Annotated in this window: 187 protein-coding genes and 7 pseudogenes (2 of these 194 only partly in view); 114 read left to right on the top strand and 80 right to left on the bottom strand. The window is 69.9% G+C overall.

Annotated elements, in window-relative coordinates:
- A protein-coding gene (gene dut / locus J4H86_RS00505; protein WP_236541226.1) for a dUTP diphosphatase crosses the window boundary here: on the bottom strand, positions 1-181 show its 5' end (the start). The gene continues 311 nt to the left of window position 1, outside the view; 181 of the gene's 492 nt are visible here — the first part of the coding sequence; the start codon lies at positions 179-181; its stop codon lies off the left edge, out of view.
- A gap of 128 nt (positions 182-309) precedes the next feature.
- A complete protein-coding gene (gene valS / locus J4H86_RS00510) occupies positions 310-2,880 on the bottom strand; it encodes a valine--tRNA ligase (RefSeq protein WP_236541227.1) in 2,571 nt (856 codons plus the stop codon).
- A gap of 157 nt (positions 2,881-3,037) precedes the next feature.
- On the opposite strand from valS, the gene J4H86_RS00515 reads away from it, so the two are divergent.
- Positions 3,038-3,310, top strand: a complete 273-nt coding sequence (locus J4H86_RS00515) for a DUF4235 domain-containing protein (protein WP_236541228.1) — start codon at positions 3,038-3,040, stop codon at positions 3,308-3,310.
- Between the two features lie 155 nt (positions 3,311-3,465).
- On the opposite strand, the gene J4H86_RS00520 is transcribed toward J4H86_RS00515, so the two are convergent.
- The 3 genes from J4H86_RS00520 to J4H86_RS00530 all read right to left on the bottom strand — a co-directional run bounded on the left by J4H86_RS00520 (position 3,466) and on the right by J4H86_RS00530 (position 6,177).
- Entirely contained in the window at positions 3,466-3,765 is a 300-nt protein-coding gene (locus J4H86_RS00520) for a DUF4193 domain-containing protein (protein WP_236541229.1), read from the bottom strand.
- Positions 3,766-4,212: 447 nt separating this feature from the next.
- Positions 4,213-5,394, bottom strand: a complete 1,182-nt coding sequence (locus J4H86_RS00525) for a sensor histidine kinase (RefSeq protein ID WP_236543840.1) — start codon at positions 5,392-5,394, stop codon at positions 4,213-4,215.
- A gap of 129 nt (positions 5,395-5,523) precedes the next feature.
- Positions 5,524-6,177 (bottom strand): response regulator transcription factor, encoded by a 654-nt coding sequence (locus J4H86_RS00530; protein ID WP_236541230.1) that lies wholly within the window; start codon positions 6,175-6,177, stop codon positions 5,524-5,526.
- 523 nt (positions 6,178-6,700) lie between these two features.
- On the opposite strand from J4H86_RS00530, the gene J4H86_RS00535 reads away from it, so the two are divergent.
- Entirely contained in the window at positions 6,701-6,871 is a 171-nt protein-coding gene (locus J4H86_RS00535) for a hypothetical protein (protein ID WP_236544208.1), read from the top strand.
- A gap of 139 nt (positions 6,872-7,010) precedes the next feature.
- Here the strand turns inward: J4H86_RS00535 and J4H86_RS00540 are convergent, their stop codons facing one another.
- Complete coding sequence (locus tag J4H86_RS00540) at positions 7,011-7,856, bottom strand: inositol monophosphatase family protein (RefSeq protein ID WP_394356493.1); 846 nt, start codon at positions 7,854-7,856, stop codon at positions 7,011-7,013.
- Between J4H86_RS00540 and J4H86_RS00545 the strand changes: the two genes are divergently transcribed.
- Complete coding sequence (locus J4H86_RS00545; RefSeq protein WP_236541231.1) at positions 7,855-8,211, top strand: hypothetical protein; 357 nt, start codon at positions 7,855-7,857, stop codon at positions 8,209-8,211. The two genes, J4H86_RS00540 and J4H86_RS00545, sit on opposite strands and share 2 nt — an antisense overlap.
- A gap of 61 nt (positions 8,212-8,272) precedes the next feature.
- Here J4H86_RS00545 and J4H86_RS00550 read toward each other — a convergent pair whose 3' ends face one another.
- Positions 8,273-9,322 (bottom strand): ferrochelatase, encoded by a 1,050-nt coding sequence (locus J4H86_RS00550; RefSeq protein WP_236541232.1) that lies wholly within the window; start codon positions 9,320-9,322, stop codon positions 8,273-8,275.
- A 331-nt stretch (positions 9,323-9,653) separates the two neighbouring features.
- On the opposite strand from J4H86_RS00550, the gene sepH reads away from it, so the two are divergent.
- Together sepH and J4H86_RS00560 are read left to right on the top strand one after the other, a co-directional pair.
- Positions 9,654-10,826, top strand: coding sequence for a septation protein SepH (gene sepH / locus J4H86_RS00555; RefSeq protein WP_236541233.1), 1,173 nt, complete (start codon positions 9,654-9,656; stop codon positions 10,824-10,826).
- Between the two features lie 55 nt (positions 10,827-10,881).
- Positions 10,882-11,613, top strand: coding sequence for a PIG-L deacetylase family protein (locus tag J4H86_RS00560; RefSeq protein WP_236541234.1), 732 nt, complete (start codon positions 10,882-10,884; stop codon positions 11,611-11,613).
- A gap of 25 nt (positions 11,614-11,638) precedes the next feature.
- Here J4H86_RS00560 and J4H86_RS00565 read toward each other — a convergent pair whose 3' ends face one another.
- Positions 11,639-12,733, bottom strand: a complete 1,095-nt coding sequence (locus J4H86_RS00565; protein ID WP_236541235.1) for a serpin family protein — start codon at positions 12,731-12,733, stop codon at positions 11,639-11,641.
- A 206-nt stretch (positions 12,734-12,939) separates the two neighbouring features.
- Here J4H86_RS00565 and J4H86_RS00570 point away from each other — a divergent pair, with 206 nt between their 5' ends.
- Positions 12,940-13,701 carry a DUF3159 domain-containing protein gene (locus J4H86_RS00570; RefSeq protein ID WP_236541236.1) on the top strand — a complete coding sequence of 254 codons (762 nt, stop codon included), beginning with the start codon at positions 12,940-12,942 and terminating at the stop codon, positions 13,699-13,701.
- Between the two features lie 3 nt (positions 13,702-13,704).
- Here the strand turns inward: J4H86_RS00570 and J4H86_RS00575 are convergent, their stop codons facing one another.
- A complete protein-coding gene (locus J4H86_RS00575) occupies positions 13,705-13,869 on the bottom strand; it encodes a hypothetical protein (protein ID WP_236541237.1) in 165 nt (54 codons plus the stop codon).
- Between the two features lie 215 nt (positions 13,870-14,084).
- On the opposite strand from J4H86_RS00575, the gene J4H86_RS00580 reads away from it, so the two are divergent.
- The 5 genes from J4H86_RS00580 (at position 14,085) to J4H86_RS00600 (ending at position 21,219) form a co-directional block, all read left to right on the top strand.
- Complete coding sequence (locus J4H86_RS00580) at positions 14,085-15,353, top strand: class I SAM-dependent RNA methyltransferase (protein WP_236541238.1); 1,269 nt, start codon at positions 14,085-14,087, stop codon at positions 15,351-15,353.
- A 109-nt stretch (positions 15,354-15,462) separates the two neighbouring features.
- Entirely contained in the window at positions 15,463-16,389 is a 927-nt protein-coding gene (locus J4H86_RS00585) for an LLM class F420-dependent oxidoreductase (protein WP_236541239.1), read from the top strand.
- Positions 16,390-16,543: 154 nt separating this feature from the next.
- Positions 16,544-19,267, top strand: a complete 2,724-nt coding sequence (acnA, locus tag J4H86_RS00590) for an aconitate hydratase AcnA (RefSeq protein ID WP_330932530.1) — start codon at positions 16,544-16,546, stop codon at positions 19,265-19,267.
- 435 nt (positions 19,268-19,702) lie between these two features.
- Complete coding sequence (locus J4H86_RS00595) at positions 19,703-19,873, top strand: hypothetical protein (protein ID WP_236541241.1); 171 nt, start codon at positions 19,703-19,705, stop codon at positions 19,871-19,873.
- A gap of 140 nt (positions 19,874-20,013) precedes the next feature.
- Positions 20,014-21,219, top strand: a complete 1,206-nt coding sequence (locus J4H86_RS00600) for an ROK family transcriptional regulator (protein WP_330932466.1) — start codon at positions 20,014-20,016, stop codon at positions 21,217-21,219.
- A 99-nt stretch (positions 21,220-21,318) separates the two neighbouring features.
- On the opposite strand, the gene J4H86_RS27195 is transcribed toward J4H86_RS00600, so the two are convergent.
- The gene (locus J4H86_RS27195) at positions 21,319-21,450 is read right to left on the bottom strand and encodes a hypothetical protein (protein ID WP_269134510.1); all 132 of its coding nucleotides are present in this window, start codon (positions 21,448-21,450) and stop codon (positions 21,319-21,321) included.
- Here J4H86_RS27195 and J4H86_RS00605 point away from each other — a divergent pair.
- From J4H86_RS00605 to J4H86_RS00615, 3 genes are all read left to right on the top strand, one after another.
- The gene (locus tag J4H86_RS00605; protein WP_236541242.1) at positions 21,449-22,516 is read left to right on the top strand and encodes a sugar ABC transporter substrate-binding protein; all 1,068 of its coding nucleotides are present in this window, start codon (positions 21,449-21,451) and stop codon (positions 22,514-22,516) included. The genes J4H86_RS27195 and J4H86_RS00605 overlap by 2 nt on opposite strands.
- A 103-nt stretch (positions 22,517-22,619) precedes the next feature.
- A complete protein-coding gene (locus J4H86_RS00610) occupies positions 22,620-23,402 on the top strand; it encodes an ATP-binding cassette domain-containing protein (protein WP_236543842.1) in 783 nt (260 codons plus the stop codon).
- Complete coding sequence (locus J4H86_RS00615; protein WP_236541243.1) at positions 23,399-24,658, top strand: sugar ABC transporter permease; 1,260 nt, start codon at positions 23,399-23,401, stop codon at positions 24,656-24,658. The genes J4H86_RS00610 and J4H86_RS00615 overlap by 4 nt, the downstream gene beginning before the upstream one ends.
- A gap of 67 nt (positions 24,659-24,725) precedes the next feature.
- Here J4H86_RS00615 and J4H86_RS00620 read toward each other — a convergent pair whose 3' ends face one another.
- Entirely contained in the window at positions 24,726-25,214 is a 489-nt protein-coding gene (locus tag J4H86_RS00620) for a GyrI-like domain-containing protein (RefSeq protein WP_236541244.1), read from the bottom strand.
- 146 nt (positions 25,215-25,360) lie between these two features.
- Here J4H86_RS00620 and J4H86_RS00625 point away from each other — a divergent pair, with 146 nt between their 5' ends.
- The 5 genes from J4H86_RS00625 to J4H86_RS00645 all read left to right on the top strand — a co-directional run bounded on the left by J4H86_RS00625 (position 25,361) and on the right by J4H86_RS00645 (position 30,571).
- On the top strand, positions 25,361-26,080 hold the full coding sequence (locus tag J4H86_RS00625; RefSeq protein ID WP_236541245.1) for a sulfite exporter TauE/SafE family protein: 720 nt from the start codon (positions 25,361-25,363) through the stop codon (positions 26,078-26,080).
- 73 nt (positions 26,081-26,153) lie between these two features.
- Positions 26,154-26,768 carry a G/U mismatch-specific DNA glycosylase gene (gene mug, locus J4H86_RS00630; RefSeq protein WP_236541246.1) on the top strand — a complete coding sequence of 205 codons (615 nt, stop codon included), beginning with the start codon at positions 26,154-26,156 and terminating at the stop codon, positions 26,766-26,768.
- A gap of 116 nt (positions 26,769-26,884) precedes the next feature.
- Complete coding sequence (gene dxs, locus J4H86_RS00635) at positions 26,885-28,789, top strand: 1-deoxy-D-xylulose-5-phosphate synthase (RefSeq protein ID WP_236541247.1); 1,905 nt, start codon at positions 26,885-26,887, stop codon at positions 28,787-28,789.
- Between the two features lie 144 nt (positions 28,790-28,933).
- Positions 28,934-30,283 carry an FAD-dependent oxidoreductase gene (locus tag J4H86_RS00640; protein ID WP_236541248.1) on the top strand — a complete coding sequence of 450 codons (1,350 nt, stop codon included), beginning with the start codon at positions 28,934-28,936 and terminating at the stop codon, positions 30,281-30,283.
- A 96-nt stretch (positions 30,284-30,379) separates the two neighbouring features.
- Positions 30,380-30,571: a hypothetical protein gene (locus J4H86_RS00645; RefSeq protein WP_236541249.1), complete on the top strand. Its 192-nt coding sequence runs from the start codon at positions 30,380-30,382 to the stop codon at positions 30,569-30,571.
- 244 nt (positions 30,572-30,815) lie between these two features.
- Here J4H86_RS00645 and J4H86_RS00650 read toward each other — a convergent pair whose 3' ends face one another.
- From J4H86_RS00650 to J4H86_RS00685, 8 genes are all read right to left on the bottom strand, one after another.
- A complete protein-coding gene (locus J4H86_RS00650; RefSeq protein ID WP_269134512.1) occupies positions 30,816-32,255 on the bottom strand; it encodes an alkaline phosphatase family protein in 1,440 nt (479 codons plus the stop codon).
- Complete coding sequence (gene eboE, locus J4H86_RS00655) at positions 32,252-33,469, bottom strand: metabolite traffic protein EboE (RefSeq protein WP_236541250.1); 1,218 nt, start codon at positions 33,467-33,469, stop codon at positions 32,252-32,254. The genes J4H86_RS00650 and eboE overlap by 4 nt, the downstream gene beginning before the upstream one ends.
- Positions 33,466-34,344 (bottom strand): TatD family hydrolase, encoded by an 879-nt coding sequence (locus J4H86_RS00660; RefSeq protein ID WP_236541251.1) that lies wholly within the window; start codon positions 34,342-34,344, stop codon positions 33,466-33,468. Before J4H86_RS00660 ends, eboE begins: the two co-directional genes overlap by 4 nt.
- A complete protein-coding gene (locus tag J4H86_RS00665; RefSeq protein ID WP_236541252.1) occupies positions 34,344-35,057 on the bottom strand; it encodes an EboA domain-containing protein in 714 nt (237 codons plus the stop codon). The genes J4H86_RS00660 and J4H86_RS00665 overlap by 1 nt, the downstream gene beginning before the upstream one ends.
- Entirely contained in the window at positions 35,044-35,904 is an 861-nt protein-coding gene (locus J4H86_RS00670) for a sugar phosphate isomerase/epimerase family protein (protein WP_236541253.1), read from the bottom strand. Before J4H86_RS00670 ends, J4H86_RS00665 begins: the two co-directional genes overlap by 14 nt.
- Positions 35,901-36,788: an SCO3242 family prenyltransferase gene (locus tag J4H86_RS00675; RefSeq protein ID WP_236541254.1), complete on the bottom strand. Its 888-nt coding sequence runs from the start codon at positions 36,786-36,788 to the stop codon at positions 35,901-35,903. The genes J4H86_RS00670 and J4H86_RS00675 overlap by 4 nt, the downstream gene beginning before the upstream one ends.
- A complete protein-coding gene (locus J4H86_RS00680) occupies positions 36,785-37,999 on the bottom strand; it encodes an inositol-3-phosphate synthase (protein ID WP_236541255.1) in 1,215 nt (404 codons plus the stop codon). The genes J4H86_RS00675 and J4H86_RS00680 overlap by 4 nt, the downstream gene beginning before the upstream one ends.
- Positions 38,000-38,153: 154 nt before the next feature.
- Positions 38,154-39,098, bottom strand: coding sequence for a neutral zinc metallopeptidase (locus J4H86_RS00685; protein ID WP_236541256.1), 945 nt, complete (start codon positions 39,096-39,098; stop codon positions 38,154-38,156).
- Positions 39,099-39,334: 236 nt separating this feature from the next.
- On the opposite strand from J4H86_RS00685, the gene J4H86_RS00690 reads away from it, so the two are divergent.
- On the top strand, positions 39,335-41,605 hold the full coding sequence (locus tag J4H86_RS00690; RefSeq protein ID WP_236541257.1) for an MMPL family transporter: 2,271 nt from the start codon (positions 39,335-39,337) through the stop codon (positions 41,603-41,605).
- A 335-nt stretch (positions 41,606-41,940) separates the two neighbouring features.
- On the opposite strand, the gene J4H86_RS00695 is transcribed toward J4H86_RS00690, so the two are convergent.
- Positions 41,941-44,034 carry a 3-hydroxyacyl-CoA dehydrogenase NAD-binding domain-containing protein gene (locus J4H86_RS00695; RefSeq protein WP_236541258.1) on the bottom strand — a complete coding sequence of 698 codons (2,094 nt, stop codon included), beginning with the start codon at positions 44,032-44,034 and terminating at the stop codon, positions 41,941-41,943.
- Positions 44,031-45,233 (bottom strand): thiolase family protein, encoded by a 1,203-nt coding sequence (locus J4H86_RS00700; RefSeq protein ID WP_236541259.1) that lies wholly within the window; start codon positions 45,231-45,233, stop codon positions 44,031-44,033. The genes J4H86_RS00695 and J4H86_RS00700 overlap by 4 nt, the downstream gene beginning before the upstream one ends.
- Positions 45,234-45,684: 451 nt before the next feature.
- Here J4H86_RS00700 and J4H86_RS00705 point away from each other — a divergent pair, with 451 nt between their 5' ends.
- Both J4H86_RS00705 and J4H86_RS00710 read left to right on the top strand, forming a co-directional pair.
- Positions 45,685-46,719, top strand: a complete 1,035-nt coding sequence (locus J4H86_RS00705) for a Bug family tripartite tricarboxylate transporter substrate binding protein (protein WP_236541260.1) — start codon at positions 45,685-45,687, stop codon at positions 46,717-46,719.
- A gap of 117 nt (positions 46,720-46,836) precedes the next feature.
- Positions 46,837-47,571, top strand: coding sequence for an SDR family NAD(P)-dependent oxidoreductase (locus J4H86_RS00710; RefSeq protein ID WP_236541261.1), 735 nt, complete (start codon positions 46,837-46,839; stop codon positions 47,569-47,571).
- A gap of 93 nt (positions 47,572-47,664) precedes the next feature.
- Here J4H86_RS00710 and J4H86_RS00715 read toward each other — a convergent pair whose 3' ends face one another.
- Positions 47,665-47,868, bottom strand: coding sequence for a DUF1918 domain-containing protein (locus J4H86_RS00715; protein WP_236541262.1), 204 nt, complete (start codon positions 47,866-47,868; stop codon positions 47,665-47,667).
- Positions 47,869-48,078: 210 nt separating this feature from the next.
- On the opposite strand from J4H86_RS00715, the pseudogene J4H86_RS00720 reads away from it, so the two are divergent.
- Positions 48,079-49,966: pseudogene (locus J4H86_RS00720) on the top strand (alkyl/aryl-sulfatase).
- Positions 49,967-50,903: 937 nt separating this feature from the next.
- Here J4H86_RS00720 and J4H86_RS00725 read toward each other — a convergent pair.
- The 3 genes from J4H86_RS00725 to J4H86_RS00735 all read right to left on the bottom strand — a co-directional run bounded on the left by J4H86_RS00725 (position 50,904) and on the right by J4H86_RS00735 (position 53,827).
- Entirely contained in the window at positions 50,904-51,791 is an 888-nt protein-coding gene (locus J4H86_RS00725; protein WP_236541263.1) for a tetratricopeptide repeat protein, read from the bottom strand.
- A 121-nt stretch (positions 51,792-51,912) separates the two neighbouring features.
- A complete protein-coding gene (locus tag J4H86_RS00730; protein WP_394356430.1) occupies positions 51,913-53,178 on the bottom strand; it encodes an HRDC domain-containing protein in 1,266 nt (421 codons plus the stop codon).
- A gap of 49 nt (positions 53,179-53,227) precedes the next feature.
- Entirely contained in the window at positions 53,228-53,827 is a 600-nt protein-coding gene (locus J4H86_RS00735; protein WP_236541264.1) for a DUF3000 domain-containing protein, read from the bottom strand.
- Between the two features lie 266 nt (positions 53,828-54,093).
- Here J4H86_RS00735 and hemE point away from each other — a divergent pair, with 266 nt between their 5' ends.
- The 3 genes from hemE to hemQ all read left to right on the top strand — a co-directional run bounded on the left by hemE (position 54,094) and on the right by hemQ (position 57,754).
- Entirely contained in the window at positions 54,094-55,062 is a 969-nt protein-coding gene (hemE, locus tag J4H86_RS00740; RefSeq protein WP_236543845.1) for a uroporphyrinogen decarboxylase, read from the top strand.
- Between the two features lie 527 nt (positions 55,063-55,589).
- The gene (gene hemG / locus J4H86_RS00745) at positions 55,590-57,053 is read left to right on the top strand and encodes a protoporphyrinogen oxidase (protein ID WP_236541265.1); all 1,464 of its coding nucleotides are present in this window, start codon (positions 55,590-55,592) and stop codon (positions 57,051-57,053) included.
- 56 nt (positions 57,054-57,109) lie between these two features.
- Positions 57,110-57,754 carry a hydrogen peroxide-dependent heme synthase gene (gene hemQ, locus J4H86_RS00750; protein WP_236543846.1) on the top strand — a complete coding sequence of 215 codons (645 nt, stop codon included), beginning with the start codon at positions 57,110-57,112 and terminating at the stop codon, positions 57,752-57,754.
- A gap of 91 nt (positions 57,755-57,845) precedes the next feature.
- Here hemQ and pssA read toward each other — a convergent pair whose 3' ends face one another.
- From pssA to msrB, 3 genes are read right to left on the bottom strand one after another with little or no spacing between them, the layout of a single operon-like run.
- The gene (pssA, locus tag J4H86_RS00755; protein WP_236541266.1) at positions 57,846-58,718 is read right to left on the bottom strand and encodes a CDP-diacylglycerol--serine O-phosphatidyltransferase; all 873 of its coding nucleotides are present in this window, start codon (positions 58,716-58,718) and stop codon (positions 57,846-57,848) included.
- Positions 58,705-59,355 (bottom strand): phosphatidylserine decarboxylase, encoded by a 651-nt coding sequence (locus tag J4H86_RS00760; protein ID WP_236541267.1) that lies wholly within the window; start codon positions 59,353-59,355, stop codon positions 58,705-58,707. The genes pssA and J4H86_RS00760 overlap by 14 nt, the downstream gene beginning before the upstream one ends.
- A 54-nt stretch (positions 59,356-59,409) precedes the next feature.
- Positions 59,410-59,829 carry a peptide-methionine (R)-S-oxide reductase MsrB gene (msrB, locus tag J4H86_RS00765; protein WP_236541268.1) on the bottom strand — a complete coding sequence of 140 codons (420 nt, stop codon included), beginning with the start codon at positions 59,827-59,829 and terminating at the stop codon, positions 59,410-59,412.
- Between the two features lie 350 nt (positions 59,830-60,179).
- Here msrB and J4H86_RS00770 point away from each other — a divergent pair, with 350 nt between their 5' ends.
- A complete protein-coding gene (locus tag J4H86_RS00770; RefSeq protein WP_236541269.1) occupies positions 60,180-60,848 on the top strand; it encodes a hypothetical protein in 669 nt (222 codons plus the stop codon).
- Here the strand turns inward: J4H86_RS00770 and J4H86_RS00775 are convergent.
- The 6 genes from J4H86_RS00775 to J4H86_RS27335 form a co-directional block, all read right to left on the bottom strand.
- Positions 60,818-61,588, bottom strand: coding sequence for a pyrimidine reductase family protein (locus J4H86_RS00775; protein WP_394356431.1), 771 nt, complete (start codon positions 61,586-61,588; stop codon positions 60,818-60,820). The two genes, J4H86_RS00770 and J4H86_RS00775, sit on opposite strands and share 31 nt — an antisense overlap.
- A gap of 506 nt (positions 61,589-62,094) precedes the next feature.
- Positions 62,095-62,895, bottom strand: coding sequence for a sirohydrochlorin chelatase (locus J4H86_RS00780; RefSeq protein WP_236541270.1), 801 nt, complete (start codon positions 62,893-62,895; stop codon positions 62,095-62,097).
- A 116-nt stretch (positions 62,896-63,011) separates the two neighbouring features.
- Positions 63,012-63,704, bottom strand: a complete 693-nt coding sequence (locus J4H86_RS00785) for a phosphoadenylyl-sulfate reductase (protein ID WP_236541271.1) — start codon at positions 63,702-63,704, stop codon at positions 63,012-63,014.
- Positions 63,701-63,910 carry a hypothetical protein gene (locus J4H86_RS00790; protein WP_236541272.1) on the bottom strand — a complete coding sequence of 70 codons (210 nt, stop codon included), beginning with the start codon at positions 63,908-63,910 and terminating at the stop codon, positions 63,701-63,703. The genes J4H86_RS00785 and J4H86_RS00790 overlap by 4 nt, the downstream gene beginning before the upstream one ends.
- 9 nt (positions 63,911-63,919) lie before the next feature.
- Positions 63,920-65,605 carry a nitrite/sulfite reductase gene (locus J4H86_RS00795; RefSeq protein WP_236541273.1) on the bottom strand — a complete coding sequence of 562 codons (1,686 nt, stop codon included), beginning with the start codon at positions 65,603-65,605 and terminating at the stop codon, positions 63,920-63,922.
- Between the two features lie 137 nt (positions 65,606-65,742).
- On the bottom strand, positions 65,743-65,832 hold the full coding sequence (locus J4H86_RS27335) for a putative leader peptide (protein ID WP_330932467.1): 90 nt from the start codon (positions 65,830-65,832) through the stop codon (positions 65,743-65,745).
- Between the two features lie 334 nt (positions 65,833-66,166).
- On the opposite strand from J4H86_RS27335, the pseudogene J4H86_RS00800 reads away from it, so the two are divergent.
- A pseudogene (locus J4H86_RS00800) lies at positions 66,167-66,808 on the top strand (YihY/virulence factor BrkB family protein); the annotation flags it as partial.
- A gap of 336 nt (positions 66,809-67,144) precedes the next feature.
- On the opposite strand, the gene J4H86_RS00805 reads toward J4H86_RS00800, so the two are convergent.
- Positions 67,145-68,344, bottom strand: a complete 1,200-nt coding sequence (locus J4H86_RS00805) for an MFS transporter (RefSeq protein WP_269134514.1) — start codon at positions 68,342-68,344, stop codon at positions 67,145-67,147.
- A 383-nt stretch (positions 68,345-68,727) separates the two neighbouring features.
- On the opposite strand from J4H86_RS00805, the gene J4H86_RS00810 reads away from it, so the two are divergent.
- Complete coding sequence (locus tag J4H86_RS00810) at positions 68,728-70,002, top strand: phosphoribosyltransferase family protein (RefSeq protein WP_236541275.1); 1,275 nt, start codon at positions 68,728-68,730, stop codon at positions 70,000-70,002.
- Positions 70,003-70,188: 186 nt separating this feature from the next.
- Here the strand turns inward: J4H86_RS00810 and J4H86_RS00815 are convergent, their stop codons facing one another.
- Positions 70,189-70,488: a WhiB family transcriptional regulator gene (locus J4H86_RS00815; protein WP_269134515.1), complete on the bottom strand. Its 300-nt coding sequence runs from the start codon at positions 70,486-70,488 to the stop codon at positions 70,189-70,191.
- 623 nt (positions 70,489-71,111) lie between these two features.
- Here J4H86_RS00815 and J4H86_RS00820 point away from each other — a divergent pair.
- The 7 genes and pseudogenes from J4H86_RS00820 to J4H86_RS00850 all read left to right on the top strand — a co-directional run bounded on the left by J4H86_RS00820 (position 71,112) and on the right by J4H86_RS00850 (position 80,184).
- The gene (locus tag J4H86_RS00820; RefSeq protein WP_236541276.1) at positions 71,112-71,519 is read left to right on the top strand and encodes a YccF domain-containing protein; all 408 of its coding nucleotides are present in this window, start codon (positions 71,112-71,114) and stop codon (positions 71,517-71,519) included.
- A gap of 186 nt (positions 71,520-71,705) precedes the next feature.
- Positions 71,706-72,956 carry an AI-2E family transporter gene (locus tag J4H86_RS00825; RefSeq protein ID WP_236541277.1) on the top strand — a complete coding sequence of 417 codons (1,251 nt, stop codon included), beginning with the start codon at positions 71,706-71,708 and terminating at the stop codon, positions 72,954-72,956.
- Between the two features lie 115 nt (positions 72,957-73,071).
- Complete coding sequence (locus J4H86_RS00830) at positions 73,072-74,667, top strand: ABC-F family ATP-binding cassette domain-containing protein (protein ID WP_236541278.1); 1,596 nt, start codon at positions 73,072-73,074, stop codon at positions 74,665-74,667.
- A gap of 178 nt (positions 74,668-74,845) precedes the next feature.
- Positions 74,846-75,025: pseudogene (locus J4H86_RS00835) on the top strand (helix-turn-helix domain-containing protein); the annotation flags it as partial.
- A 210-nt stretch (positions 75,026-75,235) separates the two neighbouring features.
- Entirely contained in the window at positions 75,236-76,024 is a 789-nt protein-coding gene (locus J4H86_RS00840) for an enoyl-CoA hydratase/isomerase family protein (RefSeq protein ID WP_236543849.1), read from the top strand.
- Between the two features lie 194 nt (positions 76,025-76,218).
- A complete protein-coding gene (locus J4H86_RS00845) occupies positions 76,219-77,580 on the top strand; it encodes a DEAD/DEAH box helicase (RefSeq protein WP_236541279.1) in 1,362 nt (453 codons plus the stop codon).
- Between the two features lie 489 nt (positions 77,581-78,069).
- Positions 78,070-80,184, top strand: a complete 2,115-nt coding sequence (locus tag J4H86_RS00850; RefSeq protein WP_236541280.1) for a HelD family protein — start codon at positions 78,070-78,072, stop codon at positions 80,182-80,184.
- A gap of 54 nt (positions 80,185-80,238) precedes the next feature.
- Here J4H86_RS00850 and J4H86_RS00855 read toward each other — a convergent pair whose 3' ends face one another.
- From J4H86_RS00855 to J4H86_RS00880, 6 genes are all read right to left on the bottom strand, one after another.
- Positions 80,239-80,712 (bottom strand): S26 family signal peptidase, encoded by a 474-nt coding sequence (locus J4H86_RS00855; protein ID WP_236541281.1) that lies wholly within the window; start codon positions 80,710-80,712, stop codon positions 80,239-80,241.
- A gap of 24 nt (positions 80,713-80,736) precedes the next feature.
- Positions 80,737-81,345 (bottom strand): MauE/DoxX family redox-associated membrane protein, encoded by a 609-nt coding sequence (locus J4H86_RS00860; RefSeq protein WP_236541282.1) that lies wholly within the window; start codon positions 81,343-81,345, stop codon positions 80,737-80,739.
- A 7-nt stretch (positions 81,346-81,352) separates the two neighbouring features.
- Positions 81,353-83,128: an ABC transporter ATP-binding protein gene (locus J4H86_RS00865; protein ID WP_236541283.1), complete on the bottom strand. Its 1,776-nt coding sequence runs from the start codon at positions 83,126-83,128 to the stop codon at positions 81,353-81,355.
- Complete coding sequence (locus J4H86_RS00870; protein ID WP_236541284.1) at positions 83,125-83,670, bottom strand: TlpA family protein disulfide reductase; 546 nt, start codon at positions 83,668-83,670, stop codon at positions 83,125-83,127. The genes J4H86_RS00865 and J4H86_RS00870 overlap by 4 nt, the downstream gene beginning before the upstream one ends.
- Positions 83,671-83,800: 130 nt before the next feature.
- A complete protein-coding gene (locus J4H86_RS00875; RefSeq protein WP_236541285.1) occupies positions 83,801-84,010 on the bottom strand; it encodes a hypothetical protein in 210 nt (69 codons plus the stop codon).
- A gap of 879 nt (positions 84,011-84,889) precedes the next feature.
- Positions 84,890-86,128, bottom strand: coding sequence for an ROK family transcriptional regulator (locus J4H86_RS00880; protein ID WP_236541286.1), 1,239 nt, complete (start codon positions 86,126-86,128; stop codon positions 84,890-84,892).
- A gap of 104 nt (positions 86,129-86,232) precedes the next feature.
- On the opposite strand from J4H86_RS00880, the gene J4H86_RS00885 reads away from it, so the two are divergent.
- The 6 genes from J4H86_RS00885 (at position 86,233) to J4H86_RS00910 (ending at position 93,929) form a co-directional block, all read left to right on the top strand.
- The gene (locus J4H86_RS00885) at positions 86,233-88,701 is read left to right on the top strand and encodes a family 16 glycoside hydrolase (protein WP_236541287.1); all 2,469 of its coding nucleotides are present in this window, start codon (positions 86,233-86,235) and stop codon (positions 88,699-88,701) included.
- A gap of 116 nt (positions 88,702-88,817) precedes the next feature.
- Complete coding sequence (locus J4H86_RS00890; protein WP_236541288.1) at positions 88,818-90,107, top strand: ABC transporter substrate-binding protein; 1,290 nt, start codon at positions 88,818-88,820, stop codon at positions 90,105-90,107.
- A gap of 10 nt (positions 90,108-90,117) precedes the next feature.
- Positions 90,118-91,056: a carbohydrate ABC transporter permease gene (locus tag J4H86_RS00895; RefSeq protein ID WP_236541289.1), complete on the top strand. Its 939-nt coding sequence runs from the start codon at positions 90,118-90,120 to the stop codon at positions 91,054-91,056.
- Positions 91,057-91,123: 67 nt separating this feature from the next.
- A complete protein-coding gene (locus tag J4H86_RS00900; protein WP_236541290.1) occupies positions 91,124-91,942 on the top strand; it encodes a carbohydrate ABC transporter permease in 819 nt (272 codons plus the stop codon).
- Complete coding sequence (locus tag J4H86_RS00905; protein ID WP_236541291.1) at positions 91,939-92,943, top strand: Gfo/Idh/MocA family protein; 1,005 nt, start codon at positions 91,939-91,941, stop codon at positions 92,941-92,943. Before J4H86_RS00900 ends, J4H86_RS00905 begins: the two co-directional genes overlap by 4 nt.
- Positions 92,944-92,945: 2 nt before the next feature.
- Entirely contained in the window at positions 92,946-93,929 is a 984-nt protein-coding gene (locus tag J4H86_RS00910) for a Gfo/Idh/MocA family protein (protein ID WP_236543850.1), read from the top strand.
- A 131-nt stretch (positions 93,930-94,060) separates the two neighbouring features.
- Here the strand turns inward: J4H86_RS00910 and J4H86_RS00915 are convergent, their stop codons facing one another.
- The gene (locus tag J4H86_RS00915) at positions 94,061-95,638 is read right to left on the bottom strand and encodes an MFS transporter (RefSeq protein ID WP_236541292.1); all 1,578 of its coding nucleotides are present in this window, start codon (positions 95,636-95,638) and stop codon (positions 94,061-94,063) included.
- Positions 95,635-96,261: an NAD(P)H:quinone oxidoreductase gene (gene wrbA, locus J4H86_RS00920; RefSeq protein WP_236541293.1), complete on the bottom strand. Its 627-nt coding sequence runs from the start codon at positions 96,259-96,261 to the stop codon at positions 95,635-95,637. The genes J4H86_RS00915 and wrbA overlap by 4 nt, the downstream gene beginning before the upstream one ends.
- 275 nt (positions 96,262-96,536) lie before the next feature.
- Here wrbA and J4H86_RS00925 point away from each other — a divergent pair, with 275 nt between their 5' ends.
- From J4H86_RS00925 to J4H86_RS00935, 3 genes are all read left to right on the top strand, one after another.
- On the top strand, positions 96,537-98,474 hold the full coding sequence (locus J4H86_RS00925; RefSeq protein WP_236541294.1) for an ABC transporter ATP-binding protein: 1,938 nt from the start codon (positions 96,537-96,539) through the stop codon (positions 98,472-98,474).
- Between the two features lie 312 nt (positions 98,475-98,786).
- A complete protein-coding gene (locus J4H86_RS00930) occupies positions 98,787-99,854 on the top strand; it encodes a permease (RefSeq protein WP_236541295.1) in 1,068 nt (355 codons plus the stop codon).
- Positions 99,842-100,660, top strand: a complete 819-nt coding sequence (locus J4H86_RS00935; RefSeq protein ID WP_330932468.1) for a TIGR03943 family putative permease subunit — start codon at positions 99,842-99,844, stop codon at positions 100,658-100,660. Before J4H86_RS00930 ends, J4H86_RS00935 begins: the two co-directional genes overlap by 13 nt.
- Positions 100,661-100,687: 27 nt before the next feature.
- On the opposite strand, the gene J4H86_RS00940 is transcribed toward J4H86_RS00935, so the two are convergent.
- Together J4H86_RS00940 and J4H86_RS00945 are read right to left on the bottom strand one after the other, a co-directional pair.
- Positions 100,688-100,897 carry a hypothetical protein gene (locus tag J4H86_RS00940; protein ID WP_236541296.1) on the bottom strand — a complete coding sequence of 70 codons (210 nt, stop codon included), beginning with the start codon at positions 100,895-100,897 and terminating at the stop codon, positions 100,688-100,690.
- Positions 100,898-101,025: 128 nt separating this feature from the next.
- Positions 101,026-101,649, bottom strand: a complete 624-nt coding sequence (locus J4H86_RS00945; RefSeq protein ID WP_236541297.1) for a TetR/AcrR family transcriptional regulator — start codon at positions 101,647-101,649, stop codon at positions 101,026-101,028.
- A 78-nt stretch (positions 101,650-101,727) separates the two neighbouring features.
- On the opposite strand from J4H86_RS00945, the gene J4H86_RS00950 reads away from it, so the two are divergent.
- The 3 genes from J4H86_RS00950 (at position 101,728) to J4H86_RS00955 (ending at position 105,582) form a co-directional block, all read left to right on the top strand.
- On the top strand, positions 101,728-104,205 hold the full coding sequence (locus J4H86_RS00950; RefSeq protein ID WP_236541298.1) for a PEP/pyruvate-binding domain-containing protein: 2,478 nt from the start codon (positions 101,728-101,730) through the stop codon (positions 104,203-104,205).
- A gap of 203 nt (positions 104,206-104,408) precedes the next feature.
- Positions 104,409-104,588 carry a YDG/SRA domain-containing protein gene (locus tag J4H86_RS27540; protein WP_394356432.1) on the top strand — a complete coding sequence of 60 codons (180 nt, stop codon included), beginning with the start codon at positions 104,409-104,411 and terminating at the stop codon, positions 104,586-104,588.
- A gap of 319 nt (positions 104,589-104,907) precedes the next feature.
- Complete coding sequence (locus tag J4H86_RS00955) at positions 104,908-105,582, top strand: DJ-1/PfpI family protein (RefSeq protein WP_236541299.1); 675 nt, start codon at positions 104,908-104,910, stop codon at positions 105,580-105,582.
- A 135-nt stretch (positions 105,583-105,717) separates the two neighbouring features.
- Here the strand turns inward: J4H86_RS00955 and J4H86_RS00960 are convergent, their stop codons facing one another.
- Positions 105,718-106,134, bottom strand: coding sequence for an SSI family serine proteinase inhibitor (locus J4H86_RS00960; protein WP_236541300.1), 417 nt, complete (start codon positions 106,132-106,134; stop codon positions 105,718-105,720).
- A 109-nt stretch (positions 106,135-106,243) separates the two neighbouring features.
- The gene (locus J4H86_RS00965; RefSeq protein ID WP_236541301.1) at positions 106,244-107,101 is read right to left on the bottom strand and encodes an arylamine N-acetyltransferase family protein; all 858 of its coding nucleotides are present in this window, start codon (positions 107,099-107,101) and stop codon (positions 106,244-106,246) included.
- A 130-nt stretch (positions 107,102-107,231) separates the two neighbouring features.
- Here J4H86_RS00965 and J4H86_RS00970 point away from each other — a divergent pair, with 130 nt between their 5' ends.
- From J4H86_RS00970 to J4H86_RS01035, 14 genes are all read left to right on the top strand, one after another.
- Complete coding sequence (locus J4H86_RS00970; protein ID WP_236541302.1) at positions 107,232-107,669, top strand: MarR family winged helix-turn-helix transcriptional regulator; 438 nt, start codon at positions 107,232-107,234, stop codon at positions 107,667-107,669.
- A gap of 679 nt (positions 107,670-108,348) precedes the next feature.
- Complete coding sequence (locus J4H86_RS00975) at positions 108,349-110,103, top strand: sensor histidine kinase (protein WP_236541303.1); 1,755 nt, start codon at positions 108,349-108,351, stop codon at positions 110,101-110,103.
- A gap of 91 nt (positions 110,104-110,194) precedes the next feature.
- Positions 110,195-110,620, top strand: coding sequence for a roadblock/LC7 domain-containing protein (locus tag J4H86_RS00980; protein WP_236541304.1), 426 nt, complete (start codon positions 110,195-110,197; stop codon positions 110,618-110,620).
- A 55-nt stretch (positions 110,621-110,675) separates the two neighbouring features.
- Complete coding sequence (locus tag J4H86_RS00985) at positions 110,676-111,035, top strand: DUF742 domain-containing protein (protein WP_236541305.1); 360 nt, start codon at positions 110,676-110,678, stop codon at positions 111,033-111,035.
- 13 nt (positions 111,036-111,048) lie between these two features.
- Positions 111,049-111,606, top strand: a complete 558-nt coding sequence (locus J4H86_RS00990) for a GTP-binding protein (protein WP_236541306.1) — start codon at positions 111,049-111,051, stop codon at positions 111,604-111,606.
- Between the two features lie 33 nt (positions 111,607-111,639).
- The gene (locus J4H86_RS00995) at positions 111,640-112,890 is read left to right on the top strand and encodes a styrene monooxygenase/indole monooxygenase family protein (RefSeq protein WP_236541307.1); all 1,251 of its coding nucleotides are present in this window, start codon (positions 111,640-111,642) and stop codon (positions 112,888-112,890) included.
- A gap of 438 nt (positions 112,891-113,328) precedes the next feature.
- Positions 113,329-116,505 (top strand): type I polyketide synthase, encoded by a 3,177-nt coding sequence (locus J4H86_RS01000; RefSeq protein WP_236543852.1) that lies wholly within the window; start codon positions 113,329-113,331, stop codon positions 116,503-116,505.
- A gap of 1 nt (position 116,506) precedes the next feature.
- Entirely contained in the window at positions 116,507-122,980 is a 6,474-nt protein-coding gene (locus J4H86_RS01005; protein ID WP_236541308.1) for a type I polyketide synthase, read from the top strand.
- A 1-nt stretch (position 122,981) separates the two neighbouring features.
- Entirely contained in the window at positions 122,982-126,356 is a 3,375-nt protein-coding gene (locus J4H86_RS01010; protein WP_236541309.1) for a type I polyketide synthase, read from the top strand.
- A 36-nt stretch (positions 126,357-126,392) separates the two neighbouring features.
- Positions 126,393-132,659, top strand: coding sequence for a type I polyketide synthase (locus J4H86_RS01015; protein ID WP_236541310.1), 6,267 nt, complete (start codon positions 126,393-126,395; stop codon positions 132,657-132,659).
- A 35-nt stretch (positions 132,660-132,694) separates the two neighbouring features.
- Positions 132,695-133,618 (top strand): 3-hydroxyacyl-CoA dehydrogenase family protein, encoded by a 924-nt coding sequence (locus tag J4H86_RS01020; protein WP_236541311.1) that lies wholly within the window; start codon positions 132,695-132,697, stop codon positions 133,616-133,618.
- Positions 133,615-133,884 (top strand): acyl carrier protein, encoded by a 270-nt coding sequence (locus J4H86_RS01025; RefSeq protein WP_236541312.1) that lies wholly within the window; start codon positions 133,615-133,617, stop codon positions 133,882-133,884. The genes J4H86_RS01020 and J4H86_RS01025 overlap by 4 nt, the downstream gene beginning before the upstream one ends.
- On the top strand, positions 133,881-135,002 hold the full coding sequence (locus tag J4H86_RS01030; protein ID WP_236541313.1) for an acyl-CoA dehydrogenase family protein: 1,122 nt from the start codon (positions 133,881-133,883) through the stop codon (positions 135,000-135,002). The genes J4H86_RS01025 and J4H86_RS01030 overlap by 4 nt, the downstream gene beginning before the upstream one ends.
- Positions 135,003-135,072: 70 nt before the next feature.
- Positions 135,073-136,170, top strand: coding sequence for an HAD-IIIC family phosphatase (locus J4H86_RS01035; RefSeq protein ID WP_236541314.1), 1,098 nt, complete (start codon positions 135,073-135,075; stop codon positions 136,168-136,170).
- Positions 136,171-136,173: 3 nt separating this feature from the next.
- Here J4H86_RS01035 and J4H86_RS01040 read toward each other — a convergent pair whose 3' ends face one another.
- From J4H86_RS01040 to J4H86_RS01055, 4 genes are all read right to left on the bottom strand, one after another.
- Complete coding sequence (locus tag J4H86_RS01040) at positions 136,174-136,839, bottom strand: O-methyltransferase (protein ID WP_236541315.1); 666 nt, start codon at positions 136,837-136,839, stop codon at positions 136,174-136,176.
- Between the two features lie 62 nt (positions 136,840-136,901).
- Positions 136,902-137,726, bottom strand: coding sequence for a methylenetetrahydrofolate reductase (locus J4H86_RS01045; protein ID WP_236541316.1), 825 nt, complete (start codon positions 137,724-137,726; stop codon positions 136,902-136,904).
- A 54-nt stretch (positions 137,727-137,780) separates the two neighbouring features.
- The gene (locus tag J4H86_RS01050; RefSeq protein ID WP_236541317.1) at positions 137,781-138,590 is read right to left on the bottom strand and encodes a class I SAM-dependent methyltransferase; all 810 of its coding nucleotides are present in this window, start codon (positions 138,588-138,590) and stop codon (positions 137,781-137,783) included.
- Positions 138,591-138,687: 97 nt separating this feature from the next.
- Positions 138,688-139,170 (bottom strand): VOC family protein, encoded by a 483-nt coding sequence (locus J4H86_RS01055; protein ID WP_236541318.1) that lies wholly within the window; start codon positions 139,168-139,170, stop codon positions 138,688-138,690.
- A 185-nt stretch (positions 139,171-139,355) separates the two neighbouring features.
- On the opposite strand from J4H86_RS01055, the gene J4H86_RS01060 reads away from it, so the two are divergent.
- The 6 genes from J4H86_RS01060 to J4H86_RS01085 all read left to right on the top strand — a co-directional run bounded on the left by J4H86_RS01060 (position 139,356) and on the right by J4H86_RS01085 (position 144,042).
- The gene (locus J4H86_RS01060; protein ID WP_236543853.1) at positions 139,356-140,264 is read left to right on the top strand and encodes an ABC transporter ATP-binding protein; all 909 of its coding nucleotides are present in this window, start codon (positions 139,356-139,358) and stop codon (positions 140,262-140,264) included.
- Positions 140,261-141,094 (top strand): ABC transporter permease, encoded by an 834-nt coding sequence (locus J4H86_RS01065; RefSeq protein ID WP_236541319.1) that lies wholly within the window; start codon positions 140,261-140,263, stop codon positions 141,092-141,094. The genes J4H86_RS01060 and J4H86_RS01065 overlap by 4 nt, the downstream gene beginning before the upstream one ends.
- Before the next feature lie 64 nt (positions 141,095-141,158).
- On the top strand, positions 141,159-142,481 hold the full coding sequence (locus tag J4H86_RS01070; protein ID WP_236541320.1) for a sensor histidine kinase: 1,323 nt from the start codon (positions 141,159-141,161) through the stop codon (positions 142,479-142,481).
- Entirely contained in the window at positions 142,478-143,098 is a 621-nt protein-coding gene (locus tag J4H86_RS01075) for a response regulator (RefSeq protein ID WP_236541321.1), read from the top strand. The genes J4H86_RS01070 and J4H86_RS01075 overlap by 4 nt, the downstream gene beginning before the upstream one ends.
- A gap of 135 nt (positions 143,099-143,233) precedes the next feature.
- Positions 143,234-143,650 carry an aspartate 1-decarboxylase gene (panD, locus tag J4H86_RS01080; RefSeq protein ID WP_236541322.1) on the top strand — a complete coding sequence of 139 codons (417 nt, stop codon included), beginning with the start codon at positions 143,234-143,236 and terminating at the stop codon, positions 143,648-143,650.
- A 62-nt stretch (positions 143,651-143,712) separates the two neighbouring features.
- Complete coding sequence (locus J4H86_RS01085; RefSeq protein WP_236541323.1) at positions 143,713-144,042, top strand: hypothetical protein; 330 nt, start codon at positions 143,713-143,715, stop codon at positions 144,040-144,042.
- A 13-nt stretch (positions 144,043-144,055) separates the two neighbouring features.
- Here J4H86_RS01085 and J4H86_RS01090 read toward each other — a convergent pair whose 3' ends face one another.
- From J4H86_RS01090 to J4H86_RS01125, 8 genes and pseudogenes are all read right to left on the bottom strand, one after another.
- Positions 144,056-144,250, bottom strand: coding sequence for a hypothetical protein (locus J4H86_RS01090; protein WP_236541324.1), 195 nt, complete (start codon positions 144,248-144,250; stop codon positions 144,056-144,058).
- Entirely contained in the window at positions 144,247-144,624 is a 378-nt protein-coding gene (locus J4H86_RS01095) for a Uma2 family endonuclease (protein WP_236541325.1), read from the bottom strand. The genes J4H86_RS01090 and J4H86_RS01095 overlap by 4 nt, the downstream gene beginning before the upstream one ends.
- Before the next feature lie 103 nt (positions 144,625-144,727).
- Positions 144,728-145,591 carry a (2Fe-2S)-binding protein gene (locus tag J4H86_RS01100; RefSeq protein WP_236541326.1) on the bottom strand — a complete coding sequence of 288 codons (864 nt, stop codon included), beginning with the start codon at positions 145,589-145,591 and terminating at the stop codon, positions 144,728-144,730.
- 82 nt (positions 145,592-145,673) lie between these two features.
- Complete coding sequence (locus tag J4H86_RS01105) at positions 145,674-146,891, bottom strand: cupin domain-containing protein (protein WP_236541327.1); 1,218 nt, start codon at positions 146,889-146,891, stop codon at positions 145,674-145,676.
- Positions 146,892-147,117: 226 nt separating this feature from the next.
- Positions 147,118-149,241: pseudogene (locus J4H86_RS01110) on the bottom strand (prolyl oligopeptidase family serine peptidase).
- Between the two features lie 1,525 nt (positions 149,242-150,766).
- Positions 150,767-151,414, bottom strand: coding sequence for a response regulator (locus J4H86_RS01115; protein ID WP_236541328.1), 648 nt, complete (start codon positions 151,412-151,414; stop codon positions 150,767-150,769).
- Complete coding sequence (locus tag J4H86_RS01120; protein WP_236541329.1) at positions 151,405-152,658, bottom strand: sensor histidine kinase; 1,254 nt, start codon at positions 152,656-152,658, stop codon at positions 151,405-151,407. Before J4H86_RS01120 ends, J4H86_RS01115 begins: the two co-directional genes overlap by 10 nt.
- A 71-nt stretch (positions 152,659-152,729) precedes the next feature.
- Positions 152,730-153,512: a 4'-phosphopantetheinyl transferase family protein gene (locus tag J4H86_RS01125; protein ID WP_236541330.1), complete on the bottom strand. Its 783-nt coding sequence runs from the start codon at positions 153,510-153,512 to the stop codon at positions 152,730-152,732.
- Positions 153,513-153,645: 133 nt separating this feature from the next.
- Between J4H86_RS01125 and J4H86_RS01130 the strand changes: the two genes are divergently transcribed.
- From J4H86_RS01130 to J4H86_RS01160, 7 genes and pseudogenes are all read left to right on the top strand, one after another.
- A complete protein-coding gene (locus tag J4H86_RS01130; protein ID WP_236541331.1) occupies positions 153,646-153,825 on the top strand; it encodes a hypothetical protein in 180 nt (59 codons plus the stop codon).
- Complete coding sequence (locus J4H86_RS01135; protein ID WP_236541332.1) at positions 153,795-154,724, top strand: DeoR/GlpR family DNA-binding transcription regulator; 930 nt, start codon at positions 153,795-153,797, stop codon at positions 154,722-154,724. Before J4H86_RS01130 ends, J4H86_RS01135 begins: the two co-directional genes overlap by 31 nt.
- A 92-nt stretch (positions 154,725-154,816) precedes the next feature.
- A complete protein-coding gene (locus tag J4H86_RS01140; protein WP_236543854.1) occupies positions 154,817-155,575 on the top strand; it encodes a polyprenol monophosphomannose synthase in 759 nt (252 codons plus the stop codon).
- 139 nt (positions 155,576-155,714) lie between these two features.
- Positions 155,715-156,418, top strand: a pseudogene (locus tag J4H86_RS01145) (beta-ketoacyl-ACP reductase).
- A gap of 49 nt (positions 156,419-156,467) precedes the next feature.
- Positions 156,468-157,232 (top strand): enoyl-ACP reductase FabI, encoded by a 765-nt coding sequence (gene fabI / locus J4H86_RS01150; RefSeq protein ID WP_236541333.1) that lies wholly within the window; start codon positions 156,468-156,470, stop codon positions 157,230-157,232.
- Between the two features lie 17 nt (positions 157,233-157,249).
- A complete protein-coding gene (locus tag J4H86_RS01155; protein ID WP_236541334.1) occupies positions 157,250-158,011 on the top strand; it encodes an SDR family NAD(P)-dependent oxidoreductase in 762 nt (253 codons plus the stop codon).
- Positions 158,012-158,179: 168 nt separating this feature from the next.
- Positions 158,180-158,332 (top strand): hypothetical protein, encoded by a 153-nt coding sequence (locus tag J4H86_RS01160; protein ID WP_236541335.1) that lies wholly within the window; start codon positions 158,180-158,182, stop codon positions 158,330-158,332.
- A gap of 381 nt (positions 158,333-158,713) precedes the next feature.
- On the opposite strand, the gene J4H86_RS01165 is transcribed toward J4H86_RS01160, so the two are convergent.
- Positions 158,714-159,670 carry an aldo/keto reductase gene (locus J4H86_RS01165; RefSeq protein WP_236541336.1) on the bottom strand — a complete coding sequence of 319 codons (957 nt, stop codon included), beginning with the start codon at positions 159,668-159,670 and terminating at the stop codon, positions 158,714-158,716.
- A gap of 205 nt (positions 159,671-159,875) precedes the next feature.
- Here J4H86_RS01165 and J4H86_RS01170 point away from each other — a divergent pair, with 205 nt between their 5' ends.
- The 5 genes from J4H86_RS01170 (at position 159,876) to J4H86_RS01190 (ending at position 163,251) form a co-directional block, all read left to right on the top strand.
- Positions 159,876-160,433, top strand: a complete 558-nt coding sequence (locus J4H86_RS01170) for a hypothetical protein (protein ID WP_236541337.1) — start codon at positions 159,876-159,878, stop codon at positions 160,431-160,433.
- Between the two features lie 98 nt (positions 160,434-160,531).
- The gene (locus J4H86_RS01175; protein WP_236541338.1) at positions 160,532-160,855 is read left to right on the top strand and encodes a hypothetical protein; all 324 of its coding nucleotides are present in this window, start codon (positions 160,532-160,534) and stop codon (positions 160,853-160,855) included.
- 355 nt (positions 160,856-161,210) lie between these two features.
- The gene (locus J4H86_RS01180) at positions 161,211-161,933 is read left to right on the top strand and encodes an MSMEG_4193 family putative phosphomutase (protein ID WP_236541339.1); all 723 of its coding nucleotides are present in this window, start codon (positions 161,211-161,213) and stop codon (positions 161,931-161,933) included.
- A 9-nt stretch (positions 161,934-161,942) separates the two neighbouring features.
- A complete protein-coding gene (locus J4H86_RS01185; protein WP_236541340.1) occupies positions 161,943-162,497 on the top strand; it encodes a DUF3090 family protein in 555 nt (184 codons plus the stop codon).
- A 10-nt stretch (positions 162,498-162,507) separates the two neighbouring features.
- Positions 162,508-163,251 (top strand): SCO1664 family protein, encoded by a 744-nt coding sequence (locus J4H86_RS01190; protein WP_236541341.1) that lies wholly within the window; start codon positions 162,508-162,510, stop codon positions 163,249-163,251.
- Here J4H86_RS01190 and J4H86_RS01195 read toward each other — a convergent pair.
- The gene (locus J4H86_RS01195) at positions 163,236-165,740 is read right to left on the bottom strand and encodes an HAD-IC family P-type ATPase (RefSeq protein WP_236541342.1); all 2,505 of its coding nucleotides are present in this window, start codon (positions 165,738-165,740) and stop codon (positions 163,236-163,238) included. The two genes, J4H86_RS01190 and J4H86_RS01195, sit on opposite strands and share 16 nt — an antisense overlap.
- A gap of 210 nt (positions 165,741-165,950) precedes the next feature.
- Here J4H86_RS01195 and J4H86_RS01200 point away from each other — a divergent pair, with 210 nt between their 5' ends.
- Both J4H86_RS01200 and mshC read left to right on the top strand, forming a co-directional pair.
- Positions 165,951-166,181, top strand: coding sequence for a hypothetical protein (locus J4H86_RS01200; RefSeq protein WP_236541343.1), 231 nt, complete (start codon positions 165,951-165,953; stop codon positions 166,179-166,181).
- Between the two features lie 10 nt (positions 166,182-166,191).
- On the top strand, positions 166,192-167,427 hold the full coding sequence (gene mshC, locus J4H86_RS01205) for a cysteine--1-D-myo-inosityl 2-amino-2-deoxy-alpha-D-glucopyranoside ligase (RefSeq protein WP_236541344.1): 1,236 nt from the start codon (positions 166,192-166,194) through the stop codon (positions 167,425-167,427).
- A gap of 393 nt (positions 167,428-167,820) precedes the next feature.
- Here the strand turns inward: mshC and J4H86_RS01210 are convergent, their stop codons facing one another.
- On the bottom strand, positions 167,821-168,681 hold the full coding sequence (locus J4H86_RS01210; protein WP_330932469.1) for a PAC2 family protein: 861 nt from the start codon (positions 168,679-168,681) through the stop codon (positions 167,821-167,823).
- A gap of 207 nt (positions 168,682-168,888) precedes the next feature.
- Between J4H86_RS01210 and metH the strand changes: the two genes are divergently transcribed.
- The 3 genes from metH (at position 168,889) to J4H86_RS01225 (ending at position 173,622) form a co-directional block, all read left to right on the top strand.
- Positions 168,889-172,356: a methionine synthase gene (gene metH / locus J4H86_RS01215; RefSeq protein ID WP_236541345.1), complete on the top strand. Its 3,468-nt coding sequence runs from the start codon at positions 168,889-168,891 to the stop codon at positions 172,354-172,356.
- Complete coding sequence (locus J4H86_RS01220; protein ID WP_236541346.1) at positions 172,353-173,054, top strand: HAD family hydrolase; 702 nt, start codon at positions 172,353-172,355, stop codon at positions 173,052-173,054. Before metH ends, J4H86_RS01220 begins: the two co-directional genes overlap by 4 nt.
- Before the next feature lie 76 nt (positions 173,055-173,130).
- A complete protein-coding gene (locus tag J4H86_RS01225; protein WP_236541347.1) occupies positions 173,131-173,622 on the top strand; it encodes a cellulose synthase in 492 nt (163 codons plus the stop codon).
- A gap of 448 nt (positions 173,623-174,070) precedes the next feature.
- Here J4H86_RS01225 and J4H86_RS01230 read toward each other — a convergent pair whose 3' ends face one another.
- From J4H86_RS01230 to J4H86_RS01245, 4 genes are all read right to left on the bottom strand, one after another.
- Positions 174,071-175,471, bottom strand: a complete 1,401-nt coding sequence (locus J4H86_RS01230) for a threonine/serine exporter family protein (protein ID WP_236541348.1) — start codon at positions 175,469-175,471, stop codon at positions 174,071-174,073.
- 135 nt (positions 175,472-175,606) lie between these two features.
- A complete protein-coding gene (locus J4H86_RS01235; RefSeq protein ID WP_236541349.1) occupies positions 175,607-178,000 on the bottom strand; it encodes an ABC transporter permease in 2,394 nt (797 codons plus the stop codon).
- 139 nt (positions 178,001-178,139) lie between these two features.
- On the bottom strand, positions 178,140-178,940 hold the full coding sequence (locus tag J4H86_RS01240; protein WP_236541350.1) for an ABC transporter ATP-binding protein: 801 nt from the start codon (positions 178,938-178,940) through the stop codon (positions 178,140-178,142).
- Between the two features lie 770 nt (positions 178,941-179,710).
- Positions 179,711-180,544: a RecB family exonuclease gene (locus J4H86_RS01245; protein WP_236541351.1), complete on the bottom strand. Its 834-nt coding sequence runs from the start codon at positions 180,542-180,544 to the stop codon at positions 179,711-179,713.
- 80 nt (positions 180,545-180,624) lie between these two features.
- Here J4H86_RS01245 and J4H86_RS01250 point away from each other — a divergent pair, with 80 nt between their 5' ends.
- Together J4H86_RS01250 and J4H86_RS01255 are read left to right on the top strand one after the other, a co-directional pair.
- Positions 180,625-181,770, top strand: a complete 1,146-nt coding sequence (locus J4H86_RS01250) for a site-2 protease family protein (RefSeq protein WP_236541352.1) — start codon at positions 180,625-180,627, stop codon at positions 181,768-181,770.
- The gene (locus J4H86_RS01255) at positions 181,767-182,102 is read left to right on the top strand and encodes a hypothetical protein (RefSeq protein ID WP_236541353.1); all 336 of its coding nucleotides are present in this window, start codon (positions 181,767-181,769) and stop codon (positions 182,100-182,102) included. The genes J4H86_RS01250 and J4H86_RS01255 overlap by 4 nt, the downstream gene beginning before the upstream one ends.
- A 28-nt stretch (positions 182,103-182,130) precedes the next feature.
- On the opposite strand, the gene ppgK is transcribed toward J4H86_RS01255, so the two are convergent.
- Positions 182,131-182,895 (bottom strand): polyphosphate--glucose phosphotransferase, encoded by a 765-nt coding sequence (gene ppgK / locus J4H86_RS01260; protein ID WP_236541354.1) that lies wholly within the window; start codon positions 182,893-182,895, stop codon positions 182,131-182,133.
- A 175-nt stretch (positions 182,896-183,070) separates the two neighbouring features.
- On the opposite strand from ppgK, the gene J4H86_RS01265 reads away from it, so the two are divergent.
- The 14 genes and pseudogenes from J4H86_RS01265 (at position 183,071) to J4H86_RS01325 (ending at position 199,300) form a co-directional block, all read left to right on the top strand.
- A complete protein-coding gene (locus tag J4H86_RS01265; RefSeq protein WP_236541355.1) occupies positions 183,071-183,994 on the top strand; it encodes a tRNA (adenine-N1)-methyltransferase in 924 nt (307 codons plus the stop codon).
- A 355-nt stretch (positions 183,995-184,349) separates the two neighbouring features.
- The gene (arc, locus tag J4H86_RS01270; RefSeq protein ID WP_236543856.1) at positions 184,350-186,125 is read left to right on the top strand and encodes a proteasome ATPase; all 1,776 of its coding nucleotides are present in this window, start codon (positions 184,350-184,352) and stop codon (positions 186,123-186,125) included.
- 64 nt (positions 186,126-186,189) lie between these two features.
- Positions 186,190-187,710 (top strand): depupylase/deamidase Dop, encoded by a 1,521-nt coding sequence (gene dop / locus J4H86_RS01275; RefSeq protein ID WP_330932470.1) that lies wholly within the window; start codon positions 186,190-186,192, stop codon positions 187,708-187,710.
- 144 nt (positions 187,711-187,854) lie between these two features.
- Positions 187,855-188,058 carry a ubiquitin-like protein Pup gene (locus tag J4H86_RS01280; RefSeq protein ID WP_236541356.1) on the top strand — a complete coding sequence of 68 codons (204 nt, stop codon included), beginning with the start codon at positions 187,855-187,857 and terminating at the stop codon, positions 188,056-188,058.
- 356 nt (positions 188,059-188,414) lie between these two features.
- Complete coding sequence (locus J4H86_RS01285; RefSeq protein ID WP_236541357.1) at positions 188,415-189,851, top strand: MFS transporter; 1,437 nt, start codon at positions 188,415-188,417, stop codon at positions 189,849-189,851.
- 123 nt (positions 189,852-189,974) lie between these two features.
- Positions 189,975-192,471 (top strand): annotated as a pseudogene (gene nirB, locus J4H86_RS01290) (nitrite reductase large subunit NirB).
- A 65-nt stretch (positions 192,472-192,536) separates the two neighbouring features.
- The gene (gene nirD, locus J4H86_RS01295; protein WP_394356494.1) at positions 192,537-192,866 is read left to right on the top strand and encodes a nitrite reductase small subunit NirD; all 330 of its coding nucleotides are present in this window, start codon (positions 192,537-192,539) and stop codon (positions 192,864-192,866) included.
- Positions 192,867-192,939: 73 nt separating this feature from the next.
- Entirely contained in the window at positions 192,940-193,611 is a 672-nt protein-coding gene (locus tag J4H86_RS27545; RefSeq protein ID WP_394356434.1) for a uroporphyrinogen-III synthase, read from the top strand.
- Positions 193,563-194,108 (top strand): winged helix-turn-helix domain-containing protein, encoded by a 546-nt coding sequence (locus J4H86_RS27550; RefSeq protein WP_394356435.1) that lies wholly within the window; start codon positions 193,563-193,565, stop codon positions 194,106-194,108. The genes J4H86_RS27545 and J4H86_RS27550 overlap by 49 nt, the downstream gene beginning before the upstream one ends.
- 92 nt (positions 194,109-194,200) lie before the next feature.
- Positions 194,201-195,172 (top strand): sirohydrochlorin chelatase, encoded by a 972-nt coding sequence (locus tag J4H86_RS01305; RefSeq protein ID WP_236543859.1) that lies wholly within the window; start codon positions 194,201-194,203, stop codon positions 195,170-195,172.
- A complete protein-coding gene (gene prcB / locus J4H86_RS01310; protein WP_236543860.1) occupies positions 195,055-195,870 on the top strand; it encodes a proteasome subunit beta in 816 nt (271 codons plus the stop codon). Before J4H86_RS01305 ends, prcB begins: the two co-directional genes overlap by 118 nt.
- A gap of 78 nt (positions 195,871-195,948) precedes the next feature.
- Positions 195,949-196,746 (top strand): proteasome subunit alpha, encoded by a 798-nt coding sequence (gene prcA / locus J4H86_RS01315; RefSeq protein WP_236543861.1) that lies wholly within the window; start codon positions 195,949-195,951, stop codon positions 196,744-196,746.
- Between the two features lie 32 nt (positions 196,747-196,778).
- Complete coding sequence (pafA, locus tag J4H86_RS01320; protein WP_236541358.1) at positions 196,779-198,137, top strand: Pup--protein ligase; 1,359 nt, start codon at positions 196,779-196,781, stop codon at positions 198,135-198,137.
- 68 nt (positions 198,138-198,205) lie between these two features.
- Entirely contained in the window at positions 198,206-199,300 is a 1,095-nt protein-coding gene (locus J4H86_RS01325) for an FKBP-type peptidyl-prolyl cis-trans isomerase (RefSeq protein WP_236541359.1), read from the top strand.
- Positions 199,301-199,314: 14 nt separating this feature from the next.
- Here the strand turns inward: J4H86_RS01325 and J4H86_RS01330 are convergent, their stop codons facing one another.
- Positions 199,315-200,433, bottom strand: coding sequence for a DUF3866 family protein (locus J4H86_RS01330; RefSeq protein WP_236541360.1), 1,119 nt, complete (start codon positions 200,431-200,433; stop codon positions 199,315-199,317).
- Positions 200,434-200,504: 71 nt separating this feature from the next.
- Here J4H86_RS01330 and J4H86_RS01335 point away from each other — a divergent pair, with 71 nt between their 5' ends.
- The 10 genes and pseudogenes from J4H86_RS01335 (at position 200,505) to J4H86_RS01380 (ending at position 215,377) form a co-directional block, all read left to right on the top strand.
- Positions 200,505-202,559: a helix-turn-helix transcriptional regulator gene (locus tag J4H86_RS01335; protein ID WP_236541361.1), complete on the top strand. Its 2,055-nt coding sequence runs from the start codon at positions 200,505-200,507 to the stop codon at positions 202,557-202,559.
- Between the two features lie 176 nt (positions 202,560-202,735).
- Positions 202,736-203,044, top strand: a complete 309-nt coding sequence (gene tatA, locus J4H86_RS01340; protein ID WP_236541362.1) for a Sec-independent protein translocase subunit TatA — start codon at positions 202,736-202,738, stop codon at positions 203,042-203,044.
- Positions 203,045-203,152: 108 nt separating this feature from the next.
- A complete protein-coding gene (gene tatC / locus J4H86_RS01345) occupies positions 203,153-203,983 on the top strand; it encodes a twin-arginine translocase subunit TatC (protein WP_236543862.1) in 831 nt (276 codons plus the stop codon).
- Positions 203,984-204,081: 98 nt separating this feature from the next.
- On the top strand, positions 204,082-204,390 hold the full coding sequence (locus J4H86_RS01350) for a DUF397 domain-containing protein (protein WP_236541363.1): 309 nt from the start codon (positions 204,082-204,084) through the stop codon (positions 204,388-204,390).
- Between the two features lie 61 nt (positions 204,391-204,451).
- A pseudogene (locus tag J4H86_RS01355) lies at positions 204,452-207,257 on the top strand (DEAD/DEAH box helicase).
- A 1,728-nt stretch (positions 207,258-208,985) separates the two neighbouring features.
- Positions 208,986-210,275 carry an ABC transporter ATP-binding protein gene (locus J4H86_RS01360; protein WP_236541364.1) on the top strand — a complete coding sequence of 430 codons (1,290 nt, stop codon included), beginning with the start codon at positions 208,986-208,988 and terminating at the stop codon, positions 210,273-210,275.
- 286 nt (positions 210,276-210,561) lie between these two features.
- Entirely contained in the window at positions 210,562-211,797 is a 1,236-nt protein-coding gene (locus J4H86_RS01365; protein ID WP_236541365.1) for an ABC transporter ATP-binding protein, read from the top strand.
- On the top strand, positions 211,797-213,071 hold the full coding sequence (locus J4H86_RS01370) for an ABC transporter substrate-binding protein (protein ID WP_236541366.1): 1,275 nt from the start codon (positions 211,797-211,799) through the stop codon (positions 213,069-213,071). Before J4H86_RS01365 ends, J4H86_RS01370 begins: the two co-directional genes overlap by 1 nt.
- Positions 213,072-213,083: 12 nt before the next feature.
- The gene (locus tag J4H86_RS01375; protein WP_236541367.1) at positions 213,084-214,457 is read left to right on the top strand and encodes a carbohydrate ABC transporter permease; all 1,374 of its coding nucleotides are present in this window, start codon (positions 213,084-213,086) and stop codon (positions 214,455-214,457) included.
- A complete protein-coding gene (locus J4H86_RS01380) occupies positions 214,454-215,377 on the top strand; it encodes a carbohydrate ABC transporter permease (RefSeq protein WP_236541368.1) in 924 nt (307 codons plus the stop codon). Before J4H86_RS01375 ends, J4H86_RS01380 begins: the two co-directional genes overlap by 4 nt.
- Before the next feature lie 78 nt (positions 215,378-215,455).
- Here J4H86_RS01380 and J4H86_RS01385 read toward each other — a convergent pair whose 3' ends face one another.
- Positions 215,456-216,748 carry an ABC transporter ATP-binding protein gene (locus J4H86_RS01385; RefSeq protein WP_236541369.1) on the bottom strand — a complete coding sequence of 431 codons (1,293 nt, stop codon included), beginning with the start codon at positions 216,746-216,748 and terminating at the stop codon, positions 215,456-215,458.
- A 596-nt stretch (positions 216,749-217,344) separates the two neighbouring features.
- On the opposite strand from J4H86_RS01385, the gene lnt reads away from it, so the two are divergent.
- Together lnt and J4H86_RS01395 are read left to right on the top strand one after the other, a co-directional pair.
- A complete protein-coding gene (gene lnt / locus J4H86_RS01390) occupies positions 217,345-218,940 on the top strand; it encodes an apolipoprotein N-acyltransferase (RefSeq protein ID WP_394356436.1) in 1,596 nt (531 codons plus the stop codon).
- A 151-nt stretch (positions 218,941-219,091) separates the two neighbouring features.
- Positions 219,092-219,643 (top strand): FxsA family protein, encoded by a 552-nt coding sequence (locus J4H86_RS01395; RefSeq protein ID WP_236541370.1) that lies wholly within the window; start codon positions 219,092-219,094, stop codon positions 219,641-219,643.
- A gap of 99 nt (positions 219,644-219,742) precedes the next feature.
- Here J4H86_RS01395 and J4H86_RS01400 read toward each other — a convergent pair whose 3' ends face one another.
- From J4H86_RS01400 to J4H86_RS01425, 6 genes are all read right to left on the bottom strand, one after another.
- Positions 219,743-220,117, bottom strand: a complete 375-nt coding sequence (locus J4H86_RS01400) for an RNA polymerase-binding protein RbpA (protein ID WP_236541371.1) — start codon at positions 220,115-220,117, stop codon at positions 219,743-219,745.
- 171 nt (positions 220,118-220,288) lie between these two features.
- Entirely contained in the window at positions 220,289-221,677 is a 1,389-nt protein-coding gene (locus tag J4H86_RS01405; protein ID WP_236541372.1) for an MFS transporter, read from the bottom strand.
- Positions 221,674-222,495, bottom strand: coding sequence for a glycerophosphodiester phosphodiesterase (locus tag J4H86_RS01410; protein ID WP_236541373.1), 822 nt, complete (start codon positions 222,493-222,495; stop codon positions 221,674-221,676). The genes J4H86_RS01405 and J4H86_RS01410 overlap by 4 nt, the downstream gene beginning before the upstream one ends.
- A gap of 136 nt (positions 222,496-222,631) precedes the next feature.
- On the bottom strand, positions 222,632-223,315 hold the full coding sequence (locus J4H86_RS01415) for an alpha-ketoglutarate-dependent dioxygenase AlkB family protein (protein ID WP_236541374.1): 684 nt from the start codon (positions 223,313-223,315) through the stop codon (positions 222,632-222,634).
- Positions 223,312-223,629: a hypothetical protein gene (locus J4H86_RS01420; RefSeq protein WP_236541375.1), complete on the bottom strand. Its 318-nt coding sequence runs from the start codon at positions 223,627-223,629 to the stop codon at positions 223,312-223,314. Before J4H86_RS01420 ends, J4H86_RS01415 begins: the two co-directional genes overlap by 4 nt.
- 1,104 nt (positions 223,630-224,733) lie before the next feature.
- Complete coding sequence (locus J4H86_RS01425) at positions 224,734-225,162, bottom strand: OsmC family peroxiredoxin (protein ID WP_236541376.1); 429 nt, start codon at positions 225,160-225,162, stop codon at positions 224,734-224,736.
- 324 nt (positions 225,163-225,486) lie between these two features.
- On the opposite strand from J4H86_RS01425, the gene J4H86_RS01430 reads away from it, so the two are divergent.
- A complete protein-coding gene (locus tag J4H86_RS01430) occupies positions 225,487-226,890 on the top strand; it encodes a glycosyltransferase (protein WP_236541377.1) in 1,404 nt (467 codons plus the stop codon).
- Here J4H86_RS01430 and aroQ read toward each other — a convergent pair.
- From aroQ to J4H86_RS01450, 4 genes are all read right to left on the bottom strand, one after another.
- Positions 226,839-227,282, bottom strand: coding sequence for a type II 3-dehydroquinate dehydratase (gene aroQ, locus J4H86_RS01435; RefSeq protein ID WP_236541378.1), 444 nt, complete (start codon positions 227,280-227,282; stop codon positions 226,839-226,841). The genes J4H86_RS01430 and aroQ overlap by 52 nt on opposite strands.
- 34 nt (positions 227,283-227,316) lie before the next feature.
- On the bottom strand, positions 227,317-229,839 hold the full coding sequence (locus J4H86_RS01440; protein WP_236541379.1) for a DEAD/DEAH box helicase: 2,523 nt from the start codon (positions 229,837-229,839) through the stop codon (positions 227,317-227,319).
- An 80-nt stretch (positions 229,840-229,919) separates the two neighbouring features.
- Positions 229,920-230,516, bottom strand: coding sequence for a peptidylprolyl isomerase (locus J4H86_RS01445; protein ID WP_236541380.1), 597 nt, complete (start codon positions 230,514-230,516; stop codon positions 229,920-229,922).
- A 148-nt stretch (positions 230,517-230,664) separates the two neighbouring features.
- Positions 230,665-230,686, bottom strand: partial view of a GTP-binding protein gene (locus J4H86_RS01450; protein ID WP_236541381.1) — the 3' portion only. 548 nt of this gene lie beyond the right edge of the window; only the last 22 of its 570 coding nucleotides appear in the window; its start codon lies off the right edge, out of view; its stop codon occupies positions 230,665-230,667.

Raw genomic sequence — 230,686 nt, forward strand, 5'->3', positions numbered from 1 at the left:
TTCCGACCTTGGCGCGTTCACCGGGGCCAAGCTCGACGTCGGTGGTGGTGACCAGATCGGCCCCAGCGTCCCCCGGATGGGCGTATCCCGGGAGCGGGACCTCGGGATCGACCCGGCGCACCAGCACCTCCACGGGAGGCACGGTCACGGCGGGCTCGGTGACAGAACTGTTGACGGACATCACAGCCCATCACCCTACCCCTGCCGTGGAGCGAGCGACGTCGCTCGCCCCACGGCAGAGGTCCCCCGGTGCTGGCCACCGAGGAACCCACGGCGAGGCCACGAACGTGGCCTCGGTGACGCGCGCCGTCACAGAACGACGTCGACGGAGAGGTCGTTGTCGTCGGCGCGAAGCTCCAGCCGCCCCACGTGGCCCGCGGCGGTGAGGTCCCCCTCCGCGACGGCGACGTTGGCCGCCGCCTTGCCGCTGACCACGACCTCGCTCACCTCGGCCCGCATCGACAGCTTGGCCTCGGACTTCGCCTTGCGCACCGCGCGCAACACCTCCGCCGTCGCGGCGAGGACCGCCGGGTCACCGTTGCCCGCCGCCGCGCGGATCTCGGTCGCACCGGGCCACGGCTGGACGTGCACCGATCCCTCCTGCCACCAGGACCACACCTCCTCGGCGACGTAGGGAAGGAACGGTGCGAAAAGGCGGTGCAGGGTCGACAACGCGATCAACAGGGCGGCGCGGGCCGACGCGCCGCCGGCACTGTCGGACTCGTAGGCCCGGGCCTTGACCAGTTCCAGGTAGTCGTCGCAGAGCTCCCAGAAGAAACGCTCGGTACGCTCCAGCGCCCTGGTGTGGTCATAGGAGTTCAACGCGGTGGTCGCGTCGGAGACCACCTCGGCCAAGGCCGCGAGCATGGCGCGGTCCAGCGGTTCGGTCACCCGCTCGGCGTCCATGGCCTGGTCGTCGTCGCCGGCCGCCTGGGCCGCGACCGACAGGGCGAACCGGCTCGCGTTGAGGATCTTGATGGAGAGGCGACGCCCCACCTTCATCTGGCCCTCGTCCAGTGCGGTGTCCGTCCCCAGCCGGCCGCTCGCCGCCCAGTAGCGGATGGCGTCGGAGCTGTAACGCTCCAACAGGTCCAGGGGAGTCACCACGTTGCCCTTGGACTTCGACATCTTCTTGCGATCGGGATCCAGGATCCAGCCCGAGATCCCGGCGTTGCGCCACGGAAGCGAGCCGTTCTCGAAGTGCGCCCGCACCACGGAGACGAACAGCCACGTACGGATGATGTCCTGGCCCTGGGGCCGCAGATCCATCGGGAACACCCGATTGAACAGGTCGGGGTCGTGCTCCCATCCCCCGGCGATCTGAGGGGTCAACGACGACGTCGCCCAGGTGTCAATGACGTCGGGGTCTCCCATGAAGCCGCCCGGCTGGCCCCGCTGGGACTCCTCGAAGCCCGCGGGGGTGTCCGAGCTGGGGTCAACGGGCAGCTCCGACTCCTGGGGAAGGATCGGGGCGTCGTAGTCGGGGTTGCCCTCCGCGTCCAACGTGTACCAGACGGGGAAGGGGATGCCGAAGAACCGCTGGCGGCTCACGAGCCAGTCGCCGTTGAGGCCACCCACCCAGTTCTCGTACCGCACGCGCATGTGGTCGGGGTACCAGGTGAGCTCCCGGCCCCGCTCCAGTAGTTCTTCGCGGAGCTGGTCGTCACGCCCCCCGTTCTTGATGTACCACTGACGGGTGGTGACCACCTCGAGTGGACGCTCACCCCGCTCGTAGAACTTCACGGGGTGGGTGATGGCGCGTGGCTCGCCGTCGAGGTCACCCGACTCGCGGAGGAGTTCGACGATGCGTTCGCGCGCGGTGTGCGCGGTCGCTCCGGCCAGGGTGGCGTAGGCCTCCCGTCCCCGTTCGGAGTCGATCCCCTCGGGGGCCTCGGCCACGATTCGCCCGTCCCGGCCGATGATGGCACGGGTCGGCAGCCGGAGCTCCCGCCACCACGTCACGTCGGTGATGTCACCGAAGGTGCAGATCATCGCGATGCCTGACCCCTTGTCGGGATCGGCCAGCGGGTGGGCGTGGACCTCGACATCGACGTCGAACACCGGCGATCGCACCGTGGTGCCGAACAGGTGGGCGTAGCGACCGTCGTCAGGGTGCGCCACGAGGGCGACGCAGGCCGGAATCAGCTCGGGTCGCGTGGTCTCGATGTGCACCGGTGTGCCGTCAGGGCGATGGAAGGCGACCCGGTGGTAGGCGCCAGGACGCTCCCGCTCCTCCAGCTCGGCCTGAGCGACCGCCGTGCGGAAGGTGACGTCCCACAGGGTCGGCGCCTGGGCCAGGTAGGCCTCCCCCCGCCGCAGGTTGCGCAGGAAGGCGCGCTGGGACACCGTGCGGGAGTGGTCGTCGATGGTGGCGTAGGTGTAGCGCCAGTCGACGCTCAGGCCCAGCCGGCGCCAGACGTGTTCGAAGACCTTCTCGTCCTCGACGGTGAGCTGCTCGCACAACGCGATGAAGTTGCGCCGCGAGATCGGGACCTGCCGCTTGGGGTCCGGCTTCTCCGGTGGGGTGAAGTCGGGGTCGTAGGGGAGGGAAGGGTCGCACCGCACCCCGAAGTAGTTCTGCACCCGACGCTCGGTGGGGAGGCCGTTGTCGTCCCACCCCATGGGGTAGAAGACGGCCTTGCCCAGCATGCGCTGGTACCGCGCGACGATGTCGGTGTGGGTGTAGGAGAACGCGTGTCCGATGTGCAGCGACCCCGACACCGTGGGCGGCGGGGTGTCGATCGAGTAGACGTCGGCCCGGTCGCGAGACCGGTCAAAGTGGTAGACACCGGACTCGTCCCATACCGTGGCCCATTTGTCCTCGATCCCTTCGAGTGAGGGCTTGTCGGGCACACTGAAAGAACGAGATCGCTGGGTCATGGGTCAATGGTATGGCGATCGGGACCCTGCTCGCACGGTGATCGTCTCCCGTTGGACGCGCCGCCCGCCGCGACCGTGCCCGGCCCCCGGGCCGTGGCAGGATCGTGGAAGAAGTGGAACGGCCGGACGCCGGCGCCAGACACAGAAAGTGGAACACATGGGAGACAACGACGGGGATCGGACGACAGCCATCGTCGGCTGGGTCGCCGGTATGGCGGCCGGGTTCGTCGCCCGGAAGGCGATCGCCTACGCCTGGACCCGCGCGACGGGCAAGGAGCCGCCGAACGATCCGCAGTCACCGGAGGTGAGCCTCGGTGAGGCGATCGGCTGGGCCGTGGTCACGGGCGTCTGCATCGAGACCGCGCAGATTCTCGCGGTCCGCGCCGCGCGCCGTCGCCTGCGGCAGCCGAGCGGGGAAATCACCAGCTAGGAGTTCCAGGCCGGAGTCTGGTGTGTCGCCCACGGCGCGTTGGCGTCGCGTGGCGCCCTTCCGCCGCCCCCACGGCAGGAAGGTGGGCGTGTGCGGTGGGCACCGTTCGAGCCGAACGGCATCCACCGCGCACGCCCTTACCTCGCGCGTCGGCGTCAGGCCGCACATTCCCGGCAGATCAGCTTGCCGTTGCGTTCCTCGGCGAGCTGACTGCGGTGGTGGACCAGGAAGCAACGCGAGCAGGTGAACTCGTCGGCCTGTCGCGGCAGGACACGTACCGACAGTTCCTCGTCAGAGAGATCAGCCCCCGGCAGTTCCATCCCCTCGGCGACCTCGTCGGGATCGACGTCGATCGTTCCGGTGCCCTTGTCGGAGCGCCGAGCCTGGAGTTCCTGAAGACTGTCCTCGCTGATCTCCTCATCGGTCTTGCGCGGGTTGTCGTAATCCGTGGCCATCGTGCTGTTCTCCATCCCCCTCAAGTCGAGAAGCTCTCGTCGCGCGGTTCTAACGCTTGGCAGACGTCTGTTGTGCCCGTTTCAGCAAGAAAATTGCCTCGACGTAAGCTGACTGTGACTCGCGTTCCCCCCGCCGAATGCCTCAGGGAGCATACCTACCCCTGGGAGTGCTTCGGTCCACCACCAGCCGTGTCGTTGGTCGCGCTGTCGAAGACCCGTACCCGGGCCGGATGTGGCCACCGCGTCCACCGCTCTCCGCGTGTCCCGCTCACCTCGAAGTGTGACCGGTCTGACACTCCGCGCGTTCGTTCTCGCGCCCCCCGCGTGTCGCCGGGACGTCGTCGCCGGGGACACGAATCAGCTCTCGGCGTAGGCGGATGGGCGGACCGCGCCACCGCCGTGTGTCACTGGGGTTGCGATGGCGTTGCCGGCGGGCGCGTCCGTGCGTCAGTGCGTCGCCGCGGGGAACCGCACCGTCACCACGAGGCCACCGCCCGGGCGGGGCCACGCCTGAAGCTCCCCACCGTGGGCGCGGACGACGGAACGGACGATGGACAACCCGAGGCCCGCGCTCTTGCTGGATCGTGTGCGGTCGGGGCTGCCCCGGCTGAAGGGTTCGAAGAGCCCGGCGACCTCGTAGTCGGCGATCACCGGTCCCGGGTTCTCCACCTGTAGTGCCGGAGCGCCGTCCTGACGCCCCACCCGGATGATGATCTCCCCGTCCTCGCCACGGTTGTAGCGGGCCGCGTTCTCGACGAGGTTGGCCACCAACCGCTCCAACAGCACCGGGTCGCCAGTCAGCGGGGCGCTGTGCAGTTCCTCCCGCACGGTGATGTTGGCGTCGCTGACGTCGGCGGAGAGCTGGGACACGACCTGGGTCGCGATCTCCCTGAGGTCCACGAGTGTGCGTTCGGAGAGTTCGTTCTCGCTCTTGGCGAGGAGCAGAAGTCCCTCGATCAGGCGCTCGTGGCGTGAGTTGGTCTCCAGCAACGTGTGTCCGACCGTCTTGAGGTCGGGCGAGACGTCCGCGTCCGCCAGGGCGACCTCGAGTAGCGTGCGGTTGATCGCCAGTGGGGTCCGCAGTTCGTGCGACGCGTTCGCCACGAACCTGCGCTGCCCCGCGAAGGCGCGGTCGAGCCGCTCCAGCATGTCGTCGAACGTGTCCGCCAGCTCCCGGATCTCGTCGTCCGGCCCACCGAGAGCGATGCGCTCGTGGAGGGAACGCTCGGAGAGGCGCCGCGCCGTCCGTGTGATCCGCTTCAGTGGGGACAGGGCGCGGCCCGCGACCGCGTAACCGAGGACGAGCGCGATGATCCCGACCGCGAGCAGGGCGATCACGGAGTTGCGGGTGAGGTCCTGCAGGACACTGTCGATGATTCCCTGCCGGAAGTCGTCCTGGTAGGCCTCGTCTGGCATGAAGTCGCCGACCATCACCCGCAGGTCCAGTCCGTACAGCGTCTGGGCCACGATGACGTAGTTGACGATCACGAGCAGGGAGCCCGCCGCGAAGAACAACAGGCCGTAGATCAGCGTCAGCCGCGCCCGGAGGGTGATCTTGTCCGGCTTGTAGGTGGCGTCGGTGCTGTCCCCGGCCGCCGACGGCGCCCCCGTCGCCGAGACGCGCCACATCGGTCCGGACCCGGTCGTGGACCGTGTCACGGGGCTGTCGCCACCCGAGCCGGAGGAGTCCCAGCCCGACGACGTCGAACCACGCGATCCTGCCACCGACACCGCCCCTCTCGTCTGCTCCCGGGATGATCAGACCTGGTAGCCCACTCCGGGAACTGTGTGGACAACGGGCGGGTCGCCCAGTTTCTTCCGCAGCGTCATCACCGTGACCCGCACGACGTTGGTGAAGGGGTCCGCGTTCTCGTCCCAGGCCTTCTCCAGGAGCTGTTCGGCGCTGACCACACCCCCGTCGGCCCGCATCAGCACCTCGAGCACCGCGAACTCCTTCGGCGTCAGCGCGACGTCGTGGCCGTCACGCTCCACCGAGTGGGTCAGTGGGTTGAGGGTGATGCCCGCCCGTTCCAATACTGGGGGCAGCGGGCGTCCGCTGCGCCGGGCGAGCGCCCGTACGCGGGCGAGGAGTTCGGCGAAGGCGAACGGCTTGGCGAGGTAGTCGTCGGCGCCGAGCGCGAGTCCCTCGACCTTGTCGCTGATCTCGCCGGACGCGGTCAACATGAGGATCCGTCCGGGATAGCTGTCGTTGACGAGGAATCGGCAGACCTCGTCACCGTGCATCCCGGGCAGGTCGCGGTCGAGGACGACGACGTCGTACTCGTTGACCAGGGCCCGGTCCAGCGCGCTGTCCCCGTCGTAGACCGTGTCCACCGCGATCGACTCCTGGCGAAGGCCCTTGGCCACAGCGTCCGCCAGTACCTGTTCGTCCTCCACCACAAGAACTCGCACGCTGTCCATTCTCCCACTGAAACGGCGAGGGGCCGGGTGCGTACACACCCGGCCCCGTCACGAGCCGCTGCCGGCGCATCCCCCAACACACCGGCAGCGGCGACTACTCCCGACAACGCGACCCTGGTTCGGGACCGGGGTGCCTCGGGAAGATCTGCCAGAAAGGCGCCGCTGCCGGCGCATCCCCCAACACACCGGCAGCGGCGACAACCCCGCACATCTCAAACGTGACACATCCAGGATAAGAACGAGATAAGAAGGCCCCGGACGGCCGCCGATGTGGCATAGAGCACCGGTTGTTGGTCAAGCCGTCACGGTTCCTTGGTTCGCGCGTGTTTGGGGAGAGGGATCGGGGGTAGAGCATCAGGCCGCGGGCGAGAACATCGCGATCGGCCACCCCACCGAGCGGGCCCGAGAGGCTCCCGTAGCCTGGAGTGGCGGGAGCGGTTCGCCGCCCGCGACGCCCCAGGTAAGTGAGGAAGCTGCGACTCAACGGTGAGCGCAGACCGACGACACAAGCGAGGTGACATTGGGCGAGTTCCTGTCGGAGATCCGGGTACGCATCCACGAGACCCACCGTTCGCTCCAAGCGGCCCGTGCCGCAGGAGACGAGTTCCTGGCCGACACGCACGTGTCGGAGCTGGAAGACCTGCATCGCATCGCCGCGCGCAACGGTGTCGAGGTCAGCGGCTGACGGTCGCAGATGTACCGCGGACGGGCCCCGTCCTCTCGGGTGCCCGCCGCGGCGGCGGGCACCATGGCGGTAGCGCGGCGCTTCATCACCCACGGTGGCCCTCCGGAGCGCTTCCGGGGCTCGGGGCGCGCGCCGTGGGTCAGCCGTCGGAATCCGCCGCCAGCGGCTCCAGCACCGAGCAGAGGTCGTCGAACAGCGCGCCCGGCGCCGCGATGGTCAGGTCCTCGTTGGGTCCCCGGCCGCGCAGACCCCCCACGGTGATCCCGGCCTCCTGGGCGATGAGGGTCGAGGCCGCCCAGTCCCAGTGGTTCAGACCGCGTTCGTAGTAGCCGTCGATCTCGCCGACCGCCACACCACAGACGTCCAGAGTCGACGCGCCGGCCCGACGAATGTCACGGACCCGTGGCAGCACCGAACGAAGGACCTCGGCCTGGTGCGCCCGCCGATGGGCGGCGTAGCCAAAGCCGGTGGCGAGCAAAGCGCGTTGCAGCGGCGGGGCCGGACGCGCCCGGAGGGGCTCGGTGCCTCGGAACGCTCCGCCGCCGACGGTGGCCCGATAGACCTCACCACGAATCGGCGCGTGCACTACGCCGGCGACCACCTGTCCCTCCACCTCAGCGGCGACGCTGACCGCCCAGTCCTGGCGTCCGTACAGATAGTTCACGGTGCCGTCGATGGGGTCCAGGATCCAGCGCACGCCGCTGCCGCCCCGCGAGTCCCCCTCCTCCTCGCCCAGGACGGAGTCGTCGGGGCGGGCCGACAGCAACCGGTCCCGCAGCAATCGCTCGGCGGCGCGGTCCATGTCCGTCACCACGTCGGTCGGCGTCGACTTCGTCCCCAGGACGTGAACGTCGCGTTGTCCCCGCGCCGTCAGTTCCGCGGCCTCGCCCGCCGCCTCCAAGGCCAGCGTCATCAGCTCGTCCGGATCCACCTCGGCCACAGTTCGTCCCTTCGTGAGTTGTTCCCCCCGGTACCGTGTTCCCATGAGCACGTCCGGTACCCCCTACGACCGTCACTCCCTGCTACGACAGGCCCATGTAGACGGACTGCTCGTCTACCACGAGGACGACAGCACCGACGACGCCTACGTGGTCACCACGGCGGACGACCGCCCGATGACCCTCACCGCGTCTGACGTGCGGCCGTTCTGCCGTGGCCTGTTGGCCGGGTTCCGGTCCGCGGCCGCCGAGCGGGAACTCGATCTCGCGCTGCTGCTCGCGGCGACGGCGGCCGGCGGACAGTGCAAGTACTGTGGTGCGCCACTGTCGTCCTCGGAGTCCGTGCGCTGCAACGTGTGCGGCAAGTCGCAGCTCCAGGGCGAGGAGGACGCGGAGGACTGACGTCGGGCGCCTGGTCCGCCACCCGCCACCGTGGTCTCCGTGGGACACGCGGGGGCTCGACTCACCGTGGGAGACAGCACCGCGACGCGTCCGCGTCCCGCGGGCAGGCGTCGAGGTCGCTGAGCCCGACCCGGTGCGCGCCGGTCGCCTGGCGTTCGGCCACCAGCTCGCGAACCATGGAGACGAACCGCGGATGGGTGCCCGGGGCGAGGGCGCGCGCGAGGTGGACCCCCAGGCGGCTCGCCGTCTCGGCAGCCTCCACGTCCAGATCGAACTTGATCTCCATGTGGTCGGAGACGAAGCCGTGCGGAACCACGACGACGGCGCGTACGCCGTCCTTGGCCAGCTCCTCGAGCCGGTCGTTGATGTCCGGCTCGAGCCACGGGTGGCTCGGCGGCCCACTCCGACTCTGGTAAACGAGTTCGTAGGGGTGGTTCCCGCCGACCCGTTCGGTGATCAAGCGGGCGGAGTCGCGCAACTGGGCCACGTAGGCCCCGCCCGGCCCCAGCTCCAGCGCGGGATCACCGCTGGCGGCGGCCATCGCGGTGGGAATGGAGTGGGCGCTGAACAGCAGGGTCGCCTCCCCGCGCACCTCCTCCGGCAGTGTGTCCAACGCCCGACGGGTGTGGTCCACGAACGCGTCGATGAACCCCGGGTGGTCGCTGTAGGGCCGGATGAGGTCGATCTGTGGCGGGGTGTCCCCCCCGTCGCGCACGGCGTCCTGGGCGCGCTGGATGTCCTCCAGATACTGGCGGTGGCTGGAGTAGCTGCTGTGCGCCGATGTGGAGAACGCGACCGCGCGCCGCACACCGTCGCGTGCCATGGTGGCGACGGTTTCGGCCAGCATCGGGTGCCAGTTGCGGTTGCCCCAGTACAGGGGCAGTCCGACGCCGTTGTCGGCGAAGTCCGCCCGGATCGCGGTGACCAGATCCCGACACTGCTGGTTGATCGGGCTCACCCCCCCGAACCGGAAGTAGTGTTCGCCGACCTCTTCCAGCCGCTCCCGCGGGATGTTTCGCCCTCGCGTGACGTTCTCGAGGAAGGGGACGACGTCCTCCATCCTTTCCGGTCCACCAAAGGAGAGCAGCAGGAACGCGTCGTAGGACTCCATGGTCACAATGTAACCGTCGGTTTCCGCCGTTCGTGCCTGGGGCGAGGAACGCCGCCGGGCGCGGCCCAGCCCGGAGGGCCGGGTACGATCCACACGTTCCTGGCCTCGGACAACGGGATAGGTGAGAGAAACCGCCTGCGCTGTCCCAGTACCTACGGAGACGATCAGATGGCACGATAGAACCACCCTGCCCCTTCTCCACACCCGGCTCGCAACCAAGCCCTTGGACATGCCGGTCGTGGTGCTGGCCGATCTGACCAATGCAGACGAGACTGAGGACATACCGGCGGACCCAGAAGACACATCCCGGCGGAACGCGGAAGGGAACGCGATGCAAGAACTACGCCTCGTCGCAGTGAGCGAGGATGGCGCGTTCTTAGTGCTGGCCAGCACCGGCAGGGGCACGCGTTTCATGCTGCCGGTCGACGACCGCCTACGCGCAGCGGTACGCGGCCAGTTCTCTCGCCTCGGCCAGTTCGAGATCGAAGTGGAGAATCCCTTGCGGCCGAAGGAAATCCAGGCCCGGATCCGGTCCGGTGAGACGGCGGAGGCGATCGCCGAACTCTCCGGACTGCCGATAGATCGCGTTCGCTGGTTCGAAGGGCCGGTCCTGCAGGAGCGCGAGTACATGGCCCAGCAGGCCCAACGGGCCGTGGTGCGTACCCCCGGGGACGCGACACCTGGACCGACGCTCGGTGACCTCGTTTCCTCGCGCATCGGCCAAACCCAGATGGACAGCGGCGAGGCCGTCTGGGACTCCTGGAAACGGGAGGACAACACCTGGCGCGTGCGGCTCGCCTACACCGAACGTGGCGAGGATCTGGTGGCGCACTGGTCCTACGACCCGCGCCGGCGCAGCGTCGCCCCAGAGGATGACGAGGCCGCGCGGTTCAGCCGGCCCGACGCCGCGGAGGAGCCGGCTCCCGACACCAACGTCGCCTTCTTCCAGCCACGGCGGCCCGCCGAGCCCCACGTGCCCGCCGACCCCGCACCGGCACGGCGGCCCGTGCCACCGGACGCCGTGGGGCCGCTCGCCCCACCACCGATCCCGCTCATCGACGGGCCGAGCGTCGTCACACCGTTGACCGAGGAGCGTCCCTCGGCGGAACACCCGGACCCCTCCGGCCCCGCCGAGCGAGAGGACGAGGCTGACGTCGAGGCGGGTGCCGTCGCCGACCCGGCGCCGGTCGCCGAGCCCGAAACTGTCGCGCCACCAGCCCCCGAACCGGAGCCGGCGCCTGCCGCGGCCGAGGAGGTCCCACCGGTCGTCGAGCCCGAGCGTGAGGTCGTGGAACCACCGGTGGACCCCGCCGCCGAGGCGCCGCCCGCTCCAGCGAAGCGGGCACGCGCACCCATCACCGCCGCGGCGGCGGGAACCAAGACCGCCGCGGCCGCGACGGGTGACAGCGCGGCGTCGCGACGTCAACGCGCCAAGGGACGGGGACGGCGCGCCTCGGTCCCGTCCTGGGACGAGATCATGTTCGGATCCCGCAAGTCCGAGTGACGAGACCCGGGCGCCACGGTCGCGTGGCTCCCGGGAACCCGCCTAGGCTTGCGTCATGAGTGACGTTGCGGAACTTCAGGACATGGACAACACCTGGGAGCGCGCGCTGGCGGTGGTGGCGCACCCCGACGACCTCGAGTTCGGCGCCTCCTCCGCGATCGCGCGGTGGGTCGCCGAGGGCAAGCACGTCGCGCAACTGCTCGTGACGCGGGGCGAGGCGGGCATCGACACCCTGCCGCCCGCCCAGTGCGCCCCCCTGCGTATGGCCGAGCAGCGTGCCGCCGCCACGGCGGTCGGGGTGGAGTCCGTGGAGTTCCTGGACTTCCGCGACGGCCTCCTCGAGGGGGGCCTCGACCTCCGCCGCGCGCTCGCCCGTGCCATCCGGATCGAACGCCCCGAGGTGATCGTCTCCCTCAACTTCAGAGAGAGTTTCGGTCCCGGCAGCGGCTTCAACCACGTCGACCACCGAGTCCTCGGCCCCGCCCTACTCGACGCGGTCCGCGACGCCGCCAACCGGTGGGTCTTCCCCGAGCTGACCAGTGAGGACCTCCTCCCCTGGGACGGCGTCCGGTTCGTCGCCTTCGCCAACTCACCCGACAGCACCCACTACGTGGAGATCACCGAGGAGAACCTCGCCGCGGGGATCGCCTCCCTCGACGCCCACGAGGTTTACCTCGCGAACCTCTCCGGGTTCGACCAGAAGTCGTTCCTCCGCCAGATCGCGGAGGAGAGCGGCGCCCGGGTGGGTCTGCCGCTCGCGACACCCTTCGAGGTCATCCCCACCTAGCTGTAGCTCGTCGATCTGGCGTGGGTCAGGCGGCGGGGTCCTTGGGGTCGGTGACGGTACCGAGGAACAGGATCGCGCCGCGGCGGCGCAGCACGAAGTGGAAGGGGCGGTCCGCGGTGAACTCCACCGGAGATCCAACCGCCGCGGCCAGGGTGGCCACCGCCGCGGTGGCGGCGGCGCCGACGGCGCCTTCCTCGTCCACGGTGAGCTTGGCCTCGTGGATGACCTGGTCCAGACGCAGGGGAGTGGTGGAGATTCCGGAGAGATCGGCCGTGGGGCCGAAGGCGGACCGGACACCGCAGGCGTCCAGGGCGGAGGTGAGACGCGCCTTCCAGGTGAGGTCGAAGCGCGGGAGGGCGAGGCGGACCTCGGTGGCGCGGCGCGCGCGGGCGAGTTCTTCGAGGTCCCGGGTTGTCAGGGGACGAGTGGAGAGAGACGCCTCGCGCGGCAGGATCACGTCCATCGCCAGGTCGTCTTGCCCGGGCAGTGTCACCATCTGCCAGTGTCCGGTTCGGGCGTGCCCCAGGCGTCCTTGACGGTGCATCATCGCGACGCCGTGGGTGCCGGTGGGGGAGTGGAACGGGCGGGTCCGCGTCTTGGCCTGGCGGAACGGTACGGCCCAGCGCATCCGCACCCACAGCGCGTTGACGAGGACCGCCAAGGTGTCGGGGGTGACGTCGCCGGATGCCAACAGCCGGGGGATCAAGCCACGGGTCGTGGCCGAGACGTCGGCGTTGATGGTGCGGATCGCCCCGGCCGGATCCTCCCGGAAGTCGGCGTTGTGCACGCCGGTGTCGGGTCGTCGGCGCATCCGCGTCGCGAAGTCGGGAACCAGCGGTGCGTCGGCGGAGACCCACAGACCGGTGTTCGTGGTGAGTTCGGCCCCGTCCTGCACGGCGTCGTCCAGTGCCGAGAGATGGGCGGCGACGTCGTGGCCGAGTAGCGATTCCAGTTCCGCGCGGGTGGTGCCGCCCGCGCCGACCGTGATCAACGTGAGGGCGGCGGCCACGGAGTAGGGGGACCAGACGAGATCTCTCTGGCCACCGGGGTCGATCGCCGCGCCCAGACGGGTCGCGAACTCCACGTGCTCAGGGTGCGGCGTGGCGTCGGGTTTTCTCATCCGTGCTGTCCCGTCCTCGTCGATGATGTGGGTCAGGCTACGCGCAGGCGCGTCCCGGCGGAACGCCGTCGCGGTGTGTCCTCGCGGCGTCTTCCCCGGGGTTCGGACGCGGGCGGGGACGATCGGTGCCACGCGGACGAACACTCAACGGGGACGTCGTCGTTGCCCTAGGCTGGATCGGAGGGGTCCACCAGATGAGGAGACGCATGCCCGAACAGCGGCGGGACGACGACGGCGCCGAGCGCCCGAGCGTCACCGAAGGCACCGTGGAGCAGGTCATCCGCGCCCAACTCGCCAAGGCCCTCGGCGGGAAGCGGGGCATGGCCGAGGCAGCGGTACCCACGGTGTTGTTCACGGTCAGCTACCTGTTGCTGCGCGACCGCCCGGGGGTTCCGAGCCTGGGTGTTCTGGAGAACCCAGCCCTGGAGTGGGCGATCGGGCTCGGTCTCGTCGCCGCCGGCGCTCTGGCCGTGCTCCGCCTGGCGCAACGTGGCTCCCCGCAGTTCGTGTTCAACAGCCTGGTCGGGATCGCCATCGCCTCGGTGTTCGCCTCGGTCAGCGGTGAGGCCGAGGCCGCGTTCCTCCCCGGCATCATCTACAACTCGATCTACGCGGTCGTGTTGGTGATCAGCATTCTCGTTCGCTGGCCGGCGGTCGGAATGATCATCGCCGGGATCACGGGCGACCTGAGCAGTTGGCGCGCCAACCCCCACGTACTGCGGTTGTGCTCCCGCCTGACCTGGCTGTTGGTGATTCCGTGCGTGATCCGGGTCGCCATCCAGGCGCCGCTCTACGCCGCGGCGGGGGCCTCGGACGCCGCCTTCGCGGCACTGGGGACCAGCAAGATCGTGTTGGGCTGGCCACTTCAGGTCGCGGGGTTCGCCGCGATGGTGTGGCTGTTGTCGCGCAACCGCACTCCCATGGGTGACACCACCGGTAGCGGGGACCTGGGAGCCCAGATTCGCTAGCCGCTACATGGTGGCGACGATGCAGCCGGTGACGATGATCCCGGTGATGAGGATGACGCCGCAGCCCATCAGGTACTCGGTCGCGTCGATCAGGAAGCCGATGATACTGAGGATCACGAGGACGACCGCGGCGATGCCGATCGTCACGCCCATGATGAATGTTTCCATCAACCCCACCGTTTCCGACCGCGCGTCGTCGGGAGTCTTCCCCATCCATCCCGAGATCAGTGCCGTTTCCCGTCACATACGGCGATCCGGTAAGTGAACACTGACCGTGGGGACAGAGGGTCGCGGCGGTGGCGTCCTCGTCGTGGCACCAGTCGTGGTGAGCTCGGCTAGAGTGGCGGCGGCCCGGTGCGCGGGCTGTCCTAGGGGAGGTTCAGTTGAGCAAGGTGGGCACCGAGCTGGAGCTCGCGGTCGACGGGGTTGCCCACGGTGGCTGGTGCGTCGGCCGGATCGAGCAGCAGGTCGTCTTCGTCCGACACGCCCTCCCCGGCGAGCGGGTCCGTGTGCGGGTCACCGAGGAGACCGCGCGCTTTCTCCGCGCGGACGTGGTCGAGGTCGTCGACCCCTCGCCCGAGCGTGTTACCCCTCCCTGCCCCTACGCCGGTCCCGGTCGGTGCGGAGGCTGTGACTGGCAGCACGCCTCACTGGCCGAGCAGCGCAGGATCAAGGCGCGTGTCGTCACCGAACAGCTACGCCGGATCGCCGGGATCCAGCTACCGGAGTTCGAGGTCGAGGAGATCCCGGGAGCCGACGACGGATTGGGCTGGCGTACCCGCGTGCGCTACGCCGTCAACGCCGAGGGGCGCGCCGGCTTCCGACGGCACCGATCCCACGACGTCCAGACCGTCGACGACTGCCTGATCGCCCACTCGGGCGTCCGGGAACTCGGTGTCACCCGACTGCCCTGGCCCGGGATCCGCGAGATCGAGGCGACGGCGTCGGCCACCACCGCGGACCGCGCCGTGGTGGTGACCCCCGAAGGCGCGAAGCTGCCCACTCTGCCCCAGCTCGAGACCTCCTCGGCCGTGCTGCGCCGGTTCAAGGGCGGACGCACACAACAGGTGCGCGGTCGCCGGGGCGTGCGAGAACACGTCGGTGGGCGGGAATGGCGGATCAGCGCTGGCGGGTTCTGGCAGGGACACCCCGGCGCGGCCGGCGTGCTCAGCGAGGCCGTGCTCGCCGCGCTGGAGCCCAAGCCGGGAGAGGCCGCCCTGGACCTCTACTGCGGCGCGGGGCTCTTCGCCGGCGCGCTGGCCGAGGCCGTCGGCCCGGAGGGACGGGTCCTCGCGGTCGAGCGTGACCCCCAGGCGGTGCGCGACGCCGAACGCAACCTGCGTGACCTGCCCAACGTCCAGGTCGAGGTGGGCGACGCCGCGTCGCGGCTGCGCGGTTGGGCCGACCTGCGGGGGTCGACGACCACCGCGGTCCTCGACCCGCCGCGTGCCGGTGCTGGTTCCGCCGTGGTCGCCGGACTGAGCGCCGTGGGCGCGCGCCGCGTCGCCTACGTCTCCTGTGACCCCGCGACCCTGGCCCGTGACCTGGCCGCCTTCGCGAAGTCAGGGTTCCGCCTGAACCAGCTCCGGGCCTTCGACGCTTTCCCCATGACGCATCACGTGGAGTGCTTGGCCGAGCTGGTCAGGGAGTAGTCCACGGCACCGCCGGACCGGCGCGCGCGTCACCGGTGCGTCGACTTCCCGCCGGTCCCTTGGCCCGCCCTTGAGTCGGGCCGGGGACGAGAGCTGGCAGGATGGGCACATGCGACTGCGGATCTTCACCGAACCCCAGCAGGGGGCGAGCTACGACACGCTGCTCTCCGTGGCCAAGGCCGCGGAGGAACTTCGGTTCGACGCCTTCTTTCGGTCCGACCACTATCTGAGGATGGGTGGGGGCGGCGGGCTCCCTGGGCCGACCGACGCGTGGATCACCCTGGCCGGTATCGCCCGGGAGACGTCCACCATCCGTCTCGGCACGCTCATGACCGCGGCGACCTTCCGGCACCCCGGGACGTTGGCCATCAGCGTCGCCCAGGTCGACCAGATGAGCGGGGGACGGGTTGAGTTCGGGCTGGGGGCGGGCTGGTACGAGGAGGAACACTCCGCCTACGGGATCCCGTTCCCGACCTCGCCACGAGACCGGTTCGACCGCTTCGAGGAGCAGCTCGCCGTCATCACCGGTCTATGGCGGACGCCCGTCGGCGAGCGCTTCGACCACGCCGGCGAGCACTACCAGCTCACCGACTCTCCGGGCCTGCCCAAGCCGGCCCAGAGCCCTCCCCCCGTGCTCATCGGCGGGAAGGGTCCCCGTCGCACCCCTCGCCTCGCGGCGGCCTACGCCGACGAGTTCAACGTGCCGTTCAGCAGCGCGGAGGAGACCGAGGCCGCCTTCGGTCGAACGCGCGACGCCGTGCGGGCGGCGGGGCGCACCACCCCGATGACCTACTCCGCGGCGCAGGTGGTGTGCTGCGGCAAGGACGACGCCGAGGTCGCGCGCCGGGCCGCCGCCATCGGGCGGGAGGTGGACGAGCTGAAGGAGAACGGGCTGACGGGCAGCCCCGCCGAGATCGTCGACAAGCTGGGCAGCTTCGCCGAGATCGGGGCGGAGCGGATCTATCTGCAAGTGCTGGACCTTTCCGATCTCGACCATCTGGAGCTGATCGCCTCGGCGGTCGCTCCACAGCTCTGAGTCGGAGTGAACCAGCCGTATTACTCAACAGTAACTTGATGTCGAGATACATGTCCGATAGCTTGACGTCAAGACACTGGAGATGGTGGGTCCGCGTCCTGTGCTGCCCACCAGGAAATCCGGAACGAAGTGGCGAACTGGGGAGGCGATGACCGTGTCTGTGAACAGCTTCGGCAGTCGGGACACGCTCCGCGTCGGTGACGCGTCGTATGAAATCTTCCGACTCGACGCTGTGGAGGGCTCCGCGCGGCTTCCCTACAGCCTGAAGGTCCTGTTGGAAAACCTGCTGCGCACGGAGGACGGTGCGAACATCACCGCCGACCACATCCGTGCCCTGGGGCAGTGGGATCCGGGTGCTGAGCCCACCCAGGAGATTCAGTTCACCCCTGCGCGGGTGATCATGCAGGACTTCACCGGGGTCCCGTGCGTGGTGGACCTGGCGACCATGCGCGAGGCCGTCCGCGACATGGGCGGTGACCCGGACAAGATCAACCCGCTGGCCCCCGCCGAGCTGGTGATCGACCACTCCGTCGTCGTCGACCTCTTCGGGCGTCCCGACGCCTTCGAGCGCAACGTCGAGATCGAGTACGAGCGCAACTACGAGCGCTACAAGTTCCTGCGCTGGGGCCAGACCGCGTTCGACGAGTTCAAGGTCGTCCCGCCCGGCACCGGAATCGTGCACCAGGCCAACATCGAGCACCTCGCGCGGGTCACGATGGACCGGGGCGGCCAGGCCTACCCCGACACCTGTGTCGGCACCGACTCCCACACCACGATGCAGAACGGCCTGGGAATCCTGGGCTGGGGCGTTGGCGGTATCGAGGCGGAGGCGGCGATGCTCGGCCAGCCGATCTCGATGCTCATCCCGCGCGTGGTCGGCTTCAAGCTCACCGGCCAGCTCACGCCCGGGACCACCGCGACCGACCTCGTGCTGACCATCACCGAGAAGCTGCGTGAGCACGGTGTCGTCGGCAAGTTCGTCGAGTTCTACGGCGAGGGTGTCTCCTCGGTGCCGCTGGCCAACCGCGCCACCATCGGCAATATGAGCCCGGAGTTCGGCTCCACCGCGGCGATCTTCCCCATCGACGACGAGACCATCAGGTACATGCGTCTCACCGGCCGCTCCGAGCAGCAGGTGGCCCTGACCGAGAGCTACGCCAAGGCCAACGGCTTCTGGCACGACCCGGCCAACGAGCCGCAGTTCTCGGAGTACCTGGAGCTCGACCTCGCCGAGGTCGTTCCCTCCGTCGCCGGCCCGAAGCGCCCCCAGGACCGCATCGCGCTGTCCGCCGCGAAGCCGACCTGGCGCCACGACGTTCAGGACTACGTCTTCGAGGAGGCCGACGAGGCGGGCAAGGAGTCCTTCCCGGCCTCCGACGCTCCCGCCAACAGCGCCAACGGTGAGCGTCCGCACCGGCCGGTCGAGGTCACCCTGGCCGACGGCACCAGGACCGAGGTCGACCACGGCGCCGTCGTGATCGCCGCGATCACCTCGTGCACCAACACCTCCAACCCCTCGGTCATGCTGGGCGCCGCACTGCTGGCCAAGAAGGCCGTGGAGAAGGGGCTGTCCCGCAAGCCGTGGGTCAAGACCTCCATGGCCCCGGGCTCCAAGGTCGTCACCGACTACTACGAGCGGTCGGGCCTGACGCCCTACCTCGACAAGCTGGGCTTCAACCTGGTCGGCTACGGCTGCACCACCTGCATCGGCAATTCCGGTCCGCTGCCGGAGGCGATCTCCCAGGCGGTCCAGGACAACGACCTCGCGGTGACCGCGGTCCTGTCCGGCAACCGCAACTTCGAAGGCCGGATCAACCCCGACGTGAAGATGAACTACCTGGCCTCGCCGCCACTGGTGGTCGCCTACGCGCTGGCCGGGTCGATGGACATCGACATCACGACCGAGCCTCTGGGCGTCGGCGAGGACGGTGCGCCGGTCTACCTGGCCGACATCTGGCCGACCGCCGAGGAGATCCAGGAGGTCATGGACGCGGCGATCGCCTCGGACATGTACGAGGCCGCCTACGCCGACGTCTTCGCTGGCGACGACCGCTGGCGGGCGCTGCCCACGCCGACGGGCAACACCTTCGAGTGGGAGGGCGATTCGACCTACGTCCGCAAGCCTCCCTACTTCGACGGCATGGGTGAGTCCCCGGACCCGGTCACCGACATCGCCGGTGCCCGCGTCCTGGCCAAGCTGGGCGACTCGGTCACCACCGACCACATCTCCCCGGCCGGTGCCATCAAGCCGGGAACCCCCGCGGCCGAGTACCTCACCGGGCACGGAGTGGAGCGCAAGGACTTCAACTCCTACGGGTCGCGGCGTGGCAACCACGAAGTCATGATCCGTGGGACCTTCGCCAACATCCGCCTGCGCAACCAGATCGCGCCGGGTACCGAGGGTGGCTACACCCGGGACTTCACGCAGGACGACGCTCCGGTGTCGTTCATCTACGATGCCGCGCAGAACTACGCGGCCCAGGGAACGCCCCTGGTCGTCCTGGGGGGTAAGGAGTACGGCTCGGGATCCTCACGGGACTGGGCGGCCAAGGGAACGGCCCTGTTGGGCGTTCGTGCGGTGATCACCGAGTCCTACGAGCGGATCCACCGGTCCAACCTGATCGGTATGGGCGTGCTGCCGTTGCAGTTCCCCGCGGGCCAGTCGGCGGACTCACTGGGTCTCACTGGTGAGGAGACGTTCACGATCACCGGTGTCACCGCGCTGAACGAGGGTCGAGTGCCCCAGACCGTCCGGGTCTCCACCGACACGGGCGTGGCGTTCGACGCCGTCGTGCGCATCGACACCCCCGGCGAGGCGGACTACTACCGCAACGGCGGGATCCTTCCCTACGTGCTGCGTCAACTGATCACGAAGTAGTCGCGGGCGTCACGACGACGGGCGGGGGCACCCCATCATCACGATGGGGTGCCCCCGCTTTCGTTTCGCTCGGACGGCTCCCCGGGGTCGCGGGTGACCTGTCCCGCGTCCGGTGCGACTGATTCCGTCGTGCGTTCGACGGGAGCGTTACATCGGGGTGAGACGTTCCTACTCCCTCGGTGACATCGAGGTTTTTTCGGATTCACATCTGGCGCTCAGGATTTTCCAATGAGACCCTAATGTTGGGACGCATCAGCTACAGGTGCGCGGTTCGCCGAGCGGGATCGGACAACCGGCGCTGGACCGACACCGTCGGCTCGGCCCGTGCGTTCGGAGGATCGACACCTGGGTCGGATGACCGTCCGTGATGTGGCGGAGCGCGGGACCCCGCGCACCGCCCGACACGTGTACAGTCCGCCGAGACTTGGAGAAGCTATGACCGCCGAGACCCTCCGCAAGCTCGCAGCCACCGGCTTCATTTCCGGAATCGCCATCTTCGGCCTCGCCGCCTGCGACGACGCCGGCGGCGTCGACGACCCCGCGGTCGAGGACGACGGCGGCCTCGAGGAGGCCCCTGAGGATGGCATGGACGACGACGAGGGCTGACGCCTCCACACGTCGGGAAACGGTGCGGGACCTTGGGTCCCGCACCGTTTTTCGTGCGACGACACACGGGCTGGGAGAGCTTCGCGTTCAAGGCTTGTACGATCGGGACCTGAGAAGACGCTCCACTGTGAGGAGGCTGGGTGCCGACCGACGCGACTCCCGGGTCCCAGGCCGCTCTCAGAGCGGCCAACCGCCAACGCGTCGTGGACGCCCTCGACGAGGGAACACTCACCCAGGCACAGATCGCTCGGACCACCGGGCTGTCCGCCGCCACCGTGTCGAACATCGTGCGGGACCTCCGCGCCAACGGCACGGTCGCGGTCCGGCTGACGTCCGCCAACGGCCGTCGTGCCCGCGCGGTCAGCCTGGTCCGCCCCGCCGGCGCGGTGGGTGCGGTGACGTTCGAGGTGGACTGTATCGAGGCCGCCGTCGCCGACGGTCGAGAACGCGTCCTCGCCCGGGAGCGCATCCCCTATGACGTCGCCGCGGACCCGCTGCGGGGAGTGCGACGGGGTGCGTGGCTGCTGGAGACCGTGTTGAACGCGGCCCGCCTGGACCGAGCCTCGGTCGCGCGTGTCGTGGCCTCGGTTCCGGGGCCCGTCGACCTCGCCACCGGAGAGGTGGGGGCGACGTCCTGCATGCCGCGCTGGGTGGGCTTCGCACCCGGCGCGGCGTTAGGCGATCGGATTCGCCTGCCCGTGTCGGTGGAGAACGACGCCAACCTGTGTGCCCTCGCCGAACACCGCATGGGCGAGGCGCGGGGGTTGGACCACGTCCTCTACGTGCGGCTCACCCATGGGGTCGGAGCGGGTCTCATCGTGGCGGGCCAGCTCGTGCGCGGAGCGGGGGGAAGCGCCGGGGAGTTCGGGCACATCTCCCTGGACGAACGGGGGCAGGTGTGTCGGTGCGGCAACCGGGGGTGCCTGGAAACCCTGGCCGGTCCACCCTCCCTGGTGTCGATGGTGCCCAGCGGAGGCCCGGTGACGGTGGCGGATCTGATCGCCGGTGCCCATGCCGGCGATCCGGGCAGTCGGCGCATCGTGGCAGAGGCAGGAGCCGCGCTCGGACGGGGACTGGCGATCATGGCGACCGTGCTCAACCCGCAGTTGGTGGTGGTCGGGGGAGACATCGTCGCCACCGACGCGCTCCTCCTCGACCCCCTCCGCCGCAGTCTCGAACTCGGGGGCGTTGAGTACCGCGGTGCGGGATCTCCGCGTCGTCGCCGCGAGCGTCCGGGACGCTCCACTACGGGGAGCGCTGGCCCTCGCTCTGGCGTCCACCGCCGGGGGCTGAGGTCAGGCCACTCGTGCTCGTTGGCTCGTAGTGGCTCGGGCCTGCGGTCTTAGTGCGTTCAAGAATTGAACGTACTCACCGTGACTCTACGGTTATGAATTCAAGTCTTGACCTCAAGCTGAGGCGGGAGTTGACTGCGAACCACCAGCGCATCACGTGACGCGCATCACCCCCGGTGCCGCGCTCGTGGTGCGGTCCGTGCCCGAGCGGAGGGTGAGCAGAGTGGTCACGAGCACAACGGCGAGCAGGCGGGTACTGGGAGCGGCGGCCGGGGTGGCGGTCATGGGAATGATCGCCACCGGTTGCGGGGCGACCACCACGGGAGACGGGGGCGACGAATCGTCCGCCGACGTCGAGGAGGGCTTCACCATCGGGCTGCTGCTCCCCGACGAGCACACGGCGCGCTACGAGGCCTTCGACTACCCCTACTTCGAGGAGGCCGTCGGCGACCTGTGCCCCGCCTGTGAGGTCAACTACCAGAACGCCGCCCAGGACACCGACCGGCAACAAAGTCAGGTGGAGGCGATGTTGACCGAGGGGATCGAGGTCATGGTCCTCGACGCCGTCGACGCCGCGGGTGCGGGAACCATGGTGCAACAGGCCAAGGACCAAGGCGTGCCCGTGGTCGCCTACGACCGGTTGGCCGAGGGCGGTGTGGACACCTACGTCTCCTTCGACAACGTCCGTGTCGGTGAGGTCCAGGGTGAGGCCCTCTTGGAGCGACTGGAGGAGGACGACAGCGTCGACGACGGCCAGGTCGTCGTCATGCACGGGTCGCCCACCGACCCCAACGCCTCCAACTTCAAGGAGGGAGCCCTCTCCGTCCTGGCCGACGCCGTCGACATCGGCCAGGAGTACGACACCCCGGAGTGGTCACCCGACCAGGCACAGGAGCAGATGGACGCCGCGATCACCGCCATCGGCGCGGACGACATCGTGGGCGTGTACGCCGCCAACGACGGCCTCGCCGGAGGCGCGATCGCCGCCCTGCAGAGTGGCGGCGTGACCGACCTCCCACCGGTCACCGGTCAGGACGCCGAGCTCGCCGGGATCCAACGGATCGTGGCGGAGGAGCAGTACATGACCGTCTACAAGGCGATCCGACCCGAAGCCGACACCGCCGCGGAGATGGCGGTCGCGTTGGCGACGGGCGAGGAGTACTCCGGTGAGCACGAGATGACGGAGGTCGAGGACGGCGAAGGCAACGCCGTCCAGGCCGTCCTGCTGGACCCGATCCCCGTGACGCTGGACAACGTGATGGACACCGTCGTCGAGGACGGCTTCTACACCGTCGAGGACATCTGCGCCGACGCCTACGCCGACACCGACTTCTGCGCCGAGAACGGCTAGGCCGCGGTCCGCTCCGCCGCGGAGCCCACCGAGGCTCCGCCACGTTCGTGACCCCCTCAGGCGACCCCTGGTCGACGAAGGAGAACCATCTCGCATGCCTCCCGTGCCCCATCCCATCCTGGAACTCACCGGAGTCTCCAAACGGTTCGGCGCCGTCCAGGCGCTGAGTGACGTCGCGCTACGAATCGACGCCGGGGAGGTCGTCGCCCTCGTCGGAGACAACGGCGCGGGGAAGTCCACTCTGGTGAAGGCGATCGCCGGCGTCAGCCCCGCCGACACCGGGACGGTCCTCTGGAAGGGCCGTCCCGTCCGCATCACCAAGCCGGGCGACGCGCAGAACCTGGGGATCGCCACCATCTACCAGGACCTCGCTCTCTGCGACAACCTCGACATCGTGGCGAACCTCTTCCTCGGAACGGAGCACACGACGGCCGGCCTCCTGGACGAGCTGGAGATGGAACGCCGCGCCGCCGAACTCCTGGACTCGTTGTCGGTGCGGATCCCGAGCCTGCGCGTGCCCGTCGCCTCCCTGTCTGGTGGACAACGCCAGATCATCGCCATCGCTCGATCCCTGTTGGGCGAGCCGGAGGTCGTGTTGCTCGACGAGCCGACCGCGGCACTCGGAGTGGCACAGACGGCCCAGGTGCTCGACCTGATCGAGCGGATGCGGGACCGGGGGCTCGGAATCATCCTCATCAGCCACAACATGGCGGACGTGCGGGCGGTGGCCGATCGCGCCGTCGTGCTGCGCCTGGGCCGCAACGGTGGCGACTTCGCCCTGGACGACACCAACTACGAGGAGATCGTCGCGGCGATCACCGGAGCCGGTGACGACGTGGTCACCCGCAGGCCGCCCAGGGGCCAGATCGCAGAGGAGGGCCAATGACATCGGAGATCCAGTCCACCCCCGCCAACGGCTCGGGGCGCGCGGCCGATCCCCGTCTGGTGCGCGACCACGGCGCGGTGGGCGGGATCGCGGCGTCGTTGGTGCACCGGATCCGTGGCGGGGAACTGGGGCCGCTTCCCGTCATCGCGGGGCTGGCCGTCATCGCCGTCGTCTTCCAGTACCTGAACAGCTCCTTCCTCACCCCCCAGAACATCTCCAACATCGCCGTGCAGCTCGTGGGCTACGGACTCCTGTCCTCAGGCGTCATCATGGTGCTGTTGCTCGGCGAGATCGACCTGTCCATCGGTTCGCTCGCCGGAGTGTCCGGCGCGGTCCTGGCCGTGCTCACCGTCAATATGGGACTGTCCGACCTCGCCGGGATCATCCTCGCCGTCGTCGTCGGGGCGGCGATCGGCGCCCTGCACGGCACCGTCTTCGCCAAACTCGGTGTCCCCGCGTTCGTGGTCACCCTGGCCGGCCTACTCGGCTGGAAGGGAGCCCACCTCTACATCCTCGGGGCCGAGGGCACGATCAACATTCCCCGTGACGGCCTGATCGCCAGCCTCACCAAGACCTACTTCACCCCCGCCTACGGGTGGGCGATCGGTGTGGCCGCCGTCCTCGTCTTCCTCGCGGCGACCGTGTACGGCGAATGGCGCCGCGTCCACGCCGGCCTCGAGGCGCGTTCCGCGGCCGATGTCGCCCTGCGCACGACCGTCCTGGCCGTTCCGGTCCTCGGAGGGGTCTACGTCCTGAACCTTTGGAACGGGGTGCCTCTCGCGTTCCTCATCTTCGTGGGGTTCGTGGTCGTCTTCGACATCGTGCTGCGGCGAACCCGCTACGGACGAATGGTGTTCGCGGTCGGCGGCAACGCCGAGGCCGCGCGTCGCGCTGGCATCAACGTGGATCTCGTGCGCATTAGCTGCTTCACGCTCTCCTCCACCCTGGCCGCGATCGGCGGCGTCATGATCGTGTCGCGCAACAACGCCGTCAGCCAACAGACCGGCGGTGACGAAGTCCTGATGTTCGCCATCGCCGCCGCGGTCATCGGCGGGACGAGTCTGTTCGGCGGGCGGGGAAGCGCGTACTCGGCGTTGCTCGGCATGCTCGTCATCCAGGCGATCACCGCGGGGCTCTTCCTGATGCAGATGTCGGCCTCGGTCCGTTTCATGATCACCGCGGTGGTGCTTCTGGTCGCCGTCGTCCTCGACGCGATGACCCGACGCAGCCGACGGGTCCACGCCCGCGGCGGGTAGGCGCGGCCGGCAACCGGCTAGCGGTGTCGGGCCCCGCTCGCGAGACGCGGTTCCGGCCGGGGCCCGGTCAGTCGGCGAGCAGCCAGTTGAGTTCGGTGCGCAGGTCGTGGGGGTCCATATCCGGCCGCGGCTCGGTGACGTACACCTCCCAGCCGAGCGCGGCCGGGGTGTGGCCGCTGGTCTGGATCCAGGACGCCAGCTCCTCCCACGTCGCCCCGAGTTCGCTGTAGTCGCCCCGGTGCACCACCCGGACGACCCGTCCGGCGGGGAGCGATCCAGGAACGACGTCGCCGTCCGGGGCCACCGCGCGGTCGGTCATGAACCCGAGGGTGAGGTCCATCGGCTCCGTCTCGGGACCGTCGTAGGCGGCGAACGCCGGGCCCGTGATGGCCACCCCCTGACGCTCGAGCGCGGCGGCGAGCGCGGGGAACGATCGGTCGTAGAACGCGACCAACTCCGCCGCGGGTACCCGGCCGTGGATCACGGCCGTCGTCCGCTGCTCCACGGTCACGACGTGCGGCGCGGTCTCGTCGAAACCCGTCGTGTTCTCCTGCATCGAACCTCCCATACCGGACGCCCAACGGGGCCGTTGGTCACCACCGGTCGTGTTGACCGAGGACAGCGCGGAACCAGGATGTCGCACCCGCCCGACCGGCACCTGCGCGACAGGCCGGAGGGCGCCGTACTGTAGCGTGACGCCCCGTGGTGGACCCCAGCATCGTCCTGATCGCCGGGACCGCCGTCCTGCTCGGGGCCGTCGTGCAGAGCGGAGTCGGTCTCGGTCTCGGCCTCGTGGCCGCGCCCGTCGTCGCCTTCCTCGATCCCACGCTCCTGCCGGGCGCTCTCCTCGTGCCGTTGACAGTGCTTCCGCTGCTCACGGTCGGGGCGGAGTACCGGTTCGTGGACTGGCGCGGGCTCGCCTGGGCGGTGCCGGCCCGCATCGTCGGGGTCGCCCTGGGCGTCGGGGTGGTGGCCACGGTCTCTCCCCAACTGCTGGCCGCGGGCGTCGGCGTGATGGTTCTCATCGCCGTCGTGGTGTCCCTCCTCGCCACCAGCGTTCGGGCCACTCCCGTCAGCCTGACCGTCGCCGGCGTGATCTCCGGTACCACCGGGACGGCGACCTCCATCGGCGGTCCGCCCATGGCGCTGGTGTACCAACACGCCGACGCCTCCCGCGTCCGCGCCACGCTCAGCGTGTACTTCATCATCGGTTGCCTCATGTCGATCGTCGGCCTGTGGGCCGGCGGGCAATTGCCGCCCGACCAGGTGGTGACCGGCGTGTTCTTCGTCCCGTTCCTCGTCGTCGGATTCCTCGTCGCACGTCCCCTGCGCCACGTGCTCAGCGGGAACCGTCTTCGTGTCCCACTTCTGGTGGTCGTCACCGTCGCCGGTGTCTCCCTGTTGGCGCAGGCGCTTCTCTGAGGGAGCCGCCCGCGCCGAACGGGTCGGGGGCGGGCGCGCGGCACAGGGCTCCATCGGCCCTATCCTGGCCCCCATGGCACGACCCACCGCCGAGGAGCTGGAGCGGGCCCGCGACCGCGTCATCCCCGACGTGATCGCCCCCGGGCTGGACTTTCTCCTGTGCGGCATCAACCCCGGGCTCTACTCGGCCCATACCGGTCACCATTTCGCGCGGCCCGGAAACCGGTTCTGGCCGGCGCTGTACCGTTCGGGGCTCACCCCTCGGTTGCTCCGTCCCGAGGAGCAGGACCGCCTGCTCCAGTGGGGCTTGGGCGTGACCAACATCGCACGTCGCGCGACGGCGCGCGCCGACGAGCTCACGGCCGAGGACTTCGCGCTCGGTGGGGAGATCCTGCGCCGCAAACTCCGCGAGTACCGTCCCCGGCTGCTCGCGGTCCTCGGCATCACCGCGTTTCGGACCACCTTCGCCCGGCCCGGGGCGGGCGTGGGCCGTCAGGACCTCAGGATCGAGGACGTCCCGGTCTGGGTCCTGCCGAGCCCCAGTGGCCTCAACGCCCACTGGAGTGTCGACGCCATCGCCGAGGAGATGACACGAATGCGCCACTGGCTCGGTGAACCGGACGACGCCCTGTCGCGTCCCACCCCTCAGGGCGACGCGGACGTGACGCGCCGGCCGACGTCCCGGTGAGGGCACGTGACACCTACACTCAAAAGACCGACCCCTAGACCGCTCCCGGTTCGGGAGGCGGTCTGCGGGCCCGCGGTGGTGCGGTGCCCGTCCGCTGGCGAGAGGACTGACACGAGTTGACGCTGCTTGAGTCGATCAACCACCCCGACGACCTCAAGAAGCTCCATCCCGCACAGCTTCCACGGCTGGCGCGGGAGATTCGCGAGTTCCTCGTCCGCGAGGTGACCCGCACCGGAGGCCACCTGGGACCAAACCTCGGGGTCGTCGAGCTCACCGTGGCCCTGCACCGGGTCTTCGACTCTCCCGACGACCCCGTGTTCTTCGACACCGGACACCAGTCCTATGTCCACAAGCTCCTCACCGGGCGCCAGGACTTCTCGGACCTGCGCCAGAGCGGTGGCCTCTCCGGCTACCCCTCGCGTGAGGAGTCCGAGCACGACATGGTGGAGAACTCCCACGCCTCCACCGCGCTGTCCTACGCCGACGGCTACGCCAAGGCCAACGCCGTGCGGGGCCGCGGCGACTCCACGGCCGTGGCCGTCATCGGCGACGGGGCCCTCACCGGCGGTATGGCGTGGGAGGCGTTGAACAACATCGCCGCCGGGCAGGACCGTCGCCTGGTCATCGTGGTCAACGACAACGGCCGCTCCTACTCGCCGACCATCGGCGGTCTGGCCGACCATCTCGCCTCGGTGCGCATGACGCCTGCCTACGAGCAGGCACTCGGTGTCGTCAAGGCGAGTCTGCACCGTACCCCCCTGGTCGGCCAACCCCTCTACGACGCGCTCCACGGCATCAAGAAGGGGCTCAAGGACGCGATCCAGCCGCAGGTCATGTTCGAGGACCTCGGCCTGAAGTACGTCGGCCCGATCAACGGACACGACACCGCCGCCGTCGAGAGCGCGCTGCGCCGGGCCAAGGCCTTCGGCGGGCCGGTGATCGTGCACTGCATCACCCAGAAGGGCAAAGGTCACCCACCGGCGGAGAACCACGAGGAGGACCAGTTCCACGCCGTGCGGGCCGCCGCGCCCACGGGCGCCTCCTCCGGACCGTCGCGACCCAAGTGGACGTCGGTGTTCCGTGAGGAGATGGTGGAGGTCGGGGCGGAACGTTCCGACGTCGTGGCGATCACCGCGGCGATGCTCTACCCGACCGGACTCGACGCTTTCGCCGAGGCGTACCCGAACCGCTGCTTCGACGTCGGCATCGCCGAACAGCACGCGGCGACCTCCGCCGCGGGCCTCGCCATGGGCGGACTCCACCCCGTGGTCGCGGTCTACTCCACCTTCCTGAACCGCGCGTTCGACCAGGTCCTCATGGACGTCGCCCTGCACCGTACGGCGGTCACGTTCTGTCTGGACCGTGCCGGGGTCACCGGCCCGGACGGAGCGAGCCACCACGGGATGTGGGACCTGTCCATCCTCAATCTGGTGCCGGGCCTCGCGGTGGCGGTGCCCCGCGACGAGCCGCGGATGCGGGAGCTCCTGCGCGAGGCCGTGGCCGTGGACGACGGCCCCACGGCGCTGCGCTACCCCACCGGCTCGGTCCCGGCCGAGGTGCCGACCCTGGAGCACCGCGACGGCCTGGACATCCTGCACGATCCCACGACGGCCGAGCTGGACAAGGACCTCCTCCTGGTCGCGGTGGGGCCGATGGCGGGCCTTTGCCGCGACGTCGCCGAACGTCTGGCCCAGCAGGGCATCGGTGTCACGGTGGTCGACCCCCGGTGGGTGAAGCCGGTCAACCCCGCGCTGCTGCGGGAGGCGGAGCGGCACCGTGTGCTCGCGGTGGTCGAGGACAGCGGCCGCGCCGGGGGCGTCGGCGACGCCGTCGCCCGGGCGGTGCGCGAGCGGGACCTCGACGTCGCCGTGCGAACCTTCGGTGTCGAGCAGGAGTTCCTGCGCCATGGAGACCGTGCGGAGATCCTGGCCGAGCAGGGGCTCAGTCCCCAGGACTTGGCGCGGGATCTCACCGCCGCCGTCGCCAAACGCGCGTCGGACCCGGTGCAGGAACCGGCCTGACGTCGCAGGGCGTGCGACCAACGGTCCCGCGCGCTCGGACCGGGCCGCCGGCGGGCGTGTACCGGGCCCTCGACGGCCGGCAGCGCGCGGCGTCCGCGAGGGTGAAGCGAGACGTGGGGACGGTCCATACGCCACAATGGCGTAATGGCCCCTCCCGAAACGCTCCGGATCGCAGTGATCGGATCGGGTCCAGCCGGCATCTACACGGCTGAGGCCCTGACCCGTCAAGAATCGCAGCCGGTGACGGTCGACGTGCTCGACCGACTCCCGGCTCCCTACGGTCTCGTCCGTTACGGTGTGGCACCCGACCACACCAAGATCAAAGGTGTGGCGGGCACGCTGCGCCGGTCCCTGGAACACCCCAACGTGCGCTTCCTCGGCGGAGTCGAGTTCGGCCGCGACCTCGCGCTGGACGATCTCCGGCGCGCCTACCACGCGGTCGTGTTCTCCACCGGAGCCAGTGTCGACCGACGGCTGGGAGTTCCCGGTGAGGACCTCGCCGGCAGTGTGGCCGCGACCGACTTCGTCAACTGGTACTGCGCCCATCCCGACATGGACGCGAGTCGGTTCCTCCTCGACTCCGAGGAGGTCGCGGTGGTGGGCGCGGGCAACGTGGCCCTCGACGTCGTACGGATCCTCGCCAAGTCCGTGGACGAGCTGCGTCACACCGACATACCCGAACCGATGCTCGAGGTGCTGCGGGCGAGCAAGGTGCGGCGCGTCCACCTCGTGGCGCGCCGGGGTCCGCTGCAGGCCCGCTTCACCGCGCCCGAGCTCCGCGACATCGGGCGCCTGGAGAACGCCGACGTGGTGGTCGACCCGGCACAGGTGGACATCGACCCCAACTCCGAGGCCGTGGCCACCGCCGCGCGAGCGGCCCGGACCAACCTGAAGTACCTCCGGGAGTGGGCGGACCGGCCTCGCGCCGAACGACCCCGGAGCGTTGAGTTCACGTTCTGGCGCCGCCCCGTCCGGCTCCTGGGGGCGGACCGTGTGTCCGGCCTGGAGATCGAACCCACCGAGCTCGACGACGAGGGGCGGCTACGCCCCGCCGGAGCGCCTGAGGTGTTGGACGTCGGCATGGTTTTTCGCTCGATCGGCTACATGGGTGTGGGGCTGCCCGACGTCCCCTTCGACACCGCGTCGCGCACCGTCCCCAACGACGAGGGCCGCGTGGTGACGCCGGAGGGCACCCCACTGCGGGGGGTCTACGTCGCCGGTTGGATCAAGCGCGGGGCGACCGGCGTGATCGGCACGAACAAGTCCGACGCCGCCGCGACCGTCCGCTCGCTCCTGTCGGACCTCCCCGACCTCGACACCGGCCCACGCGTCCCGGTCGAGGACATCCTCGACCAACGCGGAGCCCGAACGGTGAGCTACAGCGACTGGCAGGACATCGACACCGCGGAACGCGCCCTCGGGGAGAGCCTGGAACGGGGCGAACGGGTCAAGCTGCACGCCTGGGAGGAGATGTACGGCGCGATCGGGAGTTGAGGTTCCCCCGCGCCGCATCGGGCGAACCGAAGGGCGCGTATGACAGAACGTCATTCGCACATGTCGTGGGAAGTCCAAACGTGCGGACGGGAGACGATGGAGAAGGCGCTGGACACGCTGACGGACAGATGTGGAAGTCGATCGGAGGCCGTGCGGTACGCGGATCTTCGGACGTACCGTGAGGTCTTGATCGAGCGGGCCCAGAGCGACGCCGAACGACTCGAAGCCGATCCTGACGACCGTGCGGAGATGCTCGCCATCGAGCGGTTCATGGGTGTGTCGGATTGATCTTTCGTCGGGCGGTCCATGAGATCAAGAGCCTCTCCCGGGGCGCGGGGAAATGAACAGTCGGGGCACCGATATGCGGTGGTGACCCAGTCCGACCGATTCGCCACGAGTTCGATAATCGTCGCGCTGACGTCAACGAGCACCGGTCGCGCGTTTATGGTCCAGAGACAGCCGTCTCGGGGAGTTCAAAGGAACGCTTGTCGGGGAAGAGCTGGCGGAACTCGATCGTGCCCTCGTGCTCACACTAGAGTCGCTCTGATTTTCGTGCGCTCGACACGTCGGCGCCGGCCAACCGCAACAGGAGCTCCTTGACGTCGGTCGCGTGGATCCGGGGGACGGCCGCGTCGGGGGCGTCGCTGAGGAGGACGGGACCGTTCTCGGGGTCCGGCGGGGTGAGGCCGTGCGTCCCACGGACCTGGCGGCCGTTCAGGGGGATGACGTTCATCGTGTAGCGCATCCCGGACTTCTTGCGGGCCAGGGCGGTGGCGGCGCGGACCTTCACGAGCGGGTCGTCGGGGTCCATGAACAGTTCCGCGGGGTCGAAGCCGGGTTTGCGGTGGATCTCCACCAGTTTCGCGAAGTCCGGCGCGTAGTGGTCGTCCAACCAGTAGTAGTAGGTGAACCAGGCCTCGCGTTCGGCCAGCACGACCAACTCGCCGGACCGCGCGTGGTCCAGTCCGATCTCGGCCTGGTCACGGCGGTCCAGTACCTGGTCCACGCCGTCCAGGCGCTCCAGTACCTCGCGGGCGCGGGCCAGGTCCTCGGGTTCCCGGACGTAGACGTGGGCGATCTGGTGGTCGGCGACCGCGAACGCGCGCGACGTCCACGGGTCGAGGTACTCCATCTCGTCCTGGCTGTAGACCTCCAGCAGCCCCGCGTGACGGAGCGCCCGGTTGACGTCCACGGGGCGGCGGGCCGGGGTGATGCCGTACTCGCTGAGGGCCACGGTCGTCGCGCCGCGCTCCTTCGCCGCCATCAGTAGCGGGGCCATGGCCTGGTCCAGGTCGGCGGCGGCCCGCGCGGCTCGAGGGTCGTCCGGGCCGTAGCGCTGGAGGTCGTAGTCCAGGTGCGGCAGGTACACCAGGGTCAGGTCGGGGCGCTTGTCTCGGAGCAGAGCGCGGGCCGCCCCGACGAGCCACTCCGTGGAGGCGAGGCCGGCCGTCGGTCCCCAGTAGTTGAACAGCGGGAAGCCGCCCAGCTCCGCCGTGAGCTCCTCGTGCAGTGCGGGCGGGTAGGTGTAGCAGTCGGGCTCCTTCTTGCCGTCGGCGTAGTAGATGGGCCGCGGGGTGATCGTCCAGTCGGCGCTGGCCCCCATCGCGTACCACCAACACACGTTGGCGACGGTGTAGGTGTCGTCGCCCCCGCGGGGGTCCCCGCCCAGGGCGCGGCGGGCGGTCTCCCACACCTTCTCGCCCCCCACCAGGCGGTTGTGCTGTCTCCAGAGGTGGACCTCGCCCAGTTCGCGGAAGTACCAGCCGTTGGCGACGGAGCCGTGGTCCCGGGGCGGGGTCCCGGTGAGGAGTGTGGACTGCATGGAGCAGGTCACCGCGGGCACGGTGGGTTCCAGCTCGGCCTGGAACCCGGCCGCCGCCAAGGCGGAGAGACGTGGCATGTGCCGCAGCAGGCGTGGCGTCAGGCCGACGACGTCGATGACGACGAGGGGCGTGGTGCCGTGGTCGCTCAAGGCTCCTCCGTGAGTCCGAGGCGGATCAGATGTTCGCGGGTCCACGCCAGCTCCCCGGCGATACCCGCGGCGAGGGTGTCGTCGGGCGACTCCTCACCGGCACGCTCGGCCGGGAGAACCGGCCAGGTGTAGGTCTCGACCTCCACGTGGCGCACCAACGCCGTCGGTCCGCCCAACACCTCAGAGAGCGTGGAGGCCAGGACGTCGCGGGTGGTGCGCAGCCCGCCCGGCGGCTCGCCGTGCAGCGGCATGTGGAAGTGGACGCGCCAGGGGCCGTCGGGAGGGTCCGCCCGGTCCAGGAGGGCCAGCGCTTCGGGCAGGTCGTGGGTCCCCCCGATCGGCGCCGGATCGCCGGGGGCGGCGGGGTAGCGCGTCTGGTGCAGGAAACGTGGCTCCGCGAATCGGGACAGGGCCGCCCGCGTGTCCGCGGAGTGAGGATGGTCGACGTGAAGCGCGGCCGAGGCCTGCAACTTCACCAGGGGTAGCCTCACCTGGCGCAATCGCCCCAGCGCCTCGGCGGGATCCTCGAAGGCGACCGCGAGATGGCAGGTGTCCAGACACACGCCCAGGGTGTCGCGATGCCGGGGATGGACGCCCGAGGCGATCGCGGCGGCGAGAGGTCCGGCCACGTCCCCACTGGTCTCCACCACACAGCCCGGCTCGGGTTCGAAGCCGACCCGGATCCGGCGCCCGGTGTCGTCGCGGACGCGCGACAGGCCGTCGGCCAGGCGCGACAGGTGGCCGCGACTGAGCACGGTGCGCTGTGGCTCCCACCAGTCGGCCCATCCCAGCGGCAGGGTCGAGACACTGCCGTCGACGGCGTCCTCGGGCAGCAGGTGGCCCAGGATCCGCGCGAGCTCGAGTGTGTAGTCCAGACGCGCCCGTGTGGACCAGTCGGGTCGGTAGACCGCCGTCTTCACGACGTCGTCGCCGAAGCCCTGGTAGGGAAACCCGTTGAGAGTCACCACCTCGATGCCGTTGTCCGTCAGCCAGTCGCGGAGGTCGGAGAGCGCCGCCGGGTCGCCGTCCAGTGTCCGGGCGACGCCACGGGGCAGCCACAGCCCGACCCCGATCCGGCCCGCCCCCAGCCGCCTCCGCGCTGGCACGGCCACGGCGGACAGTCGTTCGCGGATCCCCGCGAGCGTCTCGGCCGGATGAACGTTCGCACAGTAGGCCAGGTGGACCAGGCTTCCGTCCGCGTGACGGAACCTCATCGCTCACCCGCGTCCACCGGGGCACCACGGCGCAGCGAGTTGCCGGCGAAGGTCTCGGACGTCGATTCGCCGCCGGGGTCCACTTCCAGGCGCAGCCGTCCACTCTGGCCGTAGAACTCCACCGGGTTACGCCACAGCACCCGGTCCACGTCGTCGGTGTCGAACCCCGCGTCGAACATGGCGCGCGCGGTGTGCACGGTCGTCAGCGGATCGCTGTGCCCCCAGTCCGCGGCCGAGTTGACCAGTATCCGTTCCGTGCCGTACTCCGTGAGCAGACGCACCATCCGCCGGGGGTCCATCTTCGTGTCCGGGTAGATGGAGAACCCCATCCAGCACCCACTGTCGGCGACGGGTCTGATCGTCACCTCGTTGAGGTGGTCGACCACGACCAGTTCCGGAGCCAGTCCCGACTCCGCGACGACGTCCAAGGTGCGGCGTGTCCCCGCCGCCTTGTCCCGATGGGGGGTGTGGACGAGAGCGGGGAGGCCGTGTTCCCGGGCGAGCTGGAGCTGGCGCGCGAACACCTCGTCCTCGTCCGGGGTCATGGAGTCGTACCCCACCTCGCCGACGGCCACGACACCGTCCTTGGCGAGGTAGCGCGGCAGGACGTCCAGCACCTCGCGGCACCGCGGGTCGTTGGCCTCCTTGGGGTTGAGAGCGATCGTCGCGTGGTGTGCGATGCCGAACTGGGACGCTCGGAACGGTTCCCACCCCACGAGCCCGTCGAAGTAGTCGGTGAAGCTGCCGACGCTCGTGCGGGGCTGGCCGAGCCAGAACGCGGGCTCGACCAAGGCGCGAACCCCGGCGCCGGCCATCGCCCGGTAGTCGTCCGTGGTTCGGGACGTCATGTGGATGTGTGGGTCGAAGATGCGCATCAGTTCTCCTTCGCGTCGAGGACCTCGAGAGCTCTCCGCGCGGCCGCGGCCCGGTGGGCGTCGGTGGAGCGCAGTTCGGCCCGGATCCGATCCACCTGGCTGGGCGAACCCACGATCAGGTGGATCGCGCCCCGGGGAACGTCGCGCCCCGCCGCGACTCGTTCGATGGCGAAGTCGCCCACCATGCGGGTCATCTCCGCGTCGGCGCGCGCGTCGAGCCCGCTCACGTTCGCGAGGTCGACCCCGGTGAACAGACACTTGAGGACCGCGTGTCGATAGGCGGGAGGGTCGAGGTGGCGGGCCGCGTAGTCGCCCACCGCGGCGGCGACCAGCGTGGTGTCGTTTCCGCGCAGCGCGTCGTGGACGAGCGGCAGCGCCGTTGTGCCCAGACGTGGTGCCAGGGGATCCAGACACCGCAGGACCGACCGTTTCTCCCCGGCGTCGCCGTAACGGTAGACCTCGGCGACCTCCTGGGAGAGCGAGGGGGAGTCCACCGCGTCCAGCAGGGCAAGGCGTGCCGCGTCGGCGACCGTCCACCCGGGCAGCGACGCCAGGGGCGCCGTTCCGCAGTGCCGCGCCGCCGCGGGGAAGGACGCCGCCAACCCGCGGGAGGGCGCGGCGCGCACCGAGTCCAGGGCCGTGTCCAACCACTGGGCCGCCGACGTGGAGAGTGCGTGCCGCAGGGGTCGGAGAACGGGATCAGTCTCGCGCATGGGCCTCCTTCGTGCGTAGGAATCGCTGGGCACGCTCCGCGACCGCCGGTGCGGCGTGCACGTGGCGGGGCAGCTCCACGCCGACGAGGCCCCGATAGCCGAGGTCGTGGAGCGCGGAGAGCACCGGAGGGAAGTCGAGTTCGCCGTGTCCCGGCTCGAGATGCTCGTGCACGCCGCGACGCATGTCCTCGATCTGCACCGCGACCAGGTCCCCACCCACGGCGTGGACGCAGTCGTGGGGTGTGCGCGTCTCCACGCACAGGCAGTGGCCGATGTCGAGCGTGATCCCGAACCCCGGCGGGCGTCCCAGGCGGTCGCGCAGCGTCAGGTAGTCGCTGACGCGTTCGACGAACATGCCGGGCTCCGGCTCGAACCCGACCCACAACCCGGTGGGTCGCACCTGGTCCAGGAGGCGTCGGCAGTTCGTGGTCAGGCGTCGCCAGAGAACGTCGGTGGGGATGCCGGGCGCGGCGGTGCCGCTCCAGATCGACAGAGTGGGGGCCCCGAGGTCCGCCGCGATGCTGGCACACCGTGAGAGGTAGTCCAGGCGCGGCTCCGGATCCTCGTCGAGGAGGGTGGGGGAGTGCTTGTGCCGCGGGTCGAGGACGTAGCGCGCACCCGTCTCCACGGTCACGTCCAAGCCGAGCTGGTCCACCAGGCGGGCGAACGCGCCGACGCGTCGGGACAGCGCGGGCGCGTAGGGATCCAGGTGGCAGGTGTCGGGGGTGAGGGCGACCCCGTCATACCCGAGGTCGGCGAGGACGCGGACGGCCTCGTCCAGTCGGTGGTTGGTGAATCCGTTGGTGCCGTAACCGAGGCGGAGCCCGGTTCGCGCGACGCCGCTCACGTGGGAGACACGCGGCGGGCGAGACGGCGGGCCAGGGGGTGGGCCCCCACGAGTCCGAGCGCGCCACGGTAGGCGCCCGACCCGGCGGCCAGCGCCGCCTGGAGCGGCATCATCGCGAGGATCCCGGCCCCGACGGCTGTGCGTACCCGTTGGGGGGTGGGACGGCGCATCGCGTCGAGCAGCGGGCGGCCCGTCGTCGCCGCGTATCCGAGGGCGAGCCCGACCGCGGTCACCCGGCCACGTACGTCACCCACCTCGGATCGGCGTGGTCGGCCGGAGCGCCAGAGTACGGCCGAGGTGACGGCGCCCGTCGTGGCCAGGGGAGCGAGGACCCGGTTGGAAGTGGTTCCCGACACCTCGTCGCGGCTGAGCCCCGTGACCGCGAACGTGTGGGCGGCCATACACGCCGCGGGCAGCGCGACCGCCCGGAGCGCCGAACGTTCCGCGCCGGCGCCCATGGCGACGTCCAGGCCGCGCGCCGTGGCCATCGCCACGGGCCCAAGGACCGTGGGCTTGAGCGCGAGGTCGTAGGCCCACACCGTCGCGGCCAACGGGGCGGCGACGCCCAGGGCGCGACGTCCACCGGCGGCGGACGCCAAGCCGAGTCCGGTCGCGGTGAGGACCGAGGCGGTCATGAGCGCCTGGCCGGGCGTGACCCGGCCTGAGGGGATGGGGCGCTCCGGGCGTTCCTCGGCGTCCAGCTCCCGGTCGGCGTAGTCGTTGAGCGCCATGCCCGCCCAGTACAGGCAGACCGACGCGCCGGCCGCGGCGACGGTGCGCCGCCCATAGGGGAAACCCGCCGCGGCGGCGCCGGCGAGGACGTCTCCGGGCACGGACAGAGCCGCCGGAGCGCGCACGAGGGACAGGAGGTCGCGTGGTCTCATCGGGCCCTCCCGGGCGTGGATCCGAGCCGTTCGGCGAACTGGCGAACCATCGTGGCCTGCGTCGCGAGGTCGTGCACGGAGGTGTCGATCGGGTCCTTGAAGAAATAGGCGAGCTCGGGGACCGGGCCTGATCGTCCGTGGGCGTTCGCGGCGACCATGAGGCGGGCCAGGTCCAGCACCAGGGGCGCCGCGAGGGCCGAGTCCAGGCCCTGCCAGGTGAACTGCAGCGACATCGAGGCACCGAGGAATCCGGCGAAGGAGATGTGGTCCCACGCGGTCTTCCATTCGCCCAGATCGGCCACGTGGTCGATGTGCAGCGGGGCGTCGACCGGGTATCCGAGCAAGGACGAGACGAGGCCGCCCTTGGACGCCAACTTGCTCGCCGCGGTCTCAGGGTCGGCGAGACTCGCGCCGTCACCGCCGCCGAGGAGGTTGGTGCCCGACCACGACCGAACCCGTAGGTGGCGGGAGGCGAACATAGGGGCGAGTACGGATTTGAGCAATGTCTCGCCGGTCTTGCCGTCGCTGCCGGCATAGGGAACGTGGTTACGCGCCGCGAGTTCGGCCAGGGCTGGGATCCCGGCACCGACCGACGGTGTGAAGTTGACGTAGCCGAAACCGGCGGAGAAGGCCGCGTGCGCGTACCGCGCGCTGGCGGGTAGGACGTGCGCGCCCGAACGCGTCGCCGCCGTGAGCGCGTCCAGACTGGCGAACTCCGGGCGTTGGGGGGTGGGGGGTTCGGTCGAGGCCAGGTTGATGACCACGACGTCGCGCAGCCCCCGCTCCCGCGCGAAACGGCCGATGTCGTCTCGCAGGCGGTCCAGCCCGTCGCTCGGGTGCTCCTGACCGTGTCCGCGGGCGACGCCGTCGACGATGTTCGCGTCGGCGTCCTCGAGGTCGGCGCGGATCGCGGCCGGAAGATCCGGTGGCAGCACGCCGGCTCGGGCCAGGTGCTCGGCCCGTTTCGTCAGGGTGGTGCCCGCCCCCGCGCCGTGCTCGTGGCCACCGAACACCAGCCGCGCGACGTCGGGGAGCGCGTGTTGGGGGAATCCCGGTGTCCGAGTGACGAGTCCGGTGTCGTCGGCCAACGTGTGGCGCAGTGCGGCCGCTCCGGCGATCGCGGTGGTGGCCACCGAACCGCGGGCACCGATCAGCCAAACGCCATAGCGGTGGTCGGCGAATTTGGGGTCGACGGATTGGGAGGGGGCCATTGGACGTGCCTCTCCAGGTTGGTCCAAGGGCGTGCCGGCGCCCGCGCATTATCACCGTTATTGGGATTGATGATCACATAGGAAAGAATGGACGTAAAGAGTCGTTTTTGTGAAAAATGACCACTAACAACGTGGTTTTGGATATTTCACGTGGTCAGCGAACGAAATCGGGTTCCGCGGCGTAGGTGTTGCAGTCAGAGAGCGTCTCGGCGTGCCAGCCGAGCATCAGCCACCGACGTCGATTGTCGGAGCTGCCGTGGGTGGGGGAGTCGCCACCAAGCAGGGACGTCGTGACGGTCGCGATCGTGGCCTCGTCCTCGTAGCCGAGGGAACGTAGGGCGACGCCGGCGAGACAGTCGGCCTGTAGCTCCCCGCGCCGGCGGATCTCCGTCGCCTCCTCTTCGGAGTCCGTCTCCTGTTCCAACGACCAGGCGTGTTCCAGGATGCCGGCGTTCTCCTGCAGGTAGTGCGCGTATTCATGTGCGATGAGCGTCAGCCAGACGGCCTCCTCGTCGGAGTCGGCCATGGCTGCCGCCAGCGAGGTGACGCTGCCGAGCATGACGGTGATCTCACCGTGGTGGTAGGAGGCCAGGGTCTGCCAGTTCTCCTCGGCCGTGGGCCCCGCGGCATCGGAGTCGGTACCCTCCGTGCCGTCGCCGTTCTCCTGGGCCTGGGGGCCGGCGCCCTCCTCCAGTGTCACCAGGGGTGGTTCGGGTACCTCTCCGAGGTCCTCCAGCGCGGGTCGCCACACGTCCTCGAGGCACCCACCCACACGGTCCACGAACGGTTCCCAGGACTCCCTGGACCGTGGGTCCAGGTTCGGGATCGGGCAGTCGATCGCGTCGGGAACGGAGGAGTCGTACAACGGATTGCGCGCCGACCCGCCAGGCGCCTCGTCGGCCGCGGGTGCGAAGTCCCGAGGGGAGGTGGTGTCCTGGGGGGTCGAGGCGACGTTGGCCGTGGGGACCAACAGGGCCAGGCCCGCGACGACGACCGCGATCGAAAAGGCGCCCAGCCCGCCCCACAACAGCGCGGCCCGCCCTCGCCACCGAACCGGCGATCCGTCTCCCGCCGGGGAACCACGTGAGCCGTCGTCCACTCCGGACCCCGTCCTGTCGCCGTCCCCCACGCGCGAGCCCACAGAGTCGGTGTCGCCACGGTGGGTGCCGCGCGAGACACGACGTCGGGCACCTTCGGGACGAGCCGCCACTGTGTGCGTTTTCACCAGACTAGCCCGAGCGGTGCCCCAATAAGGGCAACCCACCACACACGCCCGAAAGCCGGCCGGCACAATGCGCCTAGGACGTGGGGGACAGCGGCGAGGAGATGGCGGGGATGTTCACACACCTGGGACGGTTCACTCATCGACGGCGCTGGTGGGTGATCGCCGGGAGCGCCGTCTTCGCGGTCCTGGCCGCGGTCTGGGGGACCGGACTGTTCACACAGGTCAGTGACGGCGGCTTCGTGGACCCCGACGCCGAGTCGACCCGTGCGGACGAGCTCATCACCGACGAGCTCGACACCGCCACCCCCGACGTCGTCGTGATCTACCGCGACGCCGGAGGAACACCGCGCGACGGTGACGTCATCGCCGAGGACGGAGCCTTCGCCGAGGCCGTCACCGACCAGTTGGACGCGCTGCCCAGCGCCCCGGTGGAGGACGTCACCCACTTCTGGGACATGGACCCCGAGGACCTCACGCGATATGCCCTGATCTCAGACGACGGCCGGGCGACCTATGCGGCGATCACATTGCGCGGCAGTGGGGAGGAGGAGCGGACCGAGTCCTACGCCGAACTGGTCGGACACCTGGAGGACCAGCGCGACGCCCTGGCGGACGCTGACGTCACCGTGCGTATCGGTGGCGCCGCCGCCATGATGAGCGAGATGTCGGAGCAGGCCGAACGGGACGTCATCGTCGCCGAGCTGGTGTCCCTTCCCCTGCTGCTGCTCTTCCTGGTGATCATCTTCGGTGGGCTCGTCGCCGCGTCCATGCCGTTGCTGTTGGCGGTCCTCGCCATCCTGGGGTCCCTCACCGCGCTGCACGCGCTCGCGCTCGTCACCGACATCTCGGTGTTCGCGGTGAACGTGGCGACCATCCTCGGGCTCGGACTCGCCATCGACTACGGGCTGTTCATCGTCAGCCGGTTCCGGGAGGAACTGGCGCGCCGGGGGTCGGTGGAGGAAGCGCTCCCGGTCACCGTGGCCACGGCGGGCCGGACGGTGGCGTTCTCCGGCGTGGCCGTGTTGATCGCCTTCTGTGGCCTCCTGTTCTTCCCCCAGGCCATCATGCGCTCCATCGGCCTGGGCGGTATCGCCGTGGTGCTGTTCGACATGGTGGCCGCGCTCGTCGTGTTGCCGGCGATCCTCGCCGTCGTCGGACACCGCGTCAACGCGCTGCGTATCCCCGGACTCAGGCGTCGCCGGGCGCGGGAGTCCGAAACCGGTGGCTGGCACCGACTCGCCCGGACCGTGATGCGACGGCCCTTCGTGTCGCTCATCCTCGTCGCGGTGGTTCTCGCCACGTTCGGCGCGCCACTGCTCGGCCTGAAACCCGGTATCACCGACCAGCGCTACCTCCCGCCGGACGACGACACCCGCGTCGTCGCCGAGATGATGGACGAGGACTTCCCCGGGGGGACCGGAACGATCGACGTCGTCGTGACGGGGGACGTCAGCGATGACGCGCTCGAGGACTACGCCGAACGCCTGGACTCACTGGAGGCGGCGGCGCAGGTGGACCTGCGGAGTCCGGCGAACGGGGACGTCGCACACCTCGTTGTGTCCTTCACCGGCGAGATCGACGACGACGAGACCACGGCGTTGGTCACCGAGGTCCGGGAGACCACACCCCCCGAGGGCGCCGACGAGGTCCTCGCCGGCGGCATGGCCGCCGCCAGCGTGGACAACCTCGACGCGATCCTGGAAGCCTTGCCCTGGACGATCCTCGTCGTGGTGTCCGCGACGCTCGTGTTCCTCTTCATGGCGTTCGGGTCCGTCATCCTGCCCGTCAAGGCCGTCCTGATGGGGGTCCTCTCCCTGGCGGCGTCGCTCGGCGTCGTGGTCTGGGGGTTCCAGGAGGGGGCCCTGGCCACGCTGCTCGGATTCGACGCCGTGGGCACGACCGACCCCACATACCTCGTGATCATCGTCGTCGCGGCGTTCGGCCTCGCCATGGACTACGAGCTCTTCCTCCTGAGTCGGGTACGGGAGGAGTACCTCGCCACCGGCGACAACACCCAGTCCGTCGCCGTGGGATTGCAACGCACCGGCCACATCATCACCAGCGCCGCGCTCCTGCTCGTCATCGTGCTGGTGTCCATGGGGACCTCCGCCATCGTCTTCCTCAAGATCATGGGGATCGGACTCGCGGCGGCCATCGTCATCGACGCCACGCTCGTTCGAGCGATTCTCGTTCCGGCCGCCATGCGACTGATGGGCCGCGCCAACTGGTGGCTCCCCGGTTGGCTGAGATGGCTGCACGACCGAATCGGTGTGACGGAGACAGAGGAGGCCACACCCGCCGGGCCGAACTCCCGGGCGACGGGGGAGGACGCGCGGTCCCGTACAACGGAACTCGTCGGTGGGCCGCCCGGCGACGCCTAAGCGGTGACCGCGCTCGCCGGACGCCCCGGCGACCTCTCCACCGCCACGCCGATTGTCGTCAATAGTCGACTTCCGCGCTGACTCGTGGTTTCGTGAACCTCCGAACAGCTCGGTTGCCGACGCGACAGCAGGGCCCGCGGGGCGGTGGGTGGTCTGCGTTCCACCGTGAGGTTCGGACGCGGCGCGTGGTGGCGGTAACGGAGGCCGGCGGCGATCGGCTCTCCAACGGCCACCATGCCCGTGGCGTCGACCGTTCGGCACTCCCGAAGCGAGGGGCGGTGCCGACGGTCGTGTCGGCACCACCCCTGACCATCGTGAGGGACCTCAGCGCGGGGTCACAGCGCCTTCGGCCCGTCAGGGTGGAACCGGACCCCGTTGACCTTCTCCGCGATCCCCGACCGATCCAGGTAGGGGGTGACACCGCCGAGATGGAACGGCCAACCGGCGCCGGTGATCAAGCACAGATCGATGTCAGCGGCCTCGGCGACCACGCCCTCGTCCAACATGACGCGGATCTCCCGGGCCAGGGCCTCCAGGGCCCCGACGCGGATGTCGTCCTCGGAACGCGGACTGTCGCCGCCCGTGAGCAGCGCGCGCACCGCCGGGTCAATGGAGAAGTCCGGGGCGAAGACCTGTGTCGCGCCGGAGTCCACGATGGCCCGGAGCTGGCGCGACACCCCGAACCGCTCCGGGAACGCGCCGTGCAGGGTCTCCGCCACGTGCAGAGCCACAGCCGGGCCGACGAGCTGCAACAGAAGGAGGGGCGACATCGGTAGTCCGAGCGGTGCGACCGAACGATCGGCCGTCTCCGGTTCGGTGCCGTCCTCGATCGACCGCAGGACCTCACCCATGAACAGCGTGAGGAGCCGGTTCACCACGAACGCGGGGGCGTCCTTGACCCCGACCGCCGTCTTCTTCAGCGACTTGGCGACGGAGAAGGCCGTCGCCAACGTCGCGTCGTCGGTGTGCTCGGCGCGCACGACCTCGACCAGGGGCATCAACGACACCGGGTTGAAGAAGTGGAAGCCGACCACTCGCTCGGGACGCGCCAGATCCGCCGCCATCTCCGAGACGGACAAGGAGGAGGTGTTGGTCGCCAGTACCGCGTCGGCGGGGGCGACGGCCTCGACCTCCGCGAACACCCGCTTCTTGATGGACATCTCCTCGAAGACCGCCTCGATGACGAAGTCGGCGTCGGCGAAGACGTCCTTGGTCAGCGATCCGGTCACCAGGTTCTTCAGGCGCTGTGCGCGGTCCGAACCGATCCGGCCCTTGGCGAGGAGCTTGTCCACCTCGGCGTGGACGTACGCCACACCCGCGTCGATTCGGTCCTGGTCCAGGTCGGTGAGCACGACCGGGACCTCCAGGCGCCGCAGGAACAGCAACGCCAGTTGGCTCGCCATCAGTCCGGCGCCCACCACGCCCACCTTGGTCACGGGGCGCGCCAGGGACTTGTCCGGAGCGCCCGCGGGACGACGGGCCCGCTTCTGGACCAGGTCGAAGGAGTAGACCCCCGCGCGGAGTTCGTCGCTGACCAGGAGCTCGGCCAAGGCGTCGTCCTCCGCGGCGAATCCGGCCTCGCGATCCCGGTCCTTGGCCGCCGCCACGAGCTCCACCGCGCGCGCCGGAGCCGGCGCGGCCCCGTGGAGCTTTCCGGCGACGGTGAACCGGGCCTGGTCAACGGCGCCGTCCCACGCCGCGCCGGTGTCGACCGCGGGGCGCTCTACCCGTTCCGCGCCGGTGACCACACGCGCCGCCCATCCCAGCGACTCCTCGAGGAAGTCGGCGGGGTCGAACATCGCGTCGGCGATGCCCAGGTCGAAGGCTTTGGGACCCTTGATGGTGCGATTCTGCGCGAGGGGGTTGTCGATGATGAGGGTGAGGGCCCGCTCGGCGCCGATCAGGTGCGGAAGGAGATAGGACCCTCCCCACCCGGGAACCAGGCCCAGGAACGTCTCCGGGAGCGCGATGGCGGGGGCGCCCGAGGACACCGTCCGGTAGGTGCAGTGCAGCGCCAACTCCAGCCCGCCACCCATGGCGGCACCGTTGACGAACGCGAAGCTGGGAACCCGGGCCTCGCCGAGCTTGCGGAACACGTCGTGTCCCAGCGTGGCGATGGCCCGCGCCTGCTGGCTGTCCTGGATGCGGGGCACTCCGTTGAGGTCGGCGCCGACCGCGAAGATGAACGGCTTGCCGGTGACCGCGATCGCGACGATGTCGTCGCGGGCCAGCGCCGTGTCCAGCACCTCTCCGAGCTCGGTGAGCCCGGCGGGCCCGAAGGTGTTGGGTTTGCGGTGGTCGTGCCCGTTGTCCAAGGTGACCAGGACCGCGGTTCCCGCGCCCCCGGGCAGCTCGACGTCGCGGGCCAGGGCGTGCGTCACCACCTCGTCGGCGAAAAGCGATCGGGCGGTGTCCAGACTCGTCGTCACTTCGCTTCCCCCTGCCACGCGGTGTTCTCCCACAGCACGGTTCCACCCATGCCCAGCCCGACGCACATCGTGGTGATCCCGTAGCGAACGTCGGGGCGCTCCTCGAACTGACGGGACAGTTGCATCATCAGGCGCACCCCGGACGACGCCAGAGGGTGGCCCAGGGCGATCGCACCGCCCCACGGGTTGACGCGGTGGTCGTCGTCGGCGATGTCGAAGTGCTCCAGGAAGGCCAGCACCTGCACCGCGAACGCCTCGTTGATCTCGATGAGGCCGATCTGGTCCATGGTCAGCCCGGTGCGGCGGAGCAGGCGTTCGGTCGCGGGGACGGGACCGACCCCCATCACCTCGGGCTCCACCCCGGCGAAGGAGAAGTCGACCAGGCGCATCTTGGCGCTCAGGCCAAGCTCCGCGGCCACGTCCTCGGCGGCGACGATGGCTCCGGTCGCCCCGTCGTTGAGGCCGGCCGCGTTGCCCGCGGTGACGTTCCCGTGCGGACGGAACGGCGTCTTGAGTCCCGCGAGGTCCCCGACGGTGGTCCCCGGCCGCGGCGGTTCGTCGACGGTGGCGAGACCGTATCCCCGTTCGGCGGAGCGGACCGCGGTCGCGACGAGGTCGGGCTGCAACTTGCCGTCCGCGTAGGCCTTGGCCACCTTCTCCTGGCTGTGGGCCGCGTAGGCGTCGGCCCGCTGGCGGGTGATGGACGGGAACCGGTCGTGCAGGTTCTCCGCGGTGTTCCCCATCACCAGCGCGGAGGGATCGACGAGCTTCTCGGCCAGGAACCGTGGATTGGGATCGATGCCCTCGCCCATCGGGTGGCGGCCCATGTGCTCGACGCCACCGGCGATGGCGACGTCGTAGGCGCCGAAGGAGATGCTCGCCGACGTGGTGGTGAGGGCGGTCATGGCCCCCGCGCACATGCGGTCGATCGCGTATCCGGGGACGGATCGGGGGAGTCCGGCCAGCAGCGCCGCGCTGCGGCCGATCGTCAAGCCCTGGTCCCCGATCTGTGTGGTCGCGGCGATGGCGACCTCGTCGACGCGCTCGGGGGGTAGGGCCGGGTTACGGCGCAGGAGTTCGCGGATGACACGGACGACCATGTCGTCGGCGCGCGTCTCGGAGTACTGGCCCTTGCCCGCCTTGCCAAACGGGGTGCGTGCCCCGTCGACGAAGACGACTTCACGGGCGGTTCGCGGCACGATCGCCCCTCCTTGTGGCACTGGGAAAGTGTGACGGCTCCCATGCTACTCGCCAGTAACTACAGATGCGAGCGAGTGCCGGTGTGACCGCCCCTTCACATCGGCGTCACGGCGTGTTCGCCAGAAGAGCGTTCGTGCTCTATTCGTCCGTAATTGCTATCCGTTTTGATCGAGTCACCGACCGCAGCGCTGTTGTGGGAAATGTGGGTAGTTGTGATGTAGGTGTTAACGATCGACCATCGTTTCCTGGTTGCGGTGTTTGTACCGTTGACGAGGTGGAGGGGCTGCTCTAGCGTTCCCCTTGCCTGATCCAGTGCGACTGGATGTTCGACTGACGAACACCAGTTGGTGGCGGCCCCCCGCCGGGTCGCGCGCGTTCCGCCTCCGTGTTCCTCCCTACGCGGCCGTGTGACGCGATTCCTTCATGTTCCCCAGAAAGGACGTATCCCCTATGCCACGCGAAGGCCGCTTTCCCCGGATAGGCGCCGCAGCCGGTGCGACGGTCCTGCTCGTCTCTCTGGCCTCGTGCGCCGACGCCGGGGACGCCGCCGACGAGAACGGCGACGCGGAGTTCCCCAACGGCACGGTCACCATCGTGGTGGGCTCGGGCCCTGGGTCGGGCTTCGACTTCATGGCGCGGGGACTCAGCCCCCGCCTCCAGGAACTCTGGGGCGAGGACGTCATCGTGGAAAACGTTCCCGGAGCCAACCAGACCACCGCCTACCAGGAGGTGGCCGACGCCGACCCGGACGGTCACACCATCCTGATCGGGATTCACAACACCTTCGCCATTTCCGACCTGCAGGGCACGCTGGACACGCCCTACCTGGACATGGAGTGGTTCGGCACGGTGTCCACCTATCCGTGGACCTTCTTCGCCAACCGCGACGGCGATATCCAGACCTTCGACGACCTGCTCGCCGAGGACCCGATCCGGTTCGGTGACGGTGGGTTCGAGAGCCCCGTGACGCCCGTGGCGCTCTCCCTGTTCGACGCGCTGGACGAGGAGTTCATCTACACCCCCGGCTACGACCCAGGGGAGACGCAGAACGCGGTCCTCAGCGGGGAGCAGAACTTCGTGGGCCGTGAGGCCGCGCAGTTCCAGCGCTACGGCCAGGAGGACGAGTTCATCCCGATCTTCGTCGCGTCCGAGGACGGCCACCCGCAGGAGGACGAGGGCGCCACGCTCGCCGACATCGAGGAGCAGTACAACGTCGAGATCCCCGAGCGGCCGATGTTCGACCTCGACATGGGCATGGCCACCACCCCGGGGACCCCTGAGGAGACCGTCGACTTCCTGGCCGACTCGATCGTGACTCTCATCGAGGAGGACGAGGAGTTCCAGGAGTGGATGGCCGACAACCTCTTCGAGGAGGGCCTGACCGTTGACAACATCGGACGTGAGGCCGACCGCGCCCGCGCCGAGGCCCTCGTCGAGGACTTCGAGGACTTCGGTGTCGACGACCTCGAGGACCGCCTGAGCTAGGGAGTGTCACCTTCCGCTGGGGCGTGCGCCGATACGGGGCACGCCCCAGCGCCGCGACGACCGAATCGAAGTCCGCGGGAGTGTCGGACTCCGAGCGACAAGAGGAAAGAGAACAGCATGCCACTGAGTGACCGTGTCGCCGTGGTCACCGGGGCGGCGCAGGGCCTGGGCCAGGAGTTCGCCGCGGCGTTGGCCGGCGCCGGCGCCCGCGTCGCCGGGTTCGACGTCGCCGACCAGTCCGAGACCGCCAGCAGGATCGGGGACGCGTTCGTCCCGTTCTCCGTCGACGTGACCGACGCCGAGGCCCGGCGGCGGGCCGTCGACGGGGTCGTCGAGACGATGGGTGGGCTGCACATCCTCGTCAACAACGCTGGGATCTACCCGCCGATCCCGTTCGAGGAGACCACCTCGGAGGACCTGCGGCGCATCCTCTCCCTGAACGTGGAGGCGCCCTTCCACCTCACGCAGGCGGCGCTGCCCGCGATGCGGGCCGGCGGTTGGGGTCGCGTCGTGAACCTCGCGTCGGGAGCCGTGTTCGTCGGTCCTCCCGACATCGTCGCCTACACCGCCTCCAAGTCCGCCGTAGTGGGACTGACCCGCTCCTTGGCCACGCTGCTCGGGGGCGACAACATCACCGTGAACACCATCGCGCCCGGGCTCGTACGTACCGCCACCGCGGAACGCTCCACCGGAGCCGACGGCGGATTCGAGCGGATCCGTGGCCTACAGCGGGTTCCCCGGACCCCGGAGGCGGCGGACCTGGTGTCCTCACTGCTCTACGTCTGCGACCCAGGGAGCGGGTTCCTCACCGGCCAGACGCTGAACGTGGACGGCGGAGCCGCCTTCCTGTGAGGCGCGGCGTCGTGCGGGGCACGGGCCGCCGGCGCCCCGCACACCTGGCCCGCGGTTCGGGACGGTGCGGGCGAACGTGACGTCCACACCCGTTCAGTGGTCGTCATCGGGTGCGGTGCGTGGCTGGACCACCGCGTCCGGTCCGGGAAAGACCAGCTCCTCCACGCCGTCGTCGAACCGCACCAGGAACGGTGGGTCGCCGTCCGTTCCCCGGACGTCGACGATCGTTCCCGACCGGTCCGGGTGCCCCACCGACGGTCCGTGTACCAACAGCCGGTCGCCTTGACGCGCACGCATGCAGATCCCCCCGATCGTGCCGTCGCCCGGATCACCGGGCGGTCTCCCCTGGTGGTGGCCCTACCCATCTCGATCGTCCGCCTCACGCGCCCCTCCGCGTGGCGCGATCTTGGCGCGGGGTTGACCTCGGGGAGTGGCCGTAGCGGGTAGGAGCCTGTCCGGAACGCGGCCCGCCGGCCGGTCGGTTCTCGGGATGATGGGGAGGCTCGAATGGCCCGTGACATCGAGACCAACAGCGCGACCAGTGTCCCCCGTCCCACGGCGTCCACGGAAAGCGGCACCCGCACCGGGCCCTCCCACACCGACACCAGCGACTTCGCGGACGCCCGCCGGGGACACATCGCCGACGCGCCCCTCCATGTCACCGACCCCGACGGGCACACGGTCTGGGACCTGCGCGCCTTCTCGTTCCTGCGCGACGACGCGCCCGCCCCCGACACCGTGCACCCGAACCTGTGGCGCCAGGGGAAGCTCACCGTCGCCAGCGGTCTCTACGAGGTCGCCGAAGGCATCTACCAGGTGCGCGGAATGGACCTCTCCAACATGACCCTTGTCGAGGGCCGCGACGGAGTCGTCGTCGTCGACCCCCTGGTCTCGGAGGAGGTCGCGGCCGCGGCGATGCGGCTGTACCGCGAGCACCGCACCGAGCGCCCCGTCACCGCCGTGATCTACACCCACCCGCACGTCGACCACTTCGGTGGCGTCCTCGGTGTCATCGACGCCGAGGACGCCACGCGAGGTCGGGTCCCGGTCGTCGCCCCGGAACACTTCATGGAACACGCGGTGTCGGAGAACGTGTACGCGGGCACGGCGATGATCCGCCGCGGGATGTACTTCGCGGCGTTCGCCGTCGAGCCCGGCCCCCAGGGGGTCGTCGGCACGGGGCTGGGGATCGGGACGTCCCACGGTCAGGTGGGACTGATCCCACCCACGGTCGAGGTGACACACACCGGCCAGGAGATGGAACTGGACGGCGTCCGCTTCGTGTTCCAGATGACTCCGGGCACCGAGGCGCCCGCCGAGATGAACTTCCACCTCCCCGACCGCCGAGCCCTGTGCACGGCCGAGAACGCGTGCCACACGCTGCACAACCTGCTGACGCTCCGCGGCGCGCAGGTGCGCGACGCGCGCATGTGGTCGCGCTACCTCACCGAGACGATCGAGATGTTCGGGGACCACTCCGACGTCGTCTTCGCCTCGCACCACTGGCCCGTCTGGGGTACCGAGCGCATCCGCGCGTTCCTCCGCGAACAGCGCGACATCTACGCCTACCTCCACGACCAGACGCTGCGCCTCATGAACCGTGGGTGGACCGGCATCGAGATCGCCGAGGAGCTGGCGCTGCCACCCGCCCTCGACCAGGCGTGGAGCACGTGGCTTCTACGGCTCGGCCTCACACAACGTCAAGGCCATCTACCAGCGCTACATGGGATGGTTCGACGGCAACCCCGCGCACCTGTGGCAGCACCCTCCCAAGGCCCAGGCCGAGCGTTATGCCCGCGCCTTCGGGGGTGTCGAGGAGCTGACGCAACGCGCCCGGTCCTTCGCAGACGAGGGAGACCTGCGCTTCGCCGCGGAACTCGCCTCACACGCGGTGTTCGCGGATCCGAACCGGACCGAGGCGAAGGACCTGCTCGCGTCGGTCCTGACCCGCCTTGGCCACGGAGCCGAGTGCGCGACGTGGCGCAACTTCTTCCTGACCGGCGCGTACGAACTGCGCCACGGTGTACCGCCCACCGCCATCGCCCTCGCCCAGAGCCTCGAACCCGCGCTGAACGTGACCCAGATGCTGGACTCGGTGGCGATCCGCGTCGACGGCCCGCGCGCGTGTGAGGAGGAGCTCTCCCTCGACCTCCACCTCACCGACACCGACGAGCGCTACCGCGCGACCCTGTCGAACGGAGTATTCATCCGCCACCCCAACCCGAGCGGCGCCCCCGCGGATCTCACGCTTACCCTGCGGCGAGACCAACTGCCACGACTCCTCGCCACCGGGGATCTCTCGGGGGTCGGGCACACCGGCGACGCCGACGTCCTGCGCAGGCTCGTCGCGGTCCTGGACGACCCAAGGACCGACTTCCCCATCGTCACGCCCTGACGCCCGCCGGACGTGGGGAGCGGAAGGTCGGGGACGGCACGGCGCAGGACGTCGCGGCCCCGAGGCTGCCGAGGACGCCGCGAGGAAGGCCGGACCGACGACGTCGCCGGCGCGACGCCGACACGTCGCGGGGGTCACCTCGAGCGTTCCGCGCGCGACGATCCGCGAACCGGTGTCCCTACTCGCGTCCGGGGACCGCGCGGAAGCCGCCGCGAGTGTCGCCATGGGGACGCGGCGCTCACGCTCCGCCGAGTCCCCGCCGCGCGGGACGAGAGGGTGGACGAACCCACCGAGGCGACGCCGGGATCGACGGGACAGAGGGCCCCGCCCGTCCGTCGTCGCGGACGTTCGGAGGAGACGGGGGCGGCGGGCCGTGAGGCGTGGGAATCCCGGGACGGGAAGGAGCTGCGCCGGAGCCGGGTGTCGCGCCGGACCCACGCTGGGCCCCTCGGGACGCACCTGGGGGACTGGGGAGTCGCCGACGACGCTGTCGTGCGGAGACCACAACCCGGAGAGCGACACTCCGGCCGGCCACTCCTCGGACGAGGGCCGGGGTGGCGGCCACCGGGAGCGACGAGGCCGCGCCCCGAACATCCCGAACATGAAGTGGCGCGCGACATCGAGGCTGTGTTATTCACCGCTGTGTTCTCTGAGCGTTGGGGGCTCGGCACTCCCCGGACGGAGTTCGCCCGCGTCGATCCTTCCGACCAGTCGACCAGGATGCCCATGACGGATCGACGTGCGCGCCGAAGCCTGGCCCCGCCGGGGCCAATCCGTGAAGCGGGCAGGGAGGGGCGACGGCCCCTCCTTCCTTCGAAAGCGAAGAAACGCTCCCCTAAGGACCTCCGCGGTCGACGACCCGGACCCACGAACCAGGGCCTCACGCTGCCACGGGGCCAGGCGCGCCACACCACGTGGACGGCCGCGGCCGGTCCCGCTATCGGAGGTCGCCGAGGTCGCGACCCAGGTCCCGGTGGGTTCGGGCGAGGTCACGGCGGATTCGAAGGGCGATGAGGCGGATCTCGGGGTCACCCGAGGAGGAGAGCGCGACGCGGTAGGCCCCGTGCAGGGTGGACGCCGCCTCCTCGCTGTGCCCCGCCTTGTGCTGCCAGCGTCCCAGCCGGTGGCGCAGGCCAAGGGTGTCGGCGTGGGCGGCACCGAGGCGCTGGCGACGGCGAGCGTAGACCATGCGCAACTGGCGGATACCGGCGTCGAGTTGGCCGGCGTCCCGGTAGGCACGGGCAAGCCCGATCCGCAGTTGCTCCACTCGTTCGCCGTCCGCGCCCTCGGCGTCGTCGACAGCGCGTTCGGCGTGGGCGACCGCGGCGTCGACCTGCCCGGTACGACGGTAGGCGTGCGCCAGGCCCATCCGGGCCGTCACGGTCTCCTGGGCCGTCGTGCCCAGACGGGAGGTGCGGTACTGCACCAGCTTCTCCCACAGGGCCGCCGCGTCCTCCCACCGGGCCGCGTCCTCATAGCAGTAGGCGAGGTTCTCCGCGATGACGTCCGTCTGCTGGGCCCCCTCACCCAGCACCTGGCGGCAGTCGGCCAGAGCGCGCTCGAACTCCGCGGCGGCGTCGGCGTTGCGCCCGCGCTGGACGTAGGCGGCCGCGAGGTTGTTGCGCGCGGCGATCGTGCGGTGGTGCCAGGGTCCCAGCGTGTCCAGGTACTCCTCCAGCGTCTCCTCCAAGAGGCGCACCCGCTCGGTGGGGGAGCGGCGCGGTGCCGGAGTCGTGGCGGGCGGGGTCTGGTGGAACCGGACGAAATCGAGCTGACGTGGCAACAGCGTCCAGGCTTCTCGCAGCGCGCGTCGCACTCCGCCCATTCCTGCCTCCGATTCTCCGCTCGCGGACGTTCGCCATCGACGTAACGCGCACACCAAGTCCCTTAATCCACGTGGGTTGCGGGATCGGCGAAGAATCTTCCCCGAGGCTACGTGGGATCCGTCACGAGGTGTCAGCGTCCTTCAGCGCGCGGGTGAGTGGTGCCGAGGTGAGGGCGATCTGCCACTCCCGTGCCCGGTCCCGACGCAACTGTTCCCCCACTGCATCCTCAGCGGCCGCCAACGGGGGATCCCAGGCTAGCCGGCGGATGACCTCGGGGTGGAGAAGATTCTCGGTGGGCAGCGCACAGTCCTCGGCGATTTGGCTCACAGTGGCGCGCAGGAACTCCAGGCGGCGGGCCGCCTCGGGGGCTCGGTCCGCCCACCGGTTGGCCGGGGGAGGGCCCTCGCCGGCCGCGGCCGGGCGGGGAAGGTTCCCCGAAGACGACGTGCGGGCGCGGTCGACGGCGGCCGCCCAGATCGGGGCGTGCTCCCGAGCGCGCCGGGAATGGAACGTGGGCAGCGCCATCAGCGCCCGGACCGAACGCGGCATCGCCAGCGCGGCCTCGACGATGGCCTTGTCGTGCAGGACGCGCCCCGGTGCGAGGTCCTTCTCCTGCGCGATCTCGTCGCGCGCCAGCCACAGTTCACGAACCGCGGCCAGCCCACGTTGGGTGCGGACCCGGTGGATCCCCGAGGTGCGGCGCCACGGGTCGGCCCGGGGAGGTTTGGGTCGCGCGGTGAGTTCGGCGGCGAACTCCTGCCTCGCCCACTCCAGCTTCCCGGCCGAGCGCAGCTCCTCCTCCAGAGCGTCGCGCAGCTCCACCAGTAGATCCACGTCCAGAGCGGCGTAGCGCAGCCAGTCGGTGGGCAGCGGACGCTGGGACCAGTCGGCGGCGGAGTGCTCCTTGGCCAACCGCACCCCCAGGTGCTTCTCCACGAGGACGCCGAGGGCGACCTTCGGGTAGCCGAGGAGTCGTCCGGCGAGTTCGGTGTCGAACAGACGGCGCGGACGCAGGCCAAGCTCCGCCAGACACGCGAGGTCCTGTTGGGCGGCGTGGAGGACGAGTTCGGTGTCGTCCAGCGCCTCGTCGATCGCGGCCAGGTTCGGGCAGGCGATCGGGTCGACGAGCAGGACGCCGGTGCCCTGACGCCACAACTGCACCAGGTAGGCGCGTTGCGTGTAGCGGTAGCCGGACGCGCGTTCCGCGTCCACGGCCACCGGCCCGGTGCCCTCGACCAGGGTTGCGAGAGCACGGTCGAGTGCCGCGGCGTCGTCGATAACGCCGGGCACCCCGCCACGGGGGTCGGTGAGTAACGGCGGCTCCGTCGTGTCGGCCTTCTCAGGGTCCTGCCCGGCGTCGCCGCCGGCGTTCAGCAGATTCTGCACATTATCCACGGTATGCGGGAGACACGGATGACGTAACCTCTCCAAGGGCTCAACCCCCGTTGCCGTTGGCTCCGGGCACCGGTCGGCGTCGGCCGAGATCGGCCACGTCCACTGGTGGAAGACCCGCGACCGAGGCCAACAGCGCGACCCACGCCGCGAGGTGACCAGACAGGTCCTCGGAGTCCGGCGTCCACGACGCCCGCAGCTCCACCTCGGTGGACGGGGGTTGGTCCGCCTTCTGGCCGTACCCCTCCGTCGTGGCCCGGGTGACGGTCCCACTGAGCGACGAGTGGGTCGCCCCCGCCGCGTCCAGCGCCTCCACCAGCCAGCTCCACGCCACCTGGCCGATGAGCGGATCCGCGGCGATCTCCGCCTCCAGTTCCGCTCCCGCGTAGGCGACGACCCGGAACGGGCCGGGCCAGTCACGCGAGCCGTCGGGGTCGTACAGCACGATGAGACGGCCGAGCGCGGCCGCGTCGTCCTCGCCCACCGTGACCGTGCCCGACAGAGCCGTGGCATGGGGGGCGAGCCGGCGCGGGGCGGGAATGGCCTCCAGGTGAACCTCTGGCCTCACCGTGACGCCGCGCAGGCTGTCCACGGCGCGTTGGAACGGGGCAGGCGCGTCATCGGTCGTACCTTGAGGGGGCATCGGCGAATGTGGACCTTACTCGTGTGGTCGAGACCGCGGGGTCCCGATGAAGACTGGACGCCAGACGACGTTGGCATGGCGACAGGCAAAGCGCGCGGAGTTTTCCCGGCGTGTCGGCGTTTCGTGACGGTCCCGCGACCAGAACGCGCCCGTATCCGGGAGGTGTGGCACGGTCGCTCGCCGAGCGTGGCACCATCGGGGATGTGACGCTCAACGATTCTTCCTTCCTTCGTGCCTGCCGGCGACTCCCTGTCGCACACACCCCGGTGTGGTTCATGCGTCAGGCCGGGCGCTCATTGCCGGAGTACCGGCGACTCCGCGCCGACGTCCCCATGCTGGAGGCCTGCAACCGCCCCGACATGGTCGTGGAGATCACTCTCCAGCCCGTCCGGCGCTACGACGTCGACGCGGCCATCCTCTTCAGTGACATCGTGGTCCCGCTGCACGCGATCGGTGTGGACCTCGACATCAAGAGCGGAGTCGGCCCGGTCGTCGCCGAGCCGATCCGCGACGCCGACGCGGTCAAACAACTCCGGGAGCTCGAGCCCGAGGACGTGAGCGCGGTCGCCGAGGCCGCCGGGCAGTTGGTCGAGGAACTGGGGAGCCGTCCTCTCATCGGCTTCGCCGGTGGGCCCTTCACGCTCGCGTCCTACCTCGTCGAGGGCGGACCGTCGCGCAACCACCAGCACACCAAGGCGCTGATGTACGGCGAACCCGACCTCTGGGAAGCGCTCATGAAGCGCCTGTCCGCGATCACCCTGGAGTTCCTCCGGGTGCAGATCCGTGCGGGCGCGAGCGCGGTCCAGCTCTTCGACTCCTGGGTGGGAGCCCTGAGCCCCCGCGACTACCGTGAGAACGTCCTGCCGCACACCCGGTGGATCTTCGACCAGCTCGCCGACCTCGACATCCCGCGCATCCACTACGGGGTGGGTACCGGGGAACTGCTCGGTCTGCTCAGCTCCGCTGGTGCCGACGTCGTCGGAGTCGACTGGCGGGTTCCACTGGACAAGGCCGCGCATCGGGTGGAGCCGCACACGGCGCTGCAGGGCAATCTCGACCCGGCGGTGCTGTTCGCGCCCTGGCCCGTCATCGAGGAACGGGCTCGCCGGGTCATCGAGTCCGGAGCCGCGGCCGAGTCCCACATCTTCAACCTCGGACACGGCGTGATCCCCACCACCGACCCCGACATGCTCGCGCGGCTCACCGAGTTCGTGCACAGCGAGACCTCACGCTAGTCCGACACCCGCCGCAGGGGCGGCCCGCGGTTCGGCGAGGCCTCCCGCCGTTTCGGTCCGGCGTGACGGATCGGCCGGCGCGGCGCGAGCGGTGAGCGTGGCCGGACCGTCGACGGAGAGCGTCGCGCGAGGAACACGCCGTTGTGGCTGGGAAGACACGCCGCGGGGAACGTCCTCCGTCGGGACCGGGCGAGCCACTGGTCGGTGACTGGGGCCTCACCCGTGCTTGGTGGGAGTGGACGCCCCCCGAGCGCGTGTGGCCGGAGTCTCCCGTCCACGGGGGCGGGGACGGGCTGGTCCGGCCCGTTGACGGCCGGCCATGCGGTTCGGCGTGACCGTGCCCCGGCTACGGACCAGGGTGGGGTGGCCGCGGGTGCCGGGCGTGAACGCCACTCGGCGGTCACGAGGCCCGCGCGCGTCGACGCGCGATGTCGCGGGGGACGCACGGCGCGATCCTCGGCACGGGTTCCCGACGCGAACCCCGGGGGTCACGGCCCGGTCCGGGAGGGGTCTGGGAAGGTAGAGCCATGGGGTCACAACCGCGGGTCATCGTGGTGGGTGGGGGAGTCTCGGGACTGGTCGCCGCCTACGATCTGAGCCGTCGTGGGGCCACGGTGACGCTGCTTGAGGGTGCCACCCGTCTCGGTGGAAAGATCGCGACCGTGGAGGTCGCCGGTGTGCCCGCCGACACGGGCGCGGAGTCGCTCCTCGCCCGTCGCCCCGAGGCCGTGCGTCTGGTCGACGAACTCGGGCTGGGCGAACGGGTCCGCCACCCTGGACCGGCGAGTCCCCGTGTTCTCAGCCGCGGACGGCTGCGACGCCTGCCGCGTCGCCAGGTCATGGGGGTACCGGCGAGCTGGTGGGACCTCGCCCGCAGCCGTGTCCTCTCACCCCGCGGTCTGCTGCGCGCCGGGACGGACCGGCTCCGTTCCCCGGTGGCGGACGTCGGTGACGTCTCGGTCCGGGAACTCGTGGGAGGACGACTGGGCCCCGACGTCGTCGACCGACTGGTGGAACCCCTCCTCGCCGGCGTGTACGCCGGCCGCGCGGACCGACTGTCCCTCCCGGCCACCGTTCCGGGACTCGCCGACGAGCTCACGCGCGGCGGCAGCCTCACCGGTGCCGCGGCGCGTATGGCCCGGCGTTCCCGTCAGGCGGCCACCGGCGCACCCGTCTTCGCGGGACTCAGCGGCGGACTGGGGGCCCTGGTCGACGCGCTCGCCGACCGGGGAGCAGCCGATATCCGCACCGGATGGAGCGTGCGGGAGCTGGCGCGCACTCCCAACGGGTGGACGGTGCACGCGCGACAGGTGGGCACCGGGGCCGCCACCGACCTGGAGGCCGACGGGGTGCTGCTCGCCTGCCCTCCCACGCCCGCGGCCCGGCTCCTGGAGCGGGAGGTCCCTGCCGCCGCGACCGCGTTGGGCGGGATCGACACCGCGAGCATGGCGGTCGTTTCGCTCGCCTACCCGTTGTCCGCCTTCCCCGCCCCGCCCCGGATGAGCGGTGTCCTGGTTCCCGCCGTCGAGGGCGGAACGGTGAAGGCCATCACCCTCAGCAGTGTGAAGTGGCCGTGGATCGCCGAGGCGTTGCGTTCGGCGCACCCCGGTGAGGAACTCGTCCTGCTGCGATGCTCGATCGGACGCATTGGCGCGGAGCCGGAGTTACAGGTCGACGACACCGAGCTCCTTCGACGCGCGGAGCGGGACCTCGCCCGGATCCTGGGTGTGCGCGGCCGCGGCGTGGACGCCCGCGTGACCCGCTGGGGCGGGGCGCTTCCGCAGTACGACGTCGGGCACACCGTCCGTGTCCAGGACGCGCGCACGGCCCTGGCCGGACATCGTGGCATCGAGGCGTGCGGCGCGTCCTTCGACGGGGTGGGGATCGCCGCATGTGTCGCCACCGCGCGCGCCGCCGCCGCCCGCCTCACCGAACAGGTCGGGCTGGGGGAGCCAGCCCACAGGACGAACACGACAGGAGAGACACCGTGACAGACAAGGCGAGCGTGCCGGACAGTGAGGAGCTCAACGCGCTCATCCGATACACCATGTGGTCGGTGTTCCGCGTGGGTGACCTCTCGGGGCTGGACCGTGGCGCTCTGGCGGAGGAACTGACGACTTTGGTGGACGCGGCGCGGGACAAGGGTGTGGAAACGCGCGGCATGTACGACATCCAGGGGATGCGGGCCGACGCCGACGTCATGTTCTGGTGGACCGGGTCCACCGCGGACGAGCTACAGCGGATGTACACCGACTTTCGGCGTACCGCCCTGGGCCGCGCCGCCACGCCGGTGTGGTCCGCGGTCGGTCTGCACCGGCCGGCGGAGTTCAACCGGGGCCACGTCCCAGCATTCCTCGCCGGGGAGGAGCCGCGGGACTACCTGTGTGTTTATCCCTTCGTGCGTTCCTACGAGTGGTATCTGCTTCCCGACGACGAGCGTCGCGCCCTGCTCGCCGAGCACGGCCGGATGGCGGCGCCCTACCCCGACGTTCGCGCCAACACGGTGTCGACATTCGCCCTGAGCGACTACGAGTGGCTGTTGGCCTTCGAGGCCGACGAGCTGCACCGCCTGGTCGATCTCATGCGTCACCTGCGGGGAGCGGCCGCGCGCCGCCACACCCGCGAGGAGATCCCGTTCTACACCGGACGCCGCAAGGCGGGCGCGGGAGAACTGGTCGAGGCGCTGCCGTAGCCGGGCACCACGGCGCTCCGGACGCGGCCACACCGGGCGCGGAGCGCCGTGGGTCGGTGGTGCCCTCGGGCCGCCCGCGCTCGTCCTGTCCTCAGGCTGTCGCCGGGTCGGCCTCGGGGTCGTCGCCGGGGAACGGAGGGAGGTCGGCGGTGTCCTCGTCCTCGTCGTCCCTGGCGCCGTGCCTGCGGGTCACCACCACGTAGACGGGGACCGCGAGTAGGAGCAGAAGCACGAAACCGGCGCCGGAGTAGAGCAGGATCTCACCGAACGGGAAGTTCACCGCCCACGCCACGATGCAGACGATGCCGCCCAGGATCAGCGCGAACGACGCGAACGCGAGCCGACCCTTGGGTTTGGGGTACTCGATCCGGCTGACCATGAGCCAGGCGACGGCGAGGATCGCGACGGCGCCGACCAGCATCGGCGGGTCGAGCAGCACGATGACGATCACGGACATCGCGCCGAACGGGCTCGGCAGACCGATGAAGTAGTCGCTGCCCGGTGCCTGGGCCGAGAAACGCGCCAGGCGTACCACGACCGCGAGGAGAACGCCCGCGGCGGCGGCCACGGCGAATCCCCCCTGGATGCCGGCGCCGAGCGCGCCCCAGGTGACGACGAAGAACGCCGGAGCGAAGCCGAAACTGATCACGTCGGCCAGGTTGTCCAGTTCCGCGCCCATCCCGCTGCCGCCGAGCTTGCGCGCCACCCGGCCGTCGAAGAGGTCGAACGCGGTGGCGATCAGCAACAGCGCGACCGCCGCGGCGACTCCGCTGCGTTCCAACGGGCCGACCGACTCGGGAGAGAAGTGACTGACCTGGGCCGCGGCCAGGGCCCAGACCGCCATGAAACCGCACAGGGCGTTGCCGAGCGTGAGGTAGTCGGCGACGACGAGGCGCAGCGGAGCGTCCGGCGCCTCGCCGTTGTCCCCGCCCGCCTCGGCGTAGCCTTCCTCAGTCGAGGTCAAGTCGTGACTCTCCTGCCCACACCCGTTGGCCCACCGCGACCGCCGGCGTGACACCGGCGGGCAGGTACACGTCGACCCGTGACCCGAAGCGGATGAGTCCGATGCGTTCACCGCGCGCCACCTGACGTCGCGGCCGGTGGTAGGGAACGATGCGGCGGACCATCGCACCGGCGATCTGGACCACGGTGAGTTCGCCGATCTCGGTGTCGAAGGTCCACACCACCCGCTCATTGCGTTCGCTGTCCTTGTCGAACGCCGGCTTGAACCCGCCAGGGCGGTGCTCGACCGACACGACCCGCCCGGCGATGGGGGCACGGTTCACGTGGACGTTGAGCGGGTTCATGAACACCGCGATCCGGGTGCGCCCGTCGGGCCGCGCGTCCACACTCTGGACGACACCGTCGGCGGCGGACACCAGGCCACCACCCCGCGGATGGCGCTCGGGGTCGCGGAAGAACCACGCCATGGCCGCGGCGAGACCGACGAACGGCACCGCGAGCAGGGTGCGCCGCCGTGACCCGCGGCTGGCGCCGACGGCGGCGCCAGCCGCGATCACAGCGGGCACGAGCCACGGCGCGGAGCCGCGTGCCATACCGAAACGCGGCATAGGTGTGCTTGAGGGGACGTCGTCGCTCATCGAGTGCTTTCGCGGTTGGTGGGGGCGGATGTGCTTCTCGGGCCGGCCAGGATCCTAGGCCACGGAGTCTTCCTCCAGTGTCAAGGCTATGGAGTTGATGCAATAGCGGTCGTCGGTCGGCGTCGCGTATCCCTCGCCGTGGAAGACGTGGCCCAGGTGGGAGTCGCACCGGGCGCAGCGAACCTCTGTTCGCACCATGCCCATGGAGCTGTCCTCGTGCAGGGTCACGGCCTCACTCTCCGAGGGCTCGAAGAAACTCGGCCACCCACAGTGTGAGTCGAACTTGGTCTCGCTGCGGAACAGCTCGGCGCCGCAGGCACGGCATCGGTACACCCCGACCGTCGAGGTGGAGACGTAGTCGCCGCTCCACGGACGCTCCGTGGCCCCCTGCCGCAGGACGGCGTACTCCTGTGGCGCGAGCCGCGAGCGCCACTCCTCATCGGAACGAGAGATGGGATTCGACGTTTCATCCATGTATGAGACGCTACCGGTCTTCCTACGAATGTGCTTCGCCCCGCAACACGTTTCGCACCACCGAGGCCGACTCACATTGTCGCCCGCGCGACGTGCGCCACGACACGGGGGACCTCCAAGAGCGGTGTGATTCTCCTCGGACGTGTGACCCACCGTCGGGCGCGAATCGGGCGAGCCCCCCCGAAAGGCGGCGCCCGCGGTGGGTTCCGCATCCGGTCAGTCGAGCTCGTGCGGGAACCCATCAGTGATGACTACGCGGAGTCAATGAATGATGACCGATATGGCATGGTTTTTTCTTAACGACCGCGTTGCCCCGATCTGGGGTGGGGTAGGGGCCCAGAAGGAAGCCAATGCGGTTGGGGGCGGTGGAGTACAGGATGCTGGTGGCCTACCGGCAAGTGTTCCCGCGTCGATGGAGCGCGGTAAGGGACCGGACCAGAGACAACCGACTGAACCGACTGATCCGACAACTCTCGCGCCGGATACGTGGCAGCACGCACGCGGAGGGCGCGCCTTCCGACGACCAGACGGTGTCCTGGGGTCGGACGCTGTGGAACGCCTCCCGGACGACCATCCTGCGTGCCGCCCGCGCCGGGCGGGACAGCTCCGCCAGAGGGCGGGCCGTGGCCAGGTCGGCCGCCTCGACGATGACCCGTCTGGCGTCGAGGATCCGCCCACGGCCCCTGGGAGACGGCGCGGTCGTCGCCGTTCTGGGGGTGGTCACTCTGGCGATGCTGGCCGTGTCGCTCACCATGGCCTTCGTGCTCTCCGCCTGGCTGCGGACCTCGCCCGGCGACGTCCTGCTCGCCGCCGGTTCGGCCGTGACCGTCGGGATCCTGTTCATGGTGGTGATGTTCCTGGTGTTCGCGTCGAAGGATCGCACCGTGCGACGCGGACGGTCTTCCCACGTCGGCACCGAGATCGCCACTCGGGACGGCGCCGCCCGGACGCGTCGGGCGAGGCGGCCCCGCGCCAAGGACGATTCCGGTCAGTCCACAGGAGTCGCCGACGCGGCCTGAGGCCGAAGGTAGCGGAGGAAGAGAGCGTCCTCCGCGGTGAGGACCTCGGAGAGCGTGAGTCGATGTGTGGTGGTGGCCCCGCCGGAGAGAATGCGCGGCGCGTCACCGCCACACAGCGTCGGACTGAGCGTCAGGCACAGCTCGTCCACGACGTCCGCGGCGCTGAACTCCGCCAGGAGCCGCGGACCGCCCTCGCACAGGACACGGGACAAACCGAGCTCGGCGAGCGCGGCGACGGCCGCCGACGGTTCCACGTCCGTCTCGCCGGCCACCACCACATCGGCGTGACGCGCCATCTCCGCCCGGCGTTCCCGCGGGGCCCGCTCCGTGGTCAAAACGACGGTACGCGCGTCCTCCGGCGCGTCGCGCCACAGTTCGGGGTGGATATCCAGGCCGCGCGTGACCACCGCGATCCGTGGAGTCCGGGGACGTCCCGCACGCACTCCCGCCCATACCTCCCGAGGGCGCACCGGCCGATACCCCTCGGTCCGCGCCGTGGCGGCGCCCACCACCACGACGTCGCTCAACCCCCGCAGTGCGGCCAGCACCGCCCGGTCCGCCGCCGAGGAGAGTCCCCGCGACCGGCCCTCCGCGTCCCACGCGGCACCGTCCACGCTGGACACCATGTTCGCCCGCACCCACGGCCGATCGAGCCCCACGGGATAGGCGTACACGTCGGTGGGAGCGAGTCCCACCCCGGGCTGGGGTATGAGGCGCTGCAACGTCGGAGTGTCACTCACCCGAGTGAGCGTAGACCACGCGATCCCAGGACTCCCACGAAGGCCACGCCCCGCGCGGCTCACCGGTGTGTGTCCACCCGGTGTGTGTCCACGACCGAAGTGGGGAGAGAAGCTCCGGCCGAAACCACGCCATGGGCGTGCGTATCGCGACCCCTGTCGTTGGGCGTTCGGAGGACGTGCCTCCCGCGCACCGCCCTGTGGCGAGGTGTGGCGCCTCGGCGGGGTGCGTGGGCCCCGCAGAGCGGGGCGAGTACTCGCTCGGCCCGTCCGCTTGGCCACGCGACCTCTCCCGCCGCCGCGTGCCGGTCGGTCGCGACACCCCAACGAGAGTCAGTGGGGGGCGGGTTCGTCGGAGGCACCGCGCACCCCGATCGCGGAGCGGCTCGCGTGGGGATGGGTCGTTCCGGTCGCCGACGAGCGTTGGGGGTGATCCGGTCCCCGCGGTGACGGGGGTCGGGAACCAGCGAAAGCACGGCCACCGACGGCCACACGTGGCCTCAAGGCGATCAGTGGCCGTCGGCGAGAACGTCGAGCCTGCCGCCTCGACGGGTCGAGACCGTTTGTCGGTAGCGGTCGACGATGACGTCGGCGACGTGGGGATGCGCCCCCAGAGGGGCCGAGACGGCGTCGGCGGCGCCGAGGTCCGCCTCGTGGGCGATTCGGTCGGCGAAGACCCCGTCGGCGAGCAGGTAGCGCGCTACGGCGACGCGGCTCGCGCCGGCGCGGCGGCGGTCGCCGACGGCCTCCCGCGGAGTGGGGGAGGCCATGGAGGCGTGGGCGGCCACGACGCTGTGCCAGTGCCCGGGCGCCATGAGGGCGGCGGCGACACTCTCCACGGTGCGCAGCGCCTCCGGGTCGCTCGAGCCGGCTCCGGCCAGGACCACCGCGGTTCGTGGGTCGGGGAGCACCCCTACCTCCGCCAGGCGGTCGTTCACGGCCCGCTCGAGCAGGAAATGGGGACCAAGGGGGGCCGCGAGGCGGAGGTCCAACCACGGCCGGTCGGCGCGGACGCGCTCCAGGAGTCTGGGGAGGTCCACCTTGCTGTGGTAAGCCGCTGTCAACAACGTCGGCATCACCACGACCTCACCAGCGCCCCGGACGGCCAGACCGCGCGCGGCGGTCGCGGGGTCGGGCGCCTGGTGGTCGAGGTAGGAGACACGCACGGGGACATGGGGCAGGCGCTGTCGGACCTGAGCGAACAGGGTGGCGACGGTGTCCGCCGAGCGTGGGTCACGACTGCCGTGCGCGACGGCGAGGAGGGGAGGGGCCCCGTCGAGGGGTTCCCCTGTGGGTGGTCCGGCGGGCACGGGGCACCTCCGTGGACGGCCCTGGGGTCGCCAGGGCGGACGACGTCTGATCGGATGGGTGAGGCGCCGACGCGCGTGGACACCTCACCCCACCGTCTATCGGGACGGCCTCGTGTTCACCGGTGGATCCCACACTCCGTCTTGCCGGTACCGGACCACCGTCCGCTGCGCGGGTCGGCCCCCGCGGCGACCCGGGACGTACAGGGTTGGCAGCCGATCGACGGATAGCCGTCGTCACGCAGGGGATTGACCAGCACTCGGTGTTCGGCGACGTATTCGTCGACGTCGGCCTGGGACCAGTGCGCGATCGGGTTCACCTTCACCATCCTCCGACGCGCGTCCCACTCCACGACCTCGACGTCGGCCCGGGTCGCGGACTCCTCACGCCGGATCCCACTGATCCACGCCTCGTAGGGCCCAAGCGCGGCCCGCAGAGGTTCGACCTTGCGAAGATGGCAGCAGAGGCCCGGGTCGCGCCCGTGGAGTCGGGGGCCGAGGTCCCGATCCTGCTCGGCGACGGAACGACTCGGCCGCACGGATACCACGTTCACCGGGTACACGGCCGCGACCGCGTCCCGGGTTCCGATGGTTTCCGGGAAGTGGTACCCGGTGTCCAGGAACAGGACGTCGATCCCCGGGATCACGCGCGACACGATGTCGACCATGAGGGAGTCCGCCATCGACGCGGTCATGCAGACCCGGTCCCCAAAGGTGTCGGCGGCCCAACGCACGATCTCTCGCGTGTCGGCGCCGTCGAGCCGGGCCGCCGCCTTGGCGGCCAGATCCGCCCGGTCCAGTGTTGACGTCACCGCGATTCCTCCGTTCGGTGGTCGTGGGACTCGGTCACGCCGTTGAGGTCGGCGGCGCTGAGCCCCACGAACGAGACCCGGAAGACCCGCACGCAGGAACCGCACAGCCACGCGTAGCCCGCGCCGGTCCGCCCGTCGCCCTCGTGCGGGCGCAGGTCCTCGTCCCCGCAGTAGGGGCAGTAGAAAGGTGTGGCCCGTCCAGACATCGTCCCTCCTCAGGTGAGCTCCGCGTCGTCGGCGCGCGCGACCCAGGTCGCGAAGGCCTCGTCGTCGCCGCGTGCGTCGAGGAATCGGCGCAGCACGCGCTCCACGTAGTCGGGCAGGTCCTCCGACGTCGTCTTCAGCCCCCGCACCTTGCGGCCGAACGCCCGGTCGGGGCCCATTCCGCCGCCGAGGTGCACCTGGAAGCCCTCGACCTGTTCCCCCGCGTCGTTGGTCACGAGTTGGCCCTTGAGGCCGATGTCGGCGACCTGGATCCGCGCGCAGGAGTTGGGGCACCCGTTGACGTTGACGGTGATCGGTTCGGGGAAGTCGGGCAGCCGTCGCTCCAGCTCGTCGATCAGGCTCGCGCCCAACGCCTTGGTCTCCACGATGGCGAGCTTGCAGAACTCGATCCCGGTGCAGGCCATGGTGTGTCGTCGAAAGGAACTCGGGTGAACCTGGAGGTCCGCGGCCTCCAGCGCCTCGGTCACAGCGTCAACCCGCTCCTCGGGTACGTCGAGGATGACGAGTTTCTGGTCGGCCGTGGTCCGCACACGGTCGGACCCGTTCGCCTCGGCGATGTCGGCGATCGCGCTGAGCGTACCGCCGGAGACACGGCCCACCCGTGGCGCGAACCCCACGTAGTAGCGCCCGTCCCGCTGTCGGTGCACTCCGACGTGGTCGCGACGGGTGTCGGGCGCGAGCGGCGGCTCAGGCCCGTCGGGCAGGGAGTAGCCGAGGTACTCCTTCTCCAGCACCTCCCGGAACCGTGCGGCCCCCCAGTCCTTGATGAGGAACTTGATCCTGGCCCGGTGACGTAGCCTCCGATATCCGTAGTCCCGAAAGATGCCCGTCACCCCGGCCCACACCTCGGCCACCTGCTCGGGACGGACGAACGCCCCCAGCCGAACCGCGAACATGGGGTTCGTCGACAGCCCGCCACCGACGTGCAGGTCGAAACCCGGGGTCCCGTTCTCGTCCACCACACCGACGAAGGCGACGTCGTTGCACTCGTGGTTGGTGCAGTAGTGGGAACAGCCGCTGATCGACGTCTTGAACTTCCGGGGCAGGTTGGAGAAGGCCGGGGAACCGACGTGCTCCTCGTACACCTCGCGGATCTGGTCCGTGGCGTCCAGCACCTCGTCCTCGGCGACCCCAGCCAGCGGACACCCGAGGATCACGCGCGGGGTGTCGCCACACGCCTCGGTGGTCGACAGACCGACGGCCTCCAGCCGCTCCCAGATCGCCGGGACGTCCTCGATCCGCACCCAGTGCAGTTGGACGTTCTGCCGGTCGGTCACGTCCGCGGTGTCCCGGGCGTACAGTGTCGAGATCTCGCCGACCGCCCGCAACTGCGCCAGGCTCAACTGCCCGCCGTCGATTCGGACGCGCAACATGAAGTAGCGGTCGTCGAGCTCCTCCGGGGCCAGCACCGCCGTCTTGCCGCCGTCGATCCCCGGCGCGCGCTGCGTGTACAGACCGAACCACCGGAACCTGCCCCGCAGGTCGGCGGGGTCAATGGAGTCGAACCCGGACTTGGAGTAGACGTCGATGATTCGTTGGCGGACGTTGAGTCCGTCGTCGTTCTTCTTGTTCTCCTCGTTCTTGTTCAACGGTTCTCGATAGCCAAGCGCCCACTGGCCTTCGCCGCGGCGCGGCTTGTTCCGGGGTGAGCGACGTTCGGCCGATGCGGGAGGCATCGCGGCGGACCTCCGAGGTCACGGGGCGCGCCGTCCGGCACCGCCCCGGCCCAACACGTGGCTGGCCACTGACGAGGAGGAACACCGGTTGACACGCCCGACGAGCGGACGGGAGCGAGCAATGAATCGCTGGGGAACTAACCGGCGTTACGACAGAGAGCGCTGTGGACCCGCAGCAGATCCACGTGCCGACGGGCACGCAGCATCGGGTCCAAGACAGCGAACATGGTGTTGAGCATGACACGGCGCTCGGCGCGTTGTCCACCATCCGTGGCCAACCGGAGCGCGACAGCGAACCGCGGGCGACGCGTCCCCACGCGGCCGAGGTGCTGAATCCCGGAAGGTGATCAAGGCACTACCGTTGTTGACGTGTCTCTGTCGGACAGGTGGGAGCGGATCCAGGAGCGCGGTGCGCGCTTCGTCGCGAGCGTACGCGCCCGGTTCCCGCTGCTGGGCGACATCCTGCTGGTGGTCCTGCGCACGGTCAGGACCATCGGACGGATCCGTGTGATCGGCCTCGCCGCCGAGATCGCCTTCTTCTCCGTGCTGTCCCTGCCCGCCATGCTGCTCGGCATCATCGGCACGCTGGGTCACCTCACCTCCGTCATCGGGTCCGACACCGTCGACGAGGCCCGCTCCAGCCTCCTGGGCTTCGCGGCCGTCCTGCTCACCGCGGAGACCATCGACACCGTCGTGGAGCCCCTCATCGACGAGTTCCTGCGCGGCGCGCAGGGCGGCGTCATCTCCATGACATTCCTGGTGTCCCTCTGGTCGGGATCTCGGGCGATGAACGTCTTCATCAGTTCCATCACCACCTCCTACGGACTCACCGGCGTGCGCGGCTTCGTCCGCGAGCGTCTCACCGCGTTCGTCGCCTACCTCGGCGCGTTGATGTTCGCCCTCATCGTGCTGCCCCTGCTCGCGGTGGGTCCCGACGTCATCCGGTCCCTGCTGCCCGCCCTGGACGGCTACCTCACCCTGGGCTACTGGCCGGTCGTCACCCTCCTGTCCCTGTTCAGCCTCGTCATGCTCTACACAGTGAGCGTCCCGGTGCACCTACCGCCCTGGCGTCACCTACCCGGCGCCGTCCTCGCCGTGGCGATCTGGCTCCTGGGCTCGGTCGGTCTGCGGGCGTACCTGGGAGCATCCTTCGGCCAGGTCACGATCTACGGCTCGTTGTCGGCACCGATCGCGGTACTCGCGTGGTTCTGGGTCACGGCCATGGCGGTGTTGATCGGTTCCGCCCTCAACTCCGAGATCGACGCCATGTGGCCCACGGAGGCGACCGCGGCCGCCCGGGCCCGAATCGCCCAGGAGGAGCAGGCCCGGCTCACCCGACTGGTCGCACGACGCGAGGCCGCCGTGCGCTCACTGGAGACCGAGGAGGAGAACGAGGCGGAGGACGCCGCTCCCGAGCAGGTGGGGGAACGACCGGGCGGGGGAACGCCCGGAGCCGGGAACGGGACGTCGGGGACGCGGCCGGAGGAGCCACCGGACACCGGCTCGGGCGCCGAGACGACGCCGGAGCCGGCTCCGACCTCAGTTCCGCGGGCGCAGCGCGGAGGACAGGAAGAACGCGGCGACCGCACCGAGTGGAATGATGATCAGCCCGACACGCAGGCTCGACGCGTCGGCGATGAATCCAACCGCCGGTGGGAAGGCGAGGAAGCCGATCCGGGCGAGCCAGGCGACCGCGGTCACCCCGTCCCCGCTGCGCACCCCCGGCACGTTTCCGGCGGTGGACAGGGCGAGCGGGAACAGCGTCGCGACGCCCAACCCACAGAGGCCGAAACCGAGGACGGTCGTGAACTGGGTGGGCCACAGTAGCGCGACCCCCAGACCGAACGCCGCGACCAGGGTTCCGGCCCGCGCCACCGTCGCCGCCCCGAACCGGTCCGTCAGACGGTCACCGACCAAGCGGCCGGAGGTCATCAGCGCCTGGCAGGCCACGAACGGCATCCCCGCCACGAACGCCGAGGCGGCGAGTTCCGTGCGCATGTACACCGCGCCCCAGGACGGTGCGGAGTCCTCCACGGCGGCCGCGAGCATCAAGAGTGTGCCCAGGGCGAGAATCAGGCCGACGGCGCGGGGAGCTGGCCAGCGAGACGCGGAGGTCGGCGCCGGTCGGGAACCGGCCTCGGCCGCGCGCTCGGTGTCCTCGGCCCCGGAGAGGAGGCCGGGAACCGTGAGACACATCGCGAGGATGAGGAGTACGGCCGTCACGGAGGTGTGGACCACCATCGGCACGCCCAAGCCGACGGCCGTCGCCCCCAACAGGCCGCCGACGACCGCGAACACGCTCCACGTGGCGTGGAACGAGTTGATGATGCTGCGTCCGTAGCGACGCTGCACCCGTAGTCCGTGGGAGTTCATCGCGGAGTCGGCCCAGGCGTCGACACAGCCAAGCCCGAACAACGCGGCGGCGAACACCCACGCCGACGGCGCGATCGCGATGATCGGCAGCGCGATCGCGGTCAGCATCCCCGACCACACCGCGGTGGCGCCGCTGCCCAACCGCGCGATCAGCGGGCCGGCGAGCATTCCGGTGAGGATCGCCCCAAGCGGCATCGCCGCGATCGACGCCCCCAGGGCGGCGTTCGACAACTCCAGGGAGCTCTTGAGGGAGGGATACCACGGCACCACGCTCGCGTAGGTCATGGCGTTCACCGCGAACAACGCGGTGACCGAACGACGCGCGCGACGCGCGATCGGATCGGGTGCGGCAACCGTCGATGTCACTGGACACACTCCCCGTCGGGCGACAACTCGATGGATCCCGTCCGCCCCTGCCCGGCGCTCCGTGTTCGTGATGGTGGCTGTCGGGTCGTCGTGGCGCGCGACCCCGCCGATACTAGACGGAAACTCCCGAGGAACCCATACATTTCCCGACCGAGTTGCCGACCGACCGTGACAGCCGGTCGGAGCGGGCCTGGGCCGGGCATTCGCGTGGGGTGGGAGATTGGTAGCGACTTCGGTGTTGTGTGGCTCGAATGTCCGGGTATGGAGGTAGCACTCCGCTCAGGACTCGGAGCGACCGGCGGATGTCCGGCCGGAAGTCCAACGTCGGTGAGACCGGCGTGAGGAGCGATTGAACTGCCCGACGATCGACGCAGGGGGCGGCCGTGAACCCGACTCCGGTGTCCTTGCCGTTCGCCGACCGGGCTGAGGCCGGTCAGCGGCTGGCGGAACGTGTGCGTCCCCTGGCCGTGGTGGACCCGATCGTCGTCGCGCTGCCGCGCGGCGGGGTCGCCGTCGGTGCGGAGCTGGCGCGTGTCCTGCGAATTCCCCTGGACGTCCTCCTCGTCCGGAAGATCGGAGTTCCGGGCAACCCGGAGTACGGCGTCGGCGCGCTGACCGAGGACGGTCACGTGTCCTACGACGACGCCGCCCTCGCGCGACTGGGGCTGTCCCGCTCTGCGCTCGCCACCACGGTCATGGCCGAACGCGAGGAACTCCAGCGTCGGAGGGAGAGCTATCGGGGCGACCGCCAACCGCCCCGACTGTCCGGACGCGACGTCATCGTCGTCGACGACGGACTGGCGACCGGTGCCACCGCCCGTGCCGCCTTGGCCATGGCCCGCCGGCAGCGGCCCGCCCGGCTGTCGCTCGCGGTTCCCGTCGGGAACCTCGCCGCGGTCGACGACCTCCGAGACCAGGTCGACCGGCTCGTCGTACTCACCGCTCCCGCCAACTTCCGCGCGGTGGGCGAGTGGTACCAGGACTTCACACAGCTCTCGGACTCCTTCGTGCGGTCCGTGCTCGCTGAGCTCACCCCCTCGGACCAGGCGGGATCGGGGGGACGGCCCGTGCGCATCCGGGTCGGCGAGACCGACATCGAGGCCGACTACGCCGCTCCCGCCCACAGGGTCGGCACGGTCGTCGTCGCGGTGGACCGGGACCGTACCTCCGCGCAGTACCGCGCCTTGGCCGGCGCCCTCCGCCGGGACGGTCTCGCGACCCTGGCGCTGGACCTGGGACCGGAGGCGACGGACGACGCGTCCGAACCGAGCGCGGAGCAGCGACTGGGCGCCGCGGTGCGCTGGTCGCGACAGGCCACGAACGACGATCCGGTGGGACTGTGCGGAGTGGGGACCGGGGCGGACGCCGTGCTGCGGGCGGCGGGGGAACTCCCCGACGACGTGGGAGCCGTGGTCACCTGTGGGGGACGACTGGACATCGCCGAGTCGGTACTGGGACGCGTACACGCCCCGACGCTGGCCCTGGTCGAGAGCGAGGACTCGTTCGTGCGGGAGCTCGCGGAGTGGGCGGCGGCGCACACGGGGGCGCGGCACGAGGTGCGGGAGATCGCGGGTGTGGACCGCCTGCTGACGGACCCGGGGGCGTGGGAGGAGGTCGGAACGGCGGCCGCGGAATGGTTCCGGCGTGCCCTCGGCTAGCGCGACGGGAGCCGGGTCCGCTCGGAGGCGGACGCGCGTGCCGGCGGACGCGGGCGGGGCAAAAAGGTGACGCCCTCGATCGTCGCGATCGGGGCGTCACCGGGTGCGGCCGACTGACCGCGATGCGGGGACTGTGAACCAGCCATGGTCACCGCCGTCTTTCTGCCCCTACGGGGCGGTCGCGGTTCATGCGGCGTTGGCGCGGCGCATGCGACGGCGACGCTCCGAGGCGCGCTCGTCCTCGTTCAAGCCACCCCACGTGCCGTACTTCTCGGGGCGGGAGATCGCATAGTCAAGGCATTCGACGCGTACCGGGCACTGAGCGCAGACGTCCTTGGCCTTACGCTCCCGGATCTCGCGCTCGGGCTGCCGCTCGCCGTCGGGCCCGAAGAAGAGCACGAGGTCCTCACCCCGACACGCGGCGGCATCCTGCCACCCCCAGCTCGGGCGGGGGCGCAGCGTGGCCTGCCGGCGTACCTGGGACATTGTTGAACCACCTCTACTGGAATCACTAGTAAACTTGGACACGAAGGTTCGGTCAGGCAGGACTGCGTTTCGCAGCGTGAGATTGCCCGCACGGACCAAACGCCGAGGGAAGCCTCGGTGTTCCCGGATGTGGTTGAAACCACGGCGATACTGTCCCGCCGGAACCGGCGTGCACACTCACGCGAAGGCCCTGGGGGCGGTGAACGCCATCCCTGCGAGCCGGTACGTCATCATGCCATCTCACCCCTCGATCGTGCACGGGGGGTCGGCGAATTGCTCATAGAACTGTTACCGAAAACAGGTTTGACAGCAGCCTCCTGGGGGATCTGCCCTGTTTTGTCGATTTGGTCCGCGTGGCGCGTCGCGCCCCACCGCCCTCATCCGGTAGAGGGAGTCCCACGGATGCGGGAGCTCGTCCAAGTTCCCTGTGTCCCCGCGTTGCGTCGCGGCGACGCTACCCGGACACTGGTGGGCACGGCGTCACTCTGTGGCACGGCGACATGGCGGATCGGGAACCACGGACGGCTCGCGTCCGTCCCACCTCAAGAGTGGCGGGACGGAGTCGACGGCGTATTCCGGGACTACGTCCGTCAGGGAAGTACCAACGACAAGAAGGGCCCATCGTGGCGCTGTTGCGGCTGATCCTGAACGTGATCTGGCTGGTGATGTCCGGCATCTGGTTGGCGCTGGGTTACGCCCTCGCCGGGATCATCTGTTGCGTTCTGATCGTCACCATCCCGTTCGGACTGGCGTCCTTCCGGATGGCGAACTACGCGCTCTGGCCCTTCGGCCGTACCGTCGTACGGCGCGACCGCGCGGGTGGGGTCCAGACGGTGGGCAACGTCATCTGGATCATCGTCGCCGGATGGTGGTTGACCATCGGACACATCACCACGGCGGCCGCCCTCGCCGTCACCATCATCGGTATCCCTATGGCTTGGGCGTCACTGAAGATGATCCCGGTCGCGCTCGCCCCCTTCGGCAACGAGATCGTTCCCAGCGGCACGCGTCGGGAGCCCTGGCAGATCTAGCGCGTTCCGTCGCGCGCCCCCAAAGACAGGTGTGCGGCGGGCACATCAACGCTAGAGTCGCACCGCGTCGGTCGCGGTGTGGCCGCGTCGTCGACGCGGAGAACCAAGGAGTCGAGGAGGAAACCCGTGCGCTGGAGGCTTCCGAGCGGATGGTCACTGCCACGTTGGCGGGCACGGACGACCACCGTGAGCGCGCCGCCTCCCCCTCCTCCGCCGCCGGAGCCAGAGCCCCCGGAAGAGGACGACCTGCTCAAGCGGGCGAGCGACACCGCGTGGCGGCTGCTCATCGTGGGCGCGGTGGGAGCCATCATCCTGTGGGGGCTGACCTACATCAGCACCGCCGTCATCCCGGTCGTTCTGGCCGTGTTCCTGACCGCGCTGATGCAGCCGATGGCGACCGCGCTGCGCGCGCGGGGCATGGGCCGCGGCCCCTCGACCGCGATCACGTTCCTCGGTTCGCTCGTCCTGTTCGGTCTGGTCGTCTACTTCATCGTCGACCGGGCGGTGGCCGGCGCGGGCGACCTTGTCGACCCGGTCAGCGAGTTCCTCACCGAGGTGCAGAGCTGGTTGCGGGGGCTGGGGCTCGACGCCGAGCTCGTCAACAACTTCCTCAACGAGGCACAGAACGAGGTACAGAACTTCGTCCAGAACAACCTCCAGGAGAACGCGCGCGTCCTCGCCGAGGGTTTCTGGACCGGCACCGTCGCCGTGGGCCAGGTCCTGTTCGCCATCGTGCTGCTGATGGTGTTGACCATCTACTTCCTGCACTCAGGTGACCACCTGATGAAGTGGATCGGATCGCTGTTCCCCGGCCACACCCGACGCGTGCTCTTCTCCTCCAGCAAGGTCGCCTACGAGGTGATGGGCCGCTACGTCCGGGGCGTGGCCCTGGTCGGTCTCTTCGACGCCATCGGGATCGGGCTGTTGCTGGTGGTGCTGTCCTTCTTCGGTCAGTTGCCCTTCAACCTCGCCCTGCCCCTGATCGTGCTGACCTTCATCGGCGCGTTCCTTCCCGTGATCGGGGCGTTCGCCACCGGTGCCCTCGCCACCATCGTCGTGTTGGTCACGAGCGGCCAACTGTGGATCGGGCTGCTGACACTCGCCTGGGTGATCTTCATCCAGCAGTTGGAGAGCAACCTCTTCGCCCCGCGCGTCTACGGGCGCGCCCTGGACCTTCCCTCCGCGGTCGTCCTGCTGGGAATCACGGTCGGTGCGATCGTGGGCAACCTCGTGGGCATGTTCCTGGCCACGCCGATCGTCGCCGTGGCCGCCGCGTTGCTGCGCAACCGGCCCGGAGCCCGAGCCGAGGAGCACGCGTCCGACACTGGGGCCCGGTCGCCGGAGACGGAACCGGTGGGGGAGACCGCGTCGACGACCAGGGGCAAGCCGGAGTCCCCGCGGGCCGAGGGAGGATCGTCGCCGACCACGGGCGGCTGACGACGATCGGTCACCGGGGACGGGAACAGTAAACAGCTTGGGCGGTGTTGAGGCTACGGGTACGCTGAAACACCGTCACCGCGCACACCCCTTTCTCGATTGAGGCTGTCTCACCATGCTCTCCGCCACTGACCTGGAACTTCGTGTGGGCGCCCGGCTGCTGCTGGAGCCCACCAGCTTCAGCCTCGGCTCCGGGGAGCGGGTCGGCCTGGTCGGGCGCAACGGTGCCGGCAAGACGACCCTGATGAAGGTCCTCGCCGGCGAGGGCGCCGCCACCGCGGGCACCGCCGTGGCTCGCGGCAGCGTGGGCTACCTGCCGCAGGATCCGCGCACCGGCGACCTGGAGATCCTGGCGATGGACCGTGTCCTCTCCGCGCGCGGTATCGACGACGTTCGCCGCCGGATGCGCAAGGCCGAGAGCGAGATGGAGAGCGAGGACCCCGCGATCCGGGACCGCGGGGTGCGCAACTACGCGAAGTACGAGGAGCGGCTGCACGTCCTGGGCGGATACTCCGCCGAGGCCGAGGCCGCGACCATCACCGCGAACCTGGGGCTGGAGAACCGCATCCTGGCCCAACCGCTGTCGACGCTGTCGGGCGGTCAGCGGCGCCGCGTGGAGCTGGCGAGGATCCTGTTCTCCCGCGCCGACACCCTGCTGCTCGACGAACCGACCAACCACCTTGACGGGGACTCGATCACCTGGCTGCGCACGTTCCTTCGCTCGCACCAGGGCGGTCTGATCGTCATCAGCCACGATGTCGACCTCGTGGAGCACGTAGTGAACAAGGTCTTCTATCTCGACGCCAACCGCTCCGTGATCGACGTCTACAACATGGGGTGGAAGGCGTATCTGGAACAGCGGGACGCCGACGAGCGGCGCCGCCGCCGTGAGCGCGCCAACGCGGAGAAACAAGCCTCCGTGTTGAAGGAACAGGCGGAACGTTTCGGCGCCAAGGCCACCAAGGCGCGGGCCGCGAAACAGATGCAGCGTCGAGCGGAGAAGCTCCTGGACGGTGCCGGCCAGGAACGGGCCCAGGACCAGGTGGCCCGACTGCGGCTGCCGGCTCCGGCACCGTGTGGCCGGGTGCCGCTCACCGCCAACGGCCTGACCAAGAACTACGGGTCTCTGGAGGTGTTCGCCGGGGTCGACCTGGCGATCGACCGCGGCGCCCGCGTGGTGGTGCTCGGTCTCAACGGAGCCGGGAAGACCACGCTGCTGCGGTTGCTCTCCGGCGTGGAGACGCCGGAGGCCGGAGAGGTCGTCCCCGGACACGGGCTCAAGTTGGGCTACTACGCCCAGGAGCACGAGACCCTGGACGAGGAGTCCACGGTGCTGGGCAACATGATGAGTTCGGCACCCGACCTACCCGAGGTCGAGGCTCGGCGCACCCTGGGCTCTTTCCTCTTCACCGGGGACGACGTGCACAAGCCCGCCTCGGTGCTGTCCGGTGGAGAGAAGACACGGTTGGCGTTGGCGGCGCTCGTGGTCTCCAGCGCCAACGTGTTGCTGCTGGACGAGCCCACCAACAACCTCGACCCAGCGAGCCGGGAGGAGATCCTGGCCGCCCTACGGGAGTACGAGGGCGCGATCGTCCTGGTGACGCACGAGGGTGCCGTCGAGGCGTTGCGGCCGGAGCGAGTCATCATGCTCCCGGACGGGACCGAGGACTACTGGAGTCCGGACCTCGCCGAGCTCATCACCCTCGCCTGAGTCCCGCCCCTTCTCGTCGCGCCGATCCGGCTACGTCGGGTATTTGCGTCTAAACCAGGCATTTTGGTGCATCTGGGTGTCGAACGTTATTTCGGTCCGTAATCCGTTCGGGCCGAAATAGCCCTCCGTATTCGGATCGCGCGGATTTTCGCGGCGACGGGTGGCGACCTCCTCTCCGATGTCTGATCATGGGCTGTGTTCTGGCGCAAATACCGAGGAGGTACTCGTGATCGAGACCTTGGCAAAGGGCACACGAGTGACGGGAAGTGAACGCTCCCAGCTCGCGACCGAGCTGCGGCGGCGGTATGACGAGGGAGAGAGCATACGTTCCCTCGCCGCGGCGACGGGCCGTTCCTACGGCTTCATTCACCGCATCCTGATCGAGTCAGGGGGCCAACCTGCGCGGTCGCGGGGGCGCGACCCGTCGCTCGATCGACTAGGTCGTTCGCGGCCCCGCGAGGGGCCGCACCGTGGTGGGTGTCAGCAGAGGTCCCCTCGACCGACGCCCACCACGTTCGTTCCCAGGAGGGCTCGCCGCGTGACCGCGCACGGTGTAGGGTCCGTGGCCATGGATTTCGACCTCGAATCAGCCGGACTCCGACTCCACGTCGACGACGCGGCCGCCCGTGTCACGCTCGACCGGCCCGAGCGTCGTAACGCCATGACCCCCCGCATGTGGCGGGCATTGGCCCATATCGGCCACACCCTTCCGCCCACTGTCCGAATTGTTGTGTTTGAAGGCGCGGGAAAGAGCTTCTCCACCGGACTCGACCTCTCCGTCCTGGAGGGGGCGGACGAGGACGGGAGGGAACTGGTCGCCGCCGCGAGCGCGGACACTCCCGAGAACCGCGCCCGGTTGGACGCCATGATCGCCGGATTCCAGGAGGGTTTCACGTGGTTGCGCCGCCCGGACATCGTGTCCATCGCGGCGGTCCACGGGCACGCCCTCGGGGCCGGGTTCCAGTTGGCGTTGTCGTGTGACATTCGCGTCCTCGCCGAGGACGCCACGATGTCCATGCGTGAAGCCGCGCTGGGGCTCGTCCCCGACCTGACGGGTACCAAGCCACTCGTGGAGCGCGTGGGGTTGTCGCGTGCCATCGAGCTATGCCTGACGGCGCGCAACGTCGGCGCGCGTGAGGCGGAGCGGCTCGGACTGGCGGAGATCGTGGTGGACGGCCCTGATCTGGCCGGCACCGTCGACGACCTCGTGGCCGCGCTGCTGGCCACTCCCGCGCCGGCCGCGTCGGCGACCAAGCGGCTCCTGATGGACGCCGCTGGGAACACCCTGTCGCGACAGTCGGAGGCGGAACGGTTGGCTCAGGTTCACCGGTTGCTCGCCCTGTTCGCCAACGAGTGAAGTACCCTGTTCGAGGCGGCTGACCAGTTTTGCGCGCATTCGGCGCCTCTAGCCGTCGGACATCGCCGGCCCCCCGCGGGCCCGATGCGGTGTAGCCACGGCGCGTTCTCGTCAGGCCCCTTCACGTGCGCCGCACGGCCGCGAGTCTCTCTTCGAACGCCGCCGGCACGGACACGAGGAAGGGTCGACGTCACTTGACGCAATCATCACGCACGGGGTTCGGAGCACTCGGTCTCCCCGACCGGCTGGTCGACCGGCTGGCCGACAACGGCGTCACCGAACCCTTCCCCATCCAGGCGAGCACCATTCCAGACGTGTTGGCCGGGCGGGACGTGTTGGGTCGAGGGCGAACCGGATCGGGGAAGACACTCGCGTTCGGGCTGCCTCTCCTCGCGCGCCTCTCCGCGGACGGCGCGCGGCGGCCGCGTCCGGGACGTCCGCGCGCGCTCATCCTCGTCCCCACCCGGGAACTGGCACACCAGGTTCGCGACGCTTTGATCCCCTACGCGCGCGTCGTGGGGTTGTGGGTCGCCGACGTGGTCGGCGGAGCTCCCTACGTACGTCAGATCAACGAGCTGCGGCGCGGGGTCGACGTCCTGGTGGCGACCCCGGGCCGTCTCAGCGACCTCATCTCCCAACGCGCGTGCTCGCTCACGGACGTGACCACCTCCGTGCTGGACGAGGCGGACCAGATGTGCGACATGGGGTTCCTGCCCCAGGTCAGTGAGTTGATCGGGCAGATTCCCTCGGGCCGGCAGACCCTACTGTTCTCCGCCACCCTCGACGGCGACGTCGACACCCTGGTCGCTCGCTACCTCAGCGATCCGGTCGAGCACGCGGTGGACCCGGCCGTCTCCCGGGTCGCCACCATGGAACACCACATGCTGAAGGTGCTGCCACGCGACAAGAACACCCTGATCGACCAGATCGCTTCCCGTGAGGGCCGCACCCTGTTGTTCGCCCGGAGCCGGCACCGCGCCGACGCCATCGCCGAGGGCCTGGCCCGTGCGGGCGTGCCCTCCGCCGCCCTCCACGCGGGCAAGTCGCAGAGTGTCCGGGCCCGGACACTGGCGAAGTTCCGAGACGGCACGCTCCACGCCCTGGTCGCCACCGACGTCGCGGCGCGCGGTATCCACATCGACGGCATCGACCTCGTCGTCAACGTGGACCTGCCCAACGGGCACAAGGACTACCTGCACCGCGGAGGTCGCACCGCCCGAGCGGGGGAGTCGGGCCGTGTGGTCACCCTCGTGCAGCCCAACCAACGTCGCCGCGCCCGCCGCCTCATGGACGACGCCGGTGTGGACGCCAGATGGCACCTGGTCAACCCCGGGGACGCTCTGCTGACCACGGTCACCGGCGCACGGGCTCCCAGCTACGTCCCCTGGGTCGAACCCCCGGAACCCGAGCGTCCCAGCCGCGGACGCGGCGGTCCACGCTCCCAACGCCACGGAGCCCCGCGACGCGGGGGTCGACGGTACGGCCAGAACGAGGATCGCCGCGGAAACCGCGGTCCCCGACACGGCGGCCGACGGGGAACGGGCCAGACGGCCTGACCCGCGCGAGACCCGGATCCGTGTGCGGCGAGGCGAATCCGCCCGCGCCGGCGCCACCTGTGCGGATGAGAGGCCCCGGCCCCGCCCGTGGGGGGGGGCCGGCGCGTGTGTCCACCACCGTGGCAGGGCCCACCTGCCGTGCCCGTGGTACTCCCGACTCTGAGCGGCTGGGGTATGGCGGCTGGGGTGGGGCCCGAACGATCCGGGCGGCAGTCGCCACGAGAGCCCACGCCCGACGAATGGGCGCACCCGAGGGTCCGTGTGGGGTGTTGACGACCGCCCGGGCGCGGACCCAGGGAGCGCGGTGGCGACCGGACGCCGTGTGGCGGCGTTTGCGTTACCCGCATGGCGTGAGTAACATCAGCTCTTCGTCTGGCGGCAGGGTACTGCTGCGCGGTCGGTCGCAACGAACCGGACGGCTTTCCGGGGCGGGACCTCATCCCCGCCGCCGTTACCGGTCCCGCGTTCCGAAAGCCGAGTCGCGTCGCCATGTCCTCAGGAATCGACCCCGAAATCCACGCCGAGCGAGAGTTCCTCGCCCACGCCCGTGCCTCGCTGCGTTGGCGGCAGCGCGACGTCTCCGTTACGCCGTCCGTGCAGGACAGCTCGGAGGACGCCGACTACACCGTCGTCAACCGGCTCCTGCGGTGGGATCGGGAACGCTACGCCGAAGCCCTCGCCGACCTGCCCGACGTGCCGCTGTTCTTCGGGCGGATGGACTACCCTGCCGGAACCGTCTTCGAGGACGACGGCGCGGACCGGCCCACGCCGACACGCACCCTCGACGCCGACCGTGTGTACGTGGGGCGTCGCCACGTTCGGGGCAGTGACGGAGACCCACTGGTCATCGACTGGCGCGCTCCGATCTCGGTGTCCTTCTACCGAGCGACGCCCGAGTCCCCCCACGGTGCCCGAGCACGCCGGCGCTACGGCTTCGAGTCGGGGACCCTGACGGCCTACGAGGACGAGTGGCTGCACACCCAGGCCGCGGGGCACGACAGCGAGCTCCTCGCGACCCAGATCGAACGTCCCCGCTCCGGGCCGATGCGCGACATCGTGGCCACCATCCAACCGGAACAGGACGACCTCGTGCGCGCCCCCGTCCGGCCCGCCCTGTGCGTCCAGGGAGCGCCGGGAACCGGGAAGACGGCGGTGGGGCTGCATCGCATCGCCTACCTCCTGTTCAACCTGCGCGACCAGCTCCGACAGGACGGCGGCGTCGTCATCCTGGGACCCAACCGCGCGTTCCTGTCCTACATCCGCAACGTGCTGCCCGCACTGGGCGAGGTCGGCGTCCGGCAGACCACGGTCGAGGAACTCATCGCCCGGGCGCCGGTGCGGCGGGAGGAGCGGGTCGACGCCGCCCGGGTGAAGGGCGACGCCCGCATGGCGGAGGTCATCCGGCGGGCCCTGTGGGGGACCGTCGCGCCAGTGGAGGAAACCGTGGTGGTGGAGTGGGGATCGCGTCGGCTGCGGATCCCCCCGGAGGAGTCGGCCCGAGCGGTGGCCGAGCTCACCGCGCTGGGTACCGGGTACGGCTCGGGGCCCACCCGCCTCACCCACCGGTTGGCCAACGTGGTGATGCGGCGGTTGGAGGAGCGGGGGGAGTCCTGCGACGCGCGAACCCAGACGGCGTTGCGGCGAGACAAGGCGCTGAAGGCGGCGGTGCGCCGAATGTGGCCCAAGGTCGACCCTGTTCGACTCGTGTACCGCCTCCTGACCGACCCCGGGGCGCTCGCCGCCGCGGCCGACGGTGTCCTGACCCCCGAGGAACAGGACACGCTGCTGGGTGCCCCCCTCGGGCGTGGACCCCGCTCGGCGCGGTGGTCGGTCCAGGACCTGGCCCTGATCGACGAGGCGCACTGCCTGATCGAACGCCCCGACACCATCGGGCACATCGTGATCGACGAGGCGCAGGACCTCAGCCCGATGCAGAGCCGCGCCGTCGGTCGGCGGTGCAACCGTGGGTCGGTCACCGTGCTGGGCGACGTGGCGCAGGGCACGAGTCCGTGGGCGATCAACGACTGGGACGAACTGCTCGCCCACCTGGACCAGCCCGACGCCCACCTCGCGGTCCTCGACAAGGGATTCCGCGTCCCCGCGCAGATCATCGCGCTGGCCGCCCGTCTGTTGCCCCACATCGCCCCGGGTCTTGGCGCCCCCACTGGAGTTCGCCGGGCGCAGGGAGCGCTGACCATCACCGGAACCGAGGAGCACCGCCGCCTGGACACCCTGCTCGACACCTGCCGCTCCGCCCTCGAGGAGGACGGCGCGGTCGGCGTGATCGTGCCCGACGACGACATCGCGGACGTCACCGTCCGGCTGGCCACCGCGGACCTGCCGCACGCGGTGGTCGGACGCGACGAGGAGGCGATGGAGCGTTCCCGCCTCGTCTGTGTCCCCGCGACCCTGGCCAAGGGTCTGGAGTTCGATCACGTCATCGTGGTCGAACCCGCCCGCATCGTCGCCGCGGAGCATCGCGGGCTGCACCGCCTCTACGTGGTCCTGACCCGAGCGGTCAGTGCCCTGCACATCATCCACGCCGAGCCCCTGCCCGAGGCCCTCGTGGCGGAGGAGCGCCCCACCGGGACCGGCGGCGGGTAGTCCGGTGTCCGCTTCCGGGGCGGCGGAAGGAGCGCCCGGGGGCGAGGGCGGGCCTCAACCCATGCGGCGGCGGACCGTGCCGAGGCAGTGCCTGGCGTGGATGAGACCGTAGTGGCGGGAGTCGATGCTCGCGTCGGCGTTGTCGCCGCGCAGCGCGACCATCCCCTCGGGCACGTGACTCCGGTCGGAGATCACGTCGTCGGGGACCGGATCGCCGGCGACGGCGGCGACGCGTTTGATCAGGCGTCCGTGCACGGTGGTGGTCGTGGGTGTCTCGACGTGTCGGTCGGGTCCGCCCAGGGAGGCGACGTCCACCTCGATACGCGGTAGGTCGACCACGACGACGGTGTCGCGCGTCGGGGCTCCGTGCCGACGGTTCCGGAGGGCGAGGAGCCGTTCGCCGTCGTGGTAGGTCGGGGCCATGCTGGATCCGTGCACGGTGACGACGAGATATCGCCGTCGGGCCCACAGCACCCCGCCGATCAACGCGACCACCAGCGACGTCACCACAACGGCGATAAAGGACATGACCCTCCTCGTTCTCGTGGGACCTCAGCCCCGACGTCGTAGCGCCGGCACGGGTGTCCGTCGCCGCGTGGTCTGTCGCGTCGTGTCCCCGACCGTGCCCGATACGGGCCGGAATAGCTCGGCGAGATCGTCCAAGGCGATGACCAGTACCGCGAACAGGACCCCGACCGCGGCCGCGACACCGACGGACGGTGTGGCCGTAACCACCGTCGGCGACGCCACCGCGCCGAGCGTGGCCGTGGCGAGGAGTAGGAACGCGTTTCGCACGATGTGCCGCGGGGCGAATGCCGCTCCGCGGTGCCCGAAACACGCGCAACGCGCCTCGTCGCCACGGAGTACGGCGCGCGCCGCGACCACGGTGAACACCGCCATCAGCGTGAACGACACCGCCGCCGCGCCACGCGAGATCCACACCGACGGACCGAACAGCGCGACCACGAGGGCTACGGCCGCGAAGGCCTCCACAGCCGGCACCAGCCACACCGGCGCCCGGGTCGCCCGGGAGCGCAAGAGCCCCAGAGCGACCAGCGAGTCGGTGAAACCGCTCAGGTCGCGCAGCTTGCCGACGGCTGACGAGACGAACACCGTCGCCAGCAGCGCGGTCGCGGCCACCGCGAGGACGTCGCTCTCCATGGGTCACCTATTTCTGGTAGCCGGAGGCCTGCAGCGAGAACAGGTGCGCGTAGACCCCCTGGGTGGACATGAGTTCGTCGTGGGTGCCCTCCTCCGTGATGGCGCCGTCCTCCAGAACCAGGAGCCGATCAGCGTCGCGCACCACGCCCAGACGGTGTGAGATCAGCAGGCTGGCCTGGCCACGGCGCAGGTGACGCAGCCGTGAGTGCACCTCGTACTCGGCTTCGGCGTCCAGACCGGAGCTCGGCTCGTCCAGGATGACCAGGTCCCGTTCACCACGGAGCAGCGCGCGGGCGATCGCCACCCGTTGCCCCTGGCCACCGGACAGATAGACACCCTCGGACTCCTCTCCGTCCTGGAAGAAGGAGCGCGTGACCAGCGAGTCGTAGCCTCGGGGGAGCTCGCGCAGCATCGAGTCCGCCCCGGCGTTCTCGGCGGCGGTGGTGATGGCGGAACGGTCCTCCAACAGCGACAGCTCGCCGAGGCCGATGTTCTCGCCCGCCGTCATCTCGTAGACCATGAAGTCCTGGAACACGGTCGTGATCCGTTCGCGCAGGAGCTCCGGATCCACGTCGCGCAGGTCCACCCCGTTCCAGAGGATCGCGCCGTGGGTCGGGTCGTAGAACCGGCAGAGCAGCTTGACGAGCGTGGACTTCCCGGCCCCGTTCTTGCCGACCAGACCGGTGCTCCCGCCGAAGGGGACGGTCAGCGAGACCCCGCGTAGCACCCAGGGGTGCTCGGGGCCGTAGCGGAACCACACGTCCCGGAACTCGATCGCGCCCGGAGGCGGGGGTGGGGGGAGAGCACCGACGGGCATCTCCGGTTCGACGGTCACCACGTGCCGGTAGTGGGCGAACATCAACAGCTCGTGGTGCGCCAGCGCGACCTGGGTGACCAGGGTGCCCAGAGACGACTGCACGCCGGCGACCGCGGCGATGAAGAGCGCGACGTCACCGGGGGTGAGAACTCCGGAGCTCGCCTGGGCGATCGCCCACACCAGCCCCGCCCCGGAGATCAGTGCGGAGACGACACCAAGAAGGGTCTGCACCGCCAGGGTGCGCCGGTCGATCCGGCGTTCCTCGGCGTTGGCGGTCTGGCGCTCGGTCATCATCCGACCGTGGAGGAACCCACCGAGCCCGAAGAGGCGGGTCTCCTTGGCCGCGGTGACGCTGCTCATGAGGTCGCTGTAGACGAGTTCGCGGCGTTCCACGGGGCCGATGCGCCACAACATCGCGGCCCTGCGTCGGGACAGGGCGATCTCCGCCATGAGAGCCGGAAGGGCCCCCGCCAGCACGGCCATCGCCATCACCGGACTGATTACGAGCAGGGATCCGAGGAACCCGAGGATGGTGATGGCGCCCGCCGCCAGCTCCAGACCGGCCTCCACGATCTGGGCCGGAGTCTTGCCGCCCGCCTGGGCGGCGAGCCGAAGCCGGTCCAGGAACGCCGGGTTCTCCAACCGGGCGAGTCCGGGAAGACGGTTCACCGCTCGGTACAGGCGTGCCTGGGCGAGCACGCCCACCCGTCGGCTCAACTCGGTCGTGGAGTAGGTACGTACCTCCTGGCTCACCGCGATCGCGAGACCGGCGACCGCCAGGCCCAGTGCGAGCGGGAGGACCTGCGCCAACGCGCCCTCCCCGGTGAGGAGGTCGATGACGAGCTTCGTCAACCACGCGGTGAGGACCGGGACCGTCGCCGCGACTACGGTCGCGGCGACGAGGACCGCGCTGTGCCACCGGCCCGCGCGCCAGACGATCTCCAGCGCGGCAACGACGCCTCTCACCGCTGGCCAGCACCCACGCGTCCGCCCACCACCTCGTCGTTCGAGGCGGTCAGCACGGTGCCGTCGTCACCCGTACGGCACATCACGGGGAACGCCTGGACGGCGAAGGCCTTGGCGACCGGCCCGTGCGTGTCCTCCACGATCACGTGCGTCACCTCGGACAGAGTGGCGACCATCTCGGTGGACTCCTCCGGACCGCCCACGACGACCGCCATCGTCGGTGGGGATTCGGGATCGGCCGCCGCCGCGGCGAAGCGGGGCACCCACTCGTGGCAGGGGCCGCAGCCCGGCATGAAGAACCCCACCAGCGCGGGACCGGCCACGGTCTCGTGGGAGACCTCGCGGCCGTCCACCGTGGTGGCGGTGAACTCCTCGGGGCGCTGTCCGGGCAGAAGGATGCCGTCGTCGGGGGTGAAGCCGCCGGACATCTGCTCGAAGCGTTCGGTGTGGTCACGCAGCCGGCGCACCACTCCGAGGGTGAGGACCAGGTTCAGCACGGCCACCAGGCCGACGAGGACAACAACCGCGGTGAGGAAACCCATGTGAGTATCGCCCAAATCTGTGTCGTGGTGGGTAGCGGAAGGTCGGGACCGGGCCCGAGCGCCAGTGGGGGACACCTCGCGGCGGGCGGGGCGGGTGGCGTGCCTCGCGCACACCACCCGCGTTCCAGGGTCAGACGCCGCAGCAGCCGGGCGCGCGACGCCAGGGACCACAGCTCGGGTAGCAGCAGGTGCGCTGTTCCCGTGGGCAGCCGAGGCCGCCGCTGCCGCACGAGAGGTTGCAGTTGCACCGGGTCTGCGTGGTGCACTGCTGTGCCTGTGCCGACACCGCGGGTGCGACGAGTGCCAGCAGCCGGTCACCGATTCGTTCTACAGCTCTCACCAATTGGATTCCCTCCTCGGGAGTGGTCGTCGACCAAAGCACTTCCAACGATTCTCATCGTGTGTCTTTCGATGGAATTACTCGGAGAGAGGTGTGTCGCGAAGAGCGAGCGTGGAATTGGTGGATCCGGTAATGGTGGACGCGAGGTCGGTGCTCGGAGTTGTTCCCGTGACCCCGAATCCCGCGTCCCCAATTCCGTGCTGGTGGTGCGGCCTGCCGTGAACGCACCACCACATACCGCCGACGCGCTCGCGTCTTAGGCACAGCACCCGCTGGTCGACCAAGGTGTACAGGTCCCGGGGTTACAGCAGACCTGGCGCTCCTGCGGGCACCCCAGTCCACCGCTGCCACACTGGCGGGAACAGTTGCACCGTGTGAAAGTCCGGCATGCCTGTGCCTTCGCTTCCGCGGACACCTTGGGCAGCGCCAAACTCAACAAACGGTCGCCGAGGCGTTCCATCACACCGACCATAAAGCCATCCCTTCTTTCTGCCGCTTATCGGCGTGTTGCGCAATACTGGAAATGATCATTCAGCGCAACGATTAAACTATGAATCGGCGGCTCAGGGATGTCAATAGTTTGATGCTGGCCGCCCTGGGGCGTGGATTCGACGTTTGGATTTCGGCTGTCGTCGATTCGTGGACCCGGTGTGGACTCGGAGCTTGTCAGGCCGTCATGTTCGCGTGCCGGGTTGACGTGTCCCGCTCTGGGCGCCCGGTGCGGTGGCACCCACGGGTAGGACGGGACAAGTTCCGGACATCAATGGGATCCTCCGTAACTCCCTGCGCACCGTGCTCGGATCCTCACAGGAATGGGACCGCTCGCGGCATTAGGTCGGGGGTGGAGGCGGACTATCGGGGCCGGTGGCTCAGGAGGGCTCAGGGGAGCGTGCCCCGCGCGATCTCCTCGGCGGCCGTGGTGGAATACGACGGCGCGTAGGTGTCCAGGAGGCGTCGCTCGGCGTCGGCGAGGGCGAGCCGTAGCGCCCCGAGGGTCACGGCGTCGTCGGCGAGCGTCGACAGACGCAGGATGGGCGCCACCAGTGTGCGACGGGCGAGGTGTCGGGACACCGAATCCAGTACGACGTCGCCCGCTCTGGTGATCCCACCACCGAGGACCACGATCTCGGGGTCGACCGCGGCGAGGAACGGGGCGAGCCCCCGCGCGAGGTGGGCGCACGCCTCGTCGACGGCGCGCAGCGCGGTCGCGTCACCGGTTCCGGCGGCGTGCAGGACCTCTCCCACGTCGGCGTAACCACCGGAGGAGAGGTCGCGCGCCCGTCGCAGGATCCAGGACGTCCCCACGCGCGACTCCAGGGGGCCAAGCCCGTCCGGTGTCGCGGCGGCCGGCTCCTCTGCGAGCTCCACGAATCCGATCTCCCCGGCGGCGCCGTGTGCCCCCTGATGGAGTCGGCCGTGGACCAGTACGGCACCACCTACGCGCGCGCCCCACTGGACCAGGACCAGACTGTCGGCGGCGCTGCCCACGCCGCTCCACTGCTCGGCCATCACGGCCAGGTTGACGTCGTTCTCCACGTGGACGTGGCAGTCGACGTGCCGGCCGAGTCGCTCGCCGAGGTCGAGTCCGTCCCAGCCAGGCAGCGACGGCGCGCGCACCACGAGTCCCCGGCGGGCGTCGACCACACCGGGCGTCCCGACCCCCAGCGCGGCAAGGCGCCCTTCCGGGATGGGGACGCGCGCCATGACGTCCCTGATGCCCGTCGTGACGAGTTCCAGCAGCGCCTCCGGATCACTCTGGTCGGAGACGGTGAGGCGTGTCTCGGCCACGATCCGTCCGTTGAGGTCGGCCGCGGAACACTGCACGCGGTTGGGGCCGACGTCGACACCGACCACGTACCTGGCGTTGGCCCGGAACCGCAGGACGCGCGCGGGGCGTCCCATCCGGGGCAGGTCGTGGTCAGCCGTCTGGGCCTCCTCGACCCAGCCGTCCTCGATGAGTTGGTCCACCGCGGCGGTGACGGTGGGGCGGGACAGGCCGGTCGCCCGCATGAGCTCCCGGGCCCGGGCGGAGCCCTGGCCCCGGATCGCACGCAGTACCGCCGCGCAGTTCATCAGTCGCAGTGTCTGCGGCCCGCCACCCAGTCCGGATTGTTTCACGCTGCCCCTTGACCACGTCGCTGTCGACCCTACATAGTTAGGGAAGTTTCTTTAGTAAGTCTAGACCGAGATCTCCGCAGCTTTCGCCCCCCAAGGGAGAGATCATGTCGGGCAGACGTTCCCTGTCTCTGTTGTCGATGATGGCCGTACTCGGGTTAGGTCTCACGGCGTCCCCCGCCAACGCCGAACCCGCTGACACACCGAACGCCGAGGAGAGGACCGACGCGTTCGACAAGGTGCTCCTCGAGGAGGAAATCGGGGAGCCGATGACGATGGACATCGCCTCCGACGGTCGAGTCTTCATGACCGCCCGCGAGGGCACCGTTCGCGTCCACGACCAGGAAACCGGCGAGACCACGGTCGCCGCCGAGATCGACACCTACACCGAGCCCTACCCCGACGGCAACAACGAGGGTGGTCTGCTGGGCATCGCCCTGGACCCCGACTTCGACGACAACGCCTGGATCTACCTCTACTACGCCCACCCCGAGGAGTCCCACGTCCAGCTCTCGCGGTTCGACGTGGACGGCGACGAGATCGACCTCGGCTCCGAGGTACCGATGCTCGAGGTCGAGTCGCAGCGCCAGGACTGTTGCCACATGGCGGGCGACCTGGAGTTCGACCCGGACGGCAATCTCTACATCGCCACCGGGGACGAGACGAACCCCTTCGAGACCGATCTCTACGCCCCGCTGGACGAGCGTCCCGGGCGGGAGAACTTCGACGCGCAGGGGACCGCGGGCGACAGCAGCGACCTACGCGGCAAGATCCTGCGCATCACACCGGAGGACGACGGCGGCTACTCCGTCCCCGACGGGAACCTCTTCCCGACCGCGGACCACGACGCCGACGTGGCCCGGCCCGAGATCTACGTGATGGGGGCGCGCAACCCCTTCCGGATGTCGGTCGACGAGGAGACCGGTTACCTGTACTACGGCATGTACGGACCCGGCGCCGCGACGTGGGACGACGAACGTGGCCCGATGGGCTTCGACCAGTTCCACGAGGTGCGCGAGGCCAGCCACATGGGGTGGCCGTTCTGTATCGGCGACAACTACCCGTTCCGGCCCTGGGACTACGAGAACAACGAGCCGGCCGGCGAGTTCTTCGACTGTGAGGGCGGGCCCGTCAACGACTCGCCCAACAACTCGGGCCTGGAGCAGCTCCCGCCGGTCGAGCCAGCGACGATCTACTACCCGATCAACTGGGACAACTACCCCTACGACCCGCCCGAGCCCTTCCTCTCGTTGGGCAGCGGCGCCGGTGGTCCCAACGGCGGACCGGTCTACCGCTACGACCCGGACCTGGACGTGGACACGAAGTTCCCTGAGCACTACGACGGCTCGTGGTTCCTCTTGGAGTGGCACCGTGACGCGATCCTGACCGCGGAGGTCGACGACGGCACCGTGACCTCCATCAGCGACTTCATGGGCGACGAGTACTGGAACCACCCCCACGACGCGGAGTTCGGACCCGACGGGTCGCTGTACGTGCTGGAGTACGGATCGGGCTGGTTCGGTGACGCCGACGACAACGGCCTCTACCGGATCGACTACCTCGGTGACGCCGACCCCGACCCCTGCCCCCCGACAGAGGAGCCGCCACCGGGCTGGGAAGCCCTGTTCGACGGTGAGACCACCGACGGCTGGGCGCAGGCCGGACCGGGCGGGTTCGAGGTCGACGAGTGCGGGAACCTCCAGGCCCACGGCGGCATGGGGCTCCTGTGGTACGAGGACGCCACCTATGAGGACTTCGTCCTCCGGGCCGACTGGCGCACCCAGGACATCACCGACAACTCCGGGGTGTTCCTTCGGTTCCCCGACCCTGGGGACGACCCGTGGGGTCCGGTCGACGAGGGCTACGAGATCCAGATCTACGACGCCGAGGAGGACCCGCTCTACACCACCGGATCGGTCTACACCTTCAGTCCGGCGGTGGAACGGGCGTCGAACCCGGTCGGCGAGTGGAACACCTTCGAGATCGAGGTCAGTGGCCAGGAGTACACCGTCACGCTGAACGGTGTGGAGGTCGCCAACTACACCGGTGACGGGTCCCGCGGGCTCGAGGGCCACGTCGGGTTGCAGAACCACGACGCGAACTCCGAGCCGGGCGAAGGTGTGGAGTTCCGCAACGTGTGGATCCAGGAACTCGATGACGACGATCCGCCGCCCGACGCCGACATCACGGTGACGGTCGGTCCGGGCGGTTCCTGGACATACGATCCCGAGAACTTCGAGATCTATGAGGGCCAAACCATCGAATACGTTCTCGACAGTGGTTTCCACAATGTCGTGACAACGGATTCCGAGGGTAACGAGATCGCCACGAGTGGTCCGCCGAGTAGTGATTGGCAGGACGATCCCTATTACTTCACAGCGGAGGAAACGGGTACGTTCTACATCTACTGCACCCCGCACGCCGGCGTCACCGATCCGGATCCGGAGAACTGGACCGGAATGGTGGCCAAATTCGAGGTCCTTCCCGCTCCCGACGAGGATTCCGAAGATGGCGACGACCAGGGCGAGGACAATGACGATCAAGGAGACGATGACAACTCCAACGATTCGGACTAGCGAAACGCGCTCCGGATCGCGCACGAGTTAGGACGCGCCGGCGCCGACCGGGCTCCCCTCCCGGCCGGCGCCGGACCTCGTCCGGCGCAATGATCCTCTGACAGGAGATACCGACAATGAACCGACTTCGCTGGGGTGCCTGTGCCGTTGGCGCGGCCCTGTTGCTGAGTGCCTGTGGTGAGGGCACTGATCCCCGTGAGGACTCCGGCGCCGATGGTGACCAAACAGGGCTCGTTATCGAAAGCTGGCGAAATGACGACCTCGCAATTTGGGAGGACGTGATTCTGCCGGCGTTCCACGAGGAACACCCCGACATTCAGGTCTCCTTCGAGCCGTCCGCACCCGACGACTACAACGCGGCGCTGGAGGCCCGACTCGAGGGGGGAACGGCGGGGGACATCATCACCTGCCGTCCCTTCGACGTGTCGCTCGGTCTGTACGACGACGGTCACCTCACCGACGTGACCGACCTGGAGGGAATCGACGCCTTCGACGAGGTCGCGATGAGCGCGTGGGCCACCGACGAGGGCGACGAGTTCTTCTGTGTCCCCACGGCGTCGGTGATTCACGGGTTCCTGTACAACGCCGAGATCTTCGACGAGCTCGACCTTGATGAGCCCACCACGGAGGAGGAGTTCCACGACGTCCTGGGCGCGGTCGCCGACGACGGCGAGTACACCCCGCTGGTGATGGGAACCGCGGACCAGTGGGAGGCCGCGACGATGGGGCTGCAGAACATCGGGCCCAACTACTGGGAGGGCGAGGAGGGCAGGAACCGCCTCGTCGAGGGGGAGGAGTCCTTCGACGACTCACAGTACGTCGAGGCCTTCGAGGAACTCCAGTCCTGGTCGGAGTACATGCCCCAGGGGTACGAGTCGGTGCAGTACCCGGACGCCCAGAACGTCTTCACGTTGGGCGACGGTGCCGTCTTCCCGACCGGTTCGTGGGAGATCGCGCTGTTCAACGAGCAGGCCGACTTCGAGATGGGCGCCTTCGGCCCCCCGCTTCCCGAGGGTCGCGACACCTGTTACATCAGCGACCACACCGACATCGGTATGGGCATCAACGCGGCGACGGACGCCCCCGAGGAGGCGCGAATCTTCCTGGAGTGGACCGCCACCGAGGAGTTCGCCGATCTCTACGCCAACGCCCTGCCCGGGTTCTACCCCCTGACCGAGCACGAGATCGAGGTCGAGGACCCGCTCGCCCAGGAGTTCCTGAGCCTTCGCGACGAGTGTGAGTCCACGATCCGCAACTCCTACCAGTTCCTGTCCCGTGGGGACCCGAACCTGGAGAACCAGCTTTGGGACCTGAGCGCCCAGCTTCTCAACGGAGAGGTGGAGCCGCAGGAAGCCGCGGAACAGGCCCAGGAGGGTCTGGAGCGCTGGTACGAGCCGCAGCAGTAGAAGGACTGCGATGACACAGACCCAGACCTCGGAGGCGGCGACCACCGCCTCCGGGGCTGAAACCCCGCCTCGCCGTACGCGCGAGCGACGCCGTTTCCCCGTCCAGCTCCTGGTCTTCCTCGGGCCCGCGGTCGTCGTCTACACCGTGTTCATGATCTATCCGCTCGTGGACTCGATGCGGCTCAGTCTGTACGACGACGCCGGCGCCTTCGTGGGGCTCGGCAACTTCGTGCACCTGCTCACCGATGACCTGTTGTCGGCGCGGTTCTGGAACGCCGTGTGGAACAACCTCGTGTTCTTCGCGGTCCACCTGCTGGTGCAGAACCCCATCGGTCTGCTGTTGGCCGCGCTCCTGACGTCCTCCCGGCTGCCCGGACGCGCGACCTATCGAGCCCTGGTGTTCGTGCCCACCACCCTGAGCGTGGTCATCGTCGGCTTCGTGTGGCAGCTCATCCTCAACCCGGTGTGGGGGTTCGTGGAGACGCCGCTGCTGGGCCAGTCCAGTACCGCCCTGATCACCCTGGCCCTGATGTCGGTGTGGCAGTACGTCGGAATCCCGATGATCCTGTTCTACGCCGTGCTGGTGTCCATCCCCGAGGACTTCCTGGAGGCGGCGCGGATCGACGGCGCCAACGCGTGGCAGACCTTCTGGCGGGTGAAGTTCCCGCTCGTCCTGCCCACGGTCGGCATCGTCTCTGTGATCACCTATGTCGCCAACATGAATGCCTTCGATTTGATCTACGCCGTAAAGGGCGCGCTCGCGGGGCCCAACTTCGCGTCCGACATCATGGGAACCCTGTTCTTCCGAACCTTCTTCGGGTTCCAGCTCGAACGCGGATCCTCCACCATGGGCGCGACCGTCGCCACGCTGATGTTCCTGCTGATCCTGGCCGGCGTCCTCCTGTACTTCTTCGGCTACCAGCGGCGGGTGAAGAGCTATGAGTTCTAGTGCGCCGACACGTCCGGCCGCTGGCGCTGGGCGTCCCGCCCGGCGTCGGTCGGCGGGGCGAGCCCCGTTGCGGATCCGGGACCTCGTTCCTCACGCGATCCTGCTGTTGTACGTGGTGATCGCGTGCGGACCGCTGCTCATGATCATCATGAACTCGCTGAAGTCGCGCCAGGCGATCTTCGGGGAGCCCTTCGCCCCGCCCACGCTGGGAACGTTCGACGTCAGCGGCTACGCCACCGTGTTCGCCCGGGCCCGGTTCGAGCTGTACTTCTTCAACAGCTTTGTCGTGACGGTCGTGTCGGTGTTCCTGGTCCTGCTGCTCGGCTCCATGGCGGCGTTCGCGCTCGCGGAGTACCGGTTCCGTGGCGCGACGGTGCTCGCCCTGTACCTGGCGCTCGGCATCATGATCCCCATCCGGCTGGGCAGCGTCGGCATCCTCGACCTCCTGGTCTCGCTCAACCTGGTGAACTCCCTGACCGGGCTGATCCTGATCTACACCGCGATGGGCTTACCCCTCGCCGTGTTCGTCCTCACGTCGTTCTTCAAACAGGTGCCCACCGAACTGAAGGACGCGGCCCGGGTCGACGGTGCCGGGGAGTATCGCGTGTACAGCCTCGCCGTACCGCTCGTCCGGCCCGGCATGGCGGCCATCGCGATCTACACCATGCTCCCGATCTGGAACGACCTGTGGTTCCCGCTGATCGTCGCGCCCGACGAGAGCGTGCGGACCGTCACCCTGGGGGCGCAACAGTTCCTCGGGCAGTTCGTCACCGACTGGAACGCGGTCCTGGCCGTGTTGACACTGGCCATGGTGCCGATGATGGCCCTCTACCTGATTTTCTCCAAGCAGTTCGTTCGCGGTTTGATGGGAGGAGCGTTGAAGTGAGCCGGATCAGAGTCGGCCTCGTCGGGGCCGGCACCATGGGCTCGGTGCACGCCCAGGGCTGGCAGGAGTGCGCGGGCGCGGAACTCGTGGCGGTCCACGGGGCGGCCGACGGAACGGCGGCCGCCCTCGCCGAACGGCACGACGCGCACGTCTGCGATGACCTTGACGACCTGCTGGAACGTGTCGACGTGGTCGACGTGTGCGCGCCCACCCACCTGCACCACGAGATCGTGCTCGCCGCCGCGCGGGCCGGGCGGGACGTCGTCTGCGAGAAGCCCCTGGGCAGGACGCCCGCGCAGGCGGAGGAGATCGTCTCCGCCTGCGCGGAGGCGGAGGTGCGGCTGCTCGTCGCCCACGTGGTGCGCTTCTTCCCCGAATACGCGGCGATGCGTGCCGCCGTGCGCGCGGGCCAGGTGGGGGAGCCGGCCGTCGTGCGCCTCACCCGCTCCACCTACCAGCCCGCGAAACCCGGCGGCAACTGGTACCTGGACGAGGAGAAGTCCGGCGGTCTGACCATGGACCTGATGATCCACGACCTCGATTACGCGCGATGGATCGCCGGCGAGGTGGAGAGCGTGTACGCGCGCAGTGTCCGCTCCGCCGACCCCGACTCCACCATCGACCACGCGGTCGCGATCCTGCGACACACCTCCGGGGCGATCACGCACGTCGAGGGCTCGTGGGCCTACCCCAAGCCCGCGTTCGTGACCCGCGGGGAGGTCGCGGGAACCCTCGGGGTGGTCAACTTCGACTCCGACCGTGACTCCCCCCTGCGCCCCCGCCTGCGCCAGAGCGCGACCACGGGTGACGTGCCGATCGCCGGTAGCCCGGTCAGCGAGTCCCCCTACACGACCCAGCTCCGCCACTTCTCGGCCGTCCTGCGGGGAGAGGAAGATCCGATCGTCACCGCCGCCGACGGCCTCGCCGCGGTGCGGATGGCGACCGCCGCGGCCGAGTCGATTCGTACCGGTGCGCCGGTCAGCGTGGAGGTGACCAATTGAGAGTGGGATTCCTGTCCGCCGCCCACGTGCACGCCGACGGCTACTTCGGCAACTTCCGGGCCGCCGGCGCGGACGTGGTCGGAGTGTGGGACGACGACGCCGGGCGGGGACGACACTGGGCGGCCGAACACGGCGTGCCCTGGGTCGAGTCGCTGGACGAACTGTTCGCGGCCGGAGTGGACGCGGTCGTGGTGTGCTCGGAGACCTCCAAACACCTGGAACTGGTGCGGCGCGCCGCGGCCGAGGGGGTGGCCGTCCTCTGCGAGAAGCCTCTGGCCACGACCGAGGAGGACGCGCGGGAGGTGGTCGACGTCTGCGCCCGCGCGGGAGTCGCCCTGATGACCGCCTTCCCGATGCGCTTCAGCCCTCCGCTGGTCGAGGCCGCCACCCTGCTCGGGGAGGGCGGGCTGGGATCGGTACGTTCGTGTGTGGGAACCAACCAGAGCGTGTTGCCGATCAAACACGGCGCCTGGTTCGCCGACCCCGAACTCGCCGGTGGCGGCGCGGTGATGGACCACAGTGTCCATCTCGCCGACATCCTGCGATGGCTGTTGGGAGCCGACCCGGTCGAGGTGTACGCGGTCACCAACCGTGTGCTGCACCAGGACGAGGTCGAGGTGGAGACGGGCGCGCTGCTCATGCTCACCTACGCCGATGGCACCTTCGCCAGCGTCGACGCCAGTTGGAGCCGGCCCCACGACTACCCCACGTGGGGCGGCCTCACCCTGAGCGTTGTCGGCGACAACGGTGTGGTGGACGTCGACGCCTTCAGCCAGCACCTCACCACCCAGGGCGGCCCAGGGGGGCCGCTGGCGTGGCCCCCCTGGGGAAGTGACCCCAACCAGGGGCTGATCGACGCCTTCCTGGCCACGGCACGCGGTGAGACCACACCTGCCGTCACTGGCGAGGACGGTCTCGCCGCCACCCGGATCGCGCTCGCCGCCTACCGCTCGGCCGAGTCCGGAGAACCCGTCCGTCTCGACTGACGGTCCCGCCCCCGCACCCACACGGCCCACTCCCTCCCAGCCGTGTGGGAACGGGTACCCACGCCGGCCCCGTCCCTCCCGACGGGGCCGGCGCCGTGTGTGGGGACCCCCAGACACCGGTCGGGGGTCACTCACCTGGTGTCGGTCGTGGCGCCCGAGGTGTCAGCCGTGGAGGCCTCCTCGGTGTCGTCGTGCTCCGCTGGCGTGACGTGGCGGAGGACGACGATGGACACGATCCCGAGCAGAAGCGTAGCCCCGGCGGCCGTGGCGAGAGTGACGGACATTCCCTGGGTGAACGCCTCACGGGCCGACAGCAGCAGAGCGTCCCCCAGAGGCGTGGGCAGACCATCCGACGCCGCCGCGGCCGCGGACATACCGTCCTGGGCGGCCGCCGCCACCTCCGGCGGGGCTCCGTCCGGCACGACGACCTGGGCCCGGTACACCGCGGTGGCGAGGCTGCCCAACAGGGCGACACCCAACGCCGCCCCCAACTCGCCGCTGGTCTCCGAGATCGCGGCCGCGGAGCCGGCTCTCTCCTTCGGAACGGAACCGATGACGATCCCCGCCAACAGTGCCATACCGGGGCCGACCCCGGCCGACACCACGATCTGTCCGACGACGACGAGTGCGGGTGCTCCGGAAGGGTCGACCTGCGTGAGGATCCCGAACCCCAACGCGGCGACGACCATACCGACGCCGACCACCAGCCCGTGGCCAAGGCGATGGGCGAGGGCGGGCGCCACCATGGTGCTGGCGATCATCACGATGGAGGGCGGCACGAGGACCAGCCCGGCGCTCAGCGGTGAAAGCTCTCCCACCAGTTGCAGGTACTGCGCGACGAGCATGAACATGCCACCCATCGCCAGGGTGGATCCCAGCATCACCCCGAGCGCGGAGCTGAACCCGCGGTCGGCGAACAGACCCAGGTCGAGCAGGGGGTCGGTCAGACGCAGTTGACGGCGGACGAACACCACCCCGAAGACGGCGCCGACCGCGAGTCCCGCGAGCGGCTCCGCCCCGAACCCGTGACCGGCGAGCCCCTTCAGCCCGTAGACGAGCGGCAGGATCGCCGCGAGGGAGAGGAGCGCGCTGAGAGCGTCCAAGCGCTCTGCCGTGGGACCGCGGTACTCCGGCAGGACCAGGGGCCCGACGACGAGCAGGAGCGCCATGACCGGGACACCGAGAAGGAACACCGACCCCCACCAGAACCACTGCAGCAGGACGCCGCCCACCACGGGCCCCAACGCGACCCCACCGGTGAAGGCGCTCATCCACACCGCGATCGCGAATCCTCGTTGCCTGGAGTCGAGGAACATGTTCCGGATCAGCGCCAGTGTCGAGGGCATCAGGGTCGCTCCCGCGACCCCCAGGGCGGCACGCGCCGCGATCAGCATCTCGGCGCTCGTGGAGTAGGCGGCGACGACCGAGGCGACACCGAACGCGAGACCGCCGACCAACAGGAGGCGGCGGCGCCCGATTCGGTCCCCGAGTGTGCCCATCGTGATCAGGAAGCCGGCGATGAGGAACGCGTAGATGTCCAGGATCCACAGGAGCTGGGTTCCGGAGGGATCCAGATCCGCGGCCAGATGGGGGACGGCGAGGTGCAGCACGCTGACGTCGATCGACAGCAGCAGGGTCGGCAGGGCGAGCACGGCGAGTCCCAACCACTGCCGACCGCCGGCGCGCGCTGGCGTCAGGGACGCGGTCATCCCTGGGACTCGATCCCAGCCGTGAGCGCGCGGGCCGTCGTGACTGCGCGGCGTGTCTGGAACGCCATGATGTCCCGGTGCAGTTGTGTGGGCGCGCCCGAGGCGCCGACATGCGACGTTCCGTAGGGGTTGCCCAGCTCGAACTGGATGGGGTCGGCGTATCCCGGCGGGACGATGACGCCGCCCCAGTGGTAGATCACGTTGTAGAGCGAAAGCAGGGTGCTCTCCTGGCCCCCATGCTGGTTGTAGGTCGACGTGAAGGCGGAGTACACCTTGTCCGTCAGTAGCCCGTCGCCCCACACCTCGCTGGTGGTGTCGATGAACTGCTTGAGCTGGCTGGCCATGGCGCCGAACCGTGTCGGGGTGCCGAGGAGGACCACGTCGGCCCAGGTCAGATCGTCCAGGGTGGCGTCGGGGATGTGACGGGTGGCCTCCAGATGTTGTGCCCACGCCTCGTTCGCCGCCACGACGTCGGTCGGTGCGATCTCGGGCACCCGGCGAAGACGGACCTCGGCCCCCTCCTTGATCGCCGCGTCGGCGGCCGCCTCGGCGAGGGCGTGGACGTTGCCGGTCGAGCTGTAGTAGATGACCGCGACGTTCACCGCGACCGAATTCAGGGGCATGCGGACTCCTTCAGACGTTGACACCGTCGGGCGTGCGGCGCCCGGATCCGCCCAGGTGGCGGATGCGGAGCCAGTCTTGGCGTTCAAGCGCACTTGATGTCAACTGGTTCGATGTACGAACTTTCCGCTAGGGGATGGTTCTGGTTGCGGTCCGTTCGCTTCGTGGTCGGCCGTGTCCACATGCCGCCCGTGCCGTTCACTCACGGCGGAACAGGGAAGAGTGGGGGGCTGGCGGCTGTTGCAGCGGAGCGGCATACGAGGAGAGGAGCGTCGTGATGATGCAGGGACAGAGCACCGCGTGGTCCACGTTCCGCTCCTTCGCCCGGGACCGGGAGGCCGCGCGCCAACGTCTCACGCCCGGCATCGTCCGCCGGATCGTGGGGTACGCCCGGCCCTACGTGCGGGAACTCGTCGTCTTCCTGGTGATCACTGGGATCCTCGGCGCGACCGTCATCGCGGGGCCGCTGCTGATGAAGGTCGTCATCGACGACGGCGTGATCCCCGGCGACTTCGACGTGGTCGTGTGGGCGGCGGTGGGTCTCGCCGCGCTGGCGCTGGCGGAGGCCGTGCTCGGCCTCGCCCAACGCTGGTTCTCCGCGAAGATCGGAGAGGGGCTCATCTACGACCTGCGAACCCAGGTCTTCGGCCACGTCCAACGGATGTCCGTCGCGTTCTTCACCCGCACCCAGACCGGGTCCCTCATCAGCCGACTGAACACCGACGTGATCGGTGCCCAGCGTGCCCTCACCACCACGCTGTCCCAGGTGGTGTCCAACGTGGTGAGCCTCGTCCTCGTCCTCGGCGCGATGCTGGCGCTGTCCTGGCAGATCACCCTGTTGCTTCTGTTGCTGCTGCCGGTCTTCGTCGTCCCGGCGAAGATCTTCGGCCGCAAGCTCGCCAAGATCACCCGCGAGAGCATGAAGCTCGACGCGGAGATGAGCGCGCTGATGACGGAGCGGTTCAACGTCGGTGGCGCCATGCTCGTCAAGCTCTACGGTCGACTGGACGAGGAGTCCGAGGAGTTCTCGGGTCGTGCCGCCCGAGTGCGGGACATCGGGATCGTCTCCGCCATGTACAGCCGGATCTTCTTCACCGGCCTCACGCTCGTCGCCGCCTTGGCCACCGCCGTGGTCTACGGGGTTGGCGGCGGTCTGGCCATCGGTAACATCCTGGAGCTGGGCACACTGGTGGCGTTGGCCGCGCTCCTCACCCGCCTCTACGGGCCCCTGACCGCGCTGTCCAACGTGCACGTGGACATCATGACCGCCCTGGTCAGCTTCGACCGGGTGTTCGAGGTGCTGGACCTCCAACCCAGCATCGAGGACGCTCCCCACGCGCGCCCGCTGCCCGAGACGACGGGGACCGGGATCGAGTTCGACCACGTGTCCTTCCGCTACCCCAAGGCCTCGGAGATCTCCCTGGCCTCCCTGGAGTCGGTCGCACTGCCCGAGCGCTCGACCTCGGACAGCCAGGAACCGGTGGAGGACGCGCCCGAGGCGGAACCGAGCTACGTCCTCGACGACATCTCCTTCGAGGTCGGGCCAGGGGAGATGGTCGCCCTCGTCGGACCCTCAGGCGCCGGCAAGACCACGATCACCCACCTGGTCACCCGCCTGTACGACCCGAGCGCGGGGGCGGTGCGGATCGCCGGGACCGACCTGCGCGACGCCACCCAGGAGTCACTGCACGACCGGGTCGGCGTGGTCACCCAGGACACCCACCTGTTCCACGACACCGTCGCCGCGAACCTGCGTTACGCCCGCCCCGAGGCCACAGAGGCGGAGCTTCTCGATGCCCTGCGCGCCGCCCGGCTGGAAGAGCTCCTCGCCGAGATGCCGGACGGGCTGCAGACCGTCGTCGGCGACCGCGGCTACCGCCTCTCCGGCGGCGAGAAGCAACGCCTCGCCATCGCGCGCCTCCTGCTCAAGGCCCCGGACGTCGTCGTCCTGGACGAGGCCACCGCCCACCTGGACTCGGGAGTCGAGGCCGCGCTCCAGGAGGCTCTCGCCGAGGCGCTGCGGGGCCGGACCTCGATCGTGATCGCCCACCGCCTTGCCACCGTCCGCGAGGCGGACCGGATCCTCGTACTCGACGGCGGTCACGTGGTGGAACACGGCACCCACGAGGAACTCCTGGACCAGGCCGGCCTCTACGCCCGGTTGTACCGCACCCAGTTCGCCCACCAGGGGACCTCCGCGATGCGGGTCGACTGAGGCCGGGAGCGCATGCCGTGCCGGCGGTCGCGTGACCACCGGCACGGAGGTCTCCCTCTGGGACGTGGCTCCTGTGGCACCGCGTGCGTCGGTGCGTGTCGGACGACCGGCCATGGCCGTGATCCGCCGGGAGTACGCCCTCGGACGGGCGCCGCACGTCGTCGATCGGGACATTGGCGAGGTGACGTGCTCCCACGAGGTTCTTCGCGGGATGTCACGGTGACACACGGTCATCGACTACTCTGCCCTGAGAGCCGGCCACCCCCACGCCCCGTGTGGTCGGCCGTCGTCGTGACCACCGAGGAAGGACCCGTGGCCCACGCTCGCCCCCACAACACCTCCCGAACCTCCCTCGGCGACTCGTTCGCCCAGGGGTTCGATGATGACTCCCTGCCGCCCTCCGAATGGGGCAGACGCAGCCGACACGGCCCCCGGCGGGCCGGGACGGTGTGGTTGTTCGCCCTGTTGATCCTGGCGCTGGCCGCTGGAAAGACCTGGCTGGCGGGCGACCTGTTCGGTCCCGCGGCCCTCGCCTGGTTCACGATCTTCGTGGCGATCAGCTTGCAGGCGCTGCCGTTCCTGGTCTTCGGCATCGCCATCTCGGCCGCGCTGGCGGCGTTCGTGCCGGCTCACGTGTGGCACCGCATCCTGCCGCGCAACGCCGCCGCGTCGGTCCCGGTGGCCTGTTCCGCCGGCCTCGCGCTGCCGGGGTGTGAGTGTGCGTCGGTGCCCCTGGCCGGTGGGCTGATTCGCCGCGGTATCGCCCCCGCGGCCGCGCTGACCTTCCTGCTCGCCGCGCCGGCCATCAACCCGATCGTCTTGGTGGCGACCGCCGTGGCGTTCGCCGGACAGCCGGAGATGGTCGTGGCCCGGTTCGTCGCCTCGTTCGCGGCCGCCGTCCTGGTGGGATGGGTCTGGGCGCGGTTCGGCCGCACCGACTGGATCAAGCTGCCGCACCAGAAGGTGGACCTGACGGCGCCCAAGGGGCGCGTCTTCCTCGACTCAATGCGCCACGACCTGCTGCACGCCGGCGGGTTCCTGGTGGTCGGCGCGATGGCCGCCGCCACCCTGAACGTCACCGTGCCGCGGGACTGGCTGTTGGCGGTGGCTGAACAGCCCGTGATCTCGGTCCTGGTCCTGGCCCTGCTGGCGATCCTCCTGTCGATCTGCTCCGAGGCCGACGCGTTCGTGGCGGCGAGCCTGACCGACTTCTCCGGGACCGCGAAACTGGCGTTCATGGTCGTCGGCCCGATGGTGGACCTGAAGCTGATCGCGTTGCAGGCCGGCACCTTCGGGTGGGGATTCGTGCGGCGCTTCGCGCCCCTGACGCTGGGATGCACCTTGCTGTTCACATTCGTCGTTGGTTGGTGGTTGCTGTGAACCGGATGGCCCAGGGGCTGCTGCTGGTCCTGGTCGGCGTCGCGACGCTGTCGGTGACCCTGGTCGGGGACCAGTACGTCAACTACGTCAAACCCTTCTTCTTCTGGATGCTCATGCCCTCGGGCGTCGTCCTGGTGCTGCTCGGAGGGGGGCTCGTGTTCGCAGAACTCCGGGCGGCGCGGGCGGAGGACCGCGCGGCGCTCGGGGCGGTCCCGGCGGGCGGCGCGACGCCCGCCGGACACGACCACGACCCGGAGGGCGACGACGGCCACGGGCACTCCCACGACCACGCGCCACGCAGCGCGTGGCTGCTGTTGCTCCCGGTCGTGGTGGTGTTCGTCGTGGCGCCCCCGGCGCTCGGTTCCTACAGCGTGTCCACGACCGCGGGCGGTGGAGCGCCGCCGGAGGCCGAGGAGTCCGGCTACGCCGGGGTTTCGGACCTGCCCGACGACGCGAACACGCCCCACGAGATGAGCGTGCAGGAGTTCGTCATGCACGCCTGGATGGACGAGGACCGAGAGCTGGAGGGGCAGCTCGTACGTCTGACCGGCTTCGCGGTCCCACCGGAGGGGGACGACGTCGGCGAGGGATGGTACCTGGCGCGCCTGCAGATGGCGTGCTGTGCGGCGGACGCGATCGTGAACAAGGTGCTCATCACCAACGAACCGGAGCCCGATCCGGACACGTGGTTCACGGTGGAGGGCTACTGGAACCCGCCGGACGGCGAGCTGTCGGACGTCTCCGTGCACCAGTTCGAGGTCGAGACGATCGAGGACGTCGACTCCCCACCCGACCCCTACGAGTAGACCCTCGCGCGCGGTCGTGCCGCGCGCTCACGTGATGAACCCCGTCCCACGTGTCGAGCGCTCCCACTCCGGTCCGCCAATCCTGGGGGCGAGGGCCGCGATCCTGGTACGGAGCGATTCCAGTCCCGCCCGCCGGATCTCCTCGTAGGTCCCCGGCGGGATTGTGTACGCCAGTTGCCAGTAGCCCCCGTGGTCGATGGCGACGAGCGAACCACGGCCACCGGTGAAGAACTCCACCTAGTCCTCGGGGCGACGCGACACCCGGAACCAGAGCACGTCCATCGGAGGAGAAGTCGCGATCGGGCCAGCCCCGCCGCGGCGCGGCTCGCCGCGCCGGTCGGCGGCGACGGTCAACCGGCCCGTATCTAGCTCGGGGGGCGGGGGATGCGGGTCGGGTCGGCCAGCCCTGAGAGTACGACCTGGGCCGCGAACTTCGCGGCCTCCGCGGAGGTGAGCCCCCGGGCGGAGGCGGCGCGGCTAGTGCTGATCATCGCCCCGAGGAGTGCGCCGATGACGGCGCGCGCCGTCAGTTCGTCGAGCTCGTCGGGGTAGGCCTCGGCCAGGGCCGCGCCGAGCTCCTCCTGGCTGTCGAACAGCCACCGCAGCGCGATCGCCCGCAGTGCGGGAGTCTCCATGATGAGGCGCCTCCTGACCGGCCGGACGTTCTCCGAGACGAGTGGGAGGTCGGGGTGCTTGAGCCCGCGGTCGATCACCCGGGTCAGGTGCTCGTCGATCGGCGCCCCGGGTTCCCGGTCGCGAACGAGGTCGCGAAAGACCTCGAGTCGATAGGGCTGGTTCGCGAAGACCAGGTCCTCCTTGGTGGGGAAGTGTTTGTAGAAGGTCGCTGGTGCGACGTCGGCCGCGGCGCAGATGTCGGCCACGGTGGTGGCCTCGAACCCGCGTTCGTCGAAGAGTTGGAGTCCCGCGTCGATCAGTGCCACGCGGGTGCGCCGCTTCTTGCGTTCTCGTAGTCCCTCGTTCTCGCTCACGGTCCCATCGTAGTAGACGGACTATAAAAAGAGAGTTACTCTCTAAGTAGAGTTCATCTACCATTAACTGGGGGAGCGGTGTACATCCTGGAACTCGCCGCGGCGGGACGCGGCGACATCGACCAGGTCGGTGGCAAGGCGGTTGGGCTGGGGGAGATAAGCCGCGCGGGGGAGCGAGTTCCCGCCGGGTTCGTCGTCACCACGGACGCGCACGCCACCGATGTGGTCCCCGAGGCCGAGCTGATCGAGGCCTACGACGCGATGGGGGGCGGGCCGGTGGCCGTGCGCTCCAGCGCGACCGCAGAGGACCTGCCCGACGCCAGCTTCGCGGGACAGCAGGAGACGTATCTCAACGTGGAGGGACACGCGGCGCTCGTCGACGCCGTGCGCAAGTGCTGGGACTCCCTGCACACCGAGCGCGCCGCCGCGTACCGTGCCTCGCACGGATTCGACGAGGCGACCATGGCGGTCGTGGTCCAGCGGATGGTCGACGCGCGTGTCGCCGGCGTCCTGTTCACCGCCAACCCAATGACCGGAACACGCACGGAGATGGTGGTCGACGCCGCGCGTGGGCTCGGGACGTCCGTGGTGGACGGCACCGTCAACGCCGACCACTACGTCCTGGGCGCCGACGCCCCCACACCGGAGCACGGTTGCGTCACTCCCGCCGAACTGCGGGAGCTGCGCGCGGCCGGGACCCGGATGCAGGAGCTGTTCGGCACACCGCAGGACATCGAGTGGGCGATCGACGCCGACGACGTGCTGTGGCTGTTGCAGTCGCGCCCCGTCACCACCCTGTTCCCCACGCCGGCCCATGGGCCGGACGGGCAGGTCCGCGCGCTGATGGAGTTCAGCCAGAAGCAGGGCATGCGGCGGCCCTTCACCCCGATGGGGTTCAGCCTGCTCCGCACCACGGTCGCCGCCCTGACCCGGCCGGTGGGCATCCCGCTGGACCCCGATCGTGGTCCCGACGCCATCGTCGAACTCGCCGGACGCATCTACCTCGACATCACCGCCTTCCTGCGTGACCCGAAGCTCCGCCGGCGACTCGACCGGACCGTGACGGCGTCGATCGGCAGCCGTGCGGGCGACGCGATCCGCCACCTGCTCACCGACTCACGGTTCGCCGCCGGTAGGGACCGCTCACTCTCACGCCGAGCCGTCGCCGCGTGGCTGCTGCGCTACGGACCCGCCATCGCCTCCGACACTGTGGCGTCGCTGCTCCGGCCCGACGCGGCCCGGCGACGAATCAGCGTCGCCCTCGAGGCGGCGCGCGCGGACCGCGTGCCGCCTCCCACCATCGCCGACCCGGCCGTCCGAGGGCGCGCCGCCGCGCGAATCCAGTTCGTTCGCTCCGTGCAGGACAAGGTGGCCGAACGAACCATGCGGCCGATGACCGGCCCGTTGGTGGCCTCCCTCCTGAGCCAACGGGCACCCCGCGGCCTTCTTCGGGGGCTGGCCAGCGACGACGAGATCGACGCGACCCTGCGCGGCATGCCGCACAACGTCACGACGACCATGGACCTGGAACTGTGGCGGATCGCGGCCGGCGCGGGTGAGCACCGGCGGCTCCTGGTGGACACCGACCCCGCCGAGCTGGCGCGGCGCTACGACGCCGGCCAGCTTCCGGAATTCGGACTGGCCGGGTTCCTGGCCAGGTACGGTCACCGTGGCGCGGCCGAGATCGACGTGGGCGTCCCCCATTGGGGAGAGGACCCGACACCGGTGTTCGCGGCGATCGCGAACTACCTCCGCATCGACGACCCAACGCAGGCGCCGGACCTCCGGTTCGAGCGGGCGGCGCGGGACGCCGAGGCCCACATGGCGCGCCTGGTGGCACGGGCCAGGAGGAGCCGCCCGGTTCGCGGAACACTCGCGGGCTTCTTCCTGCGCCGGGCCCGTGAACTCTCCGGCATCCGTGAGGACCCCAAGTTCGCGTGGGTGTTGCCACTCCCGGAGATCCGCCGCCAGCTCCTCCTCGTCGGCGAGGAGATGGCCGAGACCGGCGCGCTGGACCGGGGTGAGGACGTCATGTTCCTCCACCTCGCCGAACTCTCGGCGGTCGTGGATCGTGGTGACGACCTGCGGAAGCTCGTGGCCGCGCGTCGCGCCGAGTACGACCGGGAGATGCGCCGCCACACCTTCCCCACGCTGTTGCTGTCGGACGGCACCGACGTGGAGGCGGTCCTGCCCCGCCCGCGGACCCCGGACGGTGCCCTGGTGGGCCTCGGCGCGGCCCCCGGAAGGGTCACCGGCCGCGCCCGCGTCGTCCACGACCCCTCTTCCGCCCAGGTCGAACCCGGCGAGATCCTGGTCGCCCCCACCACCGACCCCGGCTGGACCCCCCTGTTCCTCACCGCCGGCGGCCTGGTCACCGAAACCGGAGCCCCCATGGCCCACGGCCCCACGGTGGCCCGCGAGTACGGCATCCCCGCCATCGTCGGCATCGCCGAAGCCACCCAACGCATCACCACCGGCCAGCCCCTCACCATCGACGGCGCCACCGGCGTGGTGACCCTCGAGGAGGAACTGGCGGCAACAGAAACGTCCGTGTGACGATCGAGCCCCCTCTGTCCCCGCTGCCGGTGCGTCGCTCATTCCCTCTACGACGCGTCGGCAGCGGTACTGATGCACCGGACTGGACGACACCGCGGGGCCGTCAGGACCTTCGCCCCGCGCTGCGACGATTGCAATTGTTGCGGTCAAGGGCGAACCACCTGTGGATGCGATCTGTCAGCGGTCTCTGTCAGAATCCGGTCATGGGCGCGTCCAAATCCTCCGGATTCACTGTTGGTCAGACGTTCAATTCGCGGCGAGAGGTCTGGAACGCTGGCATTCACTCGCACCTACAGGCCGGCATTGATGGCACAGGAGTGACCGGAGCGAGGGCCATTGTTGTCTCTGGTGGCTATCCAGATGATCGCGACCCAGAGCCTTGAAGCCCCCCGGCAACGCCGCGCTCGTCACCAGCCACCTTGAGGGGTTACCAGTCCGGGTCGTGCGTGGGGCAAAGTCCCGGTCACCGTACGCACCAACAACTGCCACGTTCAGTTCGACGCCGGAGCGATCTCGCTGACTGACGAGCTGAACGTCGTCAGGCTTGGTGTCGAAGAGGGGCCGCTGATTACAAAGCCGGAACATGAAATCGACGTCGCATACATACGCAACCACCGACTGCGCTGGGACCCCTAACCGGTATCCAGTGCTCGGGCCTCGTCGTCCGTCGTTGTCAATGGAAGTCTGGGTACCGTCTCGGGCATGACCACTCACATCAACGTGTTGCTGTTCCCGAACGTGACCCAACTGGACTTCACGGGGCCCGCGCAGGTGTTCTCGCGGATGCCGGGGACGACGGTGGACCTCGTGGCCGGATCGGGGGAGCCGGTGGTGACGGACTGTGGGTGGTCGGTGCTGCCCACGGTCACGTTGGCGCAGGCCCCGCCCGCGGACGTGTTGTTCGTGCCGGGGGGACAGGGGACCTTCGAGGCGTTCCTCGATCCGGACGTGGTGGGGTTCGTCGCCGACCAGGCGGCGGACGCGACGTGGGTGACCTCGGTGTGCACGGGATCCTTCCTGTTGGCCGCCGCGGGGCTGCTCACCGGGCGACGGGCCACCAGCCACTGGGCGTCGGTCGCGATGCTCGAGCGCTTCGGGGCGGTGCCGACACGGGAGCGCGTGGTGACCGACGGAAACGTCATCACCGGGGCGGGGGTCACCTCGGGGATCGACTTCGCGTTGACCCTCGCGGCGAGGATCCACGGCGTCGAGACGGCCCAGCGCATCCAACTGCAGTTGGAGTACGACCCCGACCCGCCCTACGCGACCGGTTCCCCGGCCGCGGCCCCAAGCGAATGGGTGGAGCGGGGGCTCCGCGACGCCGAGAAGGGACGTGCCGGGGCCGTCGAAACGGCCGCTCGCCGCCTGAAACGATGACGGGCCAGGGAAGGGGACGCCCGGCGGCGCGAAACCCTTCCCACCAAGCCTGCCTAGCGTTGGCCCCACTCCGACCGGGACAGGTCGCGCCAAAGACGTGTCCCGATCGGAGGTTCAACCGTGATGGCGGGGGAGTCAGAAGCCGAAGATCCCCGCGGTGGCGTTGCTGGCGTGGCAGGGGTTGGAGTAGGTCTCCTCGAACGTGACCCGGGTGCCCTCCCAGTGTCCGCGGGCCGTCACGCGCACCGGCGCGTACTCCATCGTGCAGGCACCGGAGACGGGCGCGAGGTCCTCGAACGAGCCACCCGCTTCCTCCAGTGCGGCACACGCCTCGTCGGGGTTCGGGTGACTGCCGCCGGCCGGACCGCAGTCCAAGGTCACACCTCGCGTCCAGGACGTCGTCATTCCCGTGGAGTCTGCCGCGATCGACAGCCGAAGCTGGCTGTCGGGACGCTCGGAGGTCTCCGCGCCGGCGGGGCCGGCCAGCAGGACACCCGCGAAGCCACCGACCGCCACCGTGGCCAGGACCGTGCCGAACCTGTGCATACGCATTCCCACATCCCCTCTCGGCTGAGAACTCAGCCAGGCTACGAACAATGTGCAGCCAAATCGTAGCGTTCCGTAGTGGATCGGGTGTGGAAACGGCGCAGTTGGGGCGGACTCACTCCGAGCGTCGCGCGACTTCGACGAGTTCCCGCTCCTGGTCCTCGGAGAGCACGATCCCGAACTCGTCCCGCAGCAGCTCTGGACACTCCTCCGGTGCCACGGTCCGGCGTACTGGTTCGCTCCCCGGGCGCGTCACGACGAACTCGAGGCCGGTGAGGGTGGTCCGGGAGGCCTCGTGGGTTCGCTGCACGACGACGCGGCGCACGAACGGCGAGCGTGGGTGGGTCGAGACGTAGTGGTTGACGATCTCGAAATCCACCCGGTAGCGCGGGTCGGTGGTGAACGAGTACAGGTCGAACCACCCCTCCGGGTGACGGGAACGCAGCAACCACCCGTCGTCCTCACGCTCCAGTCGGAAGTCCCAGGCGCCCTGCCGCGCCTCCACGCCGTCGCGCAGAGGGACCGGTTCCAGCAGGCCCTCACCGCCGAAGCCGACGTCGACCAACCACGTCTCGCCCTCGACGTCCACCAGCAGCGCCGCGTGGCTCGCCGGCCGCAGCGCCGTGGAGCCCATCCGCGTGCGCCCGGCCACGCCGCGTGGCTGGAAGCCGCACCGCTCCAGGACGGCGGCGAACAGGAGGTTGTGCTCGTAGCAGTACCCGCCGCGCGGGGAGCCGACCAGTTTCCGCAGCACGCTCGGGACGTCGATCGGCACCGGGCTGCCCAGGACGGAGTCGACGTTTTCGAAGGGGATCGTCGTGGCGTGGGCGCGGTGTAAGGCCCTGAGGGTCCCGAGTGTCGCGTCGAAGGACCCGGTGTGGCCGACGCGCCCAAGATAGGCGTCGAGGTCGACTTCCTCCGCGTTCCAACGCTTGGCGGGGTCGCGGAGTCCGTCGTCTTCGGTGGTGGGCATGACGCCTCCTCGGTATCGTTAGCTGGACAACGAAAAAGACGTTAGCCGGCTAATGAAATGCCGTCAAGATCGCCGTCGATGTCGCCCGTGGCGCGACGTCCACGGACAGGAGGTTGTCATGGGTGGGGGTATGCACGAGTGGGACGACGACTTCCTGCCGGCCTTCTGGAGGGCGAAGCGATCCATGACCCGGGAGGCTGGACGGGTGTTGGAGGAGCACGGTGTGCACGAGGGGCAGCAGTTCCTGCTCATGTGCCTGTGGAATGAGGATGGACTGACGCCGGGGGAGGTGGCGCGGCGCATCGACGTGTCCACGCCGACCGTGACCCGCACCGCGACAAGGTTGGCCGCGGTCGGGTTGGTGGAGCGGCGGTCCGACGAGGTGGACTCCCGCCTCGTCCGCCTCTGTCTGACCGAGCGGGGGCGTTCGCTGCGCGAGCCCCTTGGCGCCGCCATGCGCGCGATGTCCCGCCGGGCTCTCGGTGGCATGACCGAGGAGGAAAGTGCCCAGCTCATCCGGCTTCTGGCGCGCGTGAACGCGAATATGGAGAGTTCCGTGTCGGAGTGACTGTCGGTCGCTGGAAACTCGCCGAGCGTCGTGGGTCCGTTATTCCCTGGTCCCGGGATTGATCAATGACAAAAAACAGACAATCGCGGATTCCGGCCAGGAATTTGCAGAAAGCGCTGAGTCCAGGCACGGACGACCAGTAAGGTACTTCCCACCTCGCGACGTGACGCTCATGGAGCCGCACAGTGATCCACCTCCTCTCAGTTCCCCCCGGGTTCGGGTTTTCATTCCGGCCTGGGAAAACGTATGATGTAGATCACCGGCGCCTGGCTCGTGTTCCCGCAGGGGACTTCGTGCAGGTGAGAGCGTTCTTGGGGAATCCCCAGGAAGTTCACCCGCGTAATGCGCGCTGCTTGAGCAGGCAATTCGCCCGTATTTCCCGGCTAAAGCCGCATGTACGTTCGGTTAGTACATCCTGTGCTAGCGTGACCGCTGTTTCGTTGCGTAGTAGCCGCGGATCCCGCCGAATCAACGGCGACACGCCGGCCCTCGCGCTCGGAACGGCGACGCTTACATCGCATCTGCGCCGTGCCCCCCTTCCGCGCGCCGGGCGAGTGCGGGAAGGGGCCGTAGCGGTCCAGGCCCGCCGTCGTTGGTCAGCCCACCTGTCTAGAGGAGAAGTGCAGTGGCACAGGCGCCGAGACCGGCCGATCGCGCTCACTATCCCATGGAGCGCACGATGACACCCGAGCAGGTCCAGGCCCAAACACCAGGACGTTTCGGGCGTTTCATGCAGCGTCTGGGACTTCGCCGCAAGCCGGAACCACAAGCGGCCCACTCCCAGTCGGTGTACATCTATCCCTATCCGCAATCCGGGCACGAGGGTGCCGCTCCCACCGGGGAGCAGGGTCCCACCCCGCCCGCGCAGTACGCCGCCCCGACCGGCCACCAGGCCACGTCGGCGCTGCCCGCGCCTCCCGCCGGAGGACCCGGGCCAGGCCATCACGAACGCGCGAGTGCGCCGACGCGCCAACCCGCGGCCCAACCCTCCGCCGCGCCCCCGGCGCAGGCCCAGCCCCCGCAGGTGAACCAGGCCGTCCCCCCGCAGCCGACGCCACCCGCGCCGGTCCAGGAGACCCCCGCCCCACCAGCGGCCCCCCCACCGGACCAGCGGCCCAAGGAGACCGTGGTCCCGCCCAAGCAGCCGGAGGTCGCGCGCCCCGACCTCACCTCCGCCGCGCTCGCCAGCCTCGCCATGAGGGACCTCACCCTCGTCGAGTCGATGCTGGATATCGTGGAGGACCTGGAGGACAGCACCGAGGACTCCGAGCTGCTCTCCAAGCTGTTCAAGTTGGACAACCTCGCGACCCGGATGCGGCGCAACGGTGAGAACCTGATGGTCCTCGCCGGCGAGGAGCCGGACGACTCCCAGATGGAGCCGTTGACCCTGCTGGAGGTCGCACGCGGTGCGATCTCCGAGATCCGCGACTACGAGCGTGTCCACATCGGACGCCTGCCCTCCAAGGCCGTCCTCGCGCCGGCCGCCGACGACATGAGCCACCTCCTGGCGGAGCTGCTCGACAACTCCACGGCGAAGTCCCCGGAACACGCCCAGGTCGTCATCAGCGCCCAGCCCATGGCCGACGGCGGAATCCTCGTCGCCGTGGAGGACGAGGGAATCGGGATGCCGGCCGACCAACTCGTGCAGCTCAACGCCCGTCTGGACGGTGCTCCCGTCCTCGACGAGGAGAGCATGCGCCACATGGGCCTCTACGTCGTCAGCCGCATCGCCGACCGTCACGGTCTGCGGGTGCAGTTGGAGGCGCGGGCGTTCCGTGGCCTGAGCGCGTTCGTCGTCGTGCCCAAGGAACTGGTGCGTGACGCCGCGCGCTCCTCCGTGGCCGAGGAGTCTTCCCCACGTATGGACCGCGCCAACGGGCGCCCCATGGAGGTCGTTCGTTCCGCGGGCCCGTCCGCGGGCGACACCCCGCGCACGCCCAGAAACCCTGGCTCCGCCACGACTTCCGCCGGCCTGCCTCGACGCAGCGCGCGGCACGCGGTCGGCAACGGCGCCAGCGACATTCCCGCCACCGAGCCCAACGGTGCGAAGCCCGCCAATGCCTCCCCGGTGACCCCGGCGGGTCTTCCCCGGCGCGGAGCGCGGCACGCCACGGACGGTGCCGGTGGCGCCGCGGGGCAGACATCCGCGGCGGGGGCTTCCGCGGCGGCGACAGGAACGGACACGGATCTGGGGGTGGGTGTGAACGGTTCGTCGAGCGTCACGTCGGCCGGATTGCCGCGACGCAGCGCTCGGGAGCCGCGCATCGTGCCGCCGGACAGTCTCACCAAGTCCGACGAGACCACACCGGGGCCGGACGCCGCCTCGCCGGCCGTCACGGAAGGCAATCGAGCCGAGCGCATCCGCGACGAGCTCGGCAGCTTCCTCGACGGTGAACGTGCCGCGGCGGAGGAGACCAACAAGGACCTCCAGTGACCCCCACGCGTAACGCACCCAGTACTTCGGCGCGCCGCCGCGCCACAATCCACGCCGCACAAACGTTCGAACAAGGGATCAGGACACAGCGATGAATGATCAGCTGCGGGATAACGCGGACAACTTCGCCTGGCTAATCTCCAACTTCGTCAACGAGGTCCCGGGCGTTGAGCACGCCATCGTCGTCTCCTCCGACGGGCTGATGCTCACCCAGTCCAGGGACCTGCCGGAGGAGCACGCCGAGCAGCTCTCCGCCATCGCCAGCGGGCTGTACAGCCTCGCCGAGGGAGGGGCGCGCCTGTTCAGCAAGGGTGAGTGCGAACAGCTCATCGTGCGGATGGAACGCGGTCACCTCTTCGTGATGTCGATCAGCGATGGTTCCTCCCTGGCCGTCCTGGCCTCCCTGGACTCCGACATGAAGATCGTCGCCTACCAGATGACCCGGCTCGTCGAGAACGCGGCGCATGTCCTCACCCCCCAGTTGCGGTCCGAACTGCGGGAGATGGTCGGGCGCTAAGTCCCCCGTACTCCGGCGTCCTCCGGTTTCCTGACTCAGAAGAGGTTGCGATCCCATGGCCTACCGCAGGCGTAGGAAAGCGCGCATCCGCCCGTATACGTTCACGGGCGGGCGCACCCGGTCACGCCATCCGCTCATGGTGCAGACCCTGGTTTCGGCCGCTGATCCGGACATGACTCCGCCGCGGAACTTGATGCCGGAGTCGCAGGAGATCTGCCGACTGTGCGCGGAGCCCCGATCTGTCGCCGAGATCTCGGCGGAGCTGAAGATTCCGCTGGGCGTGACACAGGTCCTGCTCAGCGATCTCGCTGATCAGGGGCTCATCTATATCCACCCCACCATCACCGGACACAGTCCGTCGGAAAACCAGGTTCTCGAGAGGGCGCTCCGTGGTCTCGAACGTCTCTTCCAATAGCAACAAGTCGAAGGTGTCGACGAAGATCGTCATCGCGGGCGGATTTGGCGCCGGCAAGACCACTCTCGTCGACTCCGTGTCGGAGATCCCCCCGGTCTCCACCGAAGCCGTCATGACCGAGGCGAGTGTCGAACACGACGACACCTCGGTCACACCGGAAAAGGTCACCACGACCGTGGCGATGGATTTCGGTCGCATCACGCTCGACCAAGAGCTCGTGATGTACATATTTGGGACTCCCGGACAATCCCGGTTCTGGTTCATGTGGGATGATCTTGTTCGTGGTGCCATCGGGGCGGTCGTTGTCGTGGACAGTCGCCGACTCGCCGACAGTTTTGACGCCGTGGACTACTTCGAGAAGGACAAGAGAGTCCCCTACATCGTGGCGTTGAACCGATTCGACGGTCAGCTTGAGTACACCAACGAGCAGATCCGTGAGGCGCTGGAGATTGATGCCGCAGTGCCGATCGTCGATTTCGACGCACGAGATCGTGACTCCGCGGGTATGGTCCTGAAAACGCTGCTGACCTACGCCCTGGCCCAACCGAAGGAGTCAGAACTCGTCGGCTGAGCGGCCCCAGAGTCCCTCAGAAAGTAGACCAGCATGCGTAAGATCCTCATCGTCGGCGCGGGGCAGTCCGGACTGCAACTCGCGCACGGCCTGCTGAGCCACGATTACGATGTCACGTTGATCACCGGACAAAGTTCGACCGAGATTCGGACCGGACGTCCCTCGATCACGCAACTCACCTATCCCACGGTGTTGGGCTACGAACGCGAGCTGAACCTCGACTTCTGGCGCGACAACGCACCGCAGATCGGGAAGGTGAAGCTCGATGTGTATCCGAGCGGCGTGACCGAACCCATGGCGTCGGTCTCGGGCGCGTTCGACGGGCACGCGGTCTCCATTGATCGGCGTGTCAAGATGGCGGACTGGCTCGAGTACTTTGAGGACCGCGGTGGAAAAGTCGTGATCAACGGCGTTACTGTCGGTGACCTTGACTATTTCACCCGCATGTTCGACTTGGTGATCGTCGCTGTGGGTTATGGCGAGCTCGGCGCGTTGTTCGATCCCGATCCCGGCCGGTTCAGCGCGGCCCGTTCCCGGGTACTGGCCCAGGCGTTGGTCTACGACGTGGAGGACGACCAGCAGGGCGGTGACGAGTCGGTGTGGGGTGGGCTGACAGCGGACGCGGGCAGCATCATGCTCGTCCCGATGCTGACCTCCCAAGGACCGTGTCACTCGGTGTTCATCATCGAGGGTCGGGACGAGATCATCGACAACTGGCCTGACAAGCTGGGCGCTGAAGATCTCTGGCTGAGGATGCAGGGACTGCTTCGTCAGCATGCCCCGGCTTACTACGAGAGGGTACGAAACGCGTCCCTCGTCGACGGTCGTAGCGTCACCCGTGAGATGGTCAATCCACAGGTGCGCAAACCAGTGGGCGTCCTACCCTCCGGCGGGCAGGTTCTCGGCATCGCCGACGTCGTTATCTCATCGGATCCGTTCGCACTCCAGGGATGGAACCACTCCGGACGGTGCGCGTCCGACTATCTCGGCAGCATCCTGCGCCATGGCGACCAACCCTTCGACCGGTCCGCGCTTGAAGGGATGTTCGAAAGCTACTGGCAGTATGGTTTTCCGGCGGAGCAGTGGGCCGCGACGTGCGCCACGTTCTGGGACGGTGAACCCGCCCCGCATTTCCAGGACGTCTTTGGTGCCGCAACGCAGTACCAGGAGGTCGCGGACCGGTGGGTTCGGGGTTGGGACTACCCGCCGGACTACCAGAGTTGGCTGTTCGAGCCGGACCTGACCCGGAAGTACCTCGCGGAGGTAGCCCAGCGTCAGTCGTGACCGACGGTTGATATCGAGCACCGTGGCCTCGCCCTCAGCTGAGGGCGAGGCCACGGTTTTTCATGTGATCGCCGCCATATGCCCGGTGTCCTATTTGCGATGATCAGTGTCCGAAACGTGGAGGACATTGCCGGTTTTTTGGGGTTGGAGTTACTCTATGGCGGTAATGGTGTGGGTTTGCGTCAAATGTGCATTTGCTGCGACAGTGGATTCGGTGAGGGAGATGTCACATCCTCGCTGGATAAGTGAACCTCCGTCGCCGCTAGTCGCTGTGGAGTTTGTCCGGAACATGGATTCTCCTGCGCGGTAGACGTTATTGGTGTCGGCTTATACCCTGAGTCGGCCAATATGCGTGCTGTGGCTCGGTTTGGTGTATTCCGAATGGCAACAGTCATAGACGCCTCGTGTTGGGAGGGACGCACGAGTGGGTAAGTCATGATGTCGGGCGAGCCAGCGCGAAATCCGCGTGGAGAGCGCTCCGCATGCGAAGAACCGGTCGCCGTGGTGGGTATATCCTGCCGATTCTCCGGGGTTCAAGGTCCGGACGAGTTCTGGCGGGCTGTGCTGGGAGGCGAAAGCCGAATTCGCGAATTACCGCCGCCCCGGGAGTTCGACAACCCGCCAGAGGAATACACTCGGCTTCCCGCTGGGATGCGGCGTGGCGGATTCCTCACAGAGGTCGCCGCCTTCGACGCCGGATTCTTTGGAATCTCGCCACGCGAAGCGGCCGCGATGGACCCTCAACAACGGCTAATGCTTGAACTGGGTTGGCAGGCGTTCGAGGACGCGGGAATCGTTCCGCGCCTGGGCAGTGGAAACACCGCTGGCGTGTTCGTTGGCTCTATTTCCGACGACTATTCCATGCTTTCCCTTCAACGGGGCCCGTCCGGGATTACCGCACACACTCTGGCCGGTCTCAGTCGTGGCGTTATCGCGAACCGAATTTCCTATGCCTTCGGATTGTCCGGACCGAGCCTGACCGTGGACGCCGCACAGGCGTCGGCACTCACCGCGGTGCACCTGGCTCGGAGCAGCGTCGCCCGGGGAGAGAGCGAGATCGCTCTGGCCGGGGGCGTCAACCTGGTCCTGTCACCGCTCAGCACGCTGGCCGCCGCGCGGTTCGGCGCTCTGTCCCCCGACGGTCTCTGCTATACGTTCGACGCCCGGGCGAACGGATACGTGCGCGGTGAAGGCGGCGGGTTTGTCCTGCTCAAGCAGCTCGACACCGCGTTGGCCGACGGTGATCGCATCTACTGTGTCCTTCGAGGGAGCGCGACCAACAACGACGGCCACACGGCCGCGTTGACCATTCCAAACGTCCAGGCACAAGAGGCGGTTCTCACCAAGGCGTGCGCGAATTCCGGAGTCGACCCCGCCGAAGTCGACTATGTGGAACTCCACGGAACGGGGACCCCGACCGGGGATCCGGTTGAGGCGCGTGCGCTGGGCACAGTTTTCGGACAGCATCGCTTGACGCCGCTGCGTGTGGGGTCGGTGAAAACGAACATCGGACACTTGGAAGGCGCCTCCGGGATCGCCGGATTGATCAAAGTGGCGCTCAGTATTCACCATAGGAAGTTCGCCCCCAGCCTCAACATCACGTCACCGAATCCCGCCCTGCGTCTGGAGCGGCGACGGCTCGAGGTTCAGGTCGCCGAGGCCCCGTGGGAGGACGCGGGAGGACGTCACCTCGCGGGGGTCAGTTCGTTCGGTATGGGGGGTAGCAACTGCCACGTGGTGCTGGGCGCTGCGTCGGCCTCGAACGCCGCAGGCCGGACGGGAGGGGAGGACGGCCGGGACGTCGCCGTGCCCCTGGTGGTCTCCGCCCGAACTCCCGCGGCCTTACGGGCGCAGGCGGGCGCCCTGGCCGACAGACTCGAGGGATCGGACGCACTCGCGGACGTCGCGTACTCGCTCGCGACGACGCGGACCCCGTTCGAGCATCGGATCGCACTCACCACCAGCGACCTCAGTGAGGCCGTCTCGGTGCTCAGTGCCCACGTCGCCGGAGAGTCCCCGCCTCGCGCACACAGAGGGCGCGTCGTGGATGGGGAGCGGGCCTATCTGTTCTCCGGTCAAGGTGCGCAGCGTCCCGGTATGGGGGCGGAGCTCGCTGGGTCCGTGCCGGAGTTCGCGCACCACTTCGATGAGGTCCTCTCGGCATTGGAGGACGCTGGTGCGACGAGGGTGCGCGAGGCCTTGACCGCCGAACCGGGGACGGCGGCCGCCGAGCGGCTCGACCGGACGGGAACGACCCAGCCGGCGCTCTTCGCGATAGAGGTGGCACTGTTCCGCCTCCTCGGCTCGTGGGGAGTCACGCCGGACTACGTCGTGGGGCACTCCGTCGGGGAAGTCGCGGCGGCCCACGTGGCCGGTGTGCTCTCACTTCCCGACGCCTGCACGCTGATCACCGCTCGGGGCGCTTTGATGCAGCGACTTCCCGATGGTGGAGGAATGCTGTCGGTTCGGTTGTCAGAGAAGGAAGTTATCTCCACTATCGCCGGATTCGCTGATCGTGTTTCCGTCGCCGCGGTCAACAGTCCCACCTCGACCGTCATCTCTGGTGACGCCGACGCGTTGACCGAACTCGCGGAGGTCTTCCGTGATCAGGGAACCAGAACCACAGCGCTACGGGTCTCGCACGCCTTCCACTCCGCGCGCATGGACCCAATTCTGGACCCGTTCCGGGAGACGCTTCGGGGCTTGAGGTTTCGGACACCACAGATCCCATTGGTCTCCAACCTCACGGGGGAAATCGTGTCCGAGGAGATCCTTGATCCCGATTACTGGGTTCGCCACGCCCGACAGACCGTGCGGTTCGCCGACAGTGTCACACAACTGTCCGAGCGTGGCGTCAGTACGTTCATTGAGCTCGGTCCGGGACGCAACCTCACCACCATGGCGGAGCAGTGCCTGGATCGAGGGAGTGGAGCGGCCGTGGTGCCTCTGCTCCCGCACCCGACCGGGGAACGCCCCCAGGTTATGGACGCCGTGGCGCGCCTGCACGTGCGTGGCGTAGAGATCGACTGGGGCGCCGTCTTCGGGCCGCGGCGCCCCGCCCGGGTGGCTCTTCCCACCTACGCGTTCCAACGGACCCGGTACTGGGTCGACGGGGACAGCGACACGGACGGAGACACCGTGGCGGTGTCCGATCCCAGCCCCACTGGGTCCGCGACACCGGAGACCATCGACGACGAACGTCGGCTCATCGCAGAGCTCGCCTCGCTGGACGCCACCCAACGGCTTGAGCGCCTCTCCACATTCGTATGCCGGGAGGTCGCCGAGGTCCTCGGTTATGGCGGTGCGGACGCGGTCGATCCGCACCAGACGTTCCACGATCTGGGGTGTGACTCGGTGATGTCCGTCGAGCTCCGCGACCGGTTGTCGGCGGAGTCAGGCGTGGGCCTACCAGCGACGTTGGTATTCGACCACCCCACGCCCGCGGCGGTCACCCAGTTCCTCCTCGACGAGCTCGGCGTCGCCACCACGGGAACGGAAGAGTCCCCGACGGGGGGAAACCGAACCCTGGAGATCGACTCGATGGCCACCGACGACCTTGTTCGCCTCGCCTTTGACACCTCCACCACCCCCGACCGTACCGACCTCGGAGGATGAGATGACCACTGACGACAGCCGGCTCGTCGCGGCCCTGCGTTCCGCCTTGAAGGAGACGGAGCGGCTGCGCGACGAGAACCGCCGGTTGGCCGAACGGGAGTCCGAGCCTCTAGCCATCGTCGGCATGGCGTGCCGGTTCCCCGGCGGCGCCAACTCGCCGGAGGAGCTGTGGGACCTGGTCACGGAGGAGCGGGACGCGGTCGGGGACTTTCCCACTGACCGTGGCTGGGACCTCACCACGCTGTTCGACGACACACCGGAGATCCCGGGAACCAGCTACCAGCGCAACGGTGGGTTCCTCCACGAGGCGACACAGTTCGACCCCGAGTTCTTCGGGATCAGCCCCCGCGAAGCCGTGGCCATGGACCCTCAGCAGAGGCTGCTCCTCGAGGTCGCGTGGGAGGCACTGGAGCGCACAGGGATCGATCCGACCTCTCTGCGGGGGGATCGGGCCGGTGTGTACATCGGCGCGATGTCCCAGGAGTACGGGCCGCGGATGCACGAGGCGGGCCGCAACATTCAGGGTTTCGTCCTCACGGGACAGACCACCAGTGTTCTTTCAGGGCGCATCGCCTACACTCTCGGCCTCGAGGGGCCAGCGGTCACCGTGGACACCGCGTGCTCCTCTGCGCTGGTGGCGATTCACGAGGCCGCGGCCGCCGTGCGGGCTGGGGAGTGCTCGATAGCTCTGGCCGGTGGCGTCGCGGTTCTGTCCACACCCGGTTCCTTCACCGAGTTCTCCCGCCAACAGGGTCTCGCTCCGGACGGACGATGCAAGGCCTTCGCGGCCGCCGCGGATGGGACGGCGTGGGCTGAAGGGGCGGGGCTGCTCGTCCTGGAGAGGCTCTCCGAAGCCAGGCGGAACGGTCGCCACATCCTCGCGGTGCTCCGTGGCAGCGCGATTAACTCCGACGGAGCTTCCAACGGGTTGACCGCGCCGAACGGTCCGTCCCAGCAGCGGGTGATCCTCCAGGCGCTCGAGAACTCGGGTCTGGAGGCCAGTGACGTGGACGTCGTGGAGGCCCACGGGACCGGGACGACCCTCGGCGACCCGATCGAGGCCCAGGCCCTGATCCGGACCTACGGGCGGGACCGGGCGGGCCGGCCGCCGCTGAAGCTCGGGACGTTGAAGTCCAACATCGGACACTCCATGGCGGCGGCGGGGTCTGGCGGCATGGTGAAGATGATCATGTCGTTGTGCAAGGAAGAACTACCCAAGACGCTGCACGTGGACGAACCCACCCCCCACGTGGACTGGTCGGCAGGAACGGTCGAGCTTCTCACCGAGCGCCAACCATGGCCACGCGGAGACAGACCGCGGCGCGCCGCGGTCTCGGCGTTCGGCATCAGCGGCACCAACGCTCACGTCATTCTGGAAGAGGCACCCGCGGCGGAGGAGGTACCCGCCGCGCCGATCGAAGACGCGCGGTCCGGTCAGGCCGTTCCGTGGATTCTCTCCGCGCACTCCGAGTCCGCCCTCCGCGCCATGGCCAGTAGGTTGGCCGCGTACGTCGAGCAGCGCCCCTCTCTGGATCGCGCTGCCGTGGCACGTTCCCTGCGTACGACACGCGCATTGTTGCCCCACCGTGCTGTCGCAGTTGGAAGAGACTCCGAAGCGGCCACGGAGGCGCTCGGCGCTCTGGCCCGCGGCGAAAGCCACCCCGCGCTCGCTCAGGGTGTCGCCGCACATGGGAATAAGTCTGTCTTCGTTTTCCCTGGACAGGGAGCCCAATGGGAGGGGATGGCGCGCCAGCTACTCGCCGGCGACCCCACTTTCGCCGAGTGGGTCACCCACTGTGAGCGGGCCCTGGCACCCCACGTCGACTTCTCCCTGAGTGCTGTGCTGCGCGGCGACACTGGAGCACCTGGACTGGATCGGGTTGACGTGGTGCAGCCCGTCCTGTGGGCGGTGATGGTCTCCCTCGCCGAATTGTGGCGTGCCCGCGGGGTCACTCCCGACGCCGTCGTGGGGCACTCTCAGGGCGAGATCGCGGCAGCCTACATCGCCGGCGCCCTATCCCTTCACGACGCGGCCCGGGTCGTCGCGCTGCGAAGCCAGGCTCTGAGCGGCCTTGCCGGTACTGGCGCCATGGGTTCGATCACGCTTCCCGCCGACCGGGTGCGGAAACTTATCGCGCCTTGGGCCGACCGCCTCCACGTCGCGGTGGTCAACGGTCCCGCCGCGACAGTGGTCGCGGGGGAGCCCGACGCGGTCGCCGCGGCGGTGTCCCACTGTTCGGCCCAGGGCGCTCAGGCCCGACTGGTCGACGTGGACTACGCCTCGCACACCCCCCACGTCGAGGCGCTGCGGGAGGAGATCGTCTCCGTGCTGGCGGATGTTTCCCCGCGGGCGCCACAGATCCCCCTCTACTCGACACTGACCGGGGATCTTGTTCACGACACCCTGATGGACGCCGACTACTGGTTCGAGAACCTGCGCAACCCGGTTCGGTTCGCGGACGCCGTGACCGCGCTTGGCCGAGACGGACACCAACTCTTCGTCGAATGCAGTCCACACCCGATCCTCACCGCCGCCGTTCGGGACACCCTGCAGGCCGAGGACCGCCCAGTGGCCGCCTTCGGGTCCCTGCGGCGCGACCAGGACGAGGACGTCGCGATGCTCGCGGCGCTCGGCTCGGCATTCGCCCACGGTTTGTCGGTCGACTGGACGACCTCGGTCCCTGACGGTGGTCCCGTCGAGACGGATCTACCGACCTACCCGTTCCAGCGCCAACGCGTCTGGCTGGATGTTCCCACCGGCGCGGCGGCGGTCCCCGCCGCGGCCGGAGCGACCGGTGGCCACCCGCTCGGGGGAGTGGGACTTGACGTGGCCGACGGCGCCTTGGTGCTCCACGGGCGGGTGTCCCTGGAGTCGCACCCGTGGCTGGCGGACCACGCGGTACGTGGCGCGCCGCTACTGCCCGGTACCGCCTTCGTCGAACTCGCGCTGGCGGCGGGGGAGCGGGCCGGCGTCGCCACGCTGGAAGAGTTGTTGCTCGAGGCGCCGCTGCTGTTGACCGGGCGACGGACGGTCGACGTGCAGGTCGTGGCGGACGCCCCCGACACCTCGGGACGACGGGCCGTCGCGGTGTACTCCCGTGACGCCCGACAGAACGCCACGGAGTGGCGGCGCCATGCCCACGGGGTGCTCAGCGCCGACGTCGCACCCGCTCCCCACATCGGTGGGATGTGGCCACCGGCGGGTGCTGAGGAGCTGGACGTCGACGCCGGGTACGCGGAACTCACGACGTGCGGATACGAGTACGGGCCGGCGTTCCGTGGCCTGAGAGCCGCGTGGCGGCGTGGCGACGAGGTGTTCGCCGAGGTCGCGTTGCCGGGCGACCTCGAGGAGTCGGTGGACTCTTACGGGATCCATCCGGCCCTGCTGGACGCCGGACTCCACGCGCTGCTGCTTGGACGCCCCCTCGACGAACCACGGCTCCCCTTCGCCTGGAACGGGGTGACGCTGCACGCGGAGAGCGCGTCGACGCTGCGCGTCAAGGCGACGCCCACGGGCGAGGACTCCTTCTCCGTCGTCGCGGTCGACGCCGCGGGAGAACCGGTCGCCGACGTACGGTCACTGGTCCTGCGCGAGGTACGCCCAGAGACCCTGGGCGACTCCTCCGGCGAGGACGGTGCCCTGCACGTCGTCAACTGGACGCCGCCCGCTGAGGAGGCGGTGTGGCCGGCGGCCGACGAGCGGGGGGAGTGGGCCGTCGTCGGCGAACCCTTCGGCGCCGACCTGCGCCACTTCCCCACATGGGACGATCTGGCCACGCACCTGGACGAGGGAGGAACGCCCCCCGACGCCGTCGTCACCTCGAGCCCGCGGGAATCCGTGGACGTCGCGTGCGCGTCGATCCTCACCCTGATCCAACGGTGGATCGAGGACCCCCGCCTCGCCGACACACCACTGGTCACGGTGACCCGTGACGCGGTCGCCGCGGCGCCGGGCGATCCGGCACCCGCCGCCGCTCCCGCGGCGGTGACCGGCCTGGTGCGTACCGCCCAGTCGGAGAATCCCGGCCGGTTCGTCGTCCTGGACACCGATGTCGCTCTGGACGCACCACTCCTGGGCCGTGTCCTGGCGGTGGAGGAACCGCAGCTCGCCGTGCGTCGGGGCCAGCTCCTGGTCCCCCGCCTCGCGCCGCCACGCGACGTCGCCGCCCTGACGGCTCCCCAGGACGGCCCATGGCGGCTCGACGTCTCCACGCAGGGAACACTGCAGAACCTGACCCTGGTGCCCGCCCCTGAGGCCAACGCCGCGCTCGAGGCGGGGCAGGTGCGGGTCGCGATGCGGGCCAGCGGGGTCAACTTCCGCGACGTCATCGTCGCCCTGGGCATCGTCCCGGGGGAGGACACGATGGGCAGCGAGGGCGCGGGAGTCGTGCTGGAGGTCGCGTCCGACGTCCGCGACCTCGCGCCCGGCGACCGGGTCATGGGTCGAATCGACCGGGCCTTCGGGCCGGTCGCGGTCGCGGAACGAGAGATGCTGACCCGAATGCCGCGGGGCATGACCTTCGCCGCCGCGGCCTCGATCCCCGCCATCTTCCTGACCTCCTACCAGAGCCTGATCGAGATCGCGGGCATCGCCGCTGGCGACCGGGTCCTCATCCACGCGGCCACCGGAGGGGTGGGGCTGTCGGCGATCCAGATCGCGCGCGCCCGAGGCGCCGAGGTCTTCGCCACCGCCCACCCGGACAAGTGGGCCACGCTGCGATCTCTCGGAGTCCCGGACGACCACATCGCGTCCTCCCGCACGCTGGACTTCGCGGAGAAGTTCCGTGAGGTCACCGCCGGGACAGGTGTGGACATCGTCCTCAACTCCCTGGCTGGGGAGGCGATCGACGCCTCCCTCGGCCTGCTCCGCGCCGGGGGCCGCTTCGTCGAGATCGGCAAGACAGACCTCCGGGACGAGACACAGGTGCGGGCGGCCTACCCGGACGTCACTTACCGGATCCTGAACGTCGCCGACACCCCACCGGTGCACATTCAAGACATGTTGGCGAAGATCCTCACCATGTTCGAGGCGGGGGAACTGGACACCGTCCCGGTGAGCGCGTGGGACATCCGCCGCGCCCCCGAGGCACTGCGGCACCTGCGGGAGGCGCGACACATCGGCAAGATCGTCCTCACCCAACCCGCGCCGTGGAACCCGGAAGGCACCGTCCTCATCACCGGAGGAACCGGGACCCTCGGTGCCCTCACAGCCACACATCTGGTGCGCGAGCGGAGCGTCGGCCACCTGCTGCTCGCGAGTCGACGTGGCCCCGACGCGCCAGGAGCCGACCAGTTGCGCAAGGAACTGGAGGGGCTGGGGGCCAGCGTCGAGATCGTGTCCTGCGACATCGCCGATCCCATCGCCGCGGCGGCCATGCTGGACGCGATTCCTACGAACCACCCCCTCACCGCGGTCATCCACACCGCGGGCGCGCTGGACGACTCCACGATCTCCGGCATGACCCCCGCGCAGATCCGACGGGTCATGGCGCCCAAGGCGGACGCGGCCCTGACCCTGCACGAACTCACCCGCACCCACGACCTCGCGGATTTCGTTCTCTACTCCTCTGTGGCGGGGATCATCGGCAACCCGGGCCAGGGGAACTACGCCGCGGCCAACGGTGTCCTGGACGCTCTCGCGGCCCGCCGCCACGTGGAGGGGCTGCCCGCCACGTCCGTGGCCTGGGGGCTGTGGGACCAGGCCAGTGGCCTGACCGGCCACCTCGACGGAGGAGACCGCGAGCGGATGCGTCGCATGGGCCTGCCCCCACTGTCCACGGACCTGGGGCTGCGTCTCTTGGAGGCCGCGCTGGACAGCGGCCAGTCCCTGGTGGTCGCCTCACCGCTGGACGCGCAAGCCTCCGGCGCGCACTCGCCCATGCTGCGTGGCCTGCGACGCCGCCGGCGCCGCACGGCGCGGAACATCGCGGAGGAGTCCAACGCGGGGCTCGGCGAACGTCTCGCCGCGATGAACGGAGTGGACCGTGACGCGCACCTGCTCGACCTCGTGCGCCGCAATACCGCGCAAGTCCTCGGCATGGGCGACGCCCAGGCGGTGCCGATCGACCGACCGTTCAAGGAGATGGGGTTCGACTCGCTGACCTCGGTGGAACTCCGTAACCGACTCGGCGCCGCCACCGGCACCCGCCTGCCGGCGACGCTCCTGTTCGACTATCCGACACCGACCGCGGTCCGGGACTTCGTGCGCGGGGAACTCGACCTCACCGATCCCCAGCCGGAGCAGAACGGCGCCACCAGTGACGGGCCGATCGACAAGGTCGAGATCTACCGCGCACTCGACTCGCTCTCACTGGATCGTCTCCAACGATCGGGGCTCGCCGAAGCGGTGCTGGCCCTCGCGCGCGGCGAGGAGCCGGCGCTCGCCCCACGGACGGACAAGGGCGACCTCGACAGTCTCAACGCCGACGATCTGGTGCGCCTCGCGCTGGACGAGTCCGGCACGGTGGGGGAGTGACGTGAGCACATCGGACGAAGCACCCAACGAACAGCGACTCGTTCAGGCTCTGCGCTCGAGTCTGAAACAGACCGAACAGCTGCGCGAGGAGAACCGGCAGCTGCGCGAGGCGGCCACCGAACCCATCGCCATCGTGGGAATGGCCTGCCGATATCCCGGCGGGGTCACCTCACCCGACGACCTGTGGGACTTGGTCGTGGCCGGCCGGGACGCGGTCGGGGAGTTTCCCTCGGACCGGGGATGGGACCTGGAAGAGTTGTTCCACCCCGACCCCGACAATCCCGGGACCAGCTACGCGCGGGAGGGCGGCTTCCTCTACGATGCGGGGGAGTTCGACGCGGACTTCTTCGGTGTCTCCCCCAAGGAGGCCCTCGCCATGGACCCCCAGCAGCGGATCATGTTGGAGGTGGCGTGGGAGTCGCTGGAACACGCCCGGCTGGACGCGCGTTCGCTGCGCGGGTCCACGACCGGCGTCTTCGTCGGCGCGACCTCCTACCGCTACGGCGCGCACCCCCTCGACGTCCCGGCGGACCTGCAGGGAATCGCGGCCGTCGGCTCCACGACCAGCGCGATCTCCGGACGCGTCGCCTACACCCTCGGCCTGCACGGGCCCGCCATCACCATCGACACCGCCTGCTCGTCCTCGTTGTACGCGGTGCTGCAGGCCGTCCAGTCACTGAGGTCCGGGGACTGTTCGTTGGCGCTGGCCGGAGGAGTCGCGGTCATGGCGACCCCCGAGGCGTTCCTGGAGTTCAGCCGGCAACGCGGGGTCGCCGCCGACGGCCGTTGCAAGGCGTTCGCGGCGGACGCGGACGGCACCGGCTTCGCCGAGGGCGCCGGGGTCGTCGTCCTGGAGCGCCTGTCTGACGCCCGACGCAACGGACACCACGTGCTGGCGGTGGTGCGCGGTGGATCCGCCAACTCCGACGGAGCCTCCAACGGCCTGACCGCGCCCAACGGTCCCGCCCAACAGCGCGTCATCCGCGCCGCGCTCGACAACGCGGGCGTCTCCGGTGACGCGGTGGACGCCGTCGAGGCGCACGGGACTGGCACCGCGCTGGGCGACCCGATCGAGGCCCAGGCCCTACTGGCCACCTACGGACGCGACCACACCCCGCAACGCCCGCTCTACCTGGGGTCTGTGAAGTCCAACCTGGGGCACACCCAGACCGCGGCCGGTGTCGCGTCCGTCATCAAGATGGTGATGGCGATGCGCAACGGCGTGCTGCCCCGGACTCTGTTCGCCGAGGAACCCACGCCCCATGTCGACTGGTCTGCGGGTACCGTCCAGGTGCTCACCGAACAGCGAGCCTGGCCGGAGACCGGCGCCCCACGGCGCACCGGCGTGTCGGCGTTCGGCATCAGTGGCACCAACGTGCACCTGGTCCTGGAGCACGACCCCACCGAGCCGGGGCCGGTGGCGTCGGCCCCGAATGGCACGAACATGGCGGGCGGGAGGTCCCCCGCCCCCCGGACACCGGTGACCTGTCTGGTCTCGGCACGGGACGAGGCCGCGCTGCGCGCCCAGGCGCTGCGCCTGTGGGAACGCGCGCGACGCGACCCCGCGGTCGGCCCCGCCGACATCGCGCGGTCACTCGCCACGACGCGCGAGAAACACCAGTGGCGGGCCGCGGTCGTCGCGGGCGACCGACAGGAGCTCCTCGACCGCCTGCTCGCCGTTGCCGACGGCGCACCGTCGCTGGGAGTGTTCCGTGGCCGGGCCGCGACGCGCCGCGAGGCCGTGTTCGTGTTCCCCGGACAGGGAGCCCTCGGACACGGACAGATGGCGCCTCTACTGGACGCCTCACCCGCGTTCGCCGACGCCGTCGACACATGTGACCGCGCGCTCGCGCCCCATCTGGACTGGTCGGTCGTTGACGTGCTCCGCGGCGCGAGTACCGCACCTGACATCGCCCGACCCGACGTCGCCCAGCCGACCCTCTTCGCCGCCGAGGTCGCCCTCGCCGCCCTCTGGGAGGCACGCGGCATCCGCCCCTCCGCGGTCATCGGGCACTCCCAGGGGGAGATCGCCGCGGCGTACGTCGCGGGACACCTCAACCTTGAGGACGCCGCACGTGTGGTTGCCCTCCGAAGCCAACTCCTCGCCGCCCGGTTCGACGCGGGCGGCATGCTGGCACTACAGCTGTCGCCGGGACGGGAACACCCACCCCTGGAGTCCACCCGCGGCGACCTCTCCCTCGCGGCCACCAATGGTCCCCACTCCCTGGTGGTCTCCGGTGCGACCGAGGCACTGGAGGAGTACGCCGAACGGTGCCGAGACGCCGGGGTCATGGCGGTACCGATCCCGGTCAGTTTCGCCGCCCACACACCACAAATCGACTCGATCCGGGGTGAACTGGAGCAACGCCTCGCCGGACTCGCCCCCACGCGGGGACCGGTGCCCATGGTCTCTGCCGTCACCGGCGCGTTGATCGACGGCGACCGACTCGACGCCGACTACTGGTTCCGCAACGTCCGACAGCCCGTGCGGTTCGTGGACGCGGTCCGCGCCGCGGTGGATCGCGGGTGGGACACCTTCGTCGAAATTGGCCCCTTCCCGGTGCTGACCGTTCCACTCCAGCAGACGCTGGACGCCGCCGGCTGCCCCCACCCGGCGGTACTGGCCTCGCTGCGCGCACCCGACGGAGACGCGGCGGACGCCGCCGGCGCAGTCGCCGACGCCGCCGTGTGCGGACTCGACCCCGACTGGAGCACCCTGTCCGCCCCGGAGATCGGGCGGGTGGTCGACCTCCCCACCTACCCCTTCCAGCGCAAACGGTTCTGGTTGACCTCCACCCCACGCGCGGGCGCCTCCACGGCGCTGCCCCAGGCCGATACCGAGGCGGCGTCCGTCGGCGAGTTCACGCCAGAGTGGCGTCGCGTGCTGGAACTCGAGGACGCGCGCCGTGAGGACGCGGCGGTGGCGTTCGTGCGCCGACACATCGCCACGGTGCTGGGGCACGAGAATCCCGAGACGGTCGACGTCCACCGCGGCTTCATGGACGCGGGTGGCAGTTCGATGGCGGCCGTCCAACTGCGTAACCGCCTCACCGCCGCCACCGGGGTGGAACTCGCCGTCACCGTCGTGTTCGAGCACTCCACCGCCCACGAACTCGGGCGACACCTGATGGAGCGTTCCGCCGAACGGGACGGCGCCACGCTCGACCCGGTGACCGCGGTGGACCGACTCTCGGCCGCGCTCGCGGCAGACCACGTCGACACCGTGACCCGGGAGAAGGTCGCGGTCCGGCTGCGGGACCTCCTGGGCACCCTGCAGTCATCGACGCGTGCCGGAGACGGTTCCCGTGGTGACATCCAGGACGCCAGCGACGACGAGCTCCTGGAACTGCTCGACAACGAGTTCGGCATCTCCTGACCCCACCACGCACACCTCATCGGGAGTAGGGCACGGATGAGCAACGAGGATAAGTTCCGCGAGCTGCTGAAGCGGACGACCGTCGACCTGCGGGCCGAGCGGGAACGCGTCGCGGAACTGGAGGAACGCGACCACGAACCGATCGCCATCGTGGGGATCGGGTGTCGCTACCCCGGCGGGGCCACGAGCCCCGAACGCCTATGGGAGATCCTCGCCGAGGGAGGAGAGACCCTCTCGGAGTTCCCCACGGACCGAGGATGGGACCTGGACCGTCTCTTCGACCCCGATCCCGAGGCGGCCGGAACGAGCTACGTCCGTCGCGGAAGCTTCCTCCACGACGCCGGCGAGTTCGACGCAGGGTTCTTCGGAATCAGTCCCCGCGAGGCGCTCGCGATGGACCCCCAACAACGCCTCGCCCTGGAGGTGAGTTGGGAGGCGGTCGAGCACGCGGGGATCGATCCCAAGTCGCTGGCCGGTACGCCGACCGGGGTCTTCCTGGGCATCGTGGGCCAGAGCTACGGGCCACCCATCCAGGACGCGCGGGACGGCCTGGACGGCTACCTGGTCACCGGAACCATGCCCGCCGTCGCCGCCGGGCGGATCGCCTACAGCCTCGGACTCCGCGGCCCCGCGGTCCCCGTGGACACGTCATGCTCCTCGTCCCTGGTCGCGCTGCACCACGCGGCGCGGTCGTTGCGTGCCCAGGAGAGTCGCCTGGCGCTGGTCGGCGGCGTGATGATCTACACCGGCACGGGCGCCTGGGTGTCGTTCAGCCGCCAGCGGGGGCTCGCCCCCGACGCGCGCTGCAAGGCGTTCGGCGCCGGTGCCGACGGTACGGGATGGGCCGAGGGCGTGGGCATGTTGGTCCTGGAGCGGCTCAGTGACGCCCAACGCAACGGACGGCGCATCCTCGGCGTGGTCCGCGGGAGCGCGATCAACCAGGATGGAGCCAGCTCTGGACTGACCGCGCCCAACGGCACAGCCCAGCGGGAGGTGATCCGTCACGCCCTCAACGACGCTCGCCTCGGTCCCGCCGACGTCGACGTGGTGGAGGCCCACGGCACCGGGACCGCCCTGGGCGACCCGATCGAGGCCAGCGCGTTGATCGACACGTACGGCCGCGGGCACTCCCCGGACAACCCCCTGTGGCTGGGATCCATCAAGACCAACATTGGGCACACCGGACCCGCGGCCGGCATCGCCGGCATCAAGATCATCGAGTCCATGCGCCACGGCGAACTCCCTCGGACCCTCCACGCCGACACCCCGAGCCCCAACGTCGACTGGTCGGCCGGAACCGTCGCCCTCACGCGGTCACCCACCCCCTGGAAGACCGGAGACCGCCCACGGCGCGCCGGAGTGTCCTCCTTCGGCGTCAGCGGAACCAACGCTCACGTCATCGTCGAGGAACCCCCCACGCCGACCGAACCGAACGACGTGACCGCCGCACCCGCCGCGCGTCCCGTTCCCTGGTTGTTGTCCGCCCGGACGGCGAGCGCGTTGGAGGAGACCATCCACCGACTCGCGACCCATGCCGCCCAACGGCCCGGCCTGCGACCGGCCGACATCGGATGGACCCTCGCCACCGGCCGCGCCGACCTCGCGCACCGGGCGGCGGTCGTGGCGAGTACGCACGAGGACTTCCTGACCGGACTGCGGGCGCTCACCAATCGGACGCCACACCCCAACGCGGTGCGCGGCCAGGAGGCGGACCGAGGCGGGACCGTCTTCGTCTTCCCCGGGCAGGGCGCGCAGTGGGCCGGGATGGCCGACCAACTGATGGCGGACTCCCCGGTGTTCGCCCAGCGGATGCGGGAGTGCGCCGACGCCCTGGCTCCGCACCTGGACTACGACTTCCTGCGGGTGGTCCGGGACTCCGACGACGCCACGCTGGCGCGTCCCGACGTGCTGCAGCCGGCCCTGTTCGCCGTCATGGTCTCTCTCGCCGCCCTATGGGAGCACCACGGGATCCGGCCGGACGCGGTGGTGGGGCACTCCCAGGGAGAGATCGCCGCGGCGTGCGTCGCGGGCATTCTCACCCTCGAGGACGCGGCGCGGATCGTCGCGGTGCGCAGCGCGCTCGTCGCGCCTCTGGCCGAGGGAAACGCGATGCTCGCGCTGGCCCTTCCCCCAGGCAGGCAGGTCCCCGACCTGTCGCTGTGGCACGGTGAACTCGACGTCGCCGCCGTGAACAGTCCGACCTCCGTGGTCGTCGCGGGCGAGAACTCCGCGCTCGAGGACCTGTCGCGTACGTGCGCTGATGAGGGGGTGTTCGCCTTCGGCGTTCCGGGGAGCTTCGCGGCGCACTCCCCCCGCGTGGAGTCCATCCACGCCCCGCTGGTCGACGCGCTCGCCGGGATCAGTCCCACGGTCGGGAGCGTTCCCCTGTACTCCACGGTCACTGGCAGTCGCATCGACGGCACCGAGATGACCCCGGAGTACTGGTACCGCAACATCCGACGCCAGGTGCGGTTCGCCGAGGCCGTCACCGCGCTGCGCGGCGACGGGCACCGGGCCTTCGTGGAGTGCAGTGCCAACCCGGTGCTCACCGTCAACGTGGAACAGAACCTCGACCTCGAGAGCGACGGCGGCGCCCACGTGGTCCTCGGTACCCTGCGCGCCGGGCAGGGCGGGTTGGACCGCTTCCTGACGTCGCTCGCCGAGGCACACGTCCACGGACTCACCCCCGATTGGGAGCCGGTCTTCGTCGACCAGCGCCCCCAAGTCGTCGACGTCCCGACCTACCCGTTCGAACGTCGACACTTTTGGCTCACCGCGGGGACCGGGAGCATGGTCGACGCGGCGGGCCTACGGACGCAGGCCCACGGGTTCCTGAGCGCGGCGGCGCCGCTGGCCGAGTCCGGCGGGGTCGTCATGACCGGTCGTATCTCTCGCACCAGTCATCCCTGGCTGGTCGATCACGCGGTCAACGGAACCCCGATCGTCCCGGGGACGGGCTTCCTCGAACTCGCGCTTCACGCGGCCGACGCGTTGGGCTGCTCCGGCGTGGAGGAACTCGTTGTCCACGCGCCACTGGCGGTTCCCGACGAGGGCGGTGTGCAACTGCAACTCATGGTGAGCGCTCCGCGGCCTGGGGGAGAACGCGAATACACCATCCACTCCCGCCCCTGGCGTGAGGTGCCGCTCACGGTCGACACCCCCTGGACCCGACACGCGTCCGGCACCCTGACGACCAACGGTCCCGAACCAGATCCCGTCGGCGAGTGGCCGCCCCCGTCGGCCACGCCTGTCGCCGTCGACGACCTCTACCCACGACTCGCCGGGACGGGGTACGGCTACGGTCCCGCCTTCCAAGGGCTGCGATCGGTGTGGCGCCACAACGACGCGGTCCTCGCTGAGGTCGAACTCCCCGAGCACCTCCGCACCGACGCCGCGCGTTACGGAATCCATCCCGCGCTGATGGACGCCGCGCAGCACGCCATGGCGTTCGCGTCGGCCTACGACGCCTCGGCTCCTCTCGCCCTGCCGTTCGCCTGGTCCGGAGTCCACCTGCACGCCGCCAACGCGACGCGGGTCCGGGTGCGTATCGTGCCCGCTGGCGCGGACAGCCTCACGATGGAGTTGTGGGACCCCGATGGCGAGCCTGTCGCCACGGTCGAGTCACTGACGGTGCGGCCAATGGGTGACGAACCCGCGCCAACCGGCGACGTCACCGCAGACGATCTGTTCCACGTCGAGTGGGTCCCCGTCCCCGCCGCCGGCGCGACGTCGGCGGCGGGCGGCCCCTGGGCGGTGCTCGGAGGTGACCCACTGGCGATGACGACGACCTTGGCCGCGATGGGTATCCACGCCTCCGCCTATGCGGACGTCGAGGAGATGCGCACCGCGGTCGCCGCCGGTGCGCCCGCACCCACTACGGTTCTCGCGCCATGGCTACCGTCCGGCAGTGGGACACTCGCGGCCGATGCCCGGAACGTGGCACGCTCGGGCCTGCACCTGCTCCACCAGTGGCTGGACGGCCCAGAGTCGGCGGCAGCGCGCCTCGTCATCCTCACCTGGGACGCCGTAGCGGCCCATCCCGAGGACAGTCTCGGAGACCTCGCGAGCTCCGGTCTGTGGGGTCTGGTGCGAACAGCCCAGATGGAGGCACCCGACCAGGTCGTACTCGTCGACATCGACGATCCACGCACCGCCGTCCCCACACTGCCCGCACTTCTCGACACCGACGAACCGCAGCTCGCCGTAAGGAACGGTGCCCTCCTCGCCCCACGCGTCGTGCGCACCCCGCATGCGGCCGCGACCGACGAGACGGAGGCCGGGGAGGTCCCCCGCACGCTCGGGGAAGAAGGAACGGTCCTGGTCACCGGTGCGACCGGCACCCTGGGCGGTCTCGTCGCCCGCCACCTGGTGACGCGGCACGGCGCGCGCCACCTGCTGTTGGTGAGCAGGTCGGGGGAGAAGGCACCGGGCGCGATCGAACTCCGCTCGGACCTGGAAGAACTCGGCGCGCATGTCCGCGTGGCCTCGTGCGACGTCGCCGACGCCGCGGCGCTACGCACCGTCATCGGTTCGATCGACCCTCAGCACCCCCTGCGCGCCGTCGTGCACGTCGCGGGGACGCTGGACGACGGCACTATCTCCGCTCTCACCCCCGGGAACGTGGACACAGTGATGCGTCCCAAGGCCGACGCCGCGCTCCACCTTCACGAACTCACCGCTGATACCGACCTGGACGCGTTCGTGATGTTCTCCTCCGCGGCGAGCACCTTCGGCAGTCCCGGTCAGGCGAACTACGGCGCGGCGAGCGCCGTCCTCGACGCCCTGGCACACCATCGGCGGGCCCGTGGACTACCGGCGACGTCGATCTCCTGGGGTATGTGGGAACAGCGCAGCTCCCTGACCGCGAAGCTCGACGACACCGACCTCAACCGCTACGCCCGGATGGGTGTCGCGGGTCCGCTCAGCGACAGTCACGGCGTCGCTCTGTTCGACGCCGCACTCGCCTCGGACCAGCCACACCTCGTTGCCGTTCCGCTGGATCTGCCGGGAATCTCGGCGAGCAGCGCTCGCAGCGGCACAGTGGCACCGCTCCTGCGCGGCCTCGTCCGTCCGGTGCGCCGGCGACGGACGGTCGGGGAGGACGCCGACGCGCCGGGCCTGGCGAGGCGCCTGGCGGCCACCGACACCGACCAGCGACGATCGGTCCTGCTGGACCTGGTCACCCGACGCACGGCCGAGGTTCTGGGGCACGACGACGCGGGGTCCGTCCAGCCCGGGGACAGTTTCCTGGAGCTCGGCTACGACTCGCTCACCGCAGTGGAGCTGCGCAACCACCTCGCGGCAGCGACCGACCTGCGGCTTCCCGCGGGACTGATCTTCGCCCACACGACGCCGGACGCGGTCGCCGACCACCTGCACCAACTGCTCGGCGGTGCCCGCGCCGTCGACGTCGCGGCGTCCGACAGCGCCCGCGGCGCGAACACCGCGTTGCACACCTCGCACAGTGACGGCCACGGAGCGGCCTCCGTAGGAGACGGCCTCCCCGCCCTCTTCCGGGCCTGTTACCAGGGCGGGAAGATCGCTGAGGGGTTCCGGTTGGTGGAGGCCGCGGCGCAGATTCGGGAGACGTTCGGGGAGGGGGCGGAGTTCGTCTCGTCGGGGGCTGTGTGGTTGGCGCACGGGGTGCGGGACGTGCCGATGATGATCTGTCTGCCGTCGATCCTGATGATCTCGGGGGTGCAGGAGTACGCGCGGTTCGCGGCGGGGGTTCGGGGGTTGCGTGACGTGGCGGTGATTCCCCAGCCGGGGTTCGTGGAGGGGGAGCCGCTGCCGGACAGTGTCGGGGCGGTGGTGGACACCTTGGCCGCGGCGGTGCGGGAGTGCGCGGGGGAGCGGCCCTACGTGTTGGTCGCGCGGTCGTCGGGTGGGTGGGTGGCTCACGCGGTGGCGGAGCGCCTGGAGGGGGAGGGGTTCCCGGCGAGGGCGTTGGGGTTGTTGGATCCGCCGTCGCCCGACGACGGCTTCGCGTTGCCACTGATCGAGAAGGGGCTGGTGGAGCGCGAGCAGCAGCTCGGCATCGTCGACGCCACGAGGCTCACCGCGATGGGCGGCTACATGCGGCTCTTCTCGGAGTGGATGCCCGACCCCATCGAGACGCCCACGGTGGTCCTCCGCGCCGAGGAGGCGACGCCGGACCGGGACGGCCACCCGCTGCCGCCGTTCACCTGGAAACCGCCACACACCGCGATCACGGTGTCCGGGGACCACTTCAGCATGCTCGAGGAACACGTCGACGACGTGGCCCGGGTGCTGCACGACTGGCTCGCCGAGCGCGGGCTGTGACCGCGCCGAGGACCGAAACCGTTAAGGAGACCGCAATGTCGTCAACGACGCCTGGGACGGCCCCCGCATCCCAGGACGCCCCCACCGTGTCCGGGGACGCCGGGGCGCACCGGCTCGCGGTGCTGGGGGCCGGCACGATGGGGACCGGGATCGCCACCCTCGCCGTGGGCCACGGTGTCCCCGTCGTCCTCGTGGACGTCGACGCCGAGACGGTGCGCCACGCGGAGACGAAGGTGCGCCATCAGTCGCGCATGGCGCAGTTGATGGGGTCGCTGCCCACCGACCGGGAGCCGGGAGAGCTGACGACCGCCACCGCGGTCGACGCCGTCAAGGAGGCGACGGTGGTGGTGGAGGCGGTCACCGAGACCAACGAGGCCAAGGCGGCCGCGCTCGGCGGGGCTTCGGCCGCGGTCGCCCCGGGAACGGTGCTCGTCACCAACACCTCGGGTCTTCCGCTCAGCGAGCTCGCCGCCCACGTCGCCCGGCCGGCGGAGCTGCTGGGCACCCACTTCATGAACCCGCCCTACCTCATCCGCACGGTCGAGGTGGTCCGTGGGGACCAGACGGGACAGGCGGCGATGGACACCCTGCGTGGGTTCCTCGACGTGCTGGAGCGCCAACACGTCGTGGTGCGCGACAGCCCCGGCTTCGTCACCAGCCGCCTGCTCCACCCGATGATCAACACCGCGGCGAGGATCGTCGAGTCGGGGACCGCGACCGCCGCCGACGTCGACACCCTCATGCGGGGCTGCCTCGGTCACCCCACCGGGCCGCTGCGGACCGGGGACATGATCGGTCTGGACAACCTCGTCGACTCCCTGTGGGCCCTGCACGCCCGCACCGGCGACGACGCGTGCCGACCCTGCGACCTCCTGCAGGAGATGGTGCGTGACGGCAAGCACGGCAGGAAGTCCGGCCGTGGATTCTACGACTACGCAGAGACGGAGACGCTCGCATGACCACCAACCCCACCGAGCACGCGACCGACATCGAGTCCGCGCTGATCACCTTTCTGGAGTCCAAGACACGCGGCTCCTGGGACGCCGACGTCGACCTCTTCAGCCAGGGCGGCCTGTCCTCGATGTTCGCCATGGAGCTCGTCGTGCACCTCGAGAGCACCTACGGTGTGTCCATCCGGGGCGGCGACCTCAAGCTGGACAACTTCCGCACCGTGCGCACGATGGCGGACCTCGTCCGGCGCCTGCGGGGCGGGGAGAGTGCGTGAACCCGCCCACCACCGAGCCCTCCGTCCTCGCAGGCCTCACCTCCGTCGTCACGGCGGCGGTGGGTGACGACGCGGCCGACTGGGATCGCGACGGCCGCGTCCCGGTGGAGGTCCTCCGTGAGCTCGCCGGGAAGGGGCTGCTGTGCCCCGAGGTTCCCACCGACCAGGGGGGCCTCGGCCTCACCAGCCGGGACGCGGGCGAACTCACGGCACACACCGGCGCTCTGTGCAGCTCCCTGCGCAGCGTCATGACGTCGCAGTCCATGGCCGCCGGAACCCTCATGCGGCTGGGGGACACACGGGTCCGGTCGGAGTACCTTCCCCGCCTCACGCGGGGCGAGCTCGCGGGCGTGGCTTTCAGCGAGCCCGACGCCGGCAGTGACCTCTCGGCCATGGCCACCGAGATCCGCACGGACGGCACGTCCTATGTGGTCGACGGTGAGAAGAAGTGGGTGACGGCCGCCACTTACGCGGATCTGGTCGTCGTGGTCGGCCGCCACGACGGTGGGGCGGCGGCCGTCGTCGTCCCCACCGACACCCCCGGAGTGACCGTGACCCCGGTCGAGTCACCGCTGGGGTGCCGCGCCGCTGGCCACGCCACGGTCCGGCTCGACGGGGCGAGGGTCCCGGCGTCGGCGATGATCGCCGGTGGTCTTCCGTTGGCCCTCCTGGTGACGGCCGCCCTCACCTCCGGGCGCATGTCGGTGGCGTGGGGGTGTGTCGGGATCCTTCGGTCCTGCCTGCGCGAGGCGGCCGCCCACGCGACCGGCCGGAGCCAGTTCGGATCCGCGCTCGCCGACCACCAGCTCGTGGGGGCGCGTCTCGCGGACCTCTACACATCCGAACAGATCGCGACCCGGATGTGTGAGCACGCGAGCACGTCCTGGGACGAGGGATCCCCCGACGCGGTGACCGCCACGGTCCTCGCCAAGCACGTCGCCGCGACCAAGGCCGCGGCGGGAGCCGCCTCCGCGGTCCAGGTCCTGGCCTCGGCCGGGGCACACGACGGCCATCCCGTCGCACGGGCCTACCGCGACGCCAAGCTGATGGAGATCATCGAGGGCAGCAGCGAGATCTGTCAGCTCATGCTCGCGACCAAGGCCCGCGAGGCCCGGTAGGCCTCCGCTCCACACCCGCGAACCACGACCCACGACCCAACGGACAGCCACGAGAAAGGGCAAGGCTTCGATGGAGGAGAAGGCGCCCGAACGGGCCGACACCGTCAAGTGCCTGGTGTGGGACCTGGACAACACGCTGTGGAAGGGAACTCTCCTGGAGGACGGCGAGACGTGGGTCTCCGAGGAGATCCGGAGCGTCGTCAAGGAACTCGACCGGAGGGGTGTCCTCCAGGCCGTCGCCAGCAAGAACGACCACGAGCCGGCGTGGGACCGGTTGGAGGAGCTGGGGCTGGCCGAGTACTTCGTGCTGCCTCACATCGGGTGGGGGCCCAAGTCCACCTCGGTCAAGGAGATCGCCGACTCCCTCAACTTCGCGCTGGGAACGATCGCCTTCATCGACGACCAGCCGGCGGAACGGGCCGAGGTGGAGTACCACCACGCCGAGGTCCGTACCTACACCGCGGACCAGGCCACGTCACTGGTCGACCTGCCGGAGTTCACCCCACCGCGCGTCACCGTCGACGCCACCCGCCGGCGCGCGATGTACCAGGCGTCCTTCCAGAGGGAGGCCGCCCGCACGGACCACAGTGGGCCCGACGAGGACTTCCTGCGCTCGCTGGAACTGGTGATGGACATCCAACGGGCCGGCGACGAGGAGCTGTCCCGGGTCGAGGAACTCACCGCGCGCACCAGCCAGATGAACGCCACCGGCGTGCACTACTCCGACGCCGACCTGCGCGCACTCGTCGACGACCCCCGGCACGAGGTACTCGTCACCACGATGGCCGACCGGTTCGGTCCGCACGGCGCCGTGGGTGTGGTGCTGTTCGAGCGGCACGTTGACGTCTGGCACCTCAAGCTGCTGGCGACGTCCTGCAGGGTCGTCTCCTTCGGCGCGGGCGCGGCGTTGCTCAACTGGCTGGTGGACTCCGCGGCGCGCGCCGGTGTCCACATCGTGGCTGACTTCCGACCCACCGACCGTAACCGCATGATGGAGATCGCCTACCGCTTCGCCGGGTTCACCGACGACGACTGCGCGTGCCGGTCAACGGTGCCGTGGGCGGAGCTGGAGGAGGGGGACCCCCTCCAGCGTCTGCACATCGTGTCCGAGCGGCGCGACGCTCCGACGACCCTACGGCTGACCGCGCTCGACCTCGCCGAGGGGTGAGACTCAGGGCCGCTTACGTGCGAGGGTGATCCCGTCGGCCATCACCAGGAGGGACAGGTCGACCCGCGCGTCGTCGCGCAGCGCCGCGTTGAGGTCCCGGATCGCGACAGTGTCGGGGTCGTCGACGGATTCGTCGGCGACCCGACCGAAGAACAACGTGTTGTCGATCACGATCAGGGCGCCGGGTCGGGTCAGTGTCAACGCGTGCTCGTAGTAATTCCCGTAATTCGTCTTGTCGGCGTCGATGAAAACGAGGTCGAAGCTTTCCGGTCCGAACTCCTCGGCGAGTTCGCCGAGTGTTTTCGCCGCCTCGCCGATGCGTTGGTCAATCCGGTCGCTGACACCAGCGCGCGCCCAGTAGGGGGCCCCGACCTCCGGCCATCGTTGGGTGATATCGCAGGTCACCAGGATTCCGTCGTCGGGTAGTGCCCGGGCCATGCACAGCGTGCTGTAGCCGGTGAACGTTCCGACCTCCAACACGCGTCGTGCCCCGGTGAGTCGGACGAGGAATTCCAACAACTGTCCCTCCTCCGCCATTACCTGCATCACCGTACCGCCGGGTAGCGCCATTGTCTCCTCGCGCAGTTCCCGAAGAATTCCGTCCTCGCGGAGGGAGATGTTGCGGACATATTCGAGGAGGCGCGGATGCGCGTCGATCTGATCGGCCATACTCGAAATCTATTCGATTTCCGCCGCAATTCGCAATTGTGGGGGGTCGGTGGTCCCCGGGGTCAGGGCAGGGCCCCCGCGTGCTCCCGTGCCCACCGCGCGGTGCGTTCGATCTGGTTGAAGGTGTACAGGTGCAGGCCCACGATGGGGGTGTCCGGCAGGCGCGCGAGCCGACGGACCAGGGGGGTGGGGGAGTACCCTCCAGGGCGCAGGAGGCGCGCCAGGGACATGCTCTGCTTGCGGAGGAACCGCGCCGAGTCCCCGACGCCGATACGCACCGTCATCAGGGCCAGTCTGCGCCGCTGCACCAGGCCGGGGATACCGACCCGCATCGGCAGGCGCACGCCGTGGTGCCGGGCCGTCCCGGCCCATGCCGCGATGGTCTCGGCGCTGAAGCACATCTGTGTCACCACGTAGGTGGCGTCCCGCTGTTTCTCCACCAGCGCCCGCCACAGCGTCGCGTCGTCGATGGTCGGATGCCCCTCTGGGTAGGCGGGGACTCCGATGTCGGTGAAGGGATGGCCCAGCGTGCGCAGTGCGGCGAGCAGTTCGACGCCGCTCTCGTAGGGGCCCGCCCACATGGGGTTGTCGCCACCCACGACGAAGACGTCGCGAACACCGACGTGGTCCAGCCGCTCCACGATCCGCAGCAGTCGCTCCTCGTCGTCCATCGCCCGCGCCGCGAGGTGCGGGACCACCGAGTACCCGTCGGCGGTGAGGGCCTCGGTGAGCTCGACCGTGGCCTCCATGCCCCGGGAGGGGGAGGACGTCACCGTGACGAAGGTGCCGGGCTCCAGGTTGTCCCGTACCACCTGGCGCACCCATGGCAGGGGAAGGACCTCATAGTGCGGCCGTTCCAGCCACTGTCCCACCAGTCCGCGCGGCATGACCACCCGCCCCTGTGACGCTCGACTGCGCCCAGGGTAGGGGGCCGGTCACGATCAGTGGTGCTCCGCCACTCCTGCGCCGGCGTTTCCCGGTTTGGTGACCCGGATCTTGCTCTGCCGGTGCGGACGTTCCTCCCAGTCCTCCCGGAACTCAGGCCGGAACCCGTGCTTCTCCGCCATGGTCAGCAGGTGTTCGGTCCGGTAGTAGTAGTCCTCCCGCAGGACCTGGTACTCAGCCCCGGTGGTGCGGTTGAAGGTGAAGTCGAAGAACCCGCCGGGAGTGAGCACCCGGCCGATGTGGGCGAGGCATTCCTCGATCACGGCGGGCGGGCAGTGGGAGAAGACGCTGTGCGCGTGCGCCACCGCGAAGTGTTCGTCGGGCAGGAAGTCCAGCCGCAGGTCGGCGACCATGGTGAGGTGCGGCAGCTTCTCCTGCAGACCCTTGCGCACGAGGGTGCGCTGGGCGTGGACCAGGATGTCGGGTGAGATGTCCACGCCGTAGTAGTGGCCGGGTTCGAGGTGGTCGATGAACCGCCATCCGGCGCGCAGGTTGCCGCAGCCGATCTCCAACATCCGGTGCGTGGGCTTGAGGCCGTGCTCGACGAGGTAGTCGAACTGCATCTGCCCCAACGCGTTCCAGCGTTCCTCGTTGGCGCTGCCCACGGCCTTGTTCGCGTTCCGCGCGCTGTCGTCGGCCATGACCGCTCGGTAGTACCCCACGTGGTCCCGGTGACGCACGTTGAGTACGGCGTCGCGCGCGGCGCGGCGCAGGTAGGTGAGGCCCCGCTGCGGGTGCCGGACCGCGCGCGACGCCCGTCCGAGCAGGCCACGCTTGCGCCGATCCGTCTCGTGACGTTCGCTCATCGCGCCATCGTAGCGTCCAGCCAGCGAAAATCGACAGACAGTGACGAGTGTTCGTCGGGCGCTGGCCGAAGGCGGTCACGTTCCCACGGGACAGGGCTCACCCCGCCGCGTCGTATGCCCGCTGGAGTGCGGCGATGTCCAGTTTCTTCATCGACAGCATCGCTTCCGTGACCCGGGCGGCCCGGTCCGGGTCCGGATCGCTGACCATCTCGATCAGCACCGTGGGGACCACCTGCCACGAAACGCCGTATCTGTCGGTGACCCACCCGCATTGGAGTTCCGCGCCGCCCTCGAGCAGGCGCGCGTAGTAGTAGTCGACCTCTTCTTGGGAGTGGCAGTCCACCTGGAACGAGATCGCCGGGGTGAAGGTGAACTCGGGGCCCCCGTTGAGGCCGACGAACCGTTGTCCGTTCAGCTCGAACTCCACGGTGAGGATCTCGCCGGCGGGTGCGGGCCCGGCGGCTGTGGTGTGGGTGATCCGACCGAGGCTGGAGTCCTCGAATATCGAGACGTAGTACTGTGCCGCGTCCAGGGCCTGTCCGTCGAACCACAGGCAGGTCGTGAATCCGTTCTCACTCATGAGGGTTCTCCTTTCGTACGAGTGTCTACCCAGGGATGGCTACCCAGAAGCGACTACCCAGGAGGGCCGGCGGGTGACCAGGCACCCATCGGCGCGGGTCAACCGATCGGTTGACCCGCGAATCCACCAGGACGGTGCCCGGACGGGTGATCCGCGCGGCGCCCGACCCAGGGATGCTCGACACCATGGCGATCATCGACGTGCGGAACCTGCACAAGCGGTACGGGGAGAAAGTGGCCGTCGACGACGTGTCCTTCTCCGTGGAGGAAGGGGAGATCTTCGGGATCCTCGGCCCCAACGGGGCGGGCAAGACGACCACGGTGGAGTCCCTCGCGGGGCTGCGGACGCCGGACGAGGGCACGATCCGGGTGGACGGGCTCGACCCACGCACCGACCGGGGACGGCTACGGCTTCGCCTCGGCGTGCAACTGCAGGAGTCCACGGTCCCCGAACGGCTCACCGTCAGCGAAGTGGTCCGCTTGTACGCGTCGTTCTACCCCACCCCCGCCGACACCGACGAACTGGTGGACCGGCTGGGCCTGGCCGAGAAACGTGACGCGCAGTACCGGAGGCTGTCCGGCGGACAGAAGCAGCGACTGTCCATCGCGTTGGCGCTGGTCGGGCGACCCACCATCGCGGTACTGGACGAACTCACCACGGGCCTGGACCCCCAAGCCCGGCGCGACACCTGGAGCCTCATCGAGAGCGTGCGCGACACGGGAGTCACCATCGTTCTGGTCACCCACTTCATGGACGAGGCGGAACGGTTGAGCGACCGGTTGGCGGTGATCGACGGTGGACGCGTGGTCGCCCTCGACACCCCTGTCGGTCTCATCAACCGGGCCACACCGGAGCAGCGGATCCGATTTCGGGGGACCGCCGACGTCGACGGGCAGGTACTCCGAGACCTGCCCGAGGTGGACACGGTGGAGCGTGAGGGCGGCCAGACCGTGGTGACGGGACGAGGGAACGTCCTTCACGCCGTGATCTCGGTGCTCGCGCGGGAACAGGTCGTTGTCCAGGACCTCCGGGTCGAACAGTCGAGCCTGGACGACGCCTTCGTCGCGCTGACCGGAAAGAGGATGGACCCATGAGCGCCACCGGCCGGATCGACGACCACACCAGTGCCGACACGACCGACGGACCCCGCGCGGACGGAGTGGTGCGGGCCGAAGGCCTCACCGTCCTGCGGCACCTCACCGTCGCGGAGACGAAGATGATTCTCCGCGACCCGACACCCATCATCGGTGGGATCCTGTTTCCCACCGTAATCCTCCTCGCGCTCGGGGCGATCCCCATGCTGCGTGAACCCTCACCGGACTTCGGGGGCGTACGGTTCGTCGACGCCTGGGCCCCGACGGCGTTGATCTTCGGCATGGTGATGCTCGGCCTCGTGCACCTGCCCAACGTCGTCGCCGCCTACCGGGAACAAGGCGTCCTGCGTCGGATGTCGACCACCCCAGCGCACCCGGGACTGGTCCTCACCGCGCAGCTCCTCGTCGTGCTCACCGCGATCCTGATCTCGGCCGGACTGCTGCTCGTCTCGGCGCGGCTGGTGCTCGGCATCGCGTTGCCGCAACAGCCATGGTTGTTCGCCGTCGCGTTCCTCGTCGGCAACGCCTCGCTGATCGCTCTGGGGATGCTCGTGGCGGCGGTCGCGCCCAACGCGCGGGCCGCGAACGGGGTGGCGATGGCTCTCTACTTCGTCCTGATGCTCGTCGGTGGCCTGTTCCTGCCCCGGGTGTTCCTGCCGGACGTCTTGGTGCGTCTCGGCGAGGTGCTGCCACCTGGCATCCAACTGCTCCTGGATACCTGGACCGGAATCGATTCCTCCAGTCTTCCCTACGTTGCGCAGATCGGCATAATGGGAGGGATCGCGGTCGGTGCGGCTGTCGCCGCGGCACGGCTCTTCCGGTGGGAGTGAAGAGGATATGGCCTTCGGAGGATGCTCGCACGGGAAGCCACGGTCGTCGTCCCCGTCGCACTCGGTGTACGAGGGAGTCTGGGAGTGGTTCAACATCGCCGTCCCGTGGCTCCTGCTGCTGCCCACGGCCGCGATCGTTCTCGCCCAGCGGCCGTCCGACACGGGCGAGCCGACCGCCATCCTCTCCCTGACGTCGGTGGCGGCGTTGTGGGTGCTATGCGGCCACACCCTCGCCGGCTACGAGCGGCGCCGAAACGCCGGGCACGCGCTGGTGTACTTCGTCGGCCTCCTCGCGGTGTCCTGCCTACTGATGGCACAGGACTCCTTGTTCCTGATGTTCACCATCACCGCGTTCTTCCACGCGATGCCGCTGCGACCACGCGGGCTGGCGTTCGTCGGCGTCGGGGCCGCGTCGGCGGCGGTGCACACCACCACGATGGGTTTCCCGGGCACGAGCACGGATCTGCCTTTCCTGGCGCACCTCTTCCTTTATCTCGGCGTGATCACCATTCAGACCTTCGCGATCGGCGCCGGCCACGTGGCGGGGGAACGCGGCGTGGAACAATACCGCGAACGCCAGGCCATGGTCGCCAAGCTCGAGGCCGCGCTGGAGGAGAACGCCGGCCTCCACGCCCAACTCCTCACGCAGGTGCGCGAGGCCGGTGTGCTCGACGAACGCCAGCGCATGGCCCGGGAGATCCACGACACACTCGCGCAGGGGCTGACCGGGATCATTACCCAGGTGCAGGCGGCGCAGCGCTCCGCCGGTAACCCGGACGTGGCGGACCCGCACCTGGACAGGGCGCTGCGGCTGGCTCGGGAGAGCCTGAACGAGGCGCGCCGCTCCGTCCAGGCCCTGCGCCCGGCGCGACTGGAGACGTCCCACCTCCCCGACGCCCTGGCGGACCTCGCGCGTGAGTGGGAGGACGGGGACGGGCCCACACCCGCCGTGGAGATCACCGGGGAGCCGGTCGCGCTCAGCCCGGTCATCGAGGTGGCCCTCTTCCGCGTCGCCCAGGAGGCGCTGACCAACGTGGCCAAGCACGCGCGGGCGACCCGGGTCGGGGTGACACTGTCCTACCTCGACCACGTCGTGCTCCTCGACGTGCGCGACGACGGAACCGGGCGGGCCCGGGATAGCGATACCGGATTCGGACTGAGCAGCATGCGTCAGCGCGTCCGGGGCATCGGAGGGACACTGCAGGTCGAGAGTGAGCCGGGCGAGGGGACGGCCGTGAGCGCCGTGGTGCCCGCCATCCCGCTCGCGGCCGCGCACCCGTGCCCCGGTGCGGACGCCGCAGCGGAGACCGGGACGGCGGTCGCCGAACCATCCACGGGTGCTCCGGTCGCCGCACCGCTCCCCAGCGAACTGGTGGCCGGCCGATGATCACCGTTCTGATCGCCGACGACCACCCGGTGGTGCGCGACGGACTGCGGGGGACGTTCGCCGGCGCCGACGACATCTCCGTGGTCGGCGAGGCGGGCAACGGACACGAGGCCGTGGAGGCCGCGATCCGGCTCGACGCCGACGTGGTCCTCATGGACCTCCGCATGCCCGAGATGTCGGGTGTGGAGGCGATCACGGCGTTGCGCACGCGCGCGCCCCACATCCGAGTCCTGGTCCTCACCACGTTCGACGACGAGAACGACGTGTTGCCCGCGGTGGAGGCCGGCGCCACCGGCTACCTGCTGAAGGACGCGGCGCCCGAGGAGCTGCTGCGGGCGACCCGCGCGGTGCGGCGCGGGGAGTCGGTGCTGGCGCCGACCGCGGCGAGCCAGCTCATGGGCCGGGTGCGCAGGCCGGTGAGCCCGGGCCTCAGCGGCCGGGAACTCGAGGTGCTGCGGCTCGTCGCCGACGGGGCCTCCAACCGGGTGGCCGCGAGCCGCCTCTTCATCAGCGAGGCCAGCGTCAAGACCCACCTCCAGCACATCTACGACAAGCTCGGCTCCCGTGACCGGGCGTCCGCCGTCGCCGAGGCCTACCGGCGCGGCCTCCTGCGGTGACCCGTACGACGCGGAGCACCGTGGGCGCCCCGATCCGGCCCCGCGCGGGGTTCGGTAACGTTGCACCTGAAGCGGCCCGGAGCACAGCCGAGCAGACGAGGCCCGGGACCGCGCAGGAGTGAAGGAGAACCCCGCGTGCAGCGCACAGTCTTCAACGGCAAGATCCACCGCGCCACCGTCACCCAGGCGGACCTGCACTACGTCGGGTCGATCACCATCGACGCCGACCTCATGGAACAGGCCGACATCGTGGACGGGGAGCAGGTACACGTCGTCGACATCGACAACGGCAACCGGCTCGTCACCTATGCCATCACCGGAGAACGCGGCAGTGGTGTCATCGGAATCAATGGTGCCGCCGCGCGGCTGGTCAGCCCGGGCGACCTGGTCATCATCATCTCCTACGTCGCGCTCGACGACGCCGAACGCGCGGGGCACGCCCCGCGGGTGGTCCATGTGGACGCCGACAACCGGGTGGTCGCGCTGGGGGCGGACCCCGCGGAGCCGGTGCCGGGCTCCGACACCCATCGCGGTGACGCGGTGCCGGTGTGACCGTTTCCGGTCCGTAACCCGTTGCTCTTCCGCCCGAGTCGTGGCCGTGTGACCCTGAGTTGGTGACCCGCGGTGCGTCTCCCGCCGATCCTCCCGAGCCCTACGACCCGGAGCTGCGGGAGATCGCGACCCACGTCGAGTGGCAGAAGCAGGGCGTCTGGACCATCATCTGGGCGCCCTACAGTCGGTGCTTCCTGGCGTTCGCCCGCTGGCCGGTGCCCGAGGGCGGCATCGTCGTGAGTGCCGCCGACCCCGACTCCCTCTACCGTGCCCTGCGTGACGCGGAACGGGAACACGGATATCTCCAGTGGCGCCACGGCCCCCGTCGTCGTTCCCGACGTCCGCGTCCCGCCCCGGCCGAGGAGGAACGCGCCGCCGCCGTCGACGAGTGACGGCGGGAACGACCTAGACGAGGTCGTCGAGGTCCAGCCGTAGCGGGAACGGCGCTGTGCGCTCCAGCACCCCGCGCACGATCCCGGTGGGAACGTAGCGACGCGTGGGCCCGTCGAGCTCGTACACACGCACCACGGGGCGATGGTTCTCCTCCCCGACACACCAGTAATGCCCGATGCCCGCCTCCGCGTACTTGCGCGGCTTCACCGTCCGGTCCCGTGTTCGGACTCCGGCGAGACGACCTCCACCACCAGGACCACGTCGGCCGGATCGAAGAACGTGCGGTCCGGGTCGTACTCCGCGGAGGTGGCCAGGACGTCGGGTTCGGGCCGGTTTCGTGCGTCGAGCCGGATCGTCATCTCCCGTTCGATCCCGATCTCGTCGGGAGCCATTTCTGACAGTGCGACGGTGAGGTCGGTCACGAGTCGGCCGTGCCGGGACCGTTGTGGGGACCTCCTGAGGACGAGGGCTCCGTCGACGAGCTCGGTGTGTCGCGGTACGTCCGGCAGGTGGTCCAGGTCTTCGGCGACCCAGCCCTCGGGACGCGGCGGACGCGTCCATTCAGGTCGGACGGTAGACATGGTCGGAGCGTACCGTTCCGGCGAAGGCGGCGCCCGAGAAACCGTCCGGGTGTGGAGCTCACCGGAGGCGACGACCGCCTCGACCCGGCTCTCTGGCGTGGGTCTAGGGCGCGGTGGCCGGGTCGTTCAGCCAGGTGAGCAGCTTCTCGGTGCGCGAGGCGTCGTCGCGCAGCGGGCACGTGAGGCAGTAGTCCTCTTTGGCGTCGGCCTTGTAGTCGAAGCAGCAGGTGCCGCGCACCGCCCACACGCCGCCGGGGTGGTTGGCGCAGAACGGGAAGAGCTGGGGACGGTCGCGCAGGACCGCGCCGGCGGTGACCATTTCGTCGACCACCGCTTGTCCACGGGCCCAGGCGAGTTCGGAGTCGTGGCCGAGGAACCGGGCCGGATTGAGCATGTAGAAGCAGAGCGAGTCCGCGACCCAGCCCCACAGGGTGCGGGTTCCCATCCGGGTGTGCTGTTGGAGGGCACCGAGCATCGGTCGAACCGTCTCCACCAGACTCCTGGCCGCGACGCGGTCCAGTTCCCGTTCGTCGGACACCACCGTGACGTCCGGGTGGCCCGCCGCCGGGTCGTCCGGCAGGACCGCGACGCGCGTGGAGGTGACGACAGGCGTTCCGATGGACGCGTCGGCGTGCCACGGATACCAGAGGTCCTCGGCGCGGAGCAACGGCGCGCGACCGGCCAGGTAGATCCCGGCCGCGACCAGGAAGACGGGGTCGCGCAACAGGGCCCGCTGGAACCGGACGACCGCGGGGAGACGGTGTCCGGGGCCGTGTTCGGCCGTCACCTTGTCGTAGACCGGGCCGAGCGCGTCGGCGGACCCGAGCCGGTCGGCGCGCAGCCACAGCTCGGGGTGTTCCTCGGTCCCGTGGGCGAGGCCGTCGACGCGGAGTGACGGCAGAGGCGCGAAACGGAGGGACGCGCAGGCGTCGACGATCGCCGACAACGGATGCCGCGCACAGGTCATTGACGCCGGTCCTTCCCCCCTGGAGTGCCGGAAAATGAGGCTAGCCTAAACTAACCACCGAGGCAAGGGGAGTGTGGCGACCTCAGCGGCCCCCGCGAGACGTCTCGTCGGTACGCATCACGGCGAGGTGCTCGCGAACCAGGGCACGGACGACCCGGACCGTGTCCGCGAAGGACGTCCCGCTCCGCCGGGCGAGGTCCTCCAACGATGCCCGGCGGCCCTCCACCAGGACGTCCAACACCGGACGGGCGACACCGGGCAGTCGGTAGCGGCGGCCCGACACCGTACAGACCACCTTGGTCGCTCCGTCGTCCTCCTCCTCGGACAGGCTCGGGGGGAGGATCGGCACGAACTCCACCTCCGTCTCCGGCGTCGGGTCCGTGTCACGCACCCCCCAGGGGAGGGAGAACCGGGCCCGTCGCGGGAAGCGGTCGTCGCGGTGCTTCAGCAGCGCGTCCACGTCCCACCGCCCAGCGAGGTCCACCAGCTCACGGACCAGCGCCTCGTGGTGCTCCTCGCGTTCCTTCTCGCTGGCGAAGCGGGGGAGGTCCCGCCTGGCCACCTCCCGGTCGTGCAGGGCCTCCACGATGTGCCGCGCCCAGTCGACTCCGGTCGGGGGAGCGAAGCCGAAGGTCAGGTGCATGCTTCCCTCACCGGTTCCGCTGACCGTGTGCCACCAGCCGCGGGGAACGTGCAGGACGTGCCCCGGGCGCAGCACTCCTTCCCACACGGTGGAGGGGGGAGGGTCGTGCCGGGCGACGGTGTCCCGCTTCAGCGGATGGGGCCGCGTGCCCTGGCCGTGTACCGCCCACGCCTTGGTCCCCGCCAGTTGCACGATGAAGGTGTCGTGGTCGTCCCAGTGGGTGTCGAACCCGCTGGAGGCACCCCAGATCACGTAGAGGTTGACCTGCACCCGTTCCCGGACCCAGCGCATGAGGTCGTCGGCGGCGTCCCGCACGGGCGGATGGAGCCGGTCCACCGCGTCCAGCACGAGACTCGCCCCGTCCCGCAGCTCCCGGTACAGCGCGTCGGGGCGCAGGACACGGGTGGCGGCGCCGGAGGAGTCGCCGAGCTCCGTGAAGCGTTCCGGCGCTACGGGAGCGCCGTCCCGGTGCAGACGCAGCCGCGGTGGCGACAACGGCCGGGTGGACATGATCTCCCCGAGCGCCTCCCAGGTCAGGATCCCGTCCACCGCGTCCGCGCCCACGTCGACGAGAGCGACGTCCCGCGACAGACGCTCGGCGAGGAAGTCCTCCTCCAGGCCTCCCCGAACGATCTCGGTGAAGAGGGGTCGCGACACCAGGTCCTCCTTGTGGTGGGTCGTGCGGGGGGGGCTGGGACCCACGCTGGGTCCCAGCCGTTCGAGCCGGCCGGCGCCGTGGGGGCGCGGCCCGTTGACGACTAGATGAAGTCGGAGCTGCCGTCCTTGCCGTCGCTGTCACCGCCGGCGGTGGTGTCCCGCGACGTCACCTCGGTGAGGTCCTCGACCTCCACCTCGATCGGGTCCATGTGTCTTCACCTCGCTCTCACTGCTCGGGAGCCATGACCGTCCCGGGTGGGGACAGCCCGGTCCGTGCCGCCGCGAAGGCGTGCGCGTCGGCCGCGAGCTCCACGGCGCGACTCACGGCGCGGGGTCCGTGGCCGACGCCGTACTCGTAGCGCAGCAGGACACGATCCGGCGCGAGCCTGCGCAGGGCGGCGCACATCTTGCGCGCGTGGGCGGCGCCGGTGCGGGTGTCCCCGTGGAACCCGTTGAGGAGCACCGCCGGGGGATCCAAACCTCCCGCGAGCGCGCGGTGGTAGGGGGAGTAGTCGAGGAGCGCCGAGGCGTCCAAGGGGTCGGCGACGCTACCGAACTCCGCGGTCCACATGCGTCCCAGCCCCAGGAACTCGTAGCGGGCCATGTCGGTGAGCGGAGCGAGAGCGATCACCGAGCCGCAGACGTCGGGGCGGCGCATCGCCGCCGAGGACCAGCATGCCTCCCGCCGAACCTCCGGACAGGCACAACTGGCGTGGGACGCACCAGCCCCGACGCACCAGTTCCTCCGCGGCGGCCACGAGGTCGTCCACGGAACGAGTCTTGCCCCGACGCTGGCCGGCTCGGTGCCACGCGCGACCGAGGTCGCCGCCCCCGCGGACGTGCGCGACGGCGTAGGTTCCACCCATGCGCAGCCAGGCCAGCACCGTCGCGCTGTAGCCGAACTGACGGGAGCGGCCGTAGGAACCGTAGGCGTGCAGCAGGGTCGGGCCCCGACCCGTGGTTCCGCGGGACCGAAGCACCGTCACGGGTACGGCGTGCCATCCGCGGAGCGGCACCACATCACCCGGCGCCGCACGTCGTCCGGTTCCTCCCCCGTGCGTGTGCGCGGGGCCTGGGCCTCGGGCCGGGCGGGCGGCCACACCGCGGACGGGCCGCCCAGGTCGCGGTCACCCGACCGGAAGGTCAGCATCCGCTGGTCGCGTGCCACGTCGGCGTAGCTGACGTAGGCGACCACGGAACCGTCCGCCGACCGGTCGGTGTCGATCCGGGTGACCATCCCCGCTCCGGGGAGGGTGACGTCGCCCAGACGCCGCCCCGTGGTCGGGTCATGCACGGTGAGAGTGCTGATGCCCAGGCGGGTCCAGCTCGCGAGGATCTCGGGAGAACGTGCCGAGCCCACCACCGCGAAGGCGTCCAGCGTGGCCGAGTCGCTCGCGGCGATGACCTCGGTCCATGTGTCGGGGCTGGTGGGCGAGGCACGACAGACCCGTCGTCGGGGTGCGTCGGCGTTGGTGCGCAGGTAGAGCATCCCGTCCGGGCCGATCCGCGGCTCAGACTCGATCGCCCGGCCCGTGTGTACGGGGACGAACGCCGGTCCGTCGGCGGGGGTGGCCGCGAGGTCGGCGAGCCACAGGTCCTCCCGATGACCGGTGCCATGGCCCTCACTCGCCACCAGCCACCTGCCGCCCTCCACCCGGACGCCGGGCACCGTCGCCGCTCCGACGCATCCACGGACCAGTACGTCACCCGCGGCCCGGCGCAACCACACACCGCGTCCTCCACCGGATTCGTCCCGGCGGACGTAGTAGAAGGCGGGCGGTCCACCACGTCTGGGGGTGTCCAACCCTGGGGGGAGCCAGGCCACGTCGCTGTAACGGACACCCGGGATCCGGTCCACCTCGCGGCCACTGACGGTGAGGACGCGCAGCACGCCCGTCTCCGTCCCGTCCCGCGACGTCTGCACCGCGACGTGACGCCCGTCCGGGCTGACGTCCCAGGAGTCCACCGTCGTCCGGCCGGTCGGGTCATCCACCATCGGGTCGAAGACCACCCGGGGGGAGGCCATCCGCGCGTCAGGGGCGACGACGATCCGTGGATGCTCACCGCCCGCGGGCCGGTGGGCCGCGAACACCGACCCCCCACGTCCCCGCGGCGCCGAGAAGTCAGAGTGTTGGGCCAGTCGCCCGATCTCCCGCGCCAACCAGCCCCGCCCCGACCACTCCTCCCGGGCCCGCGCGAACTCCTCGTCACGCTCCCGCAGCCATCGGCGGACCGCCGGCGAGTCGGCCTCCTCCAACCAGCGAAACGGATCGGGCACCGCACGGCCGTGCACCACGTCCACAGCCGTATCGTCGACGTCCCACCGTGGGTCGCTACGCACAATGGCCATGTTCCGCGCGCCCGTGACACCGGTCAAGACAGAAGTTGCTTACCTCCGTGGCCCGCCCCTGGTACGTGGGCGCGAGGCTCGACGGTCGTGCGGATTGAGGCCACGACCGTGGAAGGACCCCACGACGCCCGCCCGGGACCGGACACGGGTGGGGGAAGGTCGGAACCACCCCACCGCCCCGTGGCCTGACGGCCCGACGCGGCGACGGCGGGGGAGCAGGTCCGACGTTCGTCCCCGTCCGAGGGCCTCGTGTCCGGCGGGATGAGGGTGGGACGACCGCCGCGGCCCGAGCGCCCCAAGGGAGTGCGGAGCCCCGTCCAGATGATGAGCAGGAGCTGGCGAGGGCGTCCCCGTATGGAGCACCACCCCCTCGGCGTGGACGATGCCGGGCGTATTGGGAATGACCACGGCGGTCCGGCGCGGGCGTGGCGGACCATGGTGTGTCCGAGCGGTACCGGAAGCGGGCGGGTGCGCCTGGGTTGACGGTGAGGAGCCGGGTGAGCGGGGCGATGGTCACGGTGCGGCCGAGCCCCATAGTGCGGACCCTACGCGGCGCCGCGTCTGGACGTCGCCAGGGCCGTGCGGGGTGCGGGAGGTCCACTCCGCCGTATGGGCCCGACGCCGCCCCGGGACGGCGTCGCGTCGCGGTTGCTCCGTGCCGCGGTCGGTGTGGAACCACCGGTGGGGGTGCCGGATGGGAGGCTCGGGGTGTGCGCCGGGGTCGCGGGCGCGGGCGGGGTGTGACGGTCACGGTGGGGTCGAGACTCGTCACGTGGGCCGTCCGCGACGGTTAGGCGGCGTCGCGTCCGGCTGTCTCACCACAGTCGTGCGGGGCGCGGGAGGTTCCCCCCAGTGCACCGAGGACAGTGGGCAACCTCCGCACTTTCGCGTGGGTGCGGCGCGAGCCCGGGACGGTGTCGCGTCGCGGTTGCTCCGCGTCGGGTGTCGGTGTGGAACCGCCGGTGGGGGTGCGGGGTGGAAGCTCGGACGTGGGCGTGGCGGACCATGGGGTGTCCGAACGGTGTCGGACGCGGTGTGGCTTGGTGGTGGATGGTCTCGGCCGGGCCGAGACTCGTCACCTGGGCGGTTCTCAGAATGTCCGCGTCGCCGGGCCGTGCGGGTGCGGGAGGTCCACTCCGCCGTATGGGCCCGACGCCGCCCCGGGACGGCGTCGCGTCGCGGTTCCTCCGGGTCGGGCGTCGGTGTGGAACCGCCGGTGGGGGTGCCGGGTGGAAGCTCGGGTGTGGGTGCGGTTGTGGCGGGCCATGGTGTGTCCGAACGGTGTCGGACGCTGTGTGGCTTGGTGTGTGGATGGTCTCGGTCGGGTCGAGAGCCGTCACCTGGGCTGTTCGCGGTATGTCCGCGCCGCCGGGCCGTGTGAGGCGCGGGAGGTTCCACCGTCGTCGGTGGACGGTGGGGCCTCCGCACCACCGCGCGGGTGGGGACGCCAGCCCGGGCCGGCGTCGGTTACCGCGTGGGAACCCCCCGGCGTGTTCGATGGAGGGCGGCTCCTGTGCCCGTGGGGTCAGGCGCGGAGGAACGTAAGGACCGCGCGGACCCTTCGGTGGTGGTCGGTGTCCTCGGCGTGGAGGCCGAGTTTGGCGAAGATGCTACGGATGTGCTTCTCCACGGCGGGGTCGCTGACGACCAGGGCACGGGCGATGGACTGGTTGGAGTGTCCCTCGGCCATCAGGCCGAGGACCTCGCGTTCCCGGGGGGTGATGCCCTCCAGGGGGTCCTTGGCGCGGCGGCGCACCATCAACTGCGCCACCACCTGGGGGTCGAACACCGTTCCGCCGGCGGCGACCCGGTGCAGGCCCTCCATGAACTCCTCCACGTTGACCACGCGGTCCTTCAGGAGGTACCCGACGGCGCCCCGCGCGTCGGCGAGGAGGTCGTCGGCGTAGGACACCTCAACGTACTGCGACAGGATCAGCACCGGAGCGCCGGGAACCCGCTGACGGGCGGCGACCGCGGCCCGCAGGCCCTCGTCGGTGAACGACGGGGGCATCCGCACGTCCACCACCGACACGTCGGGGCGATGCTCGACGACGGCGGCGGTCAGACTGTCTCCGTCACCGACCTCGGCGACCACCTGACAGTCGAACTCCTCCAGGAGCCGGACAATCCCTGAGCGGATGAGCGAAGCGTCGTCTGCCACGACTACTCGCACGGAACCTCCATCGCGATCACCGTCGGACCGCCTGGGGGCGAGTCCACCACGAGGCCACCTTCCACCGCGCGGACCCGGTCGGTCAAACCGGCCAAACCGTGCCCCTTGGAGGTGTGCGCGCCACCGACACCGTCGTCCAGGATCGTCAACACCAGTCGGTCCCCGTCCTTGGCGAGGGTGATGGTGGCGGTGTTGGCGCCACTGTGCTTGGCGATGTTGGTGAGTGACTCAGCGGCGACGAAGTAGACGGTGTTCTCGACCGCCGGCGCGTACCGCCCGTCCGCGGTGATCTCCAGCTCGACCGGCACCGGACACCGGGAGGCGAGCGCGGCCAGGGCGGGGCTCAGACCGCGGTCGGTGAGGATCGGTGGCGCGATACCCCGCGACAGGGCGCGCAGTTCCTCCAGGGTGTCGCGGGTGGCGGCGATGGCGTCGGTCAGGGTCTCACCCGCCGCGTCCGGGTCCTTCGCCAGTTGGCGCTGGGCCCGGGAGAGCTCCATCGCCAGGTGGACCAGTCGCTGCTGCGGACCGTCGTGGATGTCGCGTTCCAGCCGACGCAGTGCCCCCGCCTCGGCCGACACCGCCGCGGCGCGGCTCTCCGAGAGGTCCGCGATGCGCTCCTGCATCTCGCCCACGGTGGTGAGCAGCACCCGGCCCAGACTGGCGCGGACCAGGGCACAGGCGCGTACTCCGTAGATCCACACCACCGTCAGGACCAGCCCGATGCCCACGTAGAAGAACGAGGACACGAGGTAGGAGTCGCCGAGACCCAGGAACTCGGGAAGGTCCTGGAAGTTGTCGCCCAACGTCACGCGCAGGATCCACCCGTACAGCGGGTAGGCGAGGGTCGCGATGGGGGCCGCGGTCAACGCGACGGTGAGCGCGAACGTGACGACCGACACAGGGAAGACCAGGATCCCGTACAACAGGTCCAGCCATCGCTGTCCGGATCGGACGATGTTCAGGGTTCGCCGGACCAACCCCGCACCCTCCGGTGCCTTGGGATAGTCGGGGTGCGCCACCGCGTATCCCAGCACGCGCGGAATCGCGTGCCGCTCCACCTCGGCGAACCCGCGCGCCATCATCAGCGCCAGAGCCAGGACGGCGAAACCGACACCGAGCACCAACGTCGCCGATCCCACCGCGAAGGCCGCGATCAACAGCGGGAAGGAGATGACCGACAGTGGGAACGTGCCGAGGATGTAGGCCGTGTCGGCCCAAACTCTGCGTCGTGCTGGAACCATGGGCCAATGCTAGGAACAATTCCGGGCGCCGAGTATCCAGGTAGTCGCGCCTCTTCGTGGTAGTGCCCGCCCTACCGTCCCGGGGCGTGCTCGGCGCGTCGGGACAGGAGTCCGGCGCCGTCGTGGTGGCGGGCACGGACCGGGTGTGGCGTGAGGGTCGCCAGGGCCGCGCGGTAGCGGGTGCCCGCGGAGAGGTCGGCCAACTGGACCGAGTCCGGAGCCGCGGCCGAGTCCCAGCGCACCACGCGGGCGGACTCCCGCGGACCACTCACCGTGATGGAGTTCAACCCACCGGACAGCCCCACGCCCGTCGCCTTCAGCAAGGCCTCCTTGCGGGTCCAGTAGGTGAAGAACGCCGCGGAGCGCGACGGGGAGGGCACCTGGGCGAGGTCCGAACGCTCCTGGTCGGTGAGGACGTAGGAGGCGAGGCCCTCGAGGTCGCTTTCGCCCTCACCACGGATCCGCTCCACGTCCACCCCGACCTCGGCCTCGGAACAGACGGCGACGGCCACCCAGTCGCCGGAGTGGGTGATGGAGAACTCCAGTCCCGCGGCCGCGCCCACCGGGCGTGGTTTCCCGTGCGGCTCGGTGCCGGAGCAGTGTGGACAGTCACGAATGTAGGAGACCTCGCCGGCCGGACAGTCGGCCGCCCGGGCCAGGCAGAGTCGGGCGAGCGCGTGGGAGACCAGGTAGCGATCCCTGTCCTCGGCCTTGAGGAAACGGCGGTGCCGTTCCCGCTCGTGGTCGTCCAACAGGGGGAGAAGCGCGGGCCGCGCCGAGGTCGGGGCGGCCCACCACACATCGCAGGTCACCGGCGCGCGCGACGCGCCCCTGCCGCCCGAGTTCTCGTCCACCCGTCCATTGTGCCGTCTCCCTCCGAGAACGCCGCCATGATCGGGTGTAAACCCCGGCGGGACGGGAATGTCCAGAAGCGGTCGGCACCCACACCGACGCGCAGGTCCACCCCCGACCTGAGGGAGGGCACGTATGTCCGTCGTCGAGATGTTCGGCACTGTGACACTGGTCGCGTTGACGGCCGCCGTGCTGGTTTTCGTCGCCACGTTGACGCGGGACCCCCGACCGGGCGTGAACCTCGCCGAGCGTGACACCGACGACGACGTGCCCGAGGTCACCGAATGGGAGAGCCACGCCTCTCCCCAGCGTTGACGCCGCGCTCCCGCCCCGACACGGCGACTAGGATCGCGGCATCGGCGTCGGGCGAAGCCGGGCCCGACCCGGACCAGCGGGAGAACTACGTGTCGAGCCACGCCGACAAACCCACCTTCGCCGCCGTTCGCCGTGACCGGATCCTCGAACTGGTGCGCTCGAACGGCACGATGGCGCTGCGCGACATCGCCACCCACGTGCGCGCCTCGGAGGTCACCGTCCGACGCGACATCCGCGCGTTGGAGGCCGAGGGACTCATCGACCGTCGCCGCGGCGGTGCCGCCATCCCCGGCCGGCTCGCCCGGGAAGCCGGCATGGTCGCCCGCGCACGGCGCCCCGCCACCGAGGAGCTGGCCATCGCGCAGGTGGCCGCCTCGATGGTCGAGGACGGAGACGCCGTCGCGATCGGCCCCGGTGCCGCGACCGAGGCCCTCGCCCGCGAGCTCGGCACCCGTAGCGACCTCACGGTGGTCACCAACGCGCTGCCCGTGGCCTCGGCCCTCGCGGCCGCGCCGGGGATCGACGTCGTCATGACCGGTGGGACACTACGCGGCTCGCTCATGGCCCTCGTGGGCAGCGCGGCCGACCAGGCGCTGACCGGCATCCGGGTGCGGCGCGCGTTCCTGGCGGGCGAGGGGATCAACGGCGACCGCGGCCTGAGCACCCCCAACCACGCGATCGCGGAGGTCGATCGGGCGATGGCCGACGCCGCCGAAGAGGTCGTCGTCCTCGCCGACCACACTCGTGTCGGTGCCGAGACCATGGTGCGCACCATCCCGCCGGACCAGGTGACCCATCTGGTGACGGACAGCCACGCCGACCCCGAGGTCCTGATGGAACTGGAGGAGCACGGGACGCGTGTCCACGTGGCGGTACTGGACTCCGACCTCGGTCAGTGACCGCCGTCGGCCCCCACCGACGACGGGGGCCGTGTCGGGGCGATCGACTAACGTGGATCCCCGCCGTGAATCCCAGATCCGCCGGAGTCGCCATGCCCGCCATCCCCCTGCCGCAGCCCTGGTCCCAGTCCCGGGTATGCGTGGTCGTCCCGACATACAACGAGGCGTCCAACCTGGGAGAGCTGATACACCGGGTCCTCGAGCTCCCGCTGCCCAACCTGCGGGTCCTGGTGGTGGACGACGCCTCACCGGACGGAACCGGTGAGATCGCCGACGCCTTGGCCACCGACCACCCCGACCGCGTCTCGGTGCTGCACCGCGCCGGCAAGGAGGGCCTGGGACGCGCCTACGTGGCGGGTATGCGTAGAGCCCTCGCCGACGGCGCGGACTACGTCGCCCAGATGGACGCCGACCTCAGCCACCCTCCGAGCTACCTCCCGCAGCTCCTGGGCACCCTGCTGGCGACGGGCGCCGGCGTGGTCATCGGCAGCCGGTACGTCCCCGGAGGGAGCCTCGCCCAGGACTGGGGAGCACACCGCCGACTCCTGAGCGGGTGGGCCAACACCTACCTCAAAACCGTGCTGGACCTGCCGATCCGTGACGTCACCGCCGGCTTCAAGCTGTGGAGCGAAGAGGCGCTCACCGCCATCGACCTCGACGCCGTCACCTCCACCGGCTACAGCTTCCAGGTGGAGATGCACTACCGCGCCTACACCCGGGGGCAGAAGATCGTGGAGATCCCGATCCACTTCTCCCAGCGCCAGACCGGAGCGAGCAAGATGGACCTCGGCGTGCAGGTGGAGTCGGCCCTGCAGCCCTTCCGCCTGCGCCGCCGGGCACGCCCCCGCTGACGTCCCGGAACCCGTTCCCGCCAGGGGTGGGAGCGGTGGGGGGCGTCGCCCCGGTTGGGCGTACTCGCTGGTAGCTCGATACGCTCTGGTCGACGTTCCCGCGTTCGACGCCGCGCAACCGCGGCCCCATGGAGGTGTGATGGAGCGCTCGGCACTGGTGACCGGCGGAAGTCGGGGTATCGGCCTTGCGATTGCCCAGGCGCTGGCAGCCGACGGCGACAAGGTCGCCGTGACCTACCGCACGGGCGAGGCCCCCGACGGGCTGCTCGGCGTGCACTGTGACGTGACGGACACGGCGTCGGTCGACGCGGCGTTCACCGAGGTTGAGGCGGCCCAGGGCCCGGTCGAGGTGCTTGTCGCCAACGCCGGTGTGACCAAGGACCAGTTGCTCGCCCTGATGAGCGAGGACGACTTCTCCTCCGTTCTGGACACCAACCTGACCGGCGCCTACCGCGTGGCCAAGCGCGCCGTGCGCGGATGATGCGCAAGCGTTTTGGACGCGTCATCCTCATCTCCTCCGTGGTGGGCCTCCTTGGCTCCGGCGGACAGGCGAACTACGCCGCGTCCAAGGCCGGCCTGGTCGGGTTCGGGCGCTCCCTCGCCCGTGAGCTGGGCTCCCGCAACATCACCGTGAACGTGGTCGCCCCCGGATTCGTCGACACCGACATGACCGCGCGACTGCCGGAGGAACGCAAGAAGGAGATCCTGTCCACCGTCCCGATGGGCCGCCTGGCCGAGAGCGAGGAGATCGCCGGAGCCGTGCGTTTCCTCGCCGGACCCGACGCCGGCTACATCACCGGGGCGGTCATCCCCGTCGACGGCGGGCTGGGCATGGGGCACTGACCCGGCCTTCCCCTCCCGTCATCCAGCAACCGACAAGAAACGGATACCCATGGGTCTCCTCGAAGGTAAGCGCCTGCTCATCACAGGGGTGCTGACCACCTCCTCCATCGCGTTCAGCGCGGCCCGCCTCGCCCAGGAACAGGGCGCCACCGTCGTGCTCACCGGCTACGGACGAATGAGTCTGGTGGAGCGGGTGGCGAAGAAGCTGCCCGAGCCGCCGCCCGTCATCGAGCTGGACGTGACCGACCCTGACCACCTCGCCGGGCTCGCCGACAAGGTTCGCGAGCACGTCGACGGGATCGACGGCATCGTGCACGCGGTCGCGTTCGCGCCGCAGACGGCCCTGGGCGGCAACTTCCTCAACACCGAGTGGGACGACGTCGCCAACGCCCTGCACGTCTCCGCCTACTCCCTGAAGTCGCTCACCATGGCGGCCCTCCCGCTCATGGAGGACGGCGGATCCGTGGTGGGACTGGACTTCGACGCGACCGTCGCCTGGCCCGTCTACGACTGGATGGGCGTCTCCAAGGCGACCATGGAGTCGGTGTCCCGCTACCTCGCCCGATACCTGGGGGAGAGGGACGTCCGCGTCAACCTCGTCGCGGCCGGCCCCATCCGGACCACCGCCGCCTCCAACATCCCCGGGTTCGAGGAGTTCGAGAAGACCTGGACCGAGCGAGCGCCGCTCGGATGGGAGCTGAAGGACCCCGAGCCGGCGGCCAAGGCGATCATCGCGCTGTTGTCGGACTGGTTCCCCGCCACCACCGGGGAGATCGTGCACGTCGACGGCGGCCTGCACGCGACCGGAGCCTGACCGAGGGGGCGGACACCATGGATCTGGGACTTCGTGGCGCGCGCGTGGTCGTCACCGGAGCGAGTCGCGGAATCGGACGGGCGATCGCTGAGGTACTCGCGGGCGAGGGCGCCGACCTGGCGATCTGCGCCCGTACCCCGCACACCGTGACCGAGACCGCCGACTCGCTCTCCGCGACCGGATCCACGGTGTTCGCCACCGCCCTCGACGTGTCCGACACCACCGCCCTGCGAAAGTTCGTCGGGGACGCGGCCGAGCGCCTCGGCGGCGTCGACGTCGTCGTGTCCAACGTGTCCGCCGGGGGTTCGGCCGCTCCGGACGAGTGGGAACGCAACTTCGGCGTCGACGTGCTCCCCCTCGTCACCCTCGCCGAGGCCGCGCGCCCCCACCTCGCGGCCTCCGAACGCGGCGGAGCGCTGGTGGCCATCTCCAGCACCTCGGCGCTGCACACGACGGCACCCGCCGGACCGCGCGCCTACGGTGCCCTCAAGGCCGCCGTCAACCACTACGTGGCGTCGCTCGCCCGCGACTGGGCCGCCGACGGCGTGCGGCTGAACACGGTGTCGCCCGGCCCGATCGAGTTTCCCGGTGGCAGTTGGGAACGGCGTCGCCGTGACCAGCCCGATTTCTACTCCGACGTGCGGGACCGCATCCCGATGGGACGGCTCGGTACCCCCGAGGAGGTCGCGCGGACCGTGGCGTTCCTGGCCAGCCCCGCGGCGAGTTATGTCACCGGCCGTAACCTCGTGGTCGACGGCGGCTTCCTCGACCAAGTGTGACCCGTCCCTGACGTGCGGCCGTCCGGAGAGCGTCGACCGGAACCGCGAGGTCGCGGCGGGAGACGTGCCGTCCCGGAAACCGCTGGGGACGGGTGCGGTCGGTCGTCCGGTTCGGCACTTGGCTCGAGGCGGCGGGGTGCGCTGTCCCCGGCGGGCTGGGGACACCGAGTGGCGCGGGGCGTGTACGTCCACGGGTGCGACACCGGCCGGGAGACGCGGGGCGTCGCTTTCCCGATCGGATCGGTGGGGGCGGGGCTGATCATCGGTGGCGCGTGGGTCGCCTCGGTCGTCCCGTTCGGCGCGTCGCTGGCGGCAGCGTGATCTCGCTCGACCGCGGTACGTTCTCCGGTCGCCGACGTCCCTCGTAGGGAGTGCCGGCTATGGCCGTTCAGCCGGCGGGGACCGGTGGTCGTGCCAAGGCCACTGGCGGCGCCCTGGACCGCGATGTCGCGACGGAGGACGCGGGCGATTCCCGGCCTGGGTCGTTCACGGGTGCGACACCAGTGGCGGGCTCTGGTGGCGGCGCGGGTGTGACGGGTGGGGCGCCTCTGTGGGCCGGGTCCGCGCGTCGCTGGCGGCGGCGGGAGCCTCCTGGGCCAGTATCACGTCGCCCGGCTACCCGCGACGCCCACTCGCCTGGGGGCGACGGCGCATGCCGTCGCCAGACGGTCCGGCGGGATTCCGGAGCGTGACTCGGGGGATTCAGTCGTCGATGCCCGACACGTCGCTGAGGGCCGATCGGATCTCCTCGGGCAGGGCCACCCGAGTCCCGTCCAGGGTCGCGGTGAGCTGTTCCGCGGTGCGGGCGCCGACCACGGCCGACGCGACCCGAGGCTGGTGCATCACCCAACTGAGCGCGACGGCCAGCGGGGAGACACCCAACCCGTCCGCGGCGGTGCACACCGACTCGACGATGCGGCCGCTGACCTCGTCCAGGTAGGGTTCCACGAAGCCCGACATCGTGCGTGACGCCCCACGCGACCCCACGGGGCGAGAGGACCGGTACTTCCCGGTCAGGACGCCTCGCCCCAACGGAGACCACGCCAACAGGCTCGCGCCGGCGTCGTCGACCGCGGGGAGCAGGTCCCGTTCCACCACGCGGTTGAGGAGTGAGTACTCCGTGCCCGCCGACACGACGGGAGAGCGTCCCTGGCTCGCCCCCGCGCGTTGCCAGGTCGCGATCTTCGCCCACTGCCAGGCCTCGACCCCGGCGACCCCCACGTAGCGGACGCGGCCCGACGCGACGGCGGTGTCCACCGCCGCCATGGTCTCCTCAACGGGGGTCGTGGGGTCGTAGACGTGGAGCTGCCACAGGTCGATGTAGTCCGTGCGAAGCCGGGAGAGCGACTGGTCCAGGGCCGACATCAGGTGGTGGCGCGAGGTGTTGTGCGGTCGGAACCCGCGGGGGGAGTGCCCCGCCTTGCTCGCGATGAGAACGTCGCCCCGACGGACCACCGAGGACGTGAGGTCACCGACGAGTCGCTCCGACGCTCCGTCGGCGTAGATGTCGGCGGTGTCCACGAGCGTGCCGCCCGCCTCCACGAAGGCCGCCAACTGGTCGGCCGCCGCGTCCTCTTCGACGTCCTTGCCCCAGGTCATGGTGCCCAGCGCGAGCTGGGAGACCCAGAGGCCCGATCCGCCGAGTTGTCGCTGCTCCATGCGGCGGAGCGTACCCCGAATCCGCGACACCGCCGTGGAGCCTCGCGCGCCGTCCACGTCCCCCACACCCCCAAACGGTCGCGTTTCCCACCCCGCGCACCGAGTCCGGGGTGCCGATCCTCACACCGAGCGGGGCACGATCACCACGTCTCAAGGGCGACCAACGTCGGAGCCACGGGGTGAGGTGGTGGTAGCGTGCCCGCCCATGAACGGTTTCGGTCACCGCACCCACGTCGACGACCCAGGTTTCCTGCCCAGCGTCACCCGGCACCCGCGCCTGGGCACGCTGCGACTCATCTCCCTCGTTGTGTTCGTCGTTCCCTGTGGGCTTCTCCCCGTGCTCGGCTTCCTCACCGTGCCCCCCGAGGGCGCGCTGGTGGATCCGTTCGCGCTTTTCCTGCCCGCCATGGGCCTCGGCGCGGTCGGGGTGGCCGCGGTGTTCCCCGTTCCCGCGTTGCCGGTCGACACTCCGCCGGAGGAGGCCGGCCGGACGTCCGCGGAGATCGTCCACAGCCGGACGTTCATTCGCCTGGCACTGTGTGAGGCGCCGGTGCTCTTCGGATTCGTCGCCACGTTCGTGACCAGGGAGAGCAGCCTGTTGCCGCTCGCGACGGGCGCCGTCGCCAGCGCGGTGGGCCTGCTCCTCGTCGCCGTCCCCCGCAGGCGCGTGCTGGAACGAATCCAGGACCAACTCGAACGCGACGGCGCGACGTCGCACATGTGGGACGCCCTGCTGGACACCCGAACCCAGACCACTCCCTAGGCCCGAGGCGTCCGACACCGGTCACGACCTGTCCGCTATCGCTCGGACACCCGATTCACGGACGGGGAGTCAGGGTGGCTTAAGTAGCGTCCCCGTCCATGACCGACATCCCCACCAGCCCACGCCATGCCGAACGCGACGATCCGGGATGCTTCACCAGTCTGTGGCGCGGACCCTCGCCGCTCCGCTCCCCGCGGATCCTCTCCGTCTTCGTGATCGCGGGCGTGATGGTCCTTCCCGCGTTCGCGTCCAACGTCGGTTCGTTCGACGGTGGCTTCGGGATCGACACGGGGCCGCTGCCGATGTACCTCATGGCGTTCGTGGCGGTGGTGATCAGCGCTCTGGTCCCGGTGCGGGCCCTGTCCGCGGACACCCCGCCGGACGAGCGCGGAAGCTGTCCGCCGAGCGTGTCCACGACGTGATCCTCATCAAGTCGGCTCTCCCCGTAGCGGCCGTGGCGTTGAGCCACACGGGAGCGGTCCTCTCGGAGCGCGGACTGGCGTCGATCCTCATCGGCGCCGTGGTGGGCCTCGGGGCATGGTCGTGTTCGGGCGTCCCACCCGGTGGGTCCCGATTCGTGTCCAGGAGCGGTCCTCTCGCGACGGAAGGGAGCCGCGTCCCACATGTGGGACGCGCCGCTCGAGCCGCCCCGGCTCGACCCTCGGTAGATCCTCGAACGCCCGCTCGCCCCAGCCCTCGGCGGGAAGGGACACGGCCGGCTGGTAGGGTCCCGGCCATGTCAGACGATGTGGGTCCCCACACACCGGGCCGTGGACGATGAGCGGCTCTGTCACGCTTCTTCTCGCGCGCCACGGCCTCACCGCGGAGACCGGGGTCAGCCTCGCCGGGCGCGCGCCCGGGCTGCCGCTGGACGACCGGGGGCGGGATCAGGCGGAGGCCCTGGCCCGTCGCCTGTCCACCCTCCGCCTGGACGCCGTCATCTCCAGCCCACTGGAGCGCTGCGCGGAGACCGCGGCCATCCTCGCCCGCGGAGCCGACACCCATCCCACGGTGCGGACCGACGAGCGGTTCCTGGAGCTCGACTACGGGGACTGGACGGGGCGGTCCCTCACCGACCTGTCCAAGGAGCCCCTCTGGCCCGTGGTGCAGGCGCACCCCAGCGCGGTCACCTTCCCCGCCGGCGAGGCGATGGCCGCCGCCGCGGCCAGGGCGGTGTCCGCCGTCCGCGACCACAACGCCACACTCGCCGCGCGCCACGCGAACCCGGTTTACCTGGTCTGTAGCCACGGCGACATCATCAAGTCCCTGCTCGCCGACGCGCTGGGCCTCCACCTCGACCAGTTCCAGCGGATCCAGGTCGACCCCTGCTCCCTGTCGGTGGTGCGCTACACCGCCACCAGACCGTTCGTGCTACGCGTCAACGACACGGGCGGTGCCGTCTCTGGCCTCGCCCCCGACGACACGACAGCGTCCGGGGACGCCGTCGTCGGTGGTGGAGGCGGCGGCTCGACTTCGCCGGATCGCCCGTCAACCGCGTAGGGTGCTGCCATGCCTGTGTACAGATACGACCCGCCGCAGCGGTTCGTGGTGGGGACCGTGGGGGAGCCGGGCGACCGGACGTTCTTCCTCCAGGCCGTCGACGCCGAGCGGATCACCAGCGTCGTGCTGGAGAAGGCTCAGGTCGCCGCGCTGGCCGAACGCGTCGAGGAACTCCTGGACGAGGTGCGACAGCGGTTCGGCGACGACCTCGCGGCGGATCCCGACGTCGACGACGCCCCCCTGCAACAGCCACTCGAGGAGGACTTCCGGGTGGGGCGGATGGCTCTCGCCTGGGACCCCGAGTCGAGCCAGGTCATCGTCGAGGCGCAGGAGGCCGCGGAGGAGACCGAGGGGAGCACCGAGGAGACCGACGTGTTCGCCGACGACTCCCCGCACGAGGTGCTGCGTGTCCACCTGACCGCCGGCGCCGCCCTCGCGTTCGCCAAGCGCGCACAACGGGTCGTCGCGGCCGGTCGGCCCAACTGTCCCCTCTGCGGCCAGCCCCTAGACCCCGAGGGCCACGTGTGCCCCCGCAAGAACGGCTACAAGCGCGTGTCCCTGTGAGTCACGACCGATGACCCTCTCCTTCGACGGTGTCGCCGGTCCCGACGTCGCGCCCCTGCTCGCCGACGGCACGATCGATCTCGTGGAACGCCTCACCGCGGCCTCCAACCAGACGTGGCTGGCGGTCCTGCGGTCCGGGGACGTCCAGGCCCGGTGCGTCTACAAGCCGATCGCCGGCGAGCGCCCCCTTTGGGACTTTCCCACCGGAACGTTGGCCGGGCGGGAGGTCGCCGCCCACCGCGTCGCGTGGTCGCTGGGCTGGCAGGTGATCCCCCCGACGGTGCTTCGTGACGGCCCCCTGGGCCAGGGCATGTGCCAGATGTGGGTCGAGACCGACCCCGAGGTCGACGTCATCGAGCTGGCGGGACGCCGCGACGATCCCGACCTGCGCCGGATCGCCCTACTGGACGCGGTCATCAACAACTCCGACCGCAAGGCCGGGCATCTGCTGGCGACCCCCGACGGCGCGATCCTCGGCTGTGACCACGGGGTGTCCTTCTCCGTGCGGTACAAACTGCGCACCGTGCTGTGGCAGTGGCGCGGGACCCCGATCCCCGCCGCGGACCGGGAGGCCCTGAACCGGCTCGCGGCCCGCCTGCGCGACCCCGCGAGTGACCTCAACGCGGAGCTCGCACCACTGGTGACCGCGGACGAGGTCTACGCCGCACGTCGGCGCGCGGAGATCCTGGCCGAGCACGGCGCCTACCCCTACCCCTCACCAGAGTGGCCGGCGGTGCCCTACCCTCCGGTCTGACCCCGCGTCACCTTCGGTGGCACCTCGGTGTCCGCCCCGCGTCCGCTGTCGAGGAAGCGGTCGTCCACGACCCGCACCACGGTCACCAGCAGCGCTCCGACCGCCCCGACGGTCAGGGCCAGGCTGACCTTCGCCGGGTCGCTCACGTCCAGAGCGAAGAACTCGCGCGCGAACGGCACCAGCATCACCCCGGTCAACGCAGCGGCCATACCGCCCACCAGGGCGACCTTCCACCACACGTAGGGTTTCGTCACCACCAGCAGCACCCACATGGTGACCACGCACAGCGTGATCAGCGCGGCGGTCCGGTCGCCGACGTCGGGCGCTCCGGCGTTGTCCAGGACCAGCAGGTAGGTCACCATCGTCATCGCTCCGGCGATGACACCGGAGGGGACGGCCAGGCGTAGGGTGCGGCGCACGAAGCCGGGGCGGGCCCGCTCGATGTTGGGGGCGAGCGCCAGGAAGAAGGACGGTATCCCGAAGGTCACCGCGTTGATCAGTGTCGCGTGCCGCGGGAAGAACGGATAGACCAGGCTCAACGCGCTCACGACCGACACCATCGTGATCGAGTAGATGGTCTTGGTCAGGAACAGGTTCGCGACCCGTTCGATGTTGCCGACCACACGGCGCCCCTCGGCCACCACCCGGGGGAGGGTGGCGAACCGGTTGTCCAGCAGCACCAACTGGGAGATCGAGCGTGACGCCGGGCTGCCCGAGCCCATCGCGACGCCGATGTCGGACTCCTTCAACGCCAGCACGTCGTTGACGCCGTCCCCGGTCATCGCCACCGTGTGCCCGCGGGACTGAAGGGCACGGACCATCTCCCGCTTGCGTTCCGGGGTGACCCGTCCGAAGACCGACCCCTCGTCCACCGCGCGGGCGAGCTCGTCGGGGTCGTCGGGCAGTTCACGGGCGTCGATCGGCGCGTCCGCCCGGGGCAGTCCGAGCTCACGGGCGACGGCCCCGACCGCCGTCGGGGTGTCCCCGGAGATCACCTTCACCTCGACTCCCTGGTCCCGGAAGTAGGCGAGGGTGCTCGCGGCGTCGGAGCGGACCCGCTGTTCCAACACGACGAGTGCGACCGGAAGCACGTGGCGCGGTGGCCGGGCCGGGTCCACCCGCCCCTGGGCACGCCCCAACAGCAGCACTCGCACACCCGTACCGGCCAGCTCCTCGGCCCGCACCGCGGCGGGGTCCCGCCGATCCACCAGGGCGTCGGGCGCCCCGATCACCCAGTGGTGTTCGCCTCCCTCGGTCTGGAAGCTCGTACCGCTCCAGCGTCGCTCGGAGGAGAACATGGCGATCGCCGTCACCGGCCACGGGGGCGCCTCGGGATAGGCCTCCGCGATCGCCGCCATACTCAGGTTCGGCCGTGGATCGGCCGCGGCGAGCGCCGCGAGCGCCACCTCGGGGGCCTCCGCCTCCGATCGTCCGCCGCGAGTGTCCTCCTCGGCGAGTTCCACGACGGCGGCGACCCGCATCCCCGCCTCGGTGAGTGTGCCGGTCTTGTCCACGCACACCACGTCGACCCGGGCGAGCCCCTCGATCGCCGGCAGCTCCTGCACCAGACACCTACGCCGGGCGAGGCGAATCACCCCCACCGCCAAGGCGATGCTGATCAGCAGCACCAGCCCTTCGGGGATCATCGAGACCAGACCGGCCACCATGCCGCGCAGCGCGTTACCGATCGGCCCGGACACGATCTGGGCGTAGGACTCGCCCACCAAGTTGGCGGCGTGACCGTGACCGAACAGTTGGCTGTAGATGAGGAGCGCGCCGGTGGGGAAGAGCAGCCAGGTGATCACCCGCAGGATGCGGTTCACCCCGGTACGTAGCTCGGAGGGTGCTTGGGAGTACCGGCTCGCCTCCTCGGTGAGGCGCGCGGCATAGGAACTGCGCCCCACGCGCGTGGCGCGGAACACACCCTGGCCCGCGACCACGAAGCTGCCCGACATCACCGGGTCGCCGGGACGCTTGTGCACCGGGTCGGACTCGCCGGTCAACAGCGACTCGTCGACCTCCAACCCCGAGGACGTGACCACCTCACCGTCGACCACCGCCTGGTCGCCCTGGGCGAAGTCCACCAGGTCGTCCTGGACGACGTCCTGCAGGCCCACCTCGACCGAGTGACCGTCGCGCACGACCCGTGGCCGTGCGGCGCTGACGATCGCCAACTTGTCCAGGGTGCGTTTCGCCCGCAGCTCCTGCACGATGCCGATCAGTGTGTTGATCACGATCACGAGCGCGAAGAGCCCGTCCTGGACCGGTCCGATGATCGCGATGATGGTGAACAGGACGGCGATCATCGCGTTGATTCGGGTGAAGACGTTCGCGCGGATGATCTGGCCCAGGCTGCGCCCGGACCGCAGCGGCAAGTCGTTGGCGCGGCCCGCCGCGACGCGCTCCGCGACGTCCGCGGCGCTCAGGCCGGTCAGCGCCACTTCCAGGGAGGAAGCGTCGTCCGTCTGATGCCTACCCCGCTGGGTCACGTTCGTCCTCCATCACAGTTCCCTCCCCGTCACCCCAAGCCCTACTCCACCCGGAACCGACGCTCACCAGCCGCGACCACCGTCGGGGTAAACCGGGAGCACGCGCGGGACGTCCAATCAGCGCGAACGGTCGTCGAGTCTGTTCGACCCCGTTCGACGCTGCCGTTCGTGTCCATGGGGGTGTGCCGAGAGGATAGCGGGTGGAGGCCAGTGCGGCTGCGACAGGGAATCGAGGACTCGCCGGCGCCCGGTGGCGGTTCGGGGCGGCCCGTCCGTCGCGCGGCAGGGGTCGAGGTGTGGGCGTACTGGTTGTTGTACCTCGTCGCGATGCCCGCGTCGTGGCTGCACTGGATGCACGGTGACGTCACGATGGGATTGCTGTGCGCCACGGTCGTCCTGTTCAGCGTGCGCCTGATTACCCGCGTGCAAGCGGGCGGATAGTCTCGAATCCATGCAATCTTGGTCCTCGGACGACGTACCGCGCCTGGATGGAACCCCGCGGCCACTGCGACTGAACAGCGCTCCGCAGCCCGGTGCCGATCCGTCACCGGCAGCCCCCGGCACGACGAAGCGGTTGTACGTGTGCGGCATCACCCCCTACGACGCCGCCCACCTCGGACACGCGTTCACCTACCTCACCTTCGACCTCCTCAATCGGGTGTGGCGGGACGCCGGCGCGGAGGTGCACTACGTGCAGAACGTGACCGACATCGACGATCCGCTGCTCGAGCGGGCCGCGGCCACCGGTGAGGACTGGCGCGCTCTGGCGGCGCGGGAGATCGACGTCTTTCGCGCCGACATGGAAGCGCTACGCGTGTTGCCACCGCGCTCGTTCGTGGGGGTGGTGGAGTCCATCGACCTCATCGCCGACCTCGTCCAGCGGGTCCGCGCCCGAGGCGCCGCCTACGAGCTCGAGGGTGACGTCTACTTTTCCGTCGCCTCGGCCCCGCACTTCGGCGCCGTGAGCGGACTGGACCGCGACACCATGCTGGACCTGTTCGGCGAGCGTGGCGGCGACCCCACCCGCGCCGGGAAGAAGGATCCCCTGGACTGGCTGCTGTGGCGCGCCGAGCGCCCCGGTGAGCCGGCGTGGGACTCTCCCCTCGGCCGAGGCCGCCCCGGCTGGCACGTGGAGTGCAGCGCGATCTCCCTGCACGAGCTCGGATCCGGATTCGACGTCAACGGCGGCGGCGTGGACCTGGTCTTCCCCCACCACGAGATGGGGGCGGCCGAGGCCGAGTGCGCCACGGGGCACGCGCCCCAAGCCCAGCAGTACTGTCACGTCGCCATGGTCGGGCTCGACGGGGACAAGATGTCGAAGTCCCAGGGCAACCTCGTCTTCGTCTCCGGCCTGCGGGCCGAGGGCGCCGACCCGATGGCGATCCGACTCGCCCTGCTGGACCACCACTACGCGACGCCGTGGGACTGGACCGCGGACCAACTGGACCGTGCCGTTGCGCGTCTGGCCCGGTGGCGCTCCGCGGTCGCCCTGCCCTCCGGGGAGCCCGGGGCCGACGTGGTCACCGCGATCCGGGCGGCGTTGAGCGACGACCTGAACGCCCCCGCCGCCCTGACGGTGGTCGACCGGTGGGCGGCGCGCGCCATCGAGAACCAGGGGGGAACCGACCCGGAGGCCCCCGACCTGGTCCGCAGGGCCGTCGACGCGCTCCTGGGCGTCGCCCTGTAACGCGAGCCGCGCGCCGTGTGACGGGGAGTCGAGAAGACTCCCTGTCACGGGTTGATGACGCGGTGAGTGTGGGTAGGGGGTCGGAGTGCGGGAACCGAACGCTGCCTCGGTTTCAGCGGTCCTTGCGGCCCGACCCCCAGGAGGTGCCATGGAAGTCCCATGGGCGACGGTCAAGACCTGCGGCCAATGTGACGCGACGAACTCCGCGGCCACTCTCAACTGTTTCTACTGCGGCAACCCACTCCCTCCGAGCCACACGGTCGCGCCGGGCGTGCCGGAGGCACGCCCGGCGAGCATCTGGGAAGGGGTTCAGGCGAGCCCCAAGTAGGCATCCGCGCGTCCCAAAGACCCCCGGAACGCGCCCCGAACACCCGGGGGGAGGGGTCGGCCCCGTCAGGCGCCCGACCCCTTTCCACCGTCACGGCGTTTCAGGTAGCGCTCGAAGTCCCGCGCGATCGCGTCACCACTCGCCTCGGGGAGCTCCGCGGCGTCCTTGGCCTCCTCCAGACTGCGCACGTAGCTCGCGACGTCACTGTCCTCGTCGGCCAGCTCATCCACCCCGCGCTCCCACGCGCGGGCCTCCTCGGGAAGGTCGCCCATGGGCACCGACAGCTCCGCGGCGTCCTCGACGCGGCGCAGCAGGGCCAACGTGCCCTTCGGGCAGGGGGGCTGTGCCGCGTAGTGGGGAATCGCCGCCCACAACGACACCGCGTCCATTCCGGCCTCGGTGAACGCGTCGTGCAGCGCCCCGACCACGCCGGTCGGTCCCTCGTAGGAGGACGTCTCCAGGTCGAGACGGTCGCCCAGTTCCGGGGTGGACACGGTCGCGGTGACCGGGATCGGGCGGGTGTGCGGGGAGTCCGCTAGGAGGGCGCCCAGCAGGACCACACGGCGCACGCCCAGCCGTTGGGCCACGGTCACGAGCTCGGAACAGAACGCCCGCCAACGCATGTTGGGCTCGACCCCGCGCATCAACACCACGTCGCGCTGCGCGCCCTCGGGGCGCGCGACGCTCAGCCGCGTCGCCGGCCACTGCAGCCCCTGACTCACCCCGTCCACGATCCGCGCCCTGGGGCGCGAGACCTGGAAGTCGTAGTACTCGTCGGACTCGACGGCCACAACCTCCTGGGTCTCCCAGCGGGACGCGAGGTGCTCGGTGGCGGCACTGGCCGCCTCGCCCGCGTCGTTCCATCCCTCGAACGCGGCCACCATCACTGGCTCAACCAGGTCGGGCAGGTTCGGGAACTCAGCCACAGGCCGCCTCCTTTACGCATCGTGGCCCCCGGCGGTCCGTTCTCCGGCGGCGAGACCGGCGGACCACGGCCCACCCTACGTCCTGTCAACCCTCCCGCTCCGTCTTCACCACAAGGGGATCGACGACCAGGAGTTTTATCGCGGCGTTCGGGGTTACACCGGATGCGCCCGCCGCCGCCGAGCCCACCGACACTAAAGTGGTGACACATGAGCTCTCGACCATCCCTGCGTGAGGCCATCGCACGACGAGTCATAGTCGCTGACGGAGCTATGGGAACCATGCTCCAGGAACACGACATCACCCTGGACGATTTCCAGGGCCACGATGGCTGCAACGAGATTCTCAACATCACCCGTCCCGACGTCATCCGCCAGACGCACGCCGCGTTCTTCGAGGTTGGCTCGGACTGTGTGGAAACCAACACCTTCGGAACCAACTACGCCGCGCTGGGTGAGTATGACATCCCCGAGCGCACCTACGAACTCGCCGAGGCCGGCGCGCGCCTCGCCCGCGAGGTCGCCGACGACTACACCACCCCCGACCATCCCCGATTCGTCCTGGGATCCGTCGGCCCCGGCACCAAGCTTCCCTCGCTGGGCCACGCTCCCTACGCCCTTCTCCGTGACTACTACGAACAGTGCGCCCGCGGTCTGATCGAGGGAGGCGCCGACGCCATCCTCGTGGAGACCTGTCAGGACCTGCTGCAGACCAAGGCGGCCGTTCTCGGCGCGCAGCGGGCCCGCACCAGCCTCGGCACCGACACGGTGATCATCGCCCAGGTCACCGTCGAGACCACCGGCACCATGCTCCTCGGCTCCGAGATCGGGGCCGCGCTCACGACTCTGCGGCCACTGGGCGTGGACGTCGTGGGCATGAACTGCGCGACCGGGCCGGCGGAGATGAGCGAACACCTGCGCTACCTGGCGCAGCACTCACCGATCCCCATCTCCTGCATGCCCAACGCGGGCCTGCCGGAGCTGGGCAAGAACGGCGCGGTGTACCCGCTCACCCCCTCGGAGCTCGCCGACGCCCACGACACCTTCACCCGTGACTACGGCCTGAGCATGGTCGGAGGCTGCTGCGGTACCACACCCGAGCACCTGCGCCAGGTGGTGGAGCGCGTCCAGGGACGGGGCATCACGGACCGGACCCCGGTGTTTGACCCCGCCTCCTCGTCGCTGTACCAGTCGGTGCCGTTCCGCCAGGACGCGAGCTATCTCGCGGTGGGGGAGCGCACCAACGCCAACGGGTCCAAGAAGTTCCGTGAGGCCATGCTCGAGGAGCGGTGGGACGACTGCGTGGAGATCGCGCGGGACCAGATCCGTGACGGCGCGCACGTGCTCGACCTCAACATCGACTACGTGGGCCGGGACGGAACAGCGGACATGCGCGAGCTCGCCTCCCGGTTCGCCACCGCCTCCACCCTGCCCCTCATGCTGGACTCCACCGAGCCGGGCGTCCTGGAGGCCGGGCTGGAGGCGCTCGGTGGCCGCGCCATCATCAACTCGGTCAACTACGAGGACGGTGACGGGGAGAACTCCCGCTTTACCCGCATCATGCGACTCGTCAAGGAGCACGGAGCCGCCGTCGTCGGCCTGTGCATCGACGAGGAGGGCCAGGCCCGGACCCGTGACTGGAAGGTGCGGGTCGCCGAGCGCCTGATCAACGAACTGAACGAGAAGTGGGGGATGCGCACCGGTGACATCATCATCGACTGCCTCACCTTCCCCATCACCACCGGGCAGGAGGAGACCCGGCGCGACGGCATCGAGACGTTGGAGGCCATCCGGGAGCTCAAGCGACGTTTCCCCGAGGTCCAGACCACGCTGGGGCTGTCCAACCTGTCCTTCGGACTGAACCCGGCCGGACGGATCGTCCTCAACTCGGTGTACCTGCACGAGGCGGTCGAGGCGGGACTGGACTCGGCGATCGTGCACGCGTCGAAGATCCTGCCGATGAACCGTATCCCCGACGAGCAGCGCCAGGCGGCGCTCGACCTGATCTACGACCGGCGTGAGGGCGACTTCGACCCCCTGTCCCGGTTCATGGAGCTGTTCGAGGGCGTTGACGCCCAGGCGATGAAGGAGTCCCGCGCCGAGGCACTGGCGGCCCTCCCGCTGTGGGAACGCCTGGAGCGGCGGATCATCGACGGTGAGATGAACGGCATGGACGCCGACCTCGACGAGGCCCTCGCAGAGAAGGCCGCCCTGGAGATCGTCAACGACCACCTCCTCGCCGGGATGAAGGTCGTCGGCGAGCTCTTCGGATCCGGCGAGATGCAGTTGCCGTTCGTGCTGAAGTCGGCGGAGACCATGAAGGGCGCGGTCGCGCACCTCGAGCCCCACATGGAGAAGTCCGACGACGACGGGAAGGGCCGGATCGTGCTCGCCACCGTCAAGGGCGACGTGCACGACATCGGAAAGAACCTCGTCGACATCATCCTCTCCAACAACGGCTACGACGTCGTCAACATCGGCATCAAGCAACCGGTGTCGGCGATCCTGGAGGCCGCGGAGGAGAACCGGGCCGACCTCATCGGCATGTCCGGACTCCTGGTCAAATCCACGGTGATCATGAAGGAGAACCTCGAGGAGATGAACTCCCGCGGGCTCTCCCAGTTCCCCGTGTTGCTCGGCGGTGCCGCGCTCACCCGTGCCTTCGTGGAGGAGGACCTCGCCGAGCTGTACGAGGGAGAGGTGCGCTACGCCAAGGACGCGTTCGAGGGGCTGCGGCTCATGGACGCGTTCATGGCGGTGAAACGTGGTGAGGACGGCGCGGAACTGCCCGCACTGCGCCAGCGCCGCGTGAAGTCCGGCTCCAAGCTCAAGGTGACCGAGCCCGAGGACATGCCGGCACGCAGCGACGTCTCCGTCGTCAACCCCGTGCCCACGCCACCGTTCTGGGGCGACCGCATCAGCAAGGGAATCCCGCTCGCCGACTACACGGCCTACCTGGACGAACGTGCCACCTTCATGGGGCAGTGGGGGCTCAAGGCCTCCCGCGCCGCCGACGGCCCCAGCTACGAGGAGCTCGTCGAGACGGAGGGACGGCCCCGGATGCGGATGTGGCTCGACCGCATCCAGACCGAGGGCTGGCTGGAGGCCGCGGTCGTCTACGGCTACTTCCCGTGCTACAGCGAGGGCGACGACCTGGTCGTCCTCAACGAGGACGGCGCGGAACGCACCCGGTTCACCTTCCCGCGCCAGCGCCGCGACCGGCACCTGTGCCTGGCCGACTACTTCAGGCCGAAGGAGTCCGGTGAGACCGACGTCGTCGCCTTCCAGACGGTGACGGTCGGCTCGGCGATCAGCCGCGCCACACAGAAGCTCTTCGAGGCGAACTCCTACCGCGACTACCTGGAACTGCACGGCCTGAGTGTGCAGCTCACCGAGGCGCTCGCGGAGTACTGGCACACCCGGGTGCGATCCGAGCTCGGTTTCGCGGGGGAAGATCCCGCGGACATCGAGGCGTTCTTCAAGTTGGGGTACCGTGGCGCCCGCTTCTCGCTGGGCTACGGAGCCTGCCCCAACCTGGAGGACCGGGCCAAGATCATGAAGCTGCTCGAGCCGGAACGCGTCGGGGTGACCCTGTCGGAGGAGTTCCAGCTCGTGCCCGAGCAGGCCACCGACGCCATCATCATCCACCATCCCGAGGCGAAGTACTTCAACGCGTGACAGACACTCCGATCTCACACCCGAGCCCGCCCCTCGCGCCGCACGGCGCGGGCGGCGGGCTCGCCGCCGTCCTCTTCGACATGGACGGCACCCTGCTGGACTCCGAGGTGCTGTGGGCCGAGGCGGAGAAGGAGGTGTGCGCGGATCTCGGCTACGTGTGGGGCGACGCCGACCACCACCGTAACCTCGGGAGCCACATCGAGGCGGTCGCCGCCTACATCGCCGAACGCGCCACCCGACCCGTCTCCGCCGGTCACGTCGCCACGCTCCTGGTCGACAACCTGCGTGGACGGCTGAACAACGGTGCGCCGCCCCGCCCCGGGGCCACCCGCCTCCTGGCGGAGGTGGCGGCGTCGCCGGTCCCCGCGGCTCTGGTGACCTCCACCTACCGCCACCTCATCCGCCCGGCGTTCGGCCCCCTGGGCACCCACCACTTCGACACCGTGGTCGCCGGCGACGAGGTCGACGGCCGCAACAAGCCGCACCCCGAGCCCTACCTGCGCGCGGTGGCACGCCTGGGGGTCGCGCCGGGCCACTGCGTGGCGCTGGAGGACTCCGCCACCGGGGCGAGGTCCGCCCTCGCGGCGGGCTGCGTCACGGTGGTCGTCGGCACCTCGTTGACGGTGCCGGAGGGCGTCCACACGGCAGCGTCGTTGGAGGACCTGGACCTGGACCGCCTCCACGCCCTCATCGGCTGACCCGTCTCCCGCGAAGGCCGTCCCCCTAGGGGGTTGGCCGGATGCGTCGTTTGGGGGCGAGTGTCACACTGGAGGTATGGAGGACCAGATTCAATACGCGGGTCAGATCCTCGGCGTGACGCTGTTCGTGGTGGGGCTCGTCGTGTCGTGGGTGGTTTGGCGTCGCCGTGGCGCCGCCTACGGACTGAGAGGTGTCGCCTGGTCTTCACTGATACTCGCGGCCGGTCTCACCGGCCTGATCGACGCCCTGTGGGTGTTCGGCGCCCAGCTCGTCGGTAACGTCCTCAATCCAGTCCTGTGGGCGGGGCTCGGCACCGGTGGGTTCGCGGTGCTGCTCTACGTCATCTCCGGAGTGATGAAGGCACGCGGGGTCGGGACCAAGGGCCGAGGCGGCAAGGCCGGCACCGCCAACGGCGGGACCGACGCGGCACCGCCCAAGGCCGCGCCCTCGGGCAAGGGAGCGGCCGGTCAGGTGGGTTCGGGCTCCGGGTCTGGAGCCGGAGCTGGAGCCGACGCCGACGACTTCGGCGACATCGAGGCCATCCTGCGCGAGCGCGGGATCTCCTAGCAACCCCTCGGTCCCGACGATCCTGTGCCGGTCCGCCCGAGAGCGGACCGGCACGGTGGCTTTCGTAGGCGATCGCCCCTCGGCCACCGTCCACGTCGGACGCGTTCCCCAGCGACCGTCGCGCCCTGGCAGCGGGGACGGGCACCGGAGGGCGGCGCGCGGACGCTCATCAGACGGAGTCGCCGGCTGGACGGATCCACGTGGGCAGGGGGCCGCCGCCCCCGACGTTCGGCGAGCCATGTGAGTCAACGGACGCTAGCCGGTCGCGGGTCGAGCCCGTGTGCCGTCACCGTTCAGGACGGCGCGCCTCTCGCGCCCTCACCGCACGGGGGAGCGGCCGTCGCGGCGCGGGCGACCGCGGTCGCCCTGCCCACGGCCTCCCGCCGCGTTCGGAGGACGAGCCGCGTGTGGTCCTCCCGACGGCCTACGCCCCCGGTAGCCGAGCCCGTCACCGGGAAGCGGTGAACCCGCCCCTCGTCCGGCGAGCCGCGGGACGACTCCGCCGTCCCGCGCCGGCGAGGCCCCCGCGCTGGAACGCGCGGATCAGCTCGCCACCAAGGTTCGCCCCGGCGCCCAAGGCGAGGCCCACCGCGACCGCCTCCGACAGGCTCAACAGTCCTCCCACACCGTCGCCGGTGCTGAGTTCGAGCAGTCCCCGGTACAGGATGCTTCCCGGCAGCAGCGGGGCGATGGCGGGAATGATGTAGGGCAAGGCCGGACGCTGGGTCCGCCGCGCCAACCAGTGCCCGATCACCCCGATCGTGATCGCGCCGATGACCGTGGCCACGACCGAGGGCACACCGAGGCTGTGCCGCATCCAGGCGAAGACCAACCAGATCAGCACCCCCATCACGCCGATGGCGGGCAGCATCCGCGGCGGGACCGAGAGCGACACGGCGAACGCCATCGCGATCCCGGCCGCGCCCAGCAACACCGCGATGTTCGTGGGGTCGGTGTCGGCGACGGGGAGGTTGTCCAGCTTCATGTCCACACCGAGGCGTACCGCCAGATAGGCCACGGCACCCACACCGGACAGGATCGCGCCGAGGGTGAAGAACACCTCCAGCAGTCGGGCCCCCGCGCTGACGTAACTTCCGCCGATGCCGTCCTGGAGACTGGACACCAGCGGACGTCCGGGAAGCAAGGCCATGATGTTCCCGGTGATCACGGCGCCGGCCTGTACACCCGTGCCGGTCCAGGAGTCCGCGGACAGCAGCGCCACGCCGATCGCGGCGGAGATCGCCGCCGCCCCCGCCATCTGGTAGAACTCCGCGATGCCGCGCCGGGCGAGGAAGACCGACACCCGTTCCCCCAGCACGGTGGCCACGAACGCGGCCGCGGCGACGATGAGACCGCCGCCCATCATCACACTCGCGCTCGCGGCGATGAGCCCGAATCCGGTCACCACCAGCATGTTGGTGTAGGGCGAGCGGTCGTTCTTGATGGCGCGCAGCCGCTGCAGTGCCTCGTCCAGCTCCAACATGCCCAGCGCCGAGTCCTGCACCAGGCGGTGCAGTTCACTGACACGGAAGTAGTCCAGAGTACGGCGACGGACCACCCGCTCCCCGGTGATCGGGATCTGGTTGGCGCCCGGATGACAGGAGATCGAGATCGCGGTGAACGTCACCGACACTTCGGTACGGGGAAGCTCGAAGGCGACCGACAGCGACAGCATCGCGTCGTTCACGGCCTCGGTGGCCTCGCCGCTGGCCAGCAGGAGTTCACCGACGCGCAGGATCAGGTCGATGGCCCGCGGGTCGGGAATCGCCTCAGCCTCGTCATCGAGGTCGTCGTGGGAGTGGCCACCGTCGCCGCCCAGACGCCAGTCCTTCAACCGGCTGAGGAACATTCCGTCTCCACGCGAACCCGGCCGACGGGGACGCCGCATGACACACCCCTCCTCACGGTCGAAGACAGCGGGTAACGGAATCCAAGCACTCAGCCAGAGGGAACACGACGTGTCGACTCCTTGTTCCGTCCGGAACTACTCGGCGGAGATGGCGCGCAACACGTTCATCCGCGCCGCCCGCCACGCGGGCCACACGGCGGCCACAACGCCGATCCCGACACCGAGAACGAGCAGCGTCGCCAGTTGTCCGGTCGGAACTGAGAACTCCCTGAGGTCCACGAGGATCTGTTGAAAGGCCCATCCGAAACCCAGGCCCACGGCGACGCCGGTCAGTGCGCCGAATGCCGCGATTACCGTTGCCTCAAGCCGTACCATGCGCCGTAGTTGCCACCGTGCGAGTCCGACCGCCCGCAACAGTCCGATCTCGCGGGTGCGTTCCGCCGTGGCCAGCGCCAACGTGTTCACGATGCCCAGGGCCGCGATCACCACGGACATGGCCAACATCACATACACGAGGTTGGTGAGGGACGCCAACTGGTCGCCGTAGAACTCCTTGAGCTCACCGCGGTCCATCAGCCCGAGGCCGCTGTGGGCGTCGGCGACGCTGTTGAGTTCGTCGCGCAGCTCCGTTCCGGCGGGCCCGGCGGTGTCGAGGTAGGCGAAGGCCGTGAGCTCCTCGTCGAAGTGTTCGGCGTAGCCCGAGGTGTCCAGGAGGACGGGCAGTGGATAGACGTCGCTGGGCTCGTAGCGACCGGTCAGTTCGAGTTCGGCGCTCGCGCCGGTCGGGAACCGGAACTCCACCTCCTCACCCGTCCGCCACCCGTGGGCGTCGGCCACGTCCTCACGCGCCGCGAACTGCGTGTCCCGCTCCGGCGGGGAGCCGTCGACCATCCGCAGGTCCCACGCCTCCTCGACCTCGTCCCCAGCGATGCCACCCATGGGCATCGGCTGGTCGTCCGTCACCGTCATCCCGAAGCGCAGAGCCAGGACCCGCTCCACACCCTCCACGTCGCCCAGCTCAGCGACCGCCTCCGGCGTGATGGTTCCGTTCGGGCCGTCCGGCTGGGCGATGAAGTCGAATCCCAACTCGTCGTCGATCCACCGATCCAACGACGCGGCCATCGACGCGCTCAGCACGGCGATCATCGTCACGAGCGTCATCCCGACCATCAACGCGGAGGCCGTGGCGGCGGTACGGCGTGGGTTGCGCATCGCGTTCGCCCGGCCCAACCGACCACTGACGCCCAGCAGCGTGATCGGGGCTCCGACCGCGGCGACCACGGGACGACTCAGGACGGGGGCGAGGAGGGCCACGCCCAGCACCACCGCGGCACCACCCAGCCCCACCTGCCAGGCCGCGAGGTCGCCCTCGGGGGAGGTGACACCACGCGCGACAGAGACACCACCCGTCGCCACGAGGAGAAGTCCCGCGACGAGCCGGCCGCGCAGCGAGGACACCGGCATCGCCACCTCGTCGCGGAGCACCGCGACCGGGGGTACGCGGGTCGCTCGACGGATCGGCCCGTAGGCGCTGACCAGCGTCACCCCGAGGCCCGTGGCGACGCCCGCGGCCATCGTGGGAGCGTCCAGGACAGGAGTGGTGTCCGGCAGCGCGATCCCGAACGCTTCGGCCACGCGCAGGATCCCCAACGTCAGCCCGTACCCGGCGATGATGCCCGCGACCGACGCCACGACCCCCACGACGACGGCCTCACCCAGCACCATGAGCCGCACCTGGTGGCGACCGGCACCCACCGCGCGGAGCAACGCGAGCTCCCGTCCCCGTTGGGCGAGCAGCATCGCGAAGGTGTTGACGATCAGGAACGCGCCGACGAACACCGCGATCCCGGCGAAGACGAGCAGCACGGTCGTGAGGAACCCCAACGCCTCGCCGAGGTCGGCGGCGTTCTCCACCCGCACGACGTCCATCGGCACCGACTCGGTGCCCAGGTCGAGTACGGGAGCGACCGAGTCCGCGACCTGCCACTGCGACTTTCCCTCGACGCCGACCAGGTAGAACTCGCTGACCGCTCCCGTGTCACCCAGGACCACGTCCTGGGCGACGGCGTGGTCCAGGCCGACGATGGTGGCTCCGGCCAGCCCCGTGGCGCCGGCGACCGTGAAAACACCACTCAGCCGAAACTCGTGCTCGGCCCCGGCCAGACGGATCCGGGTCGTGTCCCCGACGTCCAGCCCGGCCTCCTGGGCGGTGGCCGTGTCCAGTACGAACTCCTCGGGGGCGTTCGGTGCACGCCCCGAGAGGTCGTAGCCCGACCCAGGGCGATCGTGCCACGACATCACGAACTGTGGCGCCCCCGTCGTACCCACCGGCTCACCCGAAGGGTCCAGGACCGTGCCGGTACTGAGCACCATCGGGTACACGGCGTGGACGTCGTCCGCCTCCCGCAGCTCCTCGGCCAGGCTCTCCGACAGCGTGGTCGTGGTGTCCCCGTAGTCGGCGAACCCCTGAGCGAACGCGCCCTCCACGCGCACCACCGCGTCGATGTCGGCGTCGAAGCCGTCCATCATCTGGTCGAACGCCCGATCGATGGTGGAGTTCAGGATCAGGGTCCCCGAGGTGACGCCACGCCGAGAACGACGGCGAGGGTCGTCATCGCCAGTCGCCCCCCGTGCGCCCTCACCGAACGCAGGACGAGGCGCGGCAGGATCACGCGTGGCCCCCCGGTACGCCGGGATCCCGCAACGCCTTCATCCGCTCCAGGACGCCCTCACGCGTCGGCTCCGCGAGCTGGTCGACCACCCGCCCGTCGGACAGGAAGACCACGATGTCGGCGTGGCTGGCGGTGGCGGGGTCGTGTGTCACCATGACGACCGTCTGACCCGTGTCCCGTACCGAGTCACCGAGGAAGCGGAGGATTTCCGTACCGGCGCGGGAGTCCAGGTTGCCGGTCGGCTCGTCCGCGAAGACGATCTCGGGTCGTGAGACGAGGGCCCGGGCGCAGGCGACCCGTTGCTGTTGGCCTCCGGAGAGCTCCGCGGGCCGGTGTCGGAGCCGGTCGCCCAGGCCCATGGTGGACACGACCCGGTCCAGCCATTCGGTGTCCACCCGTCGCCCGGCGATGTCCAGGGGGAGCCGGATGTTCTCCAGGGCCGTCAACATCGGCACCAGGTTGTAGGCCTGGAACACGAACCCCACCCGATCGCGCCGCAGGCGAGTCAACTGGCGGTCGCCCAACCCGGACAACTCGGTCTGACCCAGCAGCATGCTGCCCGAGGTGAGCGTATCCAAACCCGCCATGCAGTGCATGAGCGTGGACTTGCCCGACCCGGAGGGGCCCATGACGGCCGTGAACCGACCGCGCGGAATCCCCAGGTTCACCCCGTCCAGCGCGTCCACACGGGCGGTGCCGCGACCGTAGGACTTGCGCGCGTCCACCGCGCGGGCGGCCAACGCCGACCCCGCCGGATCGCGCAACTCCTCCGCGGTGACGGGCACGGTCAGTGCCATACGTCCCTCCCCCAGGTTCCAGGAGCCGCTGTTCCTGGAACCCTACGGTGCGTCCGTCGAGACCGTCTCCCCCGTCTGGGGGAAACGGTGGCGCGGTGGGGACACGTCGCGGTGTCGTGCGGGCCGACGGTCGCCACGAAGGATCCTGCACGGCCCGCGGCACCGTCCTCGGGCGGCGAGCCCCATCCACGAGGCTCGATCCCGGCGTCAGCGGCGATTCGCCGCGGTCCCCTCGCGCTCGGTTGGCCGTGGCGCCGGTCGGACGGGGCGCACGCCAACCGCGAGTTCCCGCGCCTCCTCGGCTCGACCGGCCGCGCCGATCGTCCTCGTGGTGTTGACGGCGCGTACGACGACCACGCGAGGACGTGGGTCGGGCGGACCCACGGTGGGTTCCTCCTCGTGCGATGCCCCCGGCGCGCCGGGAGGAGCGGTACGACGTGGGCGGACTCCCTGCCCAGTGCGCAACAACGGGCGGACCGCGGGGCGAGTGTAGTCGGGGCGACGCGGCCGAACCACTCCCAGTGGGGCCACCGGACCTCCACCACGTGGTCGCCGGGTGCGAACACTCCCGCGGGTCGGGCACGATCGGGGGAGGACACACCCACCCGCGACGTCACACGGACGGTCTCCACGGTCCTCCCCGTGACCAGCACGGGCGTGCGGCCTCGGGTCGGGGGTGGTGGTCCCGCCATCCTGTTCGCCGCCGGGGCGTCACGCACCGTCAGGTCGTACGGACCGGCCCGCGGCGCACGACGGCGGTCGGGCCACGATCAGTTCGGCGTGGCCTCCGGCGTGGGCAAGGGCGGAGGAGTGCCACCAAACTCCGGGCAGTGCGCCTGGTGGTCACACCAGCCGCACAGCTTGCTCGGCTTGGCGGGCCACTCGCCGGAGCGGGCCGTGGCCTCGATCGCCTCCCAGATGCCCTGGATCTCGACCTCGGCGGCACGCAGCTCCCCCTCGGTGGGCTCGTACCACAGCCACCCCGAGTCGCCCAGGTACATCAACTGCAGGCGCCGAGGGATCTCGCCGTACACCCGCCAGATCATCAGCGCGTAGAAGTAGATCTGGAACCGTGCCTTGTCGGTGAAGCGGGGCGGCGGCGCCTTGCCGGTCTTGTAGTCGACCACGCGCATCGCACCGTTGGGGGCCACGTCCAGGCGGTCCACGTATCCCCGCAGGCGTAGTCCCGACTCCAGGGTGACGTCCAACCGCAGCTCGCGTTCCCGGGGCTCGACCCGACCCGGGTGCTCCATCTCGAAGTAGCGCCGAACCAGGGTCCGCGCGTCCTCCAACCAGGCGTCGAGGTCCTCCAGCGAGTCGAACATGTCCTCGAACTCGGGACTCTCGCCCACCATCACGTCCCACCGCGGCTCCACCATGGCCAACGCGGAATCCGGGGTACGCTCCTCGGGCGCCAGGGAGAACACGTCGTCCAGCACGGCGTGCACGAGGGTCCCCCGCACCGCGGCGGGCTTTGGCTCCTCGGGCAGCCGGTCGACGGTTCGGAACCGAAACAGCAGCGGACACTGCATGAAGTCGGCCGCACGCGAGGGGGAGAGTACGGGCTCCAGGGGCAGGCGCGGTCCGGAAGGGCGCTCGGGCATGGGGGCAAGCCTAGTTGCTTCCCCGGCTCGCGCCGCACCACGCGGAAAGGATTGGGGACAACGCCACGTAGCCTGGAAGTGTGTCGGAACCGAGGAACACGCGCGGCAGGACCGCCGATCGCCGGGGGCCGGGTCTGCTCATGGCGCGGATCGCGGGAATCCCGATCTACGTCTCTCCCTCCTGGCTGATCATCGCGGCCATCATCACCGTGTTGTACGAGCCGATCGTGGAGGGCATCCTCGGGCTGGGAATCCTCTCCTACCTGGTCGCCTTCGCCTTCGCGGTCCTTCTCTACGCGTCGGTGTTGGTGCACGAGCTCGCGCACGCCCTCGTGGCCAGGGGGTACGGCCTGCCAGTCCGCCGGATCCGGCTCTACATGCTGGGCGGTGTCTCCGAGATCGAACGCGACCCGCAGACGCCCCGGCGGGAGTTCTGGGTCGCGTTCAGCGGACCGTTGCTCTCACTGGTGCTCGCCGGGGTGAGCTTCGGGCTCTACCTGATGATGCCTCCGCTGACGGTGCTGAGCGTCCTCACGTGGCAGCTCTGGGTCGCCAACCTCCTCGTCGCGGTGTTCAACCTGCTCCCTGGCCTTCCCCTGGACGGGGGCCGGCTGCTGCGCGCGGGCGTGTGGGCGGCCACCCGCAACGCCGACCGGGGAACGCTGGCCGCGGCCTGGGCGGGACGGTGCATCGCCGTCGTCGTCGCCGCCCTCCCGTTCCTGCTCGCCTGGTGGGCCGGAACGTCCCCCCAGGTGTTCGGGGTGCTGCTCGCGGTCCTCCTGGCGGCGTTCCTGTGGATGGGAGCGACGAGTTCCCTGCGCACCGCGCGCCTGCGGCGCCGCGTTCCCAGTCTGCGCGCCGCCGAGCTCGCCCGTGTCCCCGTCCTCGTCGCCGCCGACACGCCGTTGGCCGAGGCCGAGCGGCAGCGCCTCAGCCAAGGGGCTGGCGCGATCGTGGTCACCGACTCCGGCGGCGAACCGATCTCCATGGTGCACGTCGCGGCGGCCGACGCGGTTCCCGAGACGCGCCGCCCCTGGGTGCCGGTCTCCAGCGTCTCCCGTGCCATCACCCCGGGCGGTGTCATCCCTGCCCGGCTCTCGGGCGAGGACCTGCTGCACGCGTTGGGCGCCCATCCGGCGGGGGAGTACCTGCTGCGGGCGGACGACGGCACGATCATGGGCGTTCTGTACGCGAAGGACATCCAGGACGCGCTCAGCCGGGCATGACGCTGGACCCGGGAGCCGTGGCATCCCTCCACCAGCTCGCCACCGACCTCACACGTCTCGGGATGCGTGCTCGGGTAGACCCCGTCACGCGCAGCGTGGACGTGGCCACGACCGGAGTGTCGGCGCGCGGTCCCAACACCTGGGTCGCGCTGCGCGCCGTGCTCCGGCCACACGGCGAGGACCTGTGGTGGTGGGTCACGATCCCCGGGGGCGACCTGGGCTACGTTCCCGGGGAACGGCCGATTCCGGCGGCGGTGCCCGTCGCCCCGGCCACGGCGGTGGATCGGGTCGTCGCGCGGATCCGTGGCGTCCTGGACCTCGACGTGCCGTGACCCACCACCGGTCGGCCCCGGAGTCGGCTCAGTTCGTCGCGCGCCGTTCGTGGGCGAGCGCCGCCGCGCCGAGGATGCCCGCGGTGTTGCGCAGGTGTGCCGCCACGATCGGACACGGCAGATCCAGCAACGGCAGGAACTGGTCGGCCTCCCGACTGACGCCGCCCCCCACCACGATGAGGTCCGGCCACAACACCCGACACACGGCGCTGTAGTACCGCTGGAGACGTGACGCCCAGTCGGGGAAGCTCAACCCCTCCCGTTCCTTCACGCTCGCCGCGGCCCACGTCTCCGCGTCCCGTCCGTCCAACTCGATGTGCCCGAGCTCGGTGTTGGGGACCAAACGCCCATCGACCAGCAGCGCGCTTCCGATCCCCGTCCCGAGCGTCGTGACCAGCACGGTCCCCACCGCGCCCCGGGCCGCTCCGAAACGGTGCTCGGCCACCGCGGCGGCGTCGGCGTCGTTGACCGCGAACACCTCCCGCCCCGTCCGCTCCGAAAGCAGCGCCGACACGTTCACGCCGATCCACGACGGATCCACGTTGGCGGCCGTGCGCGCGATCCCGTGCTGGATCACCGCCGGGAACGTGACCCCGACCGGTGAGCGCGACGGTACGTGACCGGAGAGGTCCTCGGTGAGCCGGGCGACCACCTCCGCCACCGTCTCCGGAAGAGCCGGATGCGGCGTCGGGTACTTGACCCGGTCGACGAGCAGCGTCCCATTGTCCAGATCGACCGGCGCGCCCTTGATCCCGCTGCCGCCGATATCGATCCCCAGCCCGGCCTCGCCCATCGCCTCCGCGCCCCTTTCCGACCATGACGTGATTGCCAGACGACAATTCAATCGTGTTCCGCGGCCTCGGGCGACGCGGGCGCCGTGGGTCGGCGGTACGGATACCCTGAGCGGCGGCCCGCAACGCGGCTGACCACGCACACATCACGGCAACGGCCAGAAAGCACAATTCACAGTGACCCCAATCCACGCCCGCCGCGGAGCGTTCGTCGCAGGTGACCTCGTCCAGCTCACCGACCCCAAGGCACGCCGCCACACCATCACCCTCAAGCCGGGGGCGACGTTCCACACCCACCGAGGGGGACTCGACCACGACGACCTGATCGGTCTTCCCGAGGGAAGCGTCGTCCGTAGCTCCGGCGGGACCGGCTACGTCGCGCTGCGCCCGCTGCTCGCCGACTTCACGTTGTCGATGAAGCGCGGCGCGACCATCGTCTACCCCAAGGACGCGGCCCAGGTCATCGCCGAGGCCGACATCTTCCCCGGCGCCCGCGTGGTGGAGGCCGGGGCCGGTTCGGGGGCCATGTCCAGTTGGTTGCTGCGCGCGGTCGGCCCCGATGGGGCGGTCATCTCCTACGAACGCCGCGAGGACTTCGCCGCCACCGCCCGTCGCAACGTCGAGAAGTTCCTCGGTGCGGTGCCCGACACCTGGGACCTCCGCGTCGGTGACCTCGCCGAGCAGGAGGAGGAGCTGGGCGCACTGGAGGCCGACCGGGTGTTCCTGGACATGCTCGCCCCGTGGGAGTGCCTCGACACCGCCGCGGCGGCCCTCATCCCCGGCGGTCTGTTCTGCGGGTACGTCGCCACCACCACGCAGCTCGCCCGGCTCGTCGAGGGGTTGCGCGACCACGGTGGGTTCTTCGAGCCCCGATCCTGGGAGACCATGGTGCGCACCTGGCACGTCGAAGGGCTGGCCGTGCGACCGGACCACCGGATGGTGGGACACACCGGTTTCCTGGTGACCGCCCGACGTCTCGCCGACGGCGCGGTCCCTCCCGAACGTCGGCGTCGGCCCGCCAAGGGTGCCTACCCAGCCCAGGACACATCCCAGGCCGCCAGCGACTCGCCGGCCGCCGCGCCGGAGCCGGCGGGGGACTGACCACTCCGCGACACCGACCCGTCCCGCCCGTCCCGACCCTCCGCGGATGGCCGATCTGGCCTTCTTCGGGGGGTTTCGGCGCGTCGTGCACCGTCTTCGCCCCCGCGTCGTCCTTAATTGTGGTCGGACAGAACAGAGCTAAGGGATGGGACACACGGGGGACGGACCTGACAATCCCGGCCCCGACCAGTGGCGGTCACGTTACGTTTTCATAGCACAGCGGGTTGCCACCTAGTGCGTGACCTCGATTTCTGCGAATCAGTGCAGTGAGACCTTCGACACCGCCACTCCGGCAAGGTTACGAATGGGGCCGGGATAGGTAGTGTTCCGAGTAGTCGTCCTCTTCGACTGGGAGGTGGCGGACGTGGCCGAACGTGAAGACGAGCGTGGAGCCCAACGCGAAGTGGCGGACCTGCGGGCTCAGGTCGCCGACTTGGAGAAGGAGATCGAGCTACTCCAGCGCAAGCTGGCCGACACTCCACGTCACCAGAGGCTGTTGGAGGACCGTCTACGCGAGGCCCAGGCCAACCTCGCCGCGGCCAACGGCCGGAACGAGCGCCTCGTGGCGACGCTGAAGGAGTCACGGGACCAGATCGTCGCCCTCAAGGAGGAGGTCGACCGGCTCGCACAACCCCCGTCCGGGTTCGGTGTGTTCCTCGCCGCGCGGGAGGACGGAACGGCGGAGATCTACACCAACGGTCGCAAGATGCGGGTGAACGTGAGCCCCTCGGTGGACCTGGAGGAACTACGCCAGGGCCAGGAGGTGATGCTCAACGAGGCGTTCAACATCATCGAGGCCTACGAGTTCGAGACCGTGGGCGAGGTCGTCATGCTCAAGGAGGTCCTCGACGACGGCGAACGCGCGCTGGTCATCTCCCACCACGACGAGGAGAAGATCGTCCGGTTGGCCGACCCGTTGCGGGACCAGCCGGTGCGTCCCGGGGACTCGTTGCTGTTGGAGTCCCGGTCGGGATACGTCTACGAGCGCATCCCCAAGTCCGAGGTCGAGGAACTCATCCTGGAGGAGGTTCCCGACATCGCCTACGCCGACATCGGTGGCCTCGCCGGCCAGATCGAGATGATCCGCGACGCGGTGGAGCTCCCCTACCTGCACAAGGAGCTCTTCTACGAGCACGCGCTGCGACCGCCCAAGGGTGTCCTGCTGTACGGGCCGCCCGGGTGTGGCAAGACCCTGATCGCCAAGGCTGTCGCCAACTCCCTGGCCAAGCAGGTCGCGGAGAAGACGGGCAAGGACGTCGGCAAGAGCTTCTTCCTGAACATCAAGGGTCCGGAGCTGCTCAACAAGTACGTCGGCGAGACCGAGCGTCACATTCGGCTCGTGTTCCAGCGGGCGCGGGAGAAGGCCAGCGAGGGCACTCCCGTCATCGTGTTCTTCGACGAGATGGACTCCATCTTCCGCACCCGAGGGTCCGGAGTGTCCAGCGACGTGGAGAACACGATCGTTCCCCAGCTCCTCAGCGAGATCGACGGGGTGGAGGGACTGGAGAACGTCATCGTCATCGGCGCCTCCAACCGTGAGGACATGATCGACCCCGCCATCCTGCGGCCGGGCCGACTCGACGTGAAGATCAAGATCGAGCGTCCCGACGCCGAGGCGGCACGGGACATCTTCTCCAAGTACGTCACCACCGACCTCCCTCTGCACCCCGAGGACCTCGACGAACACGGAAACTCCACCCAGTCCACGGTGGACGCCATGATCCAGCGGGTCGTGGAGCGCATGTACGACGAGACCGAGGAGAACCGTTTCCTGGAGGTCACCTACGCCAACGGTGACAAGGACGTCCTCTACTTCAAGGACTTCAACTCCGGCGCCATGATCCAGAACATCGTGGACCGCGCCAAGAAAATGGCGATCAAGTCCTACATCGACGCCGGGGAAAAGCAGGGCAGCAAGGGAATCCGCGTCTCCCACCTGTTGCAGGCCTGCCTGGACGAGTTCAGCGAGAACGAGGACCTGCCCAACACCACCAACCCCGACGACTGGGCCCGGATCTCCGGAAAGAAGGGGGAGCGCATCGTCTACATCCGCACCCTCGTCTCCGGAAAGAAGGGCGCCGACGCTGGTCGTTCCATCGACACCGTTCCAAACACCGGTCAGTATCTGTGAGTGACCCGGTGGGCCGCCGCGCCGCGGCGGCCCACCGGACCGCTCGGACGGATAACCTCAGAACATGACAGTGCGGCGGATCATTGGTGCCGAAACCGAATACGGAATCTCCGTTCCCGGTAATCCCGGCGCCAACGCGATGGTGACCTCCACCCAAGTCGTCAACGCCTACCTCGCGGCCTCGGCCGCGCGGGCCCGCAGAGCCCGGTGGGACTTCGAGGAGGAGAACCCACTGCGCGACGCTCGGGGGTTCGACCTCGCCCGGGACTCGGCGGACCCCACCCAGCTCACCGACGAGGACTTGGGACTGGCCAACGTCATCCTGACCAACGGGGCGCGGCTCTACGTCGACCACGCGCACCCCGAGTACTCCACCCCGGAGGTGACGAACCCGCGCGACCTGGTCCTGTGGGACAAGGCGGGGGAGCGGGTCATGGCCGACGCCGCCCAGCGCGCCTCGGCCACTCCCGGCATCGACCCGATCCAGCTCTACAAGAACAACACCGACAACAAGGGCGCCTCCTACGGCGCGCACGAGAACTACCTGGTGCGTCGATCCACCCCGTTCTCCGACATCGTGCGCCACCTCATCCCGTTCTTCGTGACCCGCCAGGTGGTGTGCGGCGCGGGCCGCGTGGGTATCGGCGCCGAAGGCCGCGAGCACGGGTTCCAGGTCAGCCAGCGCGCCGACTTCTTCGAGGTCGAGGTGGGCCTGGAGACGACGCTCAAACGCCCCATCATCAACACCCGCGACGAGCCACACGCCGACCCGGAGAAGTACCGACGGCTGCACGTGATCATCGGCGACGCCAACATGAGCGAGATCTCCACGCTGCTGAAGGTGGGTACGACCGCTCTGGTGCTGTCCATGATCGAGGACGGTTTCGTCAGTATCGACCTGACGCCGGAGAACCCGGTCGCGGAGCTGCGGGCCGTGTCGCACGACCCGGGGCTCACGCACCTGATCCGACTGCGCGACGGTCGACGTATGACCGCGGTGCAGGTGCAACAGGAGTACATGGAACACGCGCGCAAGTACGTCGAGGACCGCTACGGCGCCGACGTGGACCCGGCCACCACCGAGGTACTCGACCGGTGGGAGTCGGTTCTCTCCCGCCTCACCGAGGACCCCATGAGTCTGGCCCGTGAGCTCGACTGGGTCGCCAAGCTGCGGCTGTTGGAGGGCTACCGTTCCCGGGACAGCATCAACTGGGAGCATCCCCGACTGCACCTGGTCGACCTGCAGTACTCCGACGTACGGCCCGATCGGGGACTGTACAACCGGCTGGTGGCCGCCGGCCGGATGGAACGCCTCCTGGACGAGGAGGCCGTGGAACGCGCCATCACCGACCCGCCCGAGGACACGCGGGCCTACTTCCGCGGGCGGTGTCTCGCGAAGTACGCCGACTCGGTCACCGCGGCGTCCTGGGACTCGGTGATCTTCGACGTCCCCGGACACGACTCCCTACAACGGGTGCCCACGCTCGAGCCGCTCCGGGGAACCCGGGAGCACGTCGGGGAGCTGCTGGATCGTTGCGCGACGGCGTCCGAACTCGTCGCCGCGCTCACCGGGGAACGCCGCTGACGGGACGTGGCGCCGGAGACGGCACGGAGACCTCACGGGGCCCATCCCGTGGGCCGACACGGTCCACGGGTGACACGACCCACGGTTGACACGGCCCGACGAGGGAGATAACGGAGTCGAGAGACCACAGTGGAGGAGTGATCCATGGCGACCAAGGACACTGGTGGACAGAAGCGCGCCCCTCGGAACGAGGAGCAGACCGAGGAGGTCGAGGAGACCACGGACGTCCAGGAGCGCCACGAGTCCCTCACCGAGGACGTCGACGCCCTGCTGGACGACATCGACGAGGCGCTGGAGGAGAACGCCGAGGACTTCGTGCGTCAGTACGTCCAGAAGGGCGGGCAGTGACCGGGTTGGTCACCGTCTGACCCGCTGACCCCGCCGTGCCCACCGCGCTCCCCGCGCGGTGGGCACGGCTCGTCGCGCGGGGTGAGACGAAGAGGCCGGACACTACGCCGACGGCTCACGGCTCACGGCTCCGGATGGACGCGCGCGAACGTCGATGCCGAAGTAAGGGCCGAGCGGGACGGTAACCGGGCCGTCGCGTTATGCCTTGGGTGCCGCGGCCCCCGTGACGTGAGTGTGCTCACCGCGCTGGACCAGCGCGGTGAGCACACTTTCTTCCGCTCGTCATGAGCAGATACGCGCCGGTAACGGCATCTTCCTAGCGTCGACCACCACCCGCGTCGACCGGAAGGCGTACCGTGACGAGTACCGAGAATCACCGACTCACCCGCGACCGGTGGATCACCGTCTGGAACCCGGAAGATCCCCAGTTCTGGGCCCGCACCGGACGTGCGGTGGCGCGTCGGAACCTCTGGGCCTCCATCGTCGCCGAACACCTCGGATTCTCCGTGTGGACGGTGTGGTCGGTCCTCACCCTGTTCATGATCCCGGAGACGGGGTTCGACTACAGCGCTGGACAGAAGTTCCTCCTCGTCTCCGTGGTGACATTGGTCGGCTCGGTTCTCCGCGTTCCCTACACCCTCGCCGTCCCGATCTTCGGCGGTCGGAACTGGACCGTGGTCTCCGTCCTGGCGCTGATCCTCCCCACCCTGCTCGCCGTAGTCCTCATCCAGCGGCCAGAGACCCCGTATCCGGTGTTCCTGATCCTCGCCGCCACGGCAGGCCTCGGCGGGGGCAACTTCTCCTCGTCGATGGCGAACATCAACTTCTTCTACCCGGACCGAGAGAAGGGGCTGGCACTCGGACTCAACGCCGGTGGGGGGAACATCGGTGTCCCCGCGATCCAACTGATCGGGCTGGCTGTCGTCGCGGTGTTCGGTATCCACGCCGGAGCGATGGTCGCGGCGCTCTACCTTCCACTGCTGGCGCTCGCGGCGGTACTCGCCTGGACGCGGATGGACAATCTCGCCACGGCCCGGTCCGACGTCGGCGCCCAGGTCGCCGCGCTGCGGGATCGGGACTTTTGGATCATGGCGTTTCTCTACATCGGAACCTTCGGCTCGTTCATCGGGTTCTCATTCGCGTTCGGGTTGCTCCTGCAGAACCAGTTCGGCCGTACCCCCCTGGAAGCGGCGTCCGTAACGTTCATCGGTCCGTTGATCGGGTCGCTCGTCCGCCCGATCGGGGGCTGGCTCGCCGACAGGTTCGGCGGAACACAGGTCACTCTGGCGAACTTCGCGTTGATGGCGGCCGGCACCGGTGGGATCGTCGCGGCGTCGCGAATGGAGTCGCTGGGCCTGTTCACGGGGGCGTTCATCGTCCTGTTCGTCCTGACCGGGGTCGGAAACGGATCCACCTACAAGATGATCCCCAGCATCTACGCCGCTCGCGCCGACGCCGTCGGGTTCGGCGTCGCGGTCACCGACGACCGGCGGGACGCCGCGCGCGCCCACTACCAACGGGTCGCGGGAGCGGTCCTCGGACTCGTCGGGGCCATCGGGGCGTCCGGGGGCGTGGCCATCAATCTCGTGTTCCGTCAGTCGTTCGAGAGCACGGGCGGCGCCACTCCGGCCTACATCGCGTTTCTGGTCTTCTACGTCGCGTGCTGCGCCGTGACCTGGTTCGCCTATATCCGCCCGGCGCGGCGAGCGGGGGAATCCGGCGACGTCGGCGATCGGAGCGAGACCCGCCCGACGCGGGAGCGGAGCACCTCACCCGCGCACGGCTACGGGTGAGAGCACAACGAAACACCCACGTCATCGTCGCCTGACGCCGAGGAAACCCGACTCGGGTTCCGTGGAAGTCGCGGGTTCGTCCTCGCGTCACGCCGAACCGAGACACGTCGAACGGAGGGACGCATGCGAAGGCTCGTCGTCGTCGGCAACGGAATGGCCGCTCACCGTCTCGTGAGCACTCTGACCCGAGCCGGAGCCGAGGAGTCCTGGCACATCACCGTGCTCGGAGAGGAGACACGGCCCGCGTACGACCGCGTGGGCCTCTCCCGATACGTCGAGGGAGCCACGGAACAGGAACTGAGGCTGCCACCCCCGCCGGGGGAACCCGACATCCGTCTCGGCGCGGCGGTGACCGACATCGACCGAGCGGAACGAGCCGTACACACGGCGTCGGGGCTCACCGTCCCCTACGACGTCCTGGTGCTCGCCACCGGGTCAGTACCGTTCGTGCCCCCCCATCACCGGAGTGGACCGCGCGCGGTACCACGTGTATCGCACCCTGGACGACCTGGACGCCATCATGGCCGCGGCGAAGGACGCCCGCAGGGGAGTGGTGGTCGGCGGTGGCCTCCTCGGCCTCGAAGCGGCGAACGCCCTGCGGCTGCTCGGCCTGGACACGCACGTGATCGAGCGCGCTCCCCATCTCATGCCGGCCCAGGTGGACACGCCCGCGGGAGCTCTCATCGCGCGCTCGGTGGGCGAGCTCGGAGTCACGACCCACGTGGACGCCGCGATCAGCCACGTGGAGTCCGACCGACGGGGCCACCCCACCGCGGTCAGCTTCGGCGACACCGTCCTACCGACCGACCTGTTGGTCGTCGCCGCCGGGATCCGACCTCGTGACGAACTGGCGGCCACCGCGGGGATCGAGCGAGGCGAACGGGGCGGTGTCGCCGTGGACGACGCCTGCCGAACCAACGATCCGGCGATCTACGCGATCGGCGAGTGCGCGAGCCATCACGGCACCGTGTACGGACTCGTGGCGCCGACCAACGCCATGGCCGACACGGTCGCCGAGCGGCTTCTCGGCGGCACGTCCCGCTTCACCGGCGGCGACACGTCAACCAAACTCAAGCTGTTGGGGGTCGACGTCGCCAGCTTCGGCGACACACGTCCGGACGACGCGTCGGGGACGCTGGACGTCGTGATCAACGACTCCGTCACCCGTCGCTACGCCAAACTCCTGCTCAGTGACGACGCCCGCACACTGTTGGGTGGCACCCGCGTCGGTGACGCCTCCGCCTACGCGACGTTGCGACCGCTGGTGGGCGCGGAACTGCCCGGGGCCCCACTCGACCTGCTCGCCCCGGGCACCGGCGCGATCGGACCGGGCGAGCTCGCCGGAGACACCCAGATCTGTTCCTGCAACGGCGTCACCAAGACGACGCTGTGCGCCGCGATCGACGCCGGGGCCACCGACGTCCCGGCGCTGAAGTCCCAAACCCGAGCGGCCACCACCTGCGGCTCGTGTGTCCCGGCCCTGACCGCGTTGCTGCGCCACGCCGGAGTCGAGCAGTCCAGCGCCCTCTGTGAACACTTCACCCAGTCGCGCGCCGATCTCATGGACGTCGTGCGAACCACCGGCATCGCCACGTTCTCCGAGCTCCTCGACCGGTTCGGCACCGGGCGCGGGTGCGACGTCTGCAAGCCGACCGTAGCGTCGATCCTCGCCACCACCGCGCGCCGGCACGTCCTGGACGGAGAGGACGCCACCATCCAGGACACCAACGACCACTTCCTGGCCAATCTCCAACGCAACGGCAGCTATTCGGTGGTTCCCCGGATCCCAGGAGGAGAAATCACTCCGGAACGGTTGATCGTGATCGGGGAGATCGCACGTGACTTCGGGCTGTACACGAAGATCACCGGAGCGCAACGGATCGATCTGCTCGGCGCGCGGGTCGACCAGCTTCCGGCGGTGTGGGCTCGACTGGTGGAGGCGGGGATGGAATCGGGGCACGCCTACGGGAAAGCCGTGCGCACCGTGAAATCGTGCGTGGGCACCACGTGGTGTCGCTATGGCGTTCAGGACTCGGTGAGTATGGCGATCGAGTTGGAGCTGCGGTATCGCGGCCTGCGCGCCCCTCACAAGATCAAGGCGGCGGTCTCGGGGTGCGCCCGCGAATGTGCCGAGGCTCGGAGCAAGGACATCGGGGTGATCGCCACCGAAAACGGTTGGAACCTCTACGTCGGCGGCAACGGTGGATTCACTCCCGCGCACGCCCAACTCCTGGCCAGCGACCTCGACTCCGCCACCCTGCGGCGCTATATCGACCGCTACCTCATGTACTACATCCGCACCGCCGACCGTCTGCAACGTACGGCCCGCTGGATCGAGGACATGGACGGAGGCCTCGAGCGGCTCCACGCCGTGGTCGTCGACGACGCGCTCGGAATCGCCGACGACCTGGAACGCGACATGGAGGCACACGTCGCGAACTACAGCGACGAATGGCGCGACGTGCTCGAGGATCCGGAGAAACGCGCGCGTTTCGTGTCCTTCGCCAACGCACCGGACACCGTCGACCCGACCATCACCTTCGAGACCATCCGCGACCAACCCGTCCCCTCGAGTCCCGTGGACCTGGGAACGCCCACCACCATCGGAGGAACCGCGTGACCACGCTCAGTGGACCACCCACCCTCGACCACATCACCGGGCCTCCCCTCGCCCGCGCGGGAGCCGTGTTCGCGTCCAAACTCCTGCGCGCCGACCGCAGCGCCGCGGTCCTCTTGTCCACCGGCGCCCAGGTCGCCGTCTTTCGAGCCGGTGGCTGGCTGTACGGGCTCAGCAACATCGATCCCTTCACGGGAGCGGCCGTCATCTCCCGCGGCATCGTGGGCGACACCGCGGGCGAGCCGATCGTGGTCTCACCCATGCACAAGCACCGCTTCTCCCTGCGAACAGGTATCAGTCTCGACGACCCCGCACGGACACTCAGCCGCTACTCCGTGCGGGAACACGGCGATCAGGTGATCGTCGACGCGACGCCGCGCCCCGCGATCCATCCGTGACCGCGACCGCGTCGGTCGCCCACGACCCCGCGGCGTCGCTCGCGGGCAAGCAGCGAGACCTCGGAGGTGAACCATGACCGTGGGGCCCGTCGCGTCCACCGCGACACGCCATCCAGACCCGGCGAACGGGCGCCTCGCCGGGTTCACCGTCGCCGTCACGGCGCAACGTCGCGCGGAGGAACTCGTCGCCATGCTGCGACGTACCGGTGCGGAGGTGTGCCGCGCGCCCGCGTTGCGCATCGTTCCCCTCAGCGACGACCAGGCGCTCGCCGAGGCCTCCCACAGTCTCCTCGGCCATCCGCCCGACATCGTCGTGGCGACGACCGGCGTCGGATTCCGTGGCTGGTTGGAAGCCTGTGAAACGTTGGGATTGGCCCAAGCGCTGATCCGTGGCCTCGCGACGGCCCGCGTCCTCGCCCGGGGACCGAAGGCGAAGGGCGCCGTCCGAGCCGCCGGACTCCGCGAAGAGTGGTCCCCGCCATCGGAATCCTCCGACGAACTCCTCGGATATCTGCTCGACCGCGGTGTCGCGGGGGCACGTATCGCCGTTCAGTTGCACGGTGAACCGCTCCCGCACTTCTGTCGCGCGCTCCGCCACGCGGGGGCGCAGGTCGTCCCGGTTCCCGTGTACCGATGGACAGCCCCAGCGGACCTCGCCGCCCTGGACCGGCTGATCGAGGACGTGCACGAGGCGCCGTGGACGCCGTCACCTTCACCAGCGCCCCGGCGGCCGCCGGACTCCTGAACCGCGCCAACGAGATCGGTGTGGCGGAGTCTTTGGTCCGGCGCCTGCGAACCGGCCGCCCGTACGCCTGTTGCGTCGGCCCGGTCACCGCCGGCCCCCTCCAAGCCCAGAGCATCCCGACGAGCTGGCCGGAGCGGGGACGCATCGGCGCCATGGTCCGCCATCTCGCCGACGAGCTGCCACGGCGCACTCCAACGGTCAAGGCCGCCGGCCACGAACTCACGATCCAGGCCCGTGCCGTCCGCGTCGACGACACGGTCCACCGGCTCACGCCCCGGCTGGTTCGCCTGCTGGGCGCGCTCGCCGACCGTCCCGGGCAGGTGTGTGACCGCGTCGAACTCCTCGACGCGCTCGACGGCGAAAGCGCCCCCCACGCCGTCGAGACCGCCGTCGCCCGCCTCCGCGTCGCCCTGGGGGACCCAGGCATCGTCGAGACCGTGGTCAAGCGCGGCTACCGACTCGCGGTCGAACCGCCGGACGCGCGGTCACGATCATGACTTCGAGCCCCTCTCTCCGCGCCTCGCGAGTGGTCGCCCCCACTCTGCTCGTCGCCGCGCACGGAACGCGGGACCCCGCGGGACGCACGGCGATGGCGGCTCTGGCACGCCGCGCGGGACGGTTCGTGGGTGCCGCGACGCGGATCGGGTTCGCCGACGTCGGCGAACCGGACGTCGGGAGCGTCGCCGCGGCGACGGACACCCCCCTGATCGTCGTTCCGGCGTTCCTCGCGTCCGGATTCCACGTCCGAATCGATGTCCCGCGGCAGCTTCGCGCGGCGGGACGCGACGACGCGACCGTCACACCGGCCTTGGACCACGACCCGTCGGTCGCAGACGCGCTGCGACTGCGCCTGCGGGAAGCCGGCCATCGTCCGGGCGAGCCGGTGGTTCTCGCGGCCGCCGGATCCTCACGTCCCGAGGCACGGGTCGCCGCGCTGCGGGCCGCCGAGGTTCTCGGCCGTCGGCTTCGGACCCCTGTCGAGGTGGGGTACGTCGCCAGTGCGACCCCGACCGTCGCGGAGGCCGTCCGGCGCGTACGCGCCCACCATGGCGGGCGCGTCTGTGTGGCGTCCTGGTTGCTGGCCCCGGGCTCTTCCATCGGCGACTCGCCGATAGCGGCGCGGACGTGGTCACCGCACCGCTGTGTGACGGGGGCGAATCGGACTTCGGACTCGCGAAAGCCGTGGCTCTGCGGTACCTCATGGCCCGCGCCCGTATCGAGGACGGACCCGGCGGGCTCCGATCCCACGCTTCGGGCACGGCACGCGGGGGTTGGGAACACTACGCCGACGGCTGACAGGTCCGGACGTACGCGCGCGAACGTCGGCGCCGGAGTAAGGTCGGAACTGACCGTTCTCCGCACGGCCCGCTCGCCCAGACGGGGGGTCGGCCGGCCGTCAAGGAAGGGAGTCGCGTGTCCGCCTCCTTCGAGGACCTGGGTCCCCTGCCCAGACCGTTCAACCGTGCGACGTCGTCGATCGTGGACTACCTGCGATCCCACCATCCGGACACGCTGCCGTTCCAGGGGCAGGTTCCCGGAGGTGTCGATCCGACCGACGTGACGCCACGGGCCACGACCGTGCTCGCGATGGTGTACGCCGACGGCGTGCTGCTGGCCGGGGACCGACGGGCCACCGCCGGCAACGTCATCGCGAGTCGCAAGGTCGACAAGCTCTACCGCACTGACGAGTTCTCCGCCATCGCCTTCGCCGGGTCGGCGGCCTTCGGCGCGGAGCTGGCCAAGCTGTACCGGGTGCAGCTCGAGCACTACGAGAAGATGGAGGGGCACGCGCTGTCGCTGGAGGGCAAGGCCAACCAGCTCTCGGCCATGATCCGCGGCAACCTCGGCATGGCGATGCAGGGGTTCCCCGTCGTCCCGTTGCTGGTGGGGTTCGACGAGAACCGGGGGATCGGCCGGATCTACAGTTTCGACATCGGTGGCGACCGCAACGAGGAGGATCGCTACTACTGCGTCGGATCGGGGTCCCTCTTCGCCAGCGGCGCGCTGAAGAAGATGTACCGCCCGAGCATGCCCCAGCAGGAGACCGTCCTGGCGGCGGTCCAGGCACTGTACGACGCCGCCGACGAGGACACCGCGACCGGTGGACCCGACCTCGGCCGCCGGATCTTCCCGCTGATCGAGATCATCACGGAGGAGGGGCACCAGCGTCTGTCCGAGGAGGACGTCGCGGCGGTCGCGCGTCAGGTCGTGGCCGAGCGTTCCCAGGAGCCCGACGGACCGACGCTGGATCTCGGGTAGCCCCGTGCCACGTACTGACCCCGACCCAACCACCTCCCGTAAGACTGTGCCTTCCCGAAAGGAATGTCCACGGTGACGATGCCGTTCTACGTCTCGCCCGAGCAGCAGATGAAGGACAAGGCGGACTACGCGCGCAAGGGCATCGCGCGCGGCCGCAGCGCCGCCGTGCTGCGCTACGACGGCGGGATCCTGCTCGTCGCGGACAACATGTCCCGCACGTTGCACAAGATCAGCGAGATCTACGACCGGATCGCCTTCGCCGCGGTGGGGCGGTACAACGAGTTCGAGAACCTGCGCCAGGCGGGCGTCCAGTTCGCCGACGGCCGTGGCTACGCCTACGACCGCCGCGACGTGACCGGACGCGCCCTGGCCAACGCCTACGCCCAGACGCTGGGCATGGTGTTCAGCGAGAGCCTGAAGCCCTACGAGGTGGAGATCGTCGTCGCCGAACTCGGCGAGACCGCCGAGGACGACCAGCTCTACCGGATCAGCTTCGACGGATCGGTGTACGACGAGGGCGACTACGTCGCCATCGGCGGCCAGGTCGAGGAGGTCAGCCGGGTCCTCAAGGAGCGGTACAACCCCGGCTCCTCGCTGGCCACCGCGCTCGGGGCGGCGATGCAGGCGCTGGCGCGGGACGAGGGGGAGCGCCGCGAGCTGGAGGCCTCCAGCCTGGAGGTCGCGATCCTGGACCGCGCGCGTGAGCACCGCACCTTCCGGCGGGTGCACGGTGCCCGACTGGAGCGACTCATCGAGGAGAGCCGCGGCGCGGCGGGTGCGAACGGTGACACCTCCGGCGAGTCCGCCAGCGGGGACGACACCGAAAACGCCGCGCCCGAAAACCCGGATTCGGACACGACAAAGGGCGGAGAGTAGCGTGAGACCCCGCGTAGGCATAGTGTGACGTCGTGGAGCGTCGCATATTTGGCCTAGAGAACGAGTACGGCGTCACGTGTACGTTTCGGGGGCAGCGACGCCTGTCACCGGACGAGGTGGCGCGCTACCTGTTCCGCCGAGTGGTCTCGTGGGGACGCAGCAGTAACGTGTTCCTGCGCAACGGTGCTCGTCTCTATCTGGACGTGGGCAGTCACCCCGAGTACGCCACACCGGAGTGCGACAGCATCACCGACCTCGTCGCGCACGACAAGGCCGGTGAACGGATCCTCGAGGGGTTGCTGGTCGACGCCGAGCAGCGCCTGCACGAGGAGGGCATCGCCGGCGAGATCTACCTCTTCAAGAACAACACCGACTCCGCGGGCAACTCCTACGGATGTCACGAGAACTATCTGGTGGGGCGGCACGGCGAGTTCGGCCGCCTCGCCGATGTTCTCATCCCCTTCCTGGTGAGCCGGCAGATCATCACTGGTGCCGGCAAGGTGCTGCAGACACCCCGGGGCGCACTGTTCTGTGTGAGCCAGCGGGCCGAGCACATCTGGGAGGGGGTGTCCTCGGCCACCACTCGTTCGCGGCCGATCATCAACACCCGCGACGAACCACACGCCGACGCCGAACGGTTCCGGCGGCTGCACGTCATCGTGGGCGACTCCAACATGAGCGAGGCCACGACCCTGCTCAAGCTGGCCTCCACCGATCTCGTGCTGCGTATGGTGGAGTCGGGCACGGTGATGCGCGACCTCACGCTGGAGAACCCGATCCGCGCGATCCGGGAGATCAGCCACGACATGACGGGGCGCCGCAAGGTTCGTCTCGCCAACGGTCGAGAGGCCAGCGCGTTGGAGATCCAGCGCGAGTACCTGGACAAGGTCATGTCCCATGTCGATCGGCACGGCACGGACGCGGTCGGGCGCCGCGCCGTGGACCTCTGGCAGCGGACGTTGGACGCGGTGGAGACCGGAGAACTGGACTCGGTCTCCCGGGAGATCGACTGGGTCGCCAAGTACCAACTGATCGAACGCTATCGGGCCAAGCACGCCCTCGCGCTGTCCTCCCCGCGGGTCGCCCAGCTCGACCTGGCCTACCACGACATCCACCGCGACCGGGGACTGTTCTACCTGCTGCAGAACCGGGGGCTCATGGAGCGGGCCGCCAGTGACGTGCGCATCTTCGAGGCCAAGTCGGTCCCGCCCCAGACCACCCGGGCGCGACTGCGCGGGGAGTTCATCCGTCGGGCACAGGAGCGCCGTCGGGACTTCACCGTGGACTGGGTGCACCTCAAGCTCAACGACCAGGCTCAGCGCACGGTACTGTGCAAGGATCCGTTCAAGGCGGTCGACGAGCGGGTGGAGAAACTCATCGCCGGTATGTGACGGTTTGACAGCTCTCGGCCTCCGGTAGTGTGTCGGTCGTCTCTGGTCCAGTTCTGGAATGGTGGCTTATGCGTCGACCGACGGCTGTCCTGCCCGCGGTCTCCTGTGCCGTGGCCCTGCTCGCGGTGTCCGGCTGTGGAGTCGACTCGCACATCTTCAAGCCGTGGTGGATGCGTGACGCCGCGGCCGAACAACTCCCCGCGGTGTCGGGGGACTTCGGCGAACAGCCGGAACTGGAGTGGGACTCCGAGGACCCCCCGCCGGAGGAGACCCTGTCCCTCACGGCCATCGAAGGTGAGGAAGGCGACGGCATCGAGGCCGGCGACGTCATCGTCACCAACGTCGCGAGCTGGGCCTGGACCGGGCCTGGGGAGCACATGGAGGAAACCTCCACCTACGAGTCCGAGACGCCCATGGTGCTCGAGCTCATCCCCGAGGACCAGGAGACAAACGACTGTCTGGGCGACGCCACCGTCGGCAGCCGCGTGGTGTGCGCCTTCCCCCCACCGGAGCAGGACCCGATGATGGCGCAGGGCGGCCCCATGCCCGCCTCCGTCGTCGTCTTCGACATCGAGGGCCACTACCCCTCGGGCTCCACGGTTGACGCCGAGCAGACCAACGACGCCGGCGGTGACCTGCCCACGGTCACCGAGACCGACGACGCCGGGCCCGAGATCTCGATCCCCGACGCCGACGCACCCGAGGACCTCGAGGTCGAGGTGCTCGCCGAGGGCGACGGTCCCGAGGTGGAGGCCGAACAGCAACTGGTCCTGCAGTACACCGGCGTCATGTGGAACAACGGTGAGGTCTTCGACTCCACCTGGGACCCCGAGGGCCGCGACGGCGCCCCCATCGCGCAGTTCCAGATCGGGGTCGGCGCCGTGATCGAGGGATGGGACGAGGGTCTGGTCGGCCAGCGGGTCGGCAGCCGCGTGCTGCTCGTGATTCCCCCCGACATGGCCTACGGAGACGAGGACGAGGTCGACGACCCGGAGGCCCCCTCGGGGCCGCTCGTCTTCGTCGTGGACATCCTCGACGCCGTGGACCCCCAGCCCACCCCCGAGCCCGAGCCCGGCATGGAAGGCATGGAGGGCATGGAGGACCTCAACCTCGAGGACCTCGAAGGCATGGAGGAAGCCCCGGAGGACTCCGAAGAGGAGTGACCCTCCCGGTCGGTCTACGAGGCCCCGACCAGACTCGCGGCGTGCCGCCCGGCGGCGGCCGCCGCGAGGAAGTACGCCCGTTCGGTGTCGAGGTCCCGCCCCATCGTGCTCAGCTCGACCGGCAGGGACGCCAACGCCGTATCCAGGCCGGACGTCGACACCTCCACCAACCGGTGGCGCGGCGCCAACACCTCCGCCTGGGCGCGGACCTGGCGCGCGAACTCCGCCGCCACGCCCGGCGTGCCGGACAGGTCAGGGACGACGACGTCGGCTTGGGCGAGCGCCACCCGACCGTAGGCGGTCAGGCTGTGGTGGGACACCGCCTGGTGCCGTGCGCGGGGATCCGCGGAGCTGATCCGTAGGGTGGCGACGGGACGGCCCCCCAGGCAGGCCGCCGCGTTGACCACCTCTCCCGCGGCGACACCGGAGAACCCCCATCGGGTCGAGGTGCCGAGGTTGCCCGGCCCCTGGATCGCCACGATGACGTCGGCGTGAAGGACGTGCCGGGCCGCCAACAACCCCATGTGGACGGTCGTGGCCTCGAGTTCCCCACCGAACGCCTGTCCCGTCGTCACCGTCGCCGCGAGCAGGCCCTCCGCACGCAGGGTAGCGACGATCCGCGAGAACCAGACGGGCAGGGCCCCTCCGTCGAGCATCACGTACACCACCCATGGTCCGTCCCGGCCCTCCCGCGCCCCGGCGACGATCGCGGGCAGCGCCGAGTGCAGATCCGCGACCACGACCGGCGTTCCCTCGAGGTCGTCCGCGTCGCACAACGTCGCGTAGTGCGGCGAGTCGGGCTCCTCCACACCCAGGACACAGGCCTGCAACGGGGTGTACCGCGCCTTCACGAGGTGCCCGGGGCCCTCGAGGTCACGTGGCGGCCCCCCGGGAAGCGCCACCACGAGCGCGTAGCCACCGGTGCCCAGGCCCCGCCGCACCGCGTTAGTGTTGAGCAGGACCCGATCGCCCGGTCGGGGACGTCCCACGAGTCGGGGATAGGCAAGGGCGGCGCACCGCGAACCGTCCGTCTCGGGAGACCCCCCGTCCGACTCGAGCAGCACCTCGAGCTCGATCGCGCCGTGCCATGTCCGGCCCGGACCCACCACGATGCCGGCACGCCAGTCGATCATGGGTCGACGGTAACGCCGGGTCGACACGGGTCGCGGGATTTGGAAGACCAGCGTGGCGGAGGAGGTCACTGATGGCTGAGGAGAAGACACGCAGGCAGCTCAATCTGGTGATCTGCCTGCTGTCCGCCCGCCGGTACCTGTCCGCGCGCGAGATCCGCGCCACCGTGCAGGGCTACGAGCGCGCCAGCACCGACGCCGCGTTCAAGCGGATGTTCGAACGGGACAAGGACGAACTGCGCCGCAGCGGCATCCCCCTCGCGGTGGGCGAGGTCGATGTCTGGGGCGACGAGACCGGTTACCGGATCGAGCGCTCGGAGTACGAACTGGAGCCGCTGCGGCTCCTGCCGGACGAGGCCGCCGTGCTCGGACTCGCCGCGCGGGCGTGGCGGTTCGCGGTCCTCGGCGACGCCGCGGCGGAGGCCGTCCTGAAGCTGCGGGCGGCCGGGATCCCCACGAACAGCGCGGTGGGGCATTCGGTCGTGCCGGTGGTCGCCACCGGCGAGTCCGCGTTCCCGGCCGTCTGGGAGGCGTTGCGCGACCGGCGCGCGATCACGTTCGGCTACCGGCCCCTGGAACGCGCCGTCGCGCGCCGTCGCCTGGAGCCCTGGGGCGTCGTCAACCGCTTCGGCCACTGGTATGTGGCCGGACACGACAGGGACCGTCAGGCACCCCGCGTCTTCCGGCTGAGCCGCATGGTGGGCGACGTCGAAGTGGACCGTAAGGGCGGCGCCGTGGACGTTCCCACGCACGCCGACGTGGCGTCCCTGGTCCGTCTCGAGCACGACCGCGCGAGCGTTCGGGTGGCCACGGTCTACGTCCGTAAGGACACCGCCTACGAACTGCGTCGGGCCGCCGAGACCGTGATTCCCGCGGCCGCGGGCTGGGACGAGATCCACCTGCCCTTCACCGACCCCGAGGACCTGGTCGACCTTCTGGCGGGGTTCGCTACGAACGCCGTGGTGACCAGCCCGACCTGCGTTCGTGACGGGGTGGTCCACCGTCTGCGCGCCACGGCGGAGGCCGAGGGCACGCCAGAACCGGGGATCGTCCCGGAACAGACATCCGGACGCACCGTCACGACCTCACGCGGGGACGTCGGAGCCGGCAGCAACGAACAGTTGCGGCGCCTGCTGTCCCTGGTGCCCGTCGCGTTGGGCACTGGCGGGATCTCCGTCGAGGAGGTCGCCGACCTGTTCGGCCTGTCCCAGAAACGTGTCCTCGCCGACCTCAGCCTGCTGTGGACCTGCGGTCTTCCGGGCTACCTTCCCGGCGACCTGATCGAGGTCGACATGGACGCCGCGCGCAGCACGGGCGAGATCATCATTGGCAACGCCGACACGCTCGCCGCACCGCTGCGGCTCACCTCCGACGAGGCGGTCACCGTCCTCGTGGGGATCAGACTGCTCGGCGAACTCCCCGGGGCGGCCGACTCCGAGGCCCTGGCACGTACCGCGGAGAAACTGCGGGAGGCCGCCGGCGACTCCGTGCGGCGACTGGCCGACCGGGTCGACGTCCGGGTGGACATCGACGACGTCACGCGTCGGCGCCAACGCGTCGCGGAGGCCGCGCTGCACAACGGACGCCGGATCCACCTGCGCTACCACTCCTACTACCGAGACGACGTCAGCGAACGCGACGTCGACCCGGTGCGCCTGGTCCTGGTCGAGGGGCGCCCCTATCTGGAGGGCTGGTGCCACACGGCCGAGGACATGCGGATGTTCCGGCTGGACCGGATCCTCGAGATCGCGGAGTTGGACGTCGCCGCGCGTCCCCCCGCCCGCTGTGGGCCGCGCGAGCTCGCGCACGGGGCGCTGCGGCGCAGCGCCAGCGACACCCTGATCCTCGTGGACCTCGCGCCCGACGCGCGTTGGGTCACCGAGGAGTACGTCTGCGAGAACGTCACCGAACTTCCCGAGGGGTGGGTCCGCGCGACCCTGCGCACACCGGACCCGGACTGGGCGCGGCGGGTGTTGCTGGGGTTGGGCGACCGTGTCCGGGTGCGCGCGCCGGCGGACTTCGCGGAGTCGCTGCGCGCCGAGGCCCGCGGCGCGCTGCGGGAGTACACGCGGGTCGCGGCCCGGAGCGCGGGGGAGCGCGAGGAGACCGCGACCGCCGCGCACGACTAGGAACCGACCCACCCGACACATCGACACGCGATCGCCGGTGTCCCTGTTTCCCCTGGCTGCGTAGACTGCAAGGAACGGGGCGAGGACGTGCCGCTCCGGGCCGTCGGGCCCAACCTGTGTCCCTGCGGCGCGACGTAATATCGGAGTCGCAGCCTGACGTGAGAAAGGGCGGAACGATGGGCCTAGATGCGCGATCGCTTCTCATCCTGGCGTTAATCGCAATCCTGCTGTTCGGTGCGAAGAAGCTCCCCGACCTGGCACGGTCCCTGGGGCGCAGCATGCGCATCCTGAAGTCGGAGACCAAGGGTCTCGACGACGAGACGACGCCGGAGACCGGGACGCGCGCCACACCACCAGGCTCGGCGTCCGCCCAGGGCCGCCCCGCCGACCACGCGCGTGAGGAGCCCGACTATCCAGAGCTTCCCGCCCGCTACCACGTGGTGGAGGAGAACGAGGAGACGGGCTGGCACCAGCAGGGCCGCTAGTCCGCGCACGGGCGGAGCCCGTTCCACCACCCACCGGTTCGGACACAGGGAGAGTTAGGCGACATGGCGGTGCGGCGAGAACGACGCCCGCGCGACCCCGAGGGGCGTATGCCGCTGATGGAGCATCTGCGGGAGCTGCGCAACCGGGTGTTCAAGGCCCTTCTCGGCATGGCCGTGGGGGTTGCCGTCGGGTTCCTGGTGTTCGAGCCGGTGTGGGAGTTCCTGCAGCGCCCCTACTGCGCGCTGCCCCAGTCCGCCCAGATGGACTCCGAGGGATGCCAGCTCATCTTCACCGGTGTCTTCGACGCGTTCTTCCTCCAACTGAAGGTCGCCGTGATGGTCGGGATCCTGGTCTCGGCCCCGGTGTGGATCTACCAGCTCTGGGCGTTCGTGACCCCGGCCCTGCGCGGCCGGGAGAAGCTGTACACGGTGTACTTCATGCTGCCGGCCGTCCTCCTATTCGCGGTCGGCGCGGCGCTCGCCTACTACATCTCCTCCCTCGCCCTGGAGGTCATGTTCTCCTTCGCGCCCGAGGGCGCCGAGGCGCTGATCACGATCAGCAACTACCTCAACTACATGCTCACGATGATCCTCGCGTTCGGGCTCTCGTTCGTGCTGCCCCTGCTGGTCGTGGCCCTCAACCTGATGGGCGTGCTGCGCCACGCGACGATCGCGAAGTGGCGGCGCGTCGTCGTCTTCGTCGCGTTCGTGCTCGCCGCGGTGGTGACCCCCGCGGAGCCGGTGTCCATGCTGGTGCTCGGCGGGAGCATGGTGCTGCTGTTCGAGGTCGCCGAACTCATCGCGTTCCTCAACGACCGGCGGCGTCGGGTCGCCGACCCGCTCTCGGAGCTCGACGACGACGAGATCTCCCCCCTGGACGAGGATGGGGACGTCGCCGCGGTGTCGGACTCGGTCCCGCCCAACGGTCCGCCGCGCTAGGGTCGGTGCCGACGGGATCGGATGGAGCCGCGCATGGGCCCCACTGGTGCGAAACCCGACACAGAGCCACCACATTCGGGTCAGAAAGGTCGAACGACGTGAGTGAGGGAATCCGCGACCTCCCACCGGAGGCGCAGGGAAACGAGAAGTGGCACGACACCACCGACGCGGTCTGGAAGCGCTCCTCGTTGTCGTCGGAGGACTCCGACGCCATCGTCGAGGTCGCGAAGTTCGACGACGGATTCCGGGCGGTACGCGACGGGAAGAACCCCGAGAAGGGAATCCTGTTCTTCACCCCGGCCGAATGGGAGGCGTTCGTCCTCGGGGCGAAGGACGGCGAGTTCGACATTCCAGAGGAGTACCTCACGGAGGAAGAGGCGGCCATCCAGCGCGGGGAACGCCCCTGATCCACTCGCGGGGGCACCGCCCCCGCGCCGCACCACTCGTCCACCACGCCGTCGGAAGCCGATGACCAGCCACGCAGCTCGTTACGCCGAGTTCAAGCGGCGACAGGCCGCCACCAGCCACACCATCCGGGAGTTCAACGAACTCTACGGGTTCGAGTTCGACCCGTTCCAGGTCAGGGGGTGCCAGGCACTGGAACGCGGCCACGGGGTCCTCGTGGCGGCCCCCACCGGTTCCGGAAAGACCGTCGTGGGGGAGTTCGCCGTCCACCTGGCGTTGGAGCGGCACCAAGTGCTTCTACACCACCCCCATCAAGGCGTTGTCGAACCAGAAGTACAACGACCTCGTCCGTCGCTACGGCGAGGATCAGGTCGGGTTGCTGACCGGCGACAACAGCGTCAACGGTGAGGCGCCCATCGTCGTCATGACGACCGAGGTCCTGCGCAACATGCTCTACGCGGGCTCGGCGACGCTCCGTGGGCTGTCCTACGTCGTGCTGGACGAGGTGCACTACCTCGCCGACCGGTTCCGCGGCGCCGTCTGGGAGGAAGTGATCATTCACCTTCCCGAGTCGGTGCACGTCGTGGCGCTCTCGGCCACCGTGAGCAACGCGGAGGAGTTCGGGGAGTGGCTACAACAGGTCCGTGGCGACACCACGGTCATCGTCGACGAGAAGCGCCCCGTCCCGCTGTGGCAGCACATGATGGTCGGCAACCGGCTCCACGACCTCTTCACCAGCCTCGAACCCGATGATGAGGACACCGAGGACACTGGCGGTCGACGGCGCAAACGCGCCCGGTCGCGGGACGAGCCCGCGACCGTGGTGGAGTCCGACGGCGAACGGATGCGGGTCAACCCGCGGTTGACGCGGCTGGCGCGAGACGACGACCGGCTGACGCAGCTCGCCCAGCGACGGCGTCACCCCCGGGCGCGCGGACGCGTCCGTCCCCGCTCCACCTACACGCCGGCCGGGCGGGCCGAGGCCATCCAGATCCTCGACGACGACGGGCTGCTGCCCGCGATCGTCTTCATCTTCTCCCGGGCCGGCTGCGACGCCGCGGTCCGCGAGTGCGTCGGTGCCAACCTCACCCTCACCGACGCCGAGGAGGCCCAACGCATCCGTGATCTCGTCGAGGAACGGTGCGTCGACATTCCCCAGGCCGACCGCGCCGTGGTGGGCTACAACGAGTGGCTCGCCGGACTGGAGCGTGGGATCTCCGCCCACCACGCGGGGATGTTGCCCCCCTTCAAGGAGGTCGTGGAGGAACTCTTCTCCGTCGGCCTGATCCGTGCCGTGTTCGCGACCGAGACCCTGGCGCTGGGTATCAACATGCCCGCCCGCACGGTCCTCATCGAGAAGCTCGACAAGTGGAACGGCGAGGAGCACGCGGATCTCACGCCCGGGGAGTACACACAGCTCACCGGACGGGCTGGGCGTCGCGGCATCGACGTGGAGGGTCACGCGGTCGTGCTGTGGCAGCCGGGCACCGACCCCGAACGCGTGGCCGGTCTCGCCAGCACCCGCACCTATCCGCTCAACTCCAGCTTCCAACCGTCCTACAACATGGCGGCGAACCTGGTCGGCCAGGTGGGTCGCGCCCGTAGCCGGCGCATGCTGGAGTCCTCCTTCGCCCAGTTCCAGGCCGACCGCGCGGTCGTCGGACTCACCCGTCGACTTCGCAAGCAGGAGGAAGCGCTGGAGGGTTACGCGGCGTCGGCGGCGTGCCACCTCGGCGACTTCATGGAGTACGCGCGTGTGCGCCGTCGGCTCTCCGACCTGGAGTCGCAGGCATCCCGCAACCGCAAGGGCGCCCGCCGCGCCGAGACCCGACGGTCCCTGGAACGCCTGCGGGCCGGGGACGTCATCGAGGTGCCGTCGGGGCGTCGTTCCGGTGTGGCCGTCGTCCTCGACCCGGGCCTCGGCGACTCTCCCGCGCCGCTGGTCCTCAGCACCAACCGGCAGGCGCGCCGGCTCAACCTCAGCGATTTCTCCGCGCCGGTGGAGCCGTTCACCCGCCTGCGCATCCCCAGGGGCTTCTCCGCGCGTTCCGCGCAGGGCCGCCGAGACCTCGCCTCGCGTCTGCGCGAGCGCGTGGCCGACAGTCCAGAGCCCCGCCGTGCCCGCACGCGCGACTCCAGTCCCGACCCGGAGATCGACCAACTGCGGGGCGAGCTGCGCCAGCATCCCTGTCACGGATGCGCGGACCGTGAGGACCACGCCCGCTGGGCGGAACGGTACTTCCGCCTCGCCAAGGAGACCGAGGGCCTGCGCCGAACGGTGCAGGGACGCACCCACGTCATCGCCCGCACCTTCGACCGGGTGTGCGCGGTACTGGAGCAGTTGGGCTACCTGCACGACGACACCGTCACCTCCGACGGGCGCCTGCTGGCCACGATCTACTCCGAGTTGGACCTCCTCGTCGCCGAGTGCCTCCGCCGCGGGCTCTGGGACGAGCTGGACCCGGCGGACCTCGCGGCGTGTGTCTCCGCGCTGGTCTACGAACCGCGACGTGGCGACGACCTGTCCCCCCGCGTTCCCCGCGGAGCGGAGGACACACTGCGCGAGATGATCCGCCTGTGGGGGGAGTTGCACGAGACCGAGCAGGAGCACAAGGTGTCGTTCCTGCGGGAACCCGACGTCGGTTTCGCCTGGACCACCCACCGGTGGGTCAGCGGAACCCCGCTCGAGCGGCTCCTCCGCGAGTCGGGCATGCCCGCGGGGGACTTCGTCCGCGCCACCAAGCAACTCGTGGACCTCTTGGGACAGATCGCGGACGCCGCGCCGCCCGAAGGCGGCCTCCGCCGCACCGCCCGCGCCGCGATGAACGCCGCGAACCGCAGCGTCGTGGCCTACACAGCGGTGACCTGACGGGGGATCCCCAATGCCGGGGGTCCAGACCCCACAGGAATCGCGGACTCGCCCCGTCCTCAGTCCGAGGTCACGCCATGACCCAGCCAGACAAAAGTGGACACAAGCCGACCGCTTCCCCGTGGCTCACGCCGCGTGAAGCAGCCACATCAGTCCCTGACCATCGCGAAACGGTAACACCCCCAAAGAACACCAGGTCGCGTCCTGTGAGCCCCGCACGCGCGGGGATGGACCGGTCACCACGCTCTCGGAGGAGGTTTTCCTCCGCGTGAGCCCCGCACGCGCGGGGATGGACCGCCACTCCTCGTCGGCCAGGTTGAACGAATACTGTGAGCCCCGCACGCGCGGGGATGGACCGTCGCAACGATGCGGAGATGATCCGCCGGATGGCGTGAGCCCCGCACGCGCGGGGATGGACCGGCCCGCGAGGTAGCCGACCTGGCCCATCAACGGTGAGCCCCGCACGCGCGGGGATGGACCGTATCGCCTCCACGCCGCCGGATACGAACTGCCGTAAGCCCCGCGCCCGCGGGGATGGACCCCCGGCGGCGGTGGAGTATCGCCAGTCGCATCTGTAAGCCCCGCGCTCGCGGGGATGGATCATTCCGTGGATTCGCGACGCCTCGGCGGGGATGGACCGGCACGGACGCAACGGCGCTGCGACCCCCTTCGGTAAGCCTCGCGCCTGCGGGGATGGACCGTACAGGGGCCGCGCAGGACACCTGCCCGGTGGCGTGAGCCCCGCGTCCGCGTGGACGGACCTCACTAACGCCGGCGCGACGCCGGAGCCGGGGCCGCAGCCGCAGCCGCAGGATGTAAGCCTCGCGCCCGCGCGGATGGACCGTACGAGGTGCCCGAGGTCCTCGCGTGCGAGCGTGAGGCTGGACGGACCGGCCAGCCATGCCCGCGTTCGCGCGAGCCCCGGTCGCCGGAATGGACTGCGGATGGCCGAGGTTGAGGAGGCCTATAGGCCCTGAGCCCCGCCCTGCGGGATGAACCTTCGCTGGGGCGGATTGGGAGGGCCAGCGAGCCCCGAGCAGGGGCGGGGACGGGCCGGGGTGATGTGGGCCAACACCTTCACCTCGTGTGAGTCCCGCGCGTGCGGGCTCCCGATCGTCGTCGCCCCTCGACGCGGTGCCGTGCTCGGGAGGAGCCCCGCGCACAGATCGGTGGGGGTGGAGAACCGCGCGGGTTGATGGGGGACCGGAAGGCCAGGAAGTTTCTCCTCTCGAGGAAGCTCACGGCACGCGGTGTCTTGGCCGGTGCTGGTCAACGAGACCCGGCCAACGAAAGACCCGTGTCCGATGCGGGCGGTCCTCGAGACCGGCGATCGGCGAAACGGCTTCCGGCCGGGGCGCCATCACCGGGTGACGGAGACGCGTTCGTCGTCGTCCCGCTGGACGGCCCGGAAGAGGGGATGGTTTGGGACGGTGTTCTTCCCCGTGTGGCCGGGGTTCGAACGCGGGGGAGTCTGGGTGGCGGGCCAGCGTCGAGGGGCGGAGCGCGCCGTGGGGGGTTGATCCGTGCCGCGTCGCCCGGCCGGGAGCGGAATCTCCGCTATTGACGGCGTTTCCTCGTCCCGCCATCATGGTGGCCACCATCACATGGACCCCGCTGGTCCCCATCAGTCCCGCCCCGTGTTCGCCGGCCCCGTCGGCCGCACGCGGGGGCGTACGGAGGCGTCCATGACGCGTCGCGGCGCGTGAGCCCACACCGTGGAGGTAGTTGGTGGACAGCGTCTCCCTGCGCGGGGTCACGAAGGTCTTCGAGGACGGGACCCGGGCGGTCGACGGGGTCGACCTCGACATCGAGGCCGGCGAGTCGATGGTGCTGCTCGGGCCGTCGGGGTGCGGCAAGTCCACCCTGCTGCGTCTGGTCGCGGGGCTGGAGGACCCGACGGACGGCGACATCCTCCTCTCCGGTGAGCGGGCCAACGACCGACCGCCCCGTGACCGCGGGGTGGCGATGATTTTCCAGGACTTCGCGCTGTACCCGCACATGAGCGTGCGGGAGAACATCTCCTTCCCCCTGGTCGTGCGGCGGGTGCCGCGCCAGCGGGCCGGGCAGCGCGTGGAGTCCATCGCCGAGGGGCTCGGCCTGGACCAGCTCCTGGCCCGACGCCCCGGCCAACTCTCCGGCGGGCAACGCCAGCGTGTCGCCATGGGGCGAGCCCTCGCCCGCGACCCCAGCCTGTTCCTGCTCGACGAACCCCTCTCCAACCTGGACTCGGTGCTGCGGCAGGAACTCCGCCAGGAGATGTCGGCCGCGATCCGCCAGCTCGGGATCACCACCCTCTACGTCACCCACGACCAGGTGGAGGCGCTGAGTTTCGCGGACCGGATCGCCGTGCTGCGCGCCGGGACGATCGCGGACCTCGGCAGCGCCGAACGCGTGTATCGCGCGCCGGCGAACACCTACGTGGCGACCTTCCTCGGCACCCCCCGCATGCCGCTGCTCAGCGCGCGGGTGGAGGCGCTTCCCGACCACCAGGTACGCCTCCACCTCGGCAGCCAGTCGCTCCTGGTTCCGGGGACCGACTTCCGGACCCGGCGTCTGGCCCACTTCCACAGCGAGAGCGTCACGGTGGGGATCCGCCCCGAGGCCATCCGACCGGTCGCGGAGCAGACCGCCGAGACCCTGCGCTGCCGTACCGAGCACGTGGAGCACCTCGGGCACGAGTCGGTGGCCTACATGGCCACGGACGCCGCGCCCGTGCACGTCCCCGACGCCGAGATGTCACCGACCACGGTCGGCGACGCCGAGGGCCACGTTCAGGGGACCGTCGGTCCGTGGGAACGGCTCCGTCGGCTGGGTGGGACGCTGACCCGAACTCCCCAGGAGTCGACCGCCGAACCGTCGGAGTCGGGTCGGCACCAGCGGGTCGACGCCAACCTCGCGGTCCGGCTGGCTCCCCACCCGGGGCTGAAGGTCGGCGACTGGCTCGCCCTCGCGGTCGACCTGCCCCAGGTTCACTTCTTCGACCCCCGCGGCCGACGCATCGACGTCGGCCCCCGCTGACTCGACCCCCGCGGGCGGCGGATCGACGGTGGCGACTCGGGCACCCGACCGTCAATTACCGATTATATAACCGCGAAACGGATTGATAACGGCGGCTTTCTGGGTCTTTAGTATCCCACTATTCCGTGATACCACAGTTTCCGTTAGTGCGAGTCGGAGGTCGTTCGTTGATTGGGCGACTTTGGTGGATTCGTCGCATGAGTCATGATTAGTCACCCCTGACTGGCTCGCTCGCGGCGAACAGGCCCAATAATGCGGAACCGAGGGCAGAGCGGGTGGGATATTCGTGGCTGAGGTGAGCCTGACCTCCGTCAGTAAGACGTATCCGGACGGCACGCACGCGGTGCGGGACCTCGATCTCGACATCGCCGACGGCGAGTTCCTCGTCCTCGTCGGCCCCTCGGGGTGCGGGAAGTCGACGGCGTTGCGCATGGTCGCGGGTCTCGAGGCCATCAGCAGCGGAGAACTGCGCATCGGCGGGCGCCACGTCAACAACGTCGCCGCGCGTGACCGGGACGTCGCCATGGTTTTCCAAAGCTACGCGCTGTATCCGCACCTCAGTGTTCGGGACAACATTGGTTTCGGTCTGCAACTGCGAAAAGTCCGAAAAGCGGAGATCAATCAACGGGTCGAGGCCGTCGCCCATACTCTGGGACTGTTTGAGCATCTCGACCGAAAACCCCGCAATCTCTCCGGTGGTCAACGCCAGCGCGTCGCCATGGGCCGCGCGATCGTGCGAAATCCCCAGGCGTTCCTCATGGACGAGCCGCTGTCCAATCTGGACGCGAAACTGCGGGTCCAGATGCGGGCCGAGATTTCGCGGCTGCAACGCGAACTCGGCGTCACGACGCTCTACGTGACCCACGACCAGGTCGAGGCGATGACGCTCGGTGATCGGGTCGCGGTGATCAAGAAGGGCGTCCTGCAACAGGTGGCCGCGCCCCAGGAGCTCTACGAGCACCCCGTCAACCTCTTCGTGGCCGGCTTCATCGGCTCGCCCGCCATGAACCTCGTCCAGGGCACCATCGAGTCGGGCGACGGTGACGCGGCCCACCACCTGCGCCTGGGGTCCCAGCGCATCCCTCTACCCGACAGCGTGCTCGCCCGCACACCCGGTCTGCGCGCCGCGGTGGGCACCGCCGTCGCCGTCGGCATCCGCCCCGAGGACATGGAGGACGCCAGCGTCGCCGACGCCGAGCCGGGACCAACCCTCGGCTCGACCGCCGAGCTGGTCGAGGCTCTCGGAGCGGAACTGCTCGTCCACTTCGTGCTGGACGCCGCCGACGTCGTCACCGAGGACACCAAGGAGCTCGCCCGCGACGTGGGACAGGAGCTCACCGAGGGGGAGGAGACGGCGACCACTCCGATGATCGCGCGGTTCAGCCCCCGTTCGCCGGTACAGGAGGGCGCCTCGGTTCGGGTGCGCTTCGATCCCGAACGCCTCTACTTCTTCGACCTGGCCACGGGCGAGGCGTTCGACAGCGCCGACCGGACGCCCACCCAAATGAGAGGGGACGCGTGATGACCACACGCCCGCTGAGGACCATCGGTGCCGTCACCGCTGGGATCGGACTGCTGGCCGCGGCCGCCTGTGGGGGAGGCGGTAACGAGGGCGACGGTACGGAGTTGGTCGTCGCCTCACCCTGGACCGGCGCGGAACAGGAGAACTTCGAGCAGGTCATGGCGATCTTCGAGGACCAGACCGGTCATACGGTCTCCTACGAGGCGACCGGTGACGACTACGGTGCCTTCCTCGGACCCCGCATCGAGGGCGGAAACCCGCCGGACGTCGTGATGCTGCCCCAGCCCGGCCTCATCGAGGAGTTCGCCGGGCAGGACGCCCTCGTTCCGCTCGGCGACGAGGCGATGGCCGCGTTGGACGCGAACTTCCCCGAATACTGGAAGGACGTCGTCACCTTCGACGGCGAGACCTACGGGCTGATCTACAAGGTGGCCCACAAGTCCCTCGTCTGGTACCGCCCCGACGCCTACGACGCGGCCGGTGTCGGCCCCGCGAGCACGTGGGACGAGCTCCTGACCACCTCCGAGACGCTGCGCGACGCCGGGCAGACCCCCTGGGCGATGTGTGGCGCCACGGGCTGGACCCTCACCGACTGGTTCGAGAACGTCTACCTCTCCTCCGCCGGACCGGACTCCTACGACCAGCTCAGCGACCGGGAGATCTCCTGGGAGGACGACTCGGTGGTGGAGGCCCTGGAGGTCCTCGCGGAACTGTGGTCCCAGGACGACCTGATGAACGACGCCTCCGGGACGGAGTTCCCGGCCTGTGTCGAGGAGGTCTACGGCTCGGAGGGAGCCGCCATGGTCTTCGAGGCCGACTTCGTCGCCGCGTCCGCAGAGGAGGCCGGTCGCGAGGTGGGCACCGACGCCCTCGCCTACCCGTTCCCCTCCGTCGGCCAGGCTCCACCGGTGGTCTCCGCTGGTGACTTCGCGGTCGGCATGACCGACCGGGACGAGACCCAGGAACTGCTCGCCTTCCTCGGCACCGCCGAGGCCGCGACCGAGTGGGCGGGTCTGGGCGGCTACCTGTCGCCGAACCTGGAGGTCCCCGTGGACAGTTACCCCGACGAGTTCACCCAGGAGCTGGGACAGAGCATCGCCGACGCGGGTGAGGACATCCGTTTCGACCTCTCCGACATGCAACCCAGCGCCTTCGGTGGTACCGAGGGCAGCGGAATGTGGGCCATCCTGCAGGACTTCCTGTCCGACCCCAGCGATCCCGAGGCGACCGCCGCGGAGTTGGAGGCCGCGGCCGCCGACGCCTACGACGAGTAGGGGAGAGCACCGATGGCCACGGTCAACCAGGAGCCGGCGGACCCGGCACAGCCCGCCCACGCCCCGGCGTCCGACACCGGGACACAGTCCACCAGGGCGGGTCGGCTCGGTCCGCCGCCCTGGCTGGCCCTGTTCTTCCTCCTGCCGGCGCTGCTCTTCCTCGGCGCCTTCATCCTCTACCCGATCGGCTTCTCCGTCTGGCGCAGCCTGTTCGACGCCTCGGGCGACCGCTTCGTCGGCCTCGGCAACTACGTCGAGATCTTCCGTGACCCCGACACGTTCATCGCGTTGCGCAACAACGTGATCTGGGTCGTGGTCGCGCCGATGGTGGTGACGATCTTCGGTCTCATCTTCGCGGTACTGACCGAACGCATCCGCTGGGCGACCGCGTTCAAGATCGTCGTGTTCATGCCGATGGCGATCTCCTTCCTCGCCTCCGGGGTCATCTTCCGGCTCGTCTACGAACAGGACCCCGACCGCGGGGTGGCCAACGCCGTGATCACCACGGTGCAGGACACGGTCGCGCCGCGTGTGGGATACCCCGACGCCTCCCCACGCGACGGGGCCGGGCTCACCGAGGCCGACGGGGGCCTGGAGCTCGAGGAGGCCGTCAGCCCCGGCGAGGACCCCGTGCTGCTCCCGCTGGTCGGTGTCGCGCCCGACGACCTCCCCGACGACACGGCCGGCGCGGCGGATCCCCCCACGGCAGCCGGGGACGCCGTCACCGGCACCGTCTGGCTGGACTTCCCCCCGGGAGGCGGCGGAACGGAGGGAGCGATCGACGACGGGGAACTCGGCCTTCCCGCGATGGAGATCGAGGCGTTACAGGACGGGGCCGTCGTCGCCACCGCGACGAGCGGTGAGGACGGCACCTTCACCCTCGAGGGGGTGGAGGGCGACACCACGCTGCGCCTGAACGCGGAGAACTTCACCGAGTCCTACCGCGGTCTGGAGTGGCTTGGCTCCACCCTGGTCACGCCGTCGATCATCATCGCCTACCTGTGGGTGTGGGCTGGATTCGCCATGGTGCTCATCGCCGCGGGGCTCGCGGGCATCCCCCGCGACGCGCTGGAGGCCGCGCGGGTGGACGGCGCGACGGAGTGGCAGGTGTTCCGCCGGGTGACGGTGCCCCTCCTCAGCCCGGTGCTCCTCGTCGTGTTCGTGACCCTGATGATCTACGTCCTGAAGGTGTTCGACCTCGTGCTGATCATCGCTCCGGGCGGGGTGCAACGCGACGCCAACGTGTTGGCCCTGGAGATGTGGCGGGTCGCGTTCGGCGGCGGACAGGACCAGGGCATGGGCAGCGCGCTCGCCGTCTTCCTCCTCGTGCTCGTACTGCCCGCCATGGTCTTCCAGGTCCGCCGCTTCCGCGAGGAGAGGTCATGAGCCAGAGCACCGAGGCCACCAAGGACATCCCCGCTCCGGCCGAGGAGGACGGCACCCAGGGCGCGCCCAGACGTTCCGTGGCGTCGCGGATCGTGGCACGCCTGGGGTCGGGGATCGTCCAGTTCGTCCTGATCTTGATCGCGCTGTTCTGGCTGGTCCCGACACTGGGCCTGCTCGTGGTCTCCCTGCGTCCCTCCGCGGACAACGCCGCGGAGGGGTGGTGGACCGTCTTCCTGCGGCCCACCCAGCTCACCCTGGAGAACTACGCGAACCTGCTCGACAACGCCACGTTCATGAGCTCGTTCTGGAACACGATCGCCATCACCGTGCCGGCCACGGTCGCGATCGTGGTGATCGCCTCCCTCGCCGGCTACGCCTTCGCGTGGCTGGAGTTCCCGGGGCGGGACTGGCTGTTCCTGATCGTGGTCGGCCTGCTGGTGGTCCCGATCCAGATCGCGCTGATCCCCGTCGCGGGCATGTACGGGGCGATGAACATCTACGGCTCATTGCTCGGTGTGATCCTGTTCCACATCGGCTTCGGGCTGCCGTTCGCGATCTTCCTGCTGCGCAACTTCTTCGCCGCCATCCCGCGGGACCTGCTCGAGGCGGCGCGGATGGACGGCGGCAAGGAGCTCACCATCTTCCGGCGCGTCATTCTCCCGCTGGGCGGTCCGGCCATCGCCTCGCTGGCGATCTTCCAGTTCCTGTGGGTGTGGAATGACCTGTTGGTCGCGCTGGTGTTCGCGAACTCCTCCTCCCAGCCCATGACCCGCGCGCTGCAGCAGGAGATGCGGCAGTTCGGCGCCAACCTCGATGTCCTCGCCCCCGGAGCCTTCCTGTCGCTCGTGGTGCCCCTGGTGGTGTTCTTCGCCTTCCAGCGCTACTTCGTCCAAGGCGTGATGGCCGGCGCCGTGAAGTGATGCGGAAAGGGGGCTTCGGGGGCGCGGTGTCACGCGAACGAGGGCCGGGGAGCGCGTCCCCGGCCCTCGCGTGGTCAGTCAGGAGACGGCGAGGTCGCTCGCCGCGCTCGGGTTGGTCGCGTGTCCGATCGCCAGCCCGCTCTCCTTGTCGAAGAAGTGCAGGTACCGGGTGTCCACGGCCAGGGTGATGGAGTGGCCGGGGCGCACGCCGCTGCGTGGGTTGACGCGCGCGGTGAACACCGAGCGGTCGCCACTGAGGGGGAGCTGGGCGGCGACTTCGTCGATCTCCTCGTCGCCGGCGGCGTCGGCGGCCAGGGCAGCGGTCTCCTCGTGTTGCACGGGAGGCGCGTTCACACCGAAGATCACGTTGATCTCGGTTCCGAGCTCCTCGGTGACGTCGGCGACGACGTCCATCGTTCCGTGGTCACCGTTGGCGAACGCCGCGTCGTCGAAGTCCGAGGGGCGGATACCGAGGATCACCTCTCGGCCGAGGTAGGCCTCGAGTCCCGGCCGTCCCCGCAACATCTCACCCGGCAGGTTGAGGGTGTGGTCACCGAAGGACAGGTGGGCGCCGTCCCCGTCACGCACCAGGGTGGCCTCCACGAAGTTCATCGCCGGTGAACCGATGAATCCGGCGACGAAGAGGTTGACCGGCTGGTCGAAGAGGGTCTTGGGAGTGTCGACCTGCTGGAGGCGGCCGTCGCGCAGTACCGCGACCCGGTCGCCCAGGGTCATGGCCTCCACCTGGTCGTGGGTCACGTACACCGTGGTGACGCCGAGCTCGGAGTGTAGCTGGTTCAGGCTCGCGCGCATCTGGACCCGCAGTTTCGCGTCCAGGTTGGACAGGGGTTCGTCCATGAGGAACGCCTGGGGCTCGCGGACGATCGCGCGCCCCATCGCCACACGCTGACGCTGACCACCCGACAGCGCGGCCGGCTTGCGCTTGAGGTAGCTCTCCAACCCCAACATCTGGGCGGCGTGCTTCACCCGCCGCTCGATCTCCGGCTTGGGGGTCTTGCGCAGCTTGAGGCCGAACGCGAGGTTCTGCTCCACGGTCATGTGCGGGTACAGCGCGTAGTTCTGGAACACCATCGCGATGTCCCGGTTCTTCGGCGGCAGGTCGTTGACGACCCGGTCCTCCACCTGCGTCGTGCCGTCCTCGGCCACGTACTCCCGCTCGCCGATGACCAGGGTGCCGCCACTGATCTCCTCCAGCCCCGCGATCATCCGCAGCGCCGTCGACTTGCCGCACCCCGAGGGCCCGACCAGCACCATGAACTCGCCGTCGGCGATGTCGAGGGACAGGTTGTCCACCGCTCGGACATCCCCCGCGTACACCTTGTCGACGCCGTCCAGCACGATCTTCGCCATGATCCGCGCTCCCGCCCACACTGTTGATCGAGAATGGTTTCGTAATGTATCGATTCGTATCGAACTCTGATCACATCGAACAAGATCGAGCCGGATTTGTCGATACCTCAGGGTGGTATCGGCGTGGTGTGGGTGTCCCCGGGGGCGTTGAGTCGGTCGGGGAGGGTACGTTAGCCTGGCGCGGTCGCCGAGTTTTCCCGATCGGTCACCTGGGACGCCGCGAAGGTGAGCGACACGGACACCGATCCGTGAGTATCCGTGAGGGGATCTCGGTAGGCTACCGACCAGTCCAGCACTGGACGGGCCGGTCGTGCGGTCCGGTCACCTGCCTCGCCGGACGCTGCGCCACGCGCCAGGCGCGGCGAATGGCGCGTGCAGGTCCGGAGTCCTCGGCCGGGCGGGGGGTTGGACCCGGGAAAGGCCCGAACATCCAGTAGACAACGGTCTCCGCGCTCGCCGCCGACGGGACGGATCCGGTCCGAAGGGTGTTGCGGGCCTTTTTCCCGCCCCCGCGCCTCCTTTGCCCTGGGGCCCCGCGCGCGAGCGCGCACCACCCCGGAGCAAATAACCACCCAACACGACCTAGGCTCTGGGGTGTGTCTGTTCAACCGACCAGAACCACCGCCGCGGCCGAACCCGGACACCACGGGGATCCCGCGGACATCGCCGGGGCCAGGTCGCGTCGCGGCGCGGCGGCCGCACGAGCGGCGGCCGCCGCCGCGGCGGGGGTGGCTCAGCTCCTGGCGCTGCCGCCCTACGGTTGGTGGTTTCTCACACCCCTGGGCGTGGCACTGCTGCTGCTGGCCCTGCGGGGAACCCGACCACGCCGCGCGGCCTGGCTCGGTGCCCTGGCCGGCGCGTCACTCATGGTCCCGTTGGTGCACTGGCAGGCGGTCTTCGGTGTCGACGTCTGGTTGGCCACCGCCGCCCTGGAGATCCTCTACTACGTCCCGATGGCGATCGGGATCGCGCTCGTCGCGCGCCTCCGCGGTTGGGTCGTCTGGACGAGCGCGCTGTGGGTCGCCCAGGAGTTCGTCCGCGCCCGCTGGCCCTTCGGCGGGTTCGGCTGGGCGAAACTCGCCTACGCCCAGCCCGACACCCCCTTCACCGGATACGCCTCCTGGGGGTCCTCCGCGCTGGTGACGTTCATGGTGGCGCTCACCGGGGCGCTCCTCGTCGCGGCCGGGGTCCGCCTGTGGCGACGGCGTCGGCCCGACACACGCTCCCTGGGCTCGTTGGCCCTGATCGTGCTGATCCTCGCAGGCGGGGCGCTCGCCGCCCGGGTCCTCGCGCCCAGCGTCGACCACACGACCACGGTTGGCGTCGTGCAGGGGAACGTGCCCCGGGTGGGAGAGGTCAGCATCCTCGGGGAACGCGGCGAAGTGCTCGACAACCATCTCGACGGTGTCCACCAAATAGCGGAGGGGGTCCGAGCCGGTGACGTGCCCCAGCCCGACCTCGTCGTGCTGCCGGAGAACGCCAGCGACCTCGATCCCTACGCAGAGGAGGCGGTCGCGGACCTCATCCAGGAGGCCGCGGCCGACGTCGAGGCACCGCTGGTGATCGGTGTCGCCCACTATCCCGACGACGAGACGCGCAGTGTCCGCTCGGTGGTGTGGGATCCGGTCGACGGGGCGGGCGACTTCTACGAGAAGCGCTACCCGGTTCCGTTCGGTGAGTACATCCCCTTCCGAGACGTCCTCACGTCCTTCATCGACCGGCTGGACCAGGTTCCCACGGACGTCGTCCCCGGAACCGAGCCCGGTGACCTGCGGGTGGGCGACACGACCCTCGGCGCCGCGATCTGCTTCGACGTCGCCTTCGACCCGCCGCTGCGCGACGCGGTCGCCGCGGGCGGTCAGGTGATGATGGTTCCCACCAACAACGCCAACTACAACTTCACCGGCCAGTCCGACCAACAGTTGGCCATCACCCAACTGCGCGCGGTGGAGCACGGACGTCCCGCCGTCGTCGCGGCCACCAGTGGTGTCAGTGCCGTGGTCAACCCCGACGGCAGTATCGTGGAGCGCTCGCCCGAGGCCGAACCGTGGACGTCGGTGGTCGAGCTGCCCGCCATGGAGGGGCTCACCCCCGCGACCCGGCTGGGCGCCGGACCGGAGTTGGTGCTGGCGCTGCTGGGCCTGGGAGCGGTCCTGACCGCCGTGGCGCGGGGGAGACGAAGGGCGCGCTAGGGGTGGCGCCGGGCGGTCGCCCGCCGGAGCGGACACGACGGTCGCCGCCGACGGGGGGTGACACCGTGTGCGACCGGCGCCGGACGGGGAACGAACACGGCGTGCGTTACGTTCATTGGGTAAGGGTCCACACGTCGATGGGATGGTTCCCATGCCACTGCTCGTACTGATCGCGCTGCTGGCGTTCCCGTTTCTGGAGTTCGGGGCGATGTACCTCGTCGCCGCCGAGATCGGGGTCGGATGGACGTTGGTGGCGTTGTTCGCCGCCAGCGCCGCGGGAGTCGTCGTGATCCGGCTCGCCGGGCTGCGGGGTTATCGTGACGTCGACGAGGCGCTGCGCACGGGAGAGGTACCGCAACGCGGCATGCTCGACACCCTGATGGTGCTCGTCGGTGGGTTCCTGCTGGCCATCCCCGGGTTCCTCACCGGTGTCCTGGGCCTGGTCCTCGCGCTCCCCCTTACGCGGCCCGTCCTGCGGTGGGCGTTCGAGAAGTGGGCGCGCCGACGGATGGAACGTTTCAACGCCACGGTCGTGAACGCGACCGTCGTGGACGCGGAGGCGGCCCGGGCGCAGCGGCCCGACCCGAACCCCGGTCCGACGGTCATCCGCGGAACGGTGCTTCCCGAGGGCGACACCACCCGCGGCCCGGAGTCGGGTCCCACGAGTGCCGGGGGCACCGCGTTCGGTCCCGCCACGCCCTGAGTCCCGACCCGCGGACCCGACCCACGAACGAGAGCCGGTGGGGGTGCGGTGGTCTCCCACCGCGCCCCCACCGGCTCGTTCACTCGCCCGGGAGACGTCTCAGCCTTGCTGGGTCATCGCCTCCAGGTGTTCACGCTCTTCCCGCCGTCGGCTGCGCAGCAGCTCCAGCCGTTCGGCGAGGACCTCCTCGAGGTCCTCCATGCTCCGGCGTTCCAGCAGCATGTCCCAGTGAGTGCGTGTGGGCTTCGCCTTCTTCTCCTGCGGTTCCTCGCCATCGACCAGGAGGGCCGTCTCGCCACAGAAACGGCACTCCCACGTCGGGGGAATCTCCGCCTCCGTTGCGAAGGTTACCGAGAAGGTGTGCCCCCGCTGGCAGTCATAGGTGACCTCCTGGCGTGGCGCCAGGTCGGTGTTGCGGTCGTTCTCGTAGCTCGTCGCCCCGAGCCGCGTGCCGCGAAGTGCTCGCTCGGCCATCGTCTGGTTGCCTCCAGGCGCTCAAATCCGTCCGGTTGTACAACGCGTCGCTCCACGTCAAGATTCCCAGGACATCGCTCCTCCAACCCCAACTCGCGTGACCTCCGGCGCGTTGATGCCGAACCGTTGCCCGAAAACACCCAGCGCACACCACCTGCGGACGTCCAGTGATCACGAACGGTTCCGCATGTTGCCCGGCAGCTCGTTTCCGGCCTGAAGGATCCCACGCCGGATGTTGGTGCACAGCAGCAGGATCCCGCCGATCACGAAGAAGCCGACCAGGGAGAATATCGCGGCCCGGTAGCCGCCGGTGAGCTCGACCGCGACGAAGACCACGATGGACGCGATGAGCGTCCCGGCGCGGTCACAGATCGTGAACACGCCGAAGTACTCGCCCTCACGACCGCGCGGGATCAACTGGGAGAACAGGGACCGCGCGAGAGCCTGACTGCCTCCGAGGACGAGGCCGATCCCCACGCCCAGGGTGAGGAAGAGGGGTACGTTCCCCGCGGGCAGGACGTAGGCCGAGGAGAGCAACAGCGTCCAGATAACCAGGGTCGCCACGAGTGTCGGCTTGGTGCCGAGGACCTCCGCGAGTCGTCCCGTCGCCCAGGACCCGAGGAACGCGACCAACTGGATCAGCACGATGGCGGCGACCACGTCGTCCTGGGAGAGGCCGAGATCCTCCTCTCCGGTCGCGAAGTTCGCCGCGTAGCGGATCGTGGCCTGGATCCCGTCGTTGAACAGGAGATAGGCCAGCAGGAAGAGCAGGGTGTGCGGGTAGTGCCGCAGCTCGATCAGCGTCCGTCCCAGTTGGCGGACCGACGCCGTCACTCTCGGGCCACGGGCCGCCGCGGCGAGCGGACCGATACGGTTCCGCAACCGTGGCATGGCGAGGATGGTGAAACCGAGCCACCAGACGCCGGCGGAGGCGAAGGCGATGCGCGCGGCGTCCGCGGTGTCGACGCCGAGCGCGTCGGCGTTGCTGACCAGCAGGAGGTGAAGGACCAGTAGGACGAGTCCGCCCAGGTACGCCAGCCCCCAGCCGGTCGAGGAAACGCGGTCACGTTCGTCGGGCGTGGCGATCTCGGGCAGGAAGGAGTTGTAGACGACGAGCGCGCACCCGTAGGCGAGGTTCGCGAGCAGGAACAGGCCCGTGGCCAGCAGGTAGGAGTCGCCGGTCGCGAGGTACAGGGCCGTCGTCGACCCCGCCCCGACGCACGCGAAGACGAACAGCAGGCGCTTCTTGTTGCGGCTGTGGTCGGTGATCGCGCCGACGACCGGGAGCAGTGCGATCTGGATGACCGCGGCGATCATTCCCGCGGCCGGGTAGACGGTGTTGTAGTGCAGCGAGATGCCGAGAAGGTGGATCCGCTCACCGGTGCCGGCCGCCTCCGCCGAGGCCTGGGCCAGCCCCGACAGGTAGGGGCCGATGAAGACCGTGACCACCGAGGTCCAGAACACCTGGTTGGCCCAGTCGTAGATGTACCAGCCGCGTTGTTCCCGGCGGCGCCGCTTCGGGTCGGGGTCGACCCCCGCGGTGGGGGTTGTGTCCGTCACGGGGTCCTCCCTTCCGTGGAGGGGGAGGGGTCGGAGTCCGGCCAGGCGCCGCGCGCTCGCAGTACGTCGCGGAGCCCGACGGTGTTGTCGGTGACGATCGCGTCGACCCCGGCGTCCAGGAGGCGCCGCATCACGGTGGTGTCGTTGATGGTCCACACGTGCACCTGGAGACCGGCCGCGTGCGCGGTCGCGACCAGGTCCCGGGTCACCAGTGGGACCCCCCGGTGGGAGAGGGGGATCTGGACACAGTCCACGCCCCGACGCACGAGTCCACGGACACCCGTCCAGGCCGCGACGCGCAGTCGCGCCACGTCCACGGGGCCGCCCGACACGCACACAGGCCGGTCCATGACCCGTCGCGCGGCCTCCAGTCGAGCCTGACGGAAGGACCCCACGCACACCCGGTCCCAGGCGCCGGTCCGTCGCAGCACGTCGGCCAGCGGAACGACCGCCCGGTCCTCCTTGACGTCGATGTTGAAGCGCGCCGACGGCCACGCTCCCAACAGGTCCTCCAGGCGGGGAACCGACTCGCCACCGCCGACCCGTGCCCGCGCGACCTCGGAGTAGGTGAGTTCGGCGATGACGCCGGAGCGGTCCGTCGCCCGGTCCAGGGTGGCGTCGTGGAAGGCCAGCACCTCTCCGTCCCGGGTGACGCGAACGTCGGTCTCCAGGTGGGTGTAGCCGAGGTCCAGGGCGTGCTGGAAGGCGGCGGGCGTGTTCTCCAGCGCCCGGTTCGGCTGTCCACCGGCGTCGGGGACCCAGCCTCCGCGATGGGCGAGGCCGAAGGGGGTCGGCGTGTCCAGGAAGTGGCGGTTCACCCCGACAGTATGCACGGCCGGCAGACTGTATGCACTGGCCGTCCGCTGTGGCGGACGCGCCGTGGCCGTTCCCGGCCGGCGGGGACGCCCCGCTCGTGCGACAGGGGTAACCGCCGAACCCGTCCGTGTCTGGGGCTCATCCGGGAGCGGCGAATCCGGTGGCGCGGATGGTGATGTTCAGGCGTCCCTCGGTCATACCGCTCGCGGGGTCGGCGGATCCCGGGTGGGTTCGGGGCACACCGTGGTAGGAAAGGCGGGCCGGGCCACCGAAGACGAAGGCGTCGCCGCCGCGGAGGTCCACGTCGGTGTAGGGACGAGTCCGGGTGCTGGTGTTGCCGAAGCGGAAGACGCAGGAGTCACCGAGGCTCAGTGACACGACCGGAGCGGTGGCCCGCTCGTCGCGGTCCTGGTGCATTCCCATGCGCGCCTCGGCGTCGTAGTAGTTCACCAGCGCGACGTCGAACGACGCGTCACCGGCCTCGGCGAGGGAGCCGTCCAGGGAGGCGGCGTCGCGCAACGCGGCCCGGGCGAGCGCGCCGAGCTCGGAGGGGAACGGTTTCACCGGGGTTCCGTCCGGCAGGGTGGCGCTGTAGCGATAGGGCCGCCAGTACCAGCCCAGGGACACCATGCGTACACTCATCACACCCCCGCGCGTGGTGTGGCGCACCATGCCCGCGGGCGGGCGGGCCCACTGACGGCAGCGCTCCACCAACTCCCGCTGGCGCGCCGAGGACAACCAGTCCGGCAGGTGCACCGCGCCGGCGGTCACGGCCACCGGGCGGCGGGGCGGAGGCTCCGGGGTGAACAGCTCCGAGGTCACGTGGCGCCACCCGGGGGCCGGTTCGGGGCGCCGCCCATCTCCGGGTGCCTCACGTCCGCGATCCGGTCGCGGTGGGTGTCGAGGACGGCGCCCGGTCGACGGTGGTCGGTGGTGAACACGACGCCCAGCGGGAGCTGGCGGAGGAAACGCCCCAGGGGGACGGTGAGGCGGCGTGCCGTTTCGTGGCCTCGCCTGTCGTCGGCACGGTCCGGGCGGGTCCGCTGATGGTGTGGCGCCGTCCGGTGGGCGTCGGCCTGGCGTGCGGGCTCGGGGGCGGTGGCGATCCCGATGGTCGGGCACGCGCGTCGTCCCACCGTTCCCCCTCTGGTCGTCGCGTGAGCCGCACCGCGGCGTGTGCGGTCACCGTTGATGTCCGCGCCGCGGTCTCCTCTGTCTGTGCGGACCGCCGGCCCGGGGGCGCGCTGGACGGGGGTGGGCGCACACGGGATCGGCGGCGAACACCCCACGCGGCGACGGTGTGCGATGTCGCGGCACCCATCGTAGCCACTCACGACGTCGTGCTCACGATCGCGCCGCCGCATGTCCCGCGTGGTGGCGACACAGCGCTGCGGCGCGCCTAGCCACCAATGTGGGTGAGGTGGGCCAGTCGTGGCGGGTTTGGTGTGGGTCTGGTCGTCCCCAACGCACTGATCCCGTAGGGGCTCCGCTCGCCGCGTTCACGCCTGTCGGGGCTTTCGACGGGAAGCGGTGGGGGCGTTCGCGGTGAGGTCCTCGACGCGATTCCGTTCCATACCCGAAGGGTGCCCTCCGGCGTGATCCGCCCGTGCGCTGACGCCTCTGGGAACGGGCGGATCACGCCGCTGGTGTTCAAAGAGCGCTGGGCTCAAGGCCCCCGGCGGGTCGCGTATCGGTGCCACCGGCGGCGAACAGCGCAGTGTGAGCGTCGGCTCCGTCGCGGTACGGGTCCACCCATGCCGCGGGACCGCATGATGGGGGCGCGGTGGAGGAGGAGCCGGGCGGGGCCGAAACGCTCGCGTGTCCCCTCGAGGGTGGGCCGACCACCCGAGTCCCATCTGGCCGCCGTATCCCGCCGCTGACCTTCTGGTGACCTACTGGTCTTCGTCACCAGTTCTGGACAGTGTGGGGCGTCGGGGTGTTCGGGGCCTGACGGGGTTTCGGTTCGCCACGGTGGGGGAGGGCTACGCGCCGACCGGGACTTGGCGCTGCGCCCTGTCCCAGTCGGGCCACGCGGGATCATCTGAGGCGGACCACGATCGACGCGACCCTGACTCGACCCAGTGCCGAGCGTGAACGCCGTGGGACGTGGAACGGAGCTGGGTCGTCCGTGGTGACGGGGTCGGTGCGACCCTGGTGAGGTCCCGCGCGAACCGCGTCGACGACGCGGTTCGCGCGGGTGGGCTCGGAGGCCGCGGCTCCGTTGCCTGAAGGTAGGGCGGTCAGTCCTCGAGGGTCGCGTCGAGGGTGATCTCGGTACCGGCGAGCGCCTGGCTGACCGGGCAGTTGGCCTTGGCGGACTCCGCGACCTCGGCGAAGGTGTCGCCGTCGATACCGGTGGCCTGAACGTTGGCGGTCAGGTGGATTCCGGTGATCCCGGTTCCGGGCTTCAGGGTGACGGCGGCGGAGATCCGCACCGACTCCGGGGTCGCCCCCGCCTTGGTCAGGCCGTTGGTCAGCGCCATGGACAGGCAGGAGGAGTGGGCCGCGGCGATCAGCTCCTCGGGGCTGGTGATCGAGTCGGAGCCCTCCGAACGCGCCTTCCAGGTGACCTCGACGTCGGGCAGGGCGGAGGAGCCGAAGGACACGGTGCCGCCGCCTGAGGCGAGGTCGCCGGTCCACTGGGTCTCCGCTGTGCGTGTCACGGGCATGGTGAGTCCTCCACTTGATTGAGGTGTGTGCGTTCGGTCGCCAGTCACGATTCTGCCCGATTCTCGCAGTGGCCCCACACGTCCCAGTGTCGGCATGGCCGGCCGAAGCGTCATCGCGGCCTGGTGGGAACCTGGTCAGGAAATCGCTGGTCCCATCGTTGACGACGCAAAACGATCACTTATAGTAACCGTGTGCAATCAACTAGGCACGAAGAGTCACTCAGGGTAGCTTCGGTCCTCCCCTCGGGGGAAAGTCGGCTCATCCGTAACGACTGGAGCGCGATCCGTCCGCCGGAACTCGGCGCATGGCGACCCCACCTCCCCGTGACCGTCGTCGTCGCGATCGAGGGTGGTGGCTCACTGGCCGCGGCTCTGGCGGCCCTGGCCGGACAGACCTATCCGGCCCACCTGTTGGACGTCGTGGTCGTCGTCGCCGACGACCGGTGTCTCACCCCCGCGATGCCCGCCCTGCGCCCGCCGAACTGTCGGATCGTACGGTGCCACGGTGGCCGCGCGGCGGCCCGCGCCCACGGTGTGGAACAGTCCTCCGGCGCGATCGTGTGCTGGTTGGACGGTGACATCATCGCCGGCCCCCGCCACATCGAGGCGCACGCCCGCTGGCTGCACGCCCACACCGCCCTCGCCACCATCGGGCGCGTCTGGACGGCCCAGGCCGAACACGCCCGGCCCGGCCAGCAACGGATGATCCAGCGAACCGGCGGTCTGCGGACCGTGGACCACCTCGGATTCGAGGCGTTCACCGTCCCCGGCGCCGCGGTGTCCCGGAGCCTCTACAAGCAGGTCGGGGGACTCGACCCCACCATCACCACCGGCCAGGGCCTGGAGTTCGGATACCGCCTGTGGCAGGCGGGCGCGGTACTCGTTCCCGAACCCCGCGCGACGGCGTGTGCCACCGGATCCCAGGCGACCCGGCGTTCCCCGTCGGACTCCGCCCGCCTCGCCGATCGAATGCCACAACCACGCTGGTTACGCGACCACGCCACCCCGGAACCTCGCTCCGACACTCCTCGTGACGCCCCCGACCCCACGACGGAGGGGAGCACCGCGCGCGGCGTCCCCCTGGTGCGTGCTGTAGTCCCGGTGTCCGGCGCCCCGTTCGAACGTGTGCGCGACTGTCTCGACCACGTCCTGGCGGCGAACGAGCGGGACCTGCACGTGACCGCCGTGCACGCCCCGAGCACGCACCCGCGCGACGACGGGGACTGGGAGCTGCGTCTGACCCAGGCGCACTTCATGGACGAGCGGCGGGTGACGTTCTCGGCCGTGGCACCCACGACCGCGTTTCCCTCGCCGTACCTGCTCGAGCTGCCGGTGGACTGGGCGTTGGCACCCCACACCGTCACCAAGATGCTCGCCCACGCCGACCGCACCCGGGCGGGCCTCGTGGAGCTCACCGTGCCCGGCCACGGCACCGTGGTGCGCCTGTGGCGCACCCGTGCGCTGTGCCGGGGGCTGCGGGTCCGCCACGCGGCGGAGTCCCGCGCGGAGGTGGTCACGGCGGTGCACGGGCGTCGGCGGCTGCGCGCGGCCCGAGGCGACGTCACGCCCATTCGGCCACCGGAAGGGACCGAAGCCCGGCGGGTCGGCCCGGTGCCACCGGACGCCGGTGCGGAACCGCGCCGACCCCGGTGGTGGAACCTCGCGGCGCGCCTGGGTCAGGCCCGCTCGGCGATCCGGCGCATTAGGGCACGCAGACCCAGCTCGTAGCCGATGACGCCACACCCGGCGATGTATCCGGCCGCGACCGGTGCGATCACCGAGGTGTGGCGGAACTCCTCCCGCGCGTAGACGTTGGAGATGTGAACCTCCACGTAGGGCACGCCGGCGGCCGACACCGCGTCGCGCAGCGCGTAACTGTAATGGGCGAAGGCCCCGGGATTACACAGGATGCCCTGGTAGGCGCGGGCCTCGTGGACCCGGTCGATCATGGTGCCCTCGTGGTTGCTCTGCGCGCACACCACCGACACCCCGAGCTCCTCGCCGAGCTCGCCCACGCGCGCCTCGATGTCGGCCAGCGTGGTCGACCCGTACTGGGCGGGGTCACGCTCACCGAGCAGGTTGAGGTTGGGGCCGTTCAACAACAGGACGGTGGACTCCATGGCGATTCCTTCCCTGTCCGACGGGGTGCCGGACTCAGAGCTGTTCCACCGCGATCACGCGGACCACGGCACGACCGGCGCTCGCCGACTCCTCGAGGTCGACCTCGGCGTGGATGCCCCAGTCGCCGTCGCCGGCGGGATCGTGGAGGACCTGGCGAAGCCGCCACACCCCCGGCTCCTCGGTGACCTGCAACATGGCCGGACCACGCGCGTCAGGGCCGATCCCCAGGGTCTCGTGCTCCGCGAAGTAGGGCTCCAGCGCCTTCGCCCACCGTTCGGCGTCCCACCCGTCGTCGGAGTCCAGGGCGCCGAGCTCGGCGTAGGCGTGGCGCGCCGCCAGCTCCACCCGCCGGAACATGGCGTTGCGTACCGTGACGGTGAAGGCCCGACGGTTGTGGGTGATCGGTCGGGGCTCGTCGGCGGAGTCCGCCCCGGGCCGCTTCTCCTCGGCGTCGTCGGTGGGGTGGGCGAGCTGCTCCCACTCGTCCAACAGGCTGGAGTCGACCTGGCGGACCAGTTCGGCGAGCCACTCGGTGATGTCCCGGAGCTCCTCGTCGCGCGCGTCCTCGGGAACGGTCTGCGTCACGGCCCGGTAGGCACCGGTCAGGTAGCGCAGCACGATTCCCTCGACGCGGGCCAACTCGTAGAAGCCGACGTACTCGCTGAACGTCATGGCCCGTTCGTACATGTCGCGCAGGATCGACTTCGGACGCAGCGGATGGTCGCCCACCCAGGGGTTCCGTCGCCGATAGACGTCGAAGGCGTGTTCGAGGAGTTCCTCCAGCGGCCGCGGGTGGGTGATCTCCTCCAGCCGCTCCATCCGCTCCTCGTACTCGATCCCCTCGGCCTTCATGGCCGCCACGGCCTCGCCCTTGGCCTTGTTGGTCTGGGCGGAGAGGATCTGGCCGGGGTCCTCCAGGGTCGCCTCCACCACCGACAGCACGTCGAGGGCGTAGCTGGGGGAGGCGGGGTCGAGCAGGTCCAGGGCCGCCAGCGCGAAGGTCGACAGCGGTTGGTTGAGCGCGAAGTCGTGTCGCAGGTCCACCGTGAGCCGGATCAGTTGGTCCTCCGGACCGCTTCCCCGCGGGGCGGCCACCTGTTCGACCACGCCCGCGTCCCGCATCTCGCGGTAGATCGCGATCGCCTGTCCGATGTGGTGGCGTCGCGCCGACGCCGGTTCGTGGTTGTCGGTCAGCAGGTGACGCATGTCGGTGAACGCGTCACCCCCGCGACCGATCACGTTCAGGACCATCGCGTGACTGACCCGGAACCGCGAACGTAGCGGCTCCGGCTCGGCGCCGACCAGCTTGTCGAAGGTGCTCTCGTCCCAGCCGACGAAGCCCTCCGGCGGCTTCTTGCGCACCACCTTGCGGCGCTTCTTGGGATCGTCACCGGCCTTCGCCAGGGCCTTCTCGTTCTCCACCACGTGCTCGGGTGCCTGGGCCACCACGTGGCCGGCGATGTCGAACCCGGCGCGTCCGGCGCGCCCGGCGATCTGGTGGAACTCCCGTGCGCTGAGCCGCCGTACCCGCGACCCGTCGTACTTGGACAGGCCGGTGAACAGCACCGTGCGGATGGGGACGTTGACACCGACCCCCAGGGTGTCGGTGCCACAGATCACCTTCAGCAGGCCCTTCTGGGCGAGCCGTTCCACCAGGCGGCGGTACTTGGGCAGCATGCCGGCGTGGTGCACGCCGATTCCGTGTCGTACGTAGCGTGAGAGGTTGCGTCCGAACCGGGTCGTGAACCGGAAGTCGCCGATCTCGGCGGCGATCGTGTCCTTCTCCGCCCGACTGCACATGTTGATGCTGGTCAAGGCCTGTGCCCGCTCGACCGCCTGGGCCTGGGTGAAGTGCACGATGTACACCGGCGCCTTGTCGTGGGCGAGGAGCTCCTCCAGGGTCTCGTGCAGGGGGGTGCTCTTGTAGGTGTAGCTGAGCGGGACCGGACGCTCCGCGGAGGAGACCACGGCCGTGGGCCGGCCGGTCCGCCGGGCGATGTCCTCGGAGAAGAACGAGACGTCGCCCAGTGTCGCCGACATCAGCAGGAACTGCACCTGCGGTAGTGCGAGCAGGGGTACCTGCCAGGCCCACCCTCGGTCGGGTTCGGCGTAGAAGTGGAACTCGTCCATCACCACGGTGCCGATGTCGGCGCGGTCCCCCTCGGCCAGCGCGATCTGCGCGAGGACCTCGGCGGTGCAGCACACGATCGGGGCGTCGGGGTTGACGCTGGCGTCGCCCGTCATCATGCCCACGTTGTCGGTGCCGAAGACCGCGCACAGGTCGAAGAACTTCTCCGACACGAGTGCCTTGATCGGCGCGGTGTAGAACGCGCACTCGTCGCGCGCCAGTGAGGCGAACAGGGCGCCGGCGGCCACCAGGCTCTTGCCCGATCCCGTGGGCGTGTTCAGGATGACGTTGGCGCCGGACACCACCTCGATGAGCGCCTCCTCCTGGTGGGGATAGAGGCTCAGTCCCTGTTCCTGTGCCCACGTGGAGAAGCCGTCGAAGAGACGGTCGGGGTCGGGCGAGGAGGGCAACGCGTCGATGAGGCTCACCCTTCCATGGTGCCCTCTCTCCGACGGTGGATCGGTCGCCCGCCGTCGGCGCGGGCGCGCCCACCCGCCCGGCGGGGCCGTCACTCGTGGATGACGAGCTCCTCGAGCACCACGTCGTCCACCGGACGGTCGTCGGGCCCGGTCGGCACGGCCGCGATCTCCTCGACCACCGCCATGCTCTCCTCGTCGGTGACGGAGCCGAAGATCGTGTGGTCTCCCTGCAGGTGCGGGGTGGGGTCGGTGGTGATGAAGAACTGCGACCCGTTGGTGTCGGGCCCGGAGTTGGCCATGGCCAGCACTCCGGAGCCGCTGAAAGTGAGGTCGTCGTCGATCTCGTCGGCGAAGGTGTATCCCGGGCCGCCCGTCCCGGTGCCTTCCGGGTCGCCGCCCTGGATCATGAACCCCGGAATCACCCGATGGAAGATCGTCCCGTCGTAGAAGGCGTCATCGCCGGTGACCGGGTTCTCGGTCTTCTCGCCGGTCGCCAGATCCACGAAGTTCGCGACCGTCTCCGGTGCCCGATCGGCGAAGAGCGCGACCTCGATGTCGCCCGCGCTGGTCTTCAACGTGGCGCTCGGGCCGCCGCCCTCGGCGAGGTCGGCGGCGTCGTCGCCGGAGTCGGAGCAGGCGGCGGCGGTGAGTACCACCGCGCTGGCGACGATCACGAGGCGCTTCATCCACGGTCTCCGTTTCGCAGGTGATGATCGAGAACCAAGGTTAGGGCGTCGCCCGCGCCGCACGGACGCCGCGGTGTGGTGACGCGCGCCACCGCCCGGCGCACGGGGAAGCCGGACGGTGGCGCTGGTCGGAGCGGTGTGGTCGGGGTCAGGCGCCGCTGAGTTCGAGC

The organism is Spiractinospora alimapuensis (assembly GCF_018437505.1).
GTDB lineage: Bacteria > Actinomycetota > Actinomycetes > Streptosporangiales > Streptosporangiaceae > Spiractinospora > Spiractinospora alimapuensis.

Bases quoted from the DNA above. Each gene is read 5' to 3' on its own strand.
- valS (WP_236541227.1), bottom strand. From the start codon at position 2,880: ATGACCCAGCGATCTCGTTCTTTCAGTGTGCCCGACAAGCCCTCACTC.
- J4H86_RS00515 (WP_236541228.1), top strand. From the start codon at position 3,038: ATGGGAGACAACGACGGGGATCGGACGACAGCCATCGTCGGCTGGGTC.
- J4H86_RS00520 (WP_236541229.1), bottom strand. From the start codon at position 3,765: ATGGCCACGGATTACGACAACCCGCGCAAGACCGATGAGGAGATCAGC.
- J4H86_RS00525 (WP_236543840.1), bottom strand. From the start codon at position 5,394: ATGTGGCGCGTCTCGGCGACGGGGGCGCCGTCGGCGGCCGGGGACAGC.
- J4H86_RS00545 (WP_236541231.1), top strand. From the start codon at position 7,855: ATGAGCACGTCCGGTACCCCCTACGACCGTCACTCCCTGCTACGACAG.
- J4H86_RS00540 (WP_394356493.1), bottom strand. From the start codon at position 7,856: ATGGGAACACGGTACCGGGGGGAACAACTCACGAAGGGACGAACTGTG.
- J4H86_RS00550 (WP_236541232.1), bottom strand. From the start codon at position 9,322: ATGGAGTCCTACGACGCGTTCCTGCTGCTCTCCTTTGGTGGACCGGAA.
- sepH (WP_236541233.1), top strand. From the start codon at position 9,654: ATGCAAGAACTACGCCTCGTCGCAGTGAGCGAGGATGGCGCGTTCTTA.
- J4H86_RS00560 (WP_236541234.1), top strand. From the start codon at position 10,882: ATGAGTGACGTTGCGGAACTTCAGGACATGGACAACACCTGGGAGCGC.
- J4H86_RS00565 (WP_236541235.1), bottom strand. From the start codon at position 12,733: ATGAGAAAACCCGACGCCACGCCGCACCCTGAGCACGTGGAGTTCGCG.
- J4H86_RS00570 (WP_236541236.1), top strand. From the start codon at position 12,940: ATGCCCGAACAGCGGCGGGACGACGACGGCGCCGAGCGCCCGAGCGTC.
- J4H86_RS00575 (WP_236541237.1), bottom strand. From the start codon at position 13,869: ATGGAAACATTCATCATGGGCGTGACGATCGGCATCGCCGCGGTCGTC.
- J4H86_RS00585 (WP_236541239.1), top strand. From the start codon at position 15,463: ATGCGACTGCGGATCTTCACCGAACCCCAGCAGGGGGCGAGCTACGAC.
- J4H86_RS00595 (WP_236541241.1), top strand. From the start codon at position 19,703: ATGACCGCCGAGACCCTCCGCAAGCTCGCAGCCACCGGCTTCATTTCC.
- J4H86_RS00605 (WP_236541242.1), top strand. From the start codon at position 21,449: ATGGGAATGATCGCCACCGGTTGCGGGGCGACCACCACGGGAGACGGG.
- J4H86_RS27195 (WP_269134510.1), bottom strand. From the start codon at position 21,450: ATGACCGCCACCCCGGCCGCCGCTCCCAGTACCCGCCTGCTCGCCGTT.
- J4H86_RS00615 (WP_236541243.1), top strand. From the start codon at position 23,399: ATGACATCGGAGATCCAGTCCACCCCCGCCAACGGCTCGGGGCGCGCG.
- J4H86_RS00620 (WP_236541244.1), bottom strand. From the start codon at position 25,214: ATGCAGGAGAACACGACGGGTTTCGACGAGACCGCGCCGCACGTCGTG.
- mug (WP_236541246.1), top strand. From the start codon at position 26,154: ATGGCACGACCCACCGCCGAGGAGCTGGAGCGGGCCCGCGACCGCGTC.
- J4H86_RS00640 (WP_236541248.1), top strand. From the start codon at position 28,934: ATGGCCCCTCCCGAAACGCTCCGGATCGCAGTGATCGGATCGGGTCCA.
- J4H86_RS00645 (WP_236541249.1), top strand. From the start codon at position 30,380: ATGGAGAAGGCGCTGGACACGCTGACGGACAGATGTGGAAGTCGATCG.
- eboE (WP_236541250.1), bottom strand. From the start codon at position 33,469: ATGAGGTTCCGTCACGCGGACGGAAGCCTGGTCCACCTGGCCTACTGT.
- J4H86_RS00660 (WP_236541251.1), bottom strand. From the start codon at position 34,344: ATGCGCATCTTCGACCCACACATCCACATGACGTCCCGAACCACGGAC.
- J4H86_RS00665 (WP_236541252.1), bottom strand. From the start codon at position 35,057: ATGCGCGAGACTGATCCCGTTCTCCGACCCCTGCGGCACGCACTCTCC.
- J4H86_RS00675 (WP_236541254.1), bottom strand. From the start codon at position 36,788: ATGAGACCACGCGACCTCCTGTCCCTCGTGCGCGCTCCGGCGGCTCTG.
- J4H86_RS00680 (WP_236541255.1), bottom strand. From the start codon at position 37,999: ATGGCCCCCTCCCAATCCGTCGACCCCAAATTCGCCGACCACCGCTAT.
- J4H86_RS00690 (WP_236541257.1), top strand. From the start codon at position 39,335: ATGTTCACACACCTGGGACGGTTCACTCATCGACGGCGCTGGTGGGTG.
- J4H86_RS00705 (WP_236541260.1), top strand. From the start codon at position 45,685: ATGCCACGCGAAGGCCGCTTTCCCCGGATAGGCGCCGCAGCCGGTGCG.
- J4H86_RS00710 (WP_236541261.1), top strand. From the start codon at position 46,837: ATGCCACTGAGTGACCGTGTCGCCGTGGTCACCGGGGCGGCGCAGGGC.
- J4H86_RS00715 (WP_236541262.1), bottom strand. From the start codon at position 47,868: ATGCGTGCGCGTCAAGGCGACCGGCTGTTGGTACACGGACCGTCGGTG.
- J4H86_RS00725 (WP_236541263.1), bottom strand. From the start codon at position 51,791: ATGGGCGGAGTGCGACGCGCGCTGCGAGAAGCCTGGACGCTGTTGCCA.
- J4H86_RS00735 (WP_236541264.1), bottom strand. From the start codon at position 53,827: ATGCCCCCTCAAGGTACGACCGATGACGCGCCTGCCCCGTTCCAACGC.
- hemG (WP_236541265.1), top strand. From the start codon at position 55,590: ATGGGGTCACAACCGCGGGTCATCGTGGTGGGTGGGGGAGTCTCGGGA.
- hemQ (WP_236543846.1), top strand. From the start codon at position 57,110: ATGTGGTCGGTGTTCCGCGTGGGTGACCTCTCGGGGCTGGACCGTGGC.
- J4H86_RS00760 (WP_236541267.1), bottom strand. From the start codon at position 59,355: ATGAGCGACGACGTCCCCTCAAGCACACCTATGCCGCGTTTCGGTATG.
- msrB (WP_236541268.1), bottom strand. From the start codon at position 59,829: ATGGATGAAACGTCGAATCCCATCTCTCGTTCCGATGAGGAGTGGCGC.
- J4H86_RS00770 (WP_236541269.1), top strand. From the start codon at position 60,180: ATGCGGTTGGGGGCGGTGGAGTACAGGATGCTGGTGGCCTACCGGCAA.
- J4H86_RS00790 (WP_236541272.1), bottom strand. From the start codon at position 63,910: ATGTCTGGACGGGCCACACCTTTCTACTGCCCCTACTGCGGGGACGAG.
- J4H86_RS00795 (WP_236541273.1), bottom strand. From the start codon at position 65,605: ATGCCTCCCGCATCGGCCGAACGTCGCTCACCCCGGAACAAGCCGCGC.
- J4H86_RS27335 (WP_330932467.1), bottom strand. From the start codon at position 65,832: ATGTTCGCTGTCTTGGACCCGATGCTGCGTGCCCGTCGGCACGTGGAT.
- J4H86_RS00815 (WP_269134515.1), bottom strand. From the start codon at position 70,488: ATGTCCCAGGTACGCCGGCAGGCCACGCTGCGCCCCCGCCCGAGCTGG.
- J4H86_RS00830 (WP_236541278.1), top strand. From the start codon at position 73,072: ATGCTCTCCGCCACTGACCTGGAACTTCGTGTGGGCGCCCGGCTGCTG.
- J4H86_RS00840 (WP_236543849.1), top strand. From the start codon at position 75,236: ATGGATTTCGACCTCGAATCAGCCGGACTCCGACTCCACGTCGACGAC.
- J4H86_RS00850 (WP_236541280.1), top strand. From the start codon at position 78,070: ATGTCCTCAGGAATCGACCCCGAAATCCACGCCGAGCGAGAGTTCCTC.
- J4H86_RS00855 (WP_236541281.1), bottom strand. From the start codon at position 80,712: ATGTCCTTTATCGCCGTTGTGGTGACGTCGCTGGTGGTCGCGTTGATC.
- J4H86_RS00860 (WP_236541282.1), bottom strand. From the start codon at position 81,345: ATGGAGAGCGACGTCCTCGCGGTGGCCGCGACCGCGCTGCTGGCGACG.
- J4H86_RS00870 (WP_236541284.1), bottom strand. From the start codon at position 83,670: ATGGGTTTCCTCACCGCGGTTGTTGTCCTCGTCGGCCTGGTGGCCGTG.
- J4H86_RS00885 (WP_236541287.1), top strand. From the start codon at position 86,233: ATGTCGGGCAGACGTTCCCTGTCTCTGTTGTCGATGATGGCCGTACTC.
- J4H86_RS00890 (WP_236541288.1), top strand. From the start codon at position 88,818: ATGAACCGACTTCGCTGGGGTGCCTGTGCCGTTGGCGCGGCCCTGTTG.
- J4H86_RS00895 (WP_236541289.1), top strand. From the start codon at position 90,118: ATGACACAGACCCAGACCTCGGAGGCGGCGACCACCGCCTCCGGGGCT.
- J4H86_RS00915 (WP_236541292.1), bottom strand. From the start codon at position 95,638: ATGACCGCGTCCCTGACGCCAGCGCGCGCCGGCGGTCGGCAGTGGTTG.
- wrbA (WP_236541293.1), bottom strand. From the start codon at position 96,261: ATGCCCCTGAATTCGGTCGCGGTGAACGTCGCGGTCATCTACTACAGC.
- J4H86_RS00925 (WP_236541294.1), top strand. From the start codon at position 96,537: ATGATGCAGGGACAGAGCACCGCGTGGTCCACGTTCCGCTCCTTCGCC.
- J4H86_RS27540 (WP_394356432.1), top strand. From the start codon at position 104,409: ATGGGCGCGTCCAAATCCTCCGGATTCACTGTTGGTCAGACGTTCAAT.
- J4H86_RS00955 (WP_236541299.1), top strand. From the start codon at position 104,908: ATGACCACTCACATCAACGTGTTGCTGTTCCCGAACGTGACCCAACTG.
- J4H86_RS00960 (WP_236541300.1), bottom strand. From the start codon at position 106,134: ATGCGTATGCACAGGTTCGGCACGGTCCTGGCCACGGTGGCGGTCGGT.
- J4H86_RS00965 (WP_236541301.1), bottom strand. From the start codon at position 107,101: ATGCCCACCACCGAAGACGACGGACTCCGCGACCCCGCCAAGCGTTGG.
- J4H86_RS00970 (WP_236541302.1), top strand. From the start codon at position 107,232: ATGCACGAGTGGGACGACGACTTCCTGCCGGCCTTCTGGAGGGCGAAG.
- J4H86_RS00975 (WP_236541303.1), top strand. From the start codon at position 108,349: ATGACACCCGAGCAGGTCCAGGCCCAAACACCAGGACGTTTCGGGCGT.
- J4H86_RS00980 (WP_236541304.1), top strand. From the start codon at position 110,195: ATGAATGATCAGCTGCGGGATAACGCGGACAACTTCGCCTGGCTAATC.
- J4H86_RS00985 (WP_236541305.1), top strand. From the start codon at position 110,676: ATGGCCTACCGCAGGCGTAGGAAAGCGCGCATCCGCCCGTATACGTTC.
- J4H86_RS00995 (WP_236541307.1), top strand. From the start codon at position 111,640: ATGCGTAAGATCCTCATCGTCGGCGCGGGGCAGTCCGGACTGCAACTC.
- J4H86_RS01000 (WP_236543852.1), top strand. From the start codon at position 113,329: ATGTCGGGCGAGCCAGCGCGAAATCCGCGTGGAGAGCGCTCCGCATGC.
- J4H86_RS01005 (WP_236541308.1), top strand. From the start codon at position 116,507: ATGACCACTGACGACAGCCGGCTCGTCGCGGCCCTGCGTTCCGCCTTG.
- J4H86_RS01015 (WP_236541310.1), top strand. From the start codon at position 126,393: ATGAGCAACGAGGATAAGTTCCGCGAGCTGCTGAAGCGGACGACCGTC.
- J4H86_RS01020 (WP_236541311.1), top strand. From the start codon at position 132,695: ATGTCGTCAACGACGCCTGGGACGGCCCCCGCATCCCAGGACGCCCCC.
- J4H86_RS01025 (WP_236541312.1), top strand. From the start codon at position 133,615: ATGACCACCAACCCCACCGAGCACGCGACCGACATCGAGTCCGCGCTG.
- J4H86_RS01035 (WP_236541314.1), top strand. From the start codon at position 135,073: ATGGAGGAGAAGGCGCCCGAACGGGCCGACACCGTCAAGTGCCTGGTG.
- J4H86_RS01040 (WP_236541315.1), bottom strand. From the start codon at position 136,839: ATGGCCGATCAGATCGACGCGCATCCGCGCCTCCTCGAATATGTCCGC.
- J4H86_RS01045 (WP_236541316.1), bottom strand. From the start codon at position 137,726: ATGCCGCGCGGACTGGTGGGACAGTGGCTGGAACGGCCGCACTATGAG.
- J4H86_RS01050 (WP_236541317.1), bottom strand. From the start codon at position 138,590: ATGAGCGAACGTCACGAGACGGATCGGCGCAAGCGTGGCCTGCTCGGA.
- J4H86_RS01055 (WP_236541318.1), bottom strand. From the start codon at position 139,170: ATGAGTGAGAACGGATTCACGACCTGCCTGTGGTTCGACGGACAGGCC.
- J4H86_RS01060 (WP_236543853.1), top strand. From the start codon at position 139,356: ATGGCGATCATCGACGTGCGGAACCTGCACAAGCGGTACGGGGAGAAA.
- J4H86_RS01065 (WP_236541319.1), top strand. From the start codon at position 140,261: ATGAGCGCCACCGGCCGGATCGACGACCACACCAGTGCCGACACGACC.
- J4H86_RS01075 (WP_236541321.1), top strand. From the start codon at position 142,478: ATGATCACCGTTCTGATCGCCGACGACCACCCGGTGGTGCGCGACGGA.
- J4H86_RS01095 (WP_236541325.1), bottom strand. From the start codon at position 144,624: ATGTCTACCGTCCGACCTGAATGGACGCGTCCGCCGCGTCCCGAGGGC.
- J4H86_RS01100 (WP_236541326.1), bottom strand. From the start codon at position 145,591: ATGACCTGTGCGCGGCATCCGTTGTCGGCGATCGTCGACGCCTGCGCG.
- J4H86_RS01120 (WP_236541329.1), bottom strand. From the start codon at position 152,658: ATGGTTCCAGCACGACGCAGAGTTTGGGCCGACACGGCCTACATCCTC.
- J4H86_RS01130 (WP_236541331.1), top strand. From the start codon at position 153,646: ATGTCCGTCGTCGAGATGTTCGGCACTGTGACACTGGTCGCGTTGACG.
- J4H86_RS01135 (WP_236541332.1), top strand. From the start codon at position 153,795: ATGGGAGAGCCACGCCTCTCCCCAGCGTTGACGCCGCGCTCCCGCCCC.
- J4H86_RS01140 (WP_236543854.1), top strand. From the start codon at position 154,817: ATGCCCGCCATCCCCCTGCCGCAGCCCTGGTCCCAGTCCCGGGTATGC.
- fabI (WP_236541333.1), top strand. From the start codon at position 156,468: ATGGGTCTCCTCGAAGGTAAGCGCCTGCTCATCACAGGGGTGCTGACC.
- J4H86_RS01155 (WP_236541334.1), top strand. From the start codon at position 157,250: ATGGATCTGGGACTTCGTGGCGCGCGCGTGGTCGTCACCGGAGCGAGT.
- J4H86_RS01165 (WP_236541336.1), bottom strand. From the start codon at position 159,670: ATGGAGCAGCGACAACTCGGCGGATCGGGCCTCTGGGTCTCCCAGCTC.
- J4H86_RS01170 (WP_236541337.1), top strand. From the start codon at position 159,876: ATGAACGGTTTCGGTCACCGCACCCACGTCGACGACCCAGGTTTCCTG.
- J4H86_RS01175 (WP_236541338.1), top strand. From the start codon at position 160,532: ATGACCGACATCCCCACCAGCCCACGCCATGCCGAACGCGACGATCCG.
- J4H86_RS01180 (WP_236541339.1), top strand. From the start codon at position 161,211: ATGAGCGGCTCTGTCACGCTTCTTCTCGCGCGCCACGGCCTCACCGCG.
- J4H86_RS01185 (WP_236541340.1), top strand. From the start codon at position 161,943: ATGCCTGTGTACAGATACGACCCGCCGCAGCGGTTCGTGGTGGGGACC.
- J4H86_RS01190 (WP_236541341.1), top strand. From the start codon at position 162,508: ATGACCCTCTCCTTCGACGGTGTCGCCGGTCCCGACGTCGCGCCCCTG.
- mshC (WP_236541344.1), top strand. From the start codon at position 166,192: ATGCAATCTTGGTCCTCGGACGACGTACCGCGCCTGGATGGAACCCCG.
- metH (WP_236541345.1), top strand. From the start codon at position 168,889: ATGAGCTCTCGACCATCCCTGCGTGAGGCCATCGCACGACGAGTCATA.
- J4H86_RS01225 (WP_236541347.1), top strand. From the start codon at position 173,131: ATGGAGGACCAGATTCAATACGCGGGTCAGATCCTCGGCGTGACGCTG.
- J4H86_RS01230 (WP_236541348.1), bottom strand. From the start codon at position 175,471: ATGTTCCTCAGCCGGTTGAAGGACTGGCGTCTGGGCGGCGACGGTGGC.
- J4H86_RS01235 (WP_236541349.1), bottom strand. From the start codon at position 178,000: ATGATGGACGGCTTCGACGCCGACATCGACGCGGTGGTGCGCGTGGAG.
- J4H86_RS01240 (WP_236541350.1), bottom strand. From the start codon at position 178,940: ATGGCACTGACCGTGCCCGTCACCGCGGAGGAGTTGCGCGATCCGGCG.
- J4H86_RS01245 (WP_236541351.1), bottom strand. From the start codon at position 180,544: ATGCCCGAGCGCCCTTCCGGACCGCGCCTGCCCCTGGAGCCCGTACTC.
- J4H86_RS01255 (WP_236541353.1), top strand. From the start codon at position 181,767: ATGACGCTGGACCCGGGAGCCGTGGCATCCCTCCACCAGCTCGCCACC.
- ppgK (WP_236541354.1), bottom strand. From the start codon at position 182,895: ATGGGCGAGGCCGGGCTGGGGATCGATATCGGCGGCAGCGGGATCAAG.
- dop (WP_330932470.1), top strand. From the start codon at position 186,190: ATGACAGTGCGGCGGATCATTGGTGCCGAAACCGAATACGGAATCTCC.
- J4H86_RS01280 (WP_236541356.1), top strand. From the start codon at position 187,855: ATGGCGACCAAGGACACTGGTGGACAGAAGCGCGCCCCTCGGAACGAG.
- J4H86_RS27545 (WP_394356434.1), top strand. From the start codon at position 192,940: ATGACCGTGGGGCCCGTCGCGTCCACCGCGACACGCCATCCAGACCCG.
- J4H86_RS01305 (WP_236543859.1), top strand. From the start codon at position 194,201: ATGGCGGCTCTGGCACGCCGCGCGGGACGGTTCGTGGGTGCCGCGACG.
- prcA (WP_236543861.1), top strand. From the start codon at position 195,949: ATGCCGTTCTACGTCTCGCCCGAGCAGCAGATGAAGGACAAGGCGGAC.
- J4H86_RS01325 (WP_236541359.1), top strand. From the start codon at position 198,206: ATGCGTCGACCGACGGCTGTCCTGCCCGCGGTCTCCTGTGCCGTGGCC.
- J4H86_RS01330 (WP_236541360.1), bottom strand. From the start codon at position 200,433: ATGATCGACTGGCGTGCCGGCATCGTGGTGGGTCCGGGCCGGACATGG.
- J4H86_RS01335 (WP_236541361.1), top strand. From the start codon at position 200,505: ATGGCTGAGGAGAAGACACGCAGGCAGCTCAATCTGGTGATCTGCCTG.
- tatA (WP_236541362.1), top strand. From the start codon at position 202,736: ATGGGCCTAGATGCGCGATCGCTTCTCATCCTGGCGTTAATCGCAATC.
- tatC (WP_236543862.1), top strand. From the start codon at position 203,153: ATGCCGCTGATGGAGCATCTGCGGGAGCTGCGCAACCGGGTGTTCAAG.
- J4H86_RS01370 (WP_236541366.1), top strand. From the start codon at position 211,797: ATGACCACACGCCCGCTGAGGACCATCGGTGCCGTCACCGCTGGGATC.
- J4H86_RS01375 (WP_236541367.1), top strand. From the start codon at position 213,084: ATGGCCACGGTCAACCAGGAGCCGGCGGACCCGGCACAGCCCGCCCAC.
- J4H86_RS01380 (WP_236541368.1), top strand. From the start codon at position 214,454: ATGAGCCAGAGCACCGAGGCCACCAAGGACATCCCCGCTCCGGCCGAG.
- J4H86_RS01385 (WP_236541369.1), bottom strand. From the start codon at position 216,748: ATGGCGAAGATCGTGCTGGACGGCGTCGACAAGGTGTACGCGGGGGAT.
- J4H86_RS01395 (WP_236541370.1), top strand. From the start codon at position 219,092: ATGCCACTGCTCGTACTGATCGCGCTGCTGGCGTTCCCGTTTCTGGAG.
- J4H86_RS01400 (WP_236541371.1), bottom strand. From the start codon at position 220,117: ATGGCCGAGCGAGCACTTCGCGGCACGCGGCTCGGGGCGACGAGCTAC.
- J4H86_RS01425 (WP_236541376.1), bottom strand. From the start codon at position 225,162: ATGCCCGTGACACGCACAGCGGAGACCCAGTGGACCGGCGACCTCGCC.
- aroQ (WP_236541378.1), bottom strand. From the start codon at position 227,282: ATGGAGTCCACCGTCCTGTTGTTGAACGGCCCCAACCTCAACCTGCTC.
- J4H86_RS01445 (WP_236541380.1), bottom strand. From the start codon at position 230,516: ATGAAGCGCCTCGTGATCGTCGCCAGCGCGGTGGTACTCACCGCCGCC.